Here is a 230686-nt window from a genome sequence, read left to right as displayed (position 1 = left end):
AAAAACAGACCCAACAGAGCTACGAGCAGGCCGTCGCTGCGATGAACCGCGGCAAGGCCCTGTTGATTGGCGGGGGCGTGGCGGTGCTGCTGATCAGCAGCCTGCTGGCGCTTGCCATCACCCGCAGCCTGACCCAACCACTCAGCCGCGCCACCCGCGCCGCCGAATCGATCGCCGGCGGCAAGCTGGACAACGATGTGGACACGCAGGCAAATGACGAAAGCGGCCGCCTGCTCAATGCGATGCGCAAGATGCAAGAACAGCTGCGCAACCTGATCGCCGCACAGACCGACATGGCCAAGCGCCACGACGATGGGCAAATCAGCTTCCGCATCGATGCGTCCGCATTCCCGGGCGACTACGGCCGCATGGCCAACGACACCAACCTGCTGGTCGCCTCGCACGTGGCCGTGCAGACCGATCTGGCACGCATCATGGGGCGCTATGCCGTCGGCGATCTCAGCGACGACATGAGCAAGCTGCCCGGCGAAAAGGCCGTGTTCACCGACACCATGTCACAGGTCAAGGCCAACCTGGGCGCGATGAATGCCGAGATCAAACAGCTGGCGCAGTCCGCCGCCAATGGCGACTTCAGCGCCCGTGGCGACGCCGCGCGGTTCCAGTACGACTTCCGGGTGATGGTGGACAGCCTCAATACCTTGATGTCCACCGCCGATGGCAACCTGCAATCGCTGTCCGGTCTGCTGCAGTCGATCGCCGCCGGCGACCTCACCGCACGCATGAGCGGCGAGTTCCGCGGCGTGTTCGCACAGATGCGCGACGACGCCAATGCCACCGCTACCCAGTTGGCCGAGATCGTGGGCAGCATCAAGACCTCGGCCATCTCGATCAAGGGCGCCGCCAGCGAAATCGCCGCCGGTAACCAGGACTTGTCGCAGCGTACCGAACAGCAGGCCGCCAACCTGGAAGAAACCGCCGCCTCGATGGAAGAGCTCACCTCCACCGTCAAGCAGAACGCCGAAGGCGCGCGTCAGGCCAACCAGCTCGCCATCGGCGCCGCCAGCGTGGCGGTGCAAGGCGGCGAAGTGGTCGGCAAGGTGGTCGACACCATGGCCGGCATCGAAGCCTCGTCCAAGAAGATCGCCGACATCATCAGTGTCATCGACGGCATCGCCTTCCAGACCAATATCCTGGCCTTGAATGCAGCGGTAGAAGCGGCGCGTGCCGGTGAGCAGGGCCGCGGGTTTGCGGTGGTGGCCTCGGAAGTGCGGACGCTGGCCCAACGTTCGTCGGGTGCGGCCAAGGAGATCAAGGACCTCATCGACGACTCCGTGCACCGCGTCGCCGAAGGCTCCGCGCTAGTGCACACCGCCGGCAAGACCATGAGCGAGGTGGTTGCCAGCGTGCAGCGCGTCACCGACATCATGGGCGAGATTTCCGCCGCCTCGCAGGAGCAATCGGCCGGTATCGAACAGGTCAACCAGACCATCACCCAGATGGACGAAACCACCCAGCAGAATGCCGCGCTGGTGGAAGAAGCCACCGCTGCCGCGCGTGCGCTGGAAGAACAGGCAGTCGGCCTGACCGAGGCGGTTGCGGTGTTCAAGACCGACGCGACCTACGCGGCCCCGGCCGTGCGCGCTGTGCCGTCGCGGCCGGTAGTGAGTTCGGGTGTCAAGGCGAAGGTCGCTGCAGCCGGGCGTACGCCGGCCTCCAAGCCACGCGCGGTGGTCACCGCCTCCAGCAACGACACCAGCTGGCAGGAGTTCTGAGCAAGCGGACCGAACTGCCTGAACGGAGCCGGTCGGCAGCGATGCCGGCCGGCTCAAGGCATGACAGGGATGAGCCGATAGCCTGCGTACGCCTATGAGACGCACCGATGACCACTGTTCCCGCGCTGTTGCCACAGACCGCCCCACCCGCCCCGCGTCGCTGGACCAGCCGCTGGGACGATCTGGCCATCGCCAAAAAACTCGGTGCGATCGGTGTGCTGGCGTTGGTTGGGCTGGTGATCCCGGTGCTGCTTTACAGCGGCAAGCTCAATGAAAGCGTCACCATCAGCAGCAACGAATTACGCAGCTACGCCCCGCTTGGGCAGATGCTGGGCCTGATTACCGATCTGCATGCCGCCCACGTCGACGCTGGCAGTGCCGCCGACGCCGCAGCGCAACGCGCGCAACGCGATCTGCAGCAACTGCTCGCCTCCACTGCGGCCATGCCCGGCTTCGAACGCAGCCAGAAACAATTGCTCGCCTTACAGCAGCGCCACGTCGCCACCACGGCAGCCAGCGGCTATAGCGGCGTGAGCGAACAAGCCTTCGCTGCGCTGGATGCACTGCGCGACGACAGCCAACTGGTCTACACCCCCTATATCGAAAGCTACCACCTGGTAGTGGCGACCTTGATCTATAGCCCCGACGCCACCGAATCGCTGACCCGCCTGGATGCGGCCAACGATCCGTCGCAGGCCGGTGGCGACCGCGCCATGCTGCGCGAACAACTCAATCAGTTACAGCGCAATCACCTGCGTTTCCGGCATGAGCTGGACAAGGCGATGGGCCTGCTGGAACAGCCCGACCCTGCCCTGGCCGATGCCGCCAACGCCGAGGCCACGCGCGCCAACGACGCATTGAAATCGCTTGGCACGGCGCTGGAAGGCAGCGATGCGCAGGCCGACACGCAGTGGAATGCCGCACTCGATGCGCTTGGCCAGACCATGCAGGACCTGAGCAGCATCTCGCTGCAAGCCTTGCAGCGGCAATCCGAACGCCACCTGGTGGATGCGCACAACGCGATGTACCAAGCCGTTGCCGGCCTGTCGCTGCTCGCGCTGCTGATCGCCGCGTTGGGCTGGTACACCTTGTCCAACCTCACCCGCAACGTGCGCCGCGCCGCGACGGTGGCCGCCAACATCGCGCAAGGCGAGCTGGACGAACGCATCGTGCCGCCCAGCCGCGATGAAACCGGGCAGCTGCTCGACAACATGCGCCAGATGCAGGAACAGGTGCAGCGCGTGCTGGCCGCGCAGAGCGAGATGGCACAGCGCCACGACGCCGGCCAGATCAGCTACCGCATGCAGGCCGAGAGCTTCCCCGGTGCCTACGCCACCATGGTGCGCGATACCAACGCGCTGGTCGGCTCGCATATCGCGGTCAAGATGCAGCTGGCGCAGATCATGTCGCGCTACGCCATCGGCGATCTGAGCCAGGACATGCAACGCCTGCCCGGCGAAAAAGCCGTGCTCACCGACACCATGGATACCGTCAAGGCCAACCTGTCGGCGATGAACAGCGAAATCAAATTGCTGGCGCAGGCCGCCGCCAATGGCGACTTCAGCGTGCGCGGCGACGCGCAACGCTTCCAGTACGACTTCCGCGCGATGGTGGACAGCCTCAATCAGCTGATGTCCACTGCAGACGCCAACCTGCAATCGCTGTCCACGGTGCTGCAGGCGATTGCCGCGGGCGATCTCACCACCCGCATGCAGGGCGATTTCCACGGCGTATTCGCACGTATGCGCGACGATGCCAATGCCACGGTGACGCAGCTGGCCGATATCGTCGGGCGCATCCAACGCTCCACCGATGCCATCAACGATGCGGCCAGCGAGATTGCCTCCGGCAATCAGGACCTGTCGCAGCGGACCGAGCAACAAGCGGCCAATCTGGAAGAAACCGCCGCCTCGATGGAAGAACTCACCTCCACCGTGCGCAACAACGCCGAACACGCAAAGCGCGCCAGTCAGCTGGTGGTCGGCGCCGCCACCGTTGCCTCGCAAGGTGGCGAGGTGGTCGGCCAGGTGGTCGGCACCATGGCCGGCATCCAGGCAGCCTCCAGAAAGATCGCCGACATCATCGGCGTGATCGACGGTATCGCCTTCCAGACCAATATTCTGGCCTTGAACGCGGCAGTGGAAGCGGCGCGTGCCGGCGAACAGGGCCGCGGATTTGCGGTGGTGGCTTCGGAAGTGCGCACGTTGGCGCAGCGGTCGGCCGGTGCGGCAAAAGAGATCAAGCACCTGATCGACGACTCGGTCAGCCGGGTCGAACACGGCAATCAGCTGGTGGGCCAGGCCGGTCGCACCATGCAGGACATCGTCGACTCGGTGCAGAGCGTGGCCACGATCATGCACGAGATCAGCGAAGCCTCGCTGCAGCAGTCGCAAGGCATCGAACAAGTCGGCCAGACCGTGACGCAGATGGATCAGGCCACCCAGCAGAACGCCGCGCTGGTGGAAGAAGCCACTGCCGCCGCGCGCGCGATGGAAGAACAGGCGCAGCAGTTGCGCGATGCGGTGTCGGTGTTTCAGGTGAAGGCCGTGACCTCGCCTCGCCTTGGCCGGGCGGCCTGATCGCTGCCGGGCGCGATCGTCGCGCTTTTGTAGGCTGTGTAGACACAAGTGATCGAGGGCGAGGCGATCGCCTGCGATGCCACGCCTGTCATTGCTGCCGTCTTGTCGATCTGCTGACGAGGCGGCTGGCCGGGGTGTTCTGACGGCAACGCGGCAATCGCGATGCCACGGGGTATCACAGGGTGCGACCTGGGCGCGGTGTAGTCGCGCACCTGTCTACCCGGATCTGGCGCTACACCAAGTCGCTTCCCAAGCCGGTGCGTCCACCCGGCAATCCTCTTGGTCTGCACACGTCCATCACGCTTGAACGCGTGATGGAACAGTGAAATCCCAAGCCGCCGACGATGCCTTGCTCGCCCATCCAGCAGGGTTTTGGGCTCATCTGTGCACACGGGCGTCACCTCGGTGACGGCCGCCCATATGCGCTAGGCCTTGCGAGTTCAGCTGTAGCCACCAGCGCCGTTACCGGACACAAGCATGCAGACCTGCCTTGCAATCGAGTGCAGCGTGACCACCGGTCACGCACACCGATGGATCGGCCGGATGCATGCCCGCCCCGGCAGCGCTCGACGTATGGACGACGCGACCGCCCGATGCGCATCTCCCCTTCCCGCCCATCGCCTTGAGACTCAACATGATCGCTCTTCTTCAACGGTACAACGTCGGCAAACGGCTGACTTTCGCATTCGGTACGCTGATCCTGCTGTCGTGCGCCCTGGTGGCCGCTGGCCTGTACACGCTGGCGCAAGCGCGTCAGAGCCTGGATACGCTGACCAATCGCAACATGGTCATCGTCCAGCATCTGCAAGAGATGAATAACGCCGTCTCGGTGATTGCCGTGCAGTTGCGCAATATCGTGCTGCCGACCACCGCTGAAGAGAATCGTCGCTTCGCCGCCATCCTCGAAGAACAGCGCAGCACCTACGACAAAGTGCGCGAGCAGCTCTACGTCTTCTCGGCGACGCCGATGGGACAGGCCATGCGCGACAAGATCGATCAGAGCAACAAGAGCGCCAGCGCGCTCAACCAGCAGGTGATCGATCTGGGGCTTGCAGGCAAAACCGATGAGGCCATGCCATTGCTGTTGCAGCGTGCGGCGCCGGCCACGCAGGTGTGGCAGGACGCACTGCTGGACTATACGGCGCTGCAACGCCAGCGCGCCCAGGAAGCCAACTCTGTAGCCACCACGGCGATGGCGCGCGGCCGCGCGATGTTGATCAGCGGCGGCCTGGCGGTGGTGTGCATCAGTGGCCTGCTGGGTTGGGCCATCACCCGCAGCCTGGTGCGCCCGCTGGCGCAGGCCACCCGTGCCGCCGAATCCATTGCCAACGGCAATCTCGATAACGATGTGCGCACCAACAGCAACGACGAAACCGGGCGCCTGTTGCAGGCGATGGACAAGATGCAGGAGCAGGTACGCAACCTGATCAGCGCGCAGCTGGACATGGCCAAACGCCACGATGCAGGCCAGATCAGTTTCCGCATGGATGCCGGCGCGTTCCCCGGCGACTTCGGCCGCATGGCCAAGGACACCAACGAGCTGGTCGCCGCGCACATCAAGGTCAAGATGCAGACCATCCACCTGGTGGAGCGCTACGCCATCGGCGATCTGAGCGAAGACATGCCGCAATTGCCTGGCGAAAAAGCCGCGATTACCACGGCGATGAATCAGGTCAAGCACAACTTGTCCACGATGAATCACGAGATCAAGAATCTTGCCCAGGCCGCCGCCAATGGCGACTTCACCGCGCGCGGCAATGCCGAGCAGTTCCAGTTCGACTTCCGCATCATGGTGGAAAGCCTCAACACCTTGATGGCCACTGCCGATGGCAACCTGCAGTCGCTGTCCGGCCTGTTGCAGTCGATCGCCGCCGGCGACCTCACCGCACGCATGACCGGCCAGTATCAGGGCGTGTTCGCACAAATGCGCGACGACGCCAATGCCACCGCCGAGCAGCTGGCCAACATCGTGGGCCGCATCCAGGAAGCGGCCGGTGCGATCGGCCTGGCCTCCGGCGAGATCGCCACCGGCAATCAGGATCTGTCGCAGCGCACCGAACAACAGGCCGCCAATCTGGAAGAAACCGCCGCCTCTATGGAAGAACTCACCTCCACCGTCAAGCAGAATGCCGAACACGCCAGCCAGGCCAATCAGCTCGCCATCGGCGCCGCTGCAGTGGCATCCCAGGGCGGCGCTGTCGTGGCGAGCGTGGTCGCCACCATGTCCGACATCCAGGCCTCCTCGAAGAAGATCGCCGAGATCATCAGCGTCATCGACGGCATCGCCTTCCAGACCAACATCCTGGCGTTGAATGCCGCGGTGGAAGCGGCGCGTGCCGGCGAACAGGGCCGCGGTTTTGCGGTGGTGGCGTCCGAGGTGCGTACGCTGGCGCAGCGGTCGGCCGGCGCGGCAAAAGAGATCAAGCACCTCATCGACGACTCGGTGGAAAAGGTGGCGCAAGGCGCAACCCTGGTCGACCAGGCCGGTACCACCATGGCCGACATCGTGGCCAGCGTGCAGCGTGTCACCAACATCATGAGCGAGATTTCGTCGGCATCGCAGGAGCAGTACGCCGGCATCGAGCAGGTCAACCAGACCGTGACCCAGATGGACGAAACCACCCAGCAAAATGCCGCACTGGTGGAAGAAGCCACCGCCGCCGCCCGCGCCATGGAAGAACAGGCGCAGCAGCTCACCGAAGCCGTTGCAGTGTTCAAGGTGGCCGAACACGCGCCGGTGGCACGCCGTCTGTCGGCCATTGCCAGCGCACCGGCCAATGCCCGCACCGCGCCGCGCCCGGTTGTACGCCCCACCGCACCTGCCGCACCGCGACGTGGCGCGATGCAGACCGCGGCAGTGGCATCGGCCAACGGCGCTGGTGACTGGCAGGAGTTCTGAACTCAGCCGCAGCAAGCACTGCTGACATCCATCAACGCATGCAGTGAAACGCAGCAATCGCGTTGCGACAGACAACCACGCGGTGCGTGATCCACGCGCCGGGCAACACCCGCATCAGCAACACAGAAAATTCGAGAGTCGTTCGAGTCCGCGCTGCGCGGATCTTGTGGGCCGCTTCCCTTGCGAGGGGATGCGGCCCTTTTTTTGCCCTGCGTTCGCAAAACTCGGGAGCACCCGGGCGATTGCGCGCTCGACGTTCAACTGCCTTGAATTCACGCAGAACTTACATTTGCTCATCCCATGACCACACAACTGAAACCGCTTCCAATGAGCCGGGACTGAATAAATCGCCCCTGTTGTGCCGATTTCTACAGAAATGATCAATTTCGCGCATAGACGGCCGTTATCGCACTCACGCATCCGTAACGCCCTCCCCCGGGCAAGGCCACTCTTATGCATTTTTTCAACCGACTTTCCGTCGGCACGCGGCTGTCCGCATTGCTCACCCTGGTCATCGCGTTATCGCTCGGGCTACTCGCCCTGACCATCTACCGGCAATCGGCCGGCGACATCGAATCGCAAGTCAAGGCCGAGCTGCGTTCGAGCACGCGGCTGATGCAGCAGTCGGTGGCGATGTACGACGTCACCCTGACCGAAGGCACCGAGCGCCTGGGCAGCGTCTTCGACGACATGCTGCCGCGCGGCGCACGTGAGCTGGATACCGCCAGCACCGTGACCATCGGCGCGCAGAACACGCCCACGTTGCGCGCCGGTACGCAGGCGCTGAATCTCAATTTCGACGCGGTGGATCGCTTCGCGCAGGCCACCGGCGGCGTTGCGACCATCTTCGCGCGCACCGGCGACGACTTCGTGCGCATCACCACCTCGCTGCGCAACAAGCAGAACGCGCGCGTGATCGGCACCCTGCTCGATCGCAAGGGCAAGGCCTACGCCGCGCTGTCCGAAGGCAAGCCCTTCACCGGCCAGGCGCAGTTGTTCGGCGACCAGTACATGACCTACTACGCGCCACTGCGCAACGCTGCCGGCGAGGTGATCGGTGCGCTGTTCGTCGGTCGCAACTACACCCAGGGCCTGGCGGCGCTCAAGGCCCAGGTCAGCACCACCAAGCTGGGACAGGACGGCTACTTCGTGATCGCCGACATGGCACCTGGCGACCGTCAGGGCCAGATCATCGCCGCACCGCCGGGCGCGCCGGCGACGTTGTCTGCCCTGGTGCCGGCCGATCAGCAAGCGGCACTGCAGTCGGTGCTGGACGGCAAGCAGCCCAGCGCCAACCTGCAGCTACGCGATGCCAAGGGCAACGCGCAGGCGTTCGAAGTCACCGCACAGCGCTATGCGCCGTGGCAGTGGGCGGTGATCGGCACCCAGCCGCGCAGCGCCATCGACGGCCCGCTCGACCAGCTGATGGGCAGCATGCTGCTGTTCTCGCTGGCGGTGCTGGCGCTGTGCATCGCGGTGGTGTTCATCGCCGCGCGCAAGATGGTGACCCGCCCGTTGGTGGCGGTGGAACGCGTGCTCGGCGATGTCGCCGCCGGCCGGCTGGACAACCCCATCGAAATCGATCGGCACGATGAGCTCGGCCGTCTGCTGCTCAATGCCCGCACCATGCGCGACGACCTGCGCGCACGGCTGGAGCGCGATCACCTGATCGCCAGCGAAGCGCTGCGTGTGCGCACCGCGCTGGACGATGTCAGCACCAACGTGATGATCGCCGACATCCATCAGCGCATCATCTACGTCAACCGGCCGCTGCAACGCCTGCTCAAGGGCGTGCAGGAACAGTTGCGTAACGCTGCACCCGGCTTCGATGCGGACAAGCTGATCGACACCAGCGTCAATCAATTCCATGCCGCGCCGAAGGAGCACGAGCGCATGCTCGAACAGCTCACCGGCAGCAACGTCGCCCAGATCGCCGTTGGCGGCCGCATCGTGCGTCAGGTGGTCAGCCCGGTGCTGGATGCCGCGGGCGAGCGCATGGGCTTTGTCATCGAGTGGGCCGACCGCACCCAGGAAGTGCAGGTGGAAGAAGAAGTCGCCCGCATCGTGCAGGCCGCCGCAGCCGGCGACCTGAGCGGCCGCGTGGACACCGCCGGCAAGCAGGGCTTCCTGCTGCAGCTCGCCCAGCAACTGAACATGCTGCTGGACAACAACGCCGACGGCCTGTCGCGCGTGTCCGCGCTGCTGTCGTCGTTGTCGCAGGGCGACCTGACCGCGCGCATGCACGGCCAGCTGCAAGGCGTGTTCGCCACCATCCGCGACGATGCCAACGCCACCGCCGACCAACTGGCCGGCATCGTGCGTCGCATCAAGGATTCGTCGCTGGCGATCAACGCGGCCGCCACCGAAATCGCCACCGGCAATGGCGACCTGTCGCGTCGCACCGAGCAACAAGCCGCCGCGCTGGAAGAAACCGCCGCCTCGATGGAAGAGCTCACCGCCACCGTCAAGCAGAACGCCGATAACGCCGACCAGGCCAACCGCCTGGTGCTCGATGCCGCCGGCGTGGCCGCAAAGGGTGGCGATGTGGTCGGCCGCGTGGTGACCACCATGGCCGACATCGACGCCTCGTCCAAGAAGATCGCCGAGATCATCAGCGTCATCGATGGCATCGCCTTCCAGACCAATATCCTGGCCTTGAACGCCGCGGTGGAAGCGGCGCGTGCCGGCGAACAGGGCCGCGGCTTTGCCGTGGTGGCCTCGGAAGTGCGCACTCTCGCCCAGCGCTCGGCCGGCGCGGCCAAGGAGATCAAGCACCTGATCGAAGACTCGGTGACCCGCATCGGCAACGGCGCCGCACTGGCATCGGAGGCCGGCAGCACCATGCAACAGGTGGTCGGCTCGGTGAAGCGCGTCACCGAGATCATGGGCGAGATCACCAGCGCCTCGCGCGAGCAGGCCGCCGGCATCACCCAGGTCAACCAGACCGTCACCCAGATGGACGAAACCACCCAGCAGAACGCCGCCCTGGTGGAAGAAGCCACGGCAGCGGCGCGCTCGATGGAAGACCAGGCCGCGCAGCTGGTCGACGCGGTTGCAGTATTCCGCCTCGAACAGCAGGACAGCCTGAGCACCTTGCTGGCCAACGCACGCCACGCCTATCACTGATGCGAGAAACGATGGCTGAGGCACACGCAGGGTGAGTCGAGCGCGCGGTGCCCTCGCCGCTCGCGGGACACGCCGTGAACCCATCCTTGGGGGCGCGATGGCGGCATCCATGCCGCAAGCGGCGAGGACACCGCACCAGAGAGTTCGCTGGTGGTTTGTTTTCGCTGGTGGTTTGTTGAAGAGCGAGGAAACCGAACCGGACAGTTGCCAACTGCTCTGTTGAGACGCTACGCACCGACCGTCTCGACTGGCCCTTGTCCGCTCACCGTCGCAGGACCCTTGGCGGCATGAATGCCGCCAAGGAGCTTACATGGACGTACTTGCAGCGTGTCCTGCGATGGTGGGCGGGCAAGGGGGCCCTGCAGCAAACTCGCAGTATCGAGGGCGCGGCGCCCTCGCCGCTCGCGGGACACGCCGTGAACCCATCCTTGGGGGCGCGATGGCGGCATCCATGCCGCCAACGGTCCCGCAATCGGCGAGGACACCGCACCAGAGAGTTCGCTGGTGGTTTGTTGAAGAGCGAGGAACCGGACCGAACAGTTGCCAACTGCTCTGTTGAGACGCTGTGCACCGACCGTCTCGACTGGTCCTTGCCCGCTCACCGTCGCAGGACCCTTGGCGGCATGGATGCCGCCACGGAGCTTACAAGAACGTACTTGCAGCGTGTCCTGTGATGGTGAGCGGGCAAGGGCCCTGCAGCAGACGCAAAGACCTCGAGGGCGCGGTGCCCTCAGCGCTCGCGGGACACGCCGTGAACCCGTCCTTGGCGGCATCCATGCCGCCATCGATCCCGCAAGCGGCCAGGGCCCCGCACCAGGCAGGTGGCTGGTTGTCTTGCCGAAGAACGAAGACATCGCGCGCCAGAACCTTGATGGTTGCTGCGTCGAAAGCTCCATCGCGACAGGTCATTAGCAGCGCCAGGCGTACGAGTTTTGTCAGCCGCTGTTAAAGATTTGGGTTTGCCGCCGATATCAAGGCGACGCCGGGACAACCCTCCGGGCGCTTTCCCGCTACCACTGTGCTTGTGCCCATGTCCCAAGGCGATACCTCAGAGTCAGAGCTGGACCACGACGATCACCTTGCAGAAGGTGACGAACGCTATCTGCTGCGCAACAAACGGCAGATCCGTGGCTTGCTGCGCCAGCTGCTCGATCAACGCGCCGTGGTGACCATGCATGTGGCCGGCCGCGACATGGCCGTGCCTACCGCCGTGCTCGAAATCGATGAAGACGACGATTGCGTGATTCTGGACGGCAGCCACAACGACACCTCCAACCGCGCCATCGAAGATGCCAAGTACCTGCTCTGCTACGCGCAACTGGAGCGGGTCAACGTGCGCTTCCGGCTGGAAAAGGCCGAACGCATCGAGCGCGACATCCACGTCGCCTTCCGCGCCGAGCTGCCGGACGCGATGTACCACATGCAACGCCGCGAATCGTACCGGCTGGAAACGCCGATCACCGACTCGCCCGTGTGCATCATCCGCCAGGACGAAGCCCAGGGCGGCAACCTCAACCTGCAGCTGCGCGTGATCGACATCAGCAGCGGCGGCCTGGCGGTGTCGCTCACCGCCGGCATGCCCTTGCTGGAGCCGCACCGCACCTATCGCGACTGCACGCTGCACCTGCCCGACGTCGCACCGATCGCCCTGCCGCTCACGGTGTGCAGCCAAGACAAGCAGACCCTGCCCAATGGCAGCGAAGGCTTCCGCGTCGGCCTGCAGTTCAGCGATCTGCCGCGTGGCGCCGACGAAACCATCCAGCGCTACATCTTTCGGGTCGACCGCCAACGCAACGCGCGCAAGAGCGGCGTGTTCTGAACCCGCCCGCACCACAACAGCCCCATACCTAAAGTTGCACAGCGCCGCGCCGATGTTGCTATGGCAGCCTTTTCAACCTAGTGCCGCAACCTGACACTCAGCCGCAACGCCTGGAGTTTTCATGAACGACAAAAGCACTGCCACCGGCACCGGTGGTGAATTCCTCAGCTTCGCTTTGGGCGAAGAGCACTACGGCGTGGACATCCTGAAAGTGCAGGAAATCCGCGGCTACGATTCGGTCACCCGTCTGCCCGACGCGCCCGACTACATCAAGGGTGTGATCAACCTGCGCGGCACCATCGTGCCGGTGATCGACCTGCGCCTGAAGCTGCGCCTGAAAGAAGCGCGCTACGACGCTTTCACCGTGATGATCGTGCTCAACGTCGAAGACCGCGTGGTCGGCATCGTGGTGGACAGCGTCTCGGACGTGATCCCGCTCAACGACGATCAGATCCGCCCGACGCCCGAGTTCGGCGCTTCGGTGGACACCCGCTTCATCTCCGGCATCGGCACCCAGGACGATCGCATGCTGATCCTGCTGGATATCGAAACCTTGCTGGACAGCACCGAGCTGGGTCAGCAGCAGCTGGCTGAAGAAGCCGCCTGATTCAAGGTGGTTGGGTGCGGCGGCCTGCGGTCGTCAGAGGGATGCGGTGGTGGGCAAGCGCGGCGATGCAGCAGGTGTGCATCGCGACGCCTGCATACCCGGCAGCCATCTGACGGCCGTAATGATTTATGCACAACGCGCATACCACCATCAGGTGTGGGGAGCGTCCTGACACGAGACGCACCGCTAAATAGAAGTGAGATGCAATTCACACTTTTTGGATTCAAGTTGAACCCCAGTTAGCCGATAGCTGAATAGAAGCCCGCGTACACAAGCGGGTCACCGTTCGACTTTTGATTCTGGAGAATCCCCAATGAAGTTTCTGCTCTCGCTCCTCCCCGTCGCTGCTCTGGTGATCGTTGCTCCCACGCTGTCGGCTCAATCGCAGGAAATGATTCCGCCGGAGATGGCGACCCGCTTCGTCGGCAAGGACGGCATGGTCTGCGGCAAGGTCGAAAAGGCCAAGTACGCGCAAAGCTCGGAAGGCGAACCCACCTTCCTGTACATGGGCGGCATGTTCCCGCGCCACACCTTCTCGGCCCGTATCGACGGCGCCAACCGCGGTAAGTTCAGCTTTGCCCCGGAATCACTGGAAGGTAAGGACGTCTGCGTCCTGGGCAAGATCCAGCGCGACAGCTCGCGCGCCGAAATCGAAGTCAGCTCCCCGGCCAGCCTGAAGCTCGCCACCATCAAGTAATCGCACAGCAGATCGCCACGCCCATGCGTGGCGATCTGCTGTCTGGATTATGCGGACTGACTTTTACGGGGAAATCGTGTCAATGCAATGGATCAATAATCTGAAATTGATGCCGCGGCTGATGCTGGCGTTCGGCATCGTGCTGCTGATCATGCTGGTGCAGGGAATCATCGCGTATTCGGGCCTGGCCTCGCTCAACAACGTGACGCGCGATCTGGCCGGCAACACCATGTCCAGCGTGCGCGAAGCCGGCGATCTGCGCGGCATGCTCGGCGAATACCGGAATGCGTCTTATCAAAATCTGGTGCGTGCCAGCGATGCGGTCAAGCAGGAAGCCAAGGTCCGCGCCAAGCGGCTCAACGGCGAAATCGACGCAACGATCAAGGGCTACCCCCGCCTGATCGAAAGCCCGCAACAGAAAAAACTCTTCGACGTGTTCGTGGCCGACTGGAAGAAGGCCTCGGCCTCGTACGCCAGCGTCGATGAAATGATCGAGCTCAATCTCCCCGACGATGCCATCGACACCTTTGTCGGCGAGACCCGCACCCTGCACAACAAGGCCAAGGATTCGCTGGCTGCGTTGATCGCCGAGGATAATCTGCTGGCACAGGCCGCCAAGACCAAGGCCGAAAAGGTCCACGCAACCTCGGTCTCGCTGACCCTGGTGGTGTTGCTGATCGGCATTGCCGGTGGCCTGGGTCTGGCGTTCCTGTTCGCCCGTTCCATCGTGCGCAGCATGCGCGGCGCGGTGAGCACCGCCACCGAGATCGCCGGCGGCAAGCTGGATGGCCAGATCAACGCGCACGGCAAGGACGAAGTGGGCGAACTGATGCGCTCCATGCAGCGCATGCAGCGCGACCTGAAGGAGCGTATCGAACGCGACCAGAAGATCGCCGACGAGAACCTGCGCATCCGCACCGCGCTGGACAAGTCGTCCACCGGCACCTTCATCACCGATCCCGATCGCGTGATGATCTACGCCAACGACGCGTTCAAGAAGATCGTTGCGCAGTACGAAAGCAGCATCCGCCTGGCATCGCCCGAGTTCGATGCAAGCAAGGTCATCGGCCAGCACATCAGCTACCTGGGCCTGTCGGATGCGACCGTGCGCAAGGCCATCGCTGCGCTGGAACGCGACGGCGTCACCAGCTTCGAAGAGCGCTTCGGCGAAGTGGTGCTGGCGCAGACCGTCACCGGCATCAAGAACGAGCAAGGCGAAACCACCGGCGAAGTCTGCGAATGGCGCGACCGCACCATCGAAGTCCAGGTCGAAGAAGAAGTCGCCCGCATCGTGCGCGCTGCGGCCAGCGGCGACATGAGCGGCCGCGTCGAAACCGACGGCAAGCAGGGCTTCTTCCTGCAGTTGGCGCAGCAGCTCAACGGCTTGCTGGATGCCAATGCCGGCAGCCTGGAGCAGATCTCTGCGTTGTTGTCTGCGCTGTCGCGCGGCGACCTGACCGTGCGCATGCAAGGGCAGTTCAGCGGTGTGTTCGCGCAGATGCGCGATGATGCCAATGCCACCGCCGAGCAACTGGCCGATATCGTCGGTCGCATCAAGCTCTCGTCCAGTGCGATCAACTCGGCCGCCGGCGAAATCGCCTCGGGCAATAGCGATCTGTCGCACCGCACCGAACAGCAGGCCGCCAATCTGGAAGAAACCGCCGCCTCGATGGAAGAGCTCACCTCCACCGTCAAGCAGAACGCAGAGAGCGCACGTCAGGCCAATCAGCTGGCCATCGGCGCCACTGGTGTGGCCTCGCAGGGCGGCGATGTGGTGTCGCAGGTGGTCACCACCATGTCCGGCATCGAAGCCTCGTCCAAGAAGATCGCCGACATCATCTCGGTCATCGACGGCATTGCGTTCCAGACCAACATCCTGGCGCTGAACGCCGCGGTGGAAGCGGCACGTGCCGGCGAACAGGGCCGTGGCTTCGCAGTGGTCGCCTCCGAAGTGCGCACGCTGGCACAGCGGTCGGCCGGTGCGGCCAAGGAGATCAAGGGATTGATCGACGACTCCGTGCACAAGGTGGCCGAAGGCTCGGCGCTGGTGCGCAAGGCCGGTGCGACCATGGCCGAGATCGTGGCCAGCGTGCAGCGCGTGACCGACATCATGGGCGAGATTTCTGCGGCCTCGCAGGAACAGTCGGCCGGCATCGAGCAGGTCAATCAGACCATCACCCAGATGGACGAAACCACCCAGCAAAACGCCGCGCTGGTGGAAGAAGCCACTGCCGCCGCCCGCTCGATGGAAGAGCAGGCCGGCCAGCTGGCCGAAGCGGTGTCGGTGTTCAAGCTGGACGAATCGGCCGCGGTTGCGCAAGCGCATTTGCGCCCGGTTCCCTCGCGTCCGGTGGCGGTCAAGACCGCGGCCAAGCCGGCCGTGCGGACAGCCGCAGGCCCAGCGCGTGCTGCCAAGCCGCAGGCCGCACTGGCCGACGGTAACTGGCAGGAGTTCTAAGAGCAGCCAACAGAAGGGCTGTACAGGCGCCAGGCGGGCGCGGCCGGTGCGGCAGGTACCACGCGGACACTCCGCCTCCTCCGCGCCGTCCGCACCTACCTGGCGACTGCTCGCTACGTTCTGGTAACCGCTCCAAGTCACCGCTGTCACCCACAACGCCCCGGCACTGCCGGGGCGTTGTGTTTCTGCCTCTCGCAACGACAGGCAGCCTTCACCCCGCCGCTTTGCCCATGCACGCCGCCGCACTGCAGCGCTGATGCGATAGCGAACCCTGCCGCAGATAGCGATGGATTGGTGCTTCAGTTGGACGGCCACATGGCCGATACCACGTTATAGCTCCCGACGTGTATGGATATGACGACTACGACTCCCGCTTCAGACACGCGCGAATTCGATTTCGGCGACCGCGACTTCAAGCGCGTTTGCGACCTGATTTACCAGCGCGTCGGCATCTCGCTGGCACCGGCCAAGCGCGACATGGTGTACGGCCGCCTGTCGCGCCGCCTGCGCGTGCTCGGGCTGCGCTCGTTTCGCGAGTACATCGACCAGCTGGAAGCCGGCAACGACGAAGAAGAATGGCAGGCGTTCACCAACGCACTGACCACCAACCTGACCTCGTTCTTCCGCGAGCCGCATCACTTCGACAAACTGCGCGAAGAGTTGCAGAAGCGCGCCTCGCAGGCGCCCCTGAAGATCTGGTCGTGCGCCGCCTCCACCGGCGAGGAGCCCTACTCCATCGCCATCACCGCCTGCGAAGCATTCGGCACGCTGACCCCGCCGGTAAGCATCGTCGCCACCGACGTCGACACCCAGGTGCTGGAAACCGCCTCGCGCGGCGTCTACGCCATCGACCGCGTCGCCTCGCTGGATGCGGCGATCAAGCGCAAGTATTTCCAGCGCGGCAGCGGCGCCAACGAAGGCAAGTGCCGGGTCATCCCGGCGCTGCGCCAACTCATCGAATACCGCCAGTTGAATCTGCTGTCACCGCGTTACGACGTCGGCGGCCCGTACGCGGCGCTGTTCTGCCGCAACGTGATGATCTATTTCGACAAACCGACCCAGCGCGGCATCCTGTCGCGTCTGGTCAGTCACATGGGCGACGACGGTCTGCTCTATACCGGGCATTCGGAGAATTACCTGCACGCGGCCGATCTGATCCAGCCGTGCGGGCGCACGCTGTATCGGCGTGCCCCGCGTACGGGGGCATCTGCATGAGTACCGCCGTGCAAGTCGACGACGTGATGCGCTACCGCGATTCGCGGTTCCAGACCATCACCGCCAAGCTGCTGCCTACCCAGTATCTGGTGGTGGACGACGACACCGCGTTGACGACCACCTTGGGATCGTGCGTTGCGGCCTGCTTGCGCGACCCGGTGCTCAAGATCGGCGGCATGAATCACTTTCTGCTGCCCGAAGGTCAGGTCGGCGACGGTGCACCGGCGCGCTACGGCAGTTATGCGATGGAGTTGCTGATCAACGACATGCTCAAGCGCGGCGCGCATCGCAAACGCATCGAAGCCAAGGTCTTCGGCGGCGCCAACGTGCTCAAGGGCTTCACCAGCAACCCGGTCGGCACCCGCAACGCCGAGTTCGTGCGCCAGTACCTGCAGGCCGAACACATCCCCATCATTGCCGAAGATTTGTGCGGCATCCATCCGCGCAAGGTGTGGTTCTTTCCGACGACCGGCCGGGTAGTCGTGCAGCGCTTGCCGCATGCGCACGAAGCCGAAGTCGCCGCCACAGAATCGGCCGTGCGCGCCCGTCTGTCCAAAGCACCGGTCACCGGTGGAGTGGAGTTGTTCGAATGACGCTGGAAACTCCCGTTCGTGTACTGATCGTCGACGACTCGGCGGTGGTCCGTCAGATGCTCACCGAGATCCTCTCGCGCGATCCCGGTATCGAAGTCATCGGCTCGGCCGCCGACCCGATCCTGGCGCGCGAGAAGATCAAACGCCTCAACCCGGACGTGATCACGCTGGACGTGGAAATGCCGCGCATGGACGGCCTGGTGTTTCTGGAAAACCTGATGCGTCTGCGCCCGACGCCGGTGGTGATGATCTCATCGCTCACCGAGCGCGGCGCAGACACCACCTTGCAGGCTCTGTCGCTGGGTGCGGTGGACTTCGTGTCCAAGCCCAAGATCGACGTCGTGCGTGGGCTGGAAGGCTATGCCGAAGAAATCGTCAGCAAGGTCAAGATGGCCGCCAAGGCCAAGGTCAGCGCGTTGCATCGCCCCAGCACGCCTAAGGTGACCCTGGACATGCAGGCCGCGCCGGTAGCCGGCAGCGCGCTGCGCTTCCGCACCACCGACCGGCTGATCGCCATCGGCGCCTCCGCCGGCGGCACCGAAGCCCTGCGCGTGGTGCTCGAACACATGCCCGCCGATGCACCGGCGGTGGTGATGACCCAGCATCTGCCGGCCAGCTTCAGCACCGCATTCGCCGAGCGCCTCAATCGCCACTCGGCGATGTCGGTGCGCGAGGCCAGCGACGGCGAAGCGATCCTGCCCGGCCACGCCTATCTGCCGCCGGGCGGCCAGCACCTGCGCATCATTCGCGACGGTGCGCGTTGGCGCTGCCGTATCGACGATGGCCCGCCGGTCAACCGCCACAAGCCGGCCGTGGATGTGCTGTTCCGCTCGGTTGCCGCCAACGCCGGCCCCAACGCGGTCGGCGCCATTCTCACCGGCATGGGCGACGATGGTGCGCGCGGCCTGCTGGAAATGCTGCAGGCCGGCGCGCCCACGCTGGTGCAGGACGAAGCCAGCAGCGTGGTCTGGGGCATGCCCGGTGCCGCTTACAAGCTGGGCGCCGCCCAGGAAGTGGTACCGCTGGACCGTGTCGCCGAACGCCTGATCGCACTGTCGGCACAAGCGCGCTGATCGCACATGCGCGCCCCGCCCCCGCATCCGACCGATCTGCCGCCGCACGCCGGCGCACCGGACACCGTCGCGAGCACGGCGACGGATGCATGGGCGACAGCGGAGCTGGTCGGCGATACGTCATCGGTCGGCCCATTCGACCAGGCGCGCACGGCCGGGCAGATCAGGCCCGCCCCGCTCACCGCCGGTATGGCCAAACCCGGCGAAGCGCCGGACGAGCGTCGTTCGCGCCTGCTGGCCGAAGCGCTGGATGGCAGCAGCAGTGCCATCCTCATCTGCGATCTGCAATCTCGCCTGCTCTACGCCAACGATGGCTTCCAGCGCATGTTCGGCTACACCGAAGCCGAGGTGGTCGGCCAGCGCCCGTCGGATGTGTTGACCCGCGCGCAGAGCGATCAGGGCCAGATTGCACGCATCCGCGATCGCGCCGATGCCTTGCAGCAGACCCGTGCCGACTTGCTGGTCTATCGCAAGGACGGCTCGCCGTTGTGGATCTCGCTCAATTTCAACCCGATCTACGACGCCGGACATAATCCATCGCATTACGTGGCGGTGCTGACCGACATCACCGACACCAAGATGCACGAAGTGCTGCAGCACCGCGTGCTGGAAGCGCTGGTGCAGGAGCGCCCGCTGATCGAGGTGATGACGCTGATCTGCACCGAGGTCGAACGCATCGCGCCGGAGGTGTTGGCGACCGTCATGAGCGCCGATCCCCAGGGCTGCCTGCATTCGCTGGCCGCGCCGAGTCTGCCGCCCGAGTATGCCGACGCCGTCAACGGTCTGAAGATCGGCCCCAGTGCAGGCGCCTGCGGTACCGCGGCCTGGCGCGGCCGTGCGGTGATGGTGGAAGACATCGCCACCGACCCGTTGTTCACCGGCTACCGCGACCTATTGATCCCGATGGGTCTGCGCGCCTGCTGGAGCACCCCGATCCGCGCCAATAGCTCGCGCGTGCTCGGCACCTTCGCGCTGTATTACCGCAAGCCGCAACGTGCCGATGCCTGGCACGTACGGCTGACCGAACTGTGCCAGCAGCTGTGCACGCTGGCACTGGAGCGCGAGCAGATCCGTCAACGCGTGCATCAACTCGCGTTCTACGACGCGCTGACCGGCCTGCCCAACCGCATCATGTTCAGCGCGCGCGCCGAGCAGGCGCTGACCCAGGCCGAATACGCCGCCGAGCCGGTCACGTTGATGTTCATCAACATCGACCGCTTCAAGCTGATCAACGACAGTCAGGGCCATTCGGCCGGCGACGGCCTGCTGCGCGACATCGCGCTGCGCATCGGCGACCAGCTCGCGGCCACCGCCATGCTGGCGCGCGTGGCCGGCGACGAATTCGCACTGGCCCTGCCGCAGTGCAGCGCCGAGCAGGCCAGCGCCGCGGCCGAGCGTCTGCTTGGCACCATCGCCGGCCCGCTGTCGGTGGGCCATATGACCGTGCATCCCTCGGCCAGCATCGGCGTGGCGATGTTTCCCGAAGACGGGCGCGACATCAACATCCTGCTGCGGCATGCCGACCTGGCGATGAATCGCGCCAAGAAGGAAGGCGGCGGACGGTTCCGCTTCTTCAGCTCCGACATGAATCGCATGGCGCAAGAGCGCGTGGCGCTGGAAGCGGAACTGCGCCAGGCCATTGGCCGCGACCAACTGCAGCTGCACTACCAGCCGCAACTGCATAGCGCCGCGCCGCACGCGCTCTACGGCGTGGAAGCGTTGCTGCGCTGGAATCATCCGCAGCTGGGCGCCATTTCGCCCGCACGGTTTCTGCCGGTCGCCGAAGAGCAAGGCATGATGCCGCAGCTCAACGCCTGGGTTCTGCGGCGCGCCTGCGAACAGGTGGCCGACTGGCGTCTGCGCGGCGTGCCGGTCACGCGCGTCTCGGTCAATCTGTCGGCCAGCGGCTTCGAAAGCCCGCGCATGCTCCCCGACCTGCTTCGGTTGATCGCCGACACCGGCGTGCAAGCGTCCGACCTGACCCTGGAATTGACCGAAAGCGTGATGCTGTCCGGCCAGCCGGGCGTGCTGGAAAACCTGCACGCCATCCGCGAAGCCGGCATTTCGTTATCGCTGGACGACTTCGGCACCGGTTATTCCAGCCTGAGCCATTTGCACCGCCTGCCGATCGACGAACTCAAACTGGACATGAGTTTCGTACGCGATATCGAACACAGCGAAGACGCACGCGCCCTCACCACCTCGGTGCTGCGCATCGGCGAACACTTGCGCAAGCACGTCGTCGCCGAAGGCGTCGAAAACGAAGCACAGCGCCTGTTCCTGGCCGACCTGGGCTGCGAAGTCCTGCAGGGCTACCTGTTCTCGCGGCCCCTCCCGGCCCCGGCACTGGAAGCCTGGCTAAGCGCGCAACCGTAACCACGCAACATCCAGACGACCGCAGGCCTTACGCGACCGCAGCGCGTAGACGGCTGCAGCGCTTACAAGCCCCTCTCCCACCGGGAGAGGGGTTGGGGTGAGGGTACGGCCACCCACAAATCCCGCCGAAACCTACCCTCATCCGCCCTACGGGCACCTTCTCCCGACGGGAGAAGGAAACACATCTGAAGCTCCGACGGGAGAAGGAAGCAGCTACAAGCCATCTCACCCTATCGAAGCGGGCTGGGGAGTAAAGGCACGCGCGTCATTCCACGCGCTCCCTGCCCGCTCCAAGCTCACGACAAGGTGCGTTTGAACCACCCGAGCAACTGCGCGTTGACGAACGCCGGGTTTTCCAGCGATGCGATATGCCCGGCATCGGGCACCAGCTCGTAATCGCAGCAGATCGCTTCGGCCATCATCCACAACTCTTCAGGCGGCCGCGCAATATCTGCATCGCCACCGAGCAGGAAGGTATTGGCGGGATCCAGCCCAGACAGGGCATCCAATCGGTCGGCACGGCCGAAGACCAACCGGCCAAGCGGCACGATCGATGTGCGTAGCTGCTCGGCGGTCATCGCCGCCAGGCGCTGCGCGAACGCGGCCGGCAATGCCGAGGTCAGATCGATGCCGGGGCGGAAGAAGATCGGCACGATCGCCTCGATCAGCGCAGGCGTCACCTGCCCGGCCGCCTCGATCGCATCCAGCATGCCGAAGTAACGCGCACGCGTGGCCCGCGGCTCGGCGCCCAGGAAGGTATCCATCAACACCAGGCTGCGCACGCGCTCCGGCGCCATCAAAGCAAGCTCGGCGCCCCACATACCGCCCACCGACAGACCCACCACCGCGCACTGCGGCAGCGCAAGCGCGTCCAGCAGACCAAGCATCTGCCGGGCAAGATCGTCGATTGCCTGCGTGCCTTGCGGCAATTCACCCGATTGCCCGTGACCCCACAGCTCAGGAACGATCACCTGGTAGTGCTGCGACAGCGCCTGAATCTGCGGCTCCCACATTGCTGCGTCCCACAGGTAGCTGTGGCCGAGCAGGATCGGAAACCCGTGACCGTGCTGCGTGTAATGGAGTGTTTGACCTGCGATCGTGCAAGAGGGCATCGGCATCGACATAAATGGGAGGGCGGCCGAACTCTAGACCTCTGCACTTCAGAATTTTGTTGCGGTGCGACAAATGGTTTAACTGCGATTTGTTTTGACGCCATCACGCTCCAAACGACGCGAAGTCATTGCCCGATAAACGAAAAACGCCCGGCACTGCCGGGCGTTTTGGGGTGCACCTGATCCGCTGGATCAGGCCGCGACGGTGTCCGCCACGTCCTGATATTCCTGGATTTGATCGAAGTTCATGTAGCGGTAGATCTGCTCGCCACTGGTCTTGATCACGCCCACATCGGCCATGTACTCGTCCTTGGTCGGAATCCGGCCCAGGCGCGAGCAGATCGCCGCCAGTTCCGCCGAGCCCAGGTACACATTGGTGTTGCGGCCCAGACGGTTGGGGAAGTTACGCGTGGAGGTGGAGAACACCGTGGCGCCCTCGCGGGCCTGCGCCTGGTTGCCCATGCACAGCGAGCAGCCCGGCATTTCCATGCGCGCACCCGCCGCACCGAAGGTGCCGTAATGGCCTTCCTTGGTCAGCTCGGAGGCGTCCATCTTGGTCGGCGGTGCCACCCACAGGCGGGTCGGGATGTCGCGCTTGCCTTCCAGCAGCTTGGCCGCGGCACGGAAGTGGCCGATGTTGGTCATGCACGAGCCGATGAACACCTCGTCGATCGCCGCGCCGGCCACCTCGGACAGCGTCTTGACGTCGTCCGGGTCGTTCGGGCACGCCACGATCGGCTCATGGATGTCGGCCAGGTCGATCTCGATGACCGCCGCGTATTCGGCATCGGCATCGGGCTGCAGCAGCTGCGGGTCGGCCAGCCACTCTTCCATCTTCTTGATCCGGCGGCCCAGGGTGCGCGCGTCGGCATAGCCTTCGGCAATCATCCAGCGCAGCAGCGTGATGTTGCTGGTCAGGTATTCGATGATCGGCGCCTTGTCCAGGTGCACGGTGCAACCGGCCGCCGAACGCTCGGCCGAGGCGTCGGACAACTCGAACGCCTGCTCCACCTTCAGGTTCGGCAAGCCTTCGATTTCCAGGATGCGGCCGGAGAAGATGTTCTTCTTGCCCTGCTTGGCCACGGTCAGCAGACCGTCCTTGATCGCGTACAGCGGGATCGCGTTGACCAGATCGCGCAGAGTCACGCCCGGCTGCATCTCACCCTTGAAGCGCACCAGCACGCTCTCGGGCATATCCAGCGGCATCACGCCGGTGGCGGCGGCAAACGCCACCAGGCCGGAGCCGGCCGGGAACGAGATACCGATCGGGAAACGGGTGTGCGAGTCGCCGCCGGTGCCCACGGTGTCGGGCAGCAGCATGCGATTGAGCCAGCTGTGGATCACGCCATCGCCCGGACGCAGCGACACGCCGCCACGGGTGGAGATGAATTCCGGCAGCGTGTGGTGGGTCTTGACGTCCACCGGCTTGGGGTAAGCCGCGGTGTGGCAGAACGACTGCATCACCAGATCGGCCGAGAAGCCCAGGCAGGCCAGGTCCTTCAGCTCGTCGCGGGTCATCGGGCCGGTGGTGTCCTGCGAGCCCACCGAGGTCATCTTCGGCTCGCAATAGGTGCCCGGGCGCATGCCCTGGCCTTCCGGCAAACCGCAGGCGCGGCCGACCATCTTCTGCGCCAGCGAGAAGCCCTTGCCGGTGTCCGGCGGGTCCATCGGCAGGCGGAACAGATCCGAGGCCGGCAGGCCCAGGAACTCGCGCGCCTTGGCGGTGAGGCCACGGCCCACGATCAGCGGGATGCGGCCACCGGCGCGTACTTCGTCGAACAGCACGTCCGACTTCATCGCGAACTCGGCAATCACCTGCCCGTTCTTCAGCGCCTTGCCGTCATACGGACGCAGCTCGACCATGTCGCCGTGCTCCATCTGCGACACGTCCAGCTCGATCGGCAGCGCGCCGGCATCTTCCATGGTGTTGTAGAAGATCGGGGCGATCTTGCTGCCCAGGCACACGCCGCCGAAGCGCTTGTTGGGGATGTACGGAATGTCTTCGCCGGTCCACCACAGCACCGAGTTGGTCGCCGACTTGCGCGAAGAACCGGTCCCGACCACGTCGCCCACATAGGCCACCAGATGGCCCTTGTCCTTGAGGTCGGCAATGGCCTGGATCGGGCCACGCTTGCCGTCTTCTTCCGGCACGAACGCCGCGCCTTCGCGGGTGTTCTTCAGCATCGCCAACGCATGCAGCGGGATGTCCGGGCGCGTGGTCGCATCCGGGGCCGGCGACAGGTCGTCGGTGTTGGTCTCGCCCGGCACCTTGAACACGGTGACGGTCAGGCTCTGCGGCACTTCCGGCTTGCTGGTGAACCACTCGCCCTCGGCCCAGCTCTGCAGCACGGCCTTGGCGTGCGCATTACCGGCGTCGGCCTTTTCCTGCACGTCGTGGAAGGCATCGAACACCAGCAAGGTGTGCTTGAGCGCCTCGGCGGCGGTGGCACCCAGCTCGGCGTTGTCGAGCAGGTCGATCAGCGGCTGGATGTTGTAGCCGCCCAGCATGGTGCCGAGCAGCTCGGTCGCACGCGTGGGGTTGATTAGCGCGGTTGTCTCGGTGCCGAACGCCAGCGCGGCCAGGTACGAGGCCTTGACCTTGGCAGCGTCGTCGACGCCGGCCGGCACGCGCTGGCTGAGCAGCTCGACCAAAAAGGCGTCTTCGCCGGCGGGCGGAGCCTTCAACAGCTCGATGACCTCGGCGGTCTGCTGCGCGGTCAGCGGCAGCGGCGGGATACCGAGCGCGGCGCGCTCTGCAACGTGGTGGCGGTAGGCTTCCAACATGCGGGTTCTCCAAAAGGACAGCAGTGAATGTGTAAAAACGTCAGACGTGGATCAGAAGGCGTGGATCAGGCAACGGGCTTGGGGACGGTGATCTTCAAACCCTTGAAGTAGTCGCGGAAGAAGCCCTCGTCGCGGGTGATCAACCCGTCGCACTGGAGCATCGCGTGGGCGCCGATCAGAAAATCCGCCACCACCCGCTCGCGCTTGCCGCCACGTGCACGGAAGCGCTTGTTCATATGGCCGGCGCGCACCGCCGCCGCTTCCTGGGTGGCTTCGTAGCGCACCCCGATCGAGGCCAGGGTTTCCATCAGGTCGACCTGGGTGTCCAGCATGGCCAGCACTTCGGCCACCACCGCATCGCAGACCACGACTTCGTCGCGCGCCAATGCATCGCCGATGCAGATTTCCGACACCTCGCCATACACCGGGTCGCCGATGAGGATGTCCAGCAACACCGAGGAATCCAGGGCGATCATGGGTCGAACGGGTCCCCGGGCGCGCGGCCGCGGATGGCGCGCATGGCCTCGTCGGTGCTGGTCAGGCCATCGACCAGCTTGAACTTGCCGCGCACCTTGCGCAGCGCTTCGCTGACATCTTTACGCAAGATGATGCGCCCACCATCGAGTTCGATCTTGAGGGTGGTGCCCTTGGTCAGGCCCAGGGCATCGCGCACGGCCTTGGGCAGCGTGATCTGTCCGCGTTCGGCAACGGTGGCTTCCATGAGCATGCTCCAGAAAGTATGCATGCATGATACGTACTTGGACGGTCGTACTCAAGCAGGCAGATCGACTCGGACACACCGTGCGTACACACTGAATCGCTCAGAATAAGCGCCTACCTAAAGCCTTCGACGCCATAGGAGTGATGCATGAGCGATTCCTTTTCCACCCGCGCCTCGTTCGAGGTCCACGGCAAGCGCTACGACTATTACAGCCTGCCCAAACTGGGCGAGCGCTTCGATATTGCCCACCTGCCCTACTCGATGAAGATCCTGCTGGAGAATCTGCTCCGGCACGAGGACGGCGGTGTGACCGTCGGCAAGGACCACATCGAGGCAGTGGCAAAATGGGACCCCAAGGCCGAGCCTGATATCGAAATCGCCTTCATGCCCGCGCGCGTGGTGCTGCAGGATTTCACCGGCGTGCCCTGCGTGGTCGACCTGGCCGCGATGCGCGATGCGGTGGTCAAGCTGGGCGGCGACGCCGACCAGATCAACCCGCAGATTCCCTCCGAGCTGGTCATCGACCACTCGGTGCAGGTGGACGTGTTCGGCAAGCCCGACGCGCTCGACCTCAATGGCAAGATCGAATTCCAGCGTAACCAGGAACGCTACGGCTTCCTGCGCTGGGGCCAGAAGGCGTTCGAGAACTTCAAGGTGGTGCCGCCCAATACCGGCATCGTCCACCAGGTCAACCTGGAAAATCTCGCCCGCGTGGTGATGAGCGCGGACAAGGACGGCACCCTGGTCGCCTATCCCGACACCGTGTTCGGTACCGACAGCCACACCACCATGATCAATGGCATTGGCGTGCTGGGCTGGGGCGTCGGCGGGATCGAGGCCGAGGCCGCGATGCTGGGCCAGCCCTCGTCGATGCTGATTCCCCAGGTGGTGGGCTTCAGGCTCACGGGCAAACTGCCCGAAGGCGCCACCGCCACCGATCTGGTGCTCACCGTCACCCAGATGCTGCGCAAGGCCGGCGTGGTGGGCAAGTTCGTCGAGTTCTTCGGCGAGGGCCTGCAGCACCTGCCGCTGGCCGACCGCGCCACCATCGGCAACATGGCACCGGAATACGGCGCCACCTGCGGCATCTTCCCGGTCGACGAAGAATCGCTGACCTACCTGCGCCTGTCCGGCCGCAGCGAAGAGCAGATTGCGCTGGTGGAGGCCTACGCAAAGGCGCAGGGCCTGTGGCACGACGCCACCACCCCGCCGGCGCAGTACAGCGCCACGCTGGAACTGGACATGGGTGAGGTCAAGCCGTCGCTGGCCGGCCCCAAGCGTCCGCAGGACCGCGTGCTGCTGGAAGACATGCAGTCCAACTACCGCGAAAGCCTCAAGCCATTCGCCGAGGCGCGCAGCAAGCGGCTGGGCGACATCAAGCAGGAAGATCGCCTGAAGAACGAAGGCGGCGGCGGAACCGCAGTCGGCGCCAAGGCGGCCCATGCCGAAGGCGCGGCCGACAGCGGCGCCGGCTGGCAGCTGCGCGATGGCTCGGTGGTCATCGCTGCCATCACCTCGTGCACCAACACCTCCAACCCGGCGGTGATGCTCGGTGCCGGCCTGCTGGCACGCAACGCGGCCGCCAAGGGCTTGAAGGCGCAGCCGTGGGTCAAGACCTCGCTTGGGCCGGGCTCGCGTGTGGTTACCGATTATCTGAGCAAGGCCGGCGTGCTGGCCGACCTGGAAACGCTCGGCTTTTACGTGGTTGGCTACGGCTGCACCACCTGCATCGGCAACTCCGGCCCGCTGCCGGAAGACGTGTCCGCCGCGATCGCCAAGGACGATCTGGTTGTCGCATCGGTGTTGTCTGGCAACCGCAACTTCGAAGGCCGCGTGCATCCCGAAGTCAAAATGAATTATCTGGCCTCCCCGCCGCTGGTCGTCGCCTATGCGATCGCCGGCACCACCGACATCGACCTCACCACCGAGCCGCTGGGCACCGGTAGCGACGGTCAGCCGGTCTACTTGCGCGACATCTGGCCGAGCAACAAGGAAATCGGCGACACCATCGCCGCGACCGTTGGCCCGGAGATGTTCAAGCAGAACTACGCCGATGTGTTCAAGGGCGATTCGCGCTGGAACACCATCGCCTCTCCCGATGGCGCGTTGTACGAATGGGATGCCGCATCCACCTACATCAAGAACCCGCCCTACTTCGATGGCATGACCATGCAGGTCGGCCATGTGGAGGACGTGCACGGCGCGCGCATCATGGGCCTGTTCGGCGACTCGATCACCACCGACCACATCTCGCCGGCCGGCAACATCAAGAAGGATTCGCCTGCAGGACGCTTCCTGCAGGAACGCGGCGTACAACCAGCCGACTTCAACAGCTACGGCAGCCGCCGCGGCAATGACGATGTGATGGTCCGCGGCACCTTCGCCAACATCCGCATCAAGAACCTGATGTTCGGTGGCGAAGAAGGCGGCAACACGCTGTATTACCCAGCAGCTGGCGGTCAGCCGGAAAAGCTGGCGATCTACGACGCGGCGGTGAAGTACAAGGCCGATGGCGTGCCGTTGGTGGTGCTGGCCGGCAAGGAATACGGCACCGGCTCCTCGCGCGACTGGGCGGCCAAGGGCACCAACCTGCTGGGGGTCAAGGCGGTGATCGCAGAGAGCTTCGAGCGCATCCATCGCTCCAACCTGGTCGGCATGGGCGTGCTGCCGCTGCAGTTCCTGGAAAACGAAAACGCGCAGACGCTGGGTCTGGATGGCTCCGAGGTCTTGGACATCACCGGCCTGCAGGATGGCGCCAGCCGTCGTGCCACCGTCGATGCCAGGAAGTCCGATGGCAGCGTCAAGCAGTTCCAGGTCAAGGTGCTGTTGCTGACGCCGAAGGAAGTGGAGTACTTCAAGCACGGCGGCCTGTTGCAGTACGTGCTGCGCCAGCTGGCTGCACGCAAGACGGCCTGATCCTTGGCGTCTTACGCTGGACCGACATTCCCGCCGATTGGCGGGAATGTCGTGTCTGGGTCCGGTGCCGGTGTGACCGGAGCCAGACGCATGCCGCGGGCTGCCGATGCACTGCTCGTGCTTGGCAGGCAGCAACGCATTCGTCTACTGCGTCGTCGCCTCATGTTGCGGCTCGTTTCTCGTGGTTGGTGGCGTTGTGGTCCGCATGCGCGGCACCCAACCGCCCTCACTGCCCAGCCGGTTCCCATTGCGCGTGGTACAGCGTCCAATCGCCGTGCTGCAGCCGCCAGCCGGTGATCACCTGATAGGTCTGCGCCTGCTCGGGCACCCAGCCGCCACTGCCACCGGTGAGCAAGGCCGTGAAGCGAACGGTCGCCGTCTGCCCGCGCAGCTCTACCTCCAACGGGCCCACGGTGACGCCGATCTGTCGATTGCCCAGCATCTGCAGCTGCATCAAGCGTCGCAACCCGGCCGCGTCCAGACCGTTTTCGCCAACGAAATCGGCGGATACCGGCGCCATCGCATCGCCGATATCGCGCGCTTCAATCGCCGCATGCATGTCTTGCAAGGTCGCACGCAGGCGCTGCTCCGGCACATCGCGCGCGCAAGCGGCCAGGAGCACCGCACAAATGACCAGCCACCAGCGCCACTTCCACTGCCGAATGCTGCCGTGCATCACGCTTCGCCTTTTCCATCCATGACGTTATGCTGCCAGGTGTTGTAGTGCCGTGGAACACACCGCGTCACGTACTAAATTCCCTGGAGGGGGGCAGATGAATCAGGCACGTCCTTGGTTGCAAAGTTATCCGGCCGGCGTTGCCGCCGAAATCGATCTGGAGCAGTTCCGCACCGTTGCCGAAGTCTTCGCGACATCCGTCGCGCGCTTTGCCGATCGTCCCGCGTATCACAGCTTCGGCAAGACCATCACCTATCGCGAAGCGGACCAACTGGTCGAACAGTTCGCTGCCTATCTGCTCGGCGAGCTGCAATTGAAGAAAGGCGACCGCGTCGCCTTGATGATGCCCAACTGCCTGCAGTATCCGATTGCGACGTTCGGCATCCTGCGTGCCGGCCTGACCGTGGTCAACGTCAACCCGCTCTACACCCCGCGTGAGTTGAAGCACCAGCTGATCGACTCAGGCGCCAGCGTGCTGGTGGTCATCGACAACTTCGGCACCACCGTGCAGCAGGTCATCGCCGACACGCCGGTCAAGCAGGTGATCACCACCGGGCTGGGCGACATGCTCGGCTTTCCCAAGGCGGTGCTGGTCAATTTTGTCGTCAAATACGTCAAGAAGCTGGTGCCCGACTACCGCATCAACGGTGCCATCCGCTTCCGCGATGCACTGGCGCTGGGCCGCAAGCACAGCGTGCCGACGCTGCAGATCGAACCGGACGACATCGCGTTTTTGCAGTACACCGGCGGCACCACGGGCGTTGCCAAGGGCGCGATGCTGACCCACCGCAATCTGGTCGCCAACATGCAGCAGGCGCACCAGTGGCTGTCCGGCACCGGCAAGCTGGAAGAAGGCGCCGAGGTCGTGATCACCGCACTGCCGCTGTATCACATCTTCGCGCTGACGGCGAACGGTCTGGTCTTCATGAAGATCGGCGGTTGCAATCACTTGATCAGCAATCCGCGCGACATGCCCGGTTTCGTCAAGGAATTGAAGAAGACCCGCTTTACTGCGTTTACCGGCGTCAACACGCTGTTCAACGGCCTGCTCAACACGCCCGGGTTCGACCAGATCGATTTTTCCTCGCTCAAGATGACCCTGGGCGGCGGCATGGCCGTGCAGCGATCGGTGGCCGAGCGCTGGAAAAAAGTCACCGGCCTGACCCTGGTCGAGGCCTACGGTCTGACCGAAACCTCGCCGGCCGCCTGCATCAACCCGATGGACCTGAAAGACTACAACGGCTCGATCGGCCTGCCGATTCCCGCCACCGATGCCTGCGTCAAGGACGACGCCGGTGCGGAGCTGGCGATCGGCGAGATTGGCGAGTTGTGCATCAAGGGCCCGCAGGTGATGAAGGGCTATTGGAAGCAGCCCGCCGAAACCGCCAAGGTGATGGACGCGGATGGCTGGCTGCACACCGGCGACATCGCGCGGATGGACGAGCTAGGCTTCGTCTATATCGTCGACCGCAAGAAGGACATGATTCTGGTGTCCGGTTTCAACGTCTACCCGAACGAAATCGAAGACGTGATCGCCACCATGCCCGGCGTGCTGGAAGTGGCGGCGGTCGGCGTACCGGACGAAAAGTCCGGCGAAATCGTCAAGGTCGTGATCGTCAAGAAGGACCCAGCCCTCACCGCCGACGACGTGAAGGCGCACTGCCGCACCAATCTGACCGGCTACAAGCAGCCGCGCGTGATCGAATTCCGCAAGGAATTGCCCAAAACCAACGTCGGCAAGATCCTGCGCCGCGAACTGCGGGATGCGCCGAAGGCCTAGCCCACCGCGCGACGGCAGAGTTGAAGACGTTCAGTCGTCATGACGCCCGTAATGCCGCAAGGCCTTGCGGGCGCTTGCTTTTGCACGCATAGAATCCGATGTCGGCGCACGCTCAGGCGTTCACCCTTATCTCCGTCCGCAAGGCGGCCGGCCGGACGGTCTCTCGGAGAACCACCATGTCTGCAGTTCAACCCTTCATCCGCACCGACATCGGCTCGACCCTACGCATCATCGAAGAACCGCAGCGTGACGTGTATTGGATCCATATGCATGCCGACTTGGCCATCAACCCGGGGCGGGCCTGTTTCTCGACACGTTTGGTCGACGACATCACCGGCTACCAAACCAACCTGGGACAACGCTTGAACACCGCCGGTGTACTGGCGCCGCACGTGGTGCTGGCATCGGACAGCAACGTGTTCAACCTCGGTGGCGACCTGTCACTGTTTGGCCAACTGATTCGCGAAGGCGACCGCGTACGCCTGCTCGACTACGCCCAACGCTGCGTCCGCGGTGTGCATGCCTTTCATGTCGGTCTGGGGGCGCATGCGCACAGCATTGCGCTGGTCCAGGGCAATGCGCTTGGCGGCGGGTTCGAAGCGGCACTGAGCTGCCATACCATCATTGCCGAGGAAGGGGTGATGATGGGGCTGCCCGAAGTGCTGTTCGACCTGTTCCCGGGCATGGGGGCCTACTCTTTCATGTGCCAGCGCATCAGTGCGCAACTGGCGCAAAAGATCATGCTCGAGGGCAACCTGTATTCGGCCGAACAGCTGCTCGGCATGGGGCTGGTCGATCGCGTGGTACCGCGTGGCCAAGGCGTGGCTGCGGTGGAACATGTGATCCGCGAGAGCAAGCGCAAGCCAAATGCGTGGGCAGCGATGCAACAGGTGCGCGAAATGACTACCGCCGTGCCGCTTGAGGAGATGATGCGCATCACCGAAATCTGGGTGGACACCGCCATGCAACTCGGCGAGAAATCACTGCGTACCATGGACCGCCTGGTGCGCGCGCAGTCGCGTCGCTCAGGGCTAGACGCGGGCTGATGCGCGGCGGTCTATTCGTTACTACGGGGGGAGCACTCGCCGTCCTTGACGCCCTGCACGCGAGCGTTGAGTGCATCCTTTCCCGCGTTCAATTGCTCGCGCACTGCAGACAGCTGCAGCCGCCATTCTGCCTGCAGCTGCCAGTCGGCCATGCGCATCAGCTCGCCACCGCTGCTGGCAACCTGCGCCAGACCCAGGTTGCTGGCCACGCCGCGCAAGGCATGCGCGCTCTCGCGCAGTTGTTCCCAATCCGAGCGCATGCCATCGCGTTCAATGTGACCCACGCAGTTCTGTGCATCTTCCAGACACTGGCGCACAAACTGCCGTTCGAATTCCTCGCCCATGCCCAGCGCGGCCAGTTCGTCCAGCACGCTGGAATCGAGCACGCCTTCGGAACTTGTCGCCACCTGCACCGTGGTTGCCGGCGTCGCCAACGGCCGGGTGCTCACAGCCAGGTCGGCTAGGGTGTCGAGCAACTTGGCCGCCACGACCGGCTTGGCAAGAAACGCACGCGCCCCGGCCTGTTCGCAAGCGCGAATCGCTTCGGGCGTCACGTCGGCGCTGAGCACCACCACCGGCGTGTAGCGCATGCCGCTGGCATGCATCACCCGTAATTGCTTGAGCATGTCCAGGCCATTCATGCCCGGCATGTGCAGATCCACAATCACCGCGTCGAAATCCTCTTCGGCCATCGCATCGAGCACCTGCTCGGCGCCGTTGACGCACAGCACCTTATGCCCGGCCTTCTCCAGCAACCGCTGTAGCACCATACGGTTGGCCTCGTGGTCGTCGGCCACCAGCATGCGCATGCTGCGCACGCGCGCGCGATGACGCAAGAACGGGTTGGAAAACGCGATGACGTTGGAGGATTCCAACTCGTCGTGCGCATCCACCAGCGCTCCGGTCTGCACCCGTGCGGGCGAAGATTTCAGTGGCTCGCCGATCGCCATCGGTAGCTCGAACCAGAACACGCTGCCACCTGGTTGATTTTCCTTGAATCCAATACTGCCGCCCATCGCTTCCACCAGGCCCTTGGCGATCGTGGTGCCCAGGCCGGTGCCCTCGTAACGACGCGACAACCCGACATCGGCCTGCTCGAAGGCCTCGAACAGCCGCGCGCGCATGTCCATCGGTACGCCGATGCCGGTGTCTTCGACATCGAAGCGTAGCCGGACGGACTCGTCGGCACTACCGGACACGCGCGTGACACGTAGCAACACATGCCCGTGCTCGGTGAACTTGACCGCATTGCCGACCAGATTGAGCAGCACCTGACGCAGATGACCGGTGTCGCCCTTGAGCAGGTCCGGCACGTCGTCGGCCACCTGCGTGCCGTACTCCAGCCGGCGACCCTTGGCCTGCGGCTGCAAGATCATGTTGACCGAGCCGATTATTTCGCGCAGCGAGAAGTCGCGGCGATCAATACGGATCTTGCCGGCCTCGATCGCCGAAATATCCAGCACCTCTTCCACCAGCGACAGCAGGCTGCGCGCAGATGCCTGGATGGTGTTGAGGCACTCCTTCTGCTCGGCGTCCAGGCGCGTGGTCGCCAGCACTTCGGTCATGCCCGACAGCCCGTTGAGAGGCGTGCGGAACTCATGACTCATATTGGCCAAGAAACGGCTCTTGGCCTGGTTGGCATGGCGTGCTTCGCGCACCGCACGGGTCATGGCACGCAACAGCGAGTCGAAATACAGCGGCACCGCAATCAAGCCCAACAACAAACCCCAACTCAGATAGGGATTGGCTTTCCAGTAAGGTGAAATCAGGATAGCGCTGAGAAAACACAGGCTGCCCATTGCGGTCGCCGCACGTAGATAGTTGCTGCCGTAGCGCAGACCGTTGCCGATGGTCACCCACATGCACACCGCATAGAGCGGCGAGGCTGGCTCGCCCTGTATGGCCATGATCGCGCCGGTGCAGGTGTAGTCGAGCAGCATGCCGATCAGCCGGCGCGTATGCGACACCTGCGGACGCAGCAGGATCGCCACCATCAGCCCCAACGAGACCAGCAACTCGCAGACCAGGATCAACCAGGTGGCCATCAACGTATCGCCGTGGGTGTGCTGATAGCGCCATCCCAGGTACGAAATGAACAGTGTGGTGATGATGATGCGGATCAGATTCTGTGCGTGTTCCGAATCTGCTCGCCCTGACAGGCGCCGCTTCAACCATGGCAATGGAGACTTCATAGACGCCTCAGACGCGCGGCGGCGTCGGTGGGGTTGGGATCCTTCCGTGCTGCAATGCAGCGTCGATACCTAATGCGGGCGTCGACCCGGTCATTGCCTGATCCCGCTCGCGCAGCGTACGCAACAATGACATAGGAACCACGATCAACGCACCCAGAAGCGCGATCCCCAGACCAAGCTGGCCCTGCCAATAATTACTGTTCGCAAGCGTCGTGCCGAAGCTGAGCGTAGCCATGGCAACAGCGGTATGTAGCGCCTCGCTGCCGAAGCGCAGCCCATTGCCGATTGTGATCCAGAGCAACACGACGTACAGACTGGCCATCGGTGCGCCCATCCAGGTCATTGCCAGCCCGATCAAGCCGTAGTCGGCGAGCATCCCAAGCGTCCGCCGCAGATGCGAGCGCTGCGGACTTGCCACAATCCAGCAAAAGATCAGCAAGGCTGTCGCCTGACCGATCGCGATCAGGCAGAACAGCCGCTGCAACTGGCGCCCGGAGACCTGCCACCTGGGAGCACAGATCAGCGTGTAGACCAGGATCAGCGCAATCAGCGTGATGCGCACCAGGGCCTGACCATGCTCGCTGTCGGCGCGACGGGCAAGTCGAGCACGCAACTGGCTGAGCACCGCCATCACCTCACACCCCGGGTCGCGCCGATGCGGTGGAGAATTCCCCGCAGATCTGGTCCAGCTGCGCGCGGCCGCGCAGCAGCGCATCCACGCAGCGTGGGTCGAACAGGCGGCCGCGTTGCGCGTAGAGATAGGCCAGTGCGGCGTCCATCGTCCACGCTTCCTTGTACGGACGCGGCGACAGCAGGGCGTCGAACACGTCGGCCACCGCCACAATGCGCGCTTCCAGCGGAATCGCCTCGCCAACCAGGCCGTCCGGATACCCGGTACCGTCGTAGCGCTCGTGGTGGCGCAGCGCGATCAAGGCGCCCACCTGGATGAAGCGGTTCTGGCTGCCGCTGAGCAGCTCGTAGCCGATCCGCGGGTGGCGCTTCATCACGCTCATTTCGTCGTCGGTGAGCTTGCCCGGCTTGAGCAGCACCGAATCGGGAATGGCGATCTTGCCCATGTCGTGCAGCGGTGCGGCCATCTCGATGATGCGCACTTCTTCTTCCGACAGGCCCAGCTGTTCGGCGATCAGGCCGGCCACATGCGACATGCGCTCCAGGAACGCGCTGGTACCCGAATCGCGGTATTCGATGGCGCGCGCCAGTCGCGACAAGGTTTCGCGCTCGCGCTCTTCGACCTCGTTCATGCTGGCCAGCAGACGTTGTTCCAGCGACAGCGCGCGTTGCTTGACGCTCTCGCTCTGCTGACGCAACTGCAACAGATTGGAGCAGCGTGCCCGCAACTCGCGCGGGCGGATCGGCTTGACCAGGAAGTCGATCACCCCCGCTTCCAGCGCCGCCTGGCGGATCGGCTCGTCGCCGACGATGGTGATCAGAATGATCGGAATATCGCGATGGCTCGGCAGCCGGCGCAGGCGCCGCGCGAACTCCAGGCCATCCATCCCGGGCATGCGGTAGTCGAGCAGCAACAGATCCACGCGCCCGGCTTCGCACCATGCCAACGCGTCGAGCGGGTCGCCGAAGTCGTAGACCTTCAGCTCCGGCGCGATGTCTTCGATGACATGGCGCAGCATCGTCCGCGCGGACATCTGGTCATCGACAATGACGATGTTCAATCCCAGATCCGCCTTTTCCGCCCAGCTTCCCCATGTATCCGCCGACACCATGCCGTCCGGATTCCCTAAAACATCCTGCATAGCCGTTGCTCCTCTATCCCGAGAACGGAAAAGCGTGACGCCGACCCCTGTGTCGACTCCCCCGGACAGGACGCTGTCCGGAGCTGTGCCCTAGCATATGCAGTATCTGTGCTGTGAGCACGCGTTCGCACAAAAAAAGTCAGGCTTCCGGACGCATGTAAGGAAACAGCAGGACATCACGGATCGAGGTGCTCCCGGTCAGCAGCATTACCAGACGGTCGATACCGATGCCCAGGCCGCCGGTCGGCGCCATTCCATACTCCAACGCACGGATGTAATCGGCGTCGTAGTGCATCGCTTCGTCGTCGCCGCCGTCCTTGGCCTGCACCTGCGCCTGGAACCGCGCGGCCTGGTCTTCGGGGTCGTTGAGCTCGGAGAAGCCATTGGCCAGCTCCTTGCCGTTGATGAACAGCTCGAAGCGGTCGGTATACCCCGGCTCGGTGTCGCTGGAGCGCGCCAGCGGCGAGACCTCGACCGGATGGTCGGTGATGAAGGTCGGCTGCACCAAGGTGTGCTCGACGGTGGCTTCGAAGATTTCCAGCAGCAGCTTGCCCCAGCCGTAGGACGGCTTGGTGCGGATCTTCAGCCGCTCGCAATGGCGCAGCAGCGCGGCGCGGTCCGTGCAATCGGCCGCCGTGATTTCCGGATTGTAGTGACGGACGGCCTCATCCATGCGCCAGCGACGGAAAGCCGGCGCCAGATCGATGGCCGCGCCATCCCAGTCCACCTGGGTGGTGCCCAGCACCGACTGCGCGGTGTCGCGGATGACCTGCTCGGTCAGATCCATGATCTCGTGGTACGTGGCATAGGCCTCGTAGAGCTCGAGCATGGTGAACTCGGGGTTATGCCGGGTCGACACGCCTTCGTTGCGGAAGTTGCGGTTGATCTCGTAGACCCGTTCCAGGCCACCGACCACCAGCCGCTTGAGATACAGCTCCGGCGCCACGCGCAGGTACAGATCCAGATCCAGCGCATTGTGGTGGGTGGTGAACGGCTTGGCGGTGGCGCCGCCGGGGATGTAATGCATCATCGGCGTTTCCACTTCCAGGAAACGCCGCGCATCCAGCCAGGCGCGTATCGCACGGATGATCTTGGAGCGCTTGATGAAGACCTCGCGCGCCTCCGGGGTGACGATCAGGTCCACGTAGCGCTGGCGGTAGCGCTGCTCCACGTCCGACAGGCCGTGCCACTTGTCCGGCAACGGGCGCAGCGACTTGGTCAACAGCCGCAGCGCGCTGGCCTTGACCGACAGCTCGCCGGTCTTGGTGCGGGTCAGCCCGCCCTCCACCGCCACGATGTCGCCGACGTCCCAGCCCTTGAACGCGGTATAGGCATCGCCGAGCACATTGCCCTGCAGGAACAGCTGCACGCGCCCGGATTCGTCCTGGATCTGCGCAAAGCTGGCCTTGCCCATCACCCGCTTGGCCATCAGGCGGCCAGCCATTTTGACGGTGCGACCGCTGGCTTCGAGCGCTTCGGGGGTCCAGCTGTCGGCATCGGCGAATTCGGCTTGCAGATCGCCGGCGAAGTGCTCGCGCACGAAGTCGTTGGGATACGCGATGCCCTGGCCGCGCAACGCGCCCAGTTTCGCGCGACGCTCGGCGATGAGGCTGTTCTCGTCGACGGGAAGGTGTGGCGCGGGGGTCTGTTCGGTCATGGCGGGAATCGGTCTGCTAGAGGTCGGGCGCGTGCCCGGTGGGGAGTGAGACACCGGCAGCGCCGGGTTCTCTGACATTGACGGTGTCGCGCGAGGGTCGCCTGAGGTCTTTTTGCTGCCGCAACGCGGGGTCGCGCTGCGGTGCATGCGTAGCGTCGTGCAAGGTCGTCGCATCCGCTGCGACCTCGCGCGGCGGTCAGGCGTCCAGGCGTTTGGAGCCTGCCGCCAGACCGGCCTTCAGGCTGGCCTCGACGAATTCGTCCAGGTCGCCGTCCAGCACTTTCTGCGTGTCGCTGCGCTCGATGCCGGTGCGCAGATCCTTGATGCGGCTCTGGTCGAGCACGTAATTGCGGATCTGGCTGCCCCAACCGATGTCGGACTTGGTGGCTTCCAGTGCGTCGCGTTCGACGTTGCGCTTTTGCACTTCCAGTTCGTACAACTTGGCGGCCAGCATCTTCATCGCGTTGTCGCGGTTCTGGTGCTGGCTGCGACCGGTCTGGCACGCAACCACCGTATTGGTCGGGATATGCGTGATACGCACCGCCGATTCGGTCTTGTTGACGTGCTGACCACCGGCGCCGGACGAGCGGTACACGTCGGTGCGCAGGTCGGCCGGGTTGATGTCGATCTCGATGTTGTCGTCCACTTCCGGCGACACGAACACTGAAGTGAAACTGGTGTGCCGGCGGTTGTCGGAGTCGAACGGCGACTTGCGCACCAGCCGGTGCACGCCGATCTCGGTCTTCAACCAGCCGTAAGCGTATTCGCCCTCGATGCGGATCGTGGCCGACTTGATGCCTGCAACTTCGCCGCCGGACACTTCCATCAGCTCGGTCTTCCAACCACGCGACTCGGCCCAGCGCAGATACATGCGCAAGAGGATTTCCGCCCAATCCTGCGCCTCGGTACCGCCGGCGCCGGCCTGGATGTCGACGAACGCGTTGGCGCCGTCCATCTGCCCGGAGAACATGCGCTGGAATTCCAGCTTCTCGACATGGATCTGGTACTTGTCCAGATCGGCGGTCACCGCCACCGCGGTATCTTCGTCCTGCTCGCTGTCGGCCAGGTCCAGCAACTCGCCGGCATCGGTGAGCCCGGCCAGCACATCGGCGATGCCGATGACGGTTTTTTCCAGCATGGAGCGCTCACGTCCCAGGGCCTGGGCACGCTCGGCGTCGTTCCACACGTCCGGGCTCTCGAGCTCCCGGCTGACTTCCTCTAGACGCTCTTTCTTGACGTCGTAGTCAAAGATACCCCCTGAGCGAGAGCACGCGATCGTTGAGATCGGTGATGCGCTGGCGGATCGGATTGGTTTCGATCATGACGGACTTCCGGCAAACAAGCGGGCTAGTTTAGCAAGCGGGCGCCGGTGGCGGAACGCGGTGGCATCGGGGCTGGGCGCGGTGCAGAGGCGGTCGTCTTGAGGGCCTGTCATTTGCTGCGCGCGACCGCAAGCGCCCACAGCTCGGTTTAGCGCGCGCTTCGGTCGCAGCGGCCGGGACGAAGACGGGCGGAGCTGTCGGCCAGCTGGTCCGCCAACATGGCCTTGGCGGCCTCAGACCATCAACGCATCTGTCCGCGGCGCAGCGGCCCCCTGCCCTGCCCGCGCGCGCAGATCGGCCAGATGACTGCGACTGCACGGCAACACCGTGGCATCGCGCAGATGCACGCGCGCATCGCCGGAATCGACCGGCTCGATCGCCTGTACCTGGCTCAGATTGACCAGGTAGCTGCGATGGATCCGCACGAACACGGCCGGGTCCAACCTGGCTTCGATCGCCGCCATCGTGCTGCGCAGCGGATAGTCGTGGCCGCGCACATGTAGGTTGACGTAGTTGCCGGAGGCCTGGATCCATTCGATATCGGCGGTGGCGACCAAAAAGTCGCGGCCGAGCTTGCGCACCAAAAAACGCTCCGGGCGGTCCAGCGGCTCCTCCGGTGGGCCTTCATCCGGCGCCGCAAGCAGATGCGCCTCGCCCTGGCGCCGCCGCGCGTACCAACCCAATGCGTGCTGCAACGCCACCAGCATCGCAAAGGTACGCAGATCCTTGGACAACTCATAAAACCACTGCAGCGGCCAGCCACCGAAGTCGTAGTGGCTGCCGGCCAGCGCATAAACCAGCTTGCGCAGCAGCACCATGCCGGCGACGTGCGCCAGCCACCAGCCCAGCGCAGCCGCCAGATACACCGGCACACGGCGACGCCAGACATCGGCATGCAGCGGCCAACGTGCGCAGAGCCAGAGCACCGCGGGTAGCAACAGCAGCGATGCGGTGGCGCTGGTCAGCTCCCAGCTCAGCACCTGCCACAGCACGATCGCCTCGCCATCGCGACGCCCCGCCAACCATGCGGTCAGCGTGTTGCCCAGTGCGCTCAGGTAAAACACCAGCAACCAGATCGTTACCGCCCAGCGCGTGGCGAAGTGACGCGCACCGTCCTGAGATGTCGGCGCGCGCGGCCCGATGGTTTCCATTGCAGAGGTCCGCAGTTGGCAGTTGCCAATGATAGAGGCCCGCGCAACGGGGCGGCACCGTCATCCCCACTGCTCCCGTTCGTCCCTGGGAGGACGCAACTGGTCACTGCGCGCGGGCGTTTCCACCCCTGAACCCCTTTCTCCATGCGGGTCGGCGGGCAGGATGCGTGCACTTCCTCGACCAACCACCCCCATGACCGAGCGCCGCCACGATATCGACGCCTTGCGCGTCTTCGCCTTCGCCCTGCTGATCCTCTATCACGTGGGCATGGCCTACGTGGCCGGCTGGGACTTCCATTTAAAGAGCGCGTACACCACCGACTGGCTGCAAGCGCCGATGATCGCGCTCAACCGCTGGCGGATGCCGTTGCTGTTCATGATCTCCGGTATCGCGATCGGTCTGGCGCGGGCGGAACGTGCGCCGTGGCAGTTCGCCTGGCGACGCTGCGGCCGGTTATTGCCACCACTGCTGTTCGGCATGTTCGTGGTGGTGGCGGTGCAGGCGTACTGCCAGGGCGTCAGCAACGGCAAGGTCGTGCCCGGCTTCGGCAACTTCCTGCTGCGCTATTGGCAGGTCCGGCCGTGGCCGGCCGGCAGCTTCGATGGCTGGGAGCACGGCATCACCTGGAACCACCTGTGGTACCTGGCCTATCTGCTGCCTTACACCTTGTTACTGATGGCCATGGTCGCGCTGGGCCGCATGCTGCCCTTATCGCTGCGAGCCTTGCCGGCGCCCATCGCGCTGCCGGCCCTGCTGCTGGCCCCCATCCTGTGGGAGGCCTGCTGCCTGCTGTGGGTGATGCCGCGCCACCCACCGACCCACGCCCTGGTTGGCGACTGGTTTGTGCATGCCGAGTCGTTTCCGTTGTTCGTGCTGGGATATGCGCTGGCCCGTCACGCACGTTTCTGGACGTGGTCAGTGCAGCTGCGTTGGCCAACCCTGATCGCCGCGCTGCTGGCGATCGCCACCGAGCTGAGCATCCGCCATCTGGGCCGCTCGCTCGATCCGGTGCCGCTGCCCGCCCTGCTGGCGACAGTTCGCTGGGACATGGTCGAGCGGCTGGCGCGCGCCGCCTACACCTGGCTGGCATTGCTGACCCTGTTCGGCTGGGCAAGGCATGGCTTGAACCGCCCATTCGCGTGGCTGCCGTACTGCACCCAGGCGGTGTTCCCCTGGTACATCCTGCATCAGAGCCTGATCATCCTGGCGCTGTACTGGTTGGCGCCGTTGCACCTGGGCCCGTGGGTGGAACCGGTGCTGGTGTTGGCTGCCACCGTTGCCGGCTGCCTGCTATTGCACGAATACCTTATCCGCCGCGTGCGCTGGCTGCGTCCGCTGTTCGGGATGCCGGTGCGGGAATCGCCGACCAGGACGCGCGCCGCAGCAACGCTGACGCAAGTGTGATCGCTGAAAGCGACAGGTCGACAGGCAAGACCGAACAGACGATGCCGCTAGCGCATCGTCGCAAGGACAAGCCGGGCACCGCGCGAAGATCGCAGTCGATCTGCAGCGCGCAGTGTGATCGATTCGCGGGCGCGCGCCGATGCACCGCAGCGACCGGACACACTCACCGTGATGAATCGCGTTCACTGCCTGCGGACGATTCGCCTGGACGCCCTGCGGCAGGCATCGCAAGATGCAGGCCCGGACCTACGTTGAAGGAACTTCGATGCGTTACGACCTGCTTGCCGCGGCCTTGCTGTGCAGCCCCGCACTCGCGCTTGCCGCGCCTGCCACCAGTGTCGATTTCAGTCACGACGACTGGACCATCGCCTGCGACAACACCCGCACCTGCCGCGCCGCCGGATACCAGCCGGACGAAGGCGAGCACCTGCCGGTGTCGGTGCTATTGACGCGCAAGGCCGGTGCCGGCCAGGCGGTGACGGCCGAGCTGATGCTTGGCCAGTACGACGAGATCAAGCTGCCGGCGTCGCTGGGCCTGCAGATCGATCAGCGCGATCTGGGCAAGCTGGCGCTGGATGGCAAGAGCGGCACCGCGGTATTGAGCAGCACGCAGGTCGCCGCGCTGCTGGCGGCATTGACCCGCAGCAGCAAGATCGTGGCGCTCGGCAACGATGGCCGCCGCTGGCAGCTATCCGATCGCGGCGCAGCGGCAACGCTGCTGAAGATGGACGAATTTCAGGGCCGGCTGGGCACGCGCGGCGCGCTGGTGCGCAAGGGCGATCGCGACGAGACCGCCGTGTTGCCGGCGTTGCCGGTACCGCAGGTCCGCGCGGCCAAGCTGGCCGCAGCGCAGGCCGGCGACGCCCGTCTCGGCAGCTTGCCGGCGCTGTACCAGGCGCTACGCGCCACGCTTCCGGCCGATGAAGAATGCAAGGGTCTGGATGCCAGCGATGCCGCCGAACCGCTGACCGTCGCCCGCCTGAGCAACGACAAGCTGCTGGTGTCGACCGATTGCTGGATGGGCGCCTACAACGTCGGCACCGGCTTCTGGGTGGTCAACGCGCGCGCGCCGTTTGCACCGACCCTGATCACCACGCATGCCAGCGATCTGGATGGCTCCTCCATCCTGTCCTCGCAAAAGGGCCGCGGCCTGGGTGATTGCTACAGCGAGGAAAGCTGGACCTGGGACGGCCGTCGCTTCGTGCAGACCTCCAAATCCACCTCGGGCCTGTGCCGACTGGTGGCCGCCGGCGGCGCCTGGCAACTGCCCACGGTGGTGGCCGAGGTCAAGCAGTCACCTTGATCGAAGCGAAGACAGTGCATGCCTGCGCTGTCTTGCGAGAGGACCGGTCACGTTGGTCGGTGTGTAGCGCTTTCAATAAAGTCGCCAGGAAACTGTCTGGCGTGGTGTCCTCACCGATGGTGGGACCGTTGGCGGCATGGATGCCGCCATCGAGCCCCCAGGGACGGGTTCACGGCGTGTCCCGCGAGCGGTGAGGGCACCGCGCCCTCAACGTCCTCGCGTTTGCTGCAGGGTCCTTGCCCGCCCACCATGGCGGAACACGCTGCAAGTACGTCCCCGTAAGCTCCTTGGCGGCATCCACGCCGCCAAGGGTCCCGCGACGGTGAGCGGACAAGGACCTGTCCAGATGGCCGGTGTGCGTGGTTGCAAGCGGAGCATGACGCGTGTTTCTTGGATCACGGCGCGTCCGATCAGCTTCCCGGCACACGCCGAACAACACAGGGCATCCAAGAAAACACCTACAGAGTCGCCATCGCGAATCTTGAAAACAAGATGGTGATCTGGCCTGCATTGACCAGGTCATGGAAACGACAAGCCGAGGCGGCAACGTGGCCGGGGATTGGCGGAAAGCGGCACAGGGATGTGCCGCGGCGGCGAGTCAGACAGGATGTCTGACCGAGCCGAGGAACCGATCCCCGGACGCGCTGTCGCCCCTACCGAAGCCAGCGATTGACAGCCGCGCGCTCAGCCAGTGACTGCCGCCGGCTCGCAATGTTCGACGATCAACTGCACCGCACTGCCGCCGCGGTAATCGTCGCTCACCAACCGATACGCCAGCCGCACCTTGCGTGCCGGTTCGCTGCCGCGCCAACCGTTGAAATGGATGGCATTGAGCGGCTCGGCGCGGCCGGCGCAACGCAAGGTCAGCTTGAGATGGCGTTCCTTGAGCAGACGCCATTGCAATATCTCGAACTCGCCGTCGAACAGCGGCTCTGGAAAGCCCTGCCCCCACGGACCGGCCACACGCAGCGCTTCAGCATGCACGTGATCGAGTTCGTGCGCGGACAGCTCGCCATCGCTGTGCAACTCGGCATGCAGCAGCGACGCATCCACCATCGCGTGCACCTGCGCCTGAAACGCCTGCTCGAAGGTGGCCAGCGCAGCATGATCCATGCTCAAGCCCGCCGCCATCGCATGGCCGCCGAACTTCTGCAGTAAGCCAGGATGACGCGCATCCACCGCCGCCAGCACGTCGCGGATATGCAGGCCGGGAATGGACCGCGCCGAACCGCGCAACTGGCTGCTGCCCGGCTCGGCCGGGGCCAGCGCGATCACCGGACGATGCAACCGGTCTTTCAATTTGGAGGCGACCAAGCCGATCACGCCGGGGTGCCATTCCGCATCGAACAGGCATGCGGCGATCGGCAAGGCGCCATCGGCATCCAGCACCACCTTGGTCACCGCCTGCTCGGCATCGTCGGTCATCAACTGCTGCACCGCGCGGCGCTCGGCATTGATCTCTTCGAGCGTGGCGGCGATCTCGCGCGCCCGGCTCCAGTCTTCGCTGAGCAACAACTCGATGCCCAACGCCATGTCTTCGAGCCGGCCGGCCGCATTCAAGCGCGGCCCGAGCGCGAAGCCGATATCGCTGGCGCTCAGACGCGCGACATCGCGGCCGCTGGCATCGATCAGGGCGCGCAATCCGATGCAGCCTTTGCCCTCGCGCAGCCGACGCAACCCGGCCGACACCAGCGCGCGGTTATTGGTGTCCAGCGGCACCAGATCGGCCACCGTGCCGACGGCGACCAGATCCAGCAACACCGACAGATCCGGCTCGGCGCGGTCGGCAAACGCGCCGCGCGCGCGCAGCGCACTGCGCAGCGCCAGCAATACGTAAAAAATCACGCCGACGCCGGCCAGCGATTTGCTGGGAAAGCTGTCGACCGCCAGGTTCGGGTCGACGATCGCATCGGCCGGCGGCAGCACCTCGCCTGGTAGATGGTGGTCGGTGACCAGCACCGTCCAGCCGCGCGCCTTGGCGGCGGCCACGCCGGCATGGCAGGCGATGCCGTGATCGACGGTGACCAGCACCTCCGGTTGCAGCGCAGCCAGCTCGTCCACCAAGGCAGGCGACAGGCCATAGCCGTGCACCATGCGATTGGGCACGGCGTGGTGCACATCCAGCGCGCCGAGCATGCGCAAACCGCGCACGCCCACCGCGCAGGCGGTGGCGCCATCGCAATCGAAATCACCCACCACCAGGATGCGCCGTTGCTGGGCGATCGCATCGGCCAGCAAGTTGGCGGCCACGTCGCTGTTATGCAGCAACTCCGGCGAGAGCAACTGGCCCAGTCGCGGCTGCGCGCCCTGCGCATCGCGGACACCGCGCGCGGCGTAGATGCGGCGCAGCAGCGGCAACATGGCGTCGGGCCAGCTTCCGGCCTGCCCTGGCGGACGCCGGACGATCCGGGGAGTGGAGGTCATTGCGCCAGGCGCTGCCGTGGCGTGCGCCAGAACCGCCAGCGTTGCGTGCGTGCCAACGTCAGCGTTTCGCCGTCCTGGAAATCCAGCACCAGCCGATCCAGTTCGCCACGTGCCATCGCCGCCAGCAGCGGTGCCACTGCGTCGTCGCCAAACTGCTGCAGCGAGCGCAGATGGCGCAGGTCAACCAACGCATCCACCCGTTGATCGCCCTGCGCATCGGCACCGGCCGCCAGCGCCAGCGCGCGCAGCAACGACTCGCGGCTGCGCACCTGCCGATGCGGCGATGTCACCGCATGCGGCAGCGCGCCGCCACCCCAGAACCACAGCGAATTGATCGCCGGCTTGCCGCTGGCAATGCGGCCCTCATTCCACGGGTGCTGATGCAGCAACACCTGCGCTTCGGTCAGCAAGGCACGCCAGCGCCGGCCAGAATCGCCGGCCGGCAGATGCTCGAACAGGTCGTCGCCGATCGCCACATCCGGCGGCGCGAACTCCGGCAACTTGGCATCCGGCGACAGACGCAGGTACCAGCGCGATGGCGTCGGCGCATCGAGCAAAAATCCGGCATCGCCGAACATCGGCTTGAGGATCGGCAGCAGCACCGCCAGGTCCTCGGCGGTGGCACCGAGCGCCTCGCCGTAGCCCATCAGGCGTGCGCCCTGCATGTCCGGCACCACATAGGCCGGGTCGGCACGCACCCAGGTGGCGCCTGCGGCATCGCCGGCATCCAGTTGCCGGGTCAATGCCGCCACCGGCCACTGCGCTGGCGTCAGCGTGAAATGCCGCTGCAACTGCGCCACTTCGCCGGCATCGGCGGCGTGCAGATCGGCGCGCGCCAGGGCACTGGCCACCGCCGCGTTGTCCAGCGTTCCGGGCAGACGGCGTTTTTCGGGCAGCAGCAGCGTTGCGGTCGTCATCGCTCAGGCGTCAGTGGGTCAATCCAGATACGCGACGGTGACCACTTCGTACTCGCGTTGGCCGGCCGGCGCGTCGATGGTGACCGAATCGCCTTCCAGCTTGCCGATCAGGGCACGCGCCAACGGCGAGGAAATCGCGATCAGGCCCATCTTGATGTCCGCCTCCAGATCGCCAACGATCTGGTAGCGCTTCTCTTCATCGGTCTCGGTATCGGCCAGGGTCACGGTGGCGCCGAACACGATCTTGCTGCCGGCCGACAACTTGGTGATGTCGATGATCTCGGCATGCGAGAGCTCGCCTTCCAGCTGCTTGATGCGGCCTTCGATGAAGCTCTGCTGCTCGCGCGCGGCATGGTACTCGGCGTTTTCCTTCAGGTCGCCGTGCGCGCGCGCTTCGGCGATCGCACTGATCACCGCCGGACGCTTGACCGACTTCAACTGATCGAGTTCTTCGCGCAGGCGCATTGCGCCCTTCGCGGTCATGGGTGCTCTCATGCTTGAAGCTCCTTGTGCAGTTCCTGCAGCGACCAGACAGGGCCGGTGCCACGGAATTCCAGCGAATGCACCAGCGCCTTGGCGCCGGCGACAGTGGTCGAATAGGTCACGCGATGCTGCAGCGCTTCACGCCGGATCGAGAATGAATCCGAGATGGCGGCGCGACCTTCGGTGGTGTTGACGATATAGACGATCTCGCCGTTCTTGATCGAGTCGACGATATGCGGGCGGCCTTCGGCCACCTTGTTGACGATCTCGCAGTTCAGCCCGTTCTGTTGCAGCCAGGCGCCGGTGCCGCGCGTGGCCACCAGGCTGAAGCCGCGCTCCACCAACGCCTGCGCCACCGGCAGCACGCGCTTTTTGTCCGGGTCGCGCACCGAGACGAAGGCCTTGCCCACCGGCGGTGCCTTGATGCCGCCGGCTTCCTGCGCGCGCGCAAACGCGGCGCTGAAGCTGCGGCCCACGCCCATCACCTCACCGGTGGAGCGCATCTCCGGCCCGAGGATCGGGTCCACACCCTGGAACTTGGCGAACGGGAAGATCGCCTCCTTCACCGAGTAATAGTCCGGCACGATTTCCTTGGTGGCGCCCTGCTCGGCCAACGTCTTGCCGGCCATGCAGCGAGCGGCGATCTTGGCCAGCGGGATGCCGATGGCCTTGGACACGAACGGCACGGTGCGCGAGGCACGCGGGTTCACTTCCAGCAAAAACACCACATCGTCACCAGCCTCATCCACCTGCACCGCAAACTGGGTGTTCATCAGGCCAACCACGTTCAAACCTTCGGCCAGCATCACCACCTGGCGACGCAGCTCGGCCTGGGTCTTGGGCGAAAGCGAATACGGCGGCAGCGAGCACGACGAATCGCCCGAGTGCACGCCGGCTTCTTCGATGTGCTCCATCAGCCCGCCGATCAGCACGTTGCCGTCCTTGTCGGCAATGATGTCCACGTCCACTTCCACCGCATTGTCGAGGAAGCGGTCCAGCAGCACCGGCGAATCGTTGGACACCTTCACCGCATCGCGCACATAGCGCGCCAGATCGGATTCGCCGTACACGATCTCCATGGCGCGGCCGCCCAGCACATAGCTCGGGCGCACCACCAGCGGGTAGCCGATCTCGCGCGCCAGCACCAGCGCTTCTTCGGCATTGCGGGCAATGCGGTTCGGCGGCTGCTTCAGGCCCAGCTTGTCGACCAGCTGCTGGAAACGCTCGCGGTCTTCGGCCAGATCGATCGAGTCCGGCGAGGTGCCGATCACCGGCACGCCATTGGCTTCCAGCGCACGCGCCAGCTTCAGCGGGGTCTGGCCGCCGTACTGCACGATCACGCCCTTGGGCTGTTCCAACTCGACGATTTCCAGCACGTCTTCCAGCGTCAGCGGCTCGAAGTACAGACGGTCGGAGGTGTCGTAATCGGTGGAGACGGTTTCCGGGTTGCAGTTGACCATGATGGTCTCGTAGCCGTCATCGCGCAGCGCCAGTGCCGCATGCACGCAGCAGTAATCGAACTCGATACCCTGACCGATGCGGTTGGGGCCACCGCCCAGGATCATGATCTTGTCGCGATTGGTCGGCAGCGCTTCGCATTCGTCCTCGTAGGTCGAGTACAGGTACGCGGTGCTGGTGGCGAATTCGGCCGCGCACGAGTCGACGCGCTTGTAGACCGGGCGCACCTTCAACGCGCGACGCAGCGTGCGCACCGATTCTTCATTGCTGCCGATCAACTCGGCCAGGCGCGCATCGGAGAAACCTGCGCGCTTGAGCTTGCGCAGACGCGGCGCGTCCAGCGCGGCCATGCCATCGTCGGCCAGTTGCTGCTCGTGGCTGACGAGTTCTTCGATCTGATCCAGGAACCAGGGGTCGATGAACGACAGCGCATACACCTCGTCCACGCTCATGCCGGCACGGAACGCATCGGCCACATAGAACAGACGCTCCGGGCCGGGCGCCTTGAGCTCGCGCTTGAGCGCAGCGATATCGTCTTCGCTGCCCAGATCCAGGCCGGTCGGGTCCAGCCCGATCTTGCCGGTTTCCAGGCCGCGCAGCGCTTTTTGCAGCGACTCCTGGAAGGTGCGGCCCATCGCCATCACCTCGCCCACCGACTTCATCTGCGTGGTCAGGCACGCGTCGGCCTGCGGGAATTTTTCGAACGCAAAGCGCGGAATCTTGGTGACCACATAATCGATCGAAGGCTCGAACGAGGCCGGGGTCAGCCCACCGGTGATCTCGTTGCGCAATTCGTCCAGCGTGTAGCCCACCGCCAGCTTGGCGGCGACCTTGGCGATCGGGAAGCCGGTGGCCTTGGAGGCCAGCGCCGACGAACGCGACACCCGCGGATTCATCTCGATCACCACCACCCGGCCATTGGTCGGGCTGATGCCGAACTGCACGTTGGAGCCGCCGGTATCCACGCCGATCTTGCGCAGCACTGCAATGGAGGCATCGCGCAGGCGCTGATACTCCTTGTCGGTGAGCGTCTGTGCCGGCGCCACGGTGATCGAGTCGCCGGTGTGCACACCCATCGGGTCGAGGTTTTCGATCGCGCAGACGATGATGCAGTTGTCCGCGGTATCGCGCACAACTTCCATCTCGAATTCCTTCCAGCCCAGCACTGATTCCTCCACCAGCACTTCGGTGGTCGGCGACAGTTCCAGGCCGCGGCCGACGATGTCGATCAGTTCTTCGCGGTTGTAGGCGATGCCGCCACCGCTACCGCCCAGGGTGAAGCTGGGGCGGATGATGGTCGGGTAGCCAACACGGGTCTGGATATCCAGCGCTTCTTCCAGCGTGTGCGCCACTTCGGCCTTGGGGCAATCCAGGCCGATTTCGCCCATCGCCACGCGGAACAGCTCGCGGTCTTCGGCCATGCGAATCGCTTCGCGCTTGGCGCCGATCAACTCGACGTTGTACTTCTCCAGCACCCCGTGGTCGGCCAGATCCAGCGCGCAGTTCAGCGCGGTCTGCCCGCCCATGGTCGGCAACAGCGCATCGGGCTTTTCCTTGGCGATGATCTTTTCGACCGTCTGCCAGTTGATCGGCTCGATATACACCGCGTCGGCCATGTCCGGGTCGGTCATGATCGTGGCCGGGTTGCTGTTGACCAGCACCACGCGGTAGCCCTCGTCGCGCAGCGCCTTGCACGCCTGCGCGCCGGAGTAATCGAACTCGCAGGCCTGGCCGATGACGATCGGGCCGGCGCCGATGATTAGGATGGTTTTGAGATCTGTACGCTTTGGCATGAATCAACTCCGGGACCGGGGACCCGGGACCGGGGACCCGGGGTCAAGCTTGGCGGAAAGCGCCTGGTGAAGGCGGCGCAGCATTTTGTTGACCCGCTCGCAAACCTCGAGCGCGATCTTGATCTGTTCCTGATCGCCCAGGCCTAGGTCACTTGCAAGCAGTAACTGCGTTTGCAGTTCAGCGGCAGAACCACATGCCTGGGACACGAAGCGAGCGTAATCGCGCGTGGTAGCGCGCGCATTTCCCTCTGCGATATTCGATGGTATGGAGACGGCAGCACGCTGGAGCTGCGAAGTCAGGCCGTAACGCTCTTCTTTGGGAAAGTCCGCGACCAGCAGGTACACCGCCTTGGCCAGCGTCATCGACAGCTGCCACACTTCCAATTCGCGAAAGTGGGAAGCCATCAACCTGCCTTTCCCGTGTCCCCGGTCCCCGGTCCCCGGTCCCGCATCAGTGCGGTAAACCGGTCGAACAACGGCCCCACATCGCGCGGGCCTGGCGAGGCTTCCGGGTGGCCCTGGAACGAGAACGCCGGTGCGTCGGTCAGGGCGATGCCCTGGTTGGTGCCATCGAACAGCGAGCGATGGGTAACCCGCACATTGGCCGGCAGCGTGGTTTCGTCCACCGCAAAGCCATGATTCTGCGAGGTGATCATCACCCGCCCGCCATCCAGATCCTGCACCGGGTGATTGGCACCGTGGTGGCCGGTGATCATCTTCACCGTCTTCGCGCCGGCGGCCAGCGCCAGCAACTGGTGGCCCAAGCAAATGCCGAAGGTGGGCATCTTCTTGGCGATCAATTCCTGGATCGCAGCGATTGCGTAATCGCAGGGCTCCGGGTCGCCCGGGCCGTTGGACAGGAACACGCCATCCGGATTCATCGCCAGCACCTCGGCCACCGGAGTCTGCGCCGGCACCACGGTGACGTCGCACCCGCGCTCGGCCAGCATGCGCAGGATGTTGAGCTTCACGCCGTAGTCGTAGGCCACGACCTTGAACGTGCGTCCCTCTCCAGAGTCCGCACCTGCATGTGCGGACTTTCCACTCTTCAACGCACCGAGGCCGAGAAAGGTGTCGGAGTTCAGGTCGAGCGAGCCTTCCTGCCAGGTGTAACGCGTCTCGGTGGAGACCACCTTGGCCAGGTCCATGCCTTTCAGGCCGGGGAATTTGCGCGCGGCTTCCAGCGCCTTTTCGACGTCGATCTCGCCGGCCATCAGCGCGCCGTTCTGGGCGCCCTTTTCGCGCAACAGGCGGGTCAGCTTGCGGGTGTCGATGCCGGAGATGGCGACTACGCCGCGGGCCTGCAGCCACTCCGGCAAGGCCACCTGGCTGCGCCAGTTGCTGGGGCGGCGCGGCACATCGCGCACGATCAGGCCAGCGGCCCAGATCTTGCGGGCCTCGTCGTCCTGATCGGTAAAGCCGGTATTGCCGATATGCGGATAGGTCAGCGTGACCATCTGGCGGGCGTAGGAGGGATCGGTCAGGACTTCCTGATAGCCGGTCATGGCGGTGTTGAACACCACTTCACCGACGGAAAGCCCGGTGGCGCCTACGGATTCGCCCTCGAACACGGTGCCGTCTTCGAGGACAAGGATTGCGGGTTGGGTCACGTGGGGTCTCGCTCTGGCTGCCTGGGACTCCGATGCGCTTCCGGCCAAATTCCGGTTGCAGCAAAGCGCGGACGCGGTGCTGGGGACCGGTCCGACGCTGGTTCGGGCAAGCGAGAATTGTAAAGGCAAGTGCCCCGGCTTGCCAGCCTGCAACGCAATCCATGCAGCAACAGCACTGCAACGGCGGCATGAATACGCCGCGCAACCGCGCAGGTGTTCATGCGCTGTTGCGCGATGTCTTACAGCACCAGGTCGCGTACCCGGTAGCTGCCGGCGGGCCGGCCGATCAGGCGTTTGGCCGCGTGCAGGGCGCCGCGCGCGAAGATGTCGCGATTGGTGGCGCGGTGCACCAGCTCGACCCGCTCGCCCAGCCCGGTGAACTGCACCGTGTGCTCGCCGACGATGTCGCCGGCCCGCAGGCTGGCAAACCGCGGCTGCGCACCGCTGCCGGTGGCCGCCTCGCCCAGCGTCAGTGCGGTGCCGGATGGCGCGTCCTGCTTGTGCACGTGATGCGCTTCGATGATGTCGCAATCCCAGCCTGGCAAGGTGCCGGCGGCGCGCTCGACCAATTCGGTCAACACCGCGACACCAAGACTGAAGTTGGAGGCCCACACCAACGGAATCTGTTGCGCGGCATCGAGCAGCGCGGCGCGCTGCACCTCGTCCAGCCCGGTGGTACCGGACACCAGCGGCTTACCGCGTTGCGCGCACAGCGCCAGGATCGGCGCAAAACCCTGCGGCAGGCTGAAGTCGATGGCCACATCGAAGGCCGGCGCACCGCCCAGCTCGCTGGCGGCAAAGAACGGCACGCCGTCCACCACGCGCTGCGATGGCGAGCGCCCCACCACCGCGCCGACGATATGCAATGCGTCGTCTTCAGCCGCCAGGCGCAGCAATGCCTTGCCCATCCGCCCGGAGGCGCCGTGGATCAACACTTTTACAGGGGACGTTGTCATGCCCGCAGGCTAACGAGGCGGTGGGGGTTGCACAAGGTGCTGGGAATCGGGAATCGGGATTGGGAATCGTCAGAGCGGTGTGCGAGGTCTGAGCGCTTGTTGGGGATGTCGTGGTTTGGTGGATGTGGAGCCACTTGTGGCTTGTTGCGTGTCGACGTTTGCAGCTGCGCGGCGGCTGGCTGCGCGCATCTGTGGAGACTGTGCGTGCGCGGCAATGGCTTGTGCCTTCAGCGCCGCCGCAGCGCGTGACGTTGATTGGTCAACAAAACGCGGCCAGCAGTCGTCAGGGGGGGTGTGGACGGCGCACGAGAACCGAAGTGCACGAGTGTCGTAGAAGAGGATTCCGAGCACCGGCCGCGCCCGCCTGGCGGTGAGCACAGCGGTTTTGTTAGCTGCTCTTAGTCGTCGACGCCGGTCAGGCGCCTGCTCCAGCTTTCCCCTTCGCTGCGCTGCAGGCGGTGCTCGAACAGGGCCCGCCACGACGGCACCAGCGGAAGACGCAGCAGCTCGGTGATGGTCGCGACGTCGACTTCGCGTGCATACAGCACCTGCTGTAGCCGCGACAGGCTCCACTGCGGATGCGGTCGCTCCTGCAATGCCAGCGTGTTGCCGGACGCCACCACGCCGGGTTGCAGCACCCGGTAGTACCAGCCGGTGCGGCCGGTTTCCTGCACGCGGCGCGCCATATCGCGCACACCGAAGCGGTCCGACAGCTTCCAGCACGGCTGACGCAGCTGCGAGACTTCCACCACGGCCGTGCCCAGCGTAAAGCGGTCGCCCAGGCAGACCGTGGCCTCGGTCAGGCCGGTGCTGCTGAGGTTCTCGCCGAACGCGCCGGCCGCTTCCAGCAGTGCATGTGCGCCAAGCTCCTGGCGCCAGGCAGCATAGTGGTCGCGTGGATAGTGATGAATCGCCTTGTCCGGCCCGCCATGCACGCGCCGGTCGCCCTGCTCGTCGCCTTGCAAGCCTTCGACACCCAGCTGCAGCGACCCATGCACTGCGCGCTTGTCGATCGCGCTGCGGCTGTCGGGGCGAGTGAAGTCGCGCGCAACACCAATTGCGACACTATCGATGTGCGTGGCAACCGGCGCTTGTGGCACCAAGACGGGCGATGTCATGCGCCCTGCCCTGGCAGTTCGGCCAGCGCCTGGCGTAGCACCTCACCCAGCACCTGGATGCCGGCATCGATCTTCTCGCCCGGCACGGTGACGAACGACAGCCGCAGCGTGTTGACTTGCGGCAACGTCGCAAAGAACGGCGCACCCGGCACGAAGGCGACATTGCGTGCGATCGCACGCGCCAGCAGCACGGTGCCATCCAGACCGGGCGGCAGGGTCACCCACAGGAACATGCCGCCTTCGGGGCGATTCCACTGCACCTGCGCCGGGAAGTGCCGGTCCAAGGCTTCCAACATCAGGCTGCACTGCCGCGCATACAGTGCGCGGATCTGCGGGATATGCGTGTCGAGAAAGTCGTCCTGCAGCGTCTGATACACCACGCGCTGGGTAAACGAAGGCGTATGCAGATCGGCCGCCTGCTTGGCCTGGATCAGCTTGCCCAGCACCGCCTCCGGCGCGACGACATATCCCAACCGCAACCCGGGCGCCAACACCTTGGAGAACGAGCCCATGTAGATGACGCCTTCCGGGTTCATCGACAACAGGCTCGGCAAGGGTTCGCCGCTGTAGTACAGCTCGCCGTACGGGTCGTCTTCGACGATCGGCACGCCGGCCTCGGCCGCACGTGCGACCAGCGCCCGACGTCGCGCCAATGGCAGGCGACGACCGGTGGGGTTCTGAAAATTGGGCAGGCAATACAGAAAGCGTGCATCGGCCAGCAGCGCCGGATCCAGCGCATCCACCACCACGCCATCCTCGTCCGATGGCATGCCGACAAACGCTGGCTGGAACAACGAAAACGCCTGCAACGCACCGAGATAACTCGGCGTCTCCACCAGCACCTTGCTGCCTTCGTCGATGAACACCTTGCCGAGTAGATCCAGGCCCTGCTGCGAGCCGGTGGTGATCAGCACCTGGCTGGGCCGGATCGTGGCGCCATCGCGACTCAGGCGCGCGGCCACCCATTCGCGCAACGGCGCATAGCCTTCGGTGGGGCCGTATTGCAACGCCGCCTGCGGCGCATCGCGCAACACCTGATCGCTGGCTGCGCGCATGCGTTCGACCGGAAAGGTCGCCGGCGATGGCAGACCGCCGGCGAAGGACGTCACCTCCGGCCGCTCGGTCACCTTGAGGATTTCGCGAATCGCCGAACTGGTCAGCGCCTGCGCACGTCGGGAGATCTGGAAGGAGGTCGTCATACCGCAAGCATACCCAACGCCCGCAATGCCGGCGCTGTGCACTGCAGCGTGCGTGCTGCGATGTAGAGCGCTGGCAGAACGTGGCGAGCCGTCGTCAGGTGGGTGTAGACGGTCGCGGCTAGAACCGGAACGGACGAGTGGACACTGCCGTACCGAGCAGCGGCGGCGCCCAACTGGCGGTGTGCGCAGCGGCGTCGTTAGACGCTCTTAGGGAAGCTCTGAACAACGCTGCCTCAGGCCTTCGATCGAAGCATGAGCCAAGCTGCGTCAGCCGTAAGCGCTTGAGTTTTAGTAAGGACGCTTACCGGGATCAGGCGAAGCGACAAGCTTCCCCGCTGGTCGGCGAGTTGTTCAGAGGTTCCTTAGCGGAAGCAAAGAAGCCGCTGTCGCTGCAGGCTACCGATACGCCGGACCAACCCAGGCGGTGCCTTCGCTACGCGTGATCAAGGTCTTCCAGCGCTTGCGCACCACCTTGTCGCGCGAACGGAAGGTCATGCGCAGACCCGGCAGGCCGAGCGTGGCGCGTGTTTCGACCATCGCCGATTGCTCATCCGGCGCGATCTCGATCTTGGTAATCGAGCGCTTGTAGTCGATCAATTCTTCCGGCTCGGCCACGGGGCGCATCTGCTTCAGCACCTGTGCCCACTCGCCGTTGGACTTGCAGTAGTTGGCGCGATTGGTGGTCTCGCGCTTCTGATGGGAGTCCATGCGGTACAGCACCACCATTTCGAATTCCGGCGCGGTCATGGCGCAGAGCGCCTCACCATCCTGACTCACCATCGCCTTGTCGTGCGCCGCGTAGAAATCGCGCACCTGCGTCTCGTCAAGCGCATTGCCACCATCGTTGTACAAACCCGCAACCGCGGCCAAGACCGCCAACAACACCAGCAAACGCATGCACCGCCCCCTGTCGCGCCGCGTCCTGCGGCCGCGCAAGTGTAGCGGAGGCGAACGGGATCAATGCTTGCGCGTTGGCGCAGGGCCGCAACTGTCGCAACCACCGCAGGCCGCACTGCCCTGCGTGGCTGGAGGCGCCACGCGTCGTCCCAGGGTCTGCATCCAGGTCGGTCGTCCATCGCGCAGCAACGCCAGCGCCAGCGCGCCCCGCATCCCGCGCAAGACACTCGGGAACTGCTTCTTCATCACCACCCACAGGCTGAGCAGCACCGCGACGGCGATGACCATGTATTGCAGGGTGAGCGAAAGATCCATGTCAGCCGGCACCAAACAGCACAGCCAGCTGGTAAGTCACCAGCGAGGCAAGGTAGGCCAGTGCGAACAGATAGACCGCACTGATGGTCATCTGCTTCCACGAGTTGGTTTCGCGCTTGATCGTGGCCAGGGTGGAGATGCACATCGGCGCGTAGATATACCAGACCAGTAGCGACAGCGCGGTGGCCAGCGACCAGCCGTCGCTGATCAACGGCGATAAGGCCTGCGCCGCTGCATCGTCATCGGCAGCCGACAACGCATAGACGGTGGCCAGCGATGCCACCGCCACTTCGCGCGCAGCCAGGCCGGGAATCAGAGCGATGCAGATCTGCCAGTTGAAGCCAAGTGGCGCGAAGAACACCGCCATCGCGTGGCCGATGCGGCCGGCAAAGCTGTAGTCGATCGGCGGCAAGGTGGCATTGGCCGGCGCAGCCGGGAACGACAACAGGAACCACAGCAGAATGGTCAGCGCCAGGATGATGCCGCCGACGCGCTTGAGAAAGATCACCGCGCGTTCCCACAAGCCCAAGGCCAGGTCGCGCAGCTGCGGCACGCGGTACGACGGTAGTTCCAGCATCAAGGGATGCTCGCTTTTGTCGCGACGCCACTTCTTCATCGTCCACGACACCAGCAACGCGCTGACGATGGCGGCGGCATACAGCGCAAACAGCACCAGTCCCTGCTGATTGAAAATGCCCCACACGGTTTTTTGCGGGATGAACGCACCGATCAGCAGCGCATACACCGGCAACCGCGCCGAGCACGTCATCAATGGCGCGACCATGATGGTGGCAAGGCGATCGCGCGGATCCTGGATGCTGCGCGTGGACATGATGCCCGGCACCGCGCACGCAAAGCTCGACAGCAACGGAATGAACGAGCGCCCGGACAATCCGGCCGCCGCCATCATGCGATCGAGCAGGAATGCCGCACGCGGCAGATAGCCGGATTCTTCCAGCGCCAGAATGAAGGCGAACAGGATCAAGATCTGCGGCAGGAAGACGATCACCCCGCCCAGGCCGGCGATGATGCCGTCCTTGAGCAGACTGTTGAGCGGGCCCTCCGGCAGCGTGGTGCCCACCCACTGGCCCAGCAGTGCGGTGCCGGCATCGATCAGGTCCATCAGCGGCGTGGCCCAGGCGTACACCGCCTGGAAGATCAGGAACATCACCACCGCCAGCGTCACCAAGCCCCAGATGGGATGCAGCAGCCAACGGTCCAGCGCATCGTCCACGCGCGAGGTCCGCGTCGGCATGGTCACCGCCGCGCTCAGGATCTGCCGAACCTGCGCATGGTAATTACCGTCGACAGGCGGCGTGGCGGTCGGTGCCGCCAGGCTGGCGGCCTGCGCATCGATGCGCTCGACCAGCGCCTTGGCGCCGCCGCGTCGCACCGCCACGGTCTCCACCACCGGCACGCCGAGCGCCTGCTCCAGGGCCGGCAGATCGATCACGATGCCACGCCGTTGCGCCGCATCGACCATGTTCAGTGCCACGATCATCGGCCGCCCCAACTCGCGCAGCTCCAGCGCAAAGCGCAGATGCAGGCGCAGATTGGTGGCATCTATCACGCACACCAGCACGTCCGGCGCCGGCTCGCCGGGGTAGAAACCACGGCACAGGTCGCGGGTGATCGCCTCGTCCAGGCTGGCCGGTTGCAGGCTGTAGGCGCCGGGCAGATCGAGCACCGCAAAGTCGCGGCCGGACGGCGCACGGAAATGCCCTTCCTTGCGCTCGACGGTGACGCCGGTGTAGTTGGCCACTTTCTGGCGGCTGCCGGTGAGCTGATTGAACAGCGCGGTCTTGCCGCTGTTGGGGTTGCCCACCAGCGCCAGACGCAACGGCACGGCCGCCGCATTCATGCCGATGCTCCGTCTGGCCGCACCTGCACGCGCGCGGCTTCGCTGCGGCGCAGGGCAAAACGCGTGTAACCGACCTGCACCAGCAATGGCTCGCGGCCGACCGGCCCGGTGGCCAACACGGTGACCTCCTCGCCTGCGACAAACCCCAGCTCGCGCAGGCGCCGGGCGATCGTGTCGTTGGGGAGACGATCCTCCACGGAGTCCACGATGGCGGCGCGATGCATAGGCATGTCGGACAGCGTCACAAAGACGGCCTGATTGTTAGGAATGGTTCTCAATTCTAGCATCGACGCACCGCGTCATGGCTCCGGCGACCCGTGCCGCTATCATGGTTCGCATCCCATTCATGGACGCATCCGCAATGCAGGACACCGGCTTGATCGTTGAGGACCACGGACCGGTCCGCACGCTGCGGCTGCACCGCCCGACCGTGCACAACGCCTTCGATGCGACCTTGATTGCCGCGTTGACCGACGCGTTGCGGCAGGCCGGCACGGCGGCGCACATTCGCGTGGTGATCCTGACCGGTGACGGGGGCGCCTTCTCTGCCGGCGCCGACCTGCACTGGATGCGCGGTATGGCCACCGCCAGCGAGGCCGAGAATGCCGCCGATGCGTTGGCGCTGGCGCGCCTGATGCGTACGCTCGACGAACTACCCAAACCCACCATCGCGCGCGTCAACGGCGCAGCTTTCGGCGGCGGCGTGGGACTGGTGGCGTGCTGCGATATCGCCATCGGCTGCACCGAGGCGCGCTTCGGCCTGACCGAAAGCAAGCTCGGGCTCTTGCCCGCGGTGATTTCGCCGTATGTCATCGCCGCCATCGGCGCACGCCAGGCGCGCCGTTGGTTCGCCACCGGCGAGATCTTCGACGCCGGTACCGCGCAGTTGTTGGGGCTGCTGCATCAACTGGTGGCGGCCGATCAACTAGACATCGCGGTGGAGCGGCAGGTGCGCCTGCTGCTGGCGGCCGCGCCGCTGGCCGCCAGCACGGCCAAGTCGCTGGTCCGCTCGGTGCTGCCAGCCGCCGACCGCGATGCCGTCGATGCCGCCAACGCCGCATGGATCGCCCGCTTGCGCGTCTCTCCGGAAGGTCAGGAGGGCCTGGGCGCATTCCTGGAAAAACGCTCGCCGGCCTGGGTGCCGGAGAACGCGGCATGAGTGCGTTGGCCGTTGTGCGCGGCGGGGCTCGCGCATGAACGACTTCGTGCGCATTGTCGAGGTCGGCCCGCGCGATGGGCTGCAGAACGAGGCGCAGCCGGTCGCCACCGCCGACAAGATCGCGTTGATCGATCGGTTGTCGGCCACCGGCCTGCGCACCATCGAGGCGACCAGCTTCGTCAGCCCGCGCTGGGTGCCGCAGCTGGCCGACGCGGCCGAGGTCCTGGCCGGCATCACCCAGGCGTCCGGCATCGCCTATCCGGTGCTGGTGCCGAACCTGCAGGGTTACACCCGTGCGCAGGCGGCCGGCGCGCAGGAAGTGGCGGTCTTCACCGCAGCGTCGGAGGCCTTCAACCGCACCAATACCAATGCCGGTATCGACGAATCGATCGAGCGGTTCCGGCCGATCCTTGCACAGGCTGCCAGCGACGGCGTACGCGTGCGCGGCTACGTCTCCACGGTGCTGGGTTGCCCGTATCAAGGCGAGGTGCCAGTGGCCGACGTGGTGGACGTCGCGCAGCGGCTGTACGCACTCGGCTGCTACGAAATTTCGCTGGGCGACACCATCGGCGTCGGCACCCCGCGCAAGGCGCGCCAGATGCTGGCCGCAGTGGCAGAGGTGGTGCCGATGCACGCACTGGCGGTGCATTTCCACGACACCTACGGGCAGGCGCTGGCCAATATCGCCGCCTGCCTGGAGCAAGGCGTGCGCGTGGTCGATGCCGCGGTGTCCGGCGCCGGTGGTTGCCCGTACGCCAAGGGCGCCAGCGGCAATATCGCCAGCGAAGACGTGGTGTATCTGTTGCACGGCCTGGGCATCTCGACCGGGATCGACCTGCCTGCCCTCGCCCACACCGGCCGCTGGCTGGCGCAGCTCCTGGGCCGCGACACCGGCAGCAAGGTCGGCAAGGCGCTGGCGGCCGCCGGCTGACACCGCGCCGCTGCCGCTGCAGCACAAGCATCCCCCGGCACGATCGCGCAAAGGCTTCGGCTAGAATTGCCGGCCGTCTCGGCCACCGTTGGCGTGCCGGCAGCCGTCGGCAGTCATGTCTCTACCAGGGAACCACCGCATGCAGTCATCCTCTGTTCTTGCCGTCATCACCGGCGGCGTGTCCGGCCTGGGCCTGGCAGTGGCGCAACGCATCGTTGCAGACGGCGGCAAGGTCGCGTTGTTCGACGTCAATGCCGACAAGGCCGATGCGGCGCTGGCCTTGCTGGGTGCCGGCAACGCGCATTACTTCGCCACCGATGTCACCGACGAAGCGCAGGTGTCCGCCAATATCGCGCAGGCCGCGCAAGCGCTGGGCGGGCTGAATCTTGCGGTGAACTGCGCCGGCATCCTCGGCGCCGGCCGTGTGCTGGGCAAGGAGGCGCCCATGCCGTTGGCGACCTTCCGCACCACCGTGCTGGTCAACCTGGTCGGCAGCTTCAATGTCGCCAAGGCCGCGGCCGATGTGATGCAGCACAACGCCGCCGGCGACGATGGCGAGCGCGGGGTGATCGTCAACACCGCATCGGTAGCCGCCTATGAAGGTCAGATCGGCCAGGCGGCCTACGCCGCCAGCAAGGGCGGCGTGGTCGGCATGACCCTGCCGATGGCGCGCGAACTGGCGCGCTTCGGCATCCGCGTGATGACGATTGCACCCGGCGTGTTCTGGACCCCGATGGTCGACGGCATGCCCGAGGCCGTGCAGCAATCGCTGTCCGCCTCCATCCCGTTCCCCTCGCGCCTGGGCCAGCCCGACGAATACGCCGACACCGTCGCCTTCATCCTGCGCAACCGCTACCTCAACGGCGAAACGATTCGCCTGGACGGCGGCGTGCGGTTGGCGCCCAAGTAGGCCGGGAATGGGGAATCGAGAATGGGGAATCGCAACAGCGCCCTACTCTCAGCACCCCGCTACCGGCTTTTCCAATTCCCTATTCCCTACTCACGATTCCCATGAAAGCTAACGACATCAAGAAAGGCAACGTCGTCGAATACAACGGCGGCATTTACCAGATTCGCGACATCGAGCGCAGCTCGCCGCAAGGGCGCGGCGGCAACGTGCGCTTCCGCTTCATCATGTACAGCGTGCCGGGCGGCGTAAAAACCGATGCCAGCTTCGATGCCGACGACAATCTGCCCGAAGTGGAGCTGCTGCGTCGCCTGTCCACGTTTTCGTACAAGGATGGCGAGGCGTTCGTGTTCATGGACGACGAAGATTTCACGCCTTACACCCTGGACGCCGATGTGATCGGCACCGATGCCGGCTACATCACCGATGGTCTGACCGGCATCTATGTGCAGGTGATCGACGACCAGCCGGTGGCGGTGCAGTTGCCGCAGACGGTGACGCTGGAAGTGATCGAGACGCCGCCGGAGCTCAAGGGCGGCACCGCCACCAAGCGTCCCAAACCGGCCAAGCTCAACACCGGCATGGAAATCATGGTGCCCGAGTACATCACCAACGGTGAGCGCGTGCTGGTCAACACCACCACCGGCGAATTTGCCGGACGCGCCGACTGATGCGTCGCCTGGCCGTTGCCCTGACGTTGGGGCTGCTGGCTGCCTGCACCGCGGAACCGGCCCCTGCGCCGGCCTCCGCTGCGGTCGCCTGCACCGATCCCAGGGTGGAAGACGAATGGCTGCAACATCCGGCAGGCCTGTGCGGCATGCCGGAGGATGTGCGCAAGCTGGTGGAGGACTACGACACCTGCGAACACTTCGCCGGTGAAGAACCGTATGACGCCGACCGTCGCCACGAAATCGAAGTGGCGGTTGCGCAGTTCTGCACACCCGCACCGGCACGCCTGGCCAAACTGCTGCAGCGCTACCGCAACGATGCGCAGGTGAGCCGGTGGTTGCGGCAGTACGCCACCCAGGCGGATTTACAGCCGGCGAGCTGAGCAGCACGTGCAGAGAGACGTACCGGCTTGCTGCGCACTCGATGGCAGCAAGCCGCTCTTCCATGCTGAAACGTGCTGAATAGCGCGCATTTTTCGCTGGTTTTTGCGCGGGAACGCTACGTGCGCGCGGTCGTCGGCAACGAATCGCTCGCTCTGTCTAGAAGCGCCACTTAGTCGCACGCCTGTCCGATTGTCGACTGCACTTGCACGATGTCTGTAGCGCCATCATCAACCGACGCAGACGCCAACCTTATTGCTCGCCAAGCGCCTGGTGCGCCGGCACCGGCACCGACGCAACCGCCTGCACCGGCTGTGCAAGCATCCGCAATCGTGCGCGCAGCGTTTCGACGTTCGCCTCGCCCTGCTCCAGATCGGCACGCAACTCGGCCGGCAACTGCTGTCGGCCCAGTGCCTGCAATTGCTTCCACCCATCGGCCAGGCCGCTGCTCGCCCGGGCGACCTTAGCGCTCACACGTTGCTGCTCGTCGGCCTGCGGCAATCCGTAGCCGGGGCCATCGAAACCGGAGCCATCGAGAAGCGCCGCCGGGTGACTGAGCTGCGCCTGCCGGGCGAACAGACTCTGTAGTTGATCCTGCACTGCTGCACGCTCGGCGATGCCGGGCCGCAACAGGCGCTTGAGCGCATCGCGCGCCACCAGTTCCTGCCGCCGTAACGCGGCTTGTTCCAGCAGCAATGCAGCTGCGGTTTCGCGCAGGCCACCGCGCTCGAACCACTGCGCGCGTGCATCAGGCGCGGCATCCAACCACTGGGCCACACTCGTCTGCGGCACCGGGATGCCGCGCCGAAGCACATCGAACATGGCCTGATAATGCGCGGCCGCCGATTCGAAGTAATAACCCTGACGTGTGGCCTGCGCGCGGTCGTCCAGCACACGCAGGTCGGCAAGGCCGGCACGCTGCAGGCGCTGGCGCACGCCACGCGGAGTGATCGACGACAGCCCAGCTGCGGCCAGACGCGGCACCCCGTCGTGCAACAACTTGTAGGTTTCCACCGCGCAGTTGTTGCTGATGAAGTAATAGCGCCCGTCGTAGCTCCAGTGCACCTGCGCGGCGCGCGTCAGCAAAGCGGCGATCTCATCCGGGCTCAGCGCCAGCGGCACCGACGACAGGGCACGCAGTTCCACCTTGGTGTATTCGTCGATGACCTGGTTCAGCGGCAGCACGAACAGCCGCGACGGATACGAGCCGGTCAGCCCACGCCAGCTTGAGATCTGCACATCACCGACGAATGCCCGAAACGACAGCACGCGGTGATACTGCAGATCCAGCCGGCACGCCGGCCCGGGCACGCGACCGGGCGCGCAGATCACCAGCCGCAACATGCTGTGGCCCCAGCGACTCATCGGCTGTTCGTTGCCTTCGGCAAGCAGATAGTCCACTGCATAGACCCGCGCCGGGTCCAACGCCAGCAGCGACATCGCACCGGCATCGTTGTCGGCCTGCAGATACGGCAAGGTCGGCGCGCATGCTGCCGCGTCCTGCGGCGGTCCTAGCCGCTCGGAAAACCACGCCGCCAGCGCGGGACGGCGGCAGGCATAGTCCGCATCCAGCACGTAGTGCTCGAGATTGACCGCAACAAATTCGGCCGGGCTATGCCGCTCGTAAGCATCGGGACTGCGGTCGCTGAAGCGGTTTGCGCCGCGTCCGATTCGCCAGGGACGCACCTGCCAGCCGGCAAGATCGCGCAGGCGTGGGTCGCGCGACAACGCACTGCCCGCTCCACGATCGCGCACATGTGCCAATTCGTGCACCAACGCTGCCATCGCCGCCCGCGTGGCTGGCGCGCCGATGTCGGAGCGTGCGCTGGCGGACTGCATGCTCCAGGCATCCAACAGCGTCTGATCGAGCAGGATGCGATTGCCGATCGCGCGGCCGTGCACTTGCGCCGGCAGATCGCGGCGCCACTGCAATTGAATGGGTGCCGCGTCGCGCATCATCCAGCCCGTCGGCAACCGTTGTTCGACCTGCTGCACCAGCGCCTGGCTTGCAGCGCGCTCTGACGCAGTCAACTCCGATGCGACAACCGACACCTGCAGCGTGGGCGAAACTTGCGATTGGGCTTGCGCCGCCGGTGCGATCGCTGCGGCCAGCCACAGCCATGCACACCGGCGGCGACGATTCACTGCGCCAGGATGGACTGCGCCAGTTCCAGATCGCTGGCCACACGCGCCGCATCGCTGCGACTGCGCAATTGCAGCAACGCCGCTTCCAGACGCGCGCCGCGAATGGCGCCATCGCTGGCGACGAAGCCGGCCGCATCTTCGCGTGCGTCGGCAACCACCTTGTCGTCGCCGGAACTGCTGCTGTTGGACGAACCGGCAGACGATGCACCGGCCGAAGTCCCCGCAAGACTGGATGCGGCAGCTGCCAGCGGCAGCAGGGTCAAAGCACAAAACACCAGAGAGCGCATCATCGGCGTATCGATTCCATGTGAGGTGATGAAGAGACTACCCGGCAGGCGTCGCGCCGGGCAGCTCGTCCATGTCGAACAGCTTGCCGGGATTCAGCAAAAGATGAGGATCCAGCACATGTTTGACGCCACGCATCAGCGCAATTTCTGCGGCGGAGCGCGTGCTCCACAGGTACGGCTTCTTGACCAGGCCAATGCCGTGTTCGGCGGAAATGCTGCCGCCAAAGCGCTGCAAGGCGTGCGCCAGCACCTTGGTGACCTGATCGCAGGCCGTCACGAACTCGGCCTGACTGGTGTCGGCGGGTTTGAGCACGTTGATATGCAGGTTGCCGTCGCCGATATGGCCGAACCACACCACATCGAAGTGCGGATACGCCTGGCCGAGCAACGCCTGGGTTTCGGCCAGAAACGCCGGCATTGCCGAGATGCGCACCGACACGTCGTTCTTGTACGGCGTATAGCGCGCCACCGCTTCGGTGATGCCCTCGCGCAGCCGCCACAGTTGCGCGGCCTGCGCATCGCTCTGGCTGATCACCCCGTCGCTGACCCAGCCCTGCTCCATGCAGGTTTCAAAGGCAGCCATCGCGGCGGCTTCCTGCGCTGCATCGCCGGCGGCAAACTCGGTGACCACGTAATACGGGTGGACCTGCGCAAACGGTGCCTGCGCGCCGTGCGCGAGCACGTGCTCCAGCGCGCGGTCGGTGAAGAATTCGAACGCTTCCAGACGCAGCTGCGCGCGAAACGCGGCAAACACCTGCATCAACACCTCGAACGACGGCAGTGCCAGCAGCATCACATTGCTCGGCGGCGGCGGGTCGGTCAGCCGCAGCGTCGCTTCGACCACGATGCCGAGCGTGCCTTCGGAACCGATCATCAGATGACGGAAATCGTAGCCGCTGGAATTTTTCACCAACGCATTGTTGAGCTCGAGCAACTCGCCGCCACCGGTGACCACTTTCAAACCGGCCACCCACTCGCGGGTATTGCCATAGCGGATCACGCGAATGCCGCCGGCATTGGTGGCGATGTTGCCGCCGATCGAGCAGGACCCGCGTGCGGCGAAATCCACCGGATACACCAACCCATGCTCGCGCGCGGCGTTGTGTACCGCTTCCAGCGGCATGCCGGCCTGCACGGTGAGGGTGCGATCCACCGCGTTGAAGTCCAACGGCTTGTTCAAGCGTTCCAGGCTGAGCACCAGCTCGCCGTTGGCGGCCACCGCGCCACCGGACAACCCTGTACGGCCGCCCGATGGCACCACCGCCACGCCTTGCGCATTGGCCCATTGCACCACGGCCTGCACGTCTTCGACCGAGCCTGGCAGTGCGATGGCCAGCGGGTTTGGCGTCCAGCGCCGGGTCCAGTCGCGGCCGTAATGCTCCAGGTCGGCCGGCTCGGTTTTCACACGCAATGCCGGCACGGCCTGTTGCAACGAAAGAATGCGGGGATCGGTCATGGGGCACGGCGCGGCAGTAGGAACCGCACAGCGTGCCAGTGCGCGCCGGACTCGTCCAGTTGCGATGCGGTGTGCCGTCGCGGCGTTGGATTCAGCTGAAACCGTTACAGCGCAAGGGATTGCCGCATTCAACCGCTGCATGACAAGCGCCCCATCCGGCACCCCTTCTGGCATAGTTGCCGACCCGATTGCTGCAATGCGCTCCCCCATGTCGCCGAAGAAAACCTCGTTCCCCAAGCAGGACATCCGCGTCCTGTTGCTGGAAGGCATCAGCCCGACCGCCGTGGATGTCTTCCGCGCCGCCGGTTATTCGCAGATCGAATTGCACGCCAAGTCGTTGCCCGAAGACGAACTCATCGCGCGCATCGCCGATGCGCATATCGTGGGCATCCGCTCGCGCACGCAGTTGAGCGCCGAGGTGCTGGCGCATGCCAAGCGGCTGATCGCGGTGGGCTGCTTCTGCATCGGCACCAATCAGGTCGACCTGGACGCGGCCGAGCTGGCCGGCATTCCGGTGTTCAACGCACCCTACTCCAACACCCGCAGCGTGGCCGAGCTGGTGATCGCCGAGGCGATCCTGCTATTGCGCGGCATTCCGCAGAAAAATGCGCAATGCCATCGCGGCGGCTGGTCCAAATCGGCCGCTGGCAGCCACGAAACGCGCGGCAAGGTGTTGGGCATCGTCGGCTACGGCCACATCGGCACCCAGGTTGGCGTACTGGCCGAATCCTTGGGGATGCAGGTGATCTTCCACGACATCGAAACCAAGCTGTCGCTCGGCAATGCCCGTGCGGCGATCGATCTGGACGACCTGCTGGCGCGCTCGGACGTGGTGACCCTGCACGTGCCGGAGACGCCATCCACCAAGGACATGATCGGTGCGGCAGAAATCGCCCGCATGAAGCCTGGCGCGCATTTGATCAATGCCTCGCGCGGCACCGTCATCGACATCGATGCGCTGGATGCGGCGCTTACCTCCGGCCACATCGGCGGCGCGGCGGTGGACGTGTTCCCGGTCGAGCCCAAGGGCAACGGCGATGCATTCGAATCGCCGTTGATTGCGCACGACAACGTGATCCTGACCCCGCACGTGGGCGGCAGCACACTGGAAGCGCAGGACAATATCGGCATCGAAGTGGCCGCCAAGCTGGTGCGCTACAGCGATAACGGCAGCACCTTGTCGGCGGTGAATTTCCCGGAAGTGACGCTGCCCGAGCACCCCGACAGCCTGCGACTGCTGCACATCCACCGCAACGTGCCGGGTGTGCTGTCCAAGATCAACGAGTTGTTCTCGCGCCACAACGTCAACATCGACGGCCAGTTCCTGCGTACCGATGCCAAGGTCGGCTACGTGGTGATCGACGTCAGCGCCAGCGAAGCGCAGGCCACCGCGCTGAAGGAAGGCCTGGCCTTGATCGAAGGGACATTGCGGACGCGGATTTTGTATTGAGGTATCGGTGCAGGAACGGCCCTCATCCGGCGCGTTGCGCCACCTTCTCCCGCAAGCGGGAGAAGGGAGTGCAGGTCATCCTTCTCCACCTGGCCCCTGCTCCCGCTTGCTGCCTTCTGCCGCCCTCTGCCGCCAGCTCCCTTCTCCCAACTGATCCCTTCTCCCAACTGATCCCTTCTCCCACCTGATCCCTTCTGCCGCCTGATCCCTTCTGCCGCCTGATCCCTTCTCCCACCTGATCCCTTCTCCCACCTGATCCCTTCTCGCGCGCTTGATCCCTTCTCCCGCCTGCGGGAGAAGGTGGCCGCAGGGCGGATGAGGGCGCACGCCCTGAGCACCCATCACACGCCTCGGGTCACCCACTTCTCGGCCATACGCCGCATCGACGGATCCAGCTCTGGCTCGGCCAGCAGCTCGGCAATCGGGCGCCATGCCAGGGCCAGCGACTCTTCGCTGACGTCGAACGCTTCGTCCGCGCCTGCGACCACTACGTATCGCGCGTCGAAATGCCAGTGCCCCGCTACCTCGCCGCGCGCGGGAATCCAGTGACGGTCCAGGTCGAACAGCTCGGCATCTGCCAGCCGCAAACCGGTCAGACCGGATTCTTCTTCGGCTTCGCGCAGCGCCACCTGCGCCAGATCGCGGTCGCCGTCGGCGTGGCCGCCCAGCTGCAGCCAGCGTTGCAACTTGCGGTGGTGGGTCAGCAGCGTGCGGCTGCCGTCGGCACTGACCACCCAGGCCGAGCCGGTGAAATGACCTTCGACACGCTCGCGCACGAACGGATCGGTAGCATCGTCCAGCAGCTGCACGAACTGGTCGGCCACCTCGGCCTCGTCCGGCCAACGTGCACAGTAGGCAGCCAGTTGCTGCCGCAGGGTTGCATCCACCATCTGGCGTTCTCGGTTGCGCATGGATCAGCGACCATTATCGCCATTCATGCTGCGTACGCGCTTGTCGTGAGCGTGTAGCTTTGGCAAGGTAGGCCGCTTGCCTGTCCCATCGGGATGCGGCGCACACCTTCGCCCAGGCGCGCGCGCCTCCGTTCTGCCACTTAGGGATGTACCGAATGCTGAAGTCTCTGTTGAGGGTCAAACCGATCGAGCCCGCTGGACATGTGGATGCGGGCGAACCGGTCGAAGGCAGCCTGCAGGGCGAAGCGACGCTGCAACGGACCCTCACCGCCAAGCACCTGATCATGCTCGGCATCGGCGCGGTGATCGGCGCTGGTATCTTCGTGTTGACCGGGCAGGCCGCGGCCAATCACGCCGGCCCCGCAGTGATGCTGTCGTTCGTCTTCGCCGGTATCGCCTGCGCCTTCGCCGGCCTGTGCTACGCCGAATTCGCGGCGATGATGCCGGTCTCTGGCAGCGCCTATTCGTACTCGTATGCAACCCTCGGCGAAGGCATCGCCTGGTTCATCGGCTGGTGCCTGGTGCTGGAATACCTGTTTGCCGGTTCCAGCGTCGCGGTCGGTTGGTCCGCCTACCTCATCAGCTTCCTGACCGGCACGCTCGGATTGCCGTTCCCGGCAGAACTTGCGGGTGCGCCGTTGGCCTGGGACGGTCATGGCTTTGTCAGCTCCGGCAACATCGTCAACCTGCCGGCGGTGTTGATCGTCGCCGCGGTGAGCATGCTGTGCTACGTGGGCGTCACCCAATCGGCGTTCGCCAACGCGATCGTGGTGGCGATCAAGGTGGTGGTGATCTGCCTGTTCGTCGGTTTCGGCATCGCCTATATCGACCCGGCGAACTGGCACCCCTTCATCCCGGAAAATACCGGCCCGGGCCAATTCGGCTGGGATGGGGTGTTCCGCGCGGCGTCCATCGTGTTCTTCTCCTACATCGGTTTCGACGCAGTCTCCACCTCTGCCGGCGAGACCAAGGACCCGCAGAAAAACATGCCGATCGGCATCCTGGTGTCGCTGGCGATCTGCACCGTCATCTACATCATCGTCTGTGCGGTGTTGACCGGACTGCTGCCCTACACCCAGCTCGGCACGGCCAAGCCGGTGGCCACCGCGCTGGAAGCGCACCCGCAATTGAGCTGGCTCAAGACCGCGGTGGAGATTGGCGCGATCGCCGGCCTGTCTTCGGTGGTGTTGGTGATGCTGATGGCGCAGCCGCGCATCTTCTACACCATGGCCAAGGATGGGTTGATGCCCAAACTGTTCGGCAAGGTGCACCCGAAATTCCACACGCCCTACGTCGGCACCATCTTCGTCGGTGTGGTCGCGGCGCTGCTGGCCGGGGTGATTCCGTTGAATGTGCTGGGCGAACTGGTGTCGATGGGCACCCTGCTCGCTTTCGCCACCGTGTGCGCCGGCGTGATGGTGCTGCGCTTCACCAAGCCCGAGCTGGAGCGCCCGTTCCGGGTGCCGTTGGCAATGGTGATCTGCCCGTTGGGCGCATTGGCCTGCCTGTTCCTGTTCTTCCAGGCCTTCCAGGAGCACTGGAAGGTGTTCGTGGGCTGGACCGTGATCGGCCTGTTCATCTATTTCGGCTACGGCATCCGCCATAGTCGTCTGGCCCGCAAGGCTTGATTGCGAGTCCCTCGCAACAGCCCGCACATCCGTGTGCGGAGATTTGAAAACGCGAGTCCCTCACAACAGCCCGCACATCCCGCACAAGCACGCACCGTCACGCGCAGGGATTCAACAGGAATCGCTCCATGTTCAAACAACTTTGGGCTACCAAACACCCGCACGCCAGCCATGAGGCGGCCGACGGGCTGGGTCTGCAACGCGCGCTCGGTCCCTGGGGGCTGACCGCCCTGGGCATCGGCGCGGTGATCGGCGGCGGTATCTTCGTGATCACCGGCCAGGCGGCGGCCGACCATGCCGGCCCTGCGATCGTGCTGTCGTTCGTGCTCGCGGCGATCTGCTGCGCGTTCTGCGCCATGGCCTACGCCGAATTTGCCGCAATGGTGCCGGTGTCCGGCAGCGCCTACACCTATACCTACGCCACCTTCGGCGAGTTGGCGGCCTGGTTCATCGGCTGGATGCTGGTGCTGGAATACGGCGTCTCCGCCTCGGCCGTGGCGGTCAGCTGGACCGGCTATTTCCTCAGCCTGCTGGAACACTTCGGCATCCATTTGCCGGCCGCCCTGGTCAGCGCACCGCTGGACGGCAAGCTGCAACGCACCGGTGCGATCGCCAACCTGCCTGCTGCTGCCATCGTGCTGTTGCTGACCTGGCTATGCTATGTCGGCATCCGCAAGTCGTCGGCGATGAACATGGCGATGGTGATCCTCAAGACCGGGCTGATCATCCTGGTCATCGCGGCAGGCTGGAAGTACGTGGACCCGGCCAATTGGCATCCCTTCATCCCCGCCAACGTAGCACCGGGCAAGTACGGCATGGAAGGTGTGCTGCGCGGCGCCGCGATGGTGTTCTTCGCCTATATCGGCTTCGAAGCGGTGTCGGTGGCGGCGCAGGAATCGCACCGGCCGCAACGCGATCTGCCGATCGGCATGATGTTGTCGCTGGTGGTCTGCACCGTGCTGTATATCGCCATGGCCGCGGTGATGACCGGCCTGGTGCCGTTCACCCAGCTGGGTACCGATGAGCCTGTGGTGACGGCTGTAGCCGCGCATCCGCAGCTGGCCTGGTTGCGGGTGGTGGTGGAAGTGGGCGCGCTGATCGGGTTGTCGTCGGTGGTGCTGGTGATGATCATCGGGCAGCCGCGCATCTTCATGATCATCGCGCGCGATGGCCTGCTGCCGTCGATCTTCACTCGCATCCATCCCAAGTACCGCACGCCGCACATCAATACCGTCATCACCGGTGTAGGTATCGCACTACTGGCTGCCATCTTCCCGCTGGATGTGCTGGGCGAGCTGACCTCGATGGGCACGCTGATCGCCTTCGCTGCCGTGTGCGCCGGTGTCTTGATCCTGCGCCGCACGCATCCGGAACTGCCGCGTCCGTTCCGCATGCCGGCCGCGTGGTTGATCTGCAGCGCCGGTGTCCTGAGCTGCCTGGCGCTGCTGTCGGCAATGACCCTGCACAACTGGATGCTGATGGGGCTATGGACCCTGGTCGGGCTGGTGGTCTATTTCGGCTACGGCTATCGCCACAGCCGTCTGCGCGACAGCCGCTGAGCGAACGCAGGTGCTATGTCTGGGCGTGACAGGGCAAACACCCTGCTGCGCTGCACCTGACCGTAATCCGGTGGGGCAGTAGAATGACGCCATGAATGCGACCACTGCCCCCCTGCCCTATAGCGCCGCCCGTTTGCACGAGCTGGCGCAGTTGCTGATCGGCAACATCCGCGAGCTGGCCCAGGCCGGCTGGACGCCCGCCACCAGCAGCAATTTCTCTCATCGTCTTGACGAACAGCACGCCGCGATCACCGTGTCCGGCCGCGACAAGGGTCGCTTGGTCGAAGAAGACATCATGGTGGTGGACTTCGATGGCCAGGCCGTCGGCCGCCCGCTGCGTCCATCCGCCGAAACCTTGCTCCATACCCAGCTGTATCGCCGCTTCCCGGAGATCGGCTGCGTGCTGCACACGCATTCGCCAGTGCAGACGATTGCGTCCCGCCTGTATGCCGGCAGCGGCGTGATCCGCCTGGAAGGCTACGAACTGCTCAAGGCCTTCGAAGGCAATACCACCCACGAAACCGCGGTGGACGTGCCGGTGTTCGCCAACACCCAGGACATGCAGGTGCTGGCCGCGCAGGTCGACGCCTTGCTGGACAAACAGAGCATGTGGGGGTATCTCATCGAAGGACACGGCCTGTATGCCTGGGGCCGCAACATGGCCGAGGCACGCCGCCATCTGGAAGCGTTCGAATTCCTGCTGCATTGCGAACTCGAACTGCTGAAACTGCGCGGCCCGCGCTGAGTGTTGTCCGTCCCCCATTCGTGAGCCAGACCGCCATGAGCCGACTGCGTATCTTTGCCGACACCAACCCGACCACACCGGAATTCGACAGCCGCGATGGCGATGCGATTGCCGCCGAGCTGGTCAAGATCGGCGTCACCTTCGAGCGCTGGGCTGCCAGCCAGCCGGTCGAACCCGGCGCCACGCCCGAACAGGTGATGGCCGCCTATCGCACCGATATCGACCGCATCAGTCGCGAGCGCGGCTTCAAGACCGTGGACGTGGTGAGCGTCGCGCCGGATAACCCCAAGCGCGAAGAAATGCGCGCAAAGTTCCTGGACGAACACTTCCACAAGGAAGACGAGGTGCGCTTCTTCGTCGCCGGCTCGGGCTTGTTCACGCTGCACGTGGATGCCAAGGTCTATGAGATCGAGTGCGTCAAGGACGACCTGATCGCAGTGCCCGATGGCACCTTGCACTGGTTCGACATGGGGCCGGAGCCGCATTTTGTGGCGATTCGCTTCTTCACCGAGCCGGACGGCTGGGTCGGACATTTCACCGGCACCGAAATCGCCAAACAATTCCCCCGCTACGCCCCCGAGACACCTCATAAGGCCAGCTGACGATGACACGACCGCAAGCGATCCTCACCGATATCGAAGGTACGACCAGCAGCATTTCGTTCGTCAAGGACGTGCTGTTCCCGTATGCACGCCGCGCCGTGCCCGCCTACGTGCGCGAGCACGGCAACCACCCGCAGGTGCGTCACTGGCTCAACCAGGTGGCCGACGAGATCGGCGAAGACGTGCCGGACGAGGTGTTGATCACCACGCTGCAGACCTGGATCGACGAGGACCGCAAGCACACCGCGCTCAAGGCCTTGCAAGGCCTGATCTGGGGCGACGGCTACAAGACCGCCGACTTCACCGCGCACATCTATGCCGATGCGGCGATCCAGCTGCAGGCCTGGCACGCGCAGGGCATTCCGCTGTACGTGTATTCGTCCGGCTCGGTGCCGGCGCAGAAGCTGTTCTTCGCCCATAGCGATGCGGGCGACCTGAGTGGTTTGATCACCGACTGGTTCGATACCGAGGTTGGCCCCAAGCGCGAGAGTGCCAGCTATCGCCGCATTATCGAGCGCATCGGCAAGCCTGCAACGGAGATCCTGTTCTTGTCGGACGTGATCGAAGAGCTCGACGCCGCCAAGCGCACCGGTATGCGCACCGCGCTGCTGGACCGCCGCGAAGACTATCCAACGCCGCGCTCGGCCGATGACGTGGGCAGCCACCTGCGCGTGGAAAGTTTTTCGCAGCTGGTGTTTTGAGCCGGCAGGTTCGCTGAGACATCGGCTGCCGCGGTGCGGCGGCCGGTGAGGTTGCAAGAACGCCGTGTGTGATGCGTTGGACGTAGGACCTCCAGTCACTTGGACCGAAGCGTCGTGTGACGGATTGGCTCTCATAAGACGACTGATTGCGGTCGCATGAGGGCATCTTGCAAGCAGCACAGCCGTTGAAGCCACCGAAGCAGGCTGGCTTGGCGCTTGCCAGCTAGTGCATGCGTCAGTGGATTAGCTGGTTCGCCAGCTGATGCATGCGCCAACGACGGGGTGGAAGACGATGCGCAGCGGCTTGCAAGGCTGGACGATGCGTTCTGATCTGCGCCACGTTGCTGCCGGCTTGAGCAGTCTCCGCATCTGTCTGAGGGCAGTCGCAGTCGCCAGATGCAACGTTCGATCGACCGCTCCACACTCTCCCATTCCACGCATCATCGAGGCATCGGCGTTGTCCCCATCGTTCCAATCACCCTTGGCGTCGCACGCGTTGACACGCCGGATGCTGGTGCTGCTCGCCGTGGTCTTGCTGGTTGCCGGCTGTCATCCCGATGCGGGTGCGGCGTTGCCGGCACCCACCGCGGACGACGCGGCGCAGGTGGACCCGGTCGACCAGGCCGCGCTGAAAAAAGCGCTGGCCGCCGTGCAGCCGCAGCGCCCCGGCGTCACCGATCTGTATGTCGTCGGCTTTGCCGGCGATGCCAGCGACGACGTGTTTCGCAACGAAACGCTGTACCTCAAACAATTGTTCGAACAACGCTTCGACGCGCGCGGCCGCGTGGTCGCGCTGGTCAACAATCCGGACAATCTGGGCGAGCAGCCGTACGCACCGTTGGCGACTTACGACAATCTCTACGACACGCTCGCTGCGATCGGTAAGCGCATGAATCGCAAGGAAGATGCGCTGCTGCTGTTCGTCACCACCCACGGCACCGAAGATCACACGCTGTACGTGCAGGTGGATCAGAACGAAGAAGACTTCATCAGCCCGCAGGATCTGCGCAAGGCGCTGGACGATGCCGGTATCGACAATCGCATCATCGTGCTGTCGGCCTGCTATTCGGGCGGCTTCATTCCGGCGCTGCGCTCGCCGGACACGCTAGTCCTGACCGCGGCACGTGCCGATCGGCCATCGTTCGGCTGCGGCAACACGTCCAATGCCACCTACTTCGGCCAAGCCTGGCTGATCGATGCGATGAACCGCAGCGACGATCCGCTGGCCGCCTTCGACATCGCCAAGACCGCGATCACCGCGCGCGAGAAACAGGACGGCGAGTTGCCGTCATTGCCGCAACAATCGCTGGGCAGGCGCATTGCGCCGGTACTGGCGCGCTGGCGCGCCGGGCTGCACCTTGGCCCGGCAGTTGCCTATCCTTATCCGCCGCTGGAGGACGACCCCAACGCCGAGATGGACGCCGAAGCGCAGCGCGACGCTGACGCCGAACCGGCAGCCGATACGGCGGGAGCAGCTACGCCAGCATCGACTGCGTCGCGACGCAAAGCGCCGATTCGCACGACGCCCGCATCATCGCGATAAAGCCGACGCGCTGAGACTAATTCTCATTTCGCCAGTAATGTCTGCGCATCGCTACACTCGCGCAGCCAGCAAGCACTTCGCCAGCCAGCACAGATCTTCGCCAGCGCGCCTTCGCCTGCCAGCCCGGATCTCAAGACGCCTCCTTCGTGGAGGCGTTTGCGTTTGTGGGGCTCGATACCGATTCCCCCAGCGATGCCGTAGGAGCGTCCTTGGGCGCGACGGGCGTTACCGCCACGAACTGCTGCGCCGCCTTGCACGCGCGCATCTGCTCAAGGGTCGGCGCGCTGCAAGCGATACACCGTGCGTGCGCTGTATTGCCCGGTTGGCAAAGTAGCGCGCACCTCGACGACATGTTCGCCAACGCCGAGCGTGGTGGGCAACGCACTGCGCCACAGATGCGTCGATGGCGTGGCTTCGGGCGAGCGGTCGTAACCACGCAGTTCCGGCGCTGCATCGTCGCGCGCGTTTTCCGCAAGCAGCCCCGGGTCCGCACGCTCGACGCGCTTCATCGCCTGCCACGGCCCAGCATCGATACGCGACTCCACCACGGTGCTGTCCTGCCCCATGAACACATTGGCGTACACGCCCCAGGCCGGATACGCACCCTGCCGCAGCACCTTGGGCGCAGACAGCGATAGCTGTGCATCGTCGGCCGCGCGTGCGACGTGATAGGCCAGGGTGTAGTCGCCGCTGGAAGCGACCTTCAGCACTGCATAACCGTTGGGCGTGCCGTCGCTCATCGTCGCATCGGGAATACCGTCGGCATCCTTGACCCCGGACCAGAACGCACCGCAGGCGGCGCCAACGTTGTATTCGTGCAACGGGCGCGCGCCCTGCCAGCCTTCGTCCGCGCCATGCTCCACCTGCCGCTGCGTGTGGCTGTGCGCGCTGAGCACCAGCACATGCGGGAAGTCCTTCAGCAGCGCGAACAGGCGGCTGCGGTCGGCATGCCGGAAGGTCTCCTGCCCCGGGGCTGCATCGAACAATGGGATATGCATGCCCAGCACCAGCAGGCGCTCGCGTGGCAGCTGCGCCAGATAGCTCTGCAGAAACACGAACTGGTCTTCGCGCAGGCCGCCCACATATGCCGGCTTGCCGCCGGGCGTATAGATCACATCGTCCAGAAACACGAAGCTGGCGTTGGCTTCTTCCACCGCGTAGGTGTCCGGCCCGTACACCGCACGCCAGCTGTCGAGCGACTGCAGATCGTCGCCGGCATCGACATTCAGATCGTGATTGCCGGGCACATGGAACCACGGCACGCCGAGCTGCGTGGTGACCTTGTTCAAGGCCGGATACAGGCTCAGATCGTCGCTGACGATGTCGCCCAATGTGGTACCGAGCCGGGCGGCGGTCTTGCCGACCAGCGGCGCCACGATATCGCGCTGGTAATAGCCCACATCGGTGAGGCTGGCGGTCTGGCTGTCGGCAAACACCAGCATGTCGAACCCGCTGCCTGCCGCTTCCGAACGCGGCGTCAGCGCGAAATCCCAGTCATGCATCTTGCGACCGGTCGCGGCGATGCCTAGATACTTGCGCTTGATCGAACCGCGCGGCGCGTAGTGCCGCCAGAACCCGGGCAAGCCGTCGGCGGCACGTACAAAACTGCGATCGCCCGGTTTGATCACGAACACCGTCTGCCCCTCGCGCACCGGCAAACGATAGCGGCCTTGCGCATCGGTACGCACGATCTGCGTGCCGTTGGACACCGCCACATCGGCAAGACCGGGCTCATCGGCGCCGCGACCGGCACGCCCGTCGCGCTCTTCGTACACGATGCCATCGACCACCGCATCGCGCGCATACGCGCTGCCGGCGAGCACACCCAGGGCTAGAAGAGCGAAGCGAAGCTGCATGCGTGTTCCCGCCAAAAGACCAGCGGAAATTGTACCCGCCGAGGCAACGTGGACGGCGTAGGCGTGCAAATCACATCGCATCGTAGGAGCGCACCTGGGCGCGACGTGGGCCTTATCGGTAACGCGTCGCGCCCGGGTGCGCTCCTACCAATCGCTTTATTTGTGCCGCGACTCCAACAATGCCACTGCATCGCCCAGGCCCAGGCCGCGCGCGCGCAGCAGCACGATCAGGTGGTACAGCAGGTCGGCCGATTCGCCGAGCAATTCCGCATCGCCCTGCACCACGCCGGCCAGGGCGGTTTCCACGCCCTCCTCGCCCACTTTCTGCGCGATGCGGCGGATGCCTTGCTCGAACAGCTTGGTGGTGTAACTGTCATGCGGCCGCTCGCGCTCGCGCGTGGCGATCAATGCATCCAGGCTACCGAGGAATTGACCCGGCGCGCTCGGAAAACAACTGGTGCGGCCCAGATGGCAGGTGGGTCCGTGCGGACGCGCCAACACCAGCAACGTATCGGCGTCGCAGTCGGCTTCGATCGAGACCACGCGCAACACGTTGCCCGAGCTCTCGCCCTTGGTCCACAAACGCTGCTTGCTGCGGCTGAAGAAGGTGACTTCGCCGCGCTGCTGCGTCACTGCCAACGCCTCGGCATTCATGTAGCCCAGCATCAGCACGCGCAGGTTGTCGGCGTCCTGCACGACGACCGGCAACAAGCCATCGCCCTTGCTCCAGTCCAGCGCCTGCAGCGCGTCGTCGGTTGCCACGGTGTCACTGCCCATCACGTACCTCGATCTGTTGCGCGCGCAAAAATTGCTTGAGTTCCGGGATCGGAATCGCGCCGCTATGAAACACACTGGCAGCCAGGGCGCCGTCCACATCGGCCTGGTCGAATACATCGGCAAAATGCTGCAGTTCGCCTGCACCACCGGAAGCGATCAACGGCACCCGGCACAGCGCACGCACCTGGCGCAACTGCGCGATATCGTAGCCGCGCCGCACGCCGTCGTTGTCCATGCAATTGAGCACGATCTCGCCCGCGCCCAAACGCTGCACTTCGGCCACCCAGTCCAGCGTGCGCATCGGTAACGCCTGGGTCTTGCTCGGATCGCCGGTGTAGCGACGTACCCGCCACTGGCCGTCTTCTTCGCCAATGGAATCGATACCGACCACCACGCATTGCACGCCAAAGGCATCGGCCAGTTCAGAAATCAGCTGCGGGCGGCCGAGTGCAGGCGAGTTGATCGAAATCTTGTCGGCACCGGCGTGCAACACTGCACGTGCCGTTTCGACATCGCGGATGCCGCCGGCAACACAAAACGGAATGTCGATCAGCCGCGCCACGCGCTCGACCCAGGTGTAATCGACCGAGCGCCCTTCCGGGCTGGCGCCGATGTCGTAGAACACCAGCTCATCGGCGCCCTGCGCGCGATAACGCAATGCGAGTTCGACGATATCGCCCATGTCGATGTGGTCGCGGAACTTGACGCCCTTGACCACGCGCCCATCGCGCACGTCCAGGCAGGGAATGATGCGACGGCTCAACATGCCAATGCGTCCTTGAGATCCAGGTGCCCTTCGAGCAAGGCCTTGCCCAGCACGATGCCGGCGCAGCCCGAGGCCTTGGCCGCGGCGACGTCGGCAAGATTGCGCGCGCCGCCGGAGACCTGCACCTGCAGCTGCGGCGTGAGTGCACGCAAATGCGCGTACAGGTCCATGTTCGGCCCGGACAACATGCCATCGCGTGCGATGTCGGTGCACAGCAGGTGCTGCAGGCCGGCCTGCGCATAGCGCACCGCCAATTGGTCCAGCGTGGCCTCGGCCGCTTCGGTCCAGCCATGCACCGGCAGCTGCCACACACCCGCCGCATCCTGCCGCGTGTCCAGCGCAATGGTCAGGCGATCTGCGCCAAATTCCTGCAGCCATGCAATCACGGTGTCGCTCTCGCGCACCGCCAGCGAGCCGATCACCACGCGCGCCGCACCGGCATCGAGGATGCGCGCCACATCGTCGCGCGAACGCACGCCGCCGCCGGTCTGCACCTGCAAGCCGGTGGCGCGCGCGATCTCGCCCAGCGTACCGGCCAAGGTATAGCCACCGGCCTTGGCCGCATCCAGATCCACCAGATGCATCCACTGTGCGCCGGCATCGGCAAACGCCTGCGCGCGCGGCAGCACATCGTCGCCATACTGGGTTTCGCGCGCGTAATCGCCCTGCAACAAGCGCACCACGCGGCCGTTGCGGATATCCAGCGCCGGGTAGACGGTAAAACTCATGGGAAGCTCATCTCAAGAAAATTGCGCAGAATGCGGGCACCGGTCTCGGCCGAGCGCTCCGGGTGAAACTGCGCGCCGCAGCGCAGGCCTTGCTGCACCACTGCAGTGAACAAGCCGCCGTGATCGCAGGCGGCCACCGTGTCCGGGGTGACTGGCGCGGCGTAACCATGCACGAAATAGGCGCTGGCGCGTTCGGGCAGGCCGGCCAGCAAAGCCGATTCGCGCATCGTTACCAATTGGTTCCAGCCCATATGCGGCACGCGGATGCCAAGCGCCGGCGTCATGTGGCGCACCACACCCGGCAACAGGCCCAGACATTCCACGTCGCCTTCTTCGGAACGCTCGAACAGCAGCTGCATGCCCAGGCAGATGCCAATCAACGGCACCTGCAACTGGCGTAGCGGCTCGATCAAGCCTTGCGCGTGCAGACGCTTCATCGCTTCCGGTGCCGCGCCGACGCCGGGCAGGATCACCCGATCGGCGCCCTGCAAACCGGCCGCATCGCGCACCAGTCGGGCTTCCACGCCGAGCCGCTCCAATGCGTAGCGCACCGAGCCCAGATTGGCGCCACCGGCGTCGATCAGCGCAAGGTCGGTCATAGCGCGCCCTTGGTAGAGGGCAGCGCCGTGCCTTCGCGACGGATCGCCTGGCGCAGGGCGCGTGCAAGCGCCTTGAAGCACGCCTCGACCTTGTGGTGATCGTTCTCGCCCCGCACGCTCAGGTGCAGGTTCAGGCCGGACGCATCGCAAATGGAACGGAAGAAATGCGGGACCAGCTCGGTGGGCATATCGCCCACGCGTTCGCGCTTGAACTCGCCATCGAACACGAAGTACGGCCGGCCGCTGAAATCCAGCGCCGCGCTGGCGATGGTTTCATCCATCGGCAGGGTGAACCCGTGTTGCGCGCTCTCGCCCGCCGCAAGCCAGGGGCTTTCGGCCGGATCGAACCCATAGCGGCCAATTCCACGCTTGTTGCCCAGGGCTTCGCGCAGTGCCTGGCCCAGCGCCAGGCCGGTGTCTTCGATGGTGTGGTGCTCATCGATATGCAGATCGCCGTCGGCGCGGATATCCAGCGCAAAACCGCCGTGTTTGCCGATCTGCTCCAGCATGTGATCGAAGAACGGCAGGCCGGTGGCGGTATGCGGCTCGGCGACGCGATCCAGATCCAGCTCGACGCGGATCTTGGTTTCTTTGGTATTACGCTGAACCACCGCACGCCGTGGCGCATCGGCCAGTTCGTGCGCGATGCCCGGCCAATCCCAGTCGCCGCCGAATTCATCGGTACGTAGCTGGAAGCCGCGGATGTTGAGGTTCTGCGCAAACTGGATATCGGTCAGGCGGTCGCCCACCATCGCCGAGCGCGCCCAGTCGATGTTGCGGTCTTGCAGATAAGGCACCATCAGGCCGACGCCAGGCTTGCGTGTGGGTGCGTTGTCGGCCGGCCAGCTGCAGTCGATCAGCACTTCGCGGAACTCGATGCCCTGGCTGGCGAAGATCTGCAGCATCAGGTTGTTGGGGCCATCGAATGCGGTGCGCGGATAGCTCTCGCTGCCCAGACCATCCTGATTGGTGACGATAACGAACTGATAACCGGCATCGCGCAGCTTGAGCATGGCTGGAATCACGTTATCAACAAAGCGCAGCTTCTCGTAGGCGTCGATCTGGTAGTCGGCCGGCTCGGTGATCAGCGTGCCATCGCGGTCGACAAAAAGGATCGGGGTCATGCGGCCTCCTGCTTGCGCTGCAGCGCGCCAAGCACGCGTTGGTTCTGTTCGACCGTGCCCAGCGTGATACGCAATGCATCGGACAGGCGCGGCACCGCGCGTTGATCGCGTACCACCACGCCGGCTTCCAGCAGCGCCTGGAAGGCAGCCTCGGCGTCTTCGAAACGCACCAGCAAAAAGTTACCTTGCGACGCATACACCTGGCGGACGCCGGCAAGCTGCGTCAATGCCACGCGCACGCGCTCACGCTCGCTGCGCACCTCGGCAATGCGCCGGCGTGTGACCTCCAGTGCCGGCGCAGACAACGCCTGCTCGGCCATCACCGCGCACGGCGTGGGGACCGGATACGGGGCCTGGCAGCGTCGCAACAACGCGATCAATTCGGCATTGGCGATCAGGCAGCCGATGCGTGCAGCGGCAAGCGCATGCGCCTTGGACAAGGTGCGCAGCACGGCAAGATTCTCGTAGCGGTTCAGCAGCGTCACCGCAGATGGCACGTCCGAAAATTCGCCGTAGGCTTCGTCCACAACCACCAGCGCCTTGCCCTGCAGCGCCTGCACTGCGACTTCGATGTCCTGCAATGCAATCGCCGACCCCGCCGGGTTGGAGGGCGAGCACAAAAACACCAGCTTCGCCTTCGAGGTCAGTGCCGCTTCGACGATGGCGGCGATGTCTGCATGGAATCCATCGCTGCCATCGATCAATGGCACCTCCACCAGCGGCGCATTCTGCAAGCGCGCGCACACCGCATACATGCCGAACACCGGCGGCGTCACCACCACTGCATCGCGCTCGGGTACGCACAGACCGCGCACCAGCAGGTCGATCGCTTCGTCGCTGCCACGTCCAATCAGCAGTTGCTCCGGCGCGCAGCCATACAACTCTGCCAGCGCCACGCGCAGGCCCTTGGGTTGCGGGTCGGGATAGCGTCGCGTGCTGCCGTGGGGATCGGCCGGGTTGCCCCAGGCCGATTCATTGGCGTTGAGCCAGACATCGCCCTGCAACGCGCTGGTGCGCGCCGACGAATAGCCGGCAAACGCACGCAGGTCTTCGCGCACCAACTCAAGAATCGATGACGTGCTCATGCCGCCACTCCCATGCGCAGCGCCACCGCATTGGCATGCGCATCCAGGCCTTCGGCGCGCGCAAGAATCAACGCGCACTCGCCGATGCCATCGATGCCGGCCTTGCTCGCCGCCTGCACGCTGACCATGTTCTGAAAGCTGGCCACGCTCACGCCGCTATAGGCGCGCGCCGCGCCGCTGGTCGGCAGCACGTGGTTGGTGCCGCTGCAGTAGTCGCCCAAGGCTTCGGGTGTGTAGTCGCCGAGAAATACCGAGCCGGCCGCTTCCACCTGGTTCAACCATGCGCGCGGTTCGCGCAGCGCCAGAATCAAGTGCTCGGGGGCATAGCGGTTGCTGATGGCAAATGCCTCGTCCAGCGATTGCACCTTGATCAGGCGCGATTGCGCCAGCGCCTGACGGGCGATCTCCGCGCGCGACAGCTGCGCCAATTGCGCATCCAACTCCACTTGCACGGCGGCAATCAACGCATCGCTGTCGGACAACAGCAACACCTGCGAATCCGGGCCGTGCTCTGCCTGCGACAGCAGATCGGCAGCCACGAAGGCCGGCTGCGCGCCGGCATCGGCAATCACCAGCACTTCCGATGGACCGGCCGGCATATCGATGGCTGCCGCACCGGACTGCGCCACCTGCTGCTTGGCTTCGGTGACGTAGCTATTGCCCGGCCCGAACAACTTGTCGCAGCTCGGCACCGATTCGGTGCCATAAGCCATCGCCGCAATCGCCTGCGCGCCGCCGAGCTTGAACACGCGACGCACGCCGGTGAGCTGCGCGGCCACCAGCACTGCCGGATCCACGCTACCGTCCTTGCGCGGCGGCGTGCACAGCACGACCTCGCGACAGCCGGCCAGACGCGCTGGAACGCCGAGCATCAACGCGGTCGACGGCAACGGCGCGCTGCCAGCCGGCACGTACAACCCCACCCGCCCGATCGGCCGCACGATCTTTTCGCAGACCACGCCTGGCGCGGTTTCCACTGCATACCCTTCGCTCATGCCGGCGCGGTGGAAGGTGTCGATGCGCGCGACGGCGTCCTGCATCGCCTGGCGCAGCTCCGGCGCCACGACGGCTTCGGCGGCAGCGAATTCGGCCGCACTCACTGCAAAACTGTCCAGCGACACGCCATCGAAACGCGCGGTGATTTCGCGCAATGCCGCATCGCCACGCGCACGCACGTCGCTGATCAAGCTGGCGACCGCGTCGCGGGTCTGTGTGGCCACGGTCTGCACCGGGCGTGTCAAGGCGTCGGTACGCGACGCGCTGTCGAGTTGGGACCAATCGAGAATGTTCATGCCAGCGAGCGCTCCACTGTCAACACCATCAAGCCTTGCGCACCTGCGCGTTCGAGTTCTTCCAACCGTTGCCAGGTCACCGCACCGTGGCACATGGTCTGCAGCCGCAGTGCGCCGTTGCCATCGTCCGGCAGCTGTACCAGCGGGTCGGCATCGGGCAGCAGCCGGCGCAGCGCATCCACATGCGCATGCTCGGCACGGAACATCAGCAGTTTGCTGTCGCGCAGCTTGAGCACGCCGTCCATGCGTCGCAGCAGCATCGCCAGCAAGGCGGCGCGCGCATCGGCCGGCTCGCGTACCGCGCCGGCCAGCACGGCCTCGCTTTCCATCACCAGCTGCACCGGCTTGAGCTGGTTGGCCGCCAACGTCGCGCCACTAGACACCAGGTCGCAGATCAGATCGGCGGTGCCCAGGCGCGGAGCGATTTCCACCGAACCGGAGAGCTCTACCACCGCCGCATCGATGCCCTGCCGCTCCAGCCAGTCGGCCAAAATCGCCGGGTAGCTGGTGGCGATGCGCTTGCCTGCCAGTTGCTGGATGCCCTGCCAGTCCCATTCTTCCGGCACCGCCAGCATCAGCCGGCACTGGCCGAAACCGACCCCACGCACGGCATGGTAGGCGGCCGGCAAGCCAGCGCGACGACGCGACGACGCCTGCTCGTCCAGTTCGTTCTGGCCCACGATCCCTAAGTCGCAGACGCCGTCGGCGATCAGGCCCGGGATGTCGTCGTCGCGCACCAGCAGCAAGTCCACCGGCAACGATTCGCCATAGCAGAACAATTTGTCGCGGCTCTGCCGCCAGCTCAGCCCGCAGGCGGCCAGCAGGCTGCGCGCCGGCTCGGCCAGACGGCCGTTTTTCTGGATGGCAATACGCAACCGGTCACGTGCCGGCGCTGCCGTGGAAGCACTCATCTTGTTCTCTCAGTGGGAATCGACAGGGCGCGACGACTGCTCGCGCAAGGCCTCGGCATAGCCGCCGGCGCCATGATCCAGGGTGCGCGCAACGCGCCCGATGGTGGTCACGCTGACCTGGGTCAGCTCGTGGATTTCGCGGTACGGCACGCCCTTGATCAGCAGCGGCACCACCCGCCAGCGGTCGGCCATGGCTTCGAGCTCGGCCGGGGTGCACAGGTCGCGCAGAAATGCCTCGACCGAGCCGGGCGCGTCCAGGCATGCCAGCGCATCGGCCAGCATCTTGAGGGAGGCGGCAACGTCGGCGGTTTCGCGGGGGGCAGGTCGTTGTTTCATTGCGTTAATGTAATAGCGTGTTAGTACATTAACGCAAACGACTTGAATTGTCACCGGCTGGACGCAGTGTCTGAGTGGTCACCTGAGCTGAGGCGGCGGAACGCCCCTCATCCGGCGCTGCGCGCCACCTTCTCCCGTCAACGGGAGAAGGACATGACTCCTTGAGTTGGGGCTCTCACTGACGTCTCCCCACTCAGCAGCGAATGCTGACGTCTCCCACTCAGCGGCTAATGGGCGCAGCTCGTCCAAGTCAGCCCCTCCCCCTTCTCCCGCCCGGGGGGAGAAGGTGCCCGCCAGGGCGGATGAGGGGCGACAATGCTGCTCACATCACCTTGGCCTGTTCCAACTCAACCTGCAGCGTGCTTGCCAACTCTTCGCGCGCCACATCGAACTGCTGCTCGCGTACCAGGTCCTTGACCGCTACCACGCCGCGCGCCAGCTCGTCGTCGCCGGCCAGCACCACAAAGCGGATGCCGGCGCGGGCGGCGTACTGGAACTGCTTGCCGACCTTCTTCGGCTCCATCTGCACTTCGGTGTTGATGCCACCGATGCGCAGCCGGCGCGCGATATCCAGCGCGTCGTCCAGGCGGGTTTCGTCCATCAGCGCCACCATGGCCTGCACGCTGCTTTCGGCGATGCCCTGGATCAGGCCGGCCTCGCGCAGCTGCCAGAACAGGCGGGTCAGGCCGATCGAGATGCCCACGCCGGGCAGCTTGGACTTGGTGTAGTGGCTGGCCAGGCTTTCGTAGCGCCCGCCCGAGCAGATCGAGCCGATCTGCGGGTGGTCGGTGAGCGTGGTTTCGTAGACGGTGCCGGTGTAGTAATCCAGCCCGCGCGCGATCGAGAAATTCAGGCAGTACGCGCTTTCCGGCACGCCCAGCGCCTTGACCAGCTCCAGCACCTCGCGCAATTCGGCAATGCCCTCGCCCAGCGTCGCGCTGGCGCCCACCGAGGCTTCCAGCGCCTGCAACTGCGCCAGCGCATCGGCATGGCCGCTTGAGCGCACCGCCACGAACGCCAGGATCTTGGCGACCTGCTCGGCAGCGATGCCGAAGCCTTCGCCCACCAGCGTGTCGCGCACGTAATCGGCGCCGCGCTTGTCGATCTTGTCGACCTCGCGCAACACCGCCAGCTGCAACTCGCCTTCGGCCACGCCCAGGCTTTCGAAGAACCCGCGCAGCAACTTGCGGTTGTTCAACTGCACCTTGAAATCGCCGATGCCCAGCTCGGCAAACACCGCGTGGATCACCGCCAGCACTTCGGCGTCGTAGCGGATGCTCAGCGCATCCTTGCCGATCACATCGATATCGCACTGGTAAAACTCGCGGAAACGCCCGCGCTGCGCACGCTCGCCGCGGTACACGCGCTGCATCTGATAACGACGGAACGGGAAGCTGAGATCGTGCTCGTGCTCGGCGACATAGCGCGCCAGCGGCACGGTGAGGTCGAAGCGCAGCGCCAGCTCCGGCAAGCCGCCGTTTTCGGCACCTTCGTCGGCTGCGGCAGCCGCATTGGCCAGCGCGCCGGTGGACTGCACGAAATAGACCTGACGCTCGGTTTCGCCGCCGGATTTGGTCAACAACACGTCGGACAGCTCGAACACCGGGGTCTCGACCGGCAGGAACCCGAACCGCTCGTAGTTGCGGCGGATGACGTCCAGCATGCGCTGGAACGCGATCTGCTCGCGTGGCAGCAATTCCATGATGCCGGGCGGCGTACGGGGCTTGATCACGAGCGAAACTCCTGCAGAACGACTGGGGCGAGCCGGCAATTCTACCGGCTGGGCGGCCGCGCTGAGCGCATGGCGTATCATCGAGCTGCGTCCCAGGCAGTGCGTGACCCATGTATCGGCAGCTTTCAGACCCCAGCGTGACCTGCCCGGCGCCTAGCGCGGCAGCCGGCAGCGACGCGCCCGGTTCCGATTGCGCGCTATGCGCGGTCCGCGGCCGTGCGATCTGCGCGGCACTGTCGCCGCAGGAAATGGACGCGCTCGATGAGGCCACCACTGCGTCCAGCTATGCACCCGGCAGTACGCTGGTGCGTGCCGGCGATGCGCGCCAGCACGTCTACACCGTCACCTCCGGTGCCTTGCGCCTGGTGCGCACGCTCGCCGATGGCCGCCGCCAGATCACCGGTTTCGTGCTGCCCGGCGACTATGTGGGGCTGACCGAAACCGCGCAGCACCGCCACGATATCGAAGCCATGGTCGACAGCCGCGTGTGTCGTACGCCGATGGCGCAGATGCGCCAGTTGCGCGATCGCTACCCGCACCTGGAGCGCAAGCTGCTGCAGCGCGCCGGCATGGAACTGGCTGCAGCGCAGGACACCGGCCTGCTGCTGGCGCGGCTGCAACCCAGCGAACGGTTGGCGCACTTTCTGCTGCGTCTGGCCGCCCGCTCCACCCAGCCCGGCGCCAGCGGCGACACCGTGGCCCTGCCGATGAGCCGCGGCGACATCGCCGACCATCTCGGGCTGACCATGGAAACGGTAAGCCGCACCTTCACCAAACTCAGGCAGCAGCAGCTGATCGCGCTGCCGCAACTGCAGCTGGTGCAGATCCTGGACTACGCCGCCCTGCGCAGCCTGGCTGGCGACACGGTCTGAGCGCTATCTGGTCGATGGTGGTTGAACAATTGGTTTGATTGCATGTCCGCGCCACCGCGCGTTGGCGAAGACGCGGCGCCAGTGCTCGCGGCGGTGACGAAGACAGCTGTGTGCTGGCCGGATGGCCGCACTCAATGCGACAGCGCAGATGCGCTCAACTCACGCCGGCTGTGTTCTCAACTACGTTGTCGAATCACGACGCAGGGCACGACGCTTCAACGCCCACCCGCACTCGCCACCGATGCACCGCAGCCGCTGCTGAGGAGCTGCGACTGCCGCAGCCAGGCACGGTCCGGGTAATAGGCGAACACGAACGCGCCCTCGCGCAAGGTGTCGATCAGCTGCTTGGCCACTGCCGGCCGCACTGCCGGGCAGCCGAGGCTACGCCCCAGCCGACCCTGGCTGCGGATGATGGCCTCGCTGACGTAGGGCGCGCCGTGGATCACGATGGCGCGGTCGCGCGCGTGATCGTTGAAGCCCGGCTCCAGGCCTTTGAGCCGTAACGAATAGCCGTTGTGGCCGGTGTAGGACTCCTGCGCGGTAAACGCACCCAGGCTGGACTGGAAGCTGCCGTCGGCGTTGGAGAACTTCGCGGCCAGGTTCTCGCCGGTATTGCGCCCGTGCGCCACCCATTCCTGGAACAGCAACCGCTGCCGCGCCAGATCGAACACCCATAGCCGGCGTTCGGTCGACGGCCGGCTGTAATCGATAACGCTGAGCACACGCTCATCGCCCACCTGCTGGCGTTGACGCGCGCATTGCAACGCTTCGGTGGCCAGCGCCAGAACCTGGCGGTCCAGCGATGGCGCCTGACGCGCCAAGGCATCGATCAGCCCCGCACGCGGCGCGCCCAAGGGCGACACCGGAGACGCAACCAGGGCATCGGCCGCCACGGCCGCACCCGCCGCTGCCCAGCCGCACAACGCGGCGGCGACGGCAATCACTCGATAAGACATGCAGCAACCCACATCGAACGCGGCGCCACGCCGGGGCCGCACCCGGATAGAGATAGCCCCATGCGCGACACTTTCCAACCCCGGCTGGCTGAACGCGTTTGGCTTAGGCCGCATCCGCAAGCAGGCGCTGCCGGAACACGGCGTAATCCGGCGCCAGCGCTTCGGCGTGTGCGGGACGTTGCAGCAGCGCCGCCAATGCGGGCGGAACATCGACCGCGCGGTCGATCAACGGCTCCACCACCCCTTCGAACTTGGCCGGATGCGCGGTGGCAGCCACGGCCCAGTCGCCGGTGACGCCCTCGGCACCTTCGGCACGCAGTTGCTCCAGCACATGTACTGCGGTGGCGGTGTGCGGGCAATGCACTTCGCCGTAGCGCGCATAGCGCTGCTGGATGGTGTGGCTGATGGCCGCATCGTCTACCGACAGGGCGCGGAAAGCCTCGCGCAACGCCGCATCGTCACCTTGGTACAACCAGCGCAGCCGTTCGAAATTGCTCGGTGCACCCACGTCCATCGCATTGGCCAGGGTCGCCACGCTGGGCTGCGGGGCGTAGTCGTCGCCGGCAAAGTAATCCGGCAACACGTGGTTGGCGTTGGACGCCAGCGCGATCGTGCCCAACGGCACCCCGAGCGCGCGCGCCAGGATCGCGGCCAGCCCGTTGCCCAGATTGCCGGTGGGCACCACCAGATTCAGCACACTGCCCGCCGTCGCCTGGTGCTGCAGGGCGGCATGCGCGTAGTAGCTCATCTGCGGCAGCAAGCGGCCCAGGCTGATGCTGTTGGCCGAGCTCAGCGGTACCTGCGTCTGCAGTGCTGCGTCGCTCAAGGCCTGCTTGACCATCGCCTGGCAATCGTCGAACGAGCCGGCCACCCGCAATGCCTGGATGTTGTCGCCAAAGCAGCCCAGCTGATGCGCCTGGCGCGGCGACACCCGCCCGTCCGGATACAGCACCACCACGCGCAAGCCCGGCTGACGATGGAATGCCGCCGCCACCGCAGCGCCGGTATCGCCGGACGTGGCCACCAGGATGGTGAGCGGGCGGTCTTCGGCACGGCGCAGACGGGTCAGGCAGGCAGCCAGGAAGCGCGCTCCGAAATCCTTGAATGCGGCGGTGGGGCCGTGAAACAGCTCCAGCGCGTAATCGCCGGGCGTGGTCAGCGCCACCAGCGGCGCCGGGAAATCGAACGCCTCGGCGCAGATGGCGGGCAACTCGGGCGCCAACGCATCGCCTTCAAAAAACGGCTGCAGCAAGGTGGTGGCTGTCGCGGCCAGGTCGGCACCGGCGGCCAGCGTGCGTGCCGGCGGCACGGTCTGCGGCACATACAGTCCGCCATCGGGGGCCAGGCCGGCGGCAATCGCCTGACTCAGACTTGCGGCGGGTGCGCCGCCACGGGTGGAGATGAACATCAGCGTGACTCCAGGCAAAAACAGGACCGGGCGTGACCCGGCAATGAAATGATCGAGGCAATGGGCATGGCTGGCGCGGTTGCTGCGTTCCGCCGAATGGTCGCCTGCGCGCGCCGGCACGGCGCTATGCTGCGCGCACCTTTCCGTGGAGTCGGCAGATGATCAAGGTCAGTGTGATGTACCCCTACCGCGAAGGCGCCCGTTTCGACCACACCTATTACCGCGACCAGCACATGCCGCTGGTGGCCGCGCGCATGGGTGCGGCCTGCCTGCGTTACACGGTGGACAAGGGACTCAGTGGCGGCGAGCCCGGCAGTAGCCCAGCCTTCATCGGCATGTGCCATATCTTTTGCGACTCGGTGGAAGCCTTCAACGGCAGCTTCGGCCCGCACGCGACGGAGATCCTGGGCGACATCGCCAACTACACCGACTTGAGCCCGGTGATGCAGATCAGCGAGGTCGTGGTGGAATGAGGTGCTTGCAGCGTGTTGCGTGGTCCACACGCCGCACGCTGCATCCTGCCGCGCCGGGATATACAGATGCCGGCTCATTCGATCAGCCGTGCGGCCGGGCTGGCGATCGGCGACACCCAGGACTGGCTATCGAACCCGGCAGCGGCGAAGGCAGCCTGCACCGCTGGCGCCGCGGCTTGCGCGGCGGCGCGCGTTTCGAACCAGGCAAACACGCTGGGGCCGGCACCGGAAATGCTCGCGCCCATCGCGTCATGCTCCAGCGCAGCCTGCTTGGCGGCGGCAAAGCCGCTGATCAATGGCGCACGGCGTGGTTCGACCAGCACATCGCGCAAGCCGGCACGCACCAACCCGGCATCGCCGGCATGGCAACCCGCCAGCACCAACGCAAGATTGGTGCTCTGCGCGACAAACTCGCGCAATTGATAATCGCCGGCCAGAGCCGCGCGCGCGCGACGGGTTTCCAGCACGGCGTCGGGGTGCACCAACAGGCTATGCCACGCCGCCGGCACCGCGATCGGCACCAGCCGCTCCAGCGTGCACACCACCAAGCCCCCTAAGAACAACGGCCCCAGATTGTCGCCATGCCGGCTACCGCTGGCGACGGCTTCGCCATCGAGCGCATGTTGATACAACTGCGTCGTGCTCAACGGCGTGTCCAGCAGCGCATTTGCCGCCACCAACGCGGCCACGCATGAGGCTGCCGAGCCCCCCATGCCCGAACTCAGCGCAATGCCCTTGTCGATCTCCACTTCAAAGCCGTAAGGCAGCTCCAATGCAGCACGCAGCGACATCAAGGCGGCACCGGCGGTGTTGCGCTCGGCATCCAGCGGCAACGCGACGGTCGTGCCGCGAATGGCGGCGATGCGTACCACCGGCGCATCGATGCGACGCACCGTTACCGTATCGCCCACGCCATCGACCGGATACCCCAACAGGTCGAAGCCCACGGCGACATTGGCAACCGATGCGGGTGCGAAGGCGCGCGCTTGGTGCAGAGCGCCCGTGCCCAACGATGCACCGCTTGCTTGCGCATACGCGACTGCGGATTGACCGATCACCGCCTGACTCACAACCGCGCCCCCTCGCCCGCCGCCACGCGCAGCAGATCGGCAAAGACACCGGCCGCGGTGACTTCCGGCCCGGCGCCCGGGCCCTGCACCACCAGCGGGTTTTCGCAGTAACGCCGCGTGGTGAACTGCACCACGTTATCGGTCAGACGCAGATTGGCGAACGCATGATCGGCCGGCAGTTCCACCAGGCCAACGCTGGGCGCGCGATCGGGCGGCAGCTGGGCGACATAGCGCAACACATTGCCGCGTGCGCGCGCATCGGCCAGCCGTTGCGCAAATCCCGCGTCCACGTCCTGCAGATGCGCCATGAAGTCATCCACACTGGCCTGGCGCAAGGTTTCGGGCACCAGGCTTTCCACGTTGACGTCCTCCAGGCTGATCGCGCGCCCCGCTTCGCGCGCCAAAATCACCAGTTTGCGGGCCACATCCACGCCCGACAGATCGTCGCGCGGGTCCGGCTCGGTATAGCCCATGCCCCGCGCCTGGGTGACCAGTTCGGAGAACGCCACACTGCCGTCGTATTTGTTGAACAGCCACGCCAACGTGCCGGAGAAGATGCCTTCGATCGAGGTCACCGCATCGCCGGTATCGACCAGATCGCGCAGCGTGGTGATCACCGGCAGGCCCGCGCCCACGGTGGCCTCGTAACGGAAACGCGCACCGCTGGCATCGGCTGCCGCACGGATCGCCTCGTAGCGCGCCAATGGACCGGAGCCGGCTTGCTTGTTCGGCGTCACCACGTGGATACCGGCCGCCAACCAACCCGCATAGCGGTCGGCCACTTCGGCACTGCCACTGCAATCGATGATCACCGTATGCGGCAGATGCGCAGACAGCAGATGCGTGGTGAAACGCTCCAGATCGGTCTTGGTGGCGGCGGATGCAAACGCATCGCGCCAATCGCCGACCAGGCCGCGTTCTTCCAGCAGCATGCGTCCGCGCGAGACCACTGCACGCAGACGTAGATCCAGGTTCGCCTTGCCCAGCAATTGCGGTTGCGCGCTGCGCAGCTGATCCAGCAACGCCGCGCCCACATTGCCCGGCCCGATCACGCCCACCGAGAACGTCTGCGGCGACAGCCAGAAGCCGGCATGCGCCGCGCGCAAGGCCTTGGTCGCGTGCGCCGCATCGATGGCCACCGAGATATTGCGCTCCGACGAACCCTGCGCGATGGCCAGGATATTGACCTGTGCGCGCCCCAGCGATTCAAACAAGCGCGCAGCAACACCCGGCTGGCCGGCCATGCCATCGCCCACCGCCGCCAACACACTGATGCCGGTGGTCAACTGCACACGCTGCACCTGGCCAACGGTGAGTTCGTGCGCAAACGCCTGCAACAACGCATTGCGTGCACGCTCGGATTCGTGCTGTTTGACCACGCAGCAGATCGAATGCTCGGACGAGCCCTGCGAGATCATCACCACCGACACCTGCGCCGTCCGCAGCGCCGCGAACACGCGCTCGGCAGTGCCCGGCACGCCGATCAAGCCAGTGCCTTCCAGATTCAGCACCGCCAGGTCGGGACTGAGCGTCAACCCCTTGATCGGCCCGCTCACCGCGCTGCTGGCGGTAATGCGCGTGCCCGGATGTTCCGGCTGGAAGGTGTTGCGGATGATGATCGGCAGGCCGCGCTCGATCGCCGGCGACATGGTCTGCGGGTGCACCACTTTTGCGCCGAAATAGGCCAGCTCGCAGGCTTCGTCGTAGCTCAAGGTTTCCAGCTGCACCGCCTCGGGCACCACGCGCGGATCGGCCGACAGCACGCCATCCACGTCGGTCCAGATATGCAACTCCTCGGCATCGAACAAGGCCGCGAAGATCGCGCCGGAATAATCGCTGCCGTTGCGCCCCAGCGTGGTGATCCGGTCGGCGCGGTCGCGCGCCACAAATCCGGTCACCACGACCCGCGTCTGCGGATGCGCCTGGCGCCAGGTCGCAAGCCGCTGCGCGCTGACATCCCAGTCCACATCCACGCCGAGCTCACCACGGTTGACCACCAGCACATCACGCGCATCCAGTACCGCGCAGTCTTCGCCGATGGCGCGGAAGTGATCGCCCAGCAGTTGCGCCGAATACACCTCGCCCAGGCCCTGCACGCGGTCGAGCACCTCGCGCGGCAACTCGCCGATCACCGCCAAGGCACCCAGGATCTGCGCCAGATGCTCGAAGCGTTCGTCCAGCCATTCCACCGTTGGCCCCGAATGTTCGCCGAGCAAGGCCACCGCCGCACCGCGATGGCGCGCGCGCGTGTCATGCCAGCGCTCGCGCCACTCCGGGCGGTCCTGCGAAGCCAGCTCGGCCAGCTCGATCAAGGCATCGGTGACACCTTTCATCGCCGAAACCACGGTGACCTGCACGGTCTCCTCGCGCGCCAGCAACAGGCGCGCAACATGCCGATAGCGCTCGGCATCGGCCACCGACGTGCCGCCGAATTTGTGCACGACGGTGCGTGCGGAAGAGACGGCAACAGCAGCGGGTTTGAGCGAAACAACAGGCGATGACATCGACAGACCTCGTTAGGGAGGCCCCGTCCGCATCAGATGAGGGAGGAAAGCCCCCGCATCCTGATCCGGGTGCGGGGCCGTTGTTTTCGGAAGTTACGCGAAGACGACGGGCCGCACCGGGTGAATGGTGACGGTAGTAATGGTGGTGGTAATGCCGGCCACGCCCGCACCCGGCCGCAGCAGCGGCTGACAGAGAAGCGAAGCGGTGGCGCAGGCGTTAGGCATGTACGCAAAAGACATCACCGGGCCGAGGCCTGTCAAGCATTGCGTGAATGCGCGCTTGCGCCGCGATGATCGCGTGATCAGAAAACCTTGCTGGACAGTGCTTTAAGCAATCCTTCGGCAAGCGATTGATTGCTATGGAAACTTTTTAGACAGTGGCAAGACCGTTGCTTGCGCAGCCCATGTACTGACGGCAAGGGCGTCGCAGCAAACAAATGGACGCCTGCAGCTTTGTTCGCACGTTTCAATTCCCCACCCCGGGACTGGATCAAAGCGCCTCGGAGAGACCGCTTACAACACACCAGGGTTGAGCTGCCACACCGCGTAATTCAATGCTGCTGCAAAGCTGACCCATAACAGGTACGGCACCAACAACCACCCGGCCAACCGTTGCCGCTTGCCGAAGGCGGCAATCGTGCAGGCCAATGACAGCCACAGCGCAATGATGTCCGCAAATGCCCACGCCCCCTGATGCCACGCAAAGAACAACCAGCTCCACAGCCCGTTCAAGCCCAACTGCAGAACAAATAGACCAAGCGCTCCCCGGCACGCACGCCATCCCCCGCGTCTCCAGATCAGCCACGCCGCCACGGCCATCATCCCGTACAAAGCCGTCCACACCGGACCGAACAACCAACCGGGCGGCGCCCACGCCGGCCGCGCCAGTCCCGCATAGAAGGTGGCCGCCTGGATGGACGCCATCGCCCCAAGCCCGGCCACGGCGTAGCACAGCACCAACCACCCGATCAGCCCGAACCACTGCCCTTTCTTCGACATCATCACGGTATATCCCAGAGTGAAAAACGAGGCGCTGATGCCGCACTCGCAGAAGCCGCTAAGCTGCCATAACGGCTGTCCAGACGGTGCAAATGCTGCGTTCGAGAGTTTCAACGGAGGCTACCGGCGCGGCATGCTGGACATGCACATCTTCCGCACACCGAGCGAGTTGAGCGAGCAGACCACGCATTGGCTGAACGACTAGAACGAACAGACACCGCACGGCAGCATGGGCGGACTAACGCCCGCCGAGTTTCGTGGTCAATATCAACCGCGGACCTCTAAATTTCATGTGGTACTGAATTGCGGGGAGTCGACATCGATGACCCCGCTGACAAGCTGACCGGCGTACAGTAGTCCCCCGGACGATTTACCAACTACCTCAACTGTTGGAAGCTTCTCGACACTTCCAACAGTGGCGAGAGGCTGCCCATCAGAACCGATGCTTTGGGCGCCTTCAACATAAACCTTGCCCAGCAGCCCCAGAACCGACTTTTGATCCAAGATATCGAGCGAACCAAAGCTCTTGCCGAATTCCCTCTGAGCCGATGCTTCAACCAGCGCCATGCCCGCCATGTTGTTGGCGACGCCAGGCGTCGTAAGCGCTGCCGCAAGACTAGCCGGATCTGCACCATTCTTGATGGCCTCGTTGATCAGCGTACGCATGCCTTGCAGTAAAGCCTCATCACCGCCCGCCATCTCACGCAGAGCATCGGAGGCCAACAGCTGTCGCTTACCGTCCCGGTAGTCGTAGTAGCCATATTGCTGGGACGTGTTGGCAGCGATGGCGCCCGACGTGGCATCCCCCACCAGACCACCTGCGATCAGACCCAAGCCAATGCTGGCCAGATTCATTGCCCCTTCGTGAGCGACACCATCGCCGTCCAGGCCCTTATTGATGCTTGCTGACAGTTTGGTCAGAAATCCTTCGTTGGCAGCAACACCAGCAGCAGCGCCAAGAGCATTGCCTCCGCCGAGGCTCGCCTGGAATACGCCTGCCAGCACCTGCGTCGCCATCTTGGCGTTGCCGCCATCGGACCACTGCTTGAGGCTGGATTGAGCCGCGTCACGCCGCACCACTGCTGCCGCGCGCTCTTCATCGGTTGTGGCTGCTTGATAATCCTCGGCGGCAGCCTTCAGCTCTTCTGTTGCCGCGTCGCGCCGTGCAGCAATTACTTCCTTGGCAGTGCGGAATCCTACCTCGCCTGCAACCTGGCTCAGCTCGACCTGTTCCTGCAACTTGTTCGTATCAATTGCCTTGACGCTATTGCCGTCAAGCATTGATGCGCTGCGTTCCAGACCTTCGAGGGCACTGAGATCCTTACTACGTATTTCAATAGCACCAGCAGCAATGTCACTGCGAGTAGTACTCGTTGCGTTGCTATTGGCGCTTCCCAGAGCACTCAGCCCTGCACTTGCGGCGGATTGGGCTAATCCAGCACCACTGGTTCCCGCACCCACCCCGATGTTCGATGCCTTTGCTTTGGCTTCGTTCTGAAGATCTTCTACCGTCAGGCTATCCGTGGACAGGCGATTGAGTGTCGCATCCGCCGTACTTGCAATGGCACCGCCAACAAGGTGCGTATTGCCACCAACAGTGATGTCAAATCCACCCTTGCCAGCCTGAATTCCGCTTTGTTAATTGACACTGGTGTAAGTGCTGTTGACCTTCTGCTGGCTGTAGTTCGCACTGCTGCCGCTGAAGCCCCACACCAACGTCATACCCGCTTGTTGCTGCTTGCTCTTGTAGTCGCTGGTGTCTTGCTCACTTTGGATCAGTAAGTCACCGCCTACGTCAGCCAGCACTTTGTCGCCGATTGCTTGTGCACCCTTGATTGTGGTGTCGTTGCCACTGATCAACGTCAACCTATCGTTGGCGGCCACGACGCTCTCAGCGTGCACGTCGCTATTGCCCTTGGCACTGCCTTTACCCGCATAGGCAGTGAGATACACGCCCGTCGTGGTCCCGACGCTTACACCAATCTCGCCGCCTGCGTTCTTGTTCTCCGACTTGTTGGTGTTTGTCTCCCGGCTACTCAGCAGATTCAGGTCGTTCGCCGCCGACAGCGCGACATTTTCACCATTGATCTTGCTACCAATGACATTCAAGTCGCCGCCGGTCGCTGCGATGGTGACGTTGCCGTTACTTAGGATGCGGCTATCGCCAGTAGTTTCCTCATGTGTAGTCGTCTTGCTCGACGCACTGCTAGCGCCGATACCGATGCGTAAACTCACGCCCCCCATATTGCTGCCAGCGGCCGCGGCTGCCTGATACTCGGCCACGCCGTCGCTGACCGCGTAACCCGCCTTGGCGGCATAGAGTGCTTTTAGACGGTCGTCTTCCACCTCCGAGCCACGTTTGGTCGCGCTATAGGCCGCTTCCGCAGCAGCCACCACTCCACCCGTCAATCCCAACGTAATGCCCGCACTCTGCTGCTTGGACGTCTGCACCGTATCCATGGTGTTTTCCGCCGCGGCAATCGTGACTTCCTTACCCACGATCGTGGTGCTGGTGGCACTCAGCACATCGCTTCCGGTGATGGCCACTTTGTTACCGGCGGTCATTGTCACCGAGCCATCGGTACTGCCGACCAGGCTGCCGCTGTTGGTCACCTCGGTAACATCCAGGCCGTCGGTCTTTTTGCTGACGCCTATCGCAACGCTGAATCCGCCACCGCCATACAGGCCGGACTTCTCGACGGTCTTTTCGCGCTCTTCGCTGCGGGTGTTCTGCACCGTGTCCAGCGTGAGGTTGTTGCCTGCGGCCAACACCACATCGCCGGTACTGGCGACCTGCGCGCCCTGCGACAACAGGTCGTTACCTGCCGCAATCTGCACGGTGTCGCCACTGAGCGTGGTGGTGACCGCCACGTTGTCATGCCACTCATCATGCGTAGTCGTGGTCTTGCTTGAGAACGTGCCCTTCTTCTTCTTGGTCATGTCCTGCACGACATCGTGCTGCTCGCTGGCGGCGAGCAGGTTGACGTCGTTGCCGGCAGCCAGAGTGATGCCACCTTCCTTGGCGGCCGCAGATGCGGCGGTCAGGGTGATGTCGTTACCGGCCTGCATCGCCAAGTTACCGCCGGCACTGAACTCGGTGCCGTAGACGGTTTCATCGCTGGTCGCGGTGGTCTGCTTGAAGCGCTTGCGCGTTTCCAGGGTGTTGCTGGTGTCCACCGTCGTCAGCGTACTGGCATTGATGTCATTGCCGGCGCTGATGCCCAGGCCTTTGCCGGCGTCCAGCTTGGCCGCGACCAGATTGACGTCGTTGCCGGCGCTGAGGATGAGGTTGCCGCCGGCCGTCAGTGCTTGCTGATCGATGGTTTGGGTGGTGGTCGTCGTGGTGACGCGGGTTTTGCCTTCGCGTGTCTTGTAGCTGTTGGTCTCGCTGTCGTTTTGCACCGACTCGACGTTGAGGTTGTTGCCTGCGGCGGCGATCAGATCGCCGCCGGCGTTGACGTTGGCCTGACGGATGGTCAGGTCGTTGCCTGCGGTGAGTTGCAGGCTGTCGCCGGTGCTGATGGTGGTGCGGGTGGCGACTTTGCCATCCAGGCCCGTGGTCGGGGTCAGTGACAGGTTGTTGCCTGCTTGCAGCGCGGCACTGCCGCCAGCGTTGATGGTGACGCCGTGCAGTTGCAGGTCGTTGCCTGCCGAGACGATCAGATCCTTGCCGGTGATGACCGACACGGCATCGCCGCCGCGCAGCAGGCCGTTATCGTCGCGCAACGCGCTTGGGGTAAGGCTGAGGGTGTTGCCTGCGATCAAGGCCGCACTGCCGTCGGCCTGCACGCGGGTACCGGTCAACGTCATGTCGTTGCCGGCAAACAGTTGCAGGGTGTTGCTAGCAGTAATGCCCGACAGGATGCCGACGCCGTTGATGGCCTTGGTTGCTTCGCTGATCAGGTTGTTGCCAGCGACCAGGGCGACATCGCGGCCCTGGATCTGGCCCTGATTGAACAGGTCGTTACGTGCTTCCAGCGCCACGCTGCCGGTGCCGCTGATGCGGCCCTGGTTGAGCAGGTTGCCGGCGGTGATGCTGACGTCGGCACCGGCGATCACGCCCTGGTTGCTCATGGCATTGTTGGCGTTGAGCTCGACATTGCCGCCAGCAATCAAGGCGCCATTACCGCGCAACTGCAGCGAGTTGGAGGCCAGATACACAACCGGTACCAGCACCTTCTGGCCCTGGTAGTCCTGCTCCACCATCCACACGATGTCTTGCGTCAACGCGGCCGCCTGGGCGGCGGTCAAGCCCACGCCCATGCTCAGCTGCAGCTGGCCTGCGGCCGCGACACCGGACTCCAGCAAGGCGCGGTACTGCGCCACGCCATCGGCGTAGTTGCCCAGATAGCGACGGCCGGTGAGCTGGGTGATCTGGTCCAGCACCAGGCGCTGCTCGTAGAAGCCATCGCCCAGACGGGTTTGGGTCCACTCCGGGTCAACGCCCAATTTGTCCAGCAGGAAATCGCTGCTGATGAAATTGTCGTAATTGACGAAGCGCGGGTCGGTCTCGATCAGGTAACGACGGCCGGGGCCATTGCTGCGCCAGGCGTTGATGCCGCCCAGTCCGACTGCCGCACGCCCCATGGCCGTGCGATCGGTCGCGTTGCCATTGGACAGGCGATACAACCCGCCGATGGGCAGATCGATCTGCGTCAGCGAGGTCTGGCCGTCGCCAACGATGTTGGTCACCGGAATGGTGGCCGGATCGATGCGGGTGCGGCTTTCGTTCGCACCTGCGGTGACACCGGTACCGGCAGCGGTGGTCTGCACCGTCGCCTGATCGAGCGTGCTGCGCACCAAACCACTGTCATTGGACATGACCGGTGCAACCGACATCTTGACGATACCGCCGGACGCCGCGAGCGAGGCATCCTGCGTATTCTCACCAACCTGCGCACCCGCGTTGCCGGCTGTATTGCTCGCCACGCTGATGCTGGCTGCGCCGCCATTGGCCCGGCCGATGACCGCCTGACCAGCGACATTTGCCGCGGTCTGCCGCGTGCGGCCGCTCAATCCGCCTTGTGCGCTGACGCCATTGAGCGAGGCACCACTGACGCTACGGCCATCGCTGCCGACCGCGCCGTTGCTGATGTTGGCGCCGTTGATGCTGACGCCTTGGCCGCCGGTCATGCTGGCGCCCAGGGCGGAGTCCCGCTTAATTACCTCCGCCCCCTTTTTTTAATTTTTTTCGGCTTACTCATTTCTCCTCATGAAATGGTCTGACATTTTCAACAAATAGTCTTGGAGCTTATGCTCATCAGATGAAAGATCCTGGACCATTGCGAAACGCCCTTTTTTACTTACAACGTAAGCCCATTTCAAACCGAGCATTCTATCGGAAGGTATATTTATATCCCCCCTTAAAAAAAACATCCAGCAAAATTCTGCTTCCAGGTACCTATCACTAAATATCGGGAATTCATTTTCAACAACATCCCCCAAAATCACCCGAACTTCCTTTTCAGCAATTTTTAATGCTTCCACAACAGATATATTTTGCGCTTCATATTTCATAGCGGGGGCCTCCCGAGCTGAACGGTCACATCAGGATTTAGCTGAACTATCTTACCTAATTGGGTGTCGATAAAGAAAATTTTTCCGTCTTTATTTACAACATTAATAACATGACTAACCTTTCCCGGTTGTTCAATAATAAGCGGTCGCGCAGCACCGCTACCTTCCTTAAGCATTTCCTCTATAACTGCTGCAGGCTTACTCGGAGAATTAAATCCGAAGGGCGATGATGGAAGCAACGCATTCATATCCGCATATTTTGTTGCATCAGCAACCGCATCCAAATTTTTCCCAGAAAGCCGTTCCTGCGCCGCATTTACACAAGATACGCAGTTAGTGTTCACGCCTGACCCAGCACCCTCGACATAATGGGGATTCACCCCAATCAAATTTGGAAATTCATCTCCAAGCGGCCTTGTTTCCGTATAAATAGCGTCGGAAGCGCTGCCGAGCCTGGCATTTGACGCCCCTGAAGGAGTGCCCTTCGGTCGCAAAGAATTTATATAATCAATTACATCATCAGCCTTAAACGCATCGCCCACGCCTGAGGCTGCTTTGGCACCGACACCTGCCTTGCCTACATAGAGCTCTGGAGCAACCAGTGAGAATACGTCAACGCTGACCTTGCCACCGATTGCACCCGCCTTGGCTATGTCATAGATATCCCAAGAGCCGTGGGTGTTCGTGTAGGCCGCAAATGCAAGATCCTCTGCATAACCGCTGATACCGGTTTTTATTGCATTTAACGCGCCCTTTGCGTCGTTGAAGTTCTTATCGGCAGTTGCTGCGTAACCGTTACCCCACAGGTAGGCGAGTTGATCAATTGTCTTCCCGACCTGGCCGGCAGGACTCATACCTTTTGCCAACTCTGCCACACCGGCAACCATCTCCCAGACCCGGCCGGTAGCACCAACCGTACCTGCCCCCATACCCAATGCCGCGCGCAGCGCAGAATCAGCGGTTGCAACCGATAGCGGAATGCTGCCGTTCCATGCTGCCGAAACCAGCGCTTGGTTGCTGCAATCGCCTGCCATCGCACACGCAAGCTTGTGCCCAAGATCTGCAGTCGTCACATGGGTGACGAAGTCCTTGGTCAGCGTACCGTCCTTGTCGGAGTTGAACAGACCAGTCAATTCAGGCACATGACCCGCAAGCCACGCGGTGTATTCCCCTGCGTGATCGAGCTGATCCTGCATGGCTACGGCGGCCAGTTGTTTTTGCTCCGCGCACCCGCTACTGGCCGGATCGCTACACGCACCGCGTAATGCAAGATTGCGTTCTTCCGACAGTGCCTTTAGTTGCTCGGCGCGCTCACACTGGGTGCCAGACTTGGAACAAGCGATCAAGGCCGTGGCATATTCCATCCGTTCCTGATGGCCGAGGTAATTGTTGGACACCTCATTCAAGGCTGCGGCACCGCCTGCAGCACCACCGGCCGCAGCGCCTAGCGCGCTCGCTGACAACCCTGTCAACGTCGCAGCCACCGTTTTATTGATTCCTGCTTTCTCCAGCGCTTCTGCCAGGTACGGCGCAGCAACGGTGCCTGAGGCCGCGCCTAGCACTCCTTCTGTGCCACCTGTTAGACCACCCACAACCGCATGTGACAGCACGCGCAACGTGCCACCATTGCCCCAATCCTTCATCAACTGATCAGCTTCGGCACGCTTGCTGTCGTCACCGGTTGCGTCTGCTTCCGCATAGAGCTCGGCCGCCTTGTCAACTTTTCCCTGTGCGTAATCGCCAACAAACTTAGTCGCTTGCTGCCCTGACGTCGCGGTGATCTGCGCTTGTGCGGCGACCTGATCACGCAGTGCCTGACCATCCCACTGTTTGGTCAAGCCACCTGCATCATCGCCGCTGATCGCGTCGCGCTTCAGACCTGCCAAGGCATCTGCGGCAGTCTTGCCAGTCTTGGCAAGTTGCCCAGCCTCATCGGTGATGACCAAGCTGCCGCCACTGATCCCGCTGGTGGTGGTCGATGTCGCGTCGCCATTTTTGCTCCCTATGCCAGCCGCTGTACCGGTGCTTCCAGTCTGGAAGTTCTGCCACGACCAGTTCTCACCATTGTTGACGGTCGGCTGGACCTGACCGGCTTCCCCTTGTTGTTTACTGTCGTCTTTGCCCTTGCTGTAGCCGCCCGAGAGGCTGAATCCCTTCGCATCGTAACTACTGGTGTTTTCGATATCGCTATACGTGAGCGTGCCGGTCTGGAGGCGATTCACACCTGCGTCCACGGCCGTTTGCGTACTAGCGATCACCGCTCCTTTCAGGTCGGTATTGCCGCCGACGCGAATATTGAAACCGCCATCGCCGGCCTGGATGCCGCTCTGCTCGGTCACGCTGGCGAAGTCGCCACTGACTTTGTTGCTGCTATAGCTTGCGCTGGCACTGAAACCTGCGCCGAAGGTCACACTCGCACCTACGCTCTTGTCCTTACTGTCATAGGTGCTGGTGTCCTGCAAACTCTCGATGCTCAGATTCCCACCGACATCGGCGATTACATTGTCTGCCGACAGCTGCGCGCCCTTGAGCGTGGTGTCGTTGCCACTGATGACCGTGGCAGTGTTGCCTGCAGCCAGATGACTATTGCTGTAGGTCAGATCCTCGCCGTTGGCCTTGCCGCGCGATCCAGCTGCGCTGATCATCACGCCAAATGCCGCACCATCCGGGCCGTAAGTGATGCCCACACCCAGCGACGCACTGCTGCTCTTGCTGGTGCTTTTTTGCTCGGCGGTGTTCTTGGCTGCTTCGATGAGCACGTCGTGATCGGCTGCCAGCAGCAGATCATTGCCCGCCTTGATGTCACTCCCACGAATCAACAGGTTGCTCTGGTCGCCGCCGCCTGTCGCAATCAGGTTGACGTCACCCCCTGCCTGTAGTTTGGAGCCCTGTGCAAGACTGGACGTCTGCGTGCTCTTGCTCTCGCTCTTGCTGCCGCCGATGCTGATGGCAATGCTCAGATTGGCGCCCTGAGCCGCATCTTTTGCGCTGCCGCCTAGCGAACCGCCTGCCTGTGCGAGGGCCTGACCTGAGCCATATGCACTATAGGCAGCCGATCCGAGCGCAAGTGCTTCCATGCGACTGTCGCCCTTGACCTCCTTGCTGGCCTTGTAGCTGTCGTTTGCCGCCTGCGCCAGGCTGATCGCAGCCGAGCTCAAGGTCAGCGACAAGCCGCCTTGGCTGAACTTGCTGCGCTGTTCCGCGTCATTGTCGTTGTAAACCTCCGTGATCGCGATGTCCTTGCCGGTCGCGGTCAGGTCGCCCTGCAACGCCATAACATCACTGCCGGTGATCGCCAACTTGTTGCCGGCCACCAGTGTGACGTCACCCTCAAGGCTGCCTACCGTCGTTCCGGTATGCGTAGTCTGGTCGATGTCGGCGCCGGTGGTGACCTTTTGCTTGCCAAGCGTCACCCCGATACCGCCACTTCCGAACAGACCAGACTTGGTGGTGACTTTGTCATGCTCTTCGCTATGCGTGTTCTGAGCAGTTTCCAAGGTTAGGTTGTTGCCTGCTGCAAGCGTGACGTCGCCGGTACCGACAATTTGGGTGCCCTTCGACAGCAAGTCGTTACCCGAAACGATCTGCACCGTATCGCCACTCAGTGACGTCCCAACGGCCAGCGTGTCCTTCCACTCATCATGCGTGGTCGTGGTCTTGCTGGAGAACGTGCCCTTTTTCTTCTTGGTCATGTCCTGCACGGCATCGTGCTGCTCGCTGGCGGCGAGCAGGTTGACGTCGTTGCCGGCAGCCAGAGTGATGCCGCCCTCCTTGGCGGCCGCAGATGCGGCGGTCAGGGTGAGGTCGTTACCGGCCTGCATCGCCAAGTTACCGCCGGCACTGAACTCGGTGCCGTAGACGGTTTCATCGCTGGTCGCGGTGGTCTGCTTGAAGCGCTTGCGCGTTTCCAGGGTGTTGCTGGTGTCCACCGTCGTCAGCGTACTGGCATTGATGTCGTTGCCGGCGCTGATGCCCAGGCCTTTGCCGGCGTCCAGCTTGGCCGCGACCAGATTGACGTCGTTGCCGGCGCTGAGGATGAGGTTGCCGCCGGCCGTCAGCGCTTGCTGATCGATGGTTTGGGTGGTGGTCGTCGTGGTGACGCGGGTTTTGCCGTTGCGTGTCTTGTAGCTGTTGGTCTCGCTGTCGTTGAGCACCGACTCGACGTTGAGATTGTTGCCTGCGGCGGCGATCAGATCGCCGCCGGCGTTGACGTTGGCCTGACGGATGGTCAGGTCGTTGCCTGCAGTCAATTGCAGGCTGTCGCCGGTGCTGATGGTGGTGCGGGTGGCGACTTTGCCATCCAGGCCCGTGGTCGGGGTCAGTGACAGGTTGTTGCCTGCTTGCAGCGCGGCACTGCCGCCAGCGTTGATGGTGACGCCGTGCAGTTGCAGGGCGTTGCCTGCCGAGACGATCAGATCCTTGCCGGTGATGACCGACACGGCATCGCCGCCGCGCAGCAGGCCGTTATCGTCGCGCAACGCGCTTGGGGTAAGGCTGAGGGTGTTGCCTGCGATCAAGGCCGCACTGCCGTCGGCCTGCACGCGGGTACCGGTCAACGTCATGTCGTTGCCGGCAAACAGTTGCAGGGTGTTGCTAGCAGTAATGCCCGACAGGATGCCGACGCCGTTGATGGCCTTGGTTGCTTCGCTGATCAGGTTGTTGCCAGCGACCAGGGCGACATCGCGGCCCTGGATCTGGCCCTGATTGAACAGGTCGTTACGTGCTTCCAGCGCCACGCTGCCGGTGCCGCTGATGCGGCCCTGGTTGAGCAGGTTGCCGGCGGTGATGCTGACGTCGGCACCGGCGATCACGCCCTGGTTGCTCATGGCATTGTTGGCGTTGAGCTCGACATTGCCGCCAGCAATCAAGGCGCCATTACCGCGCAACTGCAGCGAGTTGGAGGCCAGATACACCACCGGTACCAGCACCTTCTGGCCCTGGTAGTCCTGCTCCACCATCCACACGATGTCTTGCGTCAACGCGGCCGCCTGGGCGGCGGTCAAGCCCACGCCCATGCTCAGCTGCAGCTGGCCTGCGGCCGCGACACCGGACTCCAGCAAGGCGCGGTACTGCGCCACGCCATCGGCGTAGTTGCCCAGATAGCGACGGCCGGTGAGCTGGGTGATCTGGTCCAGCACCAGGCGCTGCTCGTAGAAGCCATCGCCCAGACGGGTCTGGGTCCACTCCGGGTCCACGCCCAGCTTGTCGAGCAGGAAATCGCTGCTGATGAAGTTGTCGTAATTGACGAAGCGCGGATCGGTCTCGATCAGGTAACGACGGCCCGGCCCATTGCTGCGCCAAGCGTTGATGCCGCCGAGGCCGACTGCCGCACGCCCCATGGCCGTGCGATCGGTCGCGTTGCCATTGGACAGGCGATACAACCCGCCGATGGGCAGATCGATCTGCGTCAGCGAGGTCTGGCCGCCGCCAACGATGTTGGTCACCGGAATGGTGGCCGGATCGATGCGGGTGCGGCTTTCGCCAGCGCCTGCAACGACGCCGGTACCGGTCGCGGTGGTCTGCACGTTGGCCTGATCAACGGTGCTGCGCACCAAGCCACTGTCATTGGACATGACCGGTGCGACCGACATGGCGACGATGCCGCCGGATGCCGCAAGCGAGGCATCCTGCGTATTTGCACCAACCTGCGCACCCGCGTTGCCGGCAGTATTGCTCGCCACGCTGATGCTGGCTGCGCCGCCATTGGCCCGGCCGATGACCGCCTGACCAGCGACATTTGCCGCGGTCTGCCGCGTGCGGCCGCTCAATCCGCCTTGTGCGCTGACGCCATTGAGCGAGGCACCACTGACGTTACGGCCATCGCTACCGACGGCGCCGTTGCTGATGTTGGCACCGTTGATGCTGACGCCTTGGCCGCCGGTCATGCTGGCGCCCAGGGCGATGTAGCTACTGCTTGTGGTCGAAGAATTCAGCCTCTGGTCTTCTTCCTCGTAATAGCAGACGACCTTCTGTCCCACCGGCTGCATGCAGTCGTTGGTGATCGCAGTAACGATATGTTCGACATCACTCTGGCGAACCGTCTGGTTTAACGCGAGCGCCTGGTTGAACAATTGCTCGCCGCCAACAATCATGTTGTCCGAGAGCCCACCAAGACCCCGTTGATTTGCTGCAAAAAGCCCAGCAGCGGCGATAGTGGATGCGTTATTTGTGACGCTCCCGGAGAGCAGAATGTTTCCGCCTGCAGCAATTTTCCCCTCAGCGCTTGCCGATGACAGCTGTTCCTGCTGGATTACTTGGTAGTTGCGATAAATACCCGGCGCGAGCCCCCTGTAAGGGTAAGGCGCACGCGCACCCTGCAGATTCCTGATTGCTTTGCCTTCGATAAGCTCGCCACCCGAATACACATCGTCGCCGGGATCGGTAGAAACGCTGGTCGTATTGATCACCCGCCGCCGATTATTCAGCTGACTGGCCGCAATCAAAATACTTCCATCGGCCTCAATACTGCCCGACAGGTTATTCACCACACCGGTGCGCGAGACCAAGGTGCCACCACCATCCTGCGCACCACCAATGGCGATATTGCCCAGGCTGAAAATGCGGGCATCGCGGTTGAGCAGTTGATCGCGCACGATCAGGTTCATGTTGCCGGTGGAACCCAGCAGGGCCGAACCATAGGCAGCGTTGTCGGTCGCACCGCCGAAATCCGCGCCGTTGACCAACGTGCCGGTATTCACCGACACATTGCCGCCGACGATGCTGCCGGTGTTGTAGACGCTGTTTGCCACCAGCGAGAGCGCGGCGTTGCCGGAAATACTGCCGGCGTTGTCGATGACATTGCCGCCGTTGAGGCGGGTATCGTTGGACAGGATGTTGGCGCCGGCACGGTTGGCGATACTGCTGGCGGTGATGTCCAGGCGGCGCGCTGCCTTGAGCGTTGCCTCGTTGACCAGGTTGCCGCCCACACGCAGGTTGAAATCGCCATTGCTGGTGAGATCTGCGCCGGCGCGATGCGTGTAGTCGCTGCGCAAGGTCAGATCCAGCAGGTTCTGCGCCAGGATGCTGCCACCACCGTCGAACCCGACGGTATCGATCACCACATCGCCAGCGCCGCCGGTGATGCTGCCCGCGCCAATCTGGCCACCGGCATTGCTCAGGCTCTGCAGGTTCAGGCGAACTGCCTGCTCGGCTTTGATCCTGCCGTTCTGATTGTCCAGCGTGGCGCCTGCGCGCTGCAGCAGGAAGCTCGCGCCGGCATAGATGTTGCCGCCCTGATTGTTCAAGGTGTTGGTATTGGCGATCAAGTCGCCGCCTGCCACCAGCTGCCCGCTGTTATTGGCAATACTGGCAGCATCGATCACCACGCTGCCGCGTCCACCGAGATTACCGCTGGTGTTGGTCAATGCGCCGCCGGTGGTGATACGCGTCAGACCGCCGCCGTTGTTGACGATGCTGCCCTGCGTATTGTCGATCCGTCCGCCCGATACGGTGAGCGTGTTACCGGCGTCGAGCTGGCCGCCGCTGTTGAGCAGCGCGCCTGTCACCGCAACATTGAGATCGCGGCCCGCACTGAGTTTGCCGCTTTGGTGATTGTCCAGCTGGCCGCGTGCGGTGACGCTGAGGTCGCGCCCGGCTTGCAGGCTGCCACCGGAGCTTGCGATGTTTTCCGCAGTGATCACTGCATCGGTACTGGCACCGATGATGCCGTTGCCGTTATCCAACCCACGCGTGAGCTCGACGCGCAGACTGCCGCCCGTACCACCGCTGCTCACCGCCTGCAGCGTGCCACCGCTATTGCTGAGGCTATCGGCACGCAACGTCATCGCGCCACCGCTGGCCTGCAATAGGCCGCTACGGTTGTCGACAGCACCACCGCTTTGCACCGTCAAACCGCGTGCAGCGACCGAACCACCGAGATTGTTGAGGCTGGCCGCAGCAAGCGTTGCATCGCCAGCGGCAGCCACCGTGCCCCCCTGATTGTTCATGCCGCTGCTGGCGCCGATGTTCAGCGTCCCCTGCGAGACGATGCGACCGTTGGCATTGCCCAATGCGCCACGGCTGGTGACCGACGCAGTGCCGGTACCGGCGTGTTCGATCCGTCCCTGCGCATTCTCAAGGCTTGCGGCAGTGATGGTCAGATCCTGCCCATTGCTGGCCAAGGTTCCCGACGTATTGTCGATTGCGCCACCAATGCTGACGCGCGTCGCACCTGCACCACTTTGAACGAGACGGCCGCCGGCATTGTTCAAACTGCCGCCATCGATGCTGAGCTGACTGGCCTGGAGTTGGCCGCCAGTCGTCGTGAGACGGCCGTTATCGATGGTGCCGCCTGCCTGCACGGTCAGCATGCCGCCGGCGAGCAGGTCGCCGCCACGATGGTCGAGGCTACCGCCGGTGGTCAGCGCGACATTGCCGGTGGCGCGCGTGCTGGCGCCAGCCAGCTGCAGCTGGGCGCCTTGCGCGAGCAGATTGCCGCCTGCCAACAACTTGCCCGAGGCACTCAGCTGGCGATCGGCGACCAGGCTCAACGTACTGCCGGTTCCCAGGTTGCCATCGCCGGCAATGCCTGCTCCAACCGTACCGGCGATGCTGATTTCGCCCGCACGCAGGCTCAGATTTCCGGCGGCGGTGGTCTGCCCGGCGTTTTCGATCCGCGCGCCTTGCAGTCCCACCGTCGCACCACTGACCACGCCCTGCTGACGCACCACGGCGTCGCTGGCCAGCGTGACCTGCTGGCCGCGTAGCTGGCCTGCAATGGTCAGATCGCTTTTTGCGCGCAGGTCGAGCGTGCTGCCTGCACTCAGGGTGCCGCTTTGCGCCAACGCACCGTCGGCTTGCGCAGAGAACGCGCCCGCCGCTGCCAGGCTGCCGTCGAGCTGCAGGTTGCCACGGCTGATCAAGGCGACATCGCCGCGCTCGCTACCGAGCTGACCAGTGCTGGCGAGCTGCGCGGCCTCCACACGCAGGCCGTTGCCGCCAATCAAATCACCGCGATTGTCCACCGCACCTGCGGCGGTCAGACCCAAGCGCTGCAAGCCGTACGCCTGACCGGTCTGACGCAGCGAACCGACACCAAGCGTCAATTGATTGCCTGCGCGCATCGCGCCGGCATTGTCGAGCAAGCCAGCGATGGACAGCGTGGTGTCGCCTTGCGCCAGCAGCACGCCCGTCGCGGTGTTGCCTGCACTGGCTGCGGTGACGGACAGATTCTGGCCGGCGACAACCTGCGCCGCGTTGGTCAATGCGCCGGTCGCGCTCAGCACGACAGCGCGATCGGCCTGTGCCACCCCGGCCACTGCCAGGTTACCCGTGCTGCGCAGGGTCACATCAGTGCCCGCATCCAACGCGCCGCGGCTGTCGATCGCCGCGCCATCAAGACTGATCGCACCGCCGCCTTGCAGGACAGCAGTTTGTCCGGTGGTGACCGTCGCACCGCGCAGGGTTGCGTCGCCGCCAGTAGCAGCCTCCCCGTTCAACGCCAGCGTGCGCTGCGCCTGCAGGTCGAGGGACGACGCCGACTGCAACGTGCCTGCTGCAACCAGATCGCGCCCTGCGTGCAATGCGACCGACTGCGCCTTGAGCGACCCGCCTTGCTGCAGGTCGCCGGCAGCGGTTGCCTGCAGCGCGGTTGCGGCGGCCACAACACCTTGCAACGCGATGTCGCCGCGGCTGACCAGCGTGACGTTGGCTGTTTCGCTGCCAAGCTGCCCGCTGCTGCGCAGGGTGCCTGCGTCCACGGTCAACGCGTCCTTGGCGATCAGGTTGCCGCGGTTATCGACCAGCCCGGTCGCCATGACAGTCAACGCCTCGCCGGCGATGGCGGCACCGCTCTGGTCGATGCTGGTGGCGGTCATGCGTAAATCGCCACCGCTCTGCACGCTGCCTGCGTTCTGCAAGGTGCCAGTAGTGAGTGTGACGCCACCCTGTGCAGCCAGCGTGCCCAGGGCAGCATTGCTGACAGTGGCTGCCTGCACCGATAGGTCGCGACCTGCGACGACCTGGCTGGCATTGCTCAACGCGCCGTCGGCACTGAGGACGACGTCGCGATTGGCTTGCGCCACGCCTGCCAATGCCAGTGCGCCGGTACTGCGCAGACGCAGGTCGCTGCCGGCGTCGAGCGTGCCGCGGCTGTCGATGGCCGCGCCCTCCAGGGTGATCAAACGAGCGCTTTTCAGCACAGCAGCAGTGCCGGTGGCGATGCTGTTGCCACGCAACGCGGCATCGCTGCCTGCCTGCGCCTGACCATTCAGGACCAGCGCACGCTGCGCCTGCAAGTCCAGTGTGGAGGCCGACTGCAGCGTACCGCCGGCAGTGAGATCGCGACCCGCTTGCAGGCCAACTGTCTGCGCGGTGAGCGAACCGGATTGCACCAGGTCACCCACTGCAGTGGCCTGCAGCGTGGTGGCGGCAGAGACGAGGCCTTGCAGATCGATCGCATTCTGGCTGATCAGCGTCAGCGCGCCATTCACCGAGCCAAGCTGGCCGGTGCTGGTAATGCTGCCGGCGGCGATACTCAGATCCTTGCCGGAAACCAGCTGACCCCGATTATCGAATGCGCCGGTCGATGCGATCGAGAGCGCATCGCCGCTATAGAGTCGGCCGCGCTGCAACAGCGACCCTGTCGACAGCGCAAGCCCACGCTCGCCGTGCAAGGTACCGCTGTTGTCCAATGCGCCAGCGATCTCGACACGCAGATCGCGCATCGCACCCAGCGTCGCGTTCGTCAGGTTTTCGGCGCTGGCCGCCTGCACACTGAGGTCGCGTTTGGCGACACCTTGCGCGCCATTACGCAACGCACCAGTAGCGGTCAGCGCGACGTCGCGTCCGGCCTGGGCAATACCGCCCAATGTCAGATCGCCTGCGCTACGCACGCTCAGATCGGATGCTGCATCGAGCGAGCCATGGCTGTCGATCGCCGTGCCCTCCAGGGTGATGTTGGCACCGCTCTGCAGGACAGCCGTGCTGCCAGTGGCGATGGTTGCGCCCTTGAGGACGGCGCTGCCCGTGCTAGCTGCCTGGCCATTCAAGGCCAGCGTGCGCTGGGCTTGCAGATCCAGGGTGGATGCAGAATTCAGGGTGCCGCCGAGGGTCAGATCGCGGCCGGCCTGCAGTGCAATGGACTGCCCGTTGAGCGCGCCGGCTTGCTCAAGATCGCTGCCGGCGGTGGCGCGCAACGCGGTTGCTGCGGCGACCACGCCGCCCAGCTGCATGACGCCCTGGCTGGCCAATGTCACATCGGCACGTTCGCTGCCCAATTGCCCGGTGCTGCGCAGCGTGCCTGCATCGATCTGCATCGCCTCCTTGGCAACCAGCGTGCCGCGGTTGTCCAGCGTGCCCGCTACCGCAACCGTCATTGCCTTGCCTGCAGACACGCTGCCGCTCTGGTCCAGCGCTGCCGCGGTGAGCTGCATATCGCCACCGGCCTGCACGCGGCCGGCGGTGTTGAGCTGCGCCGTGGTCGTCAGGGCCACATTGCCCTCGCCTGCCAACACGCCAGCGGCAGTGTTGTCCAGACGTTGCGCCTGCACTGTAAGATCGCGGCCTGCAACAACCTGCGCGGCATTGCTGAAGGCGTTGGCCGCGCTCAGACGTACATCACGTCCGCTCTGTGCAATGCCAGCCAGAGACAGATCGCCATCGCTGCGCATTTGCAGATCGCCGCCTGCGTCGAGCGTGCCGCGGCTATCGATTGCGGCGCCGTCCAGCGCGATCGCACCGCCAGCCTGCAACACCGCACCCTGGCTGCTAATCACAGTGGTTGCACGCAATGCAGCATCGCCACCCACCTGGCCTTGTGCGGCAAACGTCAGCGTGCGCTGCGCCTGCATATCCAGCGTGGATGCAGCACGCAAGGTGCCGGCCGCAGTGAGATCGCGTCCGGCAGCGAGCACTATGGTCTGCGCGGTCGCGGAACCTGCTTGCTGCAGATCGCCACCGGCCGTGGCCTGCAGCAACGTCCCCGCGGCGACCACACCCTGCAATGCGATGTCGCCATCGGTGGTCAGGCGCACCTCTGCCGCTTCGCTGCCGAGTTGACCGCTGCTGCGCAAGCTGCCGGCCTCGATCTGCAAGGCGTTCTTGGCCACGATGTTGCCAGTGTTGTCGAGCGCACCTGCTACCGACGCCGACAGCGTATTGCCCGAACCGACCCGGCCACGCTGGGTCAGCGTGTCAGCGGCGAGCTGGAGTGCATTGCCGGCATAGAGGCTGCCGGCGTTGTCGAGCGCACCGGTGGTGCGTAAGCGCATATCGGCATCGGACGAAAACGCAGCGCCCTGCGCATTACGCAGCGACGCGGCATCCACCTGCAGTCCACCTGCTGCAACCACGTTGGCGCGATTGTCCAGCAGCCCACCTGCCTGCAAGGTAGCAGCGCCAGCGCTCTGCACCGTGCCGCTCAGGGCCAGATCGTGAGTGCTTGCAATCCGCAGATCGCCGCCTGCATCGATCGCACCATCATGATCGACCGTGGAGCCGCGCAATTGCAGCGCGCCGCCACTGCGCAGCTGCCCACGTTGACGCAATGCACCGTTCGCCTGCAGGTCGAGCACACCAGCCGAATGCACGATGGCATCGCTGCTCAGCGCGCCGCCGGTGGCGATATTCAGTGCACCACGCGTGCTCTGCAACGTGCCGGACACCGCTGCATCGCCGCCGCTGCGAAGGTTCACGCTGGCGGCATTCACCGCACCGGCAATCCGTGCATAAGTGCCGGCATCCAGCGCCAGCGTGCCGCCTGCCACCGTGTTCCCGCTCAAGCTCAAGCCAGCGCGGCTGCGCAGCGTGGCGTCGCCGCGTTGGCTACCGATGTCGCCGCGGCTTTCCAGCTGTGCGGCGTCTACGGTCAATGCATTGCCGGCGACGATGGTCCCGGCGTTGACCAGCCCGCCAACCACGGTTACCTGCACATCACGCGCGGCAGACAGGCTGCCGGTGGTGGTCAGATCGCTGGCCTGAACACGCAAGTCGCGCCCCGCGTAGCCGCTACCGGCATTGCTCAACGCGCCGGCGCTGCGCAGATCCAGATCCGTGCCAGCCGAGACGGCGCCGCGTTGCGCAATATCGATCGCAGCGGCGTTGAGCACGAGCGTATCGGCAGCGATCACCCGACCCTGCACATCCAGGCGGCCACCGGCCTGTATCTCTGCATCCTGCCCGGCCTGGGCCAACCCGCCCATGCGCACATCACCGCTGCCGACCACACGCAGTGCGGACGCTGCATCCAGCGTCCCCAGCGCATCGATGCTGGCTGCGTTCAATGCAATGGCGCTACCGCTCTGCAAGGTGCCGGACAATGCAATGCGATTCGCGCGCAGCGTTGCACCCGTGCCGCCGTAGGCCACACCGCCGCTGCGCAACACGCCGTCAGCGCCAAGCTCCAGCGCGCCGGTGGTATGCAGGCTGCCATCGGCGGTCAATTCGGAGCCGAACAGACGGATCGACCCCGCGCTGCTACGCCCGGTATGGCTCAACGCACCGTCGGCCTGCGCATTCAACGCGCCAGCGGCCACCAGGTCGCCGGCCAGGCGCATGCCTGCGCCGCGCAAGCTGACATCGCCCTGCTGCGAGCCAAGCACGCCGCGCTGGTCCAGATCACCGCTTGCCCGCACATTCAAGCCATCGCGTGCCACGGCGGTGCCGCTCAGACTCACCTGGCCAGCGCTGTCGATCTGCAGATCACCGCTCTGCGCGGCCAGGGTGCCGCGGCTGACCACGCCCACGCCGGCTTCGGTAGCGATCAGACGGATGCGGTCGGCATACATGCCGCCCAGTTGCGCCACGTCGATGCCGATCGACGGCGCAGCACCATCGGTACCAGGCAGCACGTCGAGCAACATGCCGTCGTAGTTGACGCGCCCAGCGCCTGCGCTCGCGACCAATTCCTTGGTCCAGATCGATCCATTGACGCTGAGCTGACGCGAGAGCAGATCCAGACGATCCACATTGAAGGCGTCAAGACCATTGCTGCCGATGCTGAGCGCACCGCCGGTGATGGTGAAACCAGTCAATGCGCCATCTCCGCCCAGGTTGGGCGTGCCGGTGGTCAGCGTGACGCGCGAGGTATTGAGAAATCCGCAGCCATCGCAGGAAATGCCATTGGGATTGGCAATGACCAACTGCGCCTTGGCGCCGGCGATTTCGGTGTAGCCCTGCAGGCGGCTGCTGGCAGAGGTGACCTCGTTGAGGATCAACGATGCCGCACCGCTGCGCTGCAGATTATTGTTGCCGGCCACATAGCCGCCCAGCTCGGTCTTGGAGATCTGCGCGCTGTTGTTGAGGATCAACCCGTTCGGGCCGACGTTGAAATTGCTGTAGCGATTGTGCGAAATGCCGCGCGCATTGGGGGCGACGATATCCACCACCGGCACGCCGTTGGCTGCTACCTGTTGGCCGGGCGTCTGACCACCGGGGTTGGCCGTCGGCGCAACCTGCGCCCACGCCGGGAACGATGTCCAGGTCACGGTGAAGCACAGCAGCAGCGCCAACGCGCGCTTGCTTTGTTCGGCTACGTAACCACGCACGCTCATCGCTTCGTTGTCCATCGTTTCTCTCTCGCCGCCCGCAGGCGTCATCCATCAACAAGCGCGCCGCCGGCTGGCAGCGCGATCCATGTCAAAACTGGTAGATCACACGCGCGCCGTAGGCCGGCTGCGCACTTCCAAATCCATCGGGCCGGTGAATCGCCCAGCCGGCAAATGCATCGACGCTGGCGCCGAACCAGCCGCCGCGCAGCCCCACCGCGCCACCGACCAGACTGCGACTGCGCAGCCCGCTGGCGCTGGTGCCATCGATGCGTCCCGCGTCCAAACCCAGGTAAGGCGTGAGCCCGATCTGCTGCACCGGAAAACTCAAGGTATTGCGCCAATACGCGCCTTTTTCGGCACCCAGGGTCGCTTCGCCATCGAAGCCGCGCACGCTGTACCGGCCGCCGATCGTGAAGAATTCCGAGCCAAGCAACAGTTCGCCCGCGGTCTGCGCGCGCAGGCTGCTCTCCCAGGCCATAGGCACCGCACCCCACTTGAACGGCAGCGCAGTGCTCACATCCAGCGTGGTCACGCCATACCGAAAGCTGGGGAAACCGATTTGCGGGTCATAGCCGGTCCATTGGCTGTTGAACCACGGCGTGCCGCGTCGGTGTGCGATGCGCACGTCCAGCTGCATCGCGCCCAGGTAACGCCGATGCGTGAAATAGAACTCGGCACTACTGGTGTCGCGCCGCTGGATGCCGATCTCCACGCCGTCCAGATAGCTGCGCGCACGCCGCCGCCCCACTGTCACCCCGGCAGAAGTCTTGCTGGTGCCATCGCGATGCAAGACGCGCTGGATGTCCAGCTGGGCATTGCTGGATTCGCCGCTGGACTGGAAGGTCTGCAAAAACCCGTCCACGCGCTGGTGATAGCGGTACGACGACGCCGACAGCGCAACCGTCCACCAGCCCCACGGCAGGCTGTAGCTCAGACTGTTGCCACGGGTGCCGCGCTCTTCATCGCGTGTCGCCAGATCGTGGCTGTAGCCGACACTGAGCAGGTCGTTGAGCCCCAGCGGATTGTCTAGCGACACATCCAGCCCGCCCTGCATGCGGCCGGTGGCTTCCACACCCGAATCCTCGGCGTTGACCACACCGCGCCAACGCCGCCCATGCTGCAAGGTGATGACCAGATCCGATTCGCCTGGCGCTTCGCCCGGTGCGATATCGATCTTGGCGTCCTGCGATGGCAGGCGCTTGAACTGCTCCACGGCTTGTTCAATCGCGCGCAGATCCAGCAGATCGCCAGTGCGCACTGGCAAGGCAGTCTTCCAGTGCGCACCGTCGGCATCAGACACCACGCGTACCGCGCGCAAACGGCCCGGCATCAGTTCGAAGCGCAACTCGCCGCGCGACAGGTCCTGCTCGGGCACGCCGATGCGCGTGGTGACAAAACCGCGCGCGACCAGCCGATCCAGTGCGCGACGGCGAATGACATCGATGCCGATGCGGCCGATGCAGCGCCCCTCGTAACGGCGCAGCGATTTCCACAGCCAGGCAAACCGTGCAGCATCCTGGCCCGCGCCCGACAGGCGCACGCGCGTGATCGAAAAACACAGCGCTTCTTCGGGAAGCACAGTACTGCGTGCGTCCACGCGCTCGGCATCCTCGCGCGGGCCGGCGAAAGGCGCCTGGCGCTCCTGCTCCTGCCGACGCTGAATCTCTTCGGCCTGGCGCAGTTGCTCCTGCCGGTCCAGGCTGGTCGGTGCCGATTGTTGTGCAGCCGCCAGCCCGGCGACCGCCCATAGGCAAGCCGCCAACGCCAACGGCGCCGATCGCATCCACATCTGTCATGCCCCCTGTGCAACGGTCAAACCTGGGCCTGCCGTTGCTCACATTGCCGCACCTGGCTGCCAAAACGGCAGCACAACCCTTGGGCACGGCGAACGCGGCGCCACTGTGCTGCAACGTTAAGAACAGGTCAACGCAGCGTGTAGGGGCCACCCTGTAAGAAAATGCCGACAAATTCATTTATGTGATAGAAATCACATAAATATCGGACGCAGCCGTAAGGGTCACGGAAATCGCCGGGGCGCTTAATCGCCCTCACAGGCCCGAAGTTCCGTCAACGCGCGGCTATTGAGACTATTCAAGACATGCACCGCAACGCATACCGTCACTTCTTCCTGCGTCTTAACTCATCCTTGAAGCGTGGACAGGCTTTTCAAAAGTGGGGCGGGACGCTGCTGTCGACTCAATGGATGGGCCGCTGCATTGGCGGCCATGATTGTGCAGACCTGCGCATTTATGCCAACCGCTCTCAAGTAATGAACATCCCATCAACATAGTGATGACATTCGCTTTACACGGGCATACGCAGTATCGCCGCACTTCATAGCCTGGATCGCTTGTGAACTTTTCTTCCCCCCTGTTTGCACATGCACGTGCAGCGCGGTCGTCCTGACCGTACAGGCGCACTCGCTCCCCTGATCAGCCTTGCCTTGTTTGCCGCATGTGTGCCCCTGGCGCACAGCGGCGAAGTGCGGTCGACAGATGTGACTGGCGCCTCCATCGCCCTTACGCCCATGCAGCAAGCCGAGCAATTGCGCGGCCAGCAGCGCTATGCGGAGGCGCTCGCCATCTACGAACGCGTGTTGCGTGCCGACCCGCGCGACAAAGGCGCGTACACGCTGCGTGCGCTCACGCTCAGCGATCTTGGCAGCGCGCAGCTTGCCGCAGAAGCGATGTGGCGCCATCCGGACTGGTTTTCGCAGCAGGAGCGCGAGCGCATCGACAACGATCGCGTCGCGCGCATGATCGGCTGGGCCAGCGCCGAGCCGGTCGATGCCGCGCACCGCTATGCCGAGACCGATCAGGCATTGGTCAATGTGGCGCGCATCGAGCGCGACGCACCACCACAGGTGGCCTGGGAAGCGACGCGCTTGCGTGTCGACAGCCTGGTTGCGCTCAATCAGCGTCAGCACTATCGCGACGTGGTGGCCAACTATCAGGCATTGCGTGCGGACGGCATCGAGGTGCCCAGCTACGTGCTGCCGACGGTTGGCGATTCGCTGATGGGGCTGCGTCGCCCTACCGAAGCCGAAGCCGTGCTGCGACAAGCGCTGCAACACACCCCGGACGACTTCAACACACAACTACTGCTCGGCTACGCGTTGCTGGAGCAGGAACGCTTCGATCAGGCGATGCCGTTGTTCGAGCAGCTGGCCGCGCCGCAAGCGCCTTGGCCACGTCGTGCCGGCGCAACCAGCGGCTACGAAAACTGGGACCGCTTTAGCGCCGATGTCGCACTCGCCACCGCGCGCTCCGCAGCCAACGACAACCGCGGTGCGGACCAGGTATTGCGCGAGCGCATCGCGATTGGGCCCGATAATGCCGAGCTGCAAGCGGCACTGGCATCGATCGAATCGCGCCGCGGACACACCACGCAAGCCCTGCAACGCAATCAGATCGCGCTGACGCTGGACCCGCATCAAAAACAGGCACGCAGCGGCGTGGTCGAAAACCAGCGCGATCTCGATCGCCTGGATCTGGCCGATGCGCAGTTCAAGACCTTGCGCACCGAGTACCCCGATGATGTCGGCCTGCAACGGCTGGGTGCGTCGCTGGAGCGCCAACGCGGCTGGCAGGTGCATCTGAGCCATGCGTGGGGCCGCAGCGACAACGACAACAGCGCCACCGCAACCTCGCCGCTCGGCAATCATTTCGGCAGCTCGCTGCTGGAAGCCGAATCGCCGCTGCTGGGCGAGCGCTGGCGCGTGGGCTTGCGCGCGCGCGAGGACTGGGCCGATTTTCAGGACACCCGCGTGCGCTATCGCAGCTTCTGGCTGGGCACGCACTACCGCTACGACCGGCTGGATCTGAGCGCCTACGGTGGCCGCGCGCTCGATGATTTCGATCGCGATGGCACCGCCTGGGCACTGGATGCGGGTTGGCGATTCTCCGATGCGTGGTACGGCAGCGTCGCCTGGCGCACGCGCGATCCGGAGGCCTCGTTGCAGGCGCGTCGGTTGGGCATCACCGGCGACAGCATCGGCGCGACGCTGCGCTGGACACCCAACGATGAAACGCGCTGGGACCTGCAGGCACGCCAGCTGCGTTACAGCGATGGCAATCGGCGCAACCAGCTCGATCTGTCCGGCAGTCAACGCCTGTGGGCACGCCCGCATGTGCTGGTCGACGGGCTGCTTTCCGCATCTGCCGGGCGTGCCGAAGACGACCGCGTGGTCGATTACTTCAACCCACGCCGCAGCGCAGGCGTGGCTGCGGGTGTGCGGATCGAACAGATTGGCTGGCGGCGTTACGACTACGCGTTTCGGCAGCGTCTGGAAGTCACCGCCGGCCCGACCTATCAATCCGGCTTTGGCAGCCAATGGGTGCCCGCGCTGGTCTATCGGCATCTGTGGTCGCTGGGCGATGGCAGCGCGTTGACGTATGGCGTGAGCTGGTCGCGCCCGGTCTACGACGGCCGGCGCGAACACCAACTTGGATTGGACCTGGATTTCCGATGGGGAGGTACGCCTTGATCCGCCTGCCGCTGTTGCTGCTCGCACTGCTGCTGATGACCTTCGCGTCGTCGGCGCATGCGGGTCTGCTGGTGCTCAGCTACCACGATATTCGCGACGACGTCGCCGCCAAAGGCGACCCGGATCGCTACGCAGTGTCCACCAGCAACTTCGCCGCGCATCTGGATTGGCTGCGCTCGCACGCGTATCACCCGGTGAGCGTGCAGCAGGTGCTGGATGCGCGCGCAGGACGGGGTGCCATGCCCTCGCGGCCGGTGTTGCTCACCTTCGATGACGGCTTGCGCAGCGTCTATACGCGGGTATTTCCGCTCTTACAGGCCTACGGCTACCCCGCGCTGGTCGCGCCGGTCACCAGCTGGGTCGAACTGCCTGCAGGCAAGGTGGTGCCCTACGGCACGCGCGATTTCACCCGCGACGACTTCGTCACCTGGGCGCAATTGCGGCAGATGCAGGACAGCGGCCTGGTCGAGATCGGCTCGCATAGCGACGACCTGCATAAAGGTATTGCCGGCAATCCGTTCGGTAACCAGACCCCTGCGGCAGTCACCCGGCTGTGGGATGCGAGCAGCGGCTACGAAAACGAAGCCGACTATCGCCAGCGCATCGAAACCGATCTGCGGCATAGCCGCGATGCCATCGTGGCGCATCTGGGCAAGCCGCCGCGCACGATGGTGTGGCCGTATGCCGCCTACAACCGCGCCAGCAACGCCATTGCCGCGCAACTGGGCATGACGCTCAGTTTCGATCTGGAAGGCCGCTCGCACGAAGCCGATATCGGCCAGCAAGGCCGCGACCGTGTGGATGGGCAATCGCTGGCCAGCCTCGGGCGCTTGTTGTTGTTCAACAACCCCGACGTGCGCGACCTGGCCGGCGAACTGCGCCGCGATCTGTCGCGCGATGGACTGCGCGCCATCCAGATCGACCTGGATTACGTCTACGACCCGGACCCGGCACAGCTGGCGCGCAACCTCGACATCCTGGTTCAGCGCGTCAAGGACATCGGACCCAGCCACGTCTTCCTGCAGGCCTTTGCCGACCCGGATGGCGATGGCGCGGCCGATGCGCTGTATTTCCCCAACCGGCATCTGCCGATGCGCGCCGACCTGTTCGGACGCGTGGCATGGCAGCTGCGCACCCGCGCCGGCGTGCGCGTATTCGCCTGGTTGCCGGTGCTCGGCTTTCATCTGCCCGACGCGCAGCAACAGGCCGCACTGCAGATCCATGCGAACGACCCGAAGGATGTGCCGCGTCTGGACCCGGGCAACCCGCGCACCCGCCAATTGGTCGCCGACGTTTACGAAGACCTTGCCGCGAATGCCTACTTCGAAGGCCTGCTGTTCCATGACGATGCCTACCTGCGCGACGACGACGTGCCGGCCTACGGCGGCGGCGATCCGGCCAGGCGCACGCAGGCGCTGATCGGCTTCACCCAGCAGCTCAAGGTCGCTGCAGAGCGCTGGCGGCCCAAGCTGGTCACGGTGCGCAATCTGTTCGCGCAGCCGGTGCTGGAGCCGCACAGCGAAGCGTGGTTTGCGCAGCGTCTGGACGCCTTTTCTGCCGCCTACGACTACACCGCGTTGATGGCAATGCCCTACATGGAAAAGGCCGACGACCCGCAGCAGTGGCTCACGCAACTGGCCACGCGCGTCGGTCAGCAGCCACATGGTTTCGACAAGACCATCTTCGAACTGCAGACCGTGGACTGGCGCACCGGCAAGCCGCTACCTGAGGGCGTGCTACTGGCACATTCCAAGTTGCTGCTGGCGGCCGGAGTGCGTCATCTGGCGTATTACCCCGACGATTTCATTGGCGGCCATCCGTCCCTGCCCGAAGCGCGCGAAGCCATCTCGGCCCGCCAATTCCCCTATATCGAGCGATGACCGATGACGACCAGCCTCTTACTGGCCGCCCTGTTCAACTTCGCGTTTTACTACCCGATCATCATGGCGTTTTTCTGGATGATCGGCGGTATCTACTACTACCTGCGGCGCGAACGCGGCACACCAGGGCCGTCCAAGCCGTCGCCGATGGCCAGCGAGCCGTTCGTGTCGCTGCTGATGCCTTGCTACAACGAGGCCAAGCACGTCGCCGAAACCATCGCAGCGATGAGTGCGCAGCACTATGCGGACTTCGAGATCATTGCCATCAACGACGGCAGCACCGATCGCACAGCCGAAGTCCTCGACGACCTCACGCATCAATACCCGCGTCTGCGCGTGGTGCATCTTGAGCAAAATCACGGCAAGGCCAACGCCTTGCGGGTCGGCACGCTTGCGGCGCGGTCCGATTATCTTGTGTGCGTGGATGCCGATGCGATCCTCGACCCCAACGCAACCCGTTGGATGGTGGGTCACCTGATTTCCGGACCGCGCGTCGGCGGCGTTACCGGCAACCCGCGCGTGCGCAATCGCACCACGCTGATGGGCCGTATGCAGGTCGGCGAGTTCTCCGCAATCGTGGGCCTGATCAAGCGCGCCCAACGCGTGTACGGCCGCCTGTTCACCGTGTCCGGTGTGATCTGCGCGTTTCGTCGCTCAGCCCTGCACCACGTCGGCTTTTGGTCCGACAACATGGTCACCGAAGACATCGACATCTCCTGGCGCCTGCAGCTCGATGGCTGGGATATCCGTTACGAGCCCAACGCGCTGTGCTGGATCCTGATGCCCGAAACCTTTGGCGGCCTGTGGATGCAGCGCCTGCGCTGGGCGCGCGGTGGCGTGGAGGTCTTACTGAGCCATGGCCGCCGCGCACTGGCCTGGCGCAGCCGACGCATGTGGGCAGTGCTGCTGGAATACACGCTGAGCCTGATCTGGGCCTACGTGATGTTGTTCATCATCGTGCTGTGGGTGCTCGGCAAGTTCATCGCGATGCCGCCTGCGTTGTATGTCGACACCATCCTGCCGCGTTGGCATGGCCTGGTGCTGGCAGTGGTCTGCCTGCTGCAGTTCGGCACCAGCCTGATCATCGAACGTCGCTACGAAAAAGGCCTGGCACGCCAGTTTTTCTGGGTGATCTGGTACCCCGCCGCCTTCTGGATGATCGGCATGCTCACTGCCGTCATCGCCTTCCCCCGCGCCCTCATCGCACGCCGCAATAAACGCGCGCGATGGAAGAGCCCCGACCGAGGAATCCAATGACCCCGCCCATCATCAACCTGCCGCAACGCCTCGGCCGCTCGCGCCGTCTCGCCTACGGCGCCGCCACCGCCGGCGCCTGGATGGTCTATTTCTATCTCTGGGCACCGCTGGCCACGCTGATCGCCTGGTTCTTCGGCCTGCGCAGCGCGTACACCGAGCTCTACCTACAGCACAACGCTATCGACCCGTTCGCCCTTGGCGCCCTGCCGGTTATCGCCCTGATGGCCGCCATCACCACGGTCGGCTGGGCCGAATACAACCGCCTACGCTTCGCCAAGGCCGACAAGCGCAAACGCCCCCGCACAGTGGCCGAACTGGAAGTGGACCAACGCCTGGGCGCCACCGAACAACTCGGCACCCTGCTCCGCCACACCCGCATCTCGTCGGTATCGATGGATAAGTCCGCACGGCCGGTGGGGGTGCGGGTGGTGCGACGTCCCCCCAATTTTGAGTAGCGCCTCAGTTTGGAGTCCAATTCCCTATCCCGAGGAGATTGGACGTGAAGAAGCGTTTTTCCGAAGAGCAGATCATCGGCTTCCTGCGCGAGGCTGAAGCGGGCATGGCCATCAAGGACCTTTGCCGGCGGCATGGCTTCAGTGAGGCCTCGTACTACCTGTGGCGCAGCAAGTTCGGCGGGATGAGCGTGCCCGATGCCAAGCGGCTCAAGGACCTTGAGGCCGAGAACACGCGACTGAAGAAGTTGCTGGCCGAGCAGTTGTTCGAGAACGACCTGATCAAGGATGCGTTGCGAAAAAAGTGGTGAGCGCACCGGCACGTCGTACGCTGGTGCGCGAGTGGATCGAGCGTGGTGCCAGCGAGCGTCATGCGTTGGCAGTGATCGGCATGAGCGCCAGTGCACTGCGTTATCGCCCGCGCGAAGATCGCAACGTCGAACTGCGCGAACGCATCGGTGCGTTCGCGCATCGCCATCGTCGCTACGGCGTAGGAATGATCTATCTCAAACTACGACAGGAAGGACGCCTGGTGAACTACAAGCGCGTGGAGCGGTTGTATCGCGAGCAGCAGCTACAAGTCCGGCGCCGCAAGCGCAAGAAGGTACCGGTTGGCGAGCGTCAGCCGCTGCTGCGGCCAGCGCAGGCCAACCAGGTGTGGTCGATGGACTTCGTGTTCGACCGCTCCGCCGAAGGCCGGGCGATCAAGTGTCTGGTGATCGTGGACGACGCAACGCACGAAGCAGTCGCCATCGAGGTGGAGCGCGCGATCTCCGGGCACGGTGTTGCACGCGTGCTGGATCGGTTGGCAGAGAGTCGCGGCCTGCCGCAGGTGATCCGCACCGACAACGGCAAGGAGTTTTGCGGTAAGGCCATGGTCGTCTGGGCGCATGCCCGTGGCGTGCAGTTGCGGCTCATCCAGCCAGGCAAACCAAACCAGAACGCCTACGTCGAATCCTTCAACGGCCGGCTACGCGACGAATGCCTCAACGAACACTGGTTCCCAACACTGCTGCACGCGCGCACCGAGATCGAACGCTGGCAACGCGAATACAACGAGGACCGACCCAAGAAAGCAATTGGCGGCATGACGCCGTCCGCTTATGCCCAACATCTGGCAAACACCGATATCATCAACCCCGGACTCTAAACCCGATCGCTACTCAGGGCGGGGGGACGTCGACCGACCCTTGGTCCGAGTGAACCAGGCAACCAGCGTTGGGTTTGCGCCGCCAGACCGCAGACAACAAGGCCTGCACGACCAACTCGGTACCGGCCCGATCGCGCATTGCCCAGCCGACGACCTGCCTGGAAAACAGATCGATCACAACCGCCAGGTACATCCAGCCTTCATGCGTGCGGATGAAGGTGAAATCGCTCGCCCAGGCCGTGTCCGGCGCGGTCACGTCGAACTGTCGGTCAAGCAGGTTGGCAGCCGCCTTGCACTGCATCCCTCCATGGAAGCGCGGTTTGCGACCATCGCCCACCTGGGCACGCAGTCCCTCGGTGCGCATCAGCCGATGCACCCGATGGCGACTGCAACGTTCCCACAGATCGCGCAGATCCTGCGCAATCTTGCGATGCCCATAGATGCTGCCGCTGGCCAACCAGTGGTGCTTGATCAGTCCCAGCAAGCGCTCATCTTCCTTGGCGCGCTCACTGTCGGGCGAGCGTCACCAGGCGTAGTAACCCGCCCGGTTGACGCGCAATACCCGACACATCGCGCACAGCCTGAATTCGCTGCGATGGGCCTGCATGAACGCGTACTTTGCCTTTACCCCTTGGCAAAGTACGCGGCGGCTTTTTTAGGATGTCGCGCTCCTCGGTCACTCGACGCAACTCTGCCTTCAGCCGCCGGACCTCGGCGCTCTGGTCCACCTCGGCGCAATGCACCACGCCAGGCTTGCCGAACTTGCGCAGCCAGGCGTACAGGCTGTGCGTGGCGACACTTCCATGGCCTTGAGATGTCTAGGAAACCCTTGGCGTATCAGTGGATCTCAGCCCAGTGTGACAAATTTTTCGCGCTTCAAACTCCAGCATGGGCACGGGTTGGTAACCAACTATCTACAACTGGCCATGAATTTTGACCGCACCTGGGACTCGACGCCATCTATTCTATTTATTTCCTTGAGGAAATCACATTTCGGCCTCAACCCATTAACGGGATATGTATAAACCCCCTCCCTTTCATCCAATTTATTCAAAGCCCACCATACACGCTTATCGCGATCCCGGAAGCGCACAGCCTTTACCCCATCAAGTTCAGATACAATAATCGCGGCTCTATCGCCCCTAAACCTTGCATCCAACGCTTGCAGCTGACCATATACTTCCTTATCCCTAAGGGAACAACCCAGTAGGTTTTGTAACAACATAAAAATCAATGAAAAATTTACAATCCTAAATATATCCTTCATTCTATTTTCCAGGATTCAAGAACTTCAGGCCAGATGGAACAACGCCACCCTTAGGAATATGATAATAACCAACTTTCAAGTCACTTCCGAGGAAATTCATAAATGCACCTCCAGGCAGAATCGAGCCATTATTCTCAATCCCAGCAGCTGCAAGGCCTACACCGACAGTGGTGGCGCAGTTACTTGAAAGAACATGATAAGGATTTTTTGAATCAGCCCTTATCGCCTCAATGATCGCCCGCTCTTGCTTAACATCAGTCTTGAGAACGATCACCTCCACAAAACGATCACTAATTTGATCATTTAAGTATTCATCAAAACTTGATCCAAAATCATGTTTAGTGCCACGACTATAAACACCCTGCCCTTCTATTGCGGTCGCCAAGTGGCCGAACGGATTATCAGCTGTTCCTCCTGACAATATCAACGCAGTATCGAGACCCAGCAAATCACTAGCAAATAAAGGATTACCTCTTACATAAGAATAGGTGTTTACCCCACCCCCTAATCCCACAGGATCACTCTTCGAGTAACGACCAGTTGCAGCGTCGTAGTCCCGGAAATAGTTCTGATTGAATCCGCTAGCTGTATCGAACCGCTGACCCGGAAAACGCATATCCAATATAAACGCTTTACCGTCACCATCGGGATCCTGATTCGGCGCCGTACTCCCAAACGCCTCACCCTTTAAGTTCCAAGTCCACACAGCCACATTACGCCCTGGATCAACCACCACGCGCGGGCTACCCAAGTGGTCAGGCTCGATGTAGGCCAACTTGGCATCCGCACCGGTGACGCCCACCGGCATGTCGTCTAGCCAGATCGCTTGCTGCAGCGAATTGCCCGCGTTGTCGTAGTCACCCATCCAGCGGCCGGACTCATCATAGAGCGTGTAAGTATTTGCAGCACCGAGGAAGCGACGGACCTGCTCGCCCTTGCCGTTGTAACGGTACTCGCGGGCCACAGTGCCATTGCGCTTGACCTGACTCATGCGGCCGGTCACGTCGTAAACGAATTCGCGCTCGGTTCCGTTGATCGAGGTTGTATCGCCTACGGCGTTGTAGACACGTGGTATTGCACCCACTTTCGTTAGCCGATGGCTGTTCGCTTCATAGGTGTAAGCGACCTCGCCGGCGGCCGACTTACTGCTCTGCCGGTTGCCGGTCTTGTCGTAGCTGTAGCCATCCAGCACTGTGCCGGTCACTCCATCCTTGAACTCGGTCAAACGTCCAAGCGAGTCGTAGCCAAGCGTGACATCCGCAACCGTGCTGCCTGCGGGGGTCAGCTTAGAGAGATTGCCCACAGGATCGAAGCCGAAGCCAACATCCAATCCCCCCGCACTTATGTCTTGAATCGCCTTTGGCCGGTAGTCCTGATCATAAGCACGCGTGAGTACACGACCATTGCCGTAGGTCCAGCCTGCAACCGGACCGAGCGGAAGATAGCTGGCGTTTTTCAAAAGGATCTGGCGTACGCCCGTCGCCGGGGTATAACCCACCTCGATGGCCTGGCCGAGTCCATTGCGAACGTAGTCGACCTTGGCTCCATCCGGGTAGATCACACTCGCCAGACGACCAGCCGTGGTGTAGCCATAGCGCAACACCAAGACTTTGCCGTTGGTCGTCTGCTGCTTACGCACCAGATCGCCGAAGCTGTTGTAGCAGTACTCCGTCGCCCCGCTACTGTCCTTGATGGACGCCAAGCGGCCGGTCGCGAATGTCTCTCCTGCCTGGCAGCTAGCTGGCACGGAGTCATAGGTATAAATGACATTGAAAGTGCTGGCTGGATAGCTCAGCTTGGTCAGTCGTCCCAACGCGTCATAACTCGAACTGATCTTGACCCCACGAGCTGTCGCTTCAAGTGTGCGGTTGCCGGCAGCGTCGTAGCCATAGGTTGTTGCGCCAGTGTCAGGACTAGTGAGCTTGCCAAGATCCCCGAGGCTGTTGTACTCGTAACGCGTAGTCAGACCCTTTGGATCGATTACGGCAGTGACGCGGTCCAGGGCATCCAGCTGCTGTGTCGTTTCTACCGCAAGACCGCCAACATCCTGAAGCGTGCGCGCGACGCGACGCAGCGGATCGGGATCCAGCTGCGTCTTGCGACCCAGCGCATCGGTCACCAATGTCAAATCACCGTTGAGGTCGTAGGCAAAATCAGTCGGATTAGCAGACGCATCTGCCTGCGTCTCCAATTGCCCGAGCTTATTGTAAACGCGCGTTAGAGTTTTCTTGACATTGCCGGATACATCTTTGACGTCTTCCGTCAGACGATTCCCGGCCGCATCAAGGACGTAATGAACGTTATTACCTGCGTCGTCGGTGATATCGGTCAGACGGTGTGCCGGATCATAGCCGTAAGTCACCGCGTTGCCATCCGGCTCTATCACCTGCTTTACATTTCCTGTCTCGTCATACTTGATCGTCGTTACGCGATCCTGCGTAGAAGCAGCGCCACCGGGAGCTGATCTGACAATTTTGGAAGTCAGCCATCCGCGAGGCGCGTAACTGATATCAGTCGCCATCCCATTCGAGTCGACGACTCGTGCAGGTTTGCCATTGGCGTCATATGACGCGTATGTGGTGACCTGCCCTATAGCATTTGTAGCCTGAAAGAGATCGCCAGCAAGATGGCACTGGCCACCTGCCGTACCACACCCAGATTCATCAGTGGAGGTAAAGTAGCGGTACGTCGTAACATCGTTCACATCCGTAAGTGGACCGTCCAATGAAAGAATCAAGCCCAATTGCGGACAGTTGACTGCGTCCACCTTTTCACAATAGCTCGTGCGCCACTGACGAACGCCTGCTGGTGCATTCGTGGCACTCCCACAGTCGTAGGAAGCAGCAGCCGCCACGGCCATGTTTATCTCGCAACGGGCCGTTTGCAGGCCAACAGCATTGTAGGCCCACTTCGACTTCGACTTGACGACATTACCAGCGTCGAGAACTGTGCGCTCAAGGGGCTCACGGATTCCTGCGTTCCAAATCGTGTTGATCGTTCTCTGCTGTGTGGAGCCTACTGCATCAATCTGTTGCTGAAGTAGACCATTCGTGTCGAAACTAGTCTGCGTTTTATTACCCTGGAAGTCTGTTTTTGACGCGACATAACCATTTGCATCGTAGGTTATGGACTTATATGGCTGGTTGCACTGTGTGCCGCAAGGCAAACCAGAACTTGCAAAACGTATCGCACCGGTCGCGGCATCAACGAACTTAAGATAACTACGCACTCCTAATGGACCAATCACGGATGAATTAACAATCCCATTTGTAGAATACGCATCGTAGTCGATCTTCGTAGTTTCAACCCCGCCAGCGAATGATGCCGATGTCGCTTTTCTACCTGATTGATATGTGACCGTCTCGTAACGAGCACCTTTTTCATCAGTTACGCCTGTCATCACGCCAGGAAGCGAATTACCCCCAGTAAAATTACTCTCATTATAAAGATAGCCGACCGACTTTCCGTCTGGGTACTTCACTGATGCCAGATAGCCATTTACATCGTATGAAAAAACAACCCTCCCTTTATCAGGAAGCGTTATCCCAGCCAACCTCGATTCACTATCGTAGTCAAAGTTCATCTTCCGTCCGCTTCTATCAGCGGCGCTCAAAAGAACTCGACCACCAACACCCGTGGCATCGGGGAGGCTGTAGGTCAGCAGATAGATCCTCTGGCCTGACTTATCGTAGACCTCCTGCAAAAGTCCCTTTGCATCATAAATCTCTGTCTGCTGGGTTGCTGAGATCGCCAGTGCAAAACCCGCACCATCTGGTCGTTCGACAATCGTTTCCGAGTAATCGGCGCTAGCCTTCCAGACGCCATTAGTCAAGTTGAACGTTACCGAGCTTCCATCTGGGCGATGGGCATTGATCGCCTGAGTGTCAGTGATTGCGGTCGTAGAACGTTGGATTTCCAGACTACGATCAAAGAAATGGCGCCATTGCTTCCCCATTGAGGTAGAGGTCACCGACAACGAGCTATTGTAAAACCTCCGAAATACAAGACCACTTGGATTGTCGTAGTCTGTATCTTGACGATAAAAATTCCCTGTCGCCGTATTGATAGGGTCACCTTCAAATACAGATCCAGGTTTATTTGCGTCAGCTGCGCTATCGCGGCTTCCGCGCGGCCCGGTCCCGTCCCTTCCGGTGCCCAGCCCTCCACTACAGGACATGTTACAGCTGCCAAGATTCTTTCTCGGCGAACCGACAGAATAGGTCGTTGGAGTAACAAAATAGCCAGATACATCATTCGGCCACATGACAATTGCTCCCGACGTGGTCGCATTGTACCTAACCACCGGCCAGGACGAACATCCTTGGGGCTTTGTTATACAACCCTTTGTCATCTGACCAATAATCCAATCCACACCGGCGCCTGCCGATTCAAATTTTGGATTACCGTAGATGGTGTTAAGTGTGTACGGAGGCCCGTAGTAAGTCGCCGCATTTGCATCTATTGAAAGAGTAGACAGCAATCCGACAGACAAGCAAAAATTGAAACACCGACCTAATGTACCCGCCACAATATTCACACCACACTCCCTGTGATTAAAGATTTAATTAAATTAAAATTTCATTACCACGATGATGGGTAAAAACAAAAATTTGACTCTTTCCACTGAAGCCCAGAGGCATACTTAATTCGCGTCAAGCTTAAAAACTACGGCTCAAACACCTTCCACCTGCACGCTTAGATAACACATGAATGTTGCATGTATTTGCCAGGGCGTGACCAATTCGATTCTGATCTAAATTTTCGCCCCCCCCTCCGCGATTTTGAGTAGCGCCTCAGTTTAGAGTCAAATTCCCTAGCCCAAGGGTATTGGACGTCGGAGTGCCACCGCGTTGATCAGTACATCGATGCCGCATCTGGTCCTCCAAGTGCCGCGTAGGTACTCAATCTAGCGCCGAGGAGGTTTCGAGGAGCGTTGCTGTTGGTGACTTGGCCACTGGATAACAGACTCAGCTGCGTTGGCATTCCAAGCACCAAGCAGATAGATCAATTTGATCGAATGGTGGCAACTAAACCTTCCAGGCCCGCGGAAAACGCATGGACAATTGCGTCGCTGGGTTACCGCCAATGGTGACCCCGGCCCGATTCGAACGGGCGACCTTCCCCTTAGGAGGGGGACGCTCTATCCAGCTGAGCTACGGGGCCAAGGGCGGCATTGTCGCATGTTCAGCCAGCTTGCCAAGCCGGCCGGGGGTGGGTGGAGCCTGCTAAAATCGGCGGCTACCCGTGTCGCTACCGGCCCTGGCTGCCGCGCGACCGCCACTGTTTCCAGGAGATTCCATGTCCGCTGACCTGCTCAAGGCGCTCGACCTCGCTGCGTCCAATTCCGGCACTTACCTCGGCGAGGCGACCTGGTCGCAGGCCACCGGCGCCGGCGTGCTGCAGCCGCTCAATCCGACCACCAATGCGGTCATCGCCGATGTGCAGGCGACCACGCCGGACGACTACGAACTGATCGTGGCGCGCGCGCAGGCCGCCTTCAAGGTATGGCGCACCACGCCGGCGCCGCGTCGCGGTGAGGCGGTGCGGTTGTGTGGCGAGGCGCTGCGCAAGCACAAGGATGCGCTCGGTTCGCTGGTGGCTTTGGAAATGGGCAAGAGCAAGCCCGAAGGCGATGGCGAAGTGCAGGAGATGATCGACATCGCCGACTTTGCCGTGGGCCAGAGCCGCATGCTCTACGGCTACACCATGCATTCGGAGCGTCCCGGTCACCGCATGTATGAGCAGTACCAGCCGCTGGGGCTGGTGGGCATCATCAGCGCGTTCAACTTCCCGGTGGCGGTGTGGGCGTGGAATGCGTTTTTGGCGGCGATTTGCGGCGATATCTGCATCTGGAAGCCGTCCAACAAGACCCCGCTGACCGCGATCGCCACGATGAAGATCTGCAATGCAGCGCTGAAGGATGCCGGCTTTCCGGACATCTTCTTCCTGATCAACGATGCCGGCACTTCCTTGTCTGAGAAGCTGGTCGAAGACACCCGCATCCCGCTGATCAGCTTCACCGGCTCGACCCAGATCGGTCGAGTGGTGGCAGAGAAGGTTGCGCACCGCCTGGGCCGTTGCCTGCTGGAGCTGGGCGGCAACAACGCCATCATCCTGGACGAGACCGCCGACCTGAAGCTGGCCATCCCCGGCATCGTATTCGGCGCGGTCGGCACCGCCGGGCAGCGCTGCACCACCACGCGCCGCCTGATCGTGCATGACTCCATCTATGACAACGTGCTGGCCACGCTGGTCAAGGCGTACAAGCAGCTCGACAGCAAGATCGGCGACCCTACCGACCCGGCAAACCTGGTGGGCCCGCTCAACAGCCGCGGCGCGGTGGAGCAGTTCCTGGCCTCGATCGCCAAGGCCAAGGCGGCCGGCGGCACGGTGGAAGTAGGCGGCACCGCGATCGATCGCCCGGGCAACTTCGTGCTGCCGGCCATTGTCACCGGGCTGCAGAACAGCGACGCGGTGGTGCAGCACGAGACCTTCGCCCCCATCCTGTACGTGATGAAGTACAGCACGCTGGATGAGGCGATCGACCTGCAGAACGGCGTGCCGCAGGGCCTGTCGTCGTCGATCTTTACCCAGGACCTGAAAGCGGCCGAGAAGTTCCTGTCCGCTGCGGGCAGCGATTGCGGCATTGCCAACGTCAACATCGGCACCTCCGGTGCGGAGATCGGCGGCGCGTTCGGTGGCGAAAAGGAAACCGGCGGCGGTCGCGAGTCCGGCTCGGATGCGTGGAAGGTCTACATGCGGCGTCAGACCAACACCATCAATTACTCCGACTCGCTGCCGCTGGCGCAGGGCATCAAGTTCGATCTGTAATCGATCACATCGCAGCGCGCCCAGCCATTGCCGGCGCGCTGCAGGTGTCGCATGGTCACCCTGCTACGGGCGGCCCGCAATCGCGATAGAGAGAACGGCACGCGCCACCCCGCAGCGGTTCGCCAAGCGCCGATGACGTCTCGGCCGGGACCGTGAGCGCATTGATAACGCCTCCCTGCCCCACGCAATCAGACAGTTCAGGCCACCCGCCCCGGCAGCCGATGGCCCGGCGATCGCGTTTCCGCCGCAGACGGCACGCCATTCGGGCGGCCGCTCTGGGATAATCGGGCCACGCCAGCCCTCTGCTGCCGTCAATCTCTAGGAGTTCATGATGAACGTTGTCGTTCGACAGACCAGTGCCATGGCGATCGTCAGCCTGGTCGCAGGCATTCTCGGCTGGACGCTGATCCCGGTCCTTGGCAGCGTGTGCGCCATCATCACCGGCCACCTGGCGCGCGCAGAAATCCGCCGCAACCCGCAGGGGCTGGAAGGCGACGGCTTGGCGATCGGCGGGCTGATCCTCGGCTGGCTGGCAGCGGCCATGTGGGTGATCGGCATTGCGATCTTCGTGCTGTTCTTCGGCGGCCTGGCCTGGCTTGCGGCCGCAAACAGTTGAGCATGGCCGCGCCCTCCTCGGCCCAGCGTTTCAACGACCGCGTGGCGGCCTATGTGCGCTACCGGCCCAGTTATCCGCCGCAGTTGCTGCGCTGGCTGCATGACGAACTTGGCATCACCCCGGCGACCGCGGTAGCCGATATCGGCGCCGGCACCGGCATTTCCAGCCGGCTATTTCTGGAAGCCGGCTATGCGGTCACGGGAGTGGAGCCGAATCCGGCCATGCGTGAGGCCGCGCAGCAATGGCTGGCGGGTTTCCCCAAGTTTCAGGCCATCGATGGCACAGCCGAAGCCACCGGGCTGGCCGATGCCAGCATGGGTCTGGTGTCTGCCGCGCAGGCCTTCCACTGGTTCGACACCCAGGCCATCCGTGCCGAATGGGCGCGCGTGTTGCGGCCCGACGGGCTGGCGGTGATCTACTGGAACTCGCGCGAGCTGGATACCACCGCCTTCTTGCGCGGCTACGAGCAGCTGTTGCTGGACTACGGCACCGACTACTCGGCAGTGGCAGAACGCTACCAGGACGATGCGACCATGCAGGCGTGGTTCGGCGATGGGTTCCGTGCGATGGCGCGCTTTCCCAATGTGCAGCGACTGGATTTCGACGCACTGCGCGGCCGCCTGTTGTCGTCTTCATATGCGCCGCTCGCACACGACCCACGCCATGCACCGATGCTCGCCGCGCTGCGCACGCTGTTCGACGCGCACGCACAGGACGGGCAGATCGACTTCCAATACCAGACCCGCGTGTTCGCAGGGACATTGAACTGACCCCATGTATTCGCTTGCCCGCCCCCTGCTGTTCACCCTCGATGCCGAGCGCGCGCATGCGCTGGCATTGCGCTCCATCGACACCGCCTACCGCACCGGCACCACGTCGCTGCTGGCCAAGCGCCCGGTCCCGCTGCCGACGCCGGCATTCGGCCTGATGTTTCCCAACCCGGTCGGCCTTGGTGCCGGCCTGGACAAGAACGGCGAACACATCGACGCGCTGCTGGCGCTGGGCTTCGGCTTTATCGAGATCGGCACGGTGACCCCGCGGCCACAGGAAGGCAATCCCAAGCCGCGCATGTTCCGGTTGCCGGAATACCAGGCGGTGATCAACCGCATGGGCTTCAACAATCTGGGCGTGGATGCGCTGGTGGCCAATGTGCAGCGCGCACGCCGACGTGGCGGGCTGCTCGGCATCAACATCGGCAAGAACAAGGACACGCCCAACGAAGAAGCGACCAGCGATTACCGCTACTGCATGGAGCGCGTGTATCCGCTGGCCGACTACATCACCGTCAACATTTCCTCGCCCAATACCGCCGGCTTGCGCGAACTGCAGGAAGAACAAGCGCTGCGTCGGCTGATCGCCGATCTGCGCGAAACTCAGGAAGCGTTGGCCGCGCAACATGGCAAGCGCGTGCCGATGCTGGTGAAGGTGGCGCCGGATCTGAACGACCGCGACATCGATGCCGCCGCGCGCGTGTTGGCCGACCTGGCAGTGGATGGCGTGATCGCCACCAACACCACGGTGACGCGCACCTTGATTGCCAATCATCCGCTGGCTGGCGAGGCCGGCGGCTTGTCGGGCGCGCCGTTGCTGGGGCAATCCACGCTGGTATTGCGGCGCCTGCGCGCGCGCCTGCCCGAGTCGATTCCATTGATCGGCGTGGGTGGCATCAATTCCGGCGCCGATGCGGTGGCAAAGATGGCGGCCGGCGCGAGCTTGGTGCAGTGCTATAGCGGCCTGGTGTATCGCGGTCCGCCGCTGATTGGCGAGTGCGTCGATGCCATCCGTCGTCGCCGCGAAGCGCCCAGCGGTGGCGCGGTCTCGCCGCTATGAGCGATGCAGTGCAGACCGGCTGGAGCTTGAGCGCGCACGCGCCGCTGCGCGCGCTCAATACGTTTCATGTCGAGGCAACGGCGCGCTGGTTGCTGAGCATCCACACGCCCGAGGCGTTGCCGCAGGCGCTGGCCGCGCCGGAGGTTGCCGAGCTTCCATTGCTGGTGCTTGGCAGCGGCAGCAATGTGCTGTTGGCCGGCGACCCGCAAGGGTGCGTGCTGTGTTTCGAAAACCGCGAGATCGCCATCATCGCGCACCACGCCGACCACGCCATCGTGCGCGCCGGGGCCGGTGTGAACTGGCATGCGTTGGTGCTGTATTCGTTGCAGCAAGGCTTGTCGGGTCTGGAAAATCTGGCATTGATCCCCGGTACCGTCGGTGCCAGCCCGATCCAGAACATCGGTGCCTACGGCGCGCAGGCGGGCGACTTCATCCACGTGGTGGAAGCGTTCGATCGGCTTGGCCAGCAGTTTGTGCGGATGACCGCGCCCGAGTGTGCATTCGCCTACCGCGACAGCGTGTTCAAGCAGCAGCCCGAGCGTTATCTGATTGTGGCGGTGGAATTCAATCTCCCATTGCTGCATGAGCTACGCCTGGATTACGCCGGCATTCGCGAAGAATTGGCCAGCATGGGCGCCGAGCTGGCGGGCGCGGCCGACGTGGCCCAGGCGGTGATCAACATCCGTCGACGCAAGCTGCCCGACCCCGATGTGCTGGGCAATGCCGGCAGCTTCTTCAAGAACCCGCTGCTGCCCAGCGAACAGATCGCCGCGCTGCAGGCCACCTTCGCCGACATGCCGGTGTATCCCGGCGAACAGCCAGGCCAGGGCAAGTTGTCGGCCGCGTGGTTGATCGAGCAATGCGGCTGGAAGGGCCAGCGCGAAGGCGATGCCGGCGTGTCGCCCGACCACGCGCTGGTGCTGGTCAACTACGGCACTGCCAGCGGCGCGCAGTTGCTCGACTTTGCGCGGCGCATCGCCGAATCGGTGCGCGAGCGCTACTCGGTGATCCTGGAACCGGAGCCGCGCATCATCGGAGCGCATTGGTGACTGCAACGCAGGTCTCGCGTCGTGCCGCGCTGTGGATGCTCACCAGTACCTTCGCCTTCGGCCTGATGGCCATCACCATCCGGTTTGCATCGAGCAACATCGCCACCACCGAGATTGCGTTCTTTCGTAACGCGTTCGGCTTGATGGCATTGCTGCCGTTGATCCTGCGACCAGGCAAGGCGCTGCCGCGCACCCGGCAGTTGCCGCAGTATCTGGCGCGCACGCTGATCGGCCTGGCGTCGATGTTGTGCGGGTTCTGGGCGATCGGCCACCTGCCGTTGTCGCAGGCGATTTCGCTGTCCTATTCCACGCCATTGTTCGTCACCGTGCTGGCGGTGATATGGCTGCACGAGCAGGTGCGCATGCGACGCTGGCTGGCGGTGGCGGCAGGCTTTGTCGGCGTGCTGGTGATCCTGCGGCCGGGCTCGTCCACATTCACGCCCGGGCTGCTGATCGCGTTGCTGGCCGCTGTCATCAGCGCGGTTGTCGCGATCCAGATCAAGCAGCTGTCGCGCAGCGACGATTCCGACACCGTGGTGTTCTATACCTATGTGTTCTGGGTGCCGATGTCGCTGATTCCGGCACTGTTTCAATGGGCCTGGCCGCACGGCATCGACTGGCTATGGCTGGTGGCGACCGGCGTCTTCGGCACTGCGGGGCAGTTGTTCTGGACCCGTGCGCTCAAGCTGGGCGAAGTCTCGGCGCTGCAGCCGATCAGCTTCATGCAGCTGCCGCTGGTGGCATTGCTGGGCTGGTGGCTGTTCGGCGAGGCGATCGAACGCCACACGTTGATTGGCGCGGCCATCATCATCGGCGCCAATGTGTATATCGCCCATCGCGAAACCGTGCTGGCGCGTCGCGCTGCCACGCATGCGCCCGTGGAGGGGGCAAAGCCGGGCGAGTGATGCAGCACCACTGATGCGATGCGTGCAACTGCAGCGCGCCTGTCTCTATGCATCTCACCTACATCACGACTGCGGCAGTGGCGTTGTGGCGCACTAAGCAGTTGTCGGCGGCGTCTCAGTCACTGCTGTCATGCGCCTGAGATCGTGTGCGACCATGCCGGCGAACCCGGTTGCGCCAGGACACTGCACGTGAAAACCATCGGGATGATCGGCGGCATGAGCTGGGAGTCCACCCTGCCCTACTACCGACACATCAATCAGGCCATTCGCCGCGAACGTGGCGGGCTGCATTCGGCCCGACTGTTGCTGTACAGCGTCGACTTCCACGATATCGAACGCCTGCAGCACGCCGGCGACTGGGAAGGCGCAGGACGCGAGATGGCGGCGGCCGCGCGTGCGCTGCACGCCGGCGGCGCGGACTTCATCGTGCTGTGCACCAACACCATGCACTGCGTCGCCGATGCGATCACCGCAGCAACGCCACTGCCGTTGCTGCACATCGCCGATGCCACCGCCGATGCCTTGCTCGCGGCGGGCATCACCCAGGTCGGCCTGCTCGGCACGCGCTTCACCATGGAGCAGCCGTTCTATCGCCGGCGTCTGGAAGCGCGCGGCCTGACGGTCGTCATACCGCCTGCCGATGCGCGTGCGGAACTGCATCGGGTGATCTACGAGGAACTGTGCCAGGGCGTGATCGATGCCGGGTCGCGCACGTATTTTCGTCAGGTCATGGCCGAACTCGACCGGCAAGGCGCGCAGGCGATCGTGCTTGGCTGTACCGAGATTTCATTGCTGGTGGATGCAGGCGATGCAGCGCGGCCGCTATTCGATACCGCCGTGCTGCACGCCGAAGCAGCGGCACTGGCCAGCCTGCGCGCTTGATGCGTCACCCCGGGCGCAGACACCACGCGTTTACCGAAGCCCGCAGACGTGCCATCCAGCGCAAGCGTGCAAGCTGCAATTCCTGACGCGCTAGCATTGCTGCCTGCACATGCACCGCTGCTCAGGCGCATCTGCGCCCCCACCCGCCACAGGATGTCACGCCGTGAAGACCCATCCACCCACCGGCATTGCACCGAAGTCGCAGCTCAAACGCGGCGACTACAAGACACTGGCCTTGTCTGCGTTGGGCGGCGCGCTGGAACTGTACGATTTCATCATCTTCATCTTTTTTGCCGCGGTGCTGGGCGAATTGTTCTTCCCTCCCGGCATCCCCGACTGGATGCGCCAGCTGCAGACCTTCGGCATCTTTGCCGCCGGTTACCTGGTGCGTCCGCTCGGCGGCATGGTGATGGCGCACTTCGGCGACCTGGTCGGTCGCAAACGCATGTTCGGCCTGAGCCTGCTGCTGATGGCGCTGCCAACGCTGTGCATCGGCCTGTTGCCGACCTATACGCAGATCGGCATCGCTGCACCGCTACTGCTGTTGGGCGCGCGCCTGTTGCAGGGCGCCGCGATCGGCGGTGAAGTGCCCAGCGCCTGGGTGTTCGTCGCCGAGCATGTCCCCGCGCACCGCACCGGACTCGCCTGCGGCACCCTGACCGCCGGTCTGGCCGGTGGCGTGTTACTCGGTTCGCTGGGCGCCGGCGCCCTCAACCGCCACTTCAGCCCTGCCGAGATCACCGACTATGCCTGGCGGCTGCCGTTCCTGGCGGGCGGCGTATTCGGGCTGGTATCGGTCTACCTGCGGCGCTGGCTGCACGAGACGCCGGTGTTCGCAGAACTGGTCGCCATGCGTGCGCTGGCGCGCGAAACCCCGCTCAAGCTGGTGCTGCGCGATCATCGGCCTGGCGTGCTGCTGTCGTTGGCACTGACCTGGATGGTGGCCGGCGGCGTACTGGTGGTGTCGTTGATGACACCCGGCCTGTTGCAGAGCAGCTATCACTACCCGGCGGCAGTGGCGCTGCAGGCCAATAGCCTGGCGATCGTGCTGCAGGCTGCGGGGTCGGTGCTGGCCGGTGCGTTGGCCGACCGTTACGGCAATGGGCGCGTGCTGCTGATCGGCAGCGTCGCGCTGGGCGTTGCGGCATGGGTGTTCTACCGCCTGGCCGGCGATCCACGGCTGGTGTTTCCGCTGTATGCGCTGCTGGGCGCCGCACTGGGCGTGCTTGGGGTGATCCCGCGCATCATGGTCGAGGTGTTCCCGCCGGAAGTGCGCCTGTCCGGCGTGTCGTTCGCCTACAACCTGGGCTATGCCGTGTTCGGTGGGCTGACACCGCTGCTGGTGGTGATGCTGGCCAAGCAACATCCCATGGGACCAGGCTATTACATGGTGTTACTGGCAGTGATCGGCACGACGATTGGACGACAGCTATGGCGCCGGGAACGTGCCGGACATCCCTCTGCGTAGAACGGCATCTGACAGAACGAGCAATCGTTGACCGGGGCGGCCAGCACTGAGCAACCGAATACAACCTGCACATGCCGCACCGAACATCAGCCGCACATGCCTGCCGATTACGCAGTCGCCCGGTTACCCTCGCTTAGCCCGACACGACCGGACGACGCCAATGCGGGCGCCGCGTGCCGCGGAACATCACCAGATACAGCCCCACCACCCAGACCAGTGCAGCCGACCAACCGCCGAGGATGTCGGAGGGGTAATGCACGCCCAGATAGATGCGCGAAATACCCACCAACGCGGCGAACAGACTGGCGGCGATGGTGACCGGCCAACGCCAGCGCGTGCGCCATGCCAGCGCGACGATCACTGCGGCAAGCGTCATCGAGCCCATCGCGTGGCCACTGGGGAAACTGAACGTGCTTTCCGGCGCGATCGACTCCCACAGGCTGGGCCGATCGCGTTGAAAGAACTGCTTGGCGCCCATGTTCAACAACGCCGAACCAGCAAATCCCAGCGCCGCAAAAGTGCCCTCGCGCCAGCGCCGTAGCACCAGCAGTACCAGCACGATCGCGATATCGATCGGGATCACGCCGTATTGATAACCCACCTTGGAAATCACGCCAAAAAACGTATCCAGCCCGGGCGTGGCGATGCTGCGCATGCTCCACAGCAAGGGCTCGTCGAAATAGAAGTTTTCCAGCTCATGCACTTCATCGGCCAGGTCGACGAACAACCCCAGCGGCAGCAGGACGCCGGCAAACAGCAGCGCCATCCGCCATGCATTGTTGCGCAACCACGCGCTGAAACCGGCCGGCGATTCAGCCGGCGCGGCGGACATAGGTGCGTTCGACGTACTGATCGATCAGATCGATGAACTCATACGCGATGTTTTCGCCACGCAAGGTGACGCTTTTTTCGCCATCGATGAACACCGGCGCCGATGGCGCTTCGCCAGTGCCCGGCAACGAGATGCCGATATTGGCGTGGCGCGATTCGCCCGGGCCGTTGACCACGCAGCCCATCACCGCAAGGGTCATGTTCTCGGCGCCGGGGTTAGAAATCTTCCACTCCGGCATCTTGGCGCGTACATGGTTCTGCACCACGCCGGCCAGCTCCTGGAAGAACTCGGAGGTGGTACGGCCGCAGCCCGGGCACGCGGTGACCATCGGGGTGAACGCGCGTTGGCCGGTGGTCTGCAGCAGCTCCTGCGCCACCACCACTTCCTGGGTGCGCGACTGGCCCGGCTCCGGCGTCAACGAAATGCGGATGGTGTCGCCGATGCCTTCCTGCAGCAGCACGCTCAAGGCCGCAGCCGAGGCGACGATGCCCTTGCTGCCGATGCCGGCCTCGGTCAGGCCTAGGTGCAGCGCGAAATCGCAGCGCGCGGCCATGTCGCGATACACCGCGATCAGCTCCTGCACGCCGGACACCTTGGCCGACAAGATAATGCGCTCGCGCGACAAGCCCAGCTCCACCGCACGCTCGGCCGAATCCACCGCAGAACGGATCAGCGCCTCACGCAACACGCGGCTGGCATCCCACGGCGTGTCGCGCTTGGAATTTTCGTCCATCAGCTGCGCGGCCAGCGACTGATCCAGCGAGCCCCAGTTGGCGCCGATGCGCACCGGCTTGTCGTACTTGATCGCGAATTCGATCAGCTGCGCGAATTGCAGATCCTTTTTCTTGCCGAACCCGACGTTGCCCGGATTGATGCGGTACTTGGCCAACGCTTCGGCACAGGCCGGCTCGGCGGCAAGCAGCTGATGGCCGTTGTAATGGAAGTCGCCGATCAGCGGCACTTCGATCCCCATCATGCGCAGCTTGTCGACGATGCGCGGGATGGCGGCGGCGGACTCGGCGTTGTTGACGGTCAGACGCACCATCTCCGAGCCGGCGCGCCACAGTTCGGACACCTGTTTGACGCTACCGGCGATGTCGGCGGTATCGGTGTTGGTCATCGACTGGACGACCACCGGATGGCCGCCGCCCACGATTACGCTGCCGATCTTGACGGCCTGGGTGATGCGGCGCGGCCAGGCGGTGGCGTCGGCGGGAGGGGTTGGGCGGGTCACGGCGTCATACATGGCGCTATTTTAGCCTGTCCGCCGTCCGCTCACAGCTGAAGCGTCGTGCGGGCCGCCATCCCGGCCGATGCGACGGTTTGTCGCAGGCCATCAGGTCCCTGAGCGCATAGCATTGCCGAGATGAACAGCTCCGACGCTTCCTTCCTAAGGACCCTGTGCAGCCTGCGCTGGCTCGCCACCGCCGGCCAGGCCGCCACCATCCTGGTCGCCTCCGGCCTGATGGGCTTGCGCCTGCCGCAACAACCGCTATGGGCAGGCGTCGCTGCGCTGGCGATCTTCAACCTGTATGCGCAGCTGCGCGTGGCGCATCGCGGCGCGGTGAGCCCGGCCACCGAGTTCGGCCACATCCTGGTCGATGTGACGGTGCTGACCTGGATGGTGGGCTGGAGCGGCGGCATCGCCAACCCGTTCGGCTCGTTGTTCCTGGTGTTGATCGCGCTGGCCGCGCTGGCCCTGCCGCTGAGCTGGGCGATGGCCGTGGCGGCGTCGTGCGTGACCGGCTATGTGGTCAGCGCCGCGTTCGGCCTGCCGTTGCCGTACGGCAGCTTCGACCCGCTCAGCCTGCATATGTGGGGCATGGCGGCCAACTTCCTGCTGTCCACGGTGGTGGTGCTGGCCTTCGCCACCCGGCTGGCGTTGTCGATGCGCGAACGCGAACGGGAAATCTCCACCCTGCGCGAGCGCTTCGCCCGTAATGAGGGCATCGTGGCGCTGGCAACGCATGCGGCGTCGGTGGCGCACGAACTCAACACGCCGCTGGCCACGATGACGCTGTTGGTGGACGACATCGCCGACCAGTGCGATCAGAACGAGCTGCGCGAAGATCTGGACACCTTGCGCGAGCTGCTGGTGCAGTGCCACGAGCGCGTGCTGGCGCTGGCGGCGCCGGCCGATAATGGCCACTTGAGCCGCGAAGTGGCGGTGCAGGAGGTGCTGGAGCAATGGCGGCTGGTCCGCCCCACCATCGAGCTACGCCGCAATGAAGACGCACCGATGCGGCTGATGCTGCAGCCCGGCGTCAGCCATCTGCTGATGGTGCTGCTCAACAACGCCGCCGACGCCGGCGAACGCGCCGGGCGCCCGCAGATCGATCTGACCTTACGGGTGGAACACGACCACCTCAGCGGCGAAGTCCGCGACTACGGCCCCGGCTTCGACACCGCGCAAGCCATGTTGCCGGGTACCTTGTTCAACAGCGGCAAGCACGACGGCATGGGCGTTGGCCTGGCGCTGTCGCATGCCACCGTCGAGCGCCTGCAGGGCGAGTTGTGGATGCTGCCAGCCGAAGGCAGCGGCGCCCGCGTCGGTTTCCGCCTGCCGCTTTCCGAACACGAGGCCTTGGCATGACAAGCACTCCGATCCGCACCGGCCTGTTGGTCGACGACGACACCTTGTACCTGCGCACCTTGCAACGCAGCCTGGCGCGACGCGGCGTGGAAACCCTGACCGCCACCGATGCGGCAAGCGCGCTGTCGATTGCGCGCAGCGCGTTGCCGGATTTTGCGCTGGTCGATCTCAAGCTCGGCCACGATTCCGGCCTGAGCCTGATCCAGCCGCTGCGCGAGATTCGCGCCGACATGCGCATCCTGTTGGTGACCGGCTACGCCAGCATCGCCACCGCAGTGGAGGCGATCAAACTCGGCGCCGACGACTACCTGCCCAAGCCAGCCAATATCCCCACCATCATGCGGGCGCTGGGCGAAGAAGACGACGACCTGCCCGAGCCGGACGAAGAAGAAACCGCGCAGGAAATGATGACTCCGCTCAGCCGCCTGCAGTGGGAACACATTCAGCAGGCGCTGCACGAAACCGGCGGCAACGTCTCCGCTGCCGCACGCTTGCTGGGCATGCATCGGCGCTCGCTGCAGCGCAAGCTGACCAAGCGGCCCAGCCCGGGACCGTTACGCTGAGCTGAGCGCTGATGGGCGCCCAGGCTGCGCGCAGGCGTGCGCCGGTGCGTTGCGCTTAGCGCCGCCGTGGCGCAAAGATGCTCGCCCTGCGCGAGGTCGCACGGATGCCGTCGGGGCCCTGAATCAGCGCGCGTCCCCAGTTGCTGAGCCGCGCCGGGTCCCAGCCCAGCACGATGTCCAGCGATTGTGTGCTGCTGTCGTTGCCCGACCACGACCAGCCCATGTAGCCGACGCTGTACTCGCGCGCGCGGCGCATGATCGCCGCTTCATCGACCTGCGCGCCGCGATGGTCGGCGCCGAATTCGCCGACCACTAACGCCAGCCCATTGCTGCGAAACGCACGCAGATAACTGTCCACCGTGGCGTCGTTGCCGAACACTTCGTACATGTGCACGCTGAAGACCAGATTGCGGCGGCTGTCGCGCGCCAGCAACGCCGCAGCATTGTCGCGCATGTAGAACTGCCAGTCCTGGCCCCAGTTGGGGGCGTCCACCATCAACGCGTGGGTGAGGCCGGCGTTGCGCAGCGTGGCGATCGCACGCGCATGGCCGTTGACCCATTCGCTGGCACTCAACTGGTTGCCGAACGGTTCGTTGCCGATGTTGATGATGACGTAATCCTCCTGCCCCACCAGCGCGCCGCGCACGCTGGTCCAGTAGTTGGCGGCATCGGCCAGGGTGCCTGCCGCGCCGTCTTCGCCGTAGCCGGTGGTGTCGTGCACTTCCAGCACGGCGATCAGGCCCAGGGCCTTGCAGCGCGCGATGATGCGCGCCACCTCCGCCTCCGGCGTGCGGTTCCAGCGGTGGCCGGTGCTGAGCACCACGCGCACGCTGTTGGCACCGGTGGCGGCAATCTGCGCCAGCGCCGCGTCGGTGCGATCGGCAAACCAGGCATGCGGCAGATTGATGCCGCGCAAGACCAGGGGGTTGCCATTGGTCTCTCGCAACTGCGTACCGGACACGGACAGGCCGGCATGCGCGGCCGAGGCCAGCGCCAGACCGGCGATCAGCAGCACTGCGCGCTGCGCCAGACGATTGAAGATCTTCATGATCGGCTCCAGGAGTGGGTAGCGCGGGCACGCCGGCACGCAATCGCATGCCCGGCCCACGTGCGCCCCACCGTGCCGATGGCGGGCGGGCGCAATCTGCGGCTGGTTCACAGATCCGAAAAAATTGCCGGATGCAGACCGAGCGCGCAGACCACGTGCCGGCGCGCTGGTAACGTTAACTTCCGTGCGTTTAAGCGTCGTGCGATGTTTGGGGGAAAGCGCGCTCAGCCTGACAGCGCAACGCGCACGCGATGCGTGACATTGCGCACTGCGGTGTTGCAGCGCGAAAACCGCACCTGCCGTATGCACCGCAGCCATCCCACGCGCGCTCGGTACTTCGCGCTGCAACATGCGATTGCGCTGCTGGCAGCTGAATACCCCAGCGCGACCACGTCAAGTGGATACGGCCGAGGCCGATAGAGCCACATGCAATCGCAGCCCGCCCCCGATACCCAAACGCCTCCCATGTCCGACGAAGCCACCCGTCTGGCCGTTTTACGCGGCCTGTGCCTGCTGGATTCGCCACCGGACCCGGTGTTCGAAACCATTGCCGCGATGGCTGCGAGCAGCCTGGGCGCGGAGATCGCGCTGGTGTCGCTGGTGGACGAACATCGCCAGTGGTTCAAGGCGCGCGTGGGCCTGGAGGCAACGGAAACCCCCCGCGACCAGGCGTTCTGCGCGCACGCGATCCGCTCGGACGAGGTGATGGTGGTACCGGATGCAACGCTGGATCCGCGCTTTTGCGACAACCCACTGGTGCTGGGCCCGCCCTTCATCCGCTTCTATGCGGGGGCACCCTTGCAATTGAAGGACGGTCACCGCATCGGCACCCTGTGCGTGATCGGCACCAGCCCACGCGAAGGCCTGGATGCGGAGGCAATGACGCGCCTGCAAGGGTTGCGCGACCTGGCCGTGCTGCGGGTGGAAAACCTGCGCAGCACCACCTATCGCGACGGGCCGACCGGGCTGCCGAATCGTGCGCGCTTCGGCGAAGATCTGGATGCCTGGCTGTCGCACCGCGATACCGCACCGGCCACCACTGCGGTGGCGGTGGACATCTGCGGCAGCGACTATTTCCGCGACATGGTCAAGGCGCTGGGCTGGGACTACGCCGACGGGTATGTCGCGCTGGCGCAACGTCGCCTGGCCGCCTATCTGCCCGCCAACACGCTGCTGTATCGGCTGGACCCGACCACCTTCGGCTTCCTCACCCAGGCCGAAACCCAGCGCCTGTCCGGCCTGTGCAACAAGGTCTCCAAGGCATTTACCGAACCGCTGGATCACCAGGGCATTCCGCACACCGCGGTGGCCTCGATCGGCGCGGTGTCGCTGCAGACCAGCTACGGCGCTTCCGACACCATCCGCTCGCTCACCACCGCAGTGGACATCTCCCGCGAACGCTGCCAGGTGTGGAGCCTGTACGAGCGCAAGCACGACGTGGCGCAGCGCAACACCTTTCGCCTGCTTGCCGCCCTGCCCGCCGCGCTGGACAGCGCCAGCCAGCTGCGCCTGCACTACCAGCCGCGCGTGGACTTGAACGACAACCGCTGTGTGGCGGTGGAAGCGCTGCTGCGCTGGCAACACCCGATGATCGGCCCGGTGATGCCATCGGACTTCATACCGATGGCCGAAAAGACCGCGCTGATCAACCGCATCACCGCCTGGGTCATCGATAACGGCATCGCCCAGGCCGCGCGCTGGCAGCAGCAGGGCCTGGACTTCAACCTGGCCTTGAATGTGTCGGCGGGCGATCTGGACCGCCCCGGCTTTGCCGGCATGCTGCGACGCGGGCTGGAACGTCACAAGCTCGACCCGCGCCGGCTGGAAATCGAATTCACCGAAAGCGCGATGATCCGCCACCCCGATCATCTGGCCGAACAGCTGGCCGATGTGGCCGCGTTGGGCGTGCACATCGCCATCGACGATTTCGGCACCGGCTACAGCAATTTCAGCTATCTCAAGCAGCTGCCGGCCAGCTCGCTGAAGATCGATCAATCCTTCATCCGCTCACTGCCGGACAACCGCACCGACCGCACCCTGGTGCCGGCGATGATCCAGCTCGGCCACAGCCTGGGCCAGCGCGTGGTGGCCGAAGGCATCGAGTCGGCCGAGGCGTATGCGCAGTTGCGCGCGTGGGGCTGCGACGAAGGCCAGGGTTACTGGATCGCCAAGCCGATGCCGGCCGCCGCACTGGAAACCTGGCTACAGACGCCGTGGCACACGCAATTCAACGCGCCGGCAACGTTGCTTGCAGCAAGCCTAGCTGCGGCGCGGGTGTAAGCACGCGCACCCGATGCCTGCACCATCGCGCGCTGCCGCTACGCAGCCGCTCGCCCTGCAAGCAACGTGACTGTCGCGGCTTGCTACGCCAGCGACGAACGCCATAACGCAACGCGGCGCGACACCGAAGTGTCGCGCCGCGTTGTTTTTCAGCCCTGGAGCAGCCGACAGACGATGCGTCGGCAACTGCATAAAAACGCCCTGACTTACCAGAACACCGTGTACAGCACGATCAGGATCGCGATCACGCCGACTGCGCCGACCTTGAAGCCCAGCGTGGTGCCGTAGGCCACATCGTCGGTACGGATCAGGTCGCGCGCCTGCGTGGGCGCGGTCATCAACGACACCACCACCGCCAGCACCAGTGCGGCCAGGAACACCACGCCGATGCGGTCCATGAACGGCAGTTCCGGCCAGGCGAATTTCAGCGCGAACGACAGCACCACCGAGCCGATCGCCGCAGTCAACGCGCCGGCTTCGTTGGCGCGTTTCCAGAACAGGCCGAGCATGAAGATCACCACCACACCGGGCGTAAAGAAGCCGGTGAATTCCTGGATGAACTGAAAGCCCTGATCGAAGTTGCCCAGCAACGGCCGCGCGGTGAGGATGCCGATCAGCACCGACACTGCGGCCACGATCCGGCCCACGCGCACCAGCTGCTTCTGCTCGGTCTGCGGGCGGAACTTGGCGTAGAAATCCAGGGTAAAGATGGTCGCCACCGAGTTGATCTTCGATGCCAGCGACGCCACGATCGCCGCCACCAACGCCGCAAACACCAGACCCAGGATGCCGGTCGGCAGCAACTGCATCATGGTGGGGTACGCCTGATCGGGCTTGGCCAGATCCGGCGCCAGCACCACCGCGGCAATGCCCGGCACCACGATCACCAGCGGCATCAACAGCTTCAAAAACGCCGCGAACACCATGCCCTTCTGCGCTTCGCCGATGTTCTTGGCGGCCAGCGCGCGCTGGATGATGTACTGGTTGAAGCCCCAGTAGCTGATGTTCATCACCCACAGCCCGCCGAGCAGCACGCTCAGGCCCGGCAGATCCTTGTAGAACGGGTTGTCCTTGGTCAGGATCATGTGGAAGTGCTCGGGGTGCGCATTCCACAAGTGCTTGAAGCCAGCCAGCACGCCGGCGCCATCGCCGATCCGCGCCAGCGTCAGCCCGGCCACCAGCAGCCCGCCCAGCACCAGCAGCGTGACTTGCACGATATCGGTCAGCGCCACCGCCTTCAGCCCGCCATACAGCTGGTAGACCAGCGCAAACACGCCGATCAGCGTCAGCGCCAGGGTCTGGTCCATGCCGGTAACCTGGCTGACCGCGATCGAGCCCAGCCACAGGATCGAGGTGAGGTTGACGAACACGTACAGCAGCAGCCAGAACACCGCCATCAGCGTACGGATCCACTTGCCGTAACGCTGTTCCAGGAACTGCGGCATGGTGTAGATGCCGTTGCGCAGGAAGATCGGCAGGAAGAACTTGCCGACGATCAGCAGCGTCAACGCCGCCATCCATTCGTAGGACGCAATCGCCAAGCCGATCGCATAGCCGGAGCCGGCCATGCCGATGATCTGTTCGGCAGAAATATTCGCAGCAATCAGCGAGGCGCCGATCGCCCACCACGGCAACGACTTGCTGGCCAGGAAGTAATCCTCGGCGCTCTTGCTGTGGCCTGCCTTCTCGCGCGACACCCACTGCGCGAGCACGAAGATGCCGGTCAGATAGACCAGCACAATCACGATATCCAACGTCGCCAAACCCACTGCACTCTCCTGTCTGGCTCTGGGGTATGCGCCGACGATCAGGCAGGGCTGCACACTGCCGCCGCCGCGCACCAGGTGCGCAATGGCAGCGCGGCGAACCGCGTCTGCAGGCCATCCCGGCCGATCGACAACACCGCCCCCGCGGCGGCTGATGACACCACCGCGATCGGTGGCCGCTTTGAGACGTCGCCGGGAGCGGCGACGCACCTGTTTCGCTTGACCTGCACCGTGCCCGGAAGCGTGCCTCCGGGCATGGGGATTACTTGACCGCGCAGTCCACCGCGACGTCGGCTTCGTTGAGGGCGCCCAGCGCGATCTTCGACACCGCCAGATCCAGTGCCGCACCGCTTTCGATGCTGGCGACCTGAGTCAGTTTGGTGACGTCGGCACCTGCCTTGGCAAAGCACTTGAGCGGGATTCCGACCACCTTCCACTGGCCTTGCGGCAGTGTGGCCAGGGTCTTCTGCGCATCGACGCGACCGCCGCACTTGTCGCCGCAACCCACACCCAACCACACCGGCGCGGTTACCGCGCTGTCGCGGCGCACGGTCAGCTGCAGCTGCACATCGCCGTTGCTCTCACGCGAGACATCCACCGGCTTGCCGGACACCAGCAGCACGCTGGCGGTCTTGGCACCGGACCACACCAAACGCCGTGCGTCTTCCTGCGCCTTGTGGTCGACCGCGCTCATCTTCAGGCTGCCGTCGGACAGGCCCACCGGCAGCGTGGTCGCCGGCATGTTGGCCTGGCCCGCGTTGGACAGCTGCATCGCAATGCCGAGCGCCGGCTTGCCGCGCACGAAATACACCCCGCCCACCGACTGCTCGCCGGACACGCCGGAGTCTTCCGGCAGTGCAGCCAGGTCGCCCTTGTCGGCGTAGGTCAGACCGAAACCGAACTTGAACTGCGGGTCGTAATCCTTCTGGCCCACGTTGTTGGCGAACTGCACCGCGGTCTTGGGCCAGGAGAAGCTAAGCTTGCCCTTGAAGTCGTTCTGCACGCTGCCATCGGCCTTGCGCAGCAGTACGTCGGCAATGCCCTCGCCTTCCGAACCCGGCAGCCATGCAGCGACGAAGGCATCGGCCACGTTGATGTACTGGTTCATCCACAGCGGACGGCCGCTCAGGAACACCGCCACCACCGGAATGCCTTCGGCCTTGAACTTCTTCAGCAAGGCCAGCTCGCTGTCGTCGCCCGGCTTGTACAGCAACGTGGCGATGTCGCCCTGGAATTCGGCGTACGGGTTTTCGCCGAACACCACCACCGCCACGTCCGGCTTGGTCTTGTAGGCGCCATCCACGGCCAGCTCGGCGGTGCCGCCGGCGGCCTTGATCTGCTTGTCCAGACCTTCCCAGATGGTGTTGCCGTTGGGGTAGTCGCTGCGCTTGGTGCCGGTGCCCTGCCAGTTCAGCGTCCAACCACCGGACTGCTTGCCCATGTCGTTGGCGCCATCGCCGACCACCAGCACACGCTTCTTCGGATCCAGCGGCAGGATGCCGGCCTGGTTCTTCAGCAGCACCAGCGACTCGCGCACCGCCTGACGGGCGATGGCGCGATGTTCCGGCGCGCCCAGCAATTCGTACTTGCCGCCGAGCGGGCGCTTGGACGGCTTGCCGGCTTCGAACAGGCCCAGGCGCAGCTTGACGCGCAGGATGCGGCGCACCGCATCGTCCAGGCGCTCGGCCGAAATCTGGCCGGACTTCACTGCCGCCAGTTCGGTGTCGTAGATGCCCTTCCAGCTGTCGGCAGCCATCGCCATGTCGACGCCGGCAATGAACGAGGCCGGGCAGTTTTCGTTGGTGCAGCCCTTGACCTGGCCCTGGCCGTTCCAGTCGCCAACCACGAACCCACCGAAGTTCATGCGACCCTTCAGCACGTCGGTCAGCATGACCTTGTTGCCGTGCATCTTTTCGCCATTGAAGCTGTTGAAGGAGGCCATCACCGTCTGCGCGCCGGCCGCAATCGCCGGCGGATAACCGGCGGCGTGGATGTCGCGCATGGTGGCTTCGGACACCTTGGTGTCGCCCTGGTCCTTGCCGTCGGTGGTGCCGCCGTCGCCGACGAAATGCTTCACCGACGAAATCACGTGGCTGGCGTCCAGAAACTGCGGGGTGCCCGGGGTGCCCTGCACGCCCTCGACCATCTTGCCGGCGAAGCTGGCCACCACATCCGGCGACTCGGAATAGCCTTCGTAACTGCGGCCCCAGCGGTCGTCCTGCGGCACCGCGACGGTGGGCGCGAAGGTCCACTCCATGCCGGTGACACGGGTTTCGGCGGCGGTCACTTCGCCAATTTTCTTGATCAGCTCCGGATTGCGCGTGGCCCCTAAGCCGATGTTGTGCGGGAACAGCGTGGCGCCGACGATGTTGCTCTGGCCGTGCACCGCATCGATGCCGAAGATGATCGGAATCGCGTTGCCGCCCTTGGAGGTGTCCATCGACGCCTCATAAAAGGCGTCGGCCAGCTTCAGCCATTCGGCCGGGCTGGCGTTGTACTTACCGCCGGGATCGGAGTTGCCGCCGGCCAGCACCGAGCCGAGGCGGTACTTGCGCACATCGTCCGGGGTCAGGCTGGCGATGTCGCCCTGGATGGTCTGGGCGACCTTCTCTTCCACGCTCATCTTGGCCATCACGTCGGTGACGCGCTGCTCCAACGCCGCATCCTGCGCAAACGGCCACTTCGGCGACGGCCACTGATCCGGATGGATGGTGGTGGATGCCTCGGCAGGCGCCGCGGCCGGCGCGGTCTTGCTGGCCTCGGCGGTGGCGTCCTTGCCTTGGCAGGCGGCCAGCATCAGCACCGCCGCAGCGGTAGCCAGAGAAAGGGCGCGGCGCGCGACGGGCGCGGCGGTACGGCGAAGCAGCTTGTCCAAGATCCGGGTCTCCAGGGTGGTTCTCCCACGGCGATGCGTTGCGCCGCAGGCCATTAGGCGGCGTACGCTTGCGTGATTCCCCTACCCTGTCAACCACGCTCGCCCGTATGCCGAATGACGGCCCACTTATTGGCCGGGGCTATAGCCTTGGAATACCGACAGCACCTGTCAAACCACGGAAAATCGCCAAATCCAGCGCGCCGCTTGGCCTTGGCCTATCTCGCACTTTGCTGCATCGCACCACCAGACTCGGACCGCACTGCGCAGGCGCCACGCCGCGTAGCGGACCGGTCGCGTCCGCTTTTCGCGCGGCATCCGAACCGACGCCAACGGGTGAGCTCGCCGTCAAACAACTGTCATATTGCGGGCCTAGCGTGACTCGCTTGCCGATGCGCCGTTGCCCATCGTTGATCGTTGTCTTTGCCTGGAGTTCCGATGTCCGCCTCCCCCGACCCCTCCCGTCGCCGCCTCATGCAACTGCTGGCGGCCGTTCCCCTGTTGCCGCTCGGCAGCGCCAGCGCCGCCGCGCTTCAGCAACTTGGCGGTGCCGCCATGGCCGCGCGTCCGTTACGGCCGTCGGAAACCCCCACCCGCCTGGTCTCGGCCACCTTCCACGGCATGCCTGCGCCCAGCCTGGCCAACCCGGCCGCGATGGCCACCACCACGGTGGGCTCGTCGCTGACCGTGGCCCGCAGCGACGGCAGCACCCAGCGCTATGCATTGGCCTACCACCCGTTCTTCGTCACCGGCGATCAGGTGCCCGACGGCAAGGGCGGCACCGTGCTGGCTGGCGGCTATTACGACATCCAGCACCGGCCCATCATCGACCGCTCCAAGCCCGGTGCCGAGCGCCCGTTCTTTTCCGACTGCCCGGACGGCTCGTCGCTGCTGACCCTGCCCGATGCCAAGGTGCCCGGGGTCAAGGGCAATCACGTGTTTGCGGTGGTGCAGTTCGAATACACCACCCGCGACCAGGCCGGCAACGACACCAACCGCCATCTGCCCGCGCCGATCGCGGTGCTGACGCTGGACCAGGATCCGGCCACCGGCAAGCTGTCGCTGGTGAAGTACCACAACGTCGACACCGCGCCGGTGCACGGGCTATGGACCACCTGCGGCGCCAGCCTGTCGCCGTGGAATACCCATCTGTCCAGCGAAGAGTACGAGCCCGACGCCACCGCACTGGCCGGCAATACCCAGTTCCGCAGCTACAGCACGCATCTGTATGGCGACCCGAACAAGGCCAACCCGTATCACTACGGCCACCTTCCCGAAATCACCGTGCATCCGGACGGCACCGGGAGCGTGCGCAAGCACTACTGCCTGGGCCGCATCTCGCACGAACTGGTGCAGGTGATGCCCGACCAACGCACCGTGCTGATGGGCGACGACGCCACCAACGGCGGGCTTTTCATGTTCATCGCCGACCGCAAGGCGGATCTATCGGCCGGCACCTTGTATGTCGGCAAGTGGCACCAGACCTCTGGCATCGGCCCGGGTGCGGCCACGCTGAGCTGGATCAAGTTGGGTCACGCCACCAGCGCCGAGATCCAGGCGATGGCCGACCGCCTCACCGCCGACGACATTCTCGACGTGCACCTGAGCGACCCGGGCGATGCCAGCTTCACCAAGATCCCGTTCAACGGCACCTTCAACTGGATCCGCATCAAGCCCGGCATGGAAAAGGCCGCCACGTATCTGGAAACCCACCGCTACGCGGCATTGGCCGGCGGCAGTCTGGGCTTTACCAAACTCGAAGGCACTACCGTCAATGCACACGACAAGGTCGCTTACATGGCGATGTCCTACATCGTCACCAGCATGCTCAACGGCTCGGGCGACGTGAAGGTGCAAGGCCCGGAATCCGGCGCGGTGTACGCATTGAATCTACGTGGCGGCCAGCGCGACAGCCACGGTGCGGCGATCCACAGCGACTGGGTGCCGATCGACATGGCCGCCCCGGCCGCGCTCACCGGCCATGACCTGGCCAGCGCCGACACGCTGGGCAATCTCGCCGACCCGGAACGCCTCGCCAACCCGGACAATCTCAAGTTCTCCGAAGCGCTGCGCACCTTGTTCATCGGCGAAGACAGCAGCCTGCACGTCAATAACTTCCTGTGGGCCTACAACGTGGACAGCGGCGCGCTGACACGCGTGCTGTCGGTGCCGGCCGGGGCCGAATCCACCGGGCTGCATGCGGTCGACCAGATCCACGGCTGGACCTACGTGATGAGCAACTTCCAGCACCCCGGCGATTGGGAAACCCCGCTGCACGACACCGTCAAGGCCACCCTGGACCCGCTGGTGCGCGCCAATTACAAGAACCGCTTTGGCGCTGCAGTGGGGTATCTCACCGGAGACCCGGTGGCGGTGCAATTGAGCAAGGCGTAAACGCAAGTTGTCGTCGCTCGCAGTGCTGGCAAAGCGCTGCGAGCGGCGTCGTCTTTCTGTCGTTTCAACTATGCGATGGACGACGGACGCTTGCGCGAGGGCGCGCTGGTGTGCGGCTATCTCATGCGGACAACGTAGTGCGTCGAATCCGATCCATCTGTATTTTTGCAATTCGGCAACCTGCATTTCTGCAATTCGGCAACGCGTTTGTTCTAACACACCGATGCCTGTCGAGGCTCGGAGATCGGCGCCCGTCTGTGCAATCGCGGCCTGCCTGCGGCACAGATGTTGAGCGACTGACACAACGTAGCGAGCACTCGCCTAGTAATGAATGCAGGGGTGTTGCACGCTGCAGATCATTCGCTCTGTTTTTTGATCCATCCGACTGTCTCATTCCATCCAGACACAAGATGAAAAAGCAGCCACGGATCTAAGTGGTAGAGGCGTCTAGATACAGTCAAAAGCTGAGTGAGTCGAGGGCACGGTGCCCTCACCGCTCGCGGGACACGCCGTGAATCCGTCCGTGGAGGCTCGGTGGCGGCATCCATGCCGCCACACGGTCCCGCAAGCGGTGAGGACACCGCACCACAAAGTTAGTCGGTTGCTTCTTTGAAAGCTTATTGGTGGCTCGGCTTGCGTTGGAAAGCTAACCGAAACCACGGTGATCCAAACAACATACATCGCGCATTGCTTGCACCATGCGGACCGACATTCCCGACTGGTCCTTGCCCGCCCACCGTCGCGGGACCTTACGCGGCATGGATGCCGCGTAAGAGCCTCCAGGGACGGATTCACGGCGTGTCCCGCGAGGGTGGGCGGGCAAGGGCCCTGCAGCCAGGCAGCAGATCAACCGGCCTGCGGTAGACCGGTGTGACGTAGTTTTACTAGCCACTCTGATGTTCAACGCATGCGTTGCGAATCAGGCAGGGAACTCGCGCAGCCCCACCCGGGTGCACGCTTCAAGACACGCGGCGCATTTCCAGTGCTGCCATCACAATGGGCTTGGCCCATTCCGGTACCTGTGCCAGCTCTGCGGGCGTCTGCGGGTAATGCAGACCGGCCCGATCCAGTTCCAGTACCAGCAGCGGCTCGGCCTGCCCGGATGCATCGGCAGCGGCGCTGTTGTCGTAGACATGCAGCACCGCCAGATGCGGCAGCAAGGCGATCAGATTGGCGCGCGAGGCATCGAAGCGCTCGCGGATCTTGTGCTCGGCGATCGCATGGCCGCCGCCGGCGACCCGCGCTGCAACGCGTTCGATATGCAATTCCACCGTCGACAAGCCACAGAACCAGACTGCCACCGTGTGCCGTTCGCAGGCCTCGCGCAGCAAGCGCGGGATGGTGGTCGCGCCCAGCGTGGTTTCGAAGGCGTAATCGCTGCCGTCCGCCATTGCCTGGCGCAACCGTCGCACACCTTCCTGCCAAGCCTGGGCATTGGCATCTTCCAGCGGCCAGCCCTGCTCCACCAGTTGCCGGGTGAAGGCATCCGGGTTGAACCAAGTGGCGCCGTCTTCCTGCAGCAAGGTGCCCAGCAGCGAACTCTTGCCGGCGCCGTTGACGCCGGCCAGTACCAGAATATGTCCCATCGATCAGAGCGACGGACCCAAGGGAATCTTGCGGCCACGGCGTGCGGGCTTGGCGATCACCGGTCCCAGCACCGCGCCATCGGTGACCGCGGCAAGATGCGCGTCGAATCTGACCTGCAAGGCCTGCAGCGACTGCGCGCGTGTGGCCGCATCGGCAAGCGCGCTGGCCTGCCGCACCAGCTGCCGGTATTCCTCCGCATCCACCACCACCGCTTCGGGGTGATTGTGATTGGTGATGACCACCGCGCCGTGGGTGCGCACCTTGCGCATCAGGCTGGGCCAGCCCTTGATCTTGATGTCGGCCGCTGGCGCTTTTTCGAGCTCGGGCAAGTCCTGATGACGGGACATGGGGCGGTCCTGCGATGTGAGTGAGCCCAGGCTACGCCAAAATACCCATTTTGGGAAATTTGTCCATTTTTGGACTATTCCACGCCCAACCCAACACAAGAGCGGCTAAAAACCGTAGTGGGCAGTCATCAGGTGGGTGCAAACGGCGCACTCAGAACTAAGACCGACGAGTACCCAGCACCGCCCGCGCCCGCCTGGCGGCGAACCCAGTCGTCTTGTTAGCTGCCTAAATTGAAACGAGGCCCGCAGGCCCCGTCGCTTGACGCTACAGCTGTGCGGCGGCTCAGCCGCGCAACTTGCTCAGCAGCTCGCGCGTCACCGGGTCGGCGACGTCGGCCGACTCGCCCTTCAGTGCCGGCAGCAACTGGCTGGCCAGTTGCTTGCCCAGCTCCACACCGAACTGGTCGAACGCATTGATGCCCCACATCACCGACTGCACGTAGACGCTGTGCTCGTACATCGAGATCAATGCGCCCAGCGCCTGTGGAGTCAGCGCATCGAGCAGAATCACCGTGCTCGGGCGACCACCGGGATAGCTGCGGTGCGGGTCGCTGCTGTCCTGACCATTGGCAAGTGCTTCGGTCTGGGCCAGCACATTGGCCATCAGCGCCACGTGGTTTTCCGCGTATGGATCGTCGTTGTGCACGGTGCCGATGAAATCGGCCGGCACCACACTGGTGCCCTGGTGCAGCGCCTGGAAAAAGCTGTGCTGCACATCGGTGCCCGCACCGCCCCACCACACCGCCACGGTGTCGCTGTCGACCGCAGAGCCATCGAGCTTGACCCGCTTGCCCAGGCTCTCCATCACCAGCTGCTGCAGATACGCCGGCAGCAGGGCCAGGCGCTGGTCGTAGGTCATCACCGCATGCGTGGCGCTGCCGAGCAGGTTGCGGTTCCACACCGCGGTCAGGCCATGCAGTACCGCGACGTTTTCTTCCAGCGGCGTGCTGAGCGCATGCGCATCGAACTGCGCGGCGCCTTCGAGCAGTTGTTCAAAACGCGCGAAGCCAATCGCCAGCGCAATCGGGAAACCGACCGCCGACCACAACGAATAGCGCCCGCCAACCCAATCCCACATCGGCAACACGCGGCTGGGTGCGATGTCGAAGGCCTTGGCCGCGCGTTCGGGGTTGGCGCTCACTGCAAACAGGCGCTCGCTGCCGCCCAACCAGGCATGCAGGATGCCGCCGTTGAGCAGCGTTTCCTGGGTGCCGAAGGTCTTGGAAATCAGGATGCCGGCGGTGCGTGCCGGGTCCAGCGTGGCCAGCGTGCGCTGCATGGCGGCGCCATCGACGTTGGAGACGAAATGCACGCGGAAGCGCACACCTGTCACCGGACGCAATGCATCGGCCACCAGACGCGGGCCCAGGTCCGACCCACCGATGCCGACACTGACGATATCGGTGACGTCGGTGGCTTCGAGTTGCTCGATCAACGCACCCATGCGCTGGCGCACTTCCGCAGCGGTGGCATAGGCCTCGGAGGCCACCGGCGCGTCGGTCAGATCGCCACGCAACGCGGTATGCAATGCAGCGCGCTGTTCGGTGACATTGACCTGCTCGCCACGAAACAGGCGCTGGAAGGCACCGGCCAGATCGCGCTCACGCGCGATGGCAAACAGTGCATCGAGCGCGGCGCGGTCGTACTTCTGGCGCGCGAAATTGAAGTACAACGGACCGACTTGCCTGGCGTACTGCGTCGGCCGTTCCGGCTCGGCGGCAAGCAATGCGGGAATGGCAGCGCCGCGCAGGCGCTGAGCGTGGGCGTGAAGCGCGTCGAATCCGTTGGTCTGTGTCATGCGGCCTGCGTGGGGATGCTGTGGTTGGTATGGGTAATCTTGTTGGCTCCGTCAACATATACCAGAGTGGGCTTGAAGGTTTCCGCTTCGGCTTCGCTCATGCTGGCGAATGCAGCAACAATGATCAGGTCGCCCACCTGCACGTGACGTGCGGCACCGCCGTTGAGCGACAGGATGCCGCTGCCTTCTTCGGCACGGATGGCATAGGTGCTGAAGCGCGCACCGTTGGTGACGTCCCAGATATGCACCTGTTCGAACTCGCGGATGCCGGTCGCATCCAGCAGCAGCCCGTCGATAGCGATCGAGCCTTCGTAATTGAGCTCGGAATGGGTGACGGTGGCGCGGTGGATCTTGGTTTTGAGCAGGGACAGGTGCATGGACGCAGGCAACAACGAAAGGAAAGCGGGTATTTTAGCGGAAAGCGCCCGCGCTCACCCGGGTGCCGCGCGGCCGCTGGTGAGGGCTTCAGGCGGCGGTGAAGCACGCCCTCTGGCGGGCCGGACGCGCCCATGCCCATCGCTCAGCGCGGGCGCACGCGGCGGCCTGCGCGGCGTCAGAATTCCAGGTTGTCGATCAGCCGCGTCGTGCCCAGGCGTGCAGCGATCAAGGCGACCCGCGCTCCGGCATTGCTGTCGCCCGGTTCGTTCAGATCGGGCAGGCGTACCACCGCGTAATCGACCCGGAAACCGGCCTGCTCCAGCGCCTGGGTGGCGCGTTCTTCGACCTGCGCACGCGGCGTACCGGCGGCATAACTGTCGCGCATCTGCAGCAGCACCTTGCGGATCTGCGCCGACACGGGCCGATCCTCGGCCGACAGATACTGGTTACGCGAACTCATCGCCAGGCCGTCGGCTTCGCGCACGATGCTGCCGCCCAGGATCTCGATCGGAAATGCGAGGTCGGCCGCCATCTGCCGGATCACCGCCAGCTGCTGGTAATCCTTCTTGCCGAATGCGGCCACGTCCGGCTGCACCTGGTTGAACAGCCGCGCCACCACCGTGCAGACGCCATCGAAATGCCCCGGCCGGCACACGCCTTCCAGCACATCGCTGACGCCGGGCGCGTGGACCGGCGTGGCCAACGCGGTGCCGAGCGGATACATCGTGTCCACGTCCGGCAGCCACAGCGCATCGCAACCGGCGTCTTCCAACCCACGCAGGTCGGCCTCGGGCGTGCGCGGGTAGCGGGCGAAGTCTTCATTGGGCCCGAACTGGGTCGGGTTGACGAACACGCTCGACACCACGCGGTCGGCATACTGGCGCGCCAGCATCACCAGCGAATAATGCCCGGCGTGCAGGTTGCCCATGGTCGGCACCAGCGCCACGCGCAGGCCTTCGCGCTTCCAGCCGGTGACCAGAGCGCGCAAGGTGGAAAGATCGGTAATGGTCTGGATCATGCGGCGTACGCGTGCTCTGCATCGGGGAAGCTGCCATCGCGCACGGCCTGCGCATAGGCACGCACCGCGCCGGCCACCGAACCGCCTTCGGCCAGGAAATCCTTGACGAACTTGGGACGGCGATGGCCGCTGTCCAGGCCCAGCATGTCGTGCATCACCAGCACCTGGCCATCGCAGCCCGGGCCGGCACCGATGCCGATGGTGGGCACGCTGAGGTCGGCGCTGATCTGCGCGGCAATCGGCGTGGGCACGCATTCCAGCACCACCAGGCTGGCTCCTGCGTCGACCACCGCCTGCGCATCGCGGCGCAATTGCTCGCCGGCTTCGCCGCGGCCCTGCACCTTGTAGCCGCCAAACCGCAGCACCGATTGCGGGGTGAGCCCCAGGTGCGAACACACCGGGATCTCGCGCTCAACCAGATAACGGATGACATCGAGTTTGTGCCCGGCGCCTTCGATCTTGACCATCTCCGCACCGGCCTGCAGCAGCAAGGTGGCGGCATCGAGCGCGCGCTCGGGCGTGGCATCGGCCTGGAACGACAGATCGGCCACCAGCAACGCCCGCTCCAGCACGCGCGCGACCGCGGCGGTGTGGTAGACCATATCGGCGGTGGTCACCGGCAAGGTGGAATCGTGCCCCTGCACCACCATGCCGAGCGAGTCGCCGACCAGGATCAGGTCCACGCCGTTGGCGTCGAAGCTGCGCGCAAACCCGGCGTCGTAGGCGGTCAACATGACCAGTTTTCGACCCGCCCGTTTGGCCTCGGCCAGGGCGGGCACGGTCCAGGGCTTGCTGTCGGCGTGGCTGCTCATGAAGTCATTACGTGGGGTGATAAGCCGCTCATTATCTACCCAATCGGCTCCAGCCCGCAGACATCGATGGCCTGCAATGCGTGCCGCACTGTTCCATGACCTGGAATGATCGCCTCCGGCGCCAGCTCGGCCAGCGGCAGCAGCGCGAAGCCGCGCGCGTGCAGATGCGGGTGCGGCACCTGTAGCTGCGGCAGGTCGATCACCTGGTCGGCGTACAGCAGCAGGTCCAGATCGAGCGTGCGCGGACCCCAGCGCTCGCCGGCCCGGCGCTCACGTCCGAACGACTGCTCGATGCCGAGCAAGCCCTCCAGCAGCGGCAGCGGCGCCAGCGCGGTGCGCAGCTGCGCCACGGCATTGAGGAAGTCGGGCTGGTCTTCGCGGCCCCAGGCCGGCGTGCGGTACAGGCGCGAAGCGGCAATCAGCGTGGACTGCGGCAGCGCGCCAAGCGCAGCGATGGCCGCGCGCACGCTGGCCTCGGCCGGGCCCAGATTGGCACCCAGGCCGACAAAGGCGGTGTGCATGCCCTACTCGCCTGCCGCAGCGCCGGTGCGACGACGACGGCGGCGACGCTTGCGCGGCGCACCCTCGTCGCCATCGTGATCGGCCTGCGCCGATTCGATCGCATCGACCAGCTCCTGGCCCGACGATTTTTGCGCCTCGCGCCAGAACTCCACATCGGCCGCATGATCGGCCGACGCGAACTGACGCAACACCAGAAAATCGAACGCCGCGCGGAAGCGCGGATGCGACAAGGTACGGAACACGCGCTTGCGTTGACGCGACGAGAAGCGCGTCTGCAGCAACCAGATTTCCTGCATCGGCAGCGAGAAACGGCGCGGCAACGCCACCCGCTCGAGCTGGTGCAAGGTGACCCGGTCGGCGGCGCGACGCTGGGCGTCTTCCGGCTGCACGCCCTGTGCCTGCAGTGCCATCAAGGTGCGGCAGAACGCCGGCCACAGCAGCAGCGCAAACAGGAAGGCCGGCGACACCGGCTCGTCGTTGGCCACGCGCGCATCGGTATTGCGCAAGCCTTCCAGCACCATCGCGCGCAATGCGCCGCTACGGTTGGATTTGAGCGCCGCCGCACTTTCGGGGAACAGCGCGCCGAGCAGGCCGTAACGCTCAAGACCTTCGAAACTGGCCACGCCGTGCCCGGACAGGAACAGCTTGAGAATCTCTTCGAACAACCGTGCCGGCGCAGCTTCGGACAACAGCCCGGCCAGGCGCGGGATCGGCTCGGCACTGCCGGCTTCGATCTCGAAATTCAGCTTGGCCGCCAGGCGCACCGCACGCAGCATGCGCACCGGATCTTCCTGGTAACGCAACTCCGGGTCGCCGATCAACTTCATCAGCCGCGCTTGCACGTCTTCGAAGCCACCGCAGTAATCGCGCACCGAAAAATCTTCGATCGCGTAGTACAGGGCGTTGCAGGTGAAGTCGCGGCGGATCGCATCGTCTTCGATGCTGCCGTAGACGTTGTCGCGCACCAGGCGGCCGTTATCCAGCTCGCGGTCGCCGCTGCCATCGTCGATGTTGGCGCGGAACGTGGCCACTTCGATGATCTCGCGGCCGAACACCACATGCGCCAGACGAAAGCGGCGGCCGATCAACCGGCAATTGCGGAACAGCGCCTTGACTTCTTCCGGCGTGGCGCTGGTGGCGACGTCGAAGTCTTTGGGGTGTCCGCCGACCAGCAGGTCGCGGACTGCACCGCCGACCAGATAGGCACCAAAGCCGGACTCGCGCAGGCGATACAGCACGCGTAGCGCGTTGGGGCTGATGTCCTTGCGCGAGATGGTGTGCTGATCGCGTGGGATGACGCGCAGCGTGAACGGGGATGTAACTGAGGGTTCGATGATGGCGCTTCCGTCTTGTGTTGCAGGATTGCCCAACGGCTATTACCTCACTATACTAGCGCGCTGCACAAGACGCGACAAAAACGCTCCCTTCGTCTAATGGTTAGGACGTGGCCCTCTCAAGGCTAAAACAGGGGTTCGAGTCCCCTAGGGAGCACCACGTTCGTCCTGCTGCAGACCACGCCAAAGCCCCGCATCGCGGGGTTTTTGCATTGTGGCGCAGGTATTTTTAAGGGGCAGTGCCGCTGCAGCGGCGGGCAGCGAGACCGCACAGGCGGTGACGTTCGGCAGCCTCCCGTCACAGCACTTTCCGGCCAATCGAGCCACCTGGCCGAGTCCGGTTGAGTGCCACACCATTGACCGACCTGGATGCAATCCAGATCGCACCCTGCCGAGCGATCTGCCGCACTGCCCCGCGTGCGCGGCGTAATCCGCAGCCTTGTCGATCACAGCAACACGATGAGTGCCAGCAGCACAGACAGATCGATCCCTGGCGCGCAGCGCATGTTGTATCGCCCCTGCCCCATCGCAACAGCCGACATGCCGTACTTGCGCGCCATCCGCGCGACACGCCTTGGATATTTGCAGTACATGGCCTCTCCTCAACTGGCAAACGGGTGGATGCGATCTCCATCGCTGCCGGTTTCGGCAACGGCGTCATGGGCATGCAGACTTTCCAGGTGGCGCACCGCCACATCGAAGGACGTGTAGCGCTCGGCCAACGCCATGCGCAAACGCCGCGCGGCATCTTCCACATACATCAGGTTGGCGCCGTTCAAACGTGCGAAGGCCTGCTCGTCGATACGCCGCACCGCCGCCTGCACGGGCGTCGCCAATGCCTGTTCGCAGACGCCGATCAACGCGCGGATATCCAGCCGCTGCAGGCAGGCCAACAGATCCACACGCACCCGTGCCAGGCTGCGCTGACTGTGCGGTGTGGCGTACGAACCGTGCACCTGCAGCCACTGCGCAATGTCGTCTAACGGCACCGCAGCGCGACCGGCGTGCTGCTGCACAAATGCCTCGCTCAACAACTGCCGCGACAATGCCGCCGAGCACGGGCAGGTCGAGGCATACAGCACGTCGATCTGCAGTTGGACCTGGCTGCGCCCCGCCCTGCACTGCGCATCGATGCGCACCGGGTATGCGCGCCACCCGGCCAGACCTTCGCTGAGCAAGGCCGGCGTACGCAGCATCACCTCGAACGACAGCGTCACCCGCGCCGCGCGGCTGCCGCAGTCGGCATGGCTGTCGATCAAGGCTTGCAGCAACTGCGACAGCATCGCCGGCGAGACCGGCTGCTCCAGATACCGGTCTAGCAAGCGGTACAGCCGCGACATATGGATGCCCTTGATCTCGGGGCGCGGCAGATCGACCTGCACGCTGGCGCGGGCCGCGACGGTACCGCTGGGCTCGGCCTCATCCAGGCGTACAGGGATGGCAATATCATGCATGCCCACCCAGCGCAGCGGTGCGCTCAACGCGGGCGGTTCGGTAACGGCAACATCGGGAAGCGTGGCGGACATCGGGCACTCGTTGATGATGAAGATGACAGCCGCGCATCAGGCGCGGCCAGGAAATGCCTGGAAGTAGTCGTCGATGCCCGCATGCAGGGTCTGCGCGAGCTCGTCCTGATGCGCATCGCCGCATAAGCGATCGCAATCGTCGCGGTTGCTCATGAAGCCGGTTTCCACCAGCAGCGAGGGAATGTCGGGCGACTTCAGCACCGCAAAACCGGCCTGCCCCACCTGAGGCTGATGCAGCCGGGTCACGTGCTGCAAGCGCTCCAGCATCAAATGACCGAACGCAACGCTGCTGGCGATGGTTCCGCTCAGCGACAGATCGGCCAGTACCTGCGACAGCACTGGATTGGTCGGCACGCGCAGCCGGCGTGCGTTGTCGCCCATCTCGTCTGCGGCGTTCTCGCTGTCGGCAATCCACCGCGCCAACGCCGAGCTGGCACCATTTTCAGACAAGGCAAACACCGACGCGCCGCTGGCCTGCGTGTTCGGCGCGGCGTCGGCATGGATGGACACGAACAGATCGGCGTTGTGGCGATGGGCGATCAACACCCGTTCGTGCAGCGGCACGAAACGGTCGTCGCTGCGGATCATGGTCGGTCGATAGCGCGTGTCGGCGGCGAGCCGCTGATGCAACCGCCCGGCCACCGCCATGGCGACATACTTTTCGTAACGCGCATCGGCACTGACCGCACCGGGGTCCTTGCCGCCGTGGCCGGCATCGATGGCGATCACGTACGGATGCAGGCGCGAGCGCGTCGCAATGATCGGCGCATCTTCAGCCACGACTGTCGACAGCGGCACCGCGCTGGATGCGGCAGCCAGATCCAGTAACAAAACATTGCCGTCCCAGTGCTTAGTGACTGCGACCGGCTGGGCCAGATCGAGCACCACACGCATCCCATCGGCGTGTGGCCCGCTGCGGATGCGTGTGACCGCAACATCGTCAGCTGGCGGCACGATGTGGGGCGGTTGTGCCGAGACACCGGATAAGTCGATCACCAAACGCGCAGGACCCGACAATCCGAAACTGCGATAACCAGCCTGTCCAGTCAAGGCCAGCCGAAGACGCAATGCATCGCCTTGCTGCTGCACGCTGCACTCAAGCAGGGAAGGAAGACCTTGCGTATAGCCGACGACGGGCGACAGCAGCAACGCAGCGCCAGCGCCTTGCAACAGGTGTCGCCGGTTCATCGTTGGCACCCGCGCCTGCCCGAGCCATCAGCTCGCCACGACAGAGGAATCCGTGGAGGGCGACGCACGATCGAACAGCATTTAGACAGAGGTAGGGGGTAAGACACGAGAGGCAGGAAGCGCGCGAAGGTCCGTAATTGTTATAAAGTAACACATTCATGCCGCAGCACTGCGGAACGTCCAACCTCTGAGCCACGACGTTCATCTACCAACCCGCCCTGGAGCCCGCCCGATGTCTGCCCACCTTCCTGATAGCTACTCTGCCTGGCGTCACTGCATCGAGATCGCTTGTGCCCAGCCGCTGACGCCGGTCTTCATTGCGCAGCGCCTCATCGAGCTGCGCGACACCGCCAACCACCACACCCAACAATTTCTGCGTCGTTGGGGCCTGGCACACCATCGGCAAGTGATTGATTGGTTCGAGCGTGCCGGCAGCGAGTGCTCGGCTAAGTAAGCACTTCTCAAAGCCGCGACGCTTGTTTGAAGAAGATGGGTCCGGGATGCGTACCGTGGTTGACTACGCTTATTTACGACCTGTGATATGTCGCCGCGTTTTTATGCGACAAACAATCAACAAAACGTCTCTGTCAACACGTAACGTATAAGCGCCTGAATTGCAGGCGGAGTTGCCCCATGCAGGGGGAAGGCAAGATCATGAAAAACGCGAAAAACTGGCTTCAGATTCTTTGCGTAGTCGCTGGATTTTTGGCATCAGGCGCCACGATGGCTCAATGTTGTGGAAATGGCGGCGTCGGCATACATGCAACAACAGGACTTGGCGACAGCAATCCCAAGGCTGTCAATCTCGCCATGGATGCTTCGTTTGCCATCTATGAACTGCATCGCGACGGAGTAACCTATCTCCAGATCAATGACATAACTGGAGAAGTCCGCGCGGTCGTTGCCAGGGTAGACAATGCGCTTTGGACGTTACCAATGGGCAAAGACGTGGATAGGGTATCACTACCCTCAGTCAATAAAATCTCTTCAAGTACGAACTCAGATAGCACGATCGCAGCTGATGCAATCTACCGTGATCAAGCACGACTCGTTTATAAGACAAAGAACTTTACGGTATTGACCCGGCGGCAAGCAGCTGGGCAGCAGTGGATAGTCTCGCCCTGACTGCCACGGAGTTAGGTTCGGCCACCAGGAATGTCACAACCAACGCATGGCGGCGGCGAAAGATGCCGCCATGCGCTTTCAACCTTGATTTCAACTCCGCTTCCACATCGCTGAAATCGCGCTGAGCAAACTCCGCGGACAAGGAGTCAGCGATCACCCGTACAGCAATACCCCTGGTCTCTGTTCCTCGCCATGCACGGGCTTGTATGAAATGCTTGCAGGACGAAGGTAAAACCTCCACACAATCAAGCACACTGCGATAAGCACTCAACTGAAGCTCCAATGACAAGCTCCTGCAGTCACCGCGAAGCACAAATTGAAACTGAGATTCGCAGAAACGCTCAAGTGCCGGCGAGCGCAACGTTCGATATAAACCATGCGTCTCAATTTCCAGTGGATATAGCGCGGCTACGTATTGCTGCAACAACTGCGATTCGAGGACACCAACGCGCGTCATCTCCATTGCAACTGAATGATGCCCCTTTGCTCTCAAATCAGCTATCACATCTTTGCGCATCTTGTTGATTTGCACATTGATATCAGAATATTCAAGCACACGATTGCGCAACATCCGCTCGGCGCTTGAATAGCTCGCTCGAGCAAACACAAAATCATCCTCCTCCAACTTGGTCAAAAAACCATCGCCAACGGGTGCGCGCAGACGAGCATTGAAGACGAAAATAGTTGTCGTCGTGGCAGCATAAAGCAGCTGAATATTGAAAACATCACGATCAAAGAACCCAATCTGGTAAACACGGGGCAGAGAGAACTCTAGCGCAAAACTTGCCAAAAGCGAGCCTAAAGCCGCCCCCTTCCATCCCTGCCTGAATGTCAATAACACCATCGGCATTAGCATTGCGATCATCAAAGGATTTCGGATTGATGAATCTCTTGAAATACTCAAGATGAAAAACAGACTTAAGATCACCACCACGGCGACGGCAAAGTCTCGCGGAAGACCGGGATGGGTTGGATCATCGTTCCAGTTGGACCACAGCATTGCTGGAAGCAGTACGACCAGCACACCGAGGTAGCTGCCCGACCAATAGCGCAACAACAGATCAAGCACAGGATCGGTCGGTGGTCCACCAAGCATCCAATTCAATAAAAGGCTACATGCGCCATTCCAGAGCCCTATGGCCAAAGCAGCGGGTATAAGCCATTGTTGGCTTTTGACGATACGAGGAACATGGTGGCGCAGCAGGCCGATGGAGCAGGCAATCAGAGGCGCATGCAAAAATGGGCTCAGGTACGACCAGAAGGGACTAAATCCTTGCAGTTCGCCCAGGGGAATGCGCAGGAACAGCATGGCCCCAGCATCCCCTATCAACAGGAAAGGCCACTCTCGATACGGCCGAAATAGCAGCGTGACTACACGCAAGCCGACCGGGAGATACCACTGATCAATCGATAAGCGCCAGAGAATCAGAAACACCAAGCAGTAGGACACGCTGATAAGCGCGCCTCTGATGAGTTCCTTTGCTGCTGTCATGGACTACCACTCCCTGGCTTGACGATTCGCTCTAGTTTGTAGGGAACGGCGAAGCCAAGTCTAGTCGGAGCGCACAGATCGCAGGAGTCAAGGCTTGGAGAGATGTGCTGCTGTCCGCAACTACGCGGGATTGGCACTGTTTTTGGTGCTTTGGCAATGTAGTGGATCGGAAGGCGAAATGCAGAAGGCCGCATTACGCGGCCTTCTGCATTTCCCATGGTGATTTCAGCACAACGCGCTGGTCAGCCCTCCATCTGCTCCAACTCCTTGCCCTTGGTCTCGTAGACGTACTTGAGCACGAAGAACACCGAGATGAAGGCGGCAACCGTGTAGATGCCGTAGGCGCCGGCAAGACCGATACTGCCGAGCAGGATCGGGAAGCTGACGGTGATGGCGAAGTTGGAGGTCCACTGTGCGGCGCCGGCAATGGCCAGGCCCGAGCCGCGGATCTGGTTGGGGAACATCTCGCCCAGCATCACCCACATCACCGGGCCCCACGAGGCGTTGAAGAACACCACGTAGACGTTGGCGGCCACCAGCGCCAGCATGCCCATGGCATCGGACATCGCCAGCTTGCCTGTGGCATCCAGCGAGGCGGTGGCGAAGGCGTAGGTCACCAGCGCCAGCGACACCGCCATGCCGACCGAACCGATCCACAGCAACGGCTTGCGGCCGATCTTGTCGACCAGCATCACCGTGACCAGGCAGGCGCCGATGCTCAGGCCGCCGGAGAGTACGTTGATCAGCAGTGCGTCCTGCTCGGAGAAGCCCACCGCCTGCCACAACACCGCGCCGTAATAGAACACCACGTTGATGCCGACCAGCTGCTGGAACACCGCCAGGCCGACGCCGATCCAGACGATGGGGCGCACCTTGCCGGTGGCCTTGCTGATCAGGTCGGAGAACTTGGGCTTGTGCTGGTCGGCCGACATGGACGCGGAGATCTCGGTCAGCTTGGTCTGCGCGGCAGCGTTTCCGTACAGCCGCTTGAGCACCACCAGCGCCTGCTCGCGACGGCCCTTGACCACCAGATAGCGCGGGCTTTCGGGGATCACCAGCAGCAACAGCAGGAACGCCAGCGAGGGAATCGCCTGCATCCAGAACATCCAGCGCCATGCGGCCTGCCCGGCCCACAATGGTTCGGTGGAGGCACCCGCCGCGTTGGCGAGCAGGTAGTTGCTCAGGAAGGCGCAAAACAGACCGCTGATGATGGCGATCTGCTGCATGGTGGCGAGCCGGCCGCGATAGCGCGCGGAGGCGACCTCGGCGATGTAGGCCGGCGAGATGACGCTCGCCGCACCGACAGCAAAGCCGCCCATGACGCGCGCGAAGATGAAAAAGCCGGAGCTGTGCGAGGCACCGGCACCGATGGCCGAGAGCAGGAACAGCGCCGCAGAAATGATCAGGACCGCGCGGCGGCCCCAACGGTCGGCCAGGCGGCCGGCGAAGAAGGCGCCGATGGCGCAACCCAGCAGCATCGAGGCGACCTCGAACCCGGTCTCGGCGGCGCTGGAATGGAAGGTCTGCTTGAGCCCGTCGACAGTGCCGTTGATCACGCCGCTGTCGAAACCGAACAAAAAACCGCCGATCGTTGCAACGCAACTGATCAGGACGATGAAACGGGTGTTCTCACCGGCATCGGGGGCGCCGTTTACGGAGACACTGGACATGGGTTCACCTGGAAACATGCAAGGGAGCGGTCACTGGTGTGGCCGCCGTCGGCCGGCGACGCGATGCGCCGCCGGCCACGGGACATCAACGCGTCAGGTACTGATTGATCAAGTTCTCATACGCTTCCTGGCGGCCGCTGATCTGGGTCGGCACGTTGCCGGCCGCATGCTTGGCCACGTCCACCAGCGTGCTGGTGCCATTGGCGAAGTCCGCACCGGCGCCGCTGTCGAAGCTGGCGTAACGCTCGGCGCGCCAGGTTTCCAGTGGCGAGGAGGTCAACAGCGCATTGGCCACTTCCAGCCCGCGTGCGAACGCGTCCATGCCGCCGATATGCGCCATGAACAAGTCCTGCGGGTCGGACGATTCGCGGCGCACCTTGGCATCGAAGTTCAAGCCGCCCGGTGCCAGCCCGCCCTGCCGCAGCACTACCAGCATCGCGCCGACGGTGTCGTACAGGTCGGTCGGGAACTGGTCGGTATCCCAGCCGTTCTGCGGGTTGCCGCGGTTGGCATCGATGCTGCCCAGCAACCCGGCATCGGATGCCACCTGCAGGTCATGCTCGAAGCTGTGGCCCGACAGCGTGGCGTGGTTGGCTTCGATATTGAGCTTGAAATCCTGGTCCAGGCCATGCTGACGCAGAAAGCCGATCACCGTGGCGCTGTCGAAGTCGTACTGGTGCTTCATCGGCTCCATGGGCTTGGGCTCGATCAGGAAATTGCCTTTGAAGCCGATCGCGCGGCCGTAGTCGCGCGCCAGGGTGAGGAAGCGCGCCATGTTGTCCTGCTCGCGCTTCATCTGCGTGTTGTGCAGGCAGGCATAGCCTTCGCGGCCGCCCCAGAACACGTAGTTTTCGCCGCCCAATTCCACGGTGGCATCGATCGCCGCCTTGACCTGCACCGCCGCACGCGCCACCACGTTGAAGTCCGGGTTGGTGGATGCGCCATTCATGTAGCGCGGGTGCGAGAACAGGTTGGCGGTGCCCCACAGCAACTTGATGCCGGTGTCGGCTTGGCGCTGCTTGGCGATGCCGACCATGTGGGTGAGGTTGCTTTCGTATTCGCCGATGTCGTCGGCATCCGGCGACAGGTCGATGTCGTGGAAGCAGTAATACGGCACGCCGAGCTTGGTGAAGAATTCGAATGCGGCATCGGCCTTGGCTTCGGCGCGACCCAGCGCGGTGTTGCCTGCATCCCACGGATACGCACGCGTGCCCGGGCCGAACGGATCGGCGCCGTTGCCGCAGAAGCTGTGCCAGTAGGCCACGGCAAAGCGCAGATGCTCGGCCATGGTCTTGTCGCCGATTTTCTTGTTGGCGTCATAGACCTTGAACGCGAGCGGGTTGTCGGAGTCGCGGCCTTCGAAGCCGATCTTGCCGATGCCGGGGAAATATTCCTTCGCGCCGATGAAAACGGTGTTGCTCATGGGGTGTGATGTCCTTGGTTCTGGGGGAGTGGTGAATCAGTCAGCGTAGAGCGGGCTGACGACGTGCAGGTGCTTGAGGAAGGCTTGGTAGTGCTCCTGATACTGGGCCACGCGCTGCGGGTCGGGCTGTGCGGCGAGTGCGTCGTCTACCTGCAGGTGCTCCAGCACCACCTCCGACAACGCGGCATCGCCACCATCGTCGCGGTCGCAGGCCCACAGCGCCTGCAGCGCAGCACCGAAGGCGGCGCCTTCGGGTTGGGTCGGCACCACGACCTGCAGATTGAATACGTCGGCCACCATCTGCCGCCACTGCGCGCTCTTGCTGCCGCCGCCGGTGAGCAGGATGGTATCGAACTGCAGGCCGGCCGCAACGAAGGCGTCGAAGCCATTGCGCAGGCTGTAGGTCGCCCCTTCCATCGCGGCGCGATAGAAATGCGCAGCGGTGGTGTTGTGCAGATCCATACCGAACATACAGCCGCGTGCATCGGGCAAATTGGGTGTGCGCTCGCCATTGAAGAACGGCAGCAACACCAGACCGTCGGCACCGGGTGCGGTGTCGGCAATCATCGCCTCGGTCTGCTCGCGGGGGATGGAGAACATGCGCATCACCGCTTCGGTGGCGACGGTGCAATTCATCGTGCAGATCAGCGGCAACCAGCCGCCGCTGGACGAGCAGAACGCGGCCCAGCGTGCGTCGTCGTCCACCACCGGATGATCGGCGTAGGCGAACAAGGTGCCGCTGGTGCCCAGGCTCATCGTCAGGCGGCCCGGCACCACATTGCCGGTGCCGATGGCGGCCATCATGTTGTCGCCACCGCCGGTGGTGACGCGCACGCCGGCCGGCAACTTCAATGCATCGGCGGCCGCATCGGACAGGGCATACACCGCGCCGGTTTCCACCAGCGGCGGCAACGCCGCGCGCAGGTCGCGCTGCGCATCGACGGCGCCGAGCATGCGCTCGGACCACTGGCGCGTACGTACATCCAGCCAGCCGGTGCCGGAGGCATCGCCCACTTCGGCAAAGCGCTCGCCGGTGAGCCAGAAATTGATGTAGTCGTGCGGCAGCATCACCGTGGTCATCGCCGCGTACGCCTCGGGGCGATGCTTGCGCGTCCACGGCAGTTTGGATGCCGTGTAGCCGGCCAGGATCGGGTTGCCTGCGGCAGCCACGCTGCCTGCCGCGCCGCCCACCGCGTCCATGATTTCGTCGCACTCCAGCGCCGTGCTGGTATCGCACCACAGCTTGACCGGCGCGGTGACGCTGCCATCGGCGGCTACCGGCACGAAGCCGTGCTGCTGGCCCGACACCGAGATGCCGCGCACGCGCGCGCGCTGTTCACCATCGAGCTGCGCGAAGCAATGCACGATGCCGTCGACCCACCACTGCGCCTGCTGCTCGCGGGTGCCGTCATCGCGGCTGATCAGCTCCATCGGTGCGGCAATCGTGGCAATCACGGCGCGCTCCTGTGCGTCGTAGGCCACCAGCTTGACGCTCTGCGTGCCCACGTCCAGTCCTACGTACAAACTCATTGCTTCACCAATCGGTTGTTGTTGAGTCCCACCTGCTGGGTGCGGCCCGCGCCCAGTTCCAGGTCCAGGGTCTGCCCTGCATAGGACAGTTGATAGCGTCCGCCACGATCGCTGTGCAGGCGTGCCTGCTGCAAGCGACCGCCATCCCATTCCAGATCGATGCTGGCGCCGCCACGTACGCGCACGCCGCGCAGGCTGCCGCGCGACCAGGCAGCGGGCAAGGCGGGTAGCAGAAATACACTGCCGCCCCAGCTTTGCAACAGCATTTCGGTGATGCCGGCGGTGCCGCCGAAGTTGCCGTCGATCTGGAACGGCGGATGTGCGTCGAACAGGTTCGGGTAGGTGCGCTCGGGCGAAATCAGCAGTTGCAGGATGCGATACGCATGCTCGCCATCGGCCAGCCGTGCCCACAGATTCAGCCGCCAGCCGATCCCCCAGCCGGTGGCGTTGTCGCCACGGATTTCCAGCGAACGCCTGGCGGCAGCGGCCAGCTCCGGGGTATCGCGCAAATTGATCTGGCTCGACGGATGCAGCGCGTAGAGATGCGAGACGTGACGGTGGTGGATCTCCGGCGCGTCCATATCCCAATCCTGCTGCCACTCCTGCAACTGCCCCGCCTTGCCGATGCGGTTGGGCGGCAGTTGCTCGCGCAGCGTGGCCAGCTGCTGCGCCAGCGCTGCATCGACATCAAGCACCTTGCTCATCGCGATGCACTGCGCGAACAGGTCGCGCAACAGCTGCGCATCCATGGTCGGCCCGGCACACACGGCAGCGCCGAACGGATGCTGATTTTCCGGCGACATCGATGGATTGGTCACCATCGCGCCCGTTTGCGGGTCGCGCATCAAGGTGGCAACGAAGAACTCCGCCGCACCCTTGAACAACGGGTAGATCTTGCTCAGATACGCACGGTCGCGCCCGTAGTCCCAGCGGTCCCACAGCTGCTGCAACAACCACACCCCGCCCATCGGCCACAGGCTCCACTTGGCACCATCGATGGGCCCGGCCTGACGCCAGAGATCGGTGTTGTTGTGCACCACCCAGCCGGGCGCGTCGTAGAGCGTACGTGCGGTCTGCGCGCCGGTGGTGGCCAGGTCGAACAGCATGGATTCCAGCGGTTCCACGCACTCGTGCAATGCATTGGCCTCGCTGGGCCAGTAGTTCATCTCGGTGTTGATGTTGATGGTGTACTTGCTTTCCCACGGCGGCTGCATCAGGTCGTTCCAGATGCCCTGCAGGTTGGCCGGCTGGGAGCCGGGCCGCGAGCTGCAGATCAGCAGATAGCGGCCGTACTGATGGTAGAGCGCGGCCAGTGCCGGGTCGTTGCCGCCGGCAAACCGCTGCACGCGTTGGTCGGTAGGTAGCGCTGCCGCGTCGCTGGTGCCCAGGTCGATCGCCACACGCCGGAACAGGCGTTGGTGATCGGCCAGATGCGCGCGCAGCAATACGACGTAGTCCAGGGTTTGGGCCTTGTGCAGGCTGGCTGCGGTGCCTGCGAGCGGGTCGCCATCTACTGCGTCGAAGCGTTGGTAACTGGTGGCTGCGGTGAGCAGCAAGACCACTTCATCGGCGCCTTCGATACGCAAGCGATCGCGCAACGCGGTCAGCTTGCCGCCTTTCACCTGCGGCAACACGCGCAACGCAAACCGCAACTTGCCGTCGATGCCGGCAAAGCTGCCGTTGCGGCCGGTGAACAGCAAACCGCCCTGCTCTGCGGTGACCTCGCCGTGTTGCGGGCTATCGATGCCCACGCGCAAGGAAATCGCGCGCGGCCGCTCGCACGACAGACGCACCACGATGCATTGCGACTGCGCAGAGACGAACACCTCGCGCCGATGCAACACGCCGCCAGAGCGGAAGCTGGTGGTGGCCACTGCGGTGTCCAGATCCAGCTGACGGCGATATTCGCTGATGCCGTCGACACGATCGAAATCCAGCAACAGATCGCCCAGCGGTTGATACGGCATCTGCTTGAGCGGGCGCGAGAGCAGCTTGGCATCGGCCAGTTGTTCGGCCTCGGCATAGCGGCCGGCAAAGATCAGCGCACGCACCTGCGGCAACGCGGCCAATCCCTCCGGGCTGGTGGAATCGTAGGGCCCGCCAGCGTAGAGGGTGTCTTCGTTGAGTTGCAGGCGCTCGTGGGCAATGCCGCCCCACACCATCGCACCGAGTCGGCCATTGCCGACCGGCAAGGCCTCCACCCATTCGTTGGCCGGTTCGCGGTACCACAGCTGCAATGCGTCAGCGGCCGCCACTCGCGGCAACGCGGCGTGTTTGGAAGACGCTGCAGCCTGCGCGGCAACCGGTGCGGCGCCCAGGACCGCCATCGCGGCCCCGGTTGCCTTGCACAGTTCGCGACGGGTCAGCACGGCCACCGCCGTGCTGCATCACCGGAACCACCCGCGACTGCCTTGCGGCGTTCCGGCATCTGCTTGCTCATCGACTGAAGACAGCCTGCGATCATCGACGACGCGCTTTGCCGGACGCAATCTTGCGCTGCAACACGCTGACCGCCTTGCCGTCGTACTGGAGGCTGGTGTCGGTCTTGGGTTCGAGCGCACCGGCATCGTCGCGCGGGCCATCGACGAAGCGCACATGGATGGTGCGTTTGGCCTGCATGCCGGTCCAGCTGCCTTCGCGCTTGCCGATGCTCAGCTCGCCCTTGGCCTGGTTCCAGCTCAGCGGAATGCGGCTGAACTCGCCCTTTTCGTAGCCATAGCCCTTGCCATCGTCTTCGTACAGCGAGAACTGGCCGTCGGCGCCGGTGTAGACCACCACGGTGAGCGGCGCGTCGGGTTTTTGGTCCACATATTCCTGCACCGGGCCGGTCGGCACGATGGAGCCGGCACGCACGAACAGCGGCATGCGTTCGATCGGCGCGGCCGCTTCGATGGTCTGGCCGCCGTCGTAACGCTTGCCGGTGGCGAAGTCGAGCCAGCTGGTGCCGGCCGGCAGATACACCTGACGCGAGGTGGCGCCGAAGCGGGTCACCGGTGCGACCAGGAACGCCGGTCCGAACAGGTACTGGTCGTTGATGTCGCGCGCCTTCGCATCATCCGGGAAGTCCATCATCATTCCGCGCATGATCACGCCATCGCGCTGATAGGTATCGCCGGCCAGGCTGTAGATGTACGGCAGCAACGCGTAACGCAGCCGGTTGTAGTACGCCATGCTGTCGTAGAACGGTGTGCCTTCCGGGGCGATGTTCCAGATTTCGCGATACGGGAACTGGCCGTGCGAGCGGAAGATCGGCACGAACGCACCGAACTGGAACCAGCGCGTATTGAGCTCGCGCCATTCCGGCAGATGCGCCGGGTCCTGGTTCTCGTAGCGCTTCTCCACCGCAAACCCGCCGATGTCGAAAGTCCAGTTGGGCAGGCCCGACAGCGCCATGTTGACGCCGGCGGAAATCTGGTCGTGCATGTCGTCCCAACGCGACACGATGTCGCCGCTCCATACCGCCACCGCATTGCGCTGGGTACCTGCATAGCCCTTGCGCGAGAGGATGAACACGCGCTTGTCGTCGGCCGCGCGGTCGCCTTCGTACACGCCATGGGTGTGCGGCAGCGGGTAGGAATTGAAGTACTCGGTGGACGAGCCCAGCGCGTTCGGCGTGGTGCGTGCCTTGCGCTCGCCGATGTCCAGGTTGGAGTGTACGTCCGGCTCGTCGGCGTCCATCCACCAGGCATCGAAGCCCTTGCTGTTGAGCTTCTCGTTGACCTGGCGCCAGTAGATGGCCTGCGCCTTCTCCGAGTACGGGTCGTAGAACGAGTTCTTGTAGCCCTTGCCAATCCAGTCCAGCTCGCCTACTTCCACGTTGCGCTTGTACATGAAGCCGGCGGCATCCAGTTCCTTGTAGTTGGCGGTGGTGGGATAGAACTTGGGCCAGATCGAAATCATGATCTGCGCGTGCATGTCGTGCACGGCCTTGACCATGCCATCCGGATCCGGGAAGTGCTTCGGGTCGAAATCATGCGAACCCCAGGCGTTCTCGGGCCAGTACGACCAGTCGAGCACGATGTTGTCCAGCGACAGCTTGCGCTTGCGGTACTCGGCCAGCACGCCGACCAGCTCATCCTGGCTCTTGTAACGCTCGCGGCTCTGCCAGAAACCATAGGCCCACTTGGGCAGCATCACCGACTTGCCGGTGAGTTCGCGGTAGCCGGCAACGGCCTGATCGTAGGAATCGGCCGAGACGAAGTAGTAGTCGATCATCTGGCCGGCTTCGGACCACAGCGACAGATCCTTGGCTTCCGCTGCCGGCAGCGGGTCGCGATGCAGCAACGCGATGTAGCTGGGGTCGATCAGATCCCATTCGACCTTGACGGTGTGGCGCTTGCCCGGCTCCAGCTCCAGCTTGAACTCGTGATTCCACGGGTTCCAGTTCTGCCGCCAGCGATCGATCACCAGCTTGCCGTCGACGTACAACTTGGCGTATTCGCTCGAATACAGCGAGAACGTGTGCTCGCCACCGGTGAGCGCTTCGATCTCGCCCTCCCAGGTGACCTGCATGCGGCTGTCCTTGTCCTTGGTGATGGCCTTCTTCGGGAACTTGGTCAGGTCGCTGAGGTACTGGTAGTTCACCTCGTTCTCGCGGCGCTCCAGCACCTGCTTGCCGTTGATGGCATAGCGTGCGGTCAGTGCGCCGGCCTTGCCCTTGGCGTCGTACAACTTGAGCGTCTTGGGCAGCGGCTGCAGGCCGCGCGGGTCGCCCAGGCGGCTGATCGAGTTGTTGTCCCACAGCAGGCCGTAGTTGCGGCTGGACACCAGGTACGGCACCGCCATGTCGATGTTGTTCTGCTGCAATTCGACGTTGCGGCCCTTCTGATTCATCCAGCCCTGCTGGTGCTGGCCGAAGCCGTACAACGCTTCGTCATCGGGCGACTGGAAGCGCTGGCGCACGCTCAGGTACTGCTTGCCTTCGACCTTGAGCGGGGCAAAGCTGCGCCCGCCGGCCACTTCGGACAGCACCGGCTTGCCATTGGCATCGGCAAAGCTGACATGGCCATCGACGGTGGACACCGTGGCGGTGACCTTGCCGGTCTTCAGCTGCACGCTGTCGCCCTGCTCGGCCAGCTGGAAGGCGCTATCGCCCTGCACCGGCACGCGCATCAGGCTGGGGCTGCGTGCGAAGTCGCCGTCCGGATCGGCACTGACGCGGATGATGCCGGCATCGACCACCTGCAGGCGCACCGGTGCGGCGCCCTTGGCGCTCGGCACCACGGTGACGCCATCGGCGGCCTTGCGCACGTCCTGCGCATGCGCGGCATTGGCCAGCAGGGCCAGCGACAACGCCAAGCAATGGGCAAGCGGTGTACGTCGGTTTGCAGGCGCGGCGCCGGCGGAACGGATGGTGGTTTGCATGGTCACTCCCTTTGAATTTCGAAACGCTGCCGCGGGGGCGGCAGCGCATGGGTTGCTGATTATTTGTAGGTGGCGAGCTTGATCCTGAGCAGCTGCGGCACGCTGGAAAAATTGACACCGTAATCGGTCTGGTCGCCATTCCAGTTGCGCTGGAACTTCCACTGGATGTCGTCGTACACGCCTTCCTCGACGCGGTCGTAGAACATGTTCGCGGTAGCGTCGCTGGCCGGGTGCAAGGTCACGCGCACGTGGTAACCGGTGACCAGAAATTCGTCCGGGCCCAGCTCGGCGATCAACGCCGCACCGATCGGTTCCGGGTTACCCGGCGGCTCGCCCTTGAACCAGAACTGCGGCACGCCATAGGTGATGGTGGCGCTCCAGCGGTCGTTGAGCTTGAGCTCCTGCACGGGCTGGCCGGGCTCTTCGGCGGTGCCGTGCAGCTTGCCTTCGGAGGCGGCCTTGGCGAACGGGCGCATGCCCATGCGCACGGCCTGGAAGCCGAGCGCGAACGGCGCCAGCGTTTCTTCGTTGACGTGCTTGGCGCCCAGCGGATAGTTGGAATAACGCGTGTAGTCCATGCCAAACGCCGACCAGCCGATACCGTTGTGGCCCAGCGTGGGATACAGGTAACGCGCGTATTCGGGGCGGTTGCCGGTTTCGGCCACGAACAAGGCGTTGTCCGGGCGCGCGTAACGCTCCAGCACGGTGGTGTACATGCGGTATTCGGGCATGTAGATGTCCGGCGCCAGCAGATCGATATGCGGGCCGGCCGCCTTCCAGACATCGAGCACGTTGTCGGTGGGGCCACCGCTGGCGTACTGGCCGGGCTGTCCCGGATTGAACGGGCCACGCAGCGCGGCATTGACGTACATCGGCAACGGATACTCGGCCTTGCCGGCTTCGGCGACCTGATCGATGTAACGCCCGATCGACCACGCATGGAAGATTTCATCGGCATCGGCGCCGAACACCTGCGCCCAGCTGCCCGGCTGCTTGTTCAAGCGCTTGAGCAGTGGGTCCGGTACCGGGCCGTCGAAAAGTTTTTGCGCCATCGGCGAAAAGTCGCGCACGCTGCCGTAGGTGCCCGGCTCGTTTTCCGGCTGGATCATGATCACGGTGTGTTGCGGGTCGACCTTTTTCAGGTGCTGCATGAAGGCGACGAAGGCCTTGCGATCGGCATCCAGCGTGGTCTGCGCATGCGGCGACAGCGATCCGATCGCCTTGCCCTCGCGAGTGATCACACGCGGGAAGCGCTGGTTGTCGGCCTTGACCCACAACGGCGCATAGGCCGGGCCATTGTTTTTCCAGGTCGCAAACCACAGCAGCACCAGCCGCACCTTGTGCTCGCGCGCCTGGCTCAGCAGCGTGTCGACGAAGGAGAAATCGAACTTGCCTTCTTCCGGCTCGACCTGTTCCCAGGCGATCGGCACCTGCACGGTGTTGGGGCCCAGCACCTGCATGGCCGGCCACACCTTGTCCATCACGCCGGGATAGTTGCTGGAGTTGTTGACCTGCGCGCCCAGGATCAGGAACGGCGCGCCGTCGACCATCAAGGCATGCTTGCCGTCCTTGCTGACGAACTGCGGCATCGGTGTCTGTGCGACCGGCGTCTGTGCGCTGGCCGGCGTTGCCGCGGCGGTGCTTGCAGCCGGCGCGGAAGCCGCGCGCTTATCTGCTTGGCCCTGCTCGCCGGACTGACAGGCAGCCAGGGCCAGCGTCAGCGCGGACAGCAGCAGCGGACGCAGGCAACGCCGCGCGTTGGAGCAAGAGATGGCATGTGCAACGGGGGAATACATGGACATAAGACTCCGTGTCACCAGGTATCGGTGCGGAAGGGGGAAACAGGAAGGGCGTCGCGATTGATCAGGTTGGCGTCGTCGGGGTTCTCGCTCCAGCCATAGCGCACGGCCACCGGTGCAGGCACCGCATCGCTGCGCACGATCACGCGGTCGCCCTCGATCTGCGCGGTCGCCGGATGGAACTGCTTGTCGGCACCAGCGACACGGAAGCCCTGCACTGCACCGCCGCCACGGACCTGCAGCGCACTGCCCTGCAGGTCGAATGTCAGCACCGCCTTGCCACCTTCAAACGTTACCCGCTTGAACACCGGCGCGCTGTACACCAAGGTTTCGCCATAGGCCACGTGCCGCGCCGCCAATGCCAAGCGATGGCCGACATCGCGCTTGTTGGTGGGATGGATGTCGGTGGGGTTGCCGATATCGATGATCACCGCCTGCCCGGTCGCCGGCAGCGCCAGCGTCTTGGACTGCGACTCGCGCAACAGCGCCCACGGGCTCAGCTCGCCCTTGTCGCCGCCGGCCTTGAAGTTGGCCAGCTGCACCCACAAAAACGGCAGCGCCTTGGCGCCGCGCTCGGCACGCCATTGCTGGATCATCGCGGCGAACTGTTTGCGATATTTGACTGCTCCGCTGTCGGTGGCGTTGGTTTCGCCCTGGTACCAGATCACGCCTTTGACCGGGAACGGCTGCAGCGGGTGAATCATCTGGTTGTAGAGCAGCGTGGGCAGCTGGTTCTTGTTGTCGACCAACGACACACGCACCTGCGCCGGGCGGAATTTCCAGCCGCTCAGCGCGCGCTTGGCGCCATCGCTGGTCTGCACGAAGCGCTGCTCGTCCGGGCCGTGCATGCCGCCACCGCCGCTGAGGTCTTCCACCCGCACGGCAATGTGATTGACGCCGGCATGCAACGCTGCGGCCGGCACGCTGTAGACGCGCGGCAGATTCCATTGCTTCTCGGTGCTGCCTACCTGCTGGCCGTTGACGTAGGTGATGTCCGAATCGTCGATCTGGCCCACGCCCAGCGTGATGCCGGCCTTGGCCTCGGCAGCGCTCAAGGTCACCGTGGTGCGGTACCAGGCGATACCGTCCATGCCGTCGTAACCGTTGGACTCCCATTGCTGGCTGGTGGGAATGCTGTCCCAATCGCTGTCGTCGAACTCGGCGTTGCGCCACTGCTGCATGTCGCCGTCGACCTTGGGCCAGCGCGCGATACGCTTGCCGGTGGCGGCCTGTGCGGCAGCGTCGCGTTGCTTGATCGCCTCGATCGCGCCCTGGTTCTGCGCAGCATTCAACCCCAGCGACGCGGCGTCCATCCACGCCTCGATCGCACTGCCGCCCCAGGTGCTGTTGACGATACCGATCGGCACGCCGGTGCTGGCGCGCAGTTCCTTGGCGAAGAAATACCCCACCGCGGTGAATTCGCCGGCGGTTTCCGGCGTGGCGGCCTTCCACTCGCCGCCGGTCAGGCGCGCTTCCGGCTGCACCGACCACGACTTGGGCACCTTGAAGTGACGCAACTGCGGGTCGTTGGCGGCGGCGACCGCCTGCGGACCATCGCTGGCCTGCGCCAACGTAAATTCCATATTCGACTGCCCGCTGGCCAGCCATACATCGCCGACCAGCACGTCGCGGACCTGCAGCTGCCCGCCATCGCCCTGCACGCTCAACACGTACGGGCCGCCCGCCTTGTGCGCGGGCAGGCTCACCTTCCATGCGCCCTGCGCGTCGGCCTTGGCGGTGGCGCGCTTGCCATCGAAGCTGACCGTGATCGCGGCATTGGGCGATGCCCACCCCCACACCGGCATGGGCTGGTCGCGCTGCAACACCGCGCCATCGGCAAACAACAGCGGCAGGGTCGGCTGGGCCAGCGCGAGCGGGCTGGCCAGCACCAGGCCCAGCAGGCAGGCGCGGCGAACGAGAGGTGCGGTCATGCGGTGATCTCCAGGAGCGGCGCGGCCGGTCGGCGCGCAACGAGGCGATAGGGAATGCAGCGGGTCAAGGTACGGCAGCGCGATGCCGCGCGCAGGCACGCAGCGCTCATCGTGGATCACCGTAAAAAATGCCACGGCCACCGGTGGCGAAGTAGACGCGACCAGGCCGTCGCGGGTCGCCGGTGACGCTGTAAGGCTTGCCGAAACGGTGCGCGTCGTCGTTGATGCGCAGCCACTGCGCGCCTTCGTCGTCGGAGCGAAATACGCCATCCACGCCGGCCACGCGCCCGGCAAGATACAGCGCTGGCGGTGCGCCCTCGCGCAGTGGCTTGCCGATGCCCAGCGAGCGCGCTTCGTCAGGCTTGGAAAGGGTCTGCAAGCGTCCGTTCTGCCAACGCATCACGCCCAGCGAAGGGCTGGCCAGATACACCACGCCGGCACGCCAGGGGTCGGGGCGCAGCTGCGGACGCGCACGCTCATCGCGTGCAGGGTTGCCGACCTGGTGCCCGGTATCGCGGAAGCTGGCCGCGCCATCGGTACTTTCGTAAAAACGTCCGCTGACGGTGTCGGCGGCATACCAGCGCTGCGCATCGACGCGGTCGGCCACCACCACCGCCGTGTCGGGCAGCCCTTGCACACGCTGCCATTGCTTGCCGAAATCAGCAGTACGCCAGTTGCCGCCGTGGTCGGGCGTCGAGACCACCTGCGATGCATCGGCTGCGATGGCAATGGTGCCCGCGCCCTGCCCGGCCGGCGGCTCGCTGGCAAACGCGCTCCAGTGCGCACCACCGTCGCGCGACAGCAGCGCGCGGATCTCGTTGTTACGACGCTCGCGCACGGTGCCGCTACGCACCACCGTCAGCGGCGCCTGCCCTGCAGCATCGATGCTCTCGCCATTGGTCAGGCGCGGGCCGACATACTGCAGCTGCGCGGTATCCAGAGCGTCGTGGCGGAATCCATCGATATCGCCCAGCGCGCTGAGCAGAGGCGCGCCGGCCATCGGGCTGAGCAAGTCCAACGGCACGGTCTCTTCCAGCCCACGGTCCTGAAACCACCACTGCAACGGCTGCCGCTTGCCGATGAAGTCGCGCATATTGCGCGAGGCCCAGATGCCGTAGCCGGTGACGAACAGCGCGTGGTTGCTGTCGAACGGATCGATCGCCAATGCGCCCATCCAGTGCGGTGTGGCCTGTGCGGTCCACGGCGCGGCGCTGTGATCGAACACCGCATCGGCCAACAACGGCGTCCAGTGCTTGCCGCCATCGACGCTGCGAAACAGCTCATCGCGCGGCGTCCGTCGGCGGAAGGTGCTGGCCAGCAACACCTGCGGATCGTGCGGGTCCACCGCCACCGCACCCCAGCCGAAACCATCGCCAGTGGCCGGCTGCGGAATCGGGCTGATCTCGCTCCAGCGCCCCTGCGCCGGGCTGTACTTCCACAACGCACCACCGGCCATCAAGTCCGGGCCGGGCTGATCGCCATAGCTGAGATACCACTGCCCATCGCGGCCACCGTCCATATGGCTGGGGCGCAAGCCGTGCGGCTGCCCGGCCACCGCCGACCAGGTGCGACCGGCGTCGTCGGACACATACAGGCTGGTGTGTGCGGTGGAAACGCCAACGTAGATCCGTGGCGTGGGACTGCCAGCGCGGCCGCTGGCGGCGTCGAACACGACAAAGGCGATCCCCACCGCCTGCTCGCCTCCGACATGGTTGCGCGCGGTGGCACCGGCCAGTGCCTGGGCAGGAAATCCGTCCACCCGCGCCCAGTGCGCGCCGCGATCGTCGCTGCGCCACAGGCCTGCATCGCGTGCGCCCAGCAACAGCACACGACCATCGTGCGGGTCCACCGCCAGCCGTTCGCCGTTGGCGCGGCCCAGTTGATTGCCGCCCAGTTTGAACGGCAAATCGGCGCGCTCGAAGCTGCGGCCGCGATCGAACGAGCGCAGCACCGCCGCATTGCCGGCGCGCGCGTGCATATAGGTCCCGGCGGCCAGATAGATGGTCTCGGGATTGGCAGGGTCGATGGCGAACGCATCGATACCCATCAGATTCCAGTCGTCGGCGCCCAACCAGTCGGTCAGTGCCACCCACTGTTGCGCACGCGCATCCCAGCGATACGCGCCACCGACATCGGTGCGCGCATAGGCAAGATCGCGTTCGGCGGGATGAAACAGCACACCGGTGACAAAGCCGCCACCGCCAATGGCCACGCTGCGCCACTGGTAAGGCCCCTGCGTGACGGGCTCGGCCGCGTACACGTGAGACGTCATGAAGAGCAACACCAGCGTCAGGCAAACGGCAGTCGGCCACGCATGTGCTGCGAAAAGGCGGCGCTTAGTAGGCGGATCGATCATGGCGATCATTCCTCCGGCTCCCTTCGCGATCGACGGCAGCGCCATCGATAGGAAAAACACCGGTCCAACGAGCTGCCTGCACAGCTCGCCGGACCGGAGACGCACTTCCTACGGCGCGTTCTACAGGCTGGCCCGCAATGTCAGGCCATACCGACGATCGTTGATCACAAAGTCGCGGTAGCGCGACTCGTTACCCAGGTAGCTTTCGCGACGGGTATCGAGCAGATTCACGCCGTCCAGCGAAATCGACCACACAGCATTGATGTTGTAACGCAGCGAGGCATCCAGCTGGCCGAAGCCCTTGTTGTAGACCGGCAGATTGCCGGTGCCGTTGCCTGCGGTGGTCACCAGCCAATCGCTGCGCCAGTTGTAGGCCACACGGCCCTGGAAGCGCGAGGTTTCGTAGCTGAGGATCGCGTTGTAGCTGTTCTTGGACAAGCCTTCCAGCGGCACCGTCAACGACTGGCCGTTGGTGTCGGTGGCAGTCGGGCTCGGGGCCTCGCTGTCGACGTAGGTGTAGTTGGTCTGCAGGCCGAAGCCGCTCAACCAGCCCGGCAGGAAGTCGAAGAACTGCGTGTAGCCCAGTTCCGCGCCGCGGATCTTGCCCGAGTCACCATTGACCGGACGGGTGATCTGCCACACCTGGCCGTCGTACACCTCGTTGAAGACGGCGTTGGCGATGAAGCCTTCCACCTTCTTGTAGAACAGGGTGCCGTACATCATCGAGCCCTGGCCGAAGTACCACTCCAGCGCGGTGTCGAACTGGTCGGCCTTGACCGCTTCCAGGTTCGGGTTACCCGCGTTGCCGGTGAAGGTCGACGCGCCATTGGAGGTGCCGGTGCTCAGGCTCAGGTTCGGATTGAGGCGGTCGAAGGTTGGGCGCGAAATGCCGCGCGAGGCGGCAAAACGCCACTGCAGCTGATCGCTCAGCATCCAACGCAGGTTCAAGCTCGGCAGCACGTCGGTGTAGGTCTGCTGCGCGTCGACCGGAATCAGACCGCCGCCTTCTGCGTCGGTGCCGGTACGCACGCCCTGCGAGCCGACTTCGGTCCGCACCACGCGCACACCGATGTTGCCGTCGAACGGGATGTCGCCATCCACGCCGAAGCGCAGCACGCCGTAGGCGGCGTAGGTCTTCTCGTTCTGCGTGTTGATGTTGTTGGGCGCAAATTCCAGCGGGCTGGCACCGAAGGTGGCCAAGGTCTGCTGATAGTTCGCCACTGCCGCATCCGATGCGGTCAGGGTCGGCCCGAAGGCGTGACTCTGACCACGGAAGAAATCGGTGATCGGATTGGTCACCACGCCCACGCTGGGGTACTGCGAGAACGGCGCGCCTGCGCAATTGTTGATGCACATGAAGCGATAGATATTGCCCTTGGTCTCGGCATCGCGGTCGGTGTAACGCACACCGGCCTTGAAGCTGCGCACGAAGTCGCTGTCGAACGCCAGATCCATATCGGAGCGCCAGGCGAACTCGGTGCCGGTGTTGTCGTCCTTGTTGTCCAGGTGATAGCGCCAACCGCTGTAGTTGTTGACGTCGGCCAGATAGCCTTCCGCACCGCTGGAATCGGTCACCGACAAGCGCGGCAGATCGCCGCGGAAATCGACATTGAACTGCGGGCTGGTGGCCTGACCGGTGGACAGGATGTAGCGCGTGCCGGTGGTGGTGGCATCGACATACTGGAAGTCGGTGCTCAGGGTCAGCTTTTCGTTGACCGTCCACTTGGCGCCCAACGAGTAATCGGTGGTCACCGAATGCCGCTCGGTCAGGCTGGTGTTGGATTCGGTCGGCACGTTCTGGAACGAGCCGTTGACGAACTCGTTGCGGCTGTTGACCTGGATGCCGGGCAGGCCCTGCATCGGGTTGGCGCCGGTCAACGCGAAGAACGAATAGTCGTGCCAGCTGAAGTCGTAATCCGACCGCAGCACCTGCGTATAGACCTCGACCGCATCGTTCGGGCGCCACTGCATCGCAAACGCGCCGGTCTTGCGCTCGCGCTCGCCGACGGTGGTGTTGATGCCGGCGCCGTGCGGCACCGAGATCTGCTGGCCTTCATAGCCCGGCAGATCGGTCTGGGTGTACCACGGCTCGATCGAAATGGTGTCCTGGCGGAACGGGCTCTTTTGCTGCGAGTAGTTCACCAGGATGCCGATCTCGCCGATGCCGGTCTGCCAGCGATCGCTGAACAGGCCAGAGAACGCCGGCTTGCCGTCGTCGGCGAGGTCGTAATAGTTGTACTGCACGCTGCCGGCGATCTTGCGGCCGTCGTAATCGAACGGCAGACGCGTGCGCAGGTCGACGGTGCCGCCCAGGCCACCTTCGATCATGTCGGCAGACGGGTTCTTGTACACGTTGACGCCGCCGAGCAACTCGGCCGACACGTCTTCGAAGCTCAGGCCGCGGCCGTCGTTGGCGGTGAAGATGTCACGGCCATTGAGTTCGGTGCGCACCTGGGTCAGGCCACGGATGGCGATCGAGCTGCCTTCGCCATAGTTGCGGGTGATCTGGATGCCGGAGATGCGCTGCAGCGCCTCGGCGACGTTGTTGTCGGGCAGCTTGCCGATGTCTTCGGCGACGATCGAATCGACGATCTGTTCGGCGTTCTGCTTGACCAGCTGCGCCTTGGTGACGCTGCTGCGCGTGCCGGTGACCTGCACGGTGTCCAGCTGCTGGGTGGTGGCGTCCGAGGCGGGCGCGGCAGGGGTGGTCGCATCCTGCGCATAGGCCTGCGCGCTCAGCAGCGTGGCCACACTGATGGCCATCACCGAGCGGCGGAAATCACGGATCGAACGCTGGCCCACAGCCCGGCCTGCCGGAATATGGCGATGTTGCACTGACATGGTGCTCCCTCCCAGGACGCATGTACTGCTAATTTTTAGCGGGTCGGTGCGCGAACGCCCTGCCCGTCGTTGTTGCTGGCCCGCATCCGCACCCGGCAAGACCGGAGGCACGGAGACGCGGTCGCCCTGGGGGGCAGACCTGCGGCTGCGGCGGGAGCATAGGGCGCGGCCGTCATGCCACACCAATGAAATATTCCTGGAAAGGTATTCGTTAAAACTATAGCAAGCACGGCAAACCCGGTAGCTCCGGCATTACCGACCGGAGCTACCGGACCCTCACCGACGAGCTCGACTGTGCAGATCAACGCACAGTCGAAACGTGACCGGTCGCACTTACCAGTTCATACGCAGCACCAGCGAATAGCGGCGGTCGTTGACGAAGGACGAGCGCGTGTACAGGCGCGGGTCTACTTCGCCATCCGCGTACGAGGTCGGACCCATCAGCACCTTGGTCACGGTGTTGGTCAGGTTGTTGGCCTGCACGCCCAGCTGCAGATGGTCGTTGAAGCGGTAGAAGAACGAGCCGTCGAGCTGGCCGTAGTCGTCGGCCCAGGTCGGCAGCCGCGTGGCCGCGTCGCTGGTGGTCAGCAGATAGCGCGAGCGCCAGTTGTAGGCCAGGCGCAGCGACAGCGGGCCCTTCTCGTAGATGCCGGCCAGGTTGTAGCTGCGCCGCGACAAGCCTTCCAGCGGCAGCTCGACGCCGGTCACCGTGGTGCGGGTGTACGGGTCGATGGCGGTATTGGCGCCGCCCTTGCTGTCGACGAAGGTGAAGTTGGCATTGATGCCGAAGCCGCTCATCCAGCCCGGCAGTTCGTCGAAGAACTGCGTGTAGCCCACTTCGGCGCCACGGATGGTGCCTTCGTCGGTGTTGTACGGCCGGGTCACCAGCCACTCGCGGTTGTCGTAGGTCTCGCTGCGGGTCTGGGTGGAGAAGTAATCCTTGACCTTCTTGTAGAACAGCGTGGTGTACAGCATGTCGCTGCTATCGAAGTACCACTCCAGCGCGGTGTCGAACTGGTTGGCGGTCATCGGCTTGAGGGTCGGGTTGCCCGCAGTGCCGACGAAGTTGGTCGCATTGCCGGCGTCGTCGGTTTCCACGTTGAGCAGCACGTACGGCTGCAACTGGGTGTAATCCGGGCGCGCCATCGCCTTGGACGCAGCGATACGCCACTGCAAGGTGTCGGTGAAGCGGAAGCGCATGTTCAAGCTGGGCAGCACATTGGTGTAGCTGCCCTGGGAGTTGTTGTCGAAATACTGGCCGGTGTAACGGGCCTGCAGCTCCGGCGACACGTTCAACCCGGACAGATTCTGAAACTGACCGAAGCCTTCGGCCTGGGTCTTGGTCTGCACGATGCGCACGCCGATATTGCCGTCCACCGGCACGCCCCACGCCTCGTCGTTGCCGAAGTACAGCGCCGCATACGCGGCCTGGGTGCGCTCGAACTGCCGATTGGTGTCCTGCGGCTGATAGGTATCCGGCGCCCAGCCGTAGCCACGCAAGGCCACGATCTGCTGTTGCAGCAGATCCGACGCGCGCCGGTAATTCTTGACCAGCCCACCGTTGGGGACCACCAGCGTGGTGGGCACGTTCACGCCGCCACGGAAGAAATCGGAGAAGGTGAACCGCGACGACTCGTCGGGCAGGTATTGCGACATGGTCGCCAGGCCGTTACTGCTGCCGGGAATCGCCGCCCAGTTGTCCGACAACACGCCCCAGTTGTACCCGGAGTTCTTGTTGGTCTGGTTGCGGTCGGTGGCGCGCATGCCAAAGCGCATGAAGCGCAGCCAGCTGCTGTCCTGGAAGGTGTATTCCAGGTCCACGCGGGTGGACAGCTGACGTCCGCGGTTCTTGCCCAGGTGATCCATCGCCGCCGCCCAGAAATAATTGGACGGGTCCTGGGTAAAGCCCTGGTTGGCGATCTGCACGGTCGGATACTTGCCCGACACGTCATAGGTCAAGCCAGGCAGATAGGTCGCACTGAACACGGTGAAGTCGAGCTGGTCGTTCTCCGACTGCACCAGCTGCACATCGCCCTTGATCTGCAGGTTGTCGTTGAAATAGTGGCTGAAGCCCACCGACAGGTCAGAGGTGGTGGTCTGCTGATCGGAGTAGCGGTTGTCGGTATTGAAGCGCACGCCATCGCCGGTCAGCGCGCCGCGCCAGGAATTGGACACCGGCGAGCCGCGCTGGAAGACACCGTCCTGGTCGTACTCGAAGGTGGTGCCGGGCGCCGGGCTGATGCTGTTGTTGCTGTCGTTGAAGAACGCCGCGCGCTCCTGCCAGTTCATCTTGTAACGCGAGCGCAGATATTGGGCGTAGATCTCGGTCTGGTCGCTGGGCTTCCACTGGAACGCTGCGGCAATCCCGTCGCGCTTGCGCTCGAAATCCAGCTGACGCCAGTTGACGCCACCGGGCACATACACCTCGCTGCGCCCGCTGCCGGCCAGTACCGCGTCGTCGGTGCGCCGCACATACGGCTCCACCTGGATGCCGTCCGAGCGCGTCGCCAGTTCCGAATGGGCGATATCGATCATGAAGCCCATTTCGCCGACGCCGGTCTGCCAGCGATCGCTGAACAGGAACGACGCCGACGGCTTGTACTTCTTGCTCATGTCGCCGTAGTTGACGTCGATATTGCCGCCGACGATGCGCCCCGGGTTGTCGAACGGCATGCGCGTGCGCAGGTTGACCGTGCCGCCCAGACCGCCTTCGATGATTTCTGCCGAGGGATTCTTGTACACGTCCACGCCGGCCATCAACTCGGCCGGTACGTCTTCAAAGCTCAAGCCACGGCCGCTGGCGGCGCTGAAGATATCGCGGCCATTGAGTTCGCCGCGCACCTGGGTCAGGCCGCGGATCATCACGCCACTGCCTTCGGCCGAAAAGTGGTCCGGGTCGCTGCGTGCGGCAAAGTGGTCGATGGTCACGCCGCTGACGCGCTGCAAGGTTTCGGTGACGCTGCGGTCGGGCAGCGCACCGATGTCTTCGGCGCTGACCGAATCCACGATCTGGGTAGAGTCGCGCTTGATCACCTGCGACTTGATCAGGCTGGCGCGCACACCGCGCACCTCCACCGTATCCAGATCCACGGCGCTGGCGTCGGCCTTGTTCGACACAGCGCCCGGCGACGATTGCGCCTGTTGCGCGTACACCGGTGCGGCAAGCAATACGCCGATGCTGACGGCCATGGCGGAATGACGCAGATGTTGCAGACGACGGGCGCGCACGCCCGTACCTGCCGAGGCATGGCTTGAAAACTTGGACATCTGAATCCCTCCCAGGACGCAAGACGACTGAAGACTGGTTGTCGCGGCGCAAGACGCCCCGCGTGATCAGGTGAGACAGGCGCTGATGCCGGTCTTCACCGTTACTTACATGGCGGCTTGGCCGCCGATCACCTGCCCGACTTCACGTGCGCTTCAGCGTGCGATCTGGCGCACAGATATAGGCGCACGGTCTAGCGTCAGCCAATGAAAAATTCACGGACTGGTATTACCCCAGGGAATACAAATGGAAGAGCCCGCTAGCTAAGGGATTCCGGCCCGCGCAGACCGGGGTACAAGCGGCGCGCGGTAGTCCGCAGCGCTTGCAGGATGCGCTCGGCGCCCGGCGGCAGGATGTAATCGCGCCGACGGATGATGCCGAACGACTCCATCCGCACCCCCAGCTCGATCGGCAGCACTGTCAGCAACTTGGCCTGGATCAGCGGCGCCACCGATTCCACCGGCAGCGCGGTCAGCATGTCGGTGCCGCGCAACAGGGTGGAGGTCACCGGCAACGACGAGGTTTCGATGGCGTTGGTCGGCGTCTGCACGCCGTGCTCCATGAACATCGAATCCAGCCGCGCACGCAGCACGCTGTCGGCCGGCGGCAGGATCCAGCCATACCGCACCAGGTCCGCATGCTGCAGGCCGACCCGGCTGGCCAGCGGGTGGCCGGCACGGGCGATCACCGAATGCGGCTCATCGGCCAGCGGCTCGAACTCCAGTTCGCCCACGCCTTCCGGGCCCAGGATGCGGCCGATCACGATGTCCAGCTGACCATCCAGCAACTTGGCAACGAGCGGGCGGCTGTAGTCCATCTCCACCCGCACCAGGATGTCCGGAAACTCGCGCTTGACCTCGGCAATCGCCTGCGGCACCAGATTGGTGCCTGGATTGACCACGGTCCCGATCGAGGCCTGACCCATGCGGCCGGCCCGCAACGCGGCGATTTCTTCCTGCGCCCGGCCGATCTCCGACATCGCCGCACGGGCACGCCGGATCAGCACATGGCCGTACCAGGTGGGCTCCACGCCGCGGGCATGCCGCTCGAACAATTTCACCCCCAGCATGTCTTCCATCTCGGCCAGCAGCTTGGAGGCGGCCGGCTGGGTCATGCTGGCGGCCTCGGCCGCACGCAATACCGAGCGTTGTTCGTGCAGATGTAGCAACAGCAGCAGTTGGCGCGTCTTGAGGCGGGCTGCGTTGAACCAGGGAGTACCGGAATTTGCCATGGGGTGCGATTGCGGCCGTGTATTCGTCGGGGGAATAGAATATGCCGAAAATTTCATTTGCAGCACATATCTCCCCGGGTGAGGCTAGCGCTCGCCGCAGCAGGAGCCCCTACCTCCCGGGCGCGGCCAGAACAGACGTGACCATCTTTGATTTAGGTGGCGACACGCACGCCATGACTGCGGAGGTGGACGACGATGACGGCATCTTGCCGGCCATTTATGGGCCGTAGCGCGACGCATGCACGTGCGGCACCTACGCATTGCCCAATCGCAAGCAGGCCCTCCCGCACTTCGTTTTTCTCTCCGGATGTGCAGCCGCAGCCTCTGCTTGCCGCGCGCAGTTGCGCAAGCTCCCCCGACGCTGCCGGCCCTTGGGCCGTCAGCGGCCGCTTTCCGATCTATCGCGAGTAACAGCATGACTTCACAGACCACCGCCAGCCTGTTCGCCTTGCCGCTGATTGCCATCCTGCGTGGCATCACGCCGGAAGACACGCTCGCCCATGTCGGCGCGCTGATCGACGCCGGCTTCGATGCGATCGAGATCCCGCTCAATTCGCCGCGTTGGCAGCAGAGCATCGCGCTGGCCCAGCAGACCTATGGCGAGCGCGCCTGGATCGGTGCCGGCACCGTGCTGCGCAACGAAGACGTCGACACACTGGCCGAGATCGGTGCGCGCTTCATCGTCACCCCCAACACGCGCCCCAGCCTGATCCGCCATGCGGTGTCGCGCGGGCTGACCGTGGTGGCCGGCTTCGCCACCGCCAGCGAGGCGTTCGACGCCATCGATGCCGGCGCAACGATCCTGAAGCTGTTCCCGGCCGCAACCTATGGCGCTGCGCATGTGCGCGCGCTGCGCTCGGTGCTGCCCACCCACATTCCGGTCTACGTGGTCGGCGGCGTCAACCCGCAGAGCCTGGCCGGCTTCATCGCCCAGGGCGCCGCCGGCGCCGGCATCGGTGGCGAACTGTACAAACCCGCGCAATCACTCGAAACGACCCAGACGCATGCACGCAACTTCGTGCAGGCCTACCAGGAACTGCAAGGATGAAGATCACCCGCCTCACCACCTACCACGCCGCACCGCGCTGGTTGTTCCTCAAGGTCGAGACCGACGAGGGCATCACCGGCTGGGGCGAGCCGGTCATCGAAGGACGCGCGCGTAGCGTGGAAGCGGCCGTGCACGAACTGGCCGGCTATGTGGTCGGCAAGGACCCGGCGCGCATCAACGACCTGTGGCAGACCATGTACCGCGCCGGGTTCTACCGCGGCGGCGCCATCCTGATGAGCGCCATCGCCGGTATCGACCAGGCGCTGTGGGACATCAAGGGCAAGGCGCTGGGCGTGCCGGTGTACGAGCTGCTGGGCGGGCTGGTGCGCGATCGCATGAAGACCTACCGCTGGGTCGGCGGCGACCGCCCCGGCGCCATCATCCAGCAGATCACCGCCTACCGCGCGCTGGGCTTTGACACCTTCAAGTTCAACGGCACCGAGGAAATGAAGCTGATCGACAGCGCGCGCGCCGTCGATGCCGCCGTGGTCAAGGTCGCCGAAATCCGCGGAGCCTTCGGCAACGCCATCGACTTCGGCATCGACTTCCACGGCCGCGTCGGCGCACCGATGGCCAAGGCGTTGCTGCGCGAGCTCGAACCGTTCAAGCCGCTGTTCGTCGAAGAACCGGTGCTGGCCGAACAGGCCGAGTACTACCCGCGCCTGGCCGCCAGCACCTCGATTCCGCTGGCTGCCGGCGAGCGCATGTTCTCGCGCTTCGAATTCAAGAACGTGCTGTGTGCCGGTGGCATCGGCATGGTGCAGCCGGACCTGTCGCATGCAGGCGGCATCACCGAGTGCGTCAAGATCGCCGCGATGGCCGAAGCCTACGACGTCGGCTTCGCCCCGCACTGCCCGCTCGGCCCGATCGCGCTGGCTGCGTGTCTGCATGTGGACTTCGTCTCGCACAACGCGGTGCTGCAGGAACAGAGCATCGGCATCCATTACAACGAAGGCGCCGACCTGCTCGATTACGTCATCAATAAAGACGATTTTCAGTGCGTGGATGGCAGTATCACCGCACTGCCCAAGCCCGGGCTCGGTGTGGAGATCGACGAAGAGATGCTCAAGCGCGCAAACGAAAATCCGCCTGACTGGCGCAACCCGGTGTGGCGCCACGCCGACGGCAGCATCGCCGAATGGTGAGCATGCCCGAGCACACCGCCGTACTGGCGGTCGACAGCCGCTGCACGCATGGCGAAGGCGTGCTGTGGTGCGAGCAGCGCCAGGCGCTGTACTGGGTCGACATCAGCGAAAAACGCCTGTGGCGGCATCATCCGGCCAGCGCGCAGACACGTTACTGGACGCTGCCTGATCGCCCCGGCTGCCTCGGCCTGATGAACGACGGCCGCCTTCTGGTCGCACTGGCCAAGGCCATCGGCATCGCCGACCCGGACAGCACCGAAGAAGATGTCTTGCCATTCGAAAAACTGGCCGATATCGAGACAGACAACCCGCTGACGCGCAGCAACGATGGCCGCGCCGATCGGCACGGCAATCTGGTGTTCGGCACCATGGACGAACACGACAACAAGGCCGCGCGCGGCGCGATGTATCAGTTCTCGCTGAAGCACGGCCTCCGCGCATTGCCGTTGCCGGGCGTGTCGATCCCCAACTCGATCTGCTTCAGCCTCGACGGCCGCACGCTGTATTACTGCGACTCGGTGCGCCCGCAGATCCTGTGCTGCGACTACGACCCGGAGACCGCGAAAACCAGCAACACGCGCGTGTTCGCCACCCTGGACCGCGACGACGCTGAGCCGGACGGCTCGATCATCGACAGCGAGGGCCATCTGTGGAATGCGCAGTGGCGCGCCTCACGCGTGGTGCGCTATCGCCCCGACGGCAGCGTCGAGCGCATCGTGCACCTGCCGGTCAAACACCCCACCTGCAGCGCCTTCGGTGGCGCGGCGCTGGATCGCCTGCACGTGATCTCCTCGCGCCTGGACCATAGCGCCGAAGAACTCGCACGCATGCCCGAAGCCGGCGGCCTGTTCGTCTGCGACGTCGCCATCGCCGGCCTGCCCGAAAGCCGGGTGGCCAGCGCATGATCGCGGTCGATTGGGGTACCAGCAGCCTGCGTGCCTACCTGCTCGACGCCACCGGCGCCGTGCTCGATCAACGCCGCGGCAGCGACGGCATCCTCGCCTGCCAGGGCCGCTTCGGCGAGGTCCTGCGCGCATTGATCGACGGCTGGGACGGCCCGATCGTGCTGTCAGGCATGATCGGCAGCCGCAACGGCTGGGTCGAGCAGGCCTACCTGCCCTGCCCGGCCGACACCGCCGCACTGGCTGCCGCCATGCGCCGCTACGACGATCTGCTGCCCGGCCGCACGCTGTGGTTCGTCCCCGGCGTCAGCACCGGCGCGCAGCATGGCGTACCGGATGTCATGCGCGGCGAAGAAACCCAGCTGGTCGGCCTGATCGCTGCACTCGGCGATGGCGACCACATCGCCTGCCTGCCCGGCACGCACAGCAAATGGGCGACGATCGCCAACGGCCAGCTGACCGACTTCGCCACCGTCATGACCGGCGAGCTGTACGCGGTGCTGCGCCAGCACAGCATCCTCGGCAAGCTGATGCCCGACGACCATGGCGATCTCGATGAGGCCGCATTCCTGTCAGGCGTGGATCGCAGCGCCGAACCTGGCGGCCTCAGTCACCACTTGTTCGGCACCCGCACGCTGGGCCTGTTCGACCGCCTCAGTGCACAGGCCCTGCCCTCGTACCTCTCGGGCCTGCTCATCGGCCACGAGCTACGCGAGCATCGCGGCAGCCAAGCCACTGTGCACCTGGTCGGTAGCCCCGCCCTGGCGCAACGCTACGCCCTGGCGTTGACGCACCTGGGCGTCGCCACCCAAGCACACCCGGAAGACCTGGCCGCCACCGGCCTGTTCGCCCTGGCCCGGCAACATGGCCTGACCTGAGTTCCCTGAGGGGGAGACAGGACGCAAAGTCCTTCTCCCCGTGGTGCGAGAAGGCACGGCTTGCGCGCCATCGACGCGCGCCTTGGAGCGCCCGCGCCGCAAGCGGGGGGCCGGGGCGCGGAGCGGGGGTTGGGGTGAGGGTACGGCGCAAGACAGCCAACCCACCCCGGGAGATCCAGGCATCAAGGCACCCGCAGACCACGATCACTCCACCATCTGCGCGGCAAACAATCTGCACCCCACCTCACACCCACCACCCGACTGCTTTAGAATTGTCAGGCTAAACGCCGGATTCCGCCATGCCTTTTGTTGTCACCGAAAACTGCATCAAGTGCAAATACACCGACTGCGTCGAGGTCTGCCCGGTGGATTGCTTCCACGTCGGCCCGAATTTCCTGGTCATCGACCCGGACGAGTGCATCGACTGCACCCTGTGCGAGCCAGAGTGCCCGGCCAACGCGATCTATCCGGAAGATGACGTGCCCGCAGGCCAGGAAGGCTTCGTCGCGCTCAACGCCGAACTGGCCAAGGCCTGGCCGGTGCTGACCGTGCGCCAGGAGCCCCTGCCCGATGCGGCAGACTGGGACGGCAGACCGAACAAACTACCGCTGCTGCAGCGCTAAGGCGCTGTCCCGACGCGCGACAGCATCCCTGCCGCGCAGCCACACCGCAGCAAACGCAAAACGGGCGCCCTGAGCGCCCGTTTTGCTATTCGGCCATGGCCAAACCACTCACTCAGCCGCCGAGCTTGCCCTTCAGCGCGCTGATCACCGCCACCGGTGCCGCAGCCGTGGCCGGCATGCCGCGCGGATCCACTGCCGACACGTAGCTGCCCGCCTCAACCTTGACCACGCGCACCAGGAAGCTGGAACCCTCGTAGCTCACGTCGTAAGAGCCCAACATCTGCGCCTTGCTGGCGACCGTCAGGCCGGGAATCTCGGCCAGCGCCGTGCCGACCTTGGCAAACACCTCATCGCGCTCGCCCGGCACGGTAAAACCGCTGTTGGCGCTTGCCGACGGCGGCGTGTTGGTCTGCTGGGTGGTCGACGCCAGGGTCGGCACCTTCATCGCACCGGAGGTGTCGGGCAGGTTCAGATCCGGCGGCACTTCCAGCGGGCGGGCTTCCGGGGCCAACGCATAGTCGCCGCGCGCGCCCTTGTGAAACCAGCTGCAACCACTCGTGGCGGCGACGGTGGCGGTCGCCAGCAACGCGAGCGACAGCACGCGGACGGGGGAAACGGAATGACGCATCGATAGATCTCCTGGGTCAGGCCGCGAGCATTTCGCGGCTGGAAAGTGCTTCCAACGCAACGGCGTCGGCGGCAAGGCGGTCGGCGGCAGGCTGGTGCGCCGTAGAAAGTGGCAGCAGCGGCAAGCGCAGGCCGTGCCCGATCCCGGCACGCTGCAGCAGCGCCTTGACCGGGATGGGATTGGATTCGATCCCGCAGAAGCTATGGTATTCGCTCAGGCGCGCATCCCAGGCGAGGGCCGCATCGCGCTGGCCATCGCGGGCCAGATCGCACAAGCGCCGGTATGCCGACGGCAATGCGTTGGACGCCACCGAGATCAGCCCTTGGGCGCCGGACAGCATCGATTGCGCGGCGCTGCCGTCATCGCCACTGAGCACCACAAAGGAGTCGCTGCGCAACGCCACCAGCGCGGCGATGCGCTCGGGCTCGCTACGCGCTTCCTTGATGCCGACGATGTTGGGGTGATCGACCAGCTCTGCCACCGTCTCCGGCAGCAGATCGCAGCCGGTGCGGCCGGGCACGTTGTACAACACCAGCGGCAACCCGCCGTTGTCGGCCACGGCCAGAAAATGCGCCTTCAACCCTGCCTGGGTCGGGCGCACGTACGGCGGCGTCACCACCAGCGCGTACTGCGCGCCCAGCGCGGCGGCGCGGCGCGTCTGCGCAATGGTTTTTGCGGTGCCGGACAGCCCGGTACCCGCCAGCACCGGCACCCGGCCTGCAACCTGGGCAACGGCGGCGCGCAGCAAGGTGTCGTATTCGTCGTCGCTCAGCGCGGCGGCTTCGCCGGTGGAGCCAGCGACCACGATTCCCTGCACGCCACCGTGCAGCTGCTGCTCCAGCAGCCGCCGCCAGGCATCCAGGTCGAGTGCGCCGTCCGGCCCGAAGGGGGTCGCCAGCGCGGTGATGATGCCGGAAAGGGACAAGATTCTGCTGCTCTTACGTGACTGAGGAGGCCCGCGCACACGCGGGTTGCGACCGTCTGCATGTTACTTGCGGCGCGAAACCACGGGCAAGTATGCTGGTCACCGCCAGGGCGCCTGCCCGGGCGGCCATTCAGCCTGATGCAATGCCGGAAGCCCCTTTGACTGACTCTACACCCCGGCCTTCGCCGACCGAAAATCACCTCCTGATCAACGCCTACACGACGCATCCGGAGTCCCCCCTATTGCCTGTCACCCGCCGCATCGCCGATAGCGGCTGCAATCTCGTGGACGCTCGCCTGGCCACGGTGGGGCGCGATGTCTCGGTCACCGCGCTAGCCACCGGCTCCTGGGATTCGGTCGCCAAGCTCGAAGCCATGCTGACCAGGCTCGAACGCGAGGAAGGCCTCAAGCTGGTCTGGTACCGCACCGGCCCCAAGCAGACCCAGTCCAACCTGCTGCCGTACATCGTGGAAGTGATCGCCGCCGACAAGCAGGGCATCCTGTTCCAGCTGGCCGATTTCTTCGACCGCCAGGGCATCACCATCGAAAACCTGCAAAGCACCCGCTACCGCGCCATGCAGACCGGCGCGGAGATGTTCTCTGCGCAGGTGACCATCGGGGTACCTGCCAACATGCACATCGCCGCGTTGCGCGATGATTTCCTGGAATTCTGTGATCACCTCAATCTCGACGCGATCATGGACCCGATGAAGTTCTAAGGCAGACGCACCGATGGCCATCGCCCAATCCGCGCTGAAACAGATGTTCGATCACATCCGCTCCGAGACCGACTGGAATCTCGACGGTCCGTTGCGCTGGGAATACTTCTTCGCCGACCCGGCGCAGCAGCCGCTGCAACAGCTCGCCGAGCAGCTGACCCAGGACGGCTACCGCGTCATCGACATCTTCCTGGGCGAGCGCGACGAAGACGACGGCGACGATGAGGAGTCGTATTTCCTGCATGTGGACAAGCGCGAGCACCACACCATCGAATCGCTGAATCAGCGCAATGCGCAGTTCGATGCACTCGCCAAACGTTTCCATGTAGCTGCTTATGATGGAATGGACGTCGGGCCGGCCTGATCGGCCGCCGACCGCCTCTCCCCTTCAGGCTGAGCAACGATGACCGACGCTGTACCGGAACTGCCCGCTACCACCCTCGACCTGCCGCTGGCGCTGTCCGGCGGCACCCAGACCACCCTGCGCGGCTATGCCGGCACGTGGGTGGTGCTGTACTTCTACCCGAAGGACAGCACGCCCGGCTGCACTACCGAAGGCCTGGACTTCAATGCATTGCTGCCGGACTTCAAGAAAGCCGGCGCTGCCATCCTGGGCGTCTCGCGCGATTCGGTGAAGTCGCACGACAACTTCTGCGCCAAGCAAGGCTTCAACTTCCCGTTGATCAGCGATGGCGACGAGGCACTGTGCGGCGCCTTCGACGTGATCAAGGAAAAGAACATGTACGGCAAGCAGGTGCTCGGCATCGAGCGCAGCACCTTCCTGCTCTCGCCCGAGGGGCGCGTCGTGCAGGCCTGGCGCAAGGTCAAGGTCGCCGGCCATGCCGAGGCCGTGCTGGCGGCAGTCAAGGCGCACGCCAAACAGTGACGCCCCTGGTTTCCCGTGTCCTCCATCACCCTGCATGTGCAGGCGTGATGGCTCGCCCCTGCTCCATCACTTGGAAGACCCAATGACCCGAGGCAAGCGCATCTACGTGCTGGACACCAACGTGCTGATGCACGATCCCACCTCGCTGTTCAAGTTCGAAGAACACGATGTGTTCCTTCCGATGCAGGTGATCGAAGAACTCGACAACGCCAAGAAGGGCACCTCCGAAGTCAGCCGCAACGCGCGCCAAGTCAGCCGCTTCCTGGACGAGCTGCTGGAAAACACCGACGCCGAGCAGATTCAGGCCGGCATCCTGCTCAGTCACCCGCAAGGCATCCAGCTCAAGGGCCAGGCCGCGATCGGCCGGCTGTATTTCCAGATTCACCCGATCGACCCGGGCCGCACCTTCGGCGCGATGTTGCCGGACAACAAGATCCTGGCCTCGGTGCTGGCGCTGCGCGAAGAAAACCCCGATGTGCCGGTCATTCTGGTGTCCAAGGACATCAACCTGCGCATCAAGGCCTACATCAGCGGCCTGGTGGCCGAGGACTACCAGAACGACCGCGCGCTGGACGATTTCAGCCTGCTGTTCACCGGCGCCATCGAGCTGCCGGAAGACTTCTGGCAGAAGCACAACGAGGATCTACGCAGCTGGAACGAGCGCGGGCGCACCCATTACGAGATCGTGCTGGCCGAGGACGAAGACTGGTACCCGAACCAGTACCTGTATCTGCCGGGCGAAGACGACGTGGAACTGCGCGTGGCCAAGGTCGGCGGCGGCAAGGCCACGCTGTGCCTGGTGGATGATTTCCGCCACACCCAGCACGCGGTCTGGGGCATCGCCGCGCGCAACCGCGAGCAGAACTTTGCGCTCAACGCGCTGATGGACCCGGAGATCGATTTCGTCACCCTGCTCGGCACCGCCGGCACCGGCAAGACCCTGCTCGCGCTGGCCGCGGGCCTGGCGCAGACGATGGACCAGCAGCGCTACCGCGAGATCATCATGACCCGCGCCACCGTCAGCGTGGGCGAAGACATCGGCTTTTTGCCCGGCACCGAAGAAGAAAAGATGACACCGTGGATGGGCGCGCTCACCGACAACCTGGAAGTGCTCACCCACAATCAGGACGGCGGCTCGTGGGGCCGTGCGGCCACCAACGACCTGCTCGCCAGCCGCATCAAGATCCGCTCGATGAACTTCATGCGCGGCCGCACCTTCCTGTCGCGGTATCTGATTCTGGACGAAGCGCAGAACCTCACCCCGAAGCAGATGAAGACGCTGATCACCCGCGCCGGCCCCGGCACCAAGATCGTCTGTCTGGGCAACGTCGAGCAGATCGATACACCCTACCTGACCGAGACCACCTCCGGCCTGACCTACGCGGTGGATCGCTTCAAGGCCTGGCCGCACAGCGCGCATATCACGCTGCGCCGTGGCGAACGTTCGCGTCTGGCGGACTTCGCCTCGGAGGTGTTGTGATGCGAACGCTTCGCAGCGCCACTGCCCTTGCAGTGCTCGCGCTGGCAGGCTGTGCGACCACGCAGGCACCATCGACAGTGCCGACCAACCTCAAGAGCGGGCAGTCGTGGATCATCACCCGCCAGAGCGTCGCCGAGCAGGTGCTGGACACCTGCTCGCGCGACAGTCCGGCGCGTCATCCGGGCCAGATCACCGGCTATTGGGAACCGAGCCATCAACAGATCGAGCAGCTCGAATCCCGGCAGGATGCGTTGACCCCGACCATCGCCGAGCCGCGCGAGTTCGACCGGCAATATGTGGGCGTGGTGATCGAGGGCCAGCAGCTGATCTACATCAACGCCTTCAAGCTGCCCAACGACCCGCCGGTGAAACCGGCGCGGGAAGCGATCAAGGTTTGCGACGGCGGTAGCGCCTTCTGGGGTGCGCTGTACGACCCGCAGACCGGCGGGTTTTCGCAGATCGCGGTCAACGGCACGCCCTGACGCGAGATGGGAATCCTGCTGCCGCGCTGGGTCTGGATTGGCGCGGTGGCATTGTCGAGCGTGGCCGGCATGGTCAACGTGGTCGGCTACCTGGGCTCGGAGCACCAGGTGGTCAGCCACCTCACCGGCACGACCAGCCTGCTCGGCGTTGCCCTGGTGCAAAACACTGCGCCGGAAATCGGCTTTCTCTGGGGCATCCTCATCGCCTTCTGCGCAGGCGCCATGCTCAGCGGACTGATCATCCAGGACGATGTCTTGCGGCTTGGACAACGCTACGGCGCGGCGCTGCTGATCGAGGCGCTGCTGTTGCTGGCTGCGATTCCGCTGTTCAAGCTGCATCATGTCGGCGGCGTGCTGTTCGCCGCTGGCGCCTGCGGCCTGCAGAATGCGATGGCGACCACCCTCAGTGGCGCAGCGGTCCGCACCACGCATTTGAGCGGCATGTTCACCGACCTGGGCATCGGCCTGGGGCACCTGCTGCGCGGGCGCCCGCTGCAAGTGCGTCGACTCACGTTGAGCGGGCTGATCATCAGTGGCTTTCTTGGCGGCAGCGTCCTGGGCACGTTGTTGTTCCAGCGCTGGCAGTACGACGCGCTCTACCTGCCAGCCAGCCTCACCGGATTGACCGGTGTCGGCTACGTCGCCTACCTGCAATGGCGTCGCTGGCGCACCTGATGATCCGCACATCCTCCAGGTAGCAGTGCAGAATCGGCGTATGACCACGCCCAGCACCCTGTCCGCATTGACCATCGCCGGCTCCGACTCCGGCGGTGGTGCCGGCATCCAGGCAGATCTCAAAACCTTCGCCGCGCATCGCGTGCATGGCTTGTCGGCGATTGCCGCATTGACCGCACAGCACACGCGTGGCGTCACCGCGGTGCACATCCCGCCCATCGCATTTTTGCGCGCACAAGTGGATGCCTGCTTCGCCGATTTCCAGATCCAGGCCGTCAAACTCGGCATGTTGGCCAATGCCGAGGTCATCCATTGCGTGGCGGACCTGCTCGAAACCCATCGCCCGCCCTTCATCGTGCTGGACCCGGTCATGGTGGCCACCAGTGGCGCACGCCTGCTCGAGGACGCTGCGCTGGATGCGCTGCGTACCCGCCTGCTGCCACTGGCAACCTTGATCACGCCCAATACGCCGGAAGCCGAGCTGCTGACCGGCCGCCGCATCGACACGGCCGACGCCGCAGAACATGCGACCGCCGCGCTGCTGGAGCTGGGTGCGAACGCCGTGCTGCTCAAGGGCGGCCATCTGCATGAAGGCGCGCGCGTGATCGATCGCTTCGATGACGGCGTCACCCAGGACGTGTTCATGCATCCGCGCGTCGATGTCGATGCGCACGGCACCGGCTGCAGTCTGTCGGCAGCGATTGCCGCGCAACTGTGTCAGGGCCTGTCGCTGCTCAATGCTTGCGAAGCCGCAATTGACTATGTGGCGCGTGCCATTCGCCTGGGGCAGCGCCCTGGGCACAGCGAGGTACTGGTGCTCGACCACTTCGGCGCTGCCCCAACGGGATGAGCGTGCACAGCGCCGCATTGGCTGCCAGCGCGGCGGATGGACATCGCTGGGAAGTGATGCGCATCGCACCGGCGCAACCGATCGCCACCTTGCTGTGGCTGCCGGCGTTGGGCGTGGCAGCAAGGCATTACCAAGCGTTCGCCCATGCGTTGGCCGCGGCCGGAATCGCGGTGTATCTGCACGAATGGCGCGGCAATGGCAGCAGCACGCTGCGCCCATCGCGTCGATACGATTGGGGCTATCGCATCCTGCTTGGCGATGACATCCCGGCCAGCCAGGCACTGATGGAGCGTCATGACCCGCAGCACCCGCGCATCGTCGGCGGGCACAGCCTGGGTGGGCAGCTGGCCTGCTGTCATGCCGCGTTGCAGGCGTCGCGATCGCCGTCGCAAGTCGACTGGCCTCTGACCCAGCTATGGCTGGTTGCCAGCGGCTCGCCGTATTGGCGCAACTTTCCGCCTCCCATGCGCTACGCGCTGCCGCTGGTGTATCGCGCCCTGCCCTGGCTTGCGCGCGTGCAAGGCGTGCTGCACGGGCGATCGCTCGGCTTTGGCGGCACCGAGGCACGCAGCCTGATCGGCGACTGGGCGCAGGTCGGACGCAGCAATCGCTATCGCGCTGCAGGCAGTGGCTGGGATCTGGAGCGCGCACTGGGCGCGTTGACGGTACCGATCAAGGCGCTGACTTTCGCCCACGATCACTTCGGCCCCGCCGCGGCGCTGCATGCACTGCTGCACAAGATGCCGCAGGCGCATGCAAAGGTGCAGCAGTTGGACGATGCGCAACTGGGCGTGCGCAGCGATCACTTTGCATGGATGAAGGCACCTGGCGCCGTTGCGGCTGCGCTGCAACGCATGCGTGCCGATGCAGTTGGCGACGATCGAATTTCACAAAGGGATTGACGAGTACGTCGGGCATCCGCATAATTCCGCTCCTGACGAGGCGCCCGTAGCTCAGTTGGATAGAGTACCTGGCTACGAACCAGGCGGTCGGGAGTTCGAATCTCTCCGGGCGCACCATCTTCAGGAACAAAAAAAGACAGCATTCAACCGCTGTTTTTTCGGTTAAAAAGTCCGGTTGCATTGCATCGGATTGCAAGTCAAACAAGATATGCGCCCGTAGCTCAGTTGGATAGAGTACCTGGCTACGAACCAGGCGGTCGGGAGTTCGAATCTCTCCGGGCGCACCAATCTTGAAGAAAACGACCAGCTTGCTGGTCTTTTTTTTTGCCTGTCGTTTTTGTCCTGCATCGCCTGCGAGTGCAGCGCATCGATCGCGCCGAGCGGCTGCGCTGCGGTGTCTGTTACCGACCCAGAGGCAGAACGCTCACGCTGTAGCCCCCAGAGCATCCGACTCGCCGACCACCACCACCGGCACCAACGAGGTCACCGGATGCCCGGCATCGCGCCATGCATCTAGCCCGCCAAGCAACGGACGCACATCACGATATCCACGCTCGCGCATCCTGCCTGCCAGCCATGCTGCAGACACTTCATCCGGGCACGCGCAATAAATCACCACGCTGCGATCGCGCGGCACGCTGGCCAGAATCTGCGCAAGCTGGCGCTCGTCGGCAAAGACCGCGCCAGGAATCGTGTACGGCTGCAGGTCGCGATATCCCGGAGCACGGATATCCAGCACCGTCGGCCGCAGACTCTCGTCGCCCTCCAGCAGCGGCACCAGCTCGTCCACTGCAATGCGCGCCTGTTCCAGCGAGCGCAGCAGCGTGTGACGCCGCCACCAGCGCCAGCCGACGTAGCAGGCCAGCAGCGCGGCCAACACCAGCACCGCACCGGAACCGAGCTCGGACAAGAACGCCAGCACGTCCTGCACCTGATGGGCGAACGCCGCCCCAAGCCCCAGCCCAACCAGCGCCCACAGCGAAGCGCCGAACGCGTCGTAACGCAGGAACGCGCCCGGCCGCACCCGCATCGCACCAGCCATCGGAACCGACACCATCGACAGGCCCGGTACGAACTTGGCCACTGCCAGCACGCGCACGCCCCACCGCGAGAAGAATCGCTCGGTCTGCTTCATGCAGGTATCGCGCGACAGCGACAACCGGCACAGCGACTGCAAGGTACGATTGCCGAAGCGGCGGCCTGCCAGATACCACACCAGGTCGCCAAGCAGACTCGCCAGCACCGACACGCCCCACGCGGCAAGACCCGCCAGCCACGCCTCGCTACCACCGCGCAGCGCGTAACCGGCGCCGACCAGCACCAGCGTCGGCAGCGCCGGCACCGGCAGCCCGAGCGACAATGCCAGCACGTTGGCAAACACCAGCGCCAATCCGTACTGTTCGATCAAGCCTTGCATGCGAGGACCCTGCGCGACGGCGAACGGCCATTATCCGCTCTTGATCACGCTTGCGACTGCCCGGCGGCAGCGAAACGATACGTTTCGGCAAGCGCTTGCAACCATCGTTCGAACAGACCATCGGCACGCAAGGCGCGCCGCCACCAGCCGAGCGCTTCGCCCTCTTCGCCCGGACGCCACGCCAGGTAGAAAGTTTCGTCGGCCTTGTGCGTTTCCACCGGCACCTTGCGCAAATGGCCCTCCCGCAGCGCGCCCTGCGCATACGGCTCAGGCAGAAACCCGTAGCCTGCCCCCGCCAATTGCAGCAGCAACTTGGTCTGCATGTCCGGCACGGTCAGCACGTCGCGGCCGGACAACAAACCGACAGTACGCGGCAGCAGACGCCGTGCCGAATCGGCCACGGCAATCGCGCGATGGTCGGCCAGCTCGGTCGCGCCGAGCAGCTGCGCGCCCGCCAGCGGATGCGTCGCCGCCACCGCGAACACAAAGCGCACGCTGCCGATCTGTTCGGCGACATAACCGCCGCCGCTGGGCCCCTCGCCCGCCGCCACGATCAGATCCACGCGCCGGTCCAGCAACGCCTCCCAGCTGCCGGACAGCGACTCGCTGAGTACGCGTAGCCGCGTGCTGTCGGCCACGGCGTAGAAGTCCAGGATCTGCGCCTGCAGCAGCGCAGCCGGCAACATCGCATCCAAGCCGATCGCAAAGTCCGACTCCCAGCCCGAGGCCACCCGCCGCACGCGCACCTCCAGCTCCTGCGCGGCCCGCAGCAGGTTGCGTCCTTCGCGCAGCAGCTCGCGCCCGGCCTGGGTCGGCGTTGCTTTCGGCCCCATCCGCTCGAACAGCTGCACCCCCAGATCGTCTTCCAGCTTGGAAACCGTGTAGGAGATGGTGGATGGCACCTTGAACAACACCTTGGCTGCCGCGGCGAACGAGCCGCGGCGGTCGATCGCATCCAGGATCTGCAACGCTTCCAGGCTGATTTTCATTGTTCGAATTTTTCGATGGTAGCAGCCAAATCTACTCGCTTTTTCTCTCGCCGGCAGAGGTGGAGACTACGCATCAAGCCGCTGGGACACCAATCCCACCCCCAGCGCCAATTCGAATCTTTCAAGGAGAAGCAACATGTTGAATGTCCGCAAGAGCGAAACCCGTGGCCGCGCCGAGCATGGCTGGCTGTCCTCGCGCCATACCTTCTCCTTCGCCAGCTACCACGACCCGCGCCACATGGGCATCGGCCCGCTGCGGGTGATCAACGAAGACAAGGTGACCCCGGGCGAAGGCTTCGGCACCCACGCCCACCGCGACATGGAGATCATTTCCTACGTCCTGGGCGGCGCGCTGGAGCACAAGGACAGCATGGGCACTGGTTCGGTGCTGCATTACGGTGATGTGCAGCGCATGAGCGCCGGCAGCGGCGTGACCCATAGCGAGTTCAATCATTCGTCCAGCGAGCCGGTGCACTTCCTGCAGATCTGGGTCATGCCCGAGCGCAACGGTATCGAGCCCAGCTACGAAGAAAAGCATTTCGATGCCGACAGCAAGCGTAACCAGTTGCGCCTGATCGCCTCGCCGGCCGGTGACGACGGCTCGCTGCGCCTGCACCAGGACGCACGGCTGTATGCGTCGATCCTCGATGGCGACGTGCGCCTGCAGCAGCCGCTGGCAGAAGGCCGCATCGGCTACGTGCAAGTAGCCCGCGGCAGCGTGAGCGTCAATGGGCAGGCGTTGTCGGCCGGCGATGCGGTGCAGGTCATCGGCGAGCCGGAGATCGTGCTGGCCGATGCACGCGACGCCGAAGTGCTGGTGTTCGATCTGCCGAAGTAAGCCGGTTGCGAACCTTGCAGCGCATGCGATGTGCATGTGCTGCAGGGGCGCTGATCGCAATACACAAGGCCCGCATTTGCGGGCTTTGTGTTGTGTGCGAGGCCTCGTTGCGACGCTGCGCGTGCGGCTTCCACGCTTGCCTGCGCTTCTGCGACCGCGCGTATCGCAAGAGTTCTATACCGCACGGCACATTGCTTCGGCGACGAAGGCAACCGCTTCACCGCCGATCCAATCTGGCCGTGAAAGCGGCGCAGCTGCGGTTATGCTGCCTGCGCTGACATGCGGGTTAAGCGGCGCGGATGGCATACGCGTCGCCACACGACATCGCGCATTGCTTCAGCGACGAAGGCAACCGCTTCGCGGCCAATCAAATCCGGCCATGGAATCGGCGCCGGCTGCGGTCACGCGGCCTGCGATTTGACCTGCCGGTTAAACGGCGTATCGAGCTGCGCAGCTCCGTCGGCATCGCCGTTGACCAGCGCAAATAGTGTGTCCGCATCGGCTTCCAGCACCCGTGCCGACCGCGCCAGGTCATCGACCATCTGCGCCTGATCGCGCGCCTGCATCCCAATGGACTGCAACGCCGTGTTCGCCGTCGAAAGGTCCTGCGCCTGCTCGTGACTGGCAGCGGCGATCTGCTCTACGGTCGCGGTGACACGCAGCACCGACGTCACCACGTCCTGCATGACCACACCGGCCTGTTCGGCAAGGCGCGAGCCGTCGCCAACCTGCCCGGCGGCATTGTCGATCAGGGAACGGATCTCCCTGGCCGACACGCCGCAACGCTGCGCCAGGCTGCGTACCTCGGTGGCGACCACCGCAAACCCGCGTCCCTGCTCGCCGGCGCGCGCTGCCTCCACCGCCGCGTTGAGCGCCAGAATATTGGTCTGAAACGCGATGCCGTCGATCACTTCGATGATCTGACCGATGCGGTCGGTTGCCGATCGAATCCCGGCGGTGGTCTTGACCACGTTGGAGATGACGTCTGCACCGCGCCGTGCCACTGCGGCCGAGTCGTCGGCCATGCGGCGTGCCGAGCCGGCATTTTCGGAATTGGTGCGCACGGTGGCGGCCAGTTGATCGATCGTGCTCGAGGTCTGCGCCACTGCCTCGGACTGTGTGGACACCCGGCTCACCAGCTCCTGATTGCTGGCAGAAATATGATGCGACTCGCGCTGCACGTTCTGCGCGATGCTCATGGTCTGCCGCATCAGCTCGCGCATGCGCTCGGCAGAGCGCACCTGATCGGTCACGTCGGTGGCGTACTTGACCACCTTGTACGGGCGCCCGGAGACGTCCAGGATCGGATTGTAGGACGCCTGGATCCACACCGCGCTGCCATCCTTGCTCAGCCGGCGATAGCGCCCCGCGTCGAACTGACCACGCGCCAGCTTTGCCCAGAAATGCCGGTACTCGTCGGAGGCGCGGTAGGCCGCATCCACGAACACCCCGTGATGCTGACCAACCGCCTCTTGCGCCGAGTAACCAACAATCGCCAGGAAATTCTCGTTGGCACTCAACACACGACCGTGCAGATCGAACTCGATCACGCCCATCACCTTGTCGATGGCGTGTATGCGCCCATCCGCATCGGCCGAATCGATGACCTGACGGGTGACGTCGGTGGCGTACTTGACCACCTTGTAAGGGCGACCGAGTTCGTCGAGGACCGGGTTGTAGGACGCCTGGATCCACACTTCCCTGCCATCCTTACCAATGCGCTTGTAGCGACCGGCATCGAATGCACCGCGCCCAAGCGATTGCCAGAACGCGCGATAGGACGCCGACTGACGCGTCTGCGCCTCCACGAACATGCCGTGGTGCTTGCCGCGAATCTCATCAAGCCGATAGCCCATGACCTGCAAGAAATTCTGGTTGGCATCGAGCACCGTGCCATCCAGCGAAAATTCGATCACCGCCATCACCTTGTCGATCGCATCGATGCGCCCTTCGAAATCGGCGGTCTGACGGACCTGCTCGGTGATGTCGGTGGCGTACTTCACCACGCGGTAGGCCTTGCCCGCACGATCCAGCAACGGGTTATACGAGGCGTTGATCCAGACTTCGCGACCCTGCTTGTCCAGCCGGCAAAAACGCCCCGCATTGAAGTCGCCACGCCGCAGCGCATCCCAGAACTGGCGGTAGCTCTCGCTGTCGCGATCACTCGTCGTCACGAACATGCGGTGATGCTGGCCGACCACCTCGTCACGCCGGTACCCCATCAGCGACAGGAAGTTGGGATTGGCGTCCAGAATACGGCCATCCAGATCGAATTCGATCACCGCCATCACCCGATCTACCGCATTGACCTTGTGCTGCAGCCCACGGCTCCAGGAAGAAAACAAGCGTCCAAGCAACGGTAGGCGCATCACGTGAAAATCCGAAATATTGGTCACGTCGTTAGCGACACACGTACGGCTTACTTGACCCCCGTCGCATGCCACAGAACCGAGCGATTCAGGCATCGGACGGCTTCTCCCTGATCGACCTCGTCATGCTCAACTCATGCTCGAAGTCGAGGCCCTCTTTTCGGGTGCACGAGGAAGACCAAGCCTTCTTCCCCGGCGCGGAAGACAGGCGCTGATTTAGTCAATTGGTCGTCAAGGCACGCGTAATCAGCGCGCCTGCAATTGCGTGCAATGGGTGATGCCCCACCTTGCAGCAGGGGGCGCCATATAAACACGCGAGCAAGACAACACGCAGAGACCTCTGAAGCCTTAGATCCAATGCCTACGACCTAGTGTCTTCGGCCTTCTGCCTGCAGTTAACGCAGGTTGACTGCCTGGTTGAACGCAGAAGTTTGACCATGCAACTTATTGTTCGCTTGTTGGCTGCAAGCGATAGCTGCAAGCGAAGAGAGTTCGCAGCCTGCCAAGCACATTCTCCAACGGCCTGTTTTCCAACATCAGAAAAGATAAAGACGCACACCGAGGCGACAAGCAAAGCATGCGGACCGAGCGAAGTGGTAGCCGCCCACGGACAGGTTGCCTCGACAGCGCCCCTCGGTGCCGACATCGGCGAGAGACGGGACCGGTCAGACCCAGCAACTACATGTCGGTTGCGATCTGTAGGTTGCGCCGCACTGCGGGGCGGCAGTACCAGCAACAAACTGATCGTCCTGCGGCATGTCCTGCCATCACTCAAATCACCAGCCAGCAACGACACTCGCGAACGGCACCTTGCGGCGGCCATCCGTTATCGCAGGCGATACCGTTGAGCAGAAGCGAGCGCTGCCATTTGCGCCGCTCGCGTTTCGCAAGATGTCGGAGCTTCCCGCGACCAAGCTATCGATTGCATCTTTGTGCGTCTTCAACTCAGAAGCTCGTTTGCGCATTTTCAACCCACAGATTCGCCTGCCCCGAGCGTCGTAGGCTCACATCGTTGATGAAAAACGTACGGCACGCCATGTCACCGGCGACAAGCGATCCAACAACCTCGATAGCGGAGGCCGCGACGGTCACGGCGATCAAGAAATAGCGTCGCGGGAAGGCATGAGTGCTGAGCAGTCCCAAAGCTCGAGCAACGCATGACATCCGCAGGCCGTCGCAATCGAGGCATTCGCAGTGGCGGTGGTTTGACTGCCGGCTATCGACTGGCGCTGCGCGCGCCCACCAGATCAAATAAAAACGCCCGCAAATCATTGATTTGCGGGCGTTTAGAACACTGGCGGAGCGAGAGGGATTCGAACCCTCGATAGAGCTTTTGACCCTATACTCCCTTAGCAGGGGAGCCCCTTCAGCCGCTCGGGCATCGCTCCAGTTTTTGCGTCCTGCCGCGATGTCCGTGGCAGGCCGCGAAGAATACCGGGTAACAGGGGCTAACGTAAACCCTTTATCACGATCAATTCGAAGAATCGTCGCCGTGATGCGCGCCAGAGGCAACCGGCTCGTCCCCACGTTGGATGCGCTGATAAATCTCTTCGCGATGCACAGCCACATCTTTGGGTGCGGTAATGCCAATACGCACCTGATTACCCTTGACGCCGAGCACGGTAACAGTGACCGAGTCGCCGATCATCAAGGTTTCGCCTACCCGGCGAGTGAGGATCAACATTTTGCAAATCTCCTGGAACCGGTGGGTTTCCCACCAGCATCGACGGTCTCGTGAGTGAGACGCGCCCTAGGTAAAGGGAATAGACCAGAAATGGTAGCGGGACATCCTGCTAGCCAGCAAGGCATAGCAGGACGAGTGTTCAGCCCAAGTGTTGCTTGACCCAGGAGGGCACACCGTCGAGTGCGGTCGCAAGGGCGGGCCCGTCCTCGCCACCACCCTGGGCGAGATCTGGACGGCCACCGCCCTTGCCTCCGATCTGACTGGCGATATGGCCGAGGAGTTCCCCCGCCTTCACCTTGCCAGTTGGGCTGCCATTCACGCCGGCGACAAGCGCAACCTTGCCCGCCGATGCACCGGCCAGCACGATCACCGAATCGCCGAGCTGCTGCTTCAAGCGGTCCATCGCCTCGCGTAGCGCCTTTGCATCGAATCCTTCCAGACGTACGGCAACCACCTTGATCCCCGCCACGTCGACAGCACTGGCGCCAAGATCTGCCGTCGCCCCGGAGGCCAACTTGGCCTTCAGCGATTCCAGCTCGCGCTCAAGACGCTTCTGACGCTCGGTCAGTGCACGTACCTTGTCGACCACCTCGGTGGTGTTGCCGCCAAGCAGGCTTGCCGCCTCGAACAAGCGACGTTCTTCATCGGCAACGTAATCCAGCGCACCCTGCCCGGTCACCGCCTCGATACGGCGTACACCCGACGACACGCCGCCTTCGGAGGTAATCTTGAACAGACCGATGTCGCCGGTGCGGCTGACATGGGTACCGCCACACAGCTCGGTGGAATAACCACCCATCTTCAGCACGCGCACGTGCTCGCCATATTTCTCGCCGAACAGAGCCATCGCGCCAAAATCCAGCGCTTCCTGCATGGCCATGTTGTGCACTTCGACACTGTGATTGGTGCGCACCTCGGCATTGACCTTACGCTCGACCACCGCAAGTTCTTCCGCGGTGATGGGCTGGAAATGCGAGAAGTCGAAACGCAAGCGATCAGGCGCCACCAATGAGCCCTTCTGCTGCACATGTGTGCCCAGCACTTCGCGCAATGCGGCATGCAGCAAGTGCGTGGCCGAGTGGTTGAGGATGGTCTTGCCGCGGCGCTGCACGTCGATGCCGCCTGCCAGCACATCGCCCAGCTCCAGCGTGCCTTCGGTGATGCGTCCGACATGCCCATGGAACTGGCCGGCGAACTTCTGCGTGTCTGCGACGTCGATGGACACGTCGGTCGTGCTCAGCTGTCCGCTATCACCGACCTGGCCGCCGGATTCGGCGTAGAACGGCGTGCGATCGGTGAACACGATGACCTCATCGCCGGCTTCGGCACGCTCGACCGGGCGGCCCTGCTTGAGCAGCGCGACCACCTTGAGCGCGTCGGCGTCATACGCCTCGTAGCCCAGAAACACCGTCGGCGACATGGTCGCAACCAAGTCGGCGGGCAGTGCGACGCCGCCACCGAACTTGCCTGCCGCACGCGCGGTCTCGCGTTGGCGCTCCATGGCGAACTCGAAGCCCTCCATGTCCACGCGCATGCCGCGCTCGCGTGCGATGTCGGCGGTCAGATCGACCGGAAACCCATAGGTGTCGTAGAGACGGAAGGCATCCGCGCCGGGAATCACGTCCTGCGAGCGCGACGCGACGTCGTCGAAGATTTTCATGCCGGCATCCAGCGTCTCGGCAAAACGCTCTTCCTCGGCCAACAGGGCGCGCGCCACGGTGTCGCGCGCAACCACCAGTTCCGGATAGGCCTCGCCCATCAGCTCGACCAGGGTGGGCACCATCTTGCTGAAGAACGGCTGGCGCACGCCCAGCATCCAGCCATGCCGCAGCGCACGCCGAATGATCCGACGCAGCACATAACCGCGCCCCTCATTGGAAGGCAGCACGCCATCGACGATCAGGAACGAGCAGGCGCGGATGTGGTCGGCGATGACCCGCAGCGACTTGTTTTCCAGGTCGGCGATGCCGGTCAACGCACTGGCCTTGCCGATCAAGGCCTGGAACAAATCGATCTCGTAATTGGTATGAACGTGCTGCAGGATCGCCGCAAGACGCTCCAACCCCATGCCGGTATCCACACACGGCGCCGGCAGCGGCACCAGGGTGCCGTCGGGCTGCCGGTCGAACTGCATGAAAACCAGATTCCAGATCTCGATGAAGCGATCGCCATCTTCGTCCGGCGAACCGGGCGGACCGCCAGCGATGTGATCGCCATGATCGAAGAAGATCTCAGTACACGGGCCGCATGGGCCGGTATCGGCCATCTGCCAGAAATTATCCGAGGCGTACGGCGCGCCCTTGTTGTCGCCGATCCGCACGATCCGGCTTTCGGGAATGCCGATCATGTCTCGCCACAGGGCGAAGGCTTCTTCGTCTGTGTGGTAGACGGTCACCAGCAGGCGGTCGGCCGGGAGCTTCCAGACCTGGGTCAACAGTTCCCAGGCCCAGGCGATGGCGTCCTTCTTGAAGTAGTCGCCGAACGACCAGTTGCCCAGCATCTCGAAGAAGGTGTGGTGGCGCGCGGTGTAGCCTACCGAGTCCAGATCGTTGTGCTTGCCGCCGGCACGCAGGCAGCGCTGCACGTCCGCGGCGCGCACGTAGCTGCGCTTTTCCGCGCCCAGGAACACGTCCTTGAACTGGACCATGCCGGAGTTGGTGAACAACAAGGTCGGATCGTTGCCCGGCACCAGCGGCGCGGACGGCACGATGGTGTGGCCCTTCCCCTCGAAAAACGCGAGGAAGTCACTACGAATCTGGGAAGTGCTGAATTTGGCAGGTGCGTTCATGGGCTGGCATTGGGCGGGCGGCAGTCCCGGTCACCCAATGACATGTGGGCGCAGATGAGCGGAACAACCTGAAACCACGAAGGGTAGCAGGCCTGACGCCCTCAGTCCTCAAGGTCGAAGCGCGTGGCGCTACGAATACTGTTGCCATCGAAACCGCGCCGGGCCAGCAGATCGGCGGCCTTGCGTCGCTGCGGCAGATCTAACGGACCCTGCTCGCCGAACCGGCGCCGGATCAGATCGCGTGCGTTCTCGGTCCAATCGCCTTCAAACGTCGCCATGGCAGCACTGATGGCCTCGCTATCCAGGCCATGGGTTCCGAGTTCGGCACGAATATGCAGGGGGCCATAGCCCGAGCCCGCACGATTGCGCACCACCGCGGCAGCAAACCGGGTGTCGTCCTGCCAGCCCTCGTCCGCCAGCCGCTCCACCGCCGCCTGTGCGGCATCTGGTTCGATACCGCGCGCCAACAGCTTGCGGTTCAATTCCTTGCGCGAATGCTCGCGTCGCACCAGCAGACCGAGTGCGCGCTGGACCGGCGTCTGCTCCTTGAACCGGCGCCCCCGCTTTGGTGCGGGCTCTTGCTCGTCCATCGTGACGTGTCCCCGATCGCTGAATCAATGCGCCCTCCATGGCGCCTGCCCTCCTGGCCTTCGATAGATCTATCGCGAGAAGCAACGGCACTGACTCCGCCGTCCCCGCGATAGAAAAACGTGCTGGCTTGCCGTTCCATCTGCAGCGAGATGTCGCCAAGCGCTTGAGCCCGTCATGCACTGCGAGCACATGACGGAGGTAGTGCGTAGTTCTGAGAGGCTCGACAGCAATGGCTTGCTGCCGGCAGCGCTTATTCCTTCTCGGCGTCGTCGCCCGCCTCGCGCGGAGCTTCGGCGGGCTGGAACTTCTCGCGCAGCTCGGCTTCGAGCTTGGCTGCCACCTGCGGATTGTCGCGCAGGTAACCACGTGCATTGTCCTTACCCTGGCCGATGCGCTCGTCGCCATAGCTGTACCAGGCACCTGCCTTTTCTACCAGCTTGGCTTCCACGCCCATGTCGATCAATTCGCCCTCACGGCTGATGCCTTCGCCGTAGAGGATTTCGGTCACGACCTGCTTGAACGGAGGCGCCAGCTTGTTCTTGACCACCTTGATCTTGGTCTGGTTGCCGATGATCTCGTCGCCCTTCTTGATCGCGCCGATACGACGGATGTCCAGCCGCACCGAGGCGTAGAACTTGAGCGCGTTACCGCCGGTGGTCACTTCCGGGCTCTGACCCGGCATCATGACGCCGATCTTGTGGCGCAACTGGTTGATGAAGACCACCAGGGTGTTGGACCGCTTGATGTTGCCGGTCAGCTTGCGCAGCGCCTGGCTCATCAGACGCGCCTGCAGACCTGGCAGCTGGTCGCCCATCTCGCCTTCGATTTCCGCCTTCGGCGTCAGTGCAGCCACCGAGTCGATCACCACAATGTCGACCGAGCTCGAACGCACCAGCATGTCGGCGATTTCCAGCGCCTGCTCACCGGTGTCCGGCTGCGACAGCAACAGGTCATCGACATTGACGCCCAGCTTGGCAGCGTAGATCGGGTCGAGCGCATGCTCGGCGTCGATGAACGCAGCGGTGCCACCCAGCTTCTGACATTGCGCAATGGCCTGCAGGGTCAGGGTGGTCTTGCCCGAGGATTCCGGACCGTAGATTTCCACGACGCGGCCCTTCGGCAGGCCGCCGATCCCCAGTGCGATATCCAACATCAGCGAACCGGTCGGAATGATTTCGACCGCTTCGATCACGCGATCGCCCATGCGCATCACCGAGCCCTTACCGAATTGCTTTTCGATCTGGCTCAGTGCGGCGGAAAGGGCACGCTTCTTGTTCTCGTCCATCTGGGTGATCCTTGTCAGTGATTTCGGTGTGGAGCAAATGTAGCGGCGGTGTATCGCACAGGCTGAGACTGGCTGCGACACACTCAGATTAAGGTTGCGAACGTTGCGCTGGCAGCGGCGAATCCTGCAATGCCGGCTGGGAAAAACGCCAGCACAGGCATCGGTGCAGCCCTCAGCGATTGGGCCTCAACAGCCCGCAATACAGGCCTTCGATGGCGAAATCCTGATCCGGCAATACTTCGATCGGGGCGTAATCGGGGTTGCGTGGCAGCAGCCGGATGCGGTCCTTGCCGATCTTGAGCAACTTGACGGTGATTTCTTCATCGATCCGGGCCACCACGATCTGCCCCGAGCGCGCGTCGCGGGTACGGTGGACACCGATCAGGTCGCCGTTGAAGATGCCTTCGTCGCGCATCGAATCGCCCTGCACCTTGAGCAGATAGTCGGGCGACGGCGAGAAGAACACCCGGTCGAGCACGACGAAGTCGTCGGACCCGATATCGGCGCCGATCGGCAGGCCCGCTGCCACGCGGCCTAGCACCGGCAGACGCAGCACGTCGTCGCGCACTGGCTCGGCGACCGGCGGCGTCCGCGACTGCGCGCCCTGCCCGGCCAGCCGGATGCCGCGCGCCTGACCTGGGACACGGCGGATCGCGCCCGCCTGCTCCAGTGCCTCCAGGTGATACTGCGCGGCACGTACGCCCTTGAAGCCGAAGGCGCGGGCGATCTCGGTCTGCGAAGGCGGGACGCCGTCGGCGTCGATGCGCTCGGCGATCAAGGCCAGGATTGCTTGCTGGGTATCGGTCAGGTCCATGGTTAGTAGTATTACTACTAACGACGCCATGCGCAATAGCCCAGCGGGCGAGAACCCAGTCGACCGTTAGCGCCGGCTGCGCCAGATCGAAAACAGGATCCAGATGCCGCATACCCCGGCACCGATGAAGCCGCCCACGCCCAGCGCCAGCAGCCAGCGGCTGGCGCTTCCGCCGACGCTGTTCATGACGATCGACGAACCGATCACCAGCGCCGCGGTCACGATGCCCATGGTGAGCCGATTGGCGGCGCGGTCGACCTGCTCGCCGAACTCGCGCAAGGCGCGCGTTTCCACGTGCAGCTGCAACTTGCCGCGCCGTGCGGCCTGGATCAGGCGCTTGAGATCGCGTGGCAGATCGCCGATCAGATCGATCGCGCCGGTCACGGTACGCCGGCTGCGACGCAACATGGCGCTGGGCGCGTACCGCTGCAACACCACGCGCTCCAGATACGGCCGCGCTTCGGTGGCCATGTCGAAATCCGGATCGAGCTGGCGCCCCATCCCTTCGAGGGTGAGAAAGGCCTTGATCATCAGCGCCAGATCCGACGGCAGGGTCAGCCCGTGGTCGCGCAGGATGGCGGTGACATCACCGAGCATCGCGCCGATGCGTAGCTCTTTCAGCGGCACGCCGCGGTATTCGTCGACGAACGCGCCGATGTCTTGTTGCAGCCGCGCCTCGTCGATATCCAGGCTGGTGCCGGCCCACTCCAGCAACACATCGATCACGGCGTCGGCGTCGTAGCTCACCATGCCGTGCAGCAGCTGCGCGACCTGGAAACGGCGCTGTTCGGAGACGCGCCCGACCATGCCGAAATCGATGACGGCGATACGCCCGTCGCGCAAATAGAAAATATTTCCCGGATGCGGGTCGGCGTGGAAGCAGCCGTCCTGCAGCACCATCTTGAGCACGATGCCGGCACCCGTGCGCGCAAGCGCCTTGCGATCCAGCCCAGCCGCATCGACCGACACCATGTCGCGCCCGGGGATGCCGTCGATGAACTCCTGCACATTGAGCGACTCGCAGGTCCACTGCCAATACACCGCGGGCACCACCACCTGCGGGTCGTGCGCGAAATTTGCGGCAATGCGCTCGGCATTGCGGCATTCGGCAGCGAAGTCGAGCTCGCGCCGCAGCGACACGGTGAATTGCTGTACCACTTCAGCCGGGCGGTAGCGCTTCAGATCCGGTGCGCGCGTTTCGACGATGTCGGCCAGCCGTGCAAGCAGACGTAGATCCGCATCGATGGTGTCGCCGATGCCGGGCCGACGGATCTTCAAGACCACCGGCGTGCCGTCGGCCAGCCAAGCGCGATGCGTTTGCGCCAGCGACGCAGCGGCCAGCGGCTGTTCGTCCAATCGCGCGAACACGCTTTCCGGCTCTGCGCCCAATGCGGCGACCAATTGCGGCCGGATCTGTTCGAACGGCAATGCAGGGACCGCGTTTTGCAGTTCGCTCAGCTCTTCGATCCATTCCGGCGACAGCAAGTCGACACGCGTCGCCAGCACTTGCCCCAGCTTGACGAAGGTTGGCCCGAGCTCCTCCAGCGCACGACGCACACGCGTGGCGGCGGACATCCGCAAGCGGCCCTCGGCGTTGTTCCAGTGCAGCAACCTGCCGGCGCGTTCGAGCACGTCGGCCAACCCGATACGGCGCACCACATCGCCAAAGCCGTATCGAATCAGGACCGAGGCGATTTCCTGCAGACGCCCGAGGTCACGCACAGTGCCAAGTGCCTCCCACATCAGTGCACCGCCTGCGCAGGTTCGAAACGGGTGGCTGGCGCGCTACACGCCTGTGCGCAGGCCCCAACGTGAGCGATCTCTCGATGCGGTCGCGCTGCCTTACGAACCGACCGGTCCACCACGACAGGCCCACCAGCATCACGTGCCGGCAAGCCAGCCGCGTGACTTCCCGCCTCACGTCGCGCAAGCCGGCGCACCTGCGCAGCAATAACCGGCGACGCACCAGGCGGACTGCGCCGGATGAAGATGGATGGCAACGTATCGAACACGGCAGTGGGAAACGCGAACATCGGCACACAGGCTGGCGAACAGACTCTAGTTTGTAGCCGATCTCCCTGCCGCTGTCGCGCTTCTGTGCGCTGTGGGCTTAGCGTGGATTGTGCTGCGCACACTCTGCAGCTTCGACTGTGCAGCAGCCAGTGCGGCGTAGCGGCCTCAATACCGCAGTCGCAAGGTTACGCCATAGGTGCGCGGCGCGCCGAGAAACGCATTCCAGGAGCCGGCCTGCAGCGGCGTATCGATGACGATCTGCCGATAGGTTTCGTTCCCCAGATTCTCTGCCCACGCTTCCAGCAGCCAGCGTTTGTCGTCGGCGCCGACGCCCACGCGTGCATTGAGCAGGGTGTAGCCCGGCTGCGCCTTCTGCGGATCCAAATCACTGCCGGCGTTGTACTCAGAAGTGTATTTGGCGCCGACATTGAAACGGCCGGTCAACCGATTGCCCACGGCATGCTCGTAGGTGACCGATAGATTCGCCGACCAGCGCGGCGCAAAGCTCAGGCGGCTGCCAGGCAACAACGCCAACTCTGTATCCGGCAACGGGTCGTCGCCATACGTGGTGTCCGCATAGCTGAGCCCGCCTTGCAGCATCAGTCCGGGCAAGGCGCCCTGCCACAACAGTTCGGTGTCGATGCCGCGCGAGACCACGGTAGGAATGGCGCGCACCACGAAGCTGGTGCCGAGGAAGTTATTGAGCTGGAAATCGCTGAAATTCTGGTAGAACAGCGTCGCGTTCAAGAGCAGGTTGCCGCCGAGCCAGGTGGTCTTGGCGCCGAGCTCATAGCTGTCCACGAACTCGCCTGGAAATGCGGTGTCGTCGACCGGCAGGATGCCTTGCACGCCACTGGACAGACCATCGGACGACTGCACACGATCCAGGTTGAAGCCACCGGCCTTGTAGCCGCGCGCCGCCGACGCATAGGTCATCAACGCATCATTCCAGCGATACGCCAGCTTGGCGGTACCGGACCACGCGCGCTCGGTGAGGCGTTGTTCGGTCAGGCGACCGGCGTGGGCACTATTGGCCCACGGCAGGCAGGTGAAGCCGATCACCTGCGGCGCGATGGCCGGCACTGCAGCCGCGGGCACGCCACGTGCGGTCAAGGCTGCGCCAATGCGTCGCAACGCCACCGGACTCACGCTGCCATTGGGTGCGAAATAACTGGCGCACGCCGGGCTGCCATCTGGATTTTCGAACGCGGATCGCAGGGCCTTGTGTTCGTAGGTGTAACGCAGGCCCACAACCACATCCAACGCGTCGGTGGCGTGCCAGGTGTTGTTGGTAAACAACGCCGCGCTGGTGCCATCTTGCCGAAAACGATCCTGGCTCCCCTGCCCGCGAAACAGGCTGCCTGCAGGCAGACCGGTGGCATCGGCCAGAAACCGCGTCGCATCGGCACGCGCAGCCAACGCCGGATTGACCCGTGCCAGTAGCACGCTGGACAGATAGGGTTCGTACGCACTGCCGAACCGATAGGATTCATTGCGATGCAGGGTTTCATCGGCGTAGAACGCGCCAACCAGCCAATCGATGCTGTCGGTGGATCCGGCCAGGCGCAATTCCTGGCTGAAGGTGCGGAATTTGGTGAGCATCTCGTTCTCGCGCGGTTCGCGATAGAGGATGTCGGCCGCGCCATAGTCGAAATCCAGGCCGTTGACCGACTTCCAATCGCGCAGCGCAGTGATCGAGGTCAGCACCGCATGGTTTAGCCAGGGAGTCGCCCAATCGACCTGCGCCGATACACCGCGGTCCTGGATATCCTGCGCGGTGCTGCGATTGCTGTAGGCACGGCGGCGGGCCGGCTCCGCGCGCGGACTGGTGCCCTGCCCACCCGGTGCCAATGCATCGATCAACGCAGCGGTCGGGCCACGCTCGGTGGTCACGGTGACGCAGCAATTTTCCTTGCGGCTGGTGGCATCGGCTGCCAGGTTGATATCCAGATCCTCGGTCGGTTCCCACAACAGCTGCACGCGCGCGGTCCGCAGGTTCTGGTCGCCATCATCGGTGGCGGTGCGTGGGCCGGCGCCGGTCACCACCTGTTCGAACCCATCGCGACTGCGCCTGGCCGCATAGACGCGCAACGCGCTGGTTTCGCCGAGCGCATCATTGAACGCGCTCGCGACGCCTAGCGCACCGTAGTTGCCGGCGGTGAGTTCGGCATCGGCACTGCGGGTAAAGCTCGGTCTGCGCGTGACCACATTGATCACGCCGGCCGAGGTGTTCTTGCCGAAGACGGTGCCTTGCGGCCCTTTCAGCACTTCGATGCGTTCCAGCTCACCAAGGTCGGCGAAGCTCACGCCATTGCGTGCGCGCGCCACACCGTCGATGACCACGCCGACCGACGATTCGAGCCCCGCGTTATCGCCAACCGTACCGATGCCGCGGATGCGCGCAGTGGTCTGCGCGGCGCTCTGGCTGCTGGTGACGATCAAACCGGGCACCAGCACCTGCAGTTCCTTGATGTCGTGCACGCCGCTGTCCTGCAACAGTTGCTCGGGCAAGACCGAGACCACTACCGGCACGTTCTGCAGCGATTCTTCGCGCTTTTGCGCGGTGACCTTGAGCGCAGACAGCGTCGTCGGCGTCTCATCCGCTGCGCTCTGTGCATACAGACAAGGCGCAGGCAGCGCAGCCAACAGTGCCAGCGTCAGCAAGGTGCAACGTTTCTGTTCGATCTTCATGCGTGTCCCCCCGACGGACGCCTGCGCGATGCGCTGCAGCCAATGCCGCAGCTGGCGCGAAACCTCACCTTAGCGATTTCGCTGCAATCCAAAGCGCGGGTAGCGGAATGCACGGAGCGCACGACGAATGCCGCCCCGCTAGGCATGCATGCTAGCCATGCGTCGCATGCGGCATTACTCAGGGCACGTGGAGACTCGGCGGTTGCAATCACAGGGCGATCCGAAACCACGGCATTGATGGTTTCGATTGCCCGCTCTGATGAGTTACAGCAGCGCGCTCAGGCCACGCAACGCCGCGACCACGGTTTGACGACGGACCGCATCGCGGTCGCCATCGAACTGGAACAACTGCGCTGTGGCGTAGCCGCCGCGGCGCTTCCAGCCGATCCATACCGTGCCGACCGGTTTGTCTTCGCTGCCACCACCCGGCCCGGCGATGCCGGTCACGGCGACCGCAATGCTGCCACCGGACGTCACCAATGCACCGGATACCATTTCGATCACGGTTTCCCGGCTGACCGCGCCATGCACCTCCAGCGTCTGCGGCCTGACCCGGAGCAGCGCCTGCTTGGCCTCGTAGCTGTAGGCCACCATGCCGCAATCAAACCAGTCCGAGGAGCCGGCAATGTCGGTCATTGCCTTGGCGATCCAGCCGCCGGTGCAGCTCTCGGCAGTCACCAGCCGCTCGCGCGCAGCGCGTAATTGGGCGCTCAGCGACTCGGCGAGCTGCAGAAGGTCGTGATCAGTGGGAGACGTCATCGCGGGGGTCAGGATTGGACAGCGGTCACTTTTATCCGAATTTGCCCGCGCTGTCTCCCGTCCGTCGACCGCTCAGCGATCGGTTTTGGACGGCTTGCCTGTTTCGGCAAGTGCCCTAACGCAATGCGGCTCAGCACCGAGGCAACTACAGCGGCATAGCGCCACCTGCGTGACTGTTCCCGCTGATCTGCACACAAAAGGCCAGTCGCGATGCAGGGAGCGCACGCGGCACCGCTGTCATGCCGTCTCTGACGATCCATATCTACGCGTCGCCCGGTGCGTCGTGACGCATGCGATCGGTGGACGGGGCCTGCGATGGGACGCTGGCGCGCAGCTAGCTGCGGCTAGCCCCGTCGAAGCGCCCGTCAGGTCTCCCAGTCTTCCCGACGGTCCGGCAGCATCGCGCGCAACGGCCCGCCGTCATCTCCGGCGGCAAGCCGTTCGGCTTCGACCATCGGCAGATCGACTTCCAGCAACCAACCGTCCTCGTCGGACTGCTCGTTGCGCACCACTTCCAGCTGATGCAGCTTGGAACGCAGGCGACCGGCCGACGACGGCAAGCGCAGCTGTCCGGTCAGATGACGCAGATCCAGGCGTTGACCGAGTGCGTGCTGCAGTTCCTGCAAGCCACGCCCGTCGCGCGCCGACACCCACACGCGTTCGCGCCGCGCCTGATCCGGAATGCCGTCCTGCGCATCGTGGCGAACTTCGGCACCGTCGATTTTGTCGATCTTGTTGAACACCAGCAACTGCGGTAGATCGCCAGCGCCGACCGCCTGCAACACCTCATCGACTTGCAGGATGCGTTCTTCGCGCAGCGGGTCGGCGGCATCGACGATATGCAACAACAAATCGGCGTCGCGTGCTTCTGACAACGTCGAACGGAAGGCAGCAACCAATTGGTGCGGCAAATCGCGGACGAAGCCCACCGTATCGGCAAGAATCGCACTGCCGCCTGGCAATGCGATGCGGCGCACGGTGGGGTCCAGCGTGGCGAACAATTGATCGGCCACATAGGCTTGCGCACCGGTCAACGCATTGAACAGCGTCGACTTGCCCGCGTTGGTGTAGCCGACCAATGCAATGCGCGGCAATTCGCTACGCATCCGCGCACGGCGCATCTGGGTGCGCTGCACCTCGACTTTTTCCAAGCGCTGCTGCAACTGCTCCACGCGCTTCTGCAGCAGGCGGCGGTCGGTTTCCAGCTGGGTTTCGCCGGGGCCGCGCAGACCAATCGCACCGCCGCGCTGACGCTCCAGGTGGGTCCAGCCGCGTACCAGCCGTGTGGCCATATGACGCAGCTGCGCCAGTTCCACCTGCAGCTTGCCTTCGTGGCTGCGCGCGCGTTGCGCAAAGATATCCAGGATCAGGCCGGTACGGTCGATCACGCGCCGCTCCAGGTAGCGCTCCAGATTGCGCTCCTGACCCGGCGACAAGGTGTGGTTGACCAAGACCAGATCCGCGCCAGTTGCCTCGGCGGCGGCCTTGATCTCTTCCAGCTTGCCGCTGCCGATCAAGGTCGACGGGCTGGGCTTGTCGATGCGTGCGGTGAGCGTTGCCGCCACCGTGGCGCCCGCCGACCTCGCAAGGTCGGCGAACTCCTCCAGCACATCGTCTTCGGCAGGCCCACCTGCATGGGTCTGAATCAACAGCGCGTGCTCACCCTTGCGGGAACGATCAAACACGCGTTACTCCGTTACTGCTCGACGTCGTCATCTTCCGCTTGATTACCTTCATTGGATTGCACATACCCACCACCCGGCCCCACGCGCACGTTGCGCGCCGGCACGACCGTGGAGATGGCGTGCTTGTAAACCATCTGACTCACGGTGTTGCGCAGCAGGACCACAAATTGGTCGAACGACTCGATGGTGCCCTGCAGCTTGATGCCGTTGACCAGATACACAGAGACCGGCACCCGCTCGCGCCGCAGCGCATTCAGGAATGGGTCCTGCAACGATTGCCCCTTAGCCATCGAAAAATCCTCTTCATTATTGTTCTTATTGTCCCGGTCGACACCTGCCATCCCCAGCCGGCCCCGGAAGCGGGATGTTACACGCCTGAAGCCTGCTGCACAGTGGAACGATGAGCGAGGAAGCCGACAAGTGCGTCGTCCAATTGATGCCGATCACGCTCCGGGTCGAACCAACGTGCGTCGAGCTCGCCACGTAGCCAGGTGAGCTGCCGTTTGGCCAGTTGCCGGGTCGCCTGGATCGCCTTGTCGCGGAACCCGGCCAAGCTGCCGGCGCCGTCCAGATACTCCCAGGCCTGGCGATAGCCGACCGCGCGAACCGCGGGTAGATCCAGCGGCGCAGCCACGGCGCACATCTGCGGCAACTCCCGCAATCGCCTGACCTCGGCCAGGAAATCCTGCGCCAGCATCGCGTCCAGCCGCTGCGCGATGCGTGTGTGCAGCACTGCTCTATCTTGCGGCGCCAGCACGATTTTCAAGACCCGCAGCGGCAGGCGCGGCCCGGGCGGAAGCGCCTGCCAGTCGCTGATCGGCCGCCCGCTGAGGCGATACACCTCCAGCGCACGCTGGATGCGCTGCGGGTCGGTAGCGTGAATGCGCGCTGCGGCGATCGGGTCGACCTGCGCCAGTTGCGCATGCAATGCGGCCCAGCCTATCTGTTCGGCCTCGGCGGCGATTGCGGCGCGCACTGTCGGGTCGGCTTCGGGCAATTGCGACAGCCCTTCGAGCACTGCACGGAAATACAGCCCGGTGCCGCCGGCAAGGATCGGCAACTTGCCGCGCGCAACGATGTTGTCGATCGCCTTGCGTGCATCGGCGGCGAACTCAGCGGCCGAATAGATCTGCCAGGGGTCGCGCAGGTCGAGCAGATGGTGCGGTACTGCGGCGCGCATCGCGGCCTCGGGCTTGGCCGCGCCGATATCCAGCCCGCGGTAGACCAGGGCCGAATCGACGCTGACGATCTCTCCGTTCCAGCGCTCCGCCGCCTCCAGCGCCAACGCGGTCTTGCCGCTGGCGGTAGGGCCCATCAGGGCGATCGCCAGCGGGCGTCGGTCGGCCGGCATCAGTCCTCGTCCGGCCAGCGAATGGTCGGCGCGGCCGGCGCACCGACCCGCGGGGTCGGAATCGCCGCCACCGCGTTCCAGACCTTCAAGGCATCCACGGTCGCCGCCACATCGTGCACGCGCAGCAACAGGGCACCGTGTTGCGCGGCGATCAGATGCGCGGCAACCGAGCCATGCACCCGCTCGGCGGCAACCTCGCGCCCGGTCAATTCGCCGATGCTGCGTTTGCGCGACAGCCCCGCCAGCACCGGCAAGCCGAACTCCTGCAGGCGCTGCAACTGCGCAAGCACGGTCAGGTTATGCGCGGTGGTCTTGTCGAAGCCGAAGCCCGGGTCGAGGATCAATCGGCGCTTGTCGATACCGGCCATCTCGGCAGCAAAAATGCGCTCGGCCAGAAAACGATGCACCTCGGCCACCACGTCGTCGTACTGCGGCGCGTCCTGCATCGCATGCGGCGCGCTGCGTGCATGCATCAGCACCACCGGCACGCCCAGTTCGGATGCTGCGTCCAGCGCGCCGGGAGAACGCAACGCATAGACATCGTTGATCATGCCGGCACCGGCCGCGACCGCCGCGCGCATCACCTCCGGCTTGAAGGTGTCCACGCTGATCGGCACGCCGGTCTGCTGCACCAATGCCTCGATCACCGGGATCACGCGCTGCAATTCGTCTTCCAGCGACACCGCCGTGGCGCCGGGACGGGTGGATTCGCCGCCGATGTCGAGCACTGCAGCGCCCTGCTCCACCAACCGCAGCCCATGCGCAATCGCTGCCTCGCAGGTCGCGTGCTGGCCGCCATCGGAGAACGAGTCCGGCGTGACGTTGACGATCCCCATCACCTGCGGCGCGTCCAGTCGCAAGCTGCGACCAGCGCAATCCAGCTTGAGGGCGGTATCGAACATCGGTGGTTTCTCCTGAGGCGGATGAAAGCGTGAGAGACGGAGCGCGGTGGTGCGCGAGCAGGCAATGGCCTGCAGATTCGGTTGCGGGCAGATGATCGCTATTGACCACAGCGATTGCGCAAACCCGGGGAACGGCTGGGACTAGCGGATGCTGCTTGTTGCCACGACACCGTTCATTGTCGCGCAGCTCGCAACGCGCCGCATCCCGTGCGTTGAGGATTCAATGCCACACCCGCCACCGCAATGCTGCACGGATCGCATCCGTCGACGCGACAGAAAACGCGTCACCGATTCCATCCGCCGGGACCACGTACCACACACTTCATTACCGGCCACCTGCTACCTGCCACCGGCAGATCGCCCAGCGCGTGTCGGTACTGCGCAACGCAGCGGGGCCAGGAATCGCTTCCTGGCCCCGCTGGACACCTGTAGCTGCAAACGCCTGCTTTAGATCTGCTCGGCAGGTCCTGCAATCGGCGGCAACGGACGCGGGCTACCCTTGTCGTTGTTGTTGCCACCGTCCTTGTCGGACTTGGCCCAACCGGCCGGCGGCGGCGGCTCGCGGCCTTCCATGATGGCGTCGATCTGCGGCACGTCGATGGTTTCGTACTGCAGCAGCAATTGCGACATCGCGTGCAGCTTGTCCAGGTTCTCGGTGAGGATGGCTTTGGTCTTGCTGTAGGCCTTGTCCAGGATCGAACGCACCACTTCGTCGATCTTGCGCGCGGTTTCGTCCGAGACGTTCTTGTGCTGAGTCACGGAGCGACCCAGGAACACCTCATCCTCTTCCTCGCCATAGGCAACCGGGCCAAGCTCGTCGGACAAGCCCCATTTGGTGACCATGTTGCGCGCCATCTTGGTGGCACGCTCGATGTCGTTGGACGCACCGGTGGTGACCTTGTCGCCACCGAAGATCAGCTCTTCGGCAACGCGGCCGCCATACAGCGAACACAGCTGCGATTCGATTGCGACACGGTTCATCGAATAACGGTCGCCTTCCGGCAAGTACATGGTCACACCAAGCGCGCGGCCGCGCGGAATGATGGTGACCTTGTAGACCGGGTCGTGCTCCGGCACCAGACGCCCGACAATGGCGTGGCCAGCTTCGTGATACGCCGTAAGCGTCTTCTCGTCCTCGCTCATGGCCATCGAACGACGTTCGGCACCCATCAGGATCTTGTCGCGGGCGCGGTCGAAGTGGTCCATACGGACTTCCTTCTCGCTGCCACGCGCCGCAAACAACGCGGCTTCGTTACACAGGTTGGCCAAGTCGGCACCGGAGAAACCCGGGGTACCGCGTGCGATGACCATCGGCACCACGTCGTCGGCCAGCGGCAGCTTGCGCATGTGCACGCGCAGGATCTGCTCGCGGCCCTTGACGTCCGGCAGCCCGACCACAACCTGGCGGTCGAAGCGGCCCGGACGCAGCAGCGCCGGATCCAGCACGTCAGGACGGTTGGTAGCCGCGATCACGATCACGCCTTCGCCGCCTTCAAAGCCGTCCATTTCGACCAACAACTGGTTCAAGGTCTGCTCGCGCTCGTCATGCCCGCCGCCGAGACCGGCGCCGCGATGGCGACCCACTGCATCGATTTCGTCGATGAAGATGATGCACGGCGCGTGCTTCTTGGCCTGCTCGAACATGTCGCGCACGCGGCTGGCACCGACGCCGACGAACATTTCGACGAAATCCGAACCGGAGATGCTGAAGAACGGCACCTTGGCCTCGCCGGCAATCGCCTTGGCGAGCAGCGTCTTGCCGGTACCCGGTGGGCCCACCATCAGCACGCCGCGCGGGATCTTGCCGCCCAGCTTGGTGAACTTGGTCGGGTCGCGCAGGAAGTCGACCAGCTCGCCGACTTCTTCCTTGGCCTCGTCGCAACCGGCAACGTCGGCAAACGTGATCTTGACCTGATCTTCGCCCTGCAGCTTGGCGCGCGACTTACCGAAGCTCATCGCACCCTTGGCACCGCCGCCACCGCCCTGCATCTGGCGCATGATGAACAGCCAGAAGCCGATGATGAGGATGACCGGCAGGAAGTTGAGCACCAACGACCAGAAGCCCGGCCCCGTGGACGGCTTCTGGCGGGTCATTTCAATGTTCTTGCTGTACAGCACGTCGACCAGCTTGTCGTCGCGCGGACCGTAAACCGTGGATTCGCTGCCGTCGGTGCGCTTGAAGCGGATCGCGTTGACCGCGAGGTTGGTCTCATCGGTGTAATCCACCGATTTGACGCGCCCGGAGTCCACTTCTTTCAGAAACTGGGTGTAGGTGATCGAGTCGGCACCGACGCCACCCGCCATCCGCGGCGAGAAGCTCTGGAAGACGACCATCAGCACAACCGCGACGACCACCCACAGCAGCAGATTCTTGGTCAAGTCGTTCATCCTCATTGGCTCCGGTGCCCTCTACTCTTCTATTCTTGAAATTCAATGATCATGGGCAGCTTACTTGATCTGGACACGCTTGCCCTGACCGAGCGCATAAACTTCCGGGGAGCGCTTGCGCGAGGCCGCCGGTTTGCGAATCGTCACCTTGTCATAGCGGCGGCGAAGCTCGCGAATGTAGTCGTCGGACCCAACACCCTGGAACAGCTTGATCAAAAACGCCCCACCCGGCTTGAGGTGAGTGTCGGCAAATTCCATCGCCAGTTCCGCCAGGTGCATCATCCGCGGTTGGTCGACCGCATCCATGCCACTCTTATTGGGGGCCATATCGGACAGAACAAGGTCCACCGGCACATCGCCCAACATCGCCTCGAATTCCGATAGGACGGCTTGCTCCCTGAAGTCGCCGTGAAGGAAGTCCACCCCTGCCAGGGCCGGCATGTCCAGGATATCCAGCGCCAGCACGCGGCCGCTGTCGCCCATGGACTTGCGCACCTGTTGCGACCAGCCGCCCGGCGCGGCACCCAGATCGACCACCACCATGCCGGGCTTGAGCAAACGATCGCGCTGCAGCAACTCTTCCAGCTTATAGGCTGCACGCGAGCGCATGCCTTCGGCCTGGGCCTTCTTCACGTAAGGGTCGGCGAAGTGTTCCTTGAGCCAGCGCTGGCTGCTTTTACTACGGGAAGGCATTGGCAACGGGGGTCCGAACGGGCCGCCATGATACCCTGAACACCCTTTGCTGCCTTTCGATCCTGCATGTCCATTGTTCTCACCTCCGCCCAGAACCGTTTCCTGCGCGGCCAGGCCCACGACCTCAAGGCGCTGCTGCAAACCGGCGGCAAAGGGGTCACGCCGGCATTTCTGGCCGAACTCGAGGAAGTGCTCGAGCGCCACGAACTGATCAAGGTGAAGGTGGCCTCCGAGGATCGTGAGACCCGCGACGCGCTGATTGCCGAGCTGGTCGGACAGACCGGTAGTGCGCTGGTGCAACGGATCGGCCACGTCGCCATCCTGTACCGCCCCAGCAAGGAAAAGCGCCAGATCGTGCTGCCGCGCGGCTGAGCAACCGAGTCTGTTATGCCTTTAAACCAGGAACACCCCGACTACACCTATGCGCTGCGCGCGGCCGACGGACGCCATGCCAAGGTCAACGAGCAGATTCTGCAGCAGAGTTTCATCCTGATGCCGGATGAACTGGTGGAACGCTGGCCGGTGCAGGATCTGGAACATCTGCAGGCAAGCCATATGGACGCGGTACTGGCGCTGGCGCCAGCCGTCATTCTGCTGGGCACCGGCGAACGCCAACGCTTTCCGAGCGCACAAGTCCTTGCCGCCTGCCTGACCCGCGGCATCGGTCTGGAAGCGATGACCAACGCCGCCGCGGCGCGCACCTATAACGTGCTGGCCAGCGAAGGCCGCCGGGTGGCGCTGGCGATGGTCTTGCCTGGCTGATTGGTTGGGACGGAATCGGGAATCGGGAATCGGGAATCGGGAATCGGGAATCGGGAATCGGGAAAGCGTGTTTCCGCAGGTTTCGCTGTCAAGCGAAAACTCCTCAACCCCGCAATCAGCCGGCCTTAGCGCGGCGACCCAGCCCCATCCCGCAGCATCAACAGCCCCAGGCTGTTACGAATCCCGAATCCCAAAATCACTTCTTCGGCAGATACAGCAACGGATCGACCGGCTTGCCGTTGTAGCGGATTTCGAAGTGCAGCATGTCGCGGGCGGCGCCGCTGCGGCCCATCTCGGCGATCTGCTGGCCGGCCTTGACGCTCTGGCCTTCGTTGAGCAGACGCTTGCGGTTGTGGCCGTACGCCGACAACCACTGGTCGTTGTGCTTGATGATGATCAGCTCGCCATAGCCGACCAGGCCGGCGCCCGAATACACCACCACGCCATCGGCGGCGGCGCGCACGGCCTGGCCGCTGGCACCGGCGATATCCACGCCTTGCTTGGTGGTTTCGCCGGCGACGAAGGTACCCACCACCACGCCATCGGCGGGCCAGCGCCAGGAAAAGCCGCTACTGACCGGTGCGGCGATAGGCGCAGCCGGACGCGGCGGCACCACCGTACCAACCACCGGCGCGCTGGTTCCCGGCTTGCTGGCACCGGGCGGATACAACTTCAAAGTCTGGCCGGGATAGATGGTATTGGGCGAGGCCAGGCCGTTCCACGCCGCCAGGTCCGGCGCGGTGATGTTGGTGCGGCGCGAGATCGCATACAGCGTGTCGCCGCGCTGCACCGTCACCGTCGCGCCCGGGCGCGGCACAGACGGACGTGGCGCTGCCGTGGGCCGCGAGGAAGACGAACCGCCACCTGCGCCAGGCGAACGCACCACTGTGGCGCTGCTGCAGGCGCTCAGCACGATGGCCACCGTGAGCACGACTGCTGTCTTGCGTACCAAATTCATCTGCGTCTTGCTCATCCGTTCGTTGTCTTCCACACAACCCAACCCGCGCCTGCGGCAAGCACCGCCATCGCCACCCAGCCCAGCGGCTCGATCCAGCGATGCAGCGCCGCTTCGGCCCGTGCGCCGCCGAGGCGGATCGCGCCGGCGACCAGATACACGCGCTTGCCGCGGCCGACCAGCATGCTGGCGATGAAAGGCAGGATCGGCACGCCGACCACGCCCGAGGCCCAGGTAAAAATCTTCAGCGGAATTGGCGTGAAGCCGACCAGCACCAGTGCCCAGAACGCCTTCCACGGCGACTCGGCCACCAGCGCGCGCAGGGTTTCGATCTGAGCCTGGATCTTCGCGCTCCAGCCCAGCCATTCGATCAGCGGCTGCAGCGCGGCGAAGGCGAAATGCCCCAGCAGATAGCCGACCAACGCCCCGCACACCGAGCCAACCAGGCTCAAGGTGGCAAACCATAATGAGCGCTTGGGCTCGGCAAGCGACATCGGCGCCAGCATCACTTCCGGCGGCACCGGAAAGATGAAGCCCTCCACGAAGCTGAGGCCGGTCAGCAGCGTCGGCGCGCGGCGGTGGCGCGACCAACGGATAGCCACGTCGTACAACGGCCCGAAAATCTTCATCGAGGAACTCTCATTGGTTCAATCCAGCATGCCCGACAACAGCGGGACGAACGTGACCGGCGCCAGAACCTGTTGCTCGATCTCGCCATCGGCAGCGCGGGTGAGCTGCACCAGCGACTGCGAGGACGCACCGCCGACCGGGGCCACCAGGCGCCCACCGACTGCGAGCTGATCGACCAGCGCATCTACCAGCGCCGGCGCGGCCGCGGTGACCACGATGGCGTCGTACGGGCCGTGCTCAGGCCAGCCGATACGGCCATCGTCATGCTTGCTTCGCACGTTCATGCCCAGATGGCGGAAGCGCTTGCGCGCCTGCCGCAACAGGTCGCCGATGCGCTCGACGGTGTAGACCTCCAGGCCCAGCGCGGCGAGGACCGCGCCCTGATAGCCGGAGCCGGTGCCGACTTCCAGCACCTTGGTCGGCGCCACCTGCAGCACGGCCTCGGTCATGCGCGCGACCACCCAGGGCTGCGAGATGGTCTGGCCGTGGCCGATCGGCAGCGCGGTGTCTTCGTAGGCACGCGAGGCCAGCGCTTCGTCGATGAACAGATGCCGCGGGACGGTGCGCATGGCGTTGAGCGTGGCTTCGTCCTGGATGCCGGCCTCGCGCAGGCGCTCGACCAGACGGTCGCGCACCCGCTGCGAGGTCATGCCGATGCCGACCGATTCCGGTTGCAGCATGCGCAGCCTCGGCGTCATGCCGGGCCGTCCAGCGCAGCGGTCAGCCCGCCGACCCAGCCGGCCACCGTCTCCAGCGCCTGGTAGCGGGTGAGATCGACATGGATCGGCGTGATCGAGATATGCCCGGTGCGCACGGCATAGAAATCGGTGCCGGCGCCGGCGTCCTGCTCCGGACCGGCCGGGCCGATCCAATACACGGTGCGGCCGCGCGGGTCTTGCTGCGGCACGCAAGGCTCGGAGCGATGCCGGTTGCCGAGCCGGGTGACTTCGAAACCGAGCACATCCGACCAGGCCAGATCCGGCACGTTGACGTTGAGGATGGTGTCGGCCGGCAATGGGTCGGCCTTCAGCCGCGCGACGATTTCCACTGCGGCGCGCGCGGCGGTGTCGTAATGATGGGCTTCGTGGTTATGCGTCACCAGCGACACCGCCACGGCGGGCAGGCCCAGGAAGCGGCCCTCCATCGCGGCAGAAACGGTGCCGGAATAGATCACGTCGTCGCCGAGATTGGCCGAGTTGTTGATACCGGAGACCACGATGTCCGGGTCGTAATCCAGCATGCCGGTGAGCGCCAGATGCACGCAGTCGGTGGGCGTGCCGGCCACCGCGCAGGTTTGCGCGTCGATGCGGCGGGTGCGGATCGGCACATCCAGCGTCAGCGAATTGCTGGCGCCGGAGCGGTCGCGATCGGGCG

At 64.2% G+C, this 230686-nt stretch carries 164 protein-coding genes, 5 tRNA genes, 2 other RNA genes and 3 pseudogenes (2 of these 174 cut by a window edge); 71 read left to right on the top strand and 103 right to left on the bottom strand.

Features of this window, described 5'->3' with window-relative positions:
• From ACCQ06_RS10985 to ACCQ06_RS10925, 13 genes are all read left to right on the top strand, one after another.
• A protein-coding gene (locus ACCQ06_RS10985; RefSeq protein ID WP_316692420.1) for a methyl-accepting chemotaxis protein crosses the window boundary here: on the top strand, positions 1-1733 show its 3' portion. It extends 517 nt beyond the left edge of the window; 1733 of the gene's 2250 nt are visible here — the last part of the coding sequence; the start codon falls outside the window, past its left edge; it ends in the stop codon at positions 1731-1733.
• Between the two features lie 107 nt (positions 1734-1840).
• Entirely contained in the window at positions 1841-4312 is a 2472-nt protein-coding gene (locus ACCQ06_RS10980) for a methyl-accepting chemotaxis protein (RefSeq protein ID WP_316692419.1), read from the top strand.
• A 634-nt stretch (positions 4313-4946) separates the two neighbouring features.
• Complete coding sequence (locus ACCQ06_RS10975; protein WP_316692418.1) at positions 4947-7211, top strand: methyl-accepting chemotaxis protein; 2265 nt, start codon at positions 4947-4949, stop codon at positions 7209-7211.
• Between the two features lie 453 nt (positions 7212-7664).
• The gene (locus tag ACCQ06_RS10970) at positions 7665-10337 is read left to right on the top strand and encodes a methyl-accepting chemotaxis protein (protein WP_316692417.1); all 2673 of its coding nucleotides are present in this window, start codon (positions 7665-7667) and stop codon (positions 10335-10337) included.
• Positions 10338-11367: 1030 nt separating this feature from the next.
• Positions 11368-12156, top strand: coding sequence for a flagellar brake protein (locus ACCQ06_RS10965; protein WP_316692416.1), 789 nt, complete (start codon positions 11368-11370; stop codon positions 12154-12156).
• 121 nt (positions 12157-12277) lie between these two features.
• Positions 12278-12763, top strand: coding sequence for a chemotaxis protein CheW (locus ACCQ06_RS10960; RefSeq protein WP_005993869.1), 486 nt, complete (start codon positions 12278-12280; stop codon positions 12761-12763).
• 313 nt (positions 12764-13076) lie between these two features.
• A complete protein-coding gene (locus tag ACCQ06_RS10955; protein WP_005993867.1) occupies positions 13077-13460 on the top strand; it encodes a hypothetical protein in 384 nt (127 codons plus the stop codon).
• A gap of 82 nt (positions 13461-13542) precedes the next feature.
• Positions 13543-15918, top strand: coding sequence for a methyl-accepting chemotaxis protein (locus tag ACCQ06_RS10950; RefSeq protein ID WP_316692415.1), 2376 nt, complete (start codon positions 13543-13545; stop codon positions 15916-15918).
• Positions 15919-15971: 53 nt separating this feature from the next.
• A non-coding RNA gene (locus ACCQ06_RS10945) (sX9 sRNA) lies at positions 15972-16047 on the top strand.
• 219 nt (positions 16048-16266) lie between these two features.
• Positions 16267-17133, top strand: coding sequence for a CheR family methyltransferase (locus ACCQ06_RS10940; protein WP_104615491.1), 867 nt, complete (start codon positions 16267-16269; stop codon positions 17131-17133).
• A complete protein-coding gene (cheD, locus tag ACCQ06_RS10935; protein ID WP_005993860.1) occupies positions 17130-17726 on the top strand; it encodes a chemoreceptor glutamine deamidase CheD in 597 nt (198 codons plus the stop codon). The genes ACCQ06_RS10940 and cheD overlap by 4 nt, the downstream gene beginning before the upstream one ends.
• A complete protein-coding gene (locus ACCQ06_RS10930) occupies positions 17723-18799 on the top strand; it encodes a protein-glutamate methylesterase/protein-glutamine glutaminase (protein WP_104615490.1) in 1077 nt (358 codons plus the stop codon). The genes cheD and ACCQ06_RS10930 overlap by 4 nt, the downstream gene beginning before the upstream one ends.
• A gap of 6 nt (positions 18800-18805) precedes the next feature.
• A complete protein-coding gene (locus tag ACCQ06_RS10925; protein WP_104615489.1) occupies positions 18806-21175 on the top strand; it encodes an EAL domain-containing protein in 2370 nt (789 codons plus the stop codon).
• A gap of 296 nt (positions 21176-21471) precedes the next feature.
• Here ACCQ06_RS10925 and ACCQ06_RS10920 read toward each other — a convergent pair whose 3' ends face one another.
• The 4 genes from ACCQ06_RS10920 to ACCQ06_RS10905 all read right to left on the bottom strand — a co-directional run bounded on the left by ACCQ06_RS10920 (position 21472) and on the right by ACCQ06_RS10905 (position 25792).
• On the bottom strand, positions 21472-22287 hold the full coding sequence (locus tag ACCQ06_RS10920; RefSeq protein WP_316692414.1) for an alpha/beta fold hydrolase: 816 nt from the start codon (positions 22285-22287) through the stop codon (positions 21472-21474).
• A gap of 192 nt (positions 22288-22479) precedes the next feature.
• Positions 22480-25071 (bottom strand): bifunctional aconitate hydratase 2/2-methylisocitrate dehydratase, encoded by a 2592-nt coding sequence (gene acnB / locus ACCQ06_RS10915; RefSeq protein WP_316692413.1) that lies wholly within the window; start codon positions 25069-25071, stop codon positions 22480-22482.
• A 65-nt stretch (positions 25072-25136) separates the two neighbouring features.
• Complete coding sequence (locus ACCQ06_RS10910; RefSeq protein ID WP_011259444.1) at positions 25137-25547, bottom strand: type II toxin-antitoxin system VapC family toxin; 411 nt, start codon at positions 25545-25547, stop codon at positions 25137-25139.
• Entirely contained in the window at positions 25544-25792 is a 249-nt protein-coding gene (locus ACCQ06_RS10905; RefSeq protein WP_016903180.1) for an AbrB/MazE/SpoVT family DNA-binding domain-containing protein, read from the bottom strand. The genes ACCQ06_RS10910 and ACCQ06_RS10905 overlap by 4 nt, the downstream gene beginning before the upstream one ends.
• 147 nt (positions 25793-25939) lie before the next feature.
• Here ACCQ06_RS10905 and acnA point away from each other — a divergent pair, with 147 nt between their 5' ends.
• Positions 25940-28708 (top strand): aconitate hydratase AcnA, encoded by a 2769-nt coding sequence (acnA, locus tag ACCQ06_RS10900; RefSeq protein ID WP_104615485.1) that lies wholly within the window; start codon positions 25940-25942, stop codon positions 28706-28708.
• Between the two features lie 226 nt (positions 28709-28934).
• On the opposite strand, the gene ACCQ06_RS10895 is transcribed toward acnA, so the two are convergent.
• A complete protein-coding gene (locus ACCQ06_RS10895) occupies positions 28935-29384 on the bottom strand; it encodes a Cif family virulence factor (protein WP_104615484.1) in 450 nt (149 codons plus the stop codon).
• 97 nt (positions 29385-29481) lie between these two features.
• Here ACCQ06_RS10895 and rpfB point away from each other — a divergent pair, with 97 nt between their 5' ends.
• Together rpfB and rpfF are read left to right on the top strand one after the other, a co-directional pair.
• The gene (rpfB, locus tag ACCQ06_RS10890; protein WP_104615483.1) at positions 29482-31164 is read left to right on the top strand and encodes a fatty acyl-CoA ligase RpfB; all 1683 of its coding nucleotides are present in this window, start codon (positions 29482-29484) and stop codon (positions 31162-31164) included.
• Between the two features lie 176 nt (positions 31165-31340).
• Entirely contained in the window at positions 31341-32210 is an 870-nt protein-coding gene (rpfF, locus tag ACCQ06_RS10885; protein WP_104615482.1) for a diffusible signal factor synthase RpfF, read from the top strand.
• A gap of 11 nt (positions 32211-32221) precedes the next feature.
• Here rpfF and rpfC read toward each other — a convergent pair whose 3' ends face one another.
• From rpfC to ACCQ06_RS10855, 6 genes are all read right to left on the bottom strand, one after another.
• Complete coding sequence (gene rpfC, locus ACCQ06_RS10880) at positions 32222-34402, bottom strand: sensor histidine kinase RpfC (protein WP_104615481.1); 2181 nt, start codon at positions 34400-34402, stop codon at positions 32222-32224.
• Between the two features lie 7 nt (positions 34403-34409).
• Positions 34410-35027, bottom strand: coding sequence for an RpfH protein (locus tag ACCQ06_RS10875; RefSeq protein WP_228324211.1), 618 nt, complete (start codon positions 35025-35027; stop codon positions 34410-34412).
• Between the two features lie 10 nt (positions 35028-35037).
• A complete protein-coding gene (rpfG, locus tag ACCQ06_RS10870) occupies positions 35038-36174 on the bottom strand; it encodes a cyclic di-GMP phosphodiesterase response regulator RpfG (protein WP_055846510.1) in 1137 nt (378 codons plus the stop codon).
• Between the two features lie 139 nt (positions 36175-36313).
• Entirely contained in the window at positions 36314-37831 is a 1518-nt protein-coding gene (lysS, locus tag ACCQ06_RS10865) for a lysine--tRNA ligase (RefSeq protein ID WP_228324179.1), read from the bottom strand.
• A 196-nt stretch (positions 37832-38027) separates the two neighbouring features.
• A protein-coding gene (gene prfB / locus ACCQ06_RS10860) for a peptide chain release factor 2 (protein ID WP_104615478.1) occupies positions 38028-39153 on the bottom strand; the annotation gives its coding sequence in 2 pieces (ribosomal slippage) (positions 38028-39077 and positions 39079-39153; 1125 coding nt in all).
• Between the two features lie 233 nt (positions 39154-39386).
• Positions 39387-40337: a LytTR family DNA-binding domain-containing protein gene (locus ACCQ06_RS10855; RefSeq protein ID WP_316692577.1), complete on the bottom strand. Its 951-nt coding sequence runs from the start codon at positions 40335-40337 to the stop codon at positions 39387-39389.
• Positions 40338-40497: 160 nt separating this feature from the next.
• Here ACCQ06_RS10855 and ACCQ06_RS10850 point away from each other — a divergent pair, with 160 nt between their 5' ends.
• Complete coding sequence (locus ACCQ06_RS10850; protein ID WP_316692363.1) at positions 40498-41709, top strand: acyltransferase family protein; 1212 nt, start codon at positions 40498-40500, stop codon at positions 41707-41709.
• 265 nt (positions 41710-41974) lie between these two features.
• A complete protein-coding gene (locus ACCQ06_RS10845; RefSeq protein WP_316692362.1) occupies positions 41975-43012 on the top strand; it encodes a DUF1176 domain-containing protein in 1038 nt (345 codons plus the stop codon).
• Positions 43013-43696: 684 nt separating this feature from the next.
• Here ACCQ06_RS10845 and recJ read toward each other — a convergent pair.
• From recJ to ACCQ06_RS10775, 14 genes are all read right to left on the bottom strand, one after another.
• Positions 43697-45436 (bottom strand): single-stranded-DNA-specific exonuclease RecJ, encoded by a 1740-nt coding sequence (recJ, locus tag ACCQ06_RS10840; RefSeq protein WP_316692361.1) that lies wholly within the window; start codon positions 45434-45436, stop codon positions 43697-43699.
• A complete protein-coding gene (locus ACCQ06_RS10835) occupies positions 45433-46353 on the bottom strand; it encodes a phosphoglycerate mutase (RefSeq protein ID WP_316692359.1) in 921 nt (306 codons plus the stop codon). Before ACCQ06_RS10835 ends, recJ begins: the two co-directional genes overlap by 4 nt.
• A gap of 18 nt (positions 46354-46371) precedes the next feature.
• Positions 46372-46836 (bottom strand): transcription elongation factor GreA, encoded by a 465-nt coding sequence (greA, locus tag ACCQ06_RS10830; RefSeq protein ID WP_211287668.1) that lies wholly within the window; start codon positions 46834-46836, stop codon positions 46372-46374.
• 8 nt (positions 46837-46844) lie between these two features.
• Positions 46845-50087 (bottom strand): carbamoyl-phosphate synthase large subunit, encoded by a 3243-nt coding sequence (gene carB / locus ACCQ06_RS10825; RefSeq protein WP_316692357.1) that lies wholly within the window; start codon positions 50085-50087, stop codon positions 46845-46847.
• A gap of 3 nt (positions 50088-50090) precedes the next feature.
• Positions 50091-50492, bottom strand: coding sequence for a four helix bundle protein (locus ACCQ06_RS10820; RefSeq protein ID WP_104615469.1), 402 nt, complete (start codon positions 50490-50492; stop codon positions 50091-50093).
• Positions 50492-51697: a glutamine-hydrolyzing carbamoyl-phosphate synthase small subunit gene (gene carA / locus ACCQ06_RS10815; protein ID WP_316692355.1), complete on the bottom strand. Its 1206-nt coding sequence runs from the start codon at positions 51695-51697 to the stop codon at positions 50492-50494. The genes ACCQ06_RS10820 and carA overlap by 1 nt, the downstream gene beginning before the upstream one ends.
• A gap of 239 nt (positions 51698-51936) precedes the next feature.
• Positions 51937-52653: a 4-hydroxy-tetrahydrodipicolinate reductase gene (gene dapB, locus ACCQ06_RS10810; protein WP_104615467.1), complete on the bottom strand. Its 717-nt coding sequence runs from the start codon at positions 52651-52653 to the stop codon at positions 51937-51939.
• A gap of 257 nt (positions 52654-52910) precedes the next feature.
• Positions 52911-52987: non-coding RNA, sX9 sRNA (locus tag ACCQ06_RS10805), on the bottom strand.
• A 64-nt stretch (positions 52988-53051) separates the two neighbouring features.
• Positions 53052-53771: an MOSC domain-containing protein gene (locus ACCQ06_RS10800; RefSeq protein ID WP_316692352.1), complete on the bottom strand. Its 720-nt coding sequence runs from the start codon at positions 53769-53771 to the stop codon at positions 53052-53054.
• Positions 53768-54970, bottom strand: a complete 1203-nt coding sequence (locus ACCQ06_RS10795; protein WP_316692351.1) for an aminotransferase-like domain-containing protein — start codon at positions 54968-54970, stop codon at positions 53768-53770. The genes ACCQ06_RS10800 and ACCQ06_RS10795 overlap by 4 nt, the downstream gene beginning before the upstream one ends.
• 396 nt (positions 54971-55366) lie before the next feature.
• Positions 55367-55867, bottom strand: coding sequence for a nuclear transport factor 2 family protein (locus ACCQ06_RS10790; RefSeq protein ID WP_316692349.1), 501 nt, complete (start codon positions 55865-55867; stop codon positions 55367-55369).
• A gap of 60 nt (positions 55868-55927) precedes the next feature.
• On the bottom strand, positions 55928-56182 hold the full coding sequence (locus tag ACCQ06_RS10785) for a DUF6587 family protein (protein WP_104615464.1): 255 nt from the start codon (positions 56180-56182) through the stop codon (positions 55928-55930).
• Between the two features lies 1 nt (position 56183).
• Entirely contained in the window at positions 56184-58043 is a 1860-nt protein-coding gene (feoB, locus tag ACCQ06_RS10780; RefSeq protein WP_104615463.1) for a ferrous iron transporter B, read from the bottom strand.
• Complete coding sequence (locus tag ACCQ06_RS10775; protein ID WP_228324209.1) at positions 58040-58288, bottom strand: FeoA family protein; 249 nt, start codon at positions 58286-58288, stop codon at positions 58040-58042. Before ACCQ06_RS10775 ends, feoB begins: the two co-directional genes overlap by 4 nt.
• Positions 58289-58404: 116 nt before the next feature.
• Between ACCQ06_RS10775 and ACCQ06_RS10770 the strand changes: the two genes are divergently transcribed.
• The 5 genes from ACCQ06_RS10770 to ACCQ06_RS10750 all read left to right on the top strand — a co-directional run bounded on the left by ACCQ06_RS10770 (position 58405) and on the right by ACCQ06_RS10750 (position 62091).
• Positions 58405-59202, top strand: coding sequence for an enoyl-CoA hydratase-related protein (locus ACCQ06_RS10770; RefSeq protein ID WP_228324208.1), 798 nt, complete (start codon positions 58405-58407; stop codon positions 59200-59202).
• Positions 59203-59236: 34 nt separating this feature from the next.
• Positions 59237-60133, top strand: coding sequence for a hydroxymethylglutaryl-CoA lyase (locus ACCQ06_RS10765; RefSeq protein ID WP_316692345.1), 897 nt, complete (start codon positions 59237-59239; stop codon positions 60131-60133).
• 139 nt (positions 60134-60272) lie between these two features.
• Positions 60273-61043 (top strand): SDR family oxidoreductase, encoded by a 771-nt coding sequence (locus ACCQ06_RS10760; RefSeq protein WP_104615459.1) that lies wholly within the window; start codon positions 60273-60275, stop codon positions 61041-61043.
• 101 nt (positions 61044-61144) lie between these two features.
• The gene (yeiP, locus tag ACCQ06_RS10755; protein WP_104615458.1) at positions 61145-61711 is read left to right on the top strand and encodes an elongation factor P-like protein YeiP; all 567 of its coding nucleotides are present in this window, start codon (positions 61145-61147) and stop codon (positions 61709-61711) included.
• Positions 61711-62091 carry a hypothetical protein gene (locus tag ACCQ06_RS10750; protein WP_316692342.1) on the top strand — a complete coding sequence of 127 codons (381 nt, stop codon included), beginning with the start codon at positions 61711-61713 and terminating at the stop codon, positions 62089-62091. The genes yeiP and ACCQ06_RS10750 overlap by 1 nt, the downstream gene beginning before the upstream one ends.
• 250 nt (positions 62092-62341) lie before the next feature.
• Here the strand turns inward: ACCQ06_RS10750 and ACCQ06_RS10745 are convergent, their stop codons facing one another.
• Genes ACCQ06_RS10745 through ACCQ06_RS10735 form a run of 3 tightly spaced genes read right to left on the bottom strand, consistent with a single transcriptional unit; the run spans position 62342 to position 65977 of the window.
• The gene (locus ACCQ06_RS10745) at positions 62342-64234 is read right to left on the bottom strand and encodes a DUF7844 domain-containing protein (protein ID WP_316692341.1); all 1893 of its coding nucleotides are present in this window, start codon (positions 64232-64234) and stop codon (positions 62342-62344) included.
• Positions 64231-64524: a DUF2388 domain-containing protein gene (locus tag ACCQ06_RS10740; RefSeq protein ID WP_104615455.1), complete on the bottom strand. Its 294-nt coding sequence runs from the start codon at positions 64522-64524 to the stop codon at positions 64231-64233. Before ACCQ06_RS10740 ends, ACCQ06_RS10745 begins: the two co-directional genes overlap by 4 nt.
• Positions 64525-64558: 34 nt before the next feature.
• Positions 64559-65977: a D-2-hydroxyglutarate dehydrogenase gene (locus ACCQ06_RS10735; RefSeq protein WP_316692338.1), complete on the bottom strand. Its 1419-nt coding sequence runs from the start codon at positions 65975-65977 to the stop codon at positions 64559-64561.
• 208 nt (positions 65978-66185) lie between these two features.
• On the opposite strand from ACCQ06_RS10735, the gene serA reads away from it, so the two are divergent.
• Positions 66186-67427, top strand: coding sequence for a phosphoglycerate dehydrogenase (serA, locus tag ACCQ06_RS10730; protein ID WP_316692337.1), 1242 nt, complete (start codon positions 66186-66188; stop codon positions 67425-67427).
• A 341-nt stretch (positions 67428-67768) separates the two neighbouring features.
• On the opposite strand, the gene ACCQ06_RS10725 is transcribed toward serA, so the two are convergent.
• Positions 67769-68317, bottom strand: a complete 549-nt coding sequence (locus tag ACCQ06_RS10725; protein ID WP_228324206.1) for an NUDIX hydrolase — start codon at positions 68315-68317, stop codon at positions 67769-67771.
• 176 nt (positions 68318-68493) lie between these two features.
• Between ACCQ06_RS10725 and ACCQ06_RS10720 the strand changes: the two genes are divergently transcribed.
• The 6 genes from ACCQ06_RS10720 to ACCQ06_RS10695 all read left to right on the top strand — a co-directional run bounded on the left by ACCQ06_RS10720 (position 68494) and on the right by ACCQ06_RS10695 (position 75116).
• The gene (locus tag ACCQ06_RS10720; RefSeq protein WP_170068594.1) at positions 68494-69966 is read left to right on the top strand and encodes an amino acid permease; all 1473 of its coding nucleotides are present in this window, start codon (positions 68494-68496) and stop codon (positions 69964-69966) included.
• A 128-nt stretch (positions 69967-70094) separates the two neighbouring features.
• Positions 70095-71525 (top strand): amino acid permease, encoded by a 1431-nt coding sequence (locus tag ACCQ06_RS10715; RefSeq protein ID WP_228324163.1) that lies wholly within the window; start codon positions 70095-70097, stop codon positions 71523-71525.
• Positions 71526-71616: 91 nt separating this feature from the next.
• The gene (locus ACCQ06_RS10710; RefSeq protein ID WP_104615450.1) at positions 71617-72270 is read left to right on the top strand and encodes a methylthioribulose 1-phosphate dehydratase; all 654 of its coding nucleotides are present in this window, start codon (positions 71617-71619) and stop codon (positions 72268-72270) included.
• Between the two features lie 35 nt (positions 72271-72305).
• Positions 72306-72872 carry a 1,2-dihydroxy-3-keto-5-methylthiopentene dioxygenase gene (locus ACCQ06_RS10705; RefSeq protein WP_104615449.1) on the top strand — a complete coding sequence of 189 codons (567 nt, stop codon included), beginning with the start codon at positions 72306-72308 and terminating at the stop codon, positions 72870-72872.
• A 2-nt stretch (positions 72873-72874) separates the two neighbouring features.
• Positions 72875-73573, top strand: coding sequence for an acireductone synthase (mtnC, locus tag ACCQ06_RS10700; protein ID WP_316692332.1), 699 nt, complete (start codon positions 72875-72877; stop codon positions 73571-73573).
• 508 nt (positions 73574-74081) lie between these two features.
• Positions 74082-75116 carry a C13 family peptidase gene (locus ACCQ06_RS10695; protein ID WP_104615447.1) on the top strand — a complete coding sequence of 345 codons (1035 nt, stop codon included), beginning with the start codon at positions 74082-74084 and terminating at the stop codon, positions 75114-75116.
• Between the two features lie 269 nt (positions 75117-75385).
• On the opposite strand, the gene ACCQ06_RS10690 is transcribed toward ACCQ06_RS10695, so the two are convergent.
• The 11 genes from ACCQ06_RS10690 to hisS form a co-directional block, all read right to left on the bottom strand.
• The gene (locus ACCQ06_RS10690; protein WP_228324161.1) at positions 75386-76972 is read right to left on the bottom strand and encodes a calcineurin-like phosphoesterase C-terminal domain-containing protein; all 1587 of its coding nucleotides are present in this window, start codon (positions 76970-76972) and stop codon (positions 75386-75388) included.
• Between the two features lie 156 nt (positions 76973-77128).
• Positions 77129-77749, bottom strand: coding sequence for a bifunctional phosphoribosyl-AMP cyclohydrolase/phosphoribosyl-ATP diphosphatase HisIE (hisIE, locus tag ACCQ06_RS10685; protein WP_228324160.1), 621 nt, complete (start codon positions 77747-77749; stop codon positions 77129-77131).
• On the bottom strand, positions 77739-78515 hold the full coding sequence (gene hisF / locus ACCQ06_RS10680; protein WP_316692329.1) for an imidazole glycerol phosphate synthase subunit HisF: 777 nt from the start codon (positions 78513-78515) through the stop codon (positions 77739-77741). Before hisF ends, hisIE begins: the two co-directional genes overlap by 11 nt.
• Positions 78509-79243 carry a 1-(5-phosphoribosyl)-5-[(5-phosphoribosylamino)methylideneamino]imidazole-4-carboxamide isomerase gene (gene hisA, locus ACCQ06_RS10675; RefSeq protein ID WP_228324158.1) on the bottom strand — a complete coding sequence of 245 codons (735 nt, stop codon included), beginning with the start codon at positions 79241-79243 and terminating at the stop codon, positions 78509-78511. The genes hisF and hisA overlap by 7 nt, the downstream gene beginning before the upstream one ends.
• On the bottom strand, positions 79240-79842 hold the full coding sequence (gene hisH / locus ACCQ06_RS10670) for an imidazole glycerol phosphate synthase subunit HisH (protein WP_316692326.1): 603 nt from the start codon (positions 79840-79842) through the stop codon (positions 79240-79242). The genes hisA and hisH overlap by 4 nt, the downstream gene beginning before the upstream one ends.
• The gene (hisB, locus tag ACCQ06_RS10665; protein ID WP_316692324.1) at positions 79839-80966 is read right to left on the bottom strand and encodes a bifunctional histidinol-phosphatase/imidazoleglycerol-phosphate dehydratase HisB; all 1128 of its coding nucleotides are present in this window, start codon (positions 80964-80966) and stop codon (positions 79839-79841) included. The genes hisH and hisB overlap by 4 nt, the downstream gene beginning before the upstream one ends.
• On the bottom strand, positions 80963-82051 hold the full coding sequence (hisC, locus tag ACCQ06_RS10660; RefSeq protein ID WP_316692323.1) for a histidinol-phosphate transaminase: 1089 nt from the start codon (positions 82049-82051) through the stop codon (positions 80963-80965). The genes hisB and hisC overlap by 4 nt, the downstream gene beginning before the upstream one ends.
• Positions 82048-83343 (bottom strand): histidinol dehydrogenase, encoded by a 1296-nt coding sequence (gene hisD / locus ACCQ06_RS10655; RefSeq protein ID WP_316692321.1) that lies wholly within the window; start codon positions 83341-83343, stop codon positions 82048-82050. The genes hisC and hisD overlap by 4 nt, the downstream gene beginning before the upstream one ends.
• Positions 83340-84254, bottom strand: a complete 915-nt coding sequence (gene hisG / locus ACCQ06_RS10650; protein WP_316692320.1) for an ATP phosphoribosyltransferase — start codon at positions 84252-84254, stop codon at positions 83340-83342. Before hisG ends, hisD begins: the two co-directional genes overlap by 4 nt.
• Before the next feature lie 9 nt (positions 84255-84263).
• A complete protein-coding gene (locus tag ACCQ06_RS10645; RefSeq protein ID WP_104615437.1) occupies positions 84264-84590 on the bottom strand; it encodes a YerC/YecD family TrpR-related protein in 327 nt (108 codons plus the stop codon).
• A 322-nt stretch (positions 84591-84912) separates the two neighbouring features.
• Complete coding sequence (hisS, locus tag ACCQ06_RS10640) at positions 84913-86322, bottom strand: histidine--tRNA ligase (protein ID WP_104615436.1); 1410 nt, start codon at positions 86320-86322, stop codon at positions 84913-84915.
• Positions 86323-86570: 248 nt separating this feature from the next.
• Between hisS and ACCQ06_RS10635 the strand changes: the two genes are divergently transcribed.
• A complete protein-coding gene (locus ACCQ06_RS10635; RefSeq protein WP_211287670.1) occupies positions 86571-87194 on the top strand; it encodes a Crp/Fnr family transcriptional regulator in 624 nt (207 codons plus the stop codon).
• Between the two features lie 215 nt (positions 87195-87409).
• Here the strand turns inward: ACCQ06_RS10635 and ACCQ06_RS10630 are convergent, their stop codons facing one another.
• Positions 87410-88150, bottom strand: coding sequence for a murein L,D-transpeptidase catalytic domain family protein (locus ACCQ06_RS10630; protein WP_228324152.1), 741 nt, complete (start codon positions 88148-88150; stop codon positions 87410-87412).
• 103 nt (positions 88151-88253) lie between these two features.
• Positions 88254-89558 carry a threonine synthase gene (thrC, locus tag ACCQ06_RS10625; RefSeq protein WP_316692317.1) on the bottom strand — a complete coding sequence of 435 codons (1305 nt, stop codon included), beginning with the start codon at positions 89556-89558 and terminating at the stop codon, positions 88254-88256.
• Positions 89559-89716: 158 nt separating this feature from the next.
• Here thrC and ACCQ06_RS10620 point away from each other — a divergent pair, with 158 nt between their 5' ends.
• Complete coding sequence (locus tag ACCQ06_RS10620) at positions 89717-90031, top strand: EthD family reductase (protein ID WP_316692315.1); 315 nt, start codon at positions 89717-89719, stop codon at positions 90029-90031.
• A gap of 74 nt (positions 90032-90105) precedes the next feature.
• Here the strand turns inward: ACCQ06_RS10620 and ACCQ06_RS10615 are convergent, their stop codons facing one another.
• The 3 genes from ACCQ06_RS10615 to ACCQ06_RS10605 all read right to left on the bottom strand — a co-directional run bounded on the left by ACCQ06_RS10615 (position 90106) and on the right by ACCQ06_RS10605 (position 94604).
• Positions 90106-91086, bottom strand: a complete 981-nt coding sequence (locus ACCQ06_RS10615) for a homoserine kinase (protein WP_372365794.1) — start codon at positions 91084-91086, stop codon at positions 90106-90108.
• An 11-nt stretch (positions 91087-91097) separates the two neighbouring features.
• Entirely contained in the window at positions 91098-93605 is a 2508-nt protein-coding gene (thrA, locus tag ACCQ06_RS10610; protein WP_316692311.1) for a bifunctional aspartate kinase/homoserine dehydrogenase I, read from the bottom strand.
• 513 nt (positions 93606-94118) lie between these two features.
• Positions 94119-94604 (bottom strand): TspO/MBR family protein, encoded by a 486-nt coding sequence (locus ACCQ06_RS10605; protein WP_104615510.1) that lies wholly within the window; start codon positions 94602-94604, stop codon positions 94119-94121.
• 91 nt (positions 94605-94695) lie between these two features.
• Here ACCQ06_RS10605 and ACCQ06_RS10600 point away from each other — a divergent pair.
• Positions 94696-94947 (top strand): annotated as a pseudogene (locus tag ACCQ06_RS10600) (integrase core domain-containing protein); the annotation flags it as partial.
• Here ACCQ06_RS10600 and ACCQ06_RS10595 read toward each other — a convergent pair.
• From ACCQ06_RS10595 to ACCQ06_RS10580, 4 genes and pseudogenes are all read right to left on the bottom strand, one after another.
• Positions 94893-99191: pseudogene (locus tag ACCQ06_RS10595) on the bottom strand (hemagglutinin repeat-containing protein). The pseudogenes ACCQ06_RS10600 and ACCQ06_RS10595 sit on opposite strands and share 55 nt — an antisense overlap.
• Before the next feature lie 609 nt (positions 99192-99800).
• Entirely contained in the window at positions 99801-100121 is a 321-nt protein-coding gene (locus ACCQ06_RS10590) for a hypothetical protein (RefSeq protein WP_316692310.1), read from the bottom strand.
• The gene (locus ACCQ06_RS10585) at positions 100118-114625 is read right to left on the bottom strand and encodes a hemagglutinin repeat-containing protein (RefSeq protein WP_316692308.1); all 14508 of its coding nucleotides are present in this window, start codon (positions 114623-114625) and stop codon (positions 100118-100120) included. The genes ACCQ06_RS10590 and ACCQ06_RS10585 overlap by 4 nt, the downstream gene beginning before the upstream one ends.
• A gap of 70 nt (positions 114626-114695) precedes the next feature.
• Positions 114696-116396 carry a ShlB/FhaC/HecB family hemolysin secretion/activation protein gene (locus tag ACCQ06_RS10580; RefSeq protein WP_228325368.1) on the bottom strand — a complete coding sequence of 567 codons (1701 nt, stop codon included), beginning with the start codon at positions 116394-116396 and terminating at the stop codon, positions 114696-114698.
• Positions 116397-117134: 738 nt separating this feature from the next.
• Here ACCQ06_RS10580 and pgaA point away from each other — a divergent pair.
• From pgaA to ACCQ06_RS10555, 5 genes are all read left to right on the top strand, one after another.
• Positions 117135-119093, top strand: coding sequence for a poly-beta-1,6 N-acetyl-D-glucosamine export porin PgaA (pgaA, locus tag ACCQ06_RS10575; protein ID WP_316692572.1), 1959 nt, complete (start codon positions 117135-117137; stop codon positions 119091-119093).
• Positions 119075-120973 carry a poly-beta-1,6-N-acetyl-D-glucosamine N-deacetylase PgaB gene (pgaB, locus tag ACCQ06_RS10570; protein ID WP_316692306.1) on the top strand — a complete coding sequence of 633 codons (1899 nt, stop codon included), beginning with the start codon at positions 119075-119077 and terminating at the stop codon, positions 120971-120973. Before pgaA ends, pgaB begins: the two co-directional genes overlap by 19 nt.
• A 3-nt stretch (positions 120974-120976) precedes the next feature.
• Positions 120977-122230 carry a poly-beta-1,6-N-acetyl-D-glucosamine synthase gene (gene pgaC / locus ACCQ06_RS10565; protein ID WP_316692305.1) on the top strand — a complete coding sequence of 418 codons (1254 nt, stop codon included), beginning with the start codon at positions 120977-120979 and terminating at the stop codon, positions 122228-122230.
• A complete protein-coding gene (pgaD, locus tag ACCQ06_RS10560; RefSeq protein ID WP_316692303.1) occupies positions 122227-122685 on the top strand; it encodes a poly-beta-1,6-N-acetyl-D-glucosamine biosynthesis protein PgaD in 459 nt (152 codons plus the stop codon). Before pgaC ends, pgaD begins: the two co-directional genes overlap by 4 nt.
• A 44-nt stretch (positions 122686-122729) precedes the next feature.
• A protein-coding gene (locus ACCQ06_RS10555) for an IS3 family transposase (RefSeq protein ID WP_425611865.1) occupies positions 122730-123832 on the top strand; the annotation gives its coding sequence in 2 pieces (ribosomal slippage) (positions 122730-122988 and positions 122988-123832; 1104 coding nt in all).
• A gap of 31 nt (positions 123833-123863) precedes the next feature.
• Here ACCQ06_RS10555 and ACCQ06_RS10550 read toward each other — a convergent pair.
• From ACCQ06_RS10550 to ACCQ06_RS10540, 3 genes and pseudogenes are all read right to left on the bottom strand, one after another.
• Positions 123864-124629 (bottom strand): annotated as a pseudogene (locus ACCQ06_RS10550) (IS3 family transposase); the annotation flags it as partial.
• Between the two features lie 471 nt (positions 124630-125100).
• Entirely contained in the window at positions 125101-129636 is a 4536-nt protein-coding gene (locus ACCQ06_RS10545; protein WP_316692300.1) for an RHS repeat-associated core domain-containing protein, read from the bottom strand.
• Positions 129637-130185: 549 nt separating this feature from the next.
• A tRNA-Arg gene (locus tag ACCQ06_RS10540) sits at positions 130186-130262 on the bottom strand.
• A gap of 135 nt (positions 130263-130397) precedes the next feature.
• Between ACCQ06_RS10540 and amaB the strand changes: the two genes are divergently transcribed.
• The 8 genes from amaB to ACCQ06_RS10500 all read left to right on the top strand — a co-directional run bounded on the left by amaB (position 130398) and on the right by ACCQ06_RS10500 (position 138680).
• Positions 130398-131930 (top strand): L-piperidine-6-carboxylate dehydrogenase, encoded by a 1533-nt coding sequence (gene amaB, locus ACCQ06_RS10535; RefSeq protein WP_316692298.1) that lies wholly within the window; start codon positions 130398-130400, stop codon positions 131928-131930.
• A gap of 331 nt (positions 131931-132261) precedes the next feature.
• Positions 132262-132546 (top strand): DUF4190 domain-containing protein, encoded by a 285-nt coding sequence (locus ACCQ06_RS10530; RefSeq protein ID WP_316692296.1) that lies wholly within the window; start codon positions 132262-132264, stop codon positions 132544-132546.
• Between the two features lie 2 nt (positions 132547-132548).
• Positions 132549-133316, top strand: a complete 768-nt coding sequence (locus ACCQ06_RS10525) for a class I SAM-dependent methyltransferase (RefSeq protein WP_316692295.1) — start codon at positions 132549-132551, stop codon at positions 133314-133316.
• Positions 133317-133320: 4 nt separating this feature from the next.
• A complete protein-coding gene (locus tag ACCQ06_RS10520; RefSeq protein ID WP_104617343.1) occupies positions 133321-134376 on the top strand; it encodes a quinone-dependent dihydroorotate dehydrogenase in 1056 nt (351 codons plus the stop codon).
• Positions 134373-135425, top strand: coding sequence for a UDP-N-acetylmuramate dehydrogenase (gene murB / locus ACCQ06_RS10515; RefSeq protein ID WP_316692294.1), 1053 nt, complete (start codon positions 134373-134375; stop codon positions 135423-135425). The genes ACCQ06_RS10520 and murB overlap by 4 nt, the downstream gene beginning before the upstream one ends.
• Positions 135419-136330: a DMT family transporter gene (locus ACCQ06_RS10510; protein ID WP_316692293.1), complete on the top strand. Its 912-nt coding sequence runs from the start codon at positions 135419-135421 to the stop codon at positions 136328-136330. The genes murB and ACCQ06_RS10510 overlap by 7 nt, the downstream gene beginning before the upstream one ends.
• Positions 136331-136546: 216 nt before the next feature.
• The gene (locus tag ACCQ06_RS10505; protein WP_316692568.1) at positions 136547-137212 is read left to right on the top strand and encodes an aspartate/glutamate racemase family protein; all 666 of its coding nucleotides are present in this window, start codon (positions 136547-136549) and stop codon (positions 137210-137212) included.
• Between the two features lie 163 nt (positions 137213-137375).
• Positions 137376-138680: an MFS transporter gene (locus tag ACCQ06_RS10500; RefSeq protein ID WP_316692292.1), complete on the top strand. Its 1305-nt coding sequence runs from the start codon at positions 137376-137378 to the stop codon at positions 138678-138680.
• Positions 138681-138813: 133 nt separating this feature from the next.
• Here the strand turns inward: ACCQ06_RS10500 and ACCQ06_RS10495 are convergent, their stop codons facing one another.
• Together ACCQ06_RS10495 and ispG are read right to left on the bottom strand one after the other, a co-directional pair.
• A complete protein-coding gene (locus tag ACCQ06_RS10495; protein WP_104617348.1) occupies positions 138814-139512 on the bottom strand; it encodes a phosphatase PAP2 family protein in 699 nt (232 codons plus the stop codon).
• Positions 139493-140758, bottom strand: a complete 1266-nt coding sequence (gene ispG / locus ACCQ06_RS10490) for a flavodoxin-dependent (E)-4-hydroxy-3-methylbut-2-enyl-diphosphate synthase (protein ID WP_228325355.1) — start codon at positions 140756-140758, stop codon at positions 139493-139495. The genes ACCQ06_RS10495 and ispG overlap by 20 nt, the downstream gene beginning before the upstream one ends.
• 120 nt (positions 140759-140878) lie before the next feature.
• Between ispG and ACCQ06_RS10485 the strand changes: the two genes are divergently transcribed.
• Complete coding sequence (locus ACCQ06_RS10485; protein WP_104617350.1) at positions 140879-142105, top strand: ATP-binding protein; 1227 nt, start codon at positions 140879-140881, stop codon at positions 142103-142105.
• Positions 142102-142668 (top strand): response regulator transcription factor, encoded by a 567-nt coding sequence (locus tag ACCQ06_RS10480; RefSeq protein ID WP_104617351.1) that lies wholly within the window; start codon positions 142102-142104, stop codon positions 142666-142668. Before ACCQ06_RS10485 ends, ACCQ06_RS10480 begins: the two co-directional genes overlap by 4 nt.
• 55 nt (positions 142669-142723) lie before the next feature.
• Here the strand turns inward: ACCQ06_RS10480 and ACCQ06_RS10475 are convergent, their stop codons facing one another.
• On the bottom strand, positions 142724-143716 hold the full coding sequence (locus ACCQ06_RS10475; protein ID WP_316692288.1) for a glycoside hydrolase family 5 protein: 993 nt from the start codon (positions 143714-143716) through the stop codon (positions 142724-142726).
• Between the two features lie 426 nt (positions 143717-144142).
• Between ACCQ06_RS10475 and ACCQ06_RS10470 the strand changes: the two genes are divergently transcribed.
• On the top strand, positions 144143-145996 hold the full coding sequence (locus ACCQ06_RS10470; protein ID WP_316692286.1) for a putative bifunctional diguanylate cyclase/phosphodiesterase: 1854 nt from the start codon (positions 144143-144145) through the stop codon (positions 145994-145996).
• Between the two features lie 206 nt (positions 145997-146202).
• On the opposite strand, the gene ACCQ06_RS10465 is transcribed toward ACCQ06_RS10470, so the two are convergent.
• A complete protein-coding gene (locus ACCQ06_RS10465; RefSeq protein WP_228325352.1) occupies positions 146203-147765 on the bottom strand; it encodes a sodium/sugar symporter in 1563 nt (520 codons plus the stop codon).
• Between the two features lie 259 nt (positions 147766-148024).
• Positions 148025-150637, bottom strand: a complete 2613-nt coding sequence (locus ACCQ06_RS10460) for a glycoside hydrolase family 3 protein (RefSeq protein WP_316692283.1) — start codon at positions 150635-150637, stop codon at positions 148025-148027.
• A 435-nt stretch (positions 150638-151072) separates the two neighbouring features.
• On the opposite strand from ACCQ06_RS10460, the gene ACCQ06_RS10455 reads away from it, so the two are divergent.
• The gene (locus ACCQ06_RS10455; protein WP_316692281.1) at positions 151073-153028 is read left to right on the top strand and encodes a PhoX family protein; all 1956 of its coding nucleotides are present in this window, start codon (positions 151073-151075) and stop codon (positions 153026-153028) included.
• Positions 153029-153987: 959 nt separating this feature from the next.
• Here ACCQ06_RS10455 and ACCQ06_RS10450 read toward each other — a convergent pair.
• The 8 genes from ACCQ06_RS10450 to pcnB all read right to left on the bottom strand — a co-directional run bounded on the left by ACCQ06_RS10450 (position 153988) and on the right by pcnB (position 160860).
• Positions 153988-154614: an ATPase gene (locus ACCQ06_RS10450; RefSeq protein ID WP_316692280.1), complete on the bottom strand. Its 627-nt coding sequence runs from the start codon at positions 154612-154614 to the stop codon at positions 153988-153990.
• Between the two features lie 3 nt (positions 154615-154617).
• Positions 154618-154962, bottom strand: a complete 345-nt coding sequence (locus ACCQ06_RS10445; protein WP_104616908.1) for a type II toxin-antitoxin system Phd/YefM family antitoxin — start codon at positions 154960-154962, stop codon at positions 154618-154620.
• 283 nt (positions 154963-155245) lie between these two features.
• Complete coding sequence (pgi, locus tag ACCQ06_RS10440; RefSeq protein WP_316692277.1) at positions 155246-156760, bottom strand: glucose-6-phosphate isomerase; 1515 nt, start codon at positions 156758-156760, stop codon at positions 155246-155248.
• The gene (gene panD / locus ACCQ06_RS10435) at positions 156757-157137 is read right to left on the bottom strand and encodes an aspartate 1-decarboxylase (protein WP_104616906.1); all 381 of its coding nucleotides are present in this window, start codon (positions 157135-157137) and stop codon (positions 156757-156759) included. The genes pgi and panD overlap by 4 nt, the downstream gene beginning before the upstream one ends.
• Before the next feature lie 176 nt (positions 157138-157313).
• Positions 157314-158156: a pantoate--beta-alanine ligase gene (gene panC / locus ACCQ06_RS10430; RefSeq protein WP_104616905.1), complete on the bottom strand. Its 843-nt coding sequence runs from the start codon at positions 158154-158156 to the stop codon at positions 157314-157316.
• A complete protein-coding gene (gene panB / locus ACCQ06_RS10425) occupies positions 158153-158968 on the bottom strand; it encodes a 3-methyl-2-oxobutanoate hydroxymethyltransferase (protein WP_228324831.1) in 816 nt (271 codons plus the stop codon). The genes panC and panB overlap by 4 nt, the downstream gene beginning before the upstream one ends.
• 35 nt (positions 158969-159003) lie before the next feature.
• Positions 159004-159489, bottom strand: a complete 486-nt coding sequence (folK, locus tag ACCQ06_RS10420) for a 2-amino-4-hydroxy-6-hydroxymethyldihydropteridine diphosphokinase (RefSeq protein ID WP_104616903.1) — start codon at positions 159487-159489, stop codon at positions 159004-159006.
• Positions 159490-159492: 3 nt separating this feature from the next.
• Complete coding sequence (gene pcnB, locus ACCQ06_RS10415) at positions 159493-160860, bottom strand: polynucleotide adenylyltransferase PcnB (protein ID WP_104611311.1); 1368 nt, start codon at positions 160858-160860, stop codon at positions 159493-159495.
• A 49-nt stretch (positions 160861-160909) separates the two neighbouring features.
• On the opposite strand from pcnB, the gene ACCQ06_RS10410 reads away from it, so the two are divergent.
• Positions 160910-160984: transfer RNA gene (locus ACCQ06_RS10410), tRNA-Glu, on the top strand.
• Positions 160985-161426: 442 nt separating this feature from the next.
• Here ACCQ06_RS10410 and folE2 read toward each other — a convergent pair.
• Both folE2 and ACCQ06_RS10400 read right to left on the bottom strand, forming a co-directional pair.
• The gene (gene folE2 / locus ACCQ06_RS10405; RefSeq protein WP_104616902.1) at positions 161427-162350 is read right to left on the bottom strand and encodes a GTP cyclohydrolase FolE2; all 924 of its coding nucleotides are present in this window, start codon (positions 162348-162350) and stop codon (positions 161427-161429) included.
• 36 nt (positions 162351-162386) lie between these two features.
• Positions 162387-163538 (bottom strand): N-acetylmuramoyl-L-alanine amidase, encoded by a 1152-nt coding sequence (locus ACCQ06_RS10400; RefSeq protein ID WP_228324833.1) that lies wholly within the window; start codon positions 163536-163538, stop codon positions 162387-162389.
• Positions 163539-163770: 232 nt separating this feature from the next.
• Here ACCQ06_RS10400 and ACCQ06_RS10395 point away from each other — a divergent pair, with 232 nt between their 5' ends.
• Together ACCQ06_RS10395 and ACCQ06_RS10390 are read left to right on the top strand one after the other, a co-directional pair.
• On the top strand, positions 163771-163992 hold the full coding sequence (locus ACCQ06_RS10395) for a hypothetical protein (RefSeq protein WP_228324834.1): 222 nt from the start codon (positions 163771-163773) through the stop codon (positions 163990-163992).
• Positions 163993-164171: 179 nt separating this feature from the next.
• The gene (locus ACCQ06_RS10390; protein ID WP_374153112.1) at positions 164172-164663 is read left to right on the top strand and encodes a hypothetical protein; all 492 of its coding nucleotides are present in this window, start codon (positions 164172-164174) and stop codon (positions 164661-164663) included.
• Here ACCQ06_RS10390 and ACCQ06_RS10385 read toward each other — a convergent pair.
• The 12 genes from ACCQ06_RS10385 to ACCQ06_RS10330 form a co-directional block, all read right to left on the bottom strand.
• Positions 164608-166155, bottom strand: a complete 1548-nt coding sequence (locus tag ACCQ06_RS10385; protein WP_228324836.1) for an MASE1 domain-containing protein — start codon at positions 166153-166155, stop codon at positions 164608-164610. The genes ACCQ06_RS10390 and ACCQ06_RS10385 overlap by 56 nt on opposite strands.
• Positions 166156-166397: 242 nt before the next feature.
• Entirely contained in the window at positions 166398-167825 is a 1428-nt protein-coding gene (locus ACCQ06_RS10380) for a sugar porter family MFS transporter (protein ID WP_055854773.1), read from the bottom strand.
• A gap of 85 nt (positions 167826-167910) precedes the next feature.
• Positions 167911-169248, bottom strand: a complete 1338-nt coding sequence (gene xylA / locus ACCQ06_RS10375; protein WP_228324838.1) for a xylose isomerase — start codon at positions 169246-169248, stop codon at positions 167911-167913.
• A gap of 36 nt (positions 169249-169284) precedes the next feature.
• Positions 169285-170778, bottom strand: a complete 1494-nt coding sequence (gene xylB / locus ACCQ06_RS10370) for a xylulokinase (RefSeq protein ID WP_316692269.1) — start codon at positions 170776-170778, stop codon at positions 169285-169287.
• Positions 170775-173105: a glycoside hydrolase family 95 protein gene (locus tag ACCQ06_RS10365; protein WP_316692566.1), complete on the bottom strand. Its 2331-nt coding sequence runs from the start codon at positions 173103-173105 to the stop codon at positions 170775-170777. The genes xylB and ACCQ06_RS10365 overlap by 4 nt, the downstream gene beginning before the upstream one ends.
• 133 nt (positions 173106-173238) lie before the next feature.
• On the bottom strand, positions 173239-176142 hold the full coding sequence (locus ACCQ06_RS10360; protein ID WP_316692267.1) for a TIM-barrel domain-containing protein: 2904 nt from the start codon (positions 176140-176142) through the stop codon (positions 173239-173241).
• Between the two features lie 59 nt (positions 176143-176201).
• Complete coding sequence (gene galD, locus ACCQ06_RS10355; protein WP_316692565.1) at positions 176202-177872, bottom strand: GH35 family beta-galactosidase GalD; 1671 nt, start codon at positions 177870-177872, stop codon at positions 176202-176204.
• A gap of 83 nt (positions 177873-177955) precedes the next feature.
• The gene (locus tag ACCQ06_RS10350) at positions 177956-179872 is read right to left on the bottom strand and encodes a sialate O-acetylesterase (RefSeq protein WP_316692266.1); all 1917 of its coding nucleotides are present in this window, start codon (positions 179870-179872) and stop codon (positions 177956-177958) included.
• A 106-nt stretch (positions 179873-179978) separates the two neighbouring features.
• The gene (locus tag ACCQ06_RS10345; RefSeq protein WP_316692265.1) at positions 179979-182237 is read right to left on the bottom strand and encodes a WD40/YVTN/BNR-like repeat-containing protein; all 2259 of its coding nucleotides are present in this window, start codon (positions 182235-182237) and stop codon (positions 179979-179981) included.
• A 111-nt stretch (positions 182238-182348) separates the two neighbouring features.
• The gene (locus ACCQ06_RS10340; protein ID WP_316692262.1) at positions 182349-185069 is read right to left on the bottom strand and encodes a TonB-dependent receptor; all 2721 of its coding nucleotides are present in this window, start codon (positions 185067-185069) and stop codon (positions 182349-182351) included.
• 333 nt (positions 185070-185402) lie between these two features.
• A complete protein-coding gene (locus ACCQ06_RS10335; RefSeq protein WP_104616891.1) occupies positions 185403-188336 on the bottom strand; it encodes a TonB-dependent receptor in 2934 nt (977 codons plus the stop codon).
• 257 nt (positions 188337-188593) lie between these two features.
• Complete coding sequence (locus ACCQ06_RS10330) at positions 188594-189565, bottom strand: LysR family transcriptional regulator (RefSeq protein ID WP_316692260.1); 972 nt, start codon at positions 189563-189565, stop codon at positions 188594-188596.
• Between the two features lie 415 nt (positions 189566-189980).
• Between ACCQ06_RS10330 and ACCQ06_RS10325 the strand changes: the two genes are divergently transcribed.
• The 5 genes from ACCQ06_RS10325 to fdxA all read left to right on the top strand — a co-directional run bounded on the left by ACCQ06_RS10325 (position 189981) and on the right by fdxA (position 194161).
• Positions 189981-190613 (top strand): 2-dehydro-3-deoxy-6-phosphogalactonate aldolase, encoded by a 633-nt coding sequence (locus ACCQ06_RS10325; protein ID WP_228324846.1) that lies wholly within the window; start codon positions 189981-189983, stop codon positions 190611-190613.
• Positions 190610-191758, top strand: coding sequence for a galactonate dehydratase (gene dgoD, locus ACCQ06_RS10320; protein ID WP_316692258.1), 1149 nt, complete (start codon positions 190610-190612; stop codon positions 191756-191758). The genes ACCQ06_RS10325 and dgoD overlap by 4 nt, the downstream gene beginning before the upstream one ends.
• Positions 191752-192663 carry an SMP-30/gluconolactonase/LRE family protein gene (locus ACCQ06_RS10315; protein WP_316692257.1) on the top strand — a complete coding sequence of 304 codons (912 nt, stop codon included), beginning with the start codon at positions 191752-191754 and terminating at the stop codon, positions 192661-192663. Before dgoD ends, ACCQ06_RS10315 begins: the two co-directional genes overlap by 7 nt.
• Positions 192660-193538: a 2-dehydro-3-deoxygalactonokinase gene (locus ACCQ06_RS10310; protein WP_228324850.1), complete on the top strand. Its 879-nt coding sequence runs from the start codon at positions 192660-192662 to the stop codon at positions 193536-193538. Before ACCQ06_RS10315 ends, ACCQ06_RS10310 begins: the two co-directional genes overlap by 4 nt.
• 299 nt (positions 193539-193837) lie before the next feature.
• Positions 193838-194161, top strand: coding sequence for a ferredoxin FdxA (fdxA, locus tag ACCQ06_RS10305; protein WP_228324851.1), 324 nt, complete (start codon positions 193838-193840; stop codon positions 194159-194161).
• 112 nt (positions 194162-194273) lie between these two features.
• Here fdxA and ACCQ06_RS10300 read toward each other — a convergent pair whose 3' ends face one another.
• Entirely contained in the window at positions 194274-194789 is a 516-nt protein-coding gene (locus ACCQ06_RS10300; RefSeq protein WP_055844218.1) for a hypothetical protein, read from the bottom strand.
• Positions 194790-194805: 16 nt separating this feature from the next.
• The gene (gene dapA / locus ACCQ06_RS10295; RefSeq protein ID WP_316692255.1) at positions 194806-195714 is read right to left on the bottom strand and encodes a 4-hydroxy-tetrahydrodipicolinate synthase; all 909 of its coding nucleotides are present in this window, start codon (positions 195712-195714) and stop codon (positions 194806-194808) included.
• A 92-nt stretch (positions 195715-195806) separates the two neighbouring features.
• Between dapA and ACCQ06_RS10290 the strand changes: the two genes are divergently transcribed.
• The 10 genes from ACCQ06_RS10290 to ACCQ06_RS10245 all read left to right on the top strand — a co-directional run bounded on the left by ACCQ06_RS10290 (position 195807) and on the right by ACCQ06_RS10245 (position 201995).
• Positions 195807-196433, top strand: coding sequence for a glycine cleavage system transcriptional repressor (locus tag ACCQ06_RS10290; protein ID WP_083992831.1), 627 nt, complete (start codon positions 195807-195809; stop codon positions 196431-196433).
• A gap of 13 nt (positions 196434-196446) precedes the next feature.
• A complete protein-coding gene (locus ACCQ06_RS10285) occupies positions 196447-196797 on the top strand; it encodes a ribonuclease E inhibitor RraB (RefSeq protein ID WP_228324853.1) in 351 nt (116 codons plus the stop codon).
• A gap of 39 nt (positions 196798-196836) precedes the next feature.
• Positions 196837-197319: a peroxiredoxin gene (locus tag ACCQ06_RS10280; protein ID WP_316692249.1), complete on the top strand. Its 483-nt coding sequence runs from the start codon at positions 196837-196839 to the stop codon at positions 197317-197319.
• An 82-nt stretch (positions 197320-197401) separates the two neighbouring features.
• On the top strand, positions 197402-198799 hold the full coding sequence (locus tag ACCQ06_RS10275; protein WP_316692247.1) for a PhoH family protein: 1398 nt from the start codon (positions 197402-197404) through the stop codon (positions 198797-198799).
• Positions 198799-199281 (top strand): hypothetical protein, encoded by a 483-nt coding sequence (locus tag ACCQ06_RS10270; protein ID WP_104616880.1) that lies wholly within the window; start codon positions 198799-198801, stop codon positions 199279-199281. Before ACCQ06_RS10275 ends, ACCQ06_RS10270 begins: the two co-directional genes overlap by 1 nt.
• A 6-nt stretch (positions 199282-199287) precedes the next feature.
• Positions 199288-199956: a YoaK family protein gene (locus tag ACCQ06_RS10265; RefSeq protein ID WP_316692246.1), complete on the top strand. Its 669-nt coding sequence runs from the start codon at positions 199288-199290 to the stop codon at positions 199954-199956.
• A gap of 40 nt (positions 199957-199996) precedes the next feature.
• Positions 199997-200806, top strand: a complete 810-nt coding sequence (gene thiD / locus ACCQ06_RS10260; RefSeq protein ID WP_316692244.1) for a bifunctional hydroxymethylpyrimidine kinase/phosphomethylpyrimidine kinase — start codon at positions 199997-199999, stop codon at positions 200804-200806.
• Complete coding sequence (locus ACCQ06_RS10255) at positions 200803-201708, top strand: alpha/beta hydrolase family protein (RefSeq protein ID WP_316692243.1); 906 nt, start codon at positions 200803-200805, stop codon at positions 201706-201708. The genes thiD and ACCQ06_RS10255 overlap by 4 nt, the downstream gene beginning before the upstream one ends.
• A 40-nt stretch (positions 201709-201748) precedes the next feature.
• Positions 201749-201825: transfer RNA gene (locus tag ACCQ06_RS10250), tRNA-Arg, on the top strand.
• Between the two features lie 93 nt (positions 201826-201918).
• Positions 201919-201995: transfer RNA gene (locus ACCQ06_RS10245), tRNA-Arg, on the top strand.
• A gap of 137 nt (positions 201996-202132) precedes the next feature.
• Here ACCQ06_RS10245 and ACCQ06_RS10240 read toward each other — a convergent pair.
• Positions 202133-203125 (bottom strand): DedA family protein/thiosulfate sulfurtransferase GlpE, encoded by a 993-nt coding sequence (locus ACCQ06_RS10240; RefSeq protein ID WP_104616876.1) that lies wholly within the window; start codon positions 203123-203125, stop codon positions 202133-202135.
• Between the two features lie 44 nt (positions 203126-203169).
• Entirely contained in the window at positions 203170-204114 is a 945-nt protein-coding gene (locus ACCQ06_RS10235) for a LysR substrate-binding domain-containing protein (RefSeq protein ID WP_228324858.1), read from the bottom strand.
• Between the two features lie 136 nt (positions 204115-204250).
• Between ACCQ06_RS10235 and ACCQ06_RS10230 the strand changes: the two genes are divergently transcribed.
• A complete protein-coding gene (locus ACCQ06_RS10230; protein WP_228324859.1) occupies positions 204251-204952 on the top strand; it encodes a pirin family protein in 702 nt (233 codons plus the stop codon).
• Positions 204953-205353: 401 nt separating this feature from the next.
• Here ACCQ06_RS10230 and ACCQ06_RS10225 read toward each other — a convergent pair whose 3' ends face one another.
• The 16 genes from ACCQ06_RS10225 to rlmE form a co-directional block, all read right to left on the bottom strand.
• The gene (locus ACCQ06_RS10225) at positions 205354-207297 is read right to left on the bottom strand and encodes a methyl-accepting chemotaxis protein (RefSeq protein WP_316692564.1); all 1944 of its coding nucleotides are present in this window, start codon (positions 207295-207297) and stop codon (positions 205354-205356) included.
• 1319 nt (positions 207298-208616) lie between these two features.
• A tRNA-Ser gene (locus tag ACCQ06_RS10220) sits at positions 208617-208709 on the bottom strand.
• 83 nt (positions 208710-208792) lie between these two features.
• Positions 208793-209005, bottom strand: a complete 213-nt coding sequence (gene csrA / locus ACCQ06_RS10215; RefSeq protein WP_003481884.1) for a carbon storage regulator CsrA — start codon at positions 209003-209005, stop codon at positions 208793-208795.
• 139 nt (positions 209006-209144) lie between these two features.
• Positions 209145-211793 (bottom strand): alanine--tRNA ligase, encoded by a 2649-nt coding sequence (alaS, locus tag ACCQ06_RS10210; RefSeq protein ID WP_316692140.1) that lies wholly within the window; start codon positions 211791-211793, stop codon positions 209145-209147.
• Between the two features lie 101 nt (positions 211794-211894).
• Positions 211895-212383 (bottom strand): recombination regulator RecX, encoded by a 489-nt coding sequence (gene recX, locus ACCQ06_RS10205; RefSeq protein ID WP_228324861.1) that lies wholly within the window; start codon positions 212381-212383, stop codon positions 211895-211897.
• Positions 212384-212634: 251 nt separating this feature from the next.
• Positions 212635-213669, bottom strand: a complete 1035-nt coding sequence (gene recA / locus ACCQ06_RS10200; protein ID WP_104616155.1) for a recombinase RecA — start codon at positions 213667-213669, stop codon at positions 212635-212637.
• Positions 213670-213841: 172 nt separating this feature from the next.
• Positions 213842-214483 carry a transcriptional repressor LexA gene (lexA, locus tag ACCQ06_RS10195; RefSeq protein ID WP_104616156.1) on the bottom strand — a complete coding sequence of 214 codons (642 nt, stop codon included), beginning with the start codon at positions 214481-214483 and terminating at the stop codon, positions 213842-213844.
• A 66-nt stretch (positions 214484-214549) separates the two neighbouring features.
• On the bottom strand, positions 214550-216226 hold the full coding sequence (ubiB, locus tag ACCQ06_RS10190; RefSeq protein WP_316692138.1) for a 2-polyprenylphenol 6-hydroxylase: 1677 nt from the start codon (positions 216224-216226) through the stop codon (positions 214550-214552).
• A gap of 435 nt (positions 216227-216661) precedes the next feature.
• On the bottom strand, positions 216662-219187 hold the full coding sequence (locus tag ACCQ06_RS10185; protein ID WP_316692136.1) for a TonB-dependent receptor: 2526 nt from the start codon (positions 219185-219187) through the stop codon (positions 216662-216664).
• A 264-nt stretch (positions 219188-219451) separates the two neighbouring features.
• Positions 219452-219946, bottom strand: a complete 495-nt coding sequence (locus ACCQ06_RS10180) for a CinA family protein (protein ID WP_005992383.1) — start codon at positions 219944-219946, stop codon at positions 219452-219454.
• Positions 219947-220311: 365 nt separating this feature from the next.
• Positions 220312-221631 (bottom strand): ribosome rescue GTPase HflX, encoded by a 1320-nt coding sequence (hflX, locus tag ACCQ06_RS10175; protein WP_228324864.1) that lies wholly within the window; start codon positions 221629-221631, stop codon positions 220312-220314.
• An 11-nt stretch (positions 221632-221642) separates the two neighbouring features.
• On the bottom strand, positions 221643-221921 hold the full coding sequence (gene hfq / locus ACCQ06_RS10170; RefSeq protein WP_005915027.1) for an RNA chaperone Hfq: 279 nt from the start codon (positions 221919-221921) through the stop codon (positions 221643-221645).
• Positions 221922-221998: 77 nt separating this feature from the next.
• Complete coding sequence (gene miaA, locus ACCQ06_RS10165; RefSeq protein WP_316692130.1) at positions 221999-222982, bottom strand: tRNA (adenosine(37)-N6)-dimethylallyltransferase MiaA; 984 nt, start codon at positions 222980-222982, stop codon at positions 221999-222001.
• Positions 222982-223884, bottom strand: a complete 903-nt coding sequence (folP, locus tag ACCQ06_RS10160; protein WP_316692129.1) for a dihydropteroate synthase — start codon at positions 223882-223884, stop codon at positions 222982-222984. Before folP ends, miaA begins: the two co-directional genes overlap by 1 nt.
• Before the next feature lie 447 nt (positions 223885-224331).
• Entirely contained in the window at positions 224332-226272 is a 1941-nt protein-coding gene (ftsH, locus tag ACCQ06_RS10155) for an ATP-dependent zinc metalloprotease FtsH (protein ID WP_170068647.1), read from the bottom strand.
• Positions 226273-226332: 60 nt separating this feature from the next.
• Positions 226333-226965, bottom strand: a complete 633-nt coding sequence (gene rlmE, locus ACCQ06_RS10150) for a 23S rRNA (uridine(2552)-2'-O)-methyltransferase RlmE (protein WP_104611353.1) — start codon at positions 226963-226965, stop codon at positions 226333-226335.
• 66 nt (positions 226966-227031) lie between these two features.
• Between rlmE and yhbY the strand changes: the two genes are divergently transcribed.
• Together yhbY and ACCQ06_RS10140 are read left to right on the top strand one after the other, a co-directional pair.
• Entirely contained in the window at positions 227032-227337 is a 306-nt protein-coding gene (gene yhbY, locus ACCQ06_RS10145) for a ribosome assembly RNA-binding protein YhbY (protein WP_055844291.1), read from the top strand.
• 15 nt (positions 227338-227352) lie between these two features.
• Positions 227353-227727 (top strand): Mth938-like domain-containing protein, encoded by a 375-nt coding sequence (locus ACCQ06_RS10140; RefSeq protein ID WP_316692126.1) that lies wholly within the window; start codon positions 227353-227355, stop codon positions 227725-227727.
• 196 nt (positions 227728-227923) lie between these two features.
• On the opposite strand, the gene ACCQ06_RS10135 is transcribed toward ACCQ06_RS10140, so the two are convergent.
• The 4 genes in view from ACCQ06_RS10135 to surE are tightly spaced (at most 18 nt apart) and all read right to left on the bottom strand, a layout consistent with a single transcriptional unit that may run on beyond the window.
• A complete protein-coding gene (locus ACCQ06_RS10135) occupies positions 227924-228700 on the bottom strand; it encodes a peptidoglycan DD-metalloendopeptidase family protein (RefSeq protein ID WP_316692125.1) in 777 nt (258 codons plus the stop codon).
• Complete coding sequence (locus ACCQ06_RS10130; RefSeq protein WP_316692123.1) at positions 228697-229311, bottom strand: YqaA family protein; 615 nt, start codon at positions 229309-229311, stop codon at positions 228697-228699. The genes ACCQ06_RS10135 and ACCQ06_RS10130 overlap by 4 nt, the downstream gene beginning before the upstream one ends.
• Before the next feature lie 18 nt (positions 229312-229329).
• Entirely contained in the window at positions 229330-230010 is a 681-nt protein-coding gene (locus tag ACCQ06_RS10125) for a protein-L-isoaspartate(D-aspartate) O-methyltransferase (protein ID WP_104616167.1), read from the bottom strand.
• A protein-coding gene (surE, locus tag ACCQ06_RS10120; protein WP_316692122.1) for a 5'/3'-nucleotidase SurE crosses the window boundary here: on the bottom strand, positions 230007-230686 show its 3' portion. It continues 100 nt past the right edge of the window; the window shows 680 of its 780 coding nt (coding positions 101-780); its start codon lies off the right edge, out of view — the gene reads right to left on this strand; it ends in the stop codon at positions 230007-230009. The genes ACCQ06_RS10125 and surE overlap by 4 nt, the downstream gene beginning before the upstream one ends.

Source organism: Xanthomonas sp. NCPPB 4467 (assembly GCF_041475665.2).
GTDB lineage: Bacteria > Pseudomonadota > Gammaproteobacteria > Xanthomonadales > Xanthomonadaceae > Xanthomonas > Xanthomonas dyei.
This window is presented reverse-complemented; position numbering and strand designations above follow the sequence as displayed.

Bases quoted from the DNA above. Each gene is read 5' to 3' on its own strand.
- cheD (WP_005993860.1), top strand. From the start codon at position 17,130: ATGAGTACCGCCGTGCAAGTCGACGACGTGATGCGCTACCGCGATTCG.
- dapB (WP_104615467.1), bottom strand. From the start codon at position 52,653: ATGACAACGTCCCCTGTAAAAGTGTTGATCCACGGCGCCTCCGGGCGG.
- ACCQ06_RS10975 (WP_316692418.1), top strand. From the start codon at position 4,947: ATGATCGCTCTTCTTCAACGGTACAACGTCGGCAAACGGCTGACTTTC.
- ACCQ06_RS10485 (WP_104617350.1), top strand. From the start codon at position 140,879: ATGAACAGCTCCGACGCTTCCTTCCTAAGGACCCTGTGCAGCCTGCGC.
- ACCQ06_RS10390 (WP_374153112.1), top strand. From the start codon at position 164,172: ATGCAGGGGGAAGGCAAGATCATGAAAAACGCGAAAAACTGGCTTCAG.
- ACCQ06_RS10910 (WP_011259444.1), bottom strand. From the start codon at position 25,547: ATGATCGCCCTGGATTCCTCGGTGTTGCTGGACATCCTCATCGGCGAC.
- ubiB (WP_316692138.1), bottom strand. From the start codon at position 216,226: ATGTGGGAGGCACTTGGCACTGTGCGTGACCTCGGGCGTCTGCAGGAA.
- xylB (WP_316692269.1), bottom strand. From the start codon at position 170,778: ATGAGTTTGTACGTAGGACTGGACGTGGGCACGCAGAGCGTCAAGCTG.
- ACCQ06_RS10325 (WP_228324846.1), top strand. From the start codon at position 189,981: ATGACTTCACAGACCACCGCCAGCCTGTTCGCCTTGCCGCTGATTGCC.
- pgi (WP_316692277.1), bottom strand. From the start codon at position 156,760: ATGACACAGACCAACGGATTCGACGCGCTTCACGCCCACGCTCAGCGC.
- ACCQ06_RS10605 (WP_104615510.1), bottom strand. From the start codon at position 94,604: ATGTCGAAGAAAGGGCAGTGGTTCGGGCTGATCGGGTGGTTGGTGCTG.
- ACCQ06_RS10180 (WP_005992383.1), bottom strand. From the start codon at position 219,946: ATGACGTCTCCCACTGATCACGACCTTCTGCAGCTCGCCGAGTCGCTG.
- ACCQ06_RS10280 (WP_316692249.1), top strand. From the start codon at position 196,837: ATGACCGACGCTGTACCGGAACTGCCCGCTACCACCCTCGACCTGCCG.
- ACCQ06_RS10350 (WP_316692266.1), bottom strand. From the start codon at position 179,872: ATGACCGCACCTCTCGTTCGCCGCGCCTGCCTGCTGGGCCTGGTGCTG.
- ACCQ06_RS10360 (WP_316692267.1), bottom strand. From the start codon at position 176,142: ATGCAAACCACCATCCGTTCCGCCGGCGCCGCGCCTGCAAACCGACGT.
- yeiP (WP_104615458.1), top strand. From the start codon at position 61,145: ATGAAAGCTAACGACATCAAGAAAGGCAACGTCGTCGAATACAACGGC.
- ACCQ06_RS10790 (WP_316692349.1), bottom strand. From the start codon at position 55,867: ATGCGTTTGCTGGTGTTGTTGGCGGTCTTGGCCGCGGTTGCGGGTTTG.
- folK (WP_104616903.1), bottom strand. From the start codon at position 159,489: ATGCACACCGCCTTTGTCGGCCTGGGTGCCAATCTGGGCCCGGCCGAG.
- ACCQ06_RS10635 (WP_211287670.1), top strand. From the start codon at position 86,571: ATGGACGCGCTCGATGAGGCCACCACTGCGTCCAGCTATGCACCCGGC.
- hisB (WP_316692324.1), bottom strand. From the start codon at position 80,966: ATGACCCCGATCCTTTTTGTCGACCGCGATGGCACGCTGATCACCGAG.
- pgaB (WP_316692306.1), top strand. From the start codon at position 119,075: ATGGGGAGGTACGCCTTGATCCGCCTGCCGCTGTTGCTGCTCGCACTG.
- ACCQ06_RS10340 (WP_316692262.1), bottom strand. From the start codon at position 185,069: ATGTCAGTGCAACATCGCCATATTCCGGCAGGCCGGGCTGTGGGCCAG.
- ACCQ06_RS10720 (WP_170068594.1), top strand. From the start codon at position 68,494: ATGCTGAAGTCTCTGTTGAGGGTCAAACCGATCGAGCCCGCTGGACAT.
- miaA (WP_316692130.1), bottom strand. From the start codon at position 222,982: ATGCCGGCCGACCGACGCCCGCTGGCGATCGCCCTGATGGGCCCTACC.
- ACCQ06_RS10400 (WP_228324833.1), bottom strand. From the start codon at position 163,538: ATGAACCGGCGACACCTGTTGCAAGGCGCTGGCGCTGCGTTGCTGCTG.
- thrC (WP_316692317.1), bottom strand. From the start codon at position 89,558: ATGTTCATCTCCACCCGTGGCGGCGCACCCGCCGCAAGTCTGAGTCAG.
- ACCQ06_RS10950 (WP_316692415.1), top strand. From the start codon at position 13,543: ATGCAATGGATCAATAATCTGAAATTGATGCCGCGGCTGATGCTGGCG.
- ACCQ06_RS10365 (WP_316692566.1), bottom strand. From the start codon at position 173,105: ATGGCGGTCCTGGGCGCCGCACCGGTTGCCGCGCAGGCTGCAGCGTCT.
- hisA (WP_228324158.1), bottom strand. From the start codon at position 79,243: ATGAGTTTTACCGTCTACCCGGCGCTGGATATCCGCAACGGCCGCGTG.
- ACCQ06_RS10140 (WP_316692126.1), top strand. From the start codon at position 227,353: ATGCCTTTAAACCAGGAACACCCCGACTACACCTATGCGCTGCGCGCG.
- panD (WP_104616906.1), bottom strand. From the start codon at position 157,137: ATGCACCTGTCCCTGCTCAAAACCAAGATCCACCGCGCCACCGTCACC.
- ACCQ06_RS10845 (WP_316692362.1), top strand. From the start codon at position 41,975: ATGCGTTACGACCTGCTTGCCGCGGCCTTGCTGTGCAGCCCCGCACTC.
- ACCQ06_RS10330 (WP_316692260.1), bottom strand. From the start codon at position 189,565: ATGGCAAATTCCGGTACTCCCTGGTTCAACGCAGCCCGCCTCAAGACG.
- ACCQ06_RS10905 (WP_016903180.1), bottom strand. From the start codon at position 25,792: ATGGAAGCCACCGTTGCCGAACGCGGACAGATCACGCTGCCCAAGGCC.
- ACCQ06_RS10475 (WP_316692288.1), bottom strand. From the start codon at position 143,716: ATGAAGATCTTCAATCGTCTGGCGCAGCGCGCAGTGCTGCTGATCGCC.
- xylA (WP_228324838.1), bottom strand. From the start codon at position 169,248: ATGAGCAACACCGTTTTCATCGGCGCGAAGGAATATTTCCCCGGCATC.
- ACCQ06_RS10820 (WP_104615469.1), bottom strand. From the start codon at position 50,492: ATGGCTTCCCACTTTCGCGAATTGGAAGTGTGGCAGCTGTCGATGACG.
- rpfC (WP_104615481.1), bottom strand. From the start codon at position 34,402: ATGAAGTCTCCATTGCCATGGTTGAAGCGGCGCCTGTCAGGGCGAGCA.
- ACCQ06_RS10255 (WP_316692243.1), top strand. From the start codon at position 200,803: ATGAGCGTGCACAGCGCCGCATTGGCTGCCAGCGCGGCGGATGGACAT.
- ftsH (WP_170068647.1), bottom strand. From the start codon at position 226,272: ATGAACGACTTGACCAAGAATCTGCTGCTGTGGGTGGTCGTCGCGGTT.
- ACCQ06_RS10940 (WP_104615491.1), top strand. From the start codon at position 16,267: ATGGATATGACGACTACGACTCCCGCTTCAGACACGCGCGAATTCGAT.
- ACCQ06_RS10980 (WP_316692419.1), top strand. From the start codon at position 1,841: ATGACCACTGTTCCCGCGCTGTTGCCACAGACCGCCCCACCCGCCCCG.
- ACCQ06_RS10770 (WP_228324208.1), top strand. From the start codon at position 58,405: ATGCAGGACACCGGCTTGATCGTTGAGGACCACGGACCGGTCCGCACG.
- ACCQ06_RS10285 (WP_228324853.1), top strand. From the start codon at position 196,447: ATGGCCATCGCCCAATCCGCGCTGAAACAGATGTTCGATCACATCCGC.
- hisH (WP_316692326.1), bottom strand. From the start codon at position 79,842: ATGACCGACCTTGCGCTGATCGACGCCGGTGGCGCCAATCTGGGCTCG.
- ACCQ06_RS10385 (WP_228324836.1), bottom strand. From the start codon at position 166,155: ATGACAGCAGCAAAGGAACTCATCAGAGGCGCGCTTATCAGCGTGTCC.
- ACCQ06_RS10240 (WP_104616876.1), bottom strand. From the start codon at position 203,125: ATGCAAGGCTTGATCGAACAGTACGGATTGGCGCTGGTGTTTGCCAAC.
- amaB (WP_316692298.1), top strand. From the start codon at position 130,398: ATGTCCGCTGACCTGCTCAAGGCGCTCGACCTCGCTGCGTCCAATTCC.
- ACCQ06_RS10970 (WP_316692417.1), top strand. From the start codon at position 7,665: ATGCATTTTTTCAACCGACTTTCCGTCGGCACGCGGCTGTCCGCATTG.
- ACCQ06_RS10335 (WP_104616891.1), bottom strand. From the start codon at position 188,336: ATGTCCAAGTTTTCAAGCCATGCCTCGGCAGGTACGGGCGTGCGCGCC.
- ACCQ06_RS10735 (WP_316692338.1), bottom strand. From the start codon at position 65,977: ATGACCGATCCCCGCATTCTTTCGTTGCAACAGGCCGTGCCGGCATTG.
- pgaC (WP_316692305.1), top strand. From the start codon at position 120,977: ATGACGACCAGCCTCTTACTGGCCGCCCTGTTCAACTTCGCGTTTTAC.
- rpfG (WP_055846510.1), bottom strand. From the start codon at position 36,174: ATGCAGGATGTTTTAGGGAATCCGGACGGCATGGTGTCGGCGGATACA.
- ACCQ06_RS10315 (WP_316692257.1), top strand. From the start codon at position 191,752: ATGGTGAGCATGCCCGAGCACACCGCCGTACTGGCGGTCGACAGCCGC.
- folE2 (WP_104616902.1), bottom strand. From the start codon at position 162,350: ATGTCCGCCACGCTTCCCGATGTTGCCGTTACCGAACCGCCCGCGTTG.
- ACCQ06_RS10185 (WP_316692136.1), bottom strand. From the start codon at position 219,187: ATGAAGATCGAACAGAAACGTTGCACCTTGCTGACGCTGGCACTGTTG.
- thiD (WP_316692244.1), top strand. From the start codon at position 199,997: ATGACCACGCCCAGCACCCTGTCCGCATTGACCATCGCCGGCTCCGAC.
- ACCQ06_RS10300 (WP_055844218.1), bottom strand. From the start codon at position 194,789: ATGCGTCATTCCGTTTCCCCCGTCCGCGTGCTGTCGCTCGCGTTGCTG.
- rpfF (WP_104615482.1), top strand. From the start codon at position 31,341: ATGTCTGCAGTTCAACCCTTCATCCGCACCGACATCGGCTCGACCCTA.
- ACCQ06_RS10585 (WP_316692308.1), bottom strand. From the start codon at position 114,625: ATGGACAACGAAGCGATGAGCGTGCGTGGTTACGTAGCCGAACAAAGC.
- ACCQ06_RS10135 (WP_316692125.1), bottom strand. From the start codon at position 228,700: ATGAGCAAGACGCAGATGAATTTGGTACGCAAGACAGCAGTCGTGCTC.
- pgaA (WP_316692572.1), top strand. From the start codon at position 117,135: ATGCAGCAAGCCGAGCAATTGCGCGGCCAGCAGCGCTATGCGGAGGCG.
- rpfB (WP_104615483.1), top strand. From the start codon at position 29,482: ATGAATCAGGCACGTCCTTGGTTGCAAAGTTATCCGGCCGGCGTTGCC.
- ACCQ06_RS10495 (WP_104617348.1), bottom strand. From the start codon at position 139,512: ATGTCCGCCGCGCCGGCTGAATCGCCGGCCGGTTTCAGCGCGTGGTTG.
- ACCQ06_RS10380 (WP_055854773.1), bottom strand. From the start codon at position 167,825: ATGTCCAGTGTCTCCGTAAACGGCGCCCCCGATGCCGGTGAGAACACC.
- ACCQ06_RS10590 (WP_316692310.1), bottom strand. From the start codon at position 100,121: ATGAAATATGAAGCGCAAAATATATCTGTTGTGGAAGCATTAAAAATT.
- ACCQ06_RS10270 (WP_104616880.1), top strand. From the start codon at position 198,799: ATGCGAACGCTTCGCAGCGCCACTGCCCTTGCAGTGCTCGCGCTGGCA.
- ACCQ06_RS10960 (WP_005993869.1), top strand. From the start codon at position 12,278: ATGAACGACAAAAGCACTGCCACCGGCACCGGTGGTGAATTCCTCAGC.
- ACCQ06_RS10725 (WP_228324206.1), bottom strand. From the start codon at position 68,317: ATGGTGGATGCAACCCTGCGGCAGCAACTGGCTGCCTACTGTGCACGT.
- ACCQ06_RS10620 (WP_316692315.1), top strand. From the start codon at position 89,717: ATGATCAAGGTCAGTGTGATGTACCCCTACCGCGAAGGCGCCCGTTTC.
- panB (WP_228324831.1), bottom strand. From the start codon at position 158,968: ATGAGCAGCCACGCCGACAGCAAGCCCTGGACCGTGCCCGCCCTGGCC.
- ACCQ06_RS10765 (WP_316692345.1), top strand. From the start codon at position 59,237: ATGAACGACTTCGTGCGCATTGTCGAGGTCGGCCCGCGCGATGGGCTG.
- acnA (WP_104615485.1), top strand. From the start codon at position 25,940: ATGAGCGATTCCTTTTCCACCCGCGCCTCGTTCGAGGTCCACGGCAAG.
- ACCQ06_RS10630 (WP_228324152.1), bottom strand. From the start codon at position 88,150: ATGTCTTATCGAGTGATTGCCGTCGCCGCCGCGTTGTGCGGCTGGGCA.
- panC (WP_104616905.1), bottom strand. From the start codon at position 158,156: ATGATCCAGACCATTACCGATCTTTCCACCTTGCGCGCTCTGGTCACC.
- ACCQ06_RS10645 (WP_104615437.1), bottom strand. From the start codon at position 84,590: ATGAAACAACGACCTGCCCCCCGCGAAACCGCCGACGTTGCCGCCTCC.
- ACCQ06_RS10480 (WP_104617351.1), top strand. From the start codon at position 142,102: ATGACAAGCACTCCGATCCGCACCGGCCTGTTGGTCGACGACGACACC.
- ACCQ06_RS10395 (WP_228324834.1), top strand. From the start codon at position 163,771: ATGTCTGCCCACCTTCCTGATAGCTACTCTGCCTGGCGTCACTGCATC.
- dgoD (WP_316692258.1), top strand. From the start codon at position 190,610: ATGAAGATCACCCGCCTCACCACCTACCACGCCGCACCGCGCTGGTTG.
- ACCQ06_RS10505 (WP_316692568.1), top strand. From the start codon at position 136,547: ATGAGCTGGGAGTCCACCCTGCCCTACTACCGACACATCAATCAGGCC.
- ACCQ06_RS10760 (WP_104615459.1), top strand. From the start codon at position 60,273: ATGCAGTCATCCTCTGTTCTTGCCGTCATCACCGGCGGCGTGTCCGGC.
- ACCQ06_RS10470 (WP_316692286.1), top strand. From the start codon at position 144,143: ATGCAATCGCAGCCCGCCCCCGATACCCAAACGCCTCCCATGTCCGAC.
- ispG (WP_228325355.1), bottom strand. From the start codon at position 140,758: ATGTATGACGCCGTGACCCGCCCAACCCCTCCCGCCGACGCCACCGCC.
- ACCQ06_RS10275 (WP_316692247.1), top strand. From the start codon at position 197,402: ATGACCCGAGGCAAGCGCATCTACGTGCTGGACACCAACGTGCTGATG.
- fdxA (WP_228324851.1), top strand. From the start codon at position 193,838: ATGCCTTTTGTTGTCACCGAAAACTGCATCAAGTGCAAATACACCGAC.
- ACCQ06_RS10580 (WP_228325368.1), bottom strand. From the start codon at position 116,396: ATGTGGATGCGATCGGCGCCGTTGGCGTTGGCGGCTTGCCTATGGGCG.
- ACCQ06_RS10265 (WP_316692246.1), top strand. From the start codon at position 199,288: ATGGGAATCCTGCTGCCGCGCTGGGTCTGGATTGGCGCGGTGGCATTG.
- mtnC (WP_316692332.1), top strand. From the start codon at position 72,875: ATGACACGACCGCAAGCGATCCTCACCGATATCGAAGGTACGACCAGC.
- rlmE (WP_104611353.1), bottom strand. From the start codon at position 226,965: ATGCCTTCCCGTAGTAAAAGCAGCCAGCGCTGGCTCAAGGAACACTTC.
- ACCQ06_RS10690 (WP_228324161.1), bottom strand. From the start codon at position 76,972: ATGCAGCTTCGCTTCGCTCTTCTAGCCCTGGGTGTGCTCGCCGGCAGC.
- yhbY (WP_055844291.1), top strand. From the start codon at position 227,032: ATGTCCATTGTTCTCACCTCCGCCCAGAACCGTTTCCTGCGCGGCCAG.
- ACCQ06_RS10455 (WP_316692281.1), top strand. From the start codon at position 151,073: ATGTCCGCCTCCCCCGACCCCTCCCGTCGCCGCCTCATGCAACTGCTG.
- ACCQ06_RS10800 (WP_316692352.1), bottom strand. From the start codon at position 53,771: ATGACATCGCCCGTCTTGGTGCCACAAGCGCCGGTTGCCACGCACATC.
- hisF (WP_316692329.1), bottom strand. From the start codon at position 78,515: ATGTTGAGCCGTCGCATCATTCCCTGCCTGGACGTGCGCGATGGGCGC.
- recX (WP_228324861.1), bottom strand. From the start codon at position 212,383: ATGGACGAGCAAGAGCCCGCACCAAAGCGGGGGCGCCGGTTCAAGGAG.
- feoB (WP_104615463.1), bottom strand. From the start codon at position 58,043: ATGAATGCGGCGGCCGTGCCGTTGCGTCTGGCGCTGGTGGGCAACCCC.
- recA (WP_104616155.1), bottom strand. From the start codon at position 213,669: ATGGACGAGAACAAGAAGCGTGCCCTTTCCGCCGCACTGAGCCAGATC.
- ACCQ06_RS10235 (WP_228324858.1), bottom strand. From the start codon at position 204,114: ATGAAAATCAGCCTGGAAGCGTTGCAGATCCTGGATGCGATCGACCGC.
- ACCQ06_RS10230 (WP_228324859.1), top strand. From the start codon at position 204,251: ATGTTGAATGTCCGCAAGAGCGAAACCCGTGGCCGCGCCGAGCATGGC.
- ACCQ06_RS10850 (WP_316692363.1), top strand. From the start codon at position 40,498: ATGACCGAGCGCCGCCACGATATCGACGCCTTGCGCGTCTTCGCCTTC.
- ACCQ06_RS10525 (WP_316692295.1), top strand. From the start codon at position 132,549: ATGGCCGCGCCCTCCTCGGCCCAGCGTTTCAACGACCGCGTGGCGGCC.
- ACCQ06_RS10695 (WP_104615447.1), top strand. From the start codon at position 74,082: ATGCTGGTGCTGCTCGCCGTGGTCTTGCTGGTTGCCGGCTGTCATCCC.
- greA (WP_211287668.1), bottom strand. From the start codon at position 46,836: ATGACCGCGAAGGGCGCAATGCGCCTGCGCGAAGAACTCGATCAGTTG.
- csrA (WP_003481884.1), bottom strand. From the start codon at position 209,005: ATGTTGATCCTCACTCGCCGGGTAGGCGAAACCTTGATGATCGGCGAC.
- ACCQ06_RS10795 (WP_316692351.1), bottom strand. From the start codon at position 54,970: ATGACGACCTCCTTCCAGATCTCCCGACGTGCGCAGGCGCTGACCAGT.
- ACCQ06_RS10705 (WP_104615449.1), top strand. From the start codon at position 72,306: ATGAGCCGACTGCGTATCTTTGCCGACACCAACCCGACCACACCGGAA.
- ACCQ06_RS10785 (WP_104615464.1), bottom strand. From the start codon at position 56,182: ATGGATCTTTCGCTCACCCTGCAATACATGGTCATCGCCGTCGCGGTG.
- carB (WP_316692357.1), bottom strand. From the start codon at position 50,087: ATGCCAAAGCGTACAGATCTCAAAACCATCCTAATCATCGGCGCCGGC.
- alaS (WP_316692140.1), bottom strand. From the start codon at position 211,793: ATGAACGCACCTGCCAAATTCAGCACTTCCCAGATTCGTAGTGACTTC.
- ACCQ06_RS10740 (WP_104615455.1), bottom strand. From the start codon at position 64,524: ATGATGCGCTCTCTGGTGTTTTGTGCTTTGACCCTGCTGCCGCTGGCA.
- ACCQ06_RS10955 (WP_005993867.1), top strand. From the start codon at position 13,077: ATGAAGTTTCTGCTCTCGCTCCTCCCCGTCGCTGCTCTGGTGATCGTT.
- ACCQ06_RS10530 (WP_316692296.1), top strand. From the start codon at position 132,262: ATGAACGTTGTCGTTCGACAGACCAGTGCCATGGCGATCGTCAGCCTG.
- serA (WP_316692337.1), top strand. From the start codon at position 66,186: ATGTCGCCGAAGAAAACCTCGTTCCCCAAGCAGGACATCCGCGTCCTG.
- ACCQ06_RS10130 (WP_316692123.1), bottom strand. From the start codon at position 229,311: ATGAAGATTTTCGGGCCGTTGTACGACGTGGCTATCCGTTGGTCGCGC.
- folP (WP_316692129.1), bottom strand. From the start codon at position 223,884: ATGTTCGATACCGCCCTCAAGCTGGATTGCGCTGGTCGCAGCTTGCGA.
- thrA (WP_316692311.1), bottom strand. From the start codon at position 93,605: ATGTCATCGCCTGTTGTTTCGCTCAAACCCGCTGCTGTTGCCGTCTCT.
- ACCQ06_RS10895 (WP_104615484.1), bottom strand. From the start codon at position 29,384: ATGCACGGCAGCATTCGGCAGTGGAAGTGGCGCTGGTGGCTGGTCATT.
- lexA (WP_104616156.1), bottom strand. From the start codon at position 214,483: ATGGACCTGACCGATACCCAGCAAGCAATCCTGGCCTTGATCGCCGAG.
- pgaD (WP_316692303.1), top strand. From the start codon at position 122,227: ATGACCCCGCCCATCATCAACCTGCCGCAACGCCTCGGCCGCTCGCGC.
- ACCQ06_RS10125 (WP_104616167.1), bottom strand. From the start codon at position 230,010: ATGACGCCGAGGCTGCGCATGCTGCAACCGGAATCGGTCGGCATCGGC.
- murB (WP_316692294.1), top strand. From the start codon at position 134,373: ATGAGCGATGCAGTGCAGACCGGCTGGAGCTTGAGCGCGCACGCGCCG.
- ACCQ06_RS10715 (WP_228324163.1), top strand. From the start codon at position 70,095: ATGTTCAAACAACTTTGGGCTACCAAACACCCGCACGCCAGCCATGAG.
- ACCQ06_RS10835 (WP_316692359.1), bottom strand. From the start codon at position 46,353: ATGACGACCGCAACGCTGCTGCTGCCCGAAAAACGCCGTCTGCCCGGA.
- ACCQ06_RS10920 (WP_316692414.1), bottom strand. From the start codon at position 22,287: ATGCCCTCTTGCACGATCGCAGGTCAAACACTCCATTACACGCAGCAC.
- hisD (WP_316692321.1), bottom strand. From the start codon at position 83,343: ATGAACATTCTCGATTGGTCCCAACTCGACAGCGCGTCGCGTACCGAC.
- ACCQ06_RS10290 (WP_083992831.1), top strand. From the start codon at position 195,807: ATGCTGGTCACCGCCAGGGCGCCTGCCCGGGCGGCCATTCAGCCTGAT.
- recJ (WP_316692361.1), bottom strand. From the start codon at position 45,436: ATGACCTCCACTCCCCGGATCGTCCGGCGTCCGCCAGGGCAGGCCGGA.
- ACCQ06_RS10965 (WP_316692416.1), top strand. From the start codon at position 11,368: ATGTCCCAAGGCGATACCTCAGAGTCAGAGCTGGACCACGACGATCAC.
- hfq (WP_005915027.1), bottom strand. From the start codon at position 221,921: ATGGCTAAGGGGCAATCGTTGCAGGACCCATTCCTGAATGCGCTGCGG.
- hisG (WP_316692320.1), bottom strand. From the start codon at position 84,254: ATGAGTGCTTCCACGGCAGCGCCGGCACGTGACCGGTTGCGTATTGCC.
- ACCQ06_RS10345 (WP_316692265.1), bottom strand. From the start codon at position 182,237: ATGATCGCCATGATCGATCCGCCTACTAAGCGCCGCCTTTTCGCAGCA.
- hisC (WP_316692323.1), bottom strand. From the start codon at position 82,051: ATGAGCACGTCATCGATTCTTGAGTTGGTGCGCGAAGACCTGCGTGCG.
- acnB (WP_316692413.1), bottom strand. From the start codon at position 25,071: ATGTTGGAAGCCTACCGCCACCACGTTGCAGAGCGCGCCGCGCTCGGT.
- ACCQ06_RS10710 (WP_104615450.1), top strand. From the start codon at position 71,617: ATGAATGCGACCACTGCCCCCCTGCCCTATAGCGCCGCCCGTTTGCAC.
- ACCQ06_RS10520 (WP_104617343.1), top strand. From the start codon at position 133,321: ATGTATTCGCTTGCCCGCCCCCTGCTGTTCACCCTCGATGCCGAGCGC.
- ACCQ06_RS10925 (WP_104615489.1), top strand. From the start codon at position 18,806: ATGCGCGCCCCGCCCCCGCATCCGACCGATCTGCCGCCGCACGCCGGC.
- ACCQ06_RS10750 (WP_316692342.1), top strand. From the start codon at position 61,711: ATGCGTCGCCTGGCCGTTGCCCTGACGTTGGGGCTGCTGGCTGCCTGC.
- hisIE (WP_228324160.1), bottom strand. From the start codon at position 77,749: ATGGGCAGTGACACCGTGGCAACCGACGACGCGCTGCAGGCGCTGGAC.
- lysS (WP_228324179.1), bottom strand. From the start codon at position 37,831: ATGACCGAACAGACCCCCGCGCCACACCTTCCCGTCGACGAGAACAGC.
- ACCQ06_RS10445 (WP_104616908.1), bottom strand. From the start codon at position 154,962: ATGTCCCGTCATCAGGACTTGCCCGAGCTCGAAAAAGCGCCAGCGGCC.
- ACCQ06_RS10450 (WP_316692280.1), bottom strand. From the start codon at position 154,614: ATGGGACATATTCTGGTACTGGCCGGCGTCAACGGCGCCGGCAAGAGT.
- ACCQ06_RS10930 (WP_104615490.1), top strand. From the start codon at position 17,723: ATGACGCTGGAAACTCCCGTTCGTGTACTGATCGTCGACGACTCGGCG.
- ACCQ06_RS10310 (WP_228324850.1), top strand. From the start codon at position 192,660: ATGATCGCGGTCGATTGGGGTACCAGCAGCCTGCGTGCCTACCTGCTC.